The sequence below is a fragment of the Chitinophaga sp. genome, from assembly GCF_019236475.1.
GTDB lineage: Bacteria > Bacteroidota > Bacteroidia > Chitinophagales > Chitinophagaceae > Chitinophaga.
In genome coordinates, this window is record NZ_JAFAIX010000012.1 from 115,344 (window position 1) to 346,029 (window position 230,686).

A 230,686-nucleotide genomic window follows, 5' to 3' on the forward strand; every position below is an offset into this window, starting at 1 on the left:
GTAGCGGAATATAATCCGGCAATCATCAGAAAAGATAAAAAGAAGCGTTTCATATTGTATTGATTTAAAGGAGAGATTTAAAGATTATTAATAACATCCTGACGTCTGTCTATACCGAAGTTCATAAACATTCCCAGGTAAATAAAGCGGGGTACATTCGGTGTAATCTCTGACCGGCGCATGCCATCGGTACTATAACGATAGCCAAATACCTGTTTGTTGCCAAGTACATTCGTTACTTGGAATACAATGACAGTAAATGCCTTACGGATAGAGGTCAGATAGCTAATGCTGGCGCCTACTGAATTATAGGTGATCGTTCTATCAGTCATGAACTTATCCACAGGCTGATTAGGATTGTAGTAAGGTCTTCCGCTTGCAAAGCTGTACGTCAAACCCACATTCGTACTCAGTTTGGTGATCATATATTTCGTTACCAAACTGGCAGTATGATTCGCCGCAAAATCTGGCTGTACTTTGTAGGGATAATTCAGATAGTTGCGTTTGGTATCCAGGTAAGAATAAGACACCCAGTAATCCAAGCCTTTTATGGTTCTACGGTCTCTCCAGAACAATTCAAATCCCTGCGCATAGCCGTTACCGTTATTGCTGTAATCAGGTACCGTTTTCACCAGATTTTTGTACTGCTTATAGTATAATTCTGTGCGGAAGGTATAATCATTACTCATCACCTGGTAAGTAGCAATGTAATGGGTGGCTTTCATATATTCCAGCGACCTGTCGTAGCGAATGTACTGTGGTTCTGGCTTCTGATAATAATCGCCGTAAGCGATGGACACTTGGCTATGAACACCCGTTCTATATCCCAGGTATGCCCTGGGCGCAAAATTCATCTTACCGAGTACGGAAGAATATTCCGCACGACCACCAAATCTACCTACCAGGCTACGAGTAAAGAAGATATCTGTTTCAGCGAAAGCAGCAGCATAGTTATCGGCATAATTCAAATTATATTGGTTAAAAGCAGACCTTTCAGCAACATACTGATATTCGCCACCAAAGCGCAGTGCAGAGTAAAGTCCCAATCCTTTGGTCAGCATCACTTTCATTTGTGTAAGGTCAGAACCTATGCCAATATTGGATTCCAGCGGATACTTCGGCAACGTGTCTGTCTTAATTCTGTCTTTATTGGTACTGAAAGATGCGCCTGCAAAGAGTTTCCAGTCGTGACCCAGGCTTTCTTTGTAAGTCAGGTTTGTGTAGACATTGTTATTTCGAACCTGATAAGACTCTTTATTCCCCGGATATTCCAGGCTGTTATAGGAAAAGCCCATATTACTCCAGTTGGCATAACCGTAGAATTTCAGCATGCCGGTTTTAGAGGTTTTGAGACGGAAATTCGCAGAAGTACCGATGATTTCTGGTCCGAGGTTCACCTCCTGCTTAGGTTTCACTACGTTGAAATAAGGAGCCAAGTTGGTATAGTCTGCCTCCAGACCGAAAGAAGACTTTTTATCCTTTGCCAAGCTTTCTAGGCCGCCACTGGCGCCGATCACAGAAACGCCCACAGAAGAAGAAGACCGGGTAGGTAGATCATTAGACTCCAGGATCAAGGCAGAAGAAAGACCTTGTCCGTATTGAGCGGAGTAGCCACCACTGCTGAAAGTAGTTCCTTTAAACAGGAATGGGGAGAAACGTCCGCGTCCTGGCATATCTGGTAAACCGCTGTAGAAAGGGTTTCTTACCAGCATCCCATCAATCACCGTTTGTGTTTCGTAGCCTGTACCACCGCGTACAAAGAGACCTTCGCGGTCGTTGGTTTGCTGTGTACCTGGCAACGTTTTGATCGCATTTACGATATCGGCGCCTGCACCTGCAGTAGTCACAATATCCAATGGTTTCAATACCGTATTCTTCTTTTCGTCGCTGGCTTCAAAGCTACCTGCTGAGATAGTTACCACTTTCAGGGCATTGGCCGCGCTTTTCATCACTATGTTCAACTGTTGATCCGTTGCAGTATTGACTTTCATTTCCATTGGCTGATAACCATTCAGCGTAGCAAAGAGTGTCAGTTCGCCGGTATTTGAGGGAGAGAAGGAGAAAGTACCATCCGCTTGCGTAACGGCTCCGTCGTAGGAGTCTTTAATGGCAATGTTTACACCTGCCAGCGGATGTTTTTTTGTATCGGTGACTTTACCGGAAATGCGGACTTGTGCAGACAGCAACGCCGGAAAGAGAATAGTTAAGATTAGAAGTCGGTTGAATAAAAACATATCTATAGGGGATGATTTACATGTCAAAAGTAGAGTGGTTTGCAACCACGGCAAAAGAACAAGGGAGATATTCGGTCAAATTGACCGGAAAATCAGGGCACTTTACCGATGCTGCCTTTACCAGCCTACATTTCGAGCGAAACGTGTCTCCCTAAAACTGAAAAAAACTGGGTAATAAAAGCCGATGGAGTATCGGTGAAATTTCCGAAAAAAGGGGTTAGAAAGGCGCTATAAACAGAAGAGACTGTATCAAAAACAGAAAGAGACGTCCGCGACGTCTCTTTCTGTTTTTATCTTTTTCGTCATTCCTGCCCTGCGGGCAGGAACGACAGGAGAGTTGTTGAAGATTATGCAAATCTAGCTTTCAGTTCATTTGCCAGGGCAACCATTTTCTTCAGACCGTCTTCAGGCAGATTACCTTTTTTGAACTCGGTCAATACATCTGGCAGGCGAACTTCCATTTCGTTATGGAAAGCTTCTTCGAATGCTTTCACTTGTTTAACAGGAACTTCACGCAGCAGACCGTTGGTACCCAGGTAGATGATAGCCACTTGTTTTTCCACTGGCAGTGGAGAGAACTGAGGCTGTTTCAGGATTTCCACGTTACGCTGACCTTTGTCGATAACGGCTTTGGTAGCAGCATCGAGGTCACCACCGAATTTGGAGAAGGCTTCCATCTCACGATATTGTGCCTGGTCCAGTTTCAGGGTACCGGATACTTTCTTCATGGATTTGATCTGAGCGTTACCACCCACGCGGCTTACAGAGATACCTACGTTGATCGCAGGACGGATACCGGCGTTGAACAGGTTACCTTCCAGGAAGATCTGACCATCGGTGATGGAGATTACGTTGGTAGGGATATAAGCAGATACGTCAGAAGCTTGTGTTTCGATGATAGGCAATGCTGTCAGGGAACCACCACCTTTAACCAGGTGTTTGATAGATTCTGGCAGGTCGTTCATCTGGCGAGCGATCTCATCTTTGTTGATGATTTTCGCAGCGCGCTCGAGCAAACGGCTATGCAGGTAGAATACGTCACCTGGATAAGCTTCACGGCCTGGAGGACGTTTCAGCAGCAGGGACACCTCACGGTAAGCAACCGCCTGTTTAGACAGATCATCATAAACGATCAGTGCAGGACGACCGCTATCACGGAAGAACTCACCAATTGCAGCACCAGCGAATGGAGCATAGAACTGCAGTGGAGCAGGATCAGAAGCGTTAGCAGCTACGATAGTAGTGTAAGCCATAGCGCCTGCTTCCTGTAAAGTTTTCATTACACCAGCAACGGTAGATGCTTTCTGACCGATTGCTACGTAAATGCAATATACTGGTTTGCCAGCTTCGAAGAATTCTTTCTGGTTGATGATGGTATCGATACAGATAGCAGTTTTACCTGTCTGACGGTCACCGATCACCAACTCACGTTGACCACGACCGATAGGAATCATAGCGTCGATCGCTTTAACACCTGTCTGCAGTGGTTCTTTTACTGGTTCACGGAACAGAACGCCTGGTGCTTTACGCTCCAGTGGCATTTCGTACAGTTCGCCAGTGATAGGGCCTTTACCATCGATTGGTTCACCCAATGTATTTACAACGCGACCAATCATACCTTCACCTACGTTGATAGATGCGATCTGTTTAGTACGGCGTACTTTATCACCTTCTTTAATGCCTGTTGATTCACCCATCAATACCACACCTACGTTATCCTCTTCCAGGTTCAGTGCAATTGCTCTAACGCCATTGCTGAACTCAACCAGTTCACCGTAACCAACGTTACCCAAACCGTAAATGCGGGCGATACCATCACCCACTTGCAGTACTGTACCTACCTCTTCCAGGCTGGCGTCAGCATTGAAGTTGCTTAACTGCTGGCGTAATATCGCCGAAATTTCATCAGGTTTAATACCAACCATAATTATGATTTTTAAAAAGAGTCGTTAGAGTAAATTAAAGTAACGACAACAGCTTTGCGTGTACGCAGCGGCTGCTGTATTTTTAACGTATCTCAGATACGTAAATATTCTTATTGAATTGTTGTTTCAGATTCTTCAGTTCATTTGCAACAGAAGCATCGTACAACTGATCCTGTGCTTCCAGCACGAAACCACCGATCAGCTCAGGATTTACCTTAGCTTCCAGTTGAACTTGCTGGTTACCGTTAGCTACTTTCTGTTGGATCATGTCCAGTGTAGCTTGTTCCATAGGAACGGCGGTAGTAATTTTTACAGTTTTAATGTTTTTGATCACATTATACTGTTTGCCAAATTCCACGGCAATCTCAGGCAGGAAACTTTCGCGGCCTTTGGTCACCAGTAATTTGATGAACAACTGCGTGGTTAAATTCACACGGCTATTCAGAACGGCGTCGAGGATTTTCTGCTTAGCATCAGCCTTGATGATCGGGCTTTTGAGCAGCAGTACCACGTCGCGGTTTGATTTCATCACCTGTTGTAAAAACAGCATATCGGTATGCACTTCTTCCAGTTGATTCTTTTCGAGAACCAGGTCTATCAATGATTTTGCATATCGGGATGCTAAACGGGGATTCTGCATATTGCTTATCGCTTTAGCTTTTCACCAACTTGTTTAGAGCGGGTGTAGAGTCAGATTCTTAATTCAGTTTGATTTCCTGTGCCAGTTGTTTTACGTAACCTTCTTGTGCTGATTTATCAGACAATTCTTTTCTCAGTACTTTTTCAGCTACTTCGATAACGAGGTTACCTACCTGGTTTTTCACATCCGTTAACGCAGCCATTTTCTGGTTTTCGATAGCGGTGTAAGCTTCAGAGATGATCTTTTTAGCTTCAGCCTGAGCTTGTGCTTTAGCTTCGCTGATGATCTGATCTTTAGCTTCTTTAGCTTCTTTCAGGATTTTGCTTCTTTCAGCTTTTGCTTCAGCCAACACGTGTTCGTGTTCTGCTTTCATCTGCGCCATTTCTTCTTTCACTCTTTCAGCAGAAGCGATAGAATCAGCAATGGAACCTTCCCTTTCTTTCAGAACTGCCAGGATTGGAGTCCATGCGAATTTCTTTAGGACAAGGAATACAATAACAAAGATGACAAAAGAGATAATAAATAAGCCGACCGCTGGTATCAACAGATCCATATTACGAGGATTTAATTAGTTTTTGATTGGAAAGATTACTGCATCCTTTGCCCTGTGCTCCAGATGCAGTAAAGAGTTTGGCTTACATAACTACCGCCAGCAGACCAGCGATTACACCGAAGAGGGCAACACCCTCTACCAGCGCAGCTGCCAGGATCATGTTTGCACGGATGTCATTTGCAGCTTCTGGCTGACGAGCGATAGATTCCAGAGCGCTCTTACCGATGTTACCAACACCAATACCAGCCGCGATAGCAGCGATACCAGCACCGATAGCACCACCAGCTTTAGCTAAACCTGAAGCAGACGCAGCAGCTTCAGCAGCAGCTTGCATTAAAACAGTTGAAAGTGCCATAATGAATATGTATTTGAATTTAAAATAAACAAGTTAATTAGTGATGTGCAGCGTGTGCATCATCGTGATCATGTCCGCCTTCCATCGCTTGACCGATAAATACTGCAGTCAGCGTAGCGAAGATGAACGCCTGGATAAAGGCAACCAGTAATTCCAACATCATCATTACGATGTTGAATACGATGGTGATAGGCAGGAAGCCATAACCAGCAACTGGTTTCAGACCGCCAAATATAAATACCAGGGAAATGATACTCAGAATGATAATGTGACCTGCCAAGATGTTGGCGAAAAGTCGGATAGCCAGTGAAACAGGCTTAGTGAACACACCAATCAGCTCTACCGGCGCCAGGATAATTTTCACACCACCAGGTACTGGAGGGTTGAAGATGTGACCCCAGAAATGCTTGTTGGTGCTGATCATGATCGCAACGAAGGAGATGATAGCCAGTGCTCCAGTTACTGCGATGTTACCAGTTACGTTAGCAGAACCTGGCAACAGCCCCATCAGGTTGAGGATGAGGATAAAGAAGAAAATAGTCAGAATGAATGGAGTGTATTTCTCAGCAGCTTTGCCAGGAATGTTTGGCTTTACCACTTCGTCTCTCATGAAGATAATCACCGGCTCTACTACGCTCTGGAAACCTTTAGGCGCTTTCTTGCTACCACGGGTTTTGTAAGCTTTCGCTACGTTCAGCATCATCCAAACCAGCAGGATAGCTGCAATGATCATGGAAGTGATGTTCTTGGTGATAGAGAAATCATAGATTTTAGCACCAGTAGGATTGTGCTGCTCATCTACCGCGATGATAGTGCCAGTAGGAAATTTATCCTGAGCCAGACCTTTCTCTTCACGGTAATGCTCTGTTACGATCATGTATCCGTCTACCGCCTCATGACCATGATGGAAAGCAGAAGACATAAATGCAGAAGTTCCCTTTGCTGGATTGTAGATGATCACAGGCAATGGAATAGATATAGGCTGTTCACCCCAATCCATAAAGTGCCAGTCATGGGCATCCTTTACGTGTCCAAGAATTACTTCTTTTGCATCGAAGCCCTTTTTCGCTTCTTTCTTCTCTTCGGTATGATGAGCAGTAGCATGCTCGCCACCTTCATTATTTACCGCTGCAGAAGCAGAATTACCAAAACTGTGAAGGACTAACGCCATCACAAGTGCTACCATACTATGTTTGAACCGACTGAATGAAATCACCGTTTTCTGAAATTTTGCGCAAAGATAAACGTTTTTATCTCAAAAATTCAGCGATGATGAAAAAAAAGGAGGGTATATTATAATGTTATTGATAGACAGATGGTTATAACTTAAATTGTATTGCATTTTTTAGGGAGATAACAGCCATTTTTTCAGCTACTTATGCACAAAAAGTTATATTTATTTTTTCATCATGTATTACCCAGCCGCGGAGGCGTTAAACTGCATGCTATGCAGCTTGTAATAAAAGCCCTCCAACTTCAGTAATTCTTCATGACTTCCCATCTCCTTAATCTCGCCTTTATCCAGCACAATGATCTTATCCGCCTCGCTAATGGTAGACAGCCTGTGCGCGATGATAATGGCCGTCCGATCAGCAATCAGCTTATCAATGGCATCTTGAATCAGCATTTCAGACTCTGTATCAACGGAAGAGGTGGCTTCATCCAGGATCAGGATAGCCGGATTGTACAACAGTGCCCGCACAAAGGAAATCAACTGACGCTGCCCCAAAGACAAGGTACTTCCCCTTTCCATTACCTGGTAATCATAACCGCCAGGCAGTTGCATAATAAAGTCATGAATACCAATTAGTTTGGAAGCAGACACGACCTCCTCCCTACTAATGGCGCTATTGTGTAAAGTGATATTATCGTAAATCGACCCGGCAAACAGGAACACATCCTGCAATACCACCCCAATTCGGCTACGTAGGGCATGCAGCGAGTAATCTGGTAACGCTATCCCGTCTATCTTGATGCTTCCCTGTTGGATCTCATACAAGCGGTTTAAAATGCTGATTATAGTGGTTTTGCCAGACCCGGTATGCCCGACGATTGCCACGGTATCTCCTGGCTTCGCATCGAAGGTGATATCTTTCAGGACATATCGGTCATCTACGTAAGCAAAGGAAACATGATCAAAAGAAATAGCCCCTTTCATGTCTTTTGCAGATGCTGTGCCATGATCAGGGATATAATCCTCATTATCAAGGATTTTGAACACACGTTCACTGGCCACCATTCCCATTTGAAGGGTATTGAACTTATCTGCCAGCATACGCAGTGGGCGAAATAACATGTTGAGGTACATGATAAAGGCAATCATCACCCCTTGTGTTACTTCGTAATTCAGCACTTTATTAGCGCCCCACCATACCATCAATCCCAAGGATATGGCCAGGATAATTTCCACTACAGGAAAGAACACAGAATAGGCAAAAATGGCATCGATATTCGCATTCCGGTGATCCTTGTTGATCTGGCGGAAACGGGCCAATTCTCTCTTTTCAGCGGTAAATGCCTGCACTACCACCATTCCGGTGATATGCTCCTGTACAAACGCATTCAGCGCCGATACGGCATTACGTACCCGGTAAAATGATTTATTCACACTTTCCTTAAAGATGAAAGTAGCAATGATCAGGATAGGGAAAGGAGAAAGGCTGACTAACGTGAGACGCCAGTCCTCCATAAACATCACCACCAAAATGGCAATGATCATCAGTAGGTCTGCTACGATACTGATAATCCCCTCAGAGAAAACATCATTAATCGCCTCAATATCATTGATGGTACGGGTTGTAAGGGTACCAATAGGGGTTTTATCGAAGAAGGCGAGATTAAGATGCACGATTTTCTTGTAAACCGTTACTCTTAAATCCTTTACGACCGACTGTCCCAGCCAGTTGGTCAGGTATGAAAAGAAAAACCTTACTACCGTTTCTAACAGTAGTAAGGCTATCTGTATAATCGTTACCGTAACCAGCATGCGTGTCAACTGGTTAGCGATATATTTATCGACGGTTACCTGTATCAGGTATGGGCGCAGCGGCGATATCACCGCCAACACCACTGTCAGGAACATGGAAACATAGAAGGACCGTTTGTACGGTGCAGCAAATGAGAATATACGTCTCAATAAACTAAAATCGAATACCTTCTTTACTGCCAGATTTTCCACGTTCGTTGATCTAATGTTTAAGCTATGATTTCTTTTCGTCTTTCATGATCTGCCTGTAAGCTTTGATGAAAATAGCTCCCAGGTTTTTATGCGGAGGTACGTAATCGCTGAACAGTTCTTTGTTACGGGCATCTCCTGCAAATTTCTTGGCCAACTGTGCCCACATTACCACCCAGTCTACATTTTTACCACTTCTGATCACATCTTCCAGGCTGCGAATGATCGGTTCATTTACGAAGCGGGTACCTACCTGTTTGGAGGAAATGATATGCGCTTCAGGCGCTTTTTCCAGTACCACGGCCAGGTTGTGATAACCACCGCAAGAACCCAGAATCACAATTTTCGCAGAGCTCTGTAAGTTGTCGAGGGTTGTATTCACATGGTAGCTGTGACCACGATGTATAAAGATACTAGGATGTATGTCATTTTCATCCAAGTAATCAGACAATTTTGCAATAGCTTCTTTATCATCTGGTTCATCCAGAGGCAAATTCGCGAATATAGTAGTCGGTTTCCCTTTCAATGAACTGATCTGTACCCAATATTTGTTTTTCTGCACTTTCCATTCTCCCGCAGGGAAATTGGTCATGAAGCTAGCGAAGGACTCCTGCCCGTCTTTATCTCCGTAGAAGAATACTTGCTGGAATACGCGGCCACTGTCGCTTTCCAGGCTGTTGTATGCCACATAGTTAATTGGAGGCAATGAGAATTTCGCAGCCATATCGGTGGCTTTGGAGGAATCGTTTTCGTTTACAGATTCTGTTTCGAACAGACTGCTCAGCAACTGATAGATCACGGTACCTCTGCGGTCATTATGTTTTCTTACATAACCCAGGTTTTTACGTACTTCTGCACGGAGGAAATCCAACAGTTTAGGATCGCGGATACTTCCAAAGGAGTTGGCCACATCCACTGCGTCTTCCAGGTCTTCTGTTTTCTCCAGGTTCTGTACATATTTCTGCATCAGGTAGTTGGAGTTCTCTGGCGCCATGGACTTCAAGAAGTTGTCCAAGGTATTGAAACCAGCCGCCATGGCAATGAATTTCTTGAAACGATCGAAATTCACCATCATGAGTAAACTATCGCCACGAGGAGGTTTCATACGAGCCATCATTTGGTCGTATAAACCGGCGTTGTTATGATTGGTATAACTGGAGGTATACAGCTCTTCCTGGCCATTCACGATCAGGTAATAGAGTTCTTCTGGGGTGAAGTCGTTCACGATGCGGAAACGCACAGGAGCCGATTCTTCGTGGAGGTCATTTACTTCGCGGATATACAGCAGTGATTTAGCCTGCATGTTTTCCATCATGGCCTTCATCCCGATAGGCGTTTTCCCTTCGGCCTTCATTTTCTGCATCGCGATCATGGATTTCACCATCTGGCGATAGTAAGAACGGTCGGTTTCAGTGACTTTCTCCAGTTTCTCCAGGGTAGTAGTGCCATTCAGGATTTCATCAATGAAAGGCAGGATACGGGTACTCTGTGAAGAACGGCCTATCTGTACAATGGTTTGAACAATTGGATCAGGATTCCTACGGATGGCACTAGCCATTGGCGTGTAGGAGGTAGCATAGGTTAATACCTGGTTAGGGTATTTACGGGCTACTGCCGCCACGATGGAGTCTGTACCAGGATAGTCCAGATACTGTGTCAGTTTAGGCATAATGTCTTCTAGGTGACTGAAGGCATATTTACCAAATACAATTCCTCTGGCATCATTATAACCGGGGTTATCCTTGAATACTTCAATGAGTTTTAAAGTGCCTTCATACGAAAGGCCCTGGATATAAGGAGCCACGCTCTGACCTTTTATGTCGGCGCGCATCATGCTGTGATAGGCATGGATAATGGAAGGAGCTTCTTCCGGTTCCAGGAGATGATGACTTCTTTTGAAATTATAATCCTTTAGCACGGCATACAGGCCTGTCAGGTATTTCACCTTCAGGCGATGATCCAGGGAACTGTCTCTCTCAATTTCTACCTGCATATCATCTACCTCTTTTATCAACGCGTTCGTAACCTGGAGGTTTATCGTTTGATCATCAGAGACATGTACCAATCCGTCGGCTTTACCGTCGTATTTAGCTGCCATTGCCTGTTCCTTATCGATGTTATCATGAAATCCCTGCCTGGATATAGGGATCTGCAAATGATTACTTTGTGCGTGCACCCAACTGCTTGAACAAACAGCCAGCAAGAACATGATTAAAATTTTCCTCATTATTTTTTCCTTTTCAGCCTTCCTATCAGCAAATTTACAACCAATTTAAATCTTAGCGCGATTGTTGCTGCTAACGATTAGCTTTTAACCACAAATAAATATGATTTTCCTATATCTTTATAATATAACCCAGGAAAATCACCCTTTAACCATAACAACTGAGTACTGCTAAGTGTTAAATAACAATCGATTATGCAGACATTCAAAAGCGATATCTCCGGAAAACATTTCCCAGAAATTGAAAAAGTAAGCGCCAAGCTGGTTCGACCTTCCATCATGAAACTGATTAAGAGTGAGCATCCGGAATTCAACCATAAATGCCATCTCTCTGCATCAGAGTTTTCTAAATACAGGCATGAATTCTATAACCAGCTATTTTCACATGAATTGGGTGAATTAAATTCGTTGGAACAACAGGTCTTACAAAACCTGAAGAATGATCAGATCTTATCCGATAAACTGGAAGAAGATACGCAGCAAGTCACGACTACCATTGGAGAACGACTGGCAGATAAAATTGCGGATTTTGGAGGTAGTTGGACTTTCATTATTTCCTTTGTTGTTTTCATCCTGATCTGGATGGCAGTAAATGTATGGTTTCTGCTGAATAAAGGGTTTGACCCATATCCGTTTATTCTACTCAACCTGATCCTCTCCTGCCTAGCAGCACTACAGGCGCCAGTGATAATGATGAGCCAAAATCGACAAGAAGAAAAAGATCGCCAGCGTGCTAAAAATGATTACATGATTAACCTGAAATCGGAGCTGGAAGTACGTATACTCCATGAAAAAATTGATCACCTCATTATTACCCAGCAACAGGATATGTTAGAACTACAACAGGCTCAATTGGATATGGTAGATAGGATCATGGCTTCTATTCGCAGAAATGGCCCACCTCAAAAAAATGAGCATTCGGAATAGGCAAGAGTGCTTCATGTCTTCCTAAACAAAAATATTTCAATCAATTATATCTTATATAATAAATGCAATTGTCGATTTAAGGCCGCCTCTGTTTTTTTAATGTAAATTTGTAAAACAAGATGGAAAGGCCCACCCATGCTGAATTAACAATTTCATAATGTTATTTTTCCATTAATCACAGGGCGTAGTTTATAATTTTGTGCCGTCTTTATTAAAGCTAAATTTATGATAGACCAAGCCGTAGCTGGAAAAATCCTGGTAGTAGATGATGAACTGGATATTCTTGAGATCATCAGTTATAATCTTAAGTCTGCCGGTTATGAGACTGTAACTGCAAAAGACGGCAATGAGGCTATCCAGAAAGCGAAGATATTCCGTCCCGACCTGATTATGTTGGACATCATGATGCCGAATAAAAATGGCATCGACACCTGCCGTGAAATCAGAAAGTTCCCAGAATTTAAAGATACCATGGTATTGTTTTTAACTGCCCTCAACGATGAGAAGTCTGAAATTGACGGTCTGAACATGGGTGCAGATGATTACATTGCCAAACCAATTAAACCGAAGTTGCTGGTAAGCCGTATTAATGCGTTGTTCCGTCGTTTACACAAACCGGAAGAACAACAATTGCAACTCGGCGACCTGATAATTGACAGGGAAAAATTCACTGTTACTTATAAGGGTCAGGAAATCATTCTTGCGAAGAAAGAATTCGAACTGTTGCAGTTACTGGCTTCTAAACCAGGCCGTGTGTTTCTCCGCAACGAAATCTTGAACCAAGTATGGGGTACTGAAGTGATTGTGGGCGATCGTACCATCGACGTACATATTCGCAAAATCCGCCAGAAAATAGGTATCGATCTGATTACCACCGTAAAAGGCGTAGGTTACAAGTTCGAAATGTAATCTTTCCAGCACATCAAAACATTCTAACAAAACCATGCGGGCTGTAGCTGAAAAGCTCACAGCCACTGCTTTTTTATGGCAAGAAGAAAATTTAATGTAATTTCCCATTATTACAATAATTACTCACTTTGGAGTATGTTCAAGACTAAAAACCTTTCCCCGCAAAAGCTCGCGGGATTCACAGCGCTGGTGGTTTCGATAGTAATAGCCTTAGGTAGCCTACTTGTAGACGGCGACTGGAAAGTTGTTGCTGGCGCATTCGTGCTCACTTTCCTCGTATCTTATTATCTGTACCTCTATACCCTGCAGAACTTCATCTACCGGAAAATAAAGCTCATTTATAAATTCATTTACCAGACAAAGGCTTCCAAAAGAGAAGAATTCTTCAACAAGAATATTCTTCCGCTGAAAACCATTGAAGAAGTAAGTGAAGATGTGGAAAAGTGGGCCAGTCAAAAGAAAGAAGAGCTGGAGAACCTCCGCAGAAACGAGGAATTCCGTAAAGAGTTCCTGTTGAACCTTTCCCATGAGTTGAAAACACCCATCTTCGCGGTACAGGGTTATATCCACACCTTGCTGGACGGCGCTTTGGAAGATCCGAGTGTAAATAAACTGTTCCTGAAAAATGCCACCAAGAATATCGATCGTCTTTGCCGACTGTTGGATGATTTGGATGAAATTTCGAAGTTGGAAAGTGGGGAGATGACAGTCAATGTGGAAGATTTTGTTATTCAAGATCTACTGAAGGATGTATTTGACACACTGTCCCTCAAAGCCAACACCAAAGGCATTAAATTCAGCATTAAGAAAGGCTGTGAAGCACCGCTGCATGTAATCGCCGACAAAGAGAAAATCCGTCAGGTATTGATTAACCTTGTGGATAACTCCATCAAATATGGTAAGCCAGACGGGCACACCATCGCTAGCATCTATAATATGGATGGAAAGCGCGTACTGATCGAGATCTCCGACGATGGTATTGGCATGGCAGAAGAACATCTGCCACGCGTGTTTGAACGTTTCTATCGTACGGACCGCGCGAGGAGTCGCGATATTGGAGGTACCGGATTGGGACTCGCCATCGTAAAACATATCGTAGAAGCACACGATCAATCCATTACTGTAAGAAGTAAACCTGAGATTGGCAGTACTTTCGGCTTTACGCTGGAAGCGGGAAAAGGTGAATTCTAAAAACGATATTGCATCCGACAGGTCAGCACATTATCACTGATATCAGAGGTATAACCTGGCAACTGGGTCGATTCGTTCTTCACGATATCGTAGTAGAGTGTGAACTTCAGGTGTTCATTCGCATAATACAAATATCCGATTCCCAAGATATTATAACGTATATCCGCAGGGGTAGTTCCTGAACCGGGCGCCCCTATTTGTTTTCCTTTTACATTGGTGTTTGGATCATACCAATCATATTTCACCACCAACTGGTGTTTTACACTGGCCAAGTTCTGGATAAAGTAGATATAGGCGCCATCAAAATTCCTAATATACAGCGGCGCATATTTTCCAGAAGGGTCTAGGGGAATAATACCAGGCGTTTCAGTAGTATTGGCCGTAGCTGTTTGTACACCTCGGATATATTCTGCTCTGAACTGCGTCCAACCTTTGCCTGGTCCATTGGGGATTTTCAACTGTACATCTGCACCGTAATAATGTCGGGGTGCGATTTTACCCGCATTTTCCACAGACGAATCCAATTTGAAAACGGTGTTTTCCATCCTGTAAATATGATCTGTGAATTGTTGCATCCCGCCATACAATATAGAAACCCCACCAGACAACAACCATTTACTTTTATTGATAATCTGCGGCTTCACTGCAATACGCCCTATAAAGTCTTTATGACTATCGAAGTCACTAGGGCCGGTTAATCCTTGTCCATTGAATAAGCCAGCATCTATTTTTAGAAAGCGTAGCGGATGGTCTTTCCGACGGGGTTCAAAGGAAATCATACCACCCATATCACGCTCCGTTTTCATCAGTGTTTGTGACATTCTACCACGTTCCGGCGCTTCACGATCAGCCGAAGAAAGGTTCACCTCATACCCGAATGGGCGGGCAAACATACCGGCAGCCATAGAAAAGACGTTGAATTTGTTTTCAAAGAATCGACCATAGAAATCCCTGATCGCTACTCCCCTTTCCGTACCGTCGAACTGGAAGGCGAATTGAAGGATGGGCATATCATTGTTGTCATACCTTTCATAGTCTAAGCGAATACGGCCCCTGCGGAGCATCCAACGGTTATCCGATTGGGGATTGAAGTCGCCGCCGGCAAATGAAGGGGCTCCTCGTTTGGAGGCCCACTGGAACTGGGGCTGAATGTAGCCACTGAAGCGCAGCGCATCATATTTGTGGTACATGGAGATCATTCCTCTTCCCAACTCCGTGGTGGTATCAATCATGTCCATGAGGAACTGGGCTTTAGCTGTGAGAGAGGAAACCGTCAGTACACATGCTACCAGTATAATTTTTGCAAAACGCATCCGTGGTTAAAATTTGCCCGCAAAAGTAGTATTTCGTTGTTGAATATTATGTAATTGTTAACCAATCAATTTTGTGTTAATCGTTCGTTAATCACTAAACCTAACAGTAACTGTAAACCAAATTTCATCGCTATTCCCCGATCTTTTGAATATAAATATTTCGCCATGCGAAACAATACCAGGGCCCACTGGCAACAGCTAGTAGACAGGGCCATTGCCATCACAGACAACAATCTATCCCTGGATTTATCCATCAAAGCGGTAGCGGATCAGTTATCGGTAGATGCCCAAACACTTGGCAGAAGATTCGAGGATTTAAAGGAAGAATCGTTCAAACAATTCACCAAAAGGAGAAAGCTGGAAAATGCGGGTGGCTTGCTGCGGCATTCGCCCTTCAGCATCAGTCAAATAGCGGATCGCTGCGGTTACAATACTATCCAGGCTTTCAGTAAGGCTTTCGCAGAGGAACATGAGCTAACGCCAACAGCCTACAGGGATAGGCTCTATCTCCCTAACGAACTAGCCACACTCAATAAAACAAAAATTATTACCTCTTCCCATGAAACAGAAGATGACATCTTTTGTATGGACAACCTACAGGAAAGACAAGAAAATGCTACTACCCTTTACTATACGATATTACCCAGCCAGCACGATCCCATTCGGAATATGGTAGCGCATATGCTGCATTATATCCAACAATTTAGGATCATCCGTTCTACGCTGATGATTCCAGATGCTAGGATCATCACTGGTACCTTGGACGCCGTTCCGGTAGTGGACTATGAGAAAATGATGATGTATGTGGGGTTACAGGTACCTATGTGCAAAGCATTTGAGGTAATACATCGGCAGATAAAGTTCGGGTTTCATACCTGTCACTTGTTGGAAAAGGAGATGCCTGCCAGCAATTACAAGTTCCTAAAAGTAAACATGGGCTTCGCCGATGCCGGCTTGCCCATGTATAATTTCATCAATACGAGTTGTCGTCAAGGATTCTTTAAACTGAACAGTAATCAGTTCTTTATGTCGCTCACAGGATTGACGGAGTGCGAAGTCTTCATTCCCTGGGAAAGACGTTATGGCGCTTAGAACTGGAAGTAGATAGGTATCATTGGCTGTGTACTCTTTACCTGTACCAGCAACCATACAAAAGCTACCATCACTGCTACGCTGCCTACTACGGGAATTCTTGCATATGCGCCTTCCATAGACAGTTCGGCTTTCTTCGGCATGAAATGCAATACAAAGCCCATCAGCATTACCCAGAACACTGCGGTATAACCAGTATATAACTCTTTCCAGATTTCTGGCTGGAAGTCGTATGCAATTTGATGTATCAATGCCCATGCATCATGGAAAGTGGATGCTTTGAAGAAGATCCAGCAGAAGCATACAAAGTGGAAAGTGAACAGAATACCCAGTACTTTCAGGAACTTACCTTTCCATCCGCCAAATGTGATATTTCTTTTCTTCAGGTAGTCGATACGCACTTTATCGATGGCCAACATACTGCCGTGCATACCTCCCCAGAAGATGAAGTTCCAACTGGCGCCATGCCAGAAACCACCAATCAGCATGGTCAATCCCAGGTTGATGTACTGTCTTACCTTTCCTTTACGGTTACCACCCAAAGGAATATATAAGTAATCTCTCAACCAACTGGACAACGAAATATGCCAGCGACGCCAGAATTCTGTGATAGAACTACTCTGGTAGGGAGAATCGAAGTTTGGCGGAATCTTGAAACCGGTCCAGCGGGCAATACCCAAGGCCATATCGGAATAACCGGAGAAGTCGCAGTAAATCACCATGGCATAGCCATACACGCCGAGCAGACATTCCAATCCGGTATGTTTACTTGGATCATCGAAGATGTACTGTACGAAGTTCTGGTATATAAAGTCCGATATGATAATCTTCTTAAACAACCCACTGATAATCAAATACATTCCCTTACCAATATCTTCGGAATCGATGAAGTAGGGTTTAGAAATCTGCGGGATGAAATCATGTGCACGCACAATAGGTCCCATCATCAGCTTAGGGAAGAACGACAGGAAGAACAGGTAATCCATGAAGTTATCCACAGGTTCCAATTCATCCCGATATACGTCGATGGTATAGCTCAGGTTCTCGAAAGTATAGAAGGAAATACCGATGGGAAGGGTTAGTTTCAGCAAAGGAATATTTCCGGCGGCAAAGTCGTTGATAATGCCGATGAAGAAGTTAGTATACTTGAAATAGAACAGCAGCCCAATGTTCAGGATAATACTAAACACTAGCAATGTTGTTTTGGTAGATCGTTTCGGGGTTCGATGGATCCACCTCGAAAGGTTGAAATCCACTATAGCCGAGAGGATCACCAAACCTACATAGTATCCGCAGGCTTTATAGAAGAAAAACAGGGAGAAGAGGGTGTATACCCAAACACGTCCTGCTTTACTCCGATGCACTGCTAGATAGCACATCAGAAATACGGCGAAATAATAAAGAAAGAAAGCGCTGTTAAACAGAACCGGATCATTCGGGTCGTAACGAAGCAGGTTTAACAACTTGTTGATGTCAATCATTGGATGCTAGTAAGTTTTCTTTGTTGCCGTGTATTTTTTAAAGGCTACTTGTAATGCTTCATTCAGCAGTTGTCCTTGGAGCTGATAGCCTTTCACGCTGAAATGTACGTGATCTGGCGCCCAGAGGCCACTGAACCTGGCACGTTGCAGTTTATTGACTGCATTAAAGTTCCAGCAGGCAAGTCCGTGTTCACGGGCATAGCCTTCAATTTGCTGGGTAGCCATTGCGATATATGGATTGGGAGTAATGGAGGTTTTGGTAATCTTTCTCCATCTACCCCTGACCTTTTTACGGGAATGTGTATAGATAACGCGCATGCAATCAGGCGGAGTGGTGAGCAGTATGCAAACTGCCGGATTCTGCTGTCTGATCAGCGATACCGTTTTATCGATTTCAGTCCTGAAGGCGAAAGCATCAAATTTCCCATAGGCTTCATTCGTACCAAGGGAAATGATGACCAGTTGCGGTTTGATCGCAGCCATATCAGCCAGCAGGATATTACTATTATCATTGTAATGCTGGTACATGGCGCCATTGATACCTATGCTGCTGTAGATCACACCAGGTTTACCATTACTAAGGAAAGCCCCATAAAAGCGGAAAGATGACCTAGCGGTATTTTCAAACCTTGCGGAAAATATCTGTTGTTGATCTCTGAAGCTCAGTGTAGCCTGGGTCATGGTAGGAGACCCCGTAAAAGGACGCGGCGTTATAATCACATCCGCAGTACCGGCAACAACTGTAGTAGAGTCATTTCCTGGATCGTAGAAGAGCTGCGCCTCATTGAAGGAAGTTTCCTGGAAACTATCCTGTTTACCGATGAAGCTGAGTGCCGGTGGCATGTTATTCGTACTGATAACGATAGCGCCAGGGCCGAGTACTGGTGATTTGTAGCGATCTACTACCCTCTCCATGCTCCATTTCACTGGGCTAGACCAGCGATAGTCTTCCGGGCCATTGGTGCCGGCTAGGTTATACGGGAAAACGAATCCCCGACCAGCATTCCCAAACTGTCCTTGCAGTAAAGCGCCATTTGTTTGTGGGAAGTATCCTGCTTGCACATGGGAATCGCCCAGGTGCAATACAGATACCACGCCGGTATCCGCATGCGTTAAAGCATTGAAAAAACGGTTCAGCGCTGTATCCTGAGAGATCGCATTATCTCCACTAAAACCCTGTGCCATGGCGGCATTACCGGCCATCAGCATCAGGAGGGTGATACTACTGGATATTATTTTTCTGCCTATATTCATCCATAATAGCTTTATAGAGCATGGAAGCGACCTTCGATGCTCCTAATCTGTTAAAGTGTGTATAGTCTTTATTTGCACTAGGGGTATCACTTTCCACCCATTTCACCATTGATCCTTCTCCACCCATAGCGGCATAAAGGTTCCAGTAGGCAGTTCCGTGGTCGGCAGCCAGATCATGTTGTACAGATAACAGCGCTTCCACACCTGGAGCGGTTACATAATGATCTCCTTTCTTATAGGATTTATCCGCAGTACCAATGATTAGGAAAGAGGTAGCAGGAAAATCATTACGGAGAGAATCCATTACCTTGTTCATTGGACGTTGATACCAGCTATAGTCTGTCAGTTCCGGACGCCATAATACGTTGGCGCCGTAGTGCAGCACTACCAGGTCATAATGACGTTCTTGTTGCATCTTGCGCACCATGTCAGCAGAGAGGTGTCCTAATTCCACACCGCTGATTCCTCTGAAGGAATAGTTATCCACATACACCCCGTTATCTGTTTCAAAGCATACACCATAGAAAGGACTGGCATTGCCGTTGGTATATTTGAGGGTGATGGTTTGCTGACCAGTATCCTGACGGAGGTCCATACGGTTTACCTCTGCATTACCGGAAAGGGTATAACCTTTATCGTTCACTGTAACGCCAGTTCCTGCGGTAGGTCCGAAGAGAATGGAAATTTCGTCGAACTTATCTAGTCTTGCTTTTTTCACTGGTGCAAATCTTGCCCAACTGGCAGATCCAGGAACGAAAGTATGCCCAGAAAGTCCGAGACCTATGCTGGATGGAGGTGAATTTTTATAGTTATAGTCTTTCCAGTCTTTCGAGAAAGTGTGGGTAATAGTTGTTCTGAAAGAGGCCACTACAGAGGTAATGGGAACAAATCCCACTCCTTGGCCGCCGAAGAATTGTTGGAGGCTATCGCGCAGATCGCCGGTGATGAGATCCCCTTCAATCATGGAGTCGCCGAAGTAGGCAATGCGTACTTTCTTCCGTTTGCCCGCTTTCAGTTCAGCGAGGGCGCGGTAGAATGCGTTCATGCCTGCAGCGTCTTCGCCGTATTGGGCGCTGGCATACTGCATAATACCGGTGTACGACATATAATCATGATGTGCATCCGGATTGGGCAGTACGGTCACTGTGCCGCTACTGTCTTTTACGGCGACAGCCGAGTCGGCAGCAGAAGGCCTGCCATCACCGGTTTTAGCGGCAAGGGCAGGCCTATTAGTATGGTCGGCAGGAGATGAAGTCCTTAAATCAGACAACATATCCAGTTTCCTGAATTGAAAATCTTTAAATGAAAAGCTGATATTCAGCTGAGATAAAGCCACTAGGCAAGCCAGAGATCCTGCTATTATCAGGAATGGGTAGGCTGCCTTATTCTTGCCAGGCATCTTATTCATGGACACGGTTATATCGAATTACCGACTGCATCCTGGCAGCAAGTGGCATAGTTTCTAGTTAAGACCCGCTTGCGATGTTGCCCACGGCTGCATCCAGCTTGTAAAGTTTGTAACGGTTAATAATATTTGTCACTCTTTTTATCCATTCTTGGCCTGCGGAAGAATAGCCACTATGGTTCATTTTATTTAACCATGTAGTATACTCCATGTTTCCCTGCAAAGTTGTATACCATTTCTTTTTGGTTAACAACTGTACAAAGTGTTCGTAGGAAGCTACATCTGACAAATACTGTTTATAACGGGATTTATGCCCGGGGTTAGTTTGTGACAGATTGTTCTTGCCGACAATGCCAAAATGATTGTGCAGCAATTTAGCATTTTTACTGGTTCCAGTACCAGATTCTAACATCGCAATTCCTAAAATTACACTAGCGGGAATCCCTGTTTCCTGCATCAATTCTACTGAAACAGGTTTAAATTTTTTCAAATAATCGCTTGTTGATTGTTGCGCAAACCCAACATTGCTGAGCATTAGCAATAAAAACACCGCACAGATCCAAGTCGCAACTTTGCTTTTGGTTGATCTTAAACGTCCCATAAGCTTAGTTTTGGTAGTTGTTACTGGTGAAGATTTCATGTTTGTTTTCAGCATCATTTCTTACCTCACATATCAACGATGTAAAACATCGCAATATTACTTTAAAAAATTAAATAATACGTCTTTCCTCTTCTCGCTACTCTTCAGTTAAATTCTTGTTAAAAAATATTGTTCCCTATAATTATGCCAATCCCCTTTGATGCAGCCTCAAGCCATATCAAAGGGGATGTTTCTATTTTGAAAGCCGGGATAGGTGCAAATACTATGCCGGTTCCTGTTTAACCAAGCTGATGTGTAACTCCTCCAATTGGTAATCATCAATAGCAGCAGGCGCATCCAGCATCACATCGCGACCGGAATTATTTTTCGGGAAGGCGATGAAGTCGCGGATACTTTCGCTGCCACCCAGCAGGGAGCACAGACGGTCGAAACCGAATGCAATACCACCGTGAGGAGGTGCACCGTATTCAAACGCACCCAGCAGGAAGCCGAATTTATGAGCAGCTTCTTCGTCTGACATACCCAGCGCTGCAAACATTTTCTCTTGTAGGTCGCGCTGGAAGATACGGATGGAACCACCGCCGATTTCGGTACCGTTCAGTACGATATCGTAAGCGTTTGCCTTGATTTTGCCATATTGTGACAGATCGTCCATGAGGGCAATCTGTTCTGGTTTAGGAGAAGTGAACGGATGGTGACGAGCTACCCAACGGTTTTCTTCTTCTGCGTACTCAAACAGCGGGAAGTCGATCACCCAGAGTGGAGCAAATACATTTTTATCGCGGAGGCCGAGGCGTTCGCCCATTTCCAGGCGGAGTTCGCTCATAGCCTTACGTGTACGCTCTTCTCTACCGGCCAGTACCAGGATCAGATCACCAGGTTGGGAACCGGTTTTAGCAGCCCATTCTTTTAGTTGCTCTTCATTGAAGAACTTATCTACTGAAGATTTCAGGGTACCGTCTGTATTATGTTTAACGTAGATGAGTCCGCTCATGCCGATTTGAGGGCGTTTTACCCAATCTGTCAGCTCATCCAGTTGCTTACGGGTATATTCCGCACAACCTTTGGCATTGATGGCTACCACCAATTCCGCGTCGTCAAATACTTTAAATCCTTTATTCTTAACGGTTTCGTTCATCGTTACCAGTTTCATTTCGAAACGGATATCCGGTTTATCGTTACCGTAGTATTCCATTGCATCATCGAAGGTCATGCGTGGGAATGGATCTTTCATATCTATTCCCTTGATTTCCCTGAAGATATGCTTCAACATATTTTCGAAAGTGTTCAGGATATCTTCCTGCTCCACAAAGCTCATTTCACAATCGATCTGTGTGAATTCCGGCTGACGATCTGCACGGAGGTCCTCATCGCGGAAACATTTCACGATCTGATAGTAACGGTCGTATCCGCTCACCATCAGGAGTTGTTTGAATGTTTGTGGAGACTGTGGCAGAGCGTAGAACTCATTGGCGTTCATACGACTAGGTACCACGAAGTCGCGTGCACCTTCCGGAGTAGATTTGATCAGGAAAGGTGTTTCTATATCCATAAATCCCTGGGTATGCAGGTAGTTACGTGCTTCACGTCCTACGCGGTAGCGCAGTTCCAGGTTTTGTTTGATAGCATTTCTACGCAGGTCGAGGTAGCGGTATTTCATACGCAGCTCGTCACTGTCGTTCGCACCTTCCATAATGGAAATGGGAGGCACTTTAGAGCCATTCAGGACGGTATAATCATCCAGGACGATCTCAATATCTCCGGTAGACATTTCCGGGTTTTTATTAGAGCGTTCTCTCACTACTCCTTTGGCTTGAATAACGAATTCGCGTCCCAGCGGTTGTTCGCTGAATTTTGCCAGGAGCTGATCTCCGATAACGAGCTGAGTAAGACCATAACGATCGCGCAGATCCACGAAGCTGAGACTAGCGCTGATTTTCCTGATTACTTGTACCCAGCCGGCCAGCGTCACTTGCTGACCAACATGTTCCATTCTGAGTTCTCCGCAAGTGTGCGTCCTGTACATGCGTAAATAATTGATTTTATGAATTATATGGTTGAATCCCGGGGAAGCAGTTCACTGTTGTCAGGTGCTTCATCCAACGCTTCCGCCATGCCCGCGAGGGGGAGCAAAGATACGTTTTGATCGCTGGATTTTAGCGCCGGGGTCTGTTAAAATATCTATTTACAGCGATCTCCGCCATTAAATCTTCTTTATTCCCGATCACTTTGGCAAAATGAGCTGCCATCAAAGGCGCCAGAGAACATCCTTTGGTACCCAGCCCATTGAATACGCCCAAAGCGGGATATTCGGGATGGAAGCCTACAATAGGCCGGCGATCGTCGCCGGAAGGGCGCACTGCCGCCAGATGGTCTGTTACTTCGTAAGGTACTAGTAACAACTGCTCTATTTTTTCTTCCAAATGAGCTCGCTGTTCCGGCGTGGGCAATTCATCCGGATAATTCCAGGCGAAAGAAGCCCCTGCCCAAAATACCCCCTCCGATTGAGGCACTAACGTAATGCTTTTTTTAATAATATCCGAAGTTTCCAAGCCGGGGATCCGGATCATTAGTACTTCTCCTTTATTTGGCAGAAACTTAATTGCTTGGAAATAAGGGTTAGTTGCCCCGGCGGCACCATCACAGAAAATAATCCGTTTCGCGCTGTATTCGCCATATCTGACCTCATCATGGCTAATGATTTCCAGGGCATCCAGTTCAAAATGGACGGGCAGTAAGGCCTCCTTATTTTCCAAAAACTGTCTATAAGCAGGGAGGAACTCTTTTAAGTTCACGGTGCCTCCTTTAATAATAGCGGCGCCGAGTGGTTGTTTCAGATATTCCCCATATTGTAGGGTCTGTGGAATCGTCGTGTATTTCTCGTTGCTTCCTTTACCAGCCTTAGCATTGAAAGCATCCCGAAGCTGTTCGGAGGGGAATACCGTCCACAAATTGCGCTCGGTTAATATATTTACTTTCAGTAAAGCAGACAATTCGGCATATGTCGTTTTGGCAAAGGGATAAATCTCATCGTACATCCATGCGGGCTCGAATCTTCTTCCAGAAACAGGATTAATGATTCCTGCTGCCACACGCGATGCACTGTTCTTTTTTCCATCATCAATTACCAGTACGCTAAAGCCTTCCTGTAAGAGGAACCAACTCAACATAGTACCAGCAATGCCTTGTCCAACGATTATACAATCTACTTTTTTCATGTCCCTGCGAAGGTATTAAAACCAAAAAGGAATTGACGTCTGCGACGTCAATTCCTTTTTGGTTTTAATATCGTCCCTGCCCAGAAGGCAGGGACGATAGATAGAAAAGCTTTGTTATTCTGTGACTTTCACTGTAATGCCTTCACTATGTGCGCTAAACTCAGGCGCATACATGCATTGCGCCGTAGCTACGCCGTTGGAGAAGGTACCTTCATGCGTTACGAACATCGGATATTCAAACACCCAGGTTCCTTTCGGCAGATTACTAAAGAAGAAGTCAGTGCTAGCATCTTTAGTGCTTTCATAATAACTGAGACCATCTTGCCATTTAGCGGTACTCAATACATTCACTGGCTCAAAAGCCGCTGCCCGCATGTCTTTCAGATGGATGTATTCCATATTTCTATCGGAGCGTAGTACGATGCGTACTTTCAACTTATCTCCTACTTTCAGTTGATTGCCATCGCTCAGTTGTGTTAGCACAGGGCCTTTATCTGAATTGACTTCTTTATACAACTGCTTTTCAATAGACAACGGAGTGGCCGCTGCGGTAATTTTATCCAGTTGTTCAAAGTACTGCCAGTACACAGCTCCCCAGGAAGGTTGTCCTTTACTACCTTTGACCTCAACAGTAATTTTACCCATTTCTGGTTTTACTGCTTTAGCCTCATATTGTTTGCGGAGATAGCCGGTACCCGCTTCTGCTTTCTCTTCAGCGGCGTGGATTTCCGTTGATCCCAGGGCAATGTTCACATCTGGTGTAGCTGCCAGCCAGTTATCACCACCTATCAACATGGCGTAACAGCCGTCGGCAGTGGCTTTGGTGGTGCTCCAATTATTGGTTTGCTTGTTTTTCAGCAGCCAGGTTTTCATCTCTCCAACGGCTTTCTTGTCATTACCAACGGTTGAAAATACTTCAATCAGCAGGGACTGTGTTTCCACCATAGCTTGATTCCAGTAATAACCACCGGTATTGTTTTTCCAGTACATTCCCATTTCGGGAGACACGATGGCATTTTCCTTCAGTGATTTCAGTATAGCCGTAGCCGTTACCTTGTCGTTCAGGCGATTCAACAGCAATGCCGTCATCGCTTTTTCATACAAGCCAAACTTGGTCCAGTCCTTCTTCGCCAGGCCCACGTAGTAATTCCAGGCGGTGGTTAAAGCGGCTGATTTCGGTTTATCGAAGAAACTCCTTGCGTATAGATATTGAATATCCAGTCCGCCGAGACCCAGTTTCTCTTTCTGTTTAAGACTACGCTGGTATTCCTCTACTACCCTACCATCCAAGTACTCAATGGCTTTATCTGCAATGGCAGAGGTCTGGCTATTGGTGCTGTGGGTAAGCTGGTTCAAACGACCAATACCCGCCACAATATATTGGGTGATGTATCTATCTTCCCACATGCCGGTAAACCAAGGGAATGCGCCATTATCGCTTTGTTTTCCAGCCAGTTGCTGCAACGCTTTATCTCCGGCAGTAGTAACAGTAGCGGCATCGAACAATGTAGCAATCCGGTGACGTTGTGCATTTTCATTTTTAGCATCCAGTACCCAAGGTGTTTGTTGTAACAGCACCGATTTGAGATCCTCATTTTTCTCCAGATTACTCATGAGGGCACTGGTATCGGCTGTCTTCCATTTCTCAAAAATCTGCGCAATGGCTGGTTGTTGTTTTACAATCCATGCGGCCAGCGTATTTGCATAGTACCTGTTAAACACTTGCTCAGCGCAGTCGTGCGGAAACTCCATCAGGTAAGGCAGTGCCTGCACCGCATACCAGGCTGGATTGGCCGTGTATTCTACTGTCAGCGCATGTTGTTGTAATGTTTGTGAAGACGCGCTTTCCTCCAGTTTCTTGAAGTTCATTGATTTACGACCATCGCCTTGCATCGCTATGGTCATAGACTCTGTTACCAGCATGCGATTGGTGAGTACAGGAATTGCATTTTCTTCCCCATCGCTGAAGTTGCCTGCCTGTGCAGTAATGCGGTAAATCAACGTACTGCCATAACCGTTAGGAATCTGAATAGGGAAAGATACCTGTGTACTTTGACCAGCTTTTGCGGTAAAGTGTTGCACGGGGAATATATTCTGGAACCAGCCATCCACTGGTTGCATGGTATTGGCATCGAGCAGTTCGAGTCTCGCCTGACCTATCAACTGTGAATCAGCCAGGTTACTGATTTTGGCAGTGAAGTTCATCTTATCTCCTTCCCGCATAAATCTTGGAGCAAATGGCTGCACCATCAAGGTTTTCTGCGTAACGATTTCCTCCGTTTTCAAGCCAAATGCTGCTTGCTGTGTATGCGCGAGTCCTTGGAACTTCCATTTGGTAAGGGCTTCTGGCATGGTGAATTCGAAAGAAACATTCCCATCTTTATCCGTTCTTAAATCAGGATAGAAGAAAGCGGTTTCATTAAAATTGGTACGAGCTTTAACTGGAACGGTTTCACCAGATTGCGTCTCCGCTGCCGTAGCAGACTGCTCTTCCCATTTTACATTACTCATTGCCGCTTCATGCATCACATCAGCGGCATCGTCCGCTTTAGCTTTTCTCATAACAGGAGCTGGTGCAGGAGCACCCGCAGCGGCTGGTGAAGCCATTCCCCTGATTAAAATTCTTCTGCTTCTACCTTCTAGTACCAGATCCCAACCGTACCAATTAATGCCAGGATATTGCTGTTGCACAAACTTATGGTCAAGGTTATAATTTCCATAAACAACGCCTTCTTCCACACCGCTGTTATCATTCATTGCGAGGCCTTGTTTTACAAAATCACTAATGGTATAACCTGGCAGGGACCATCTGAACGGATGTATAGCATCCAACGATGCATCATACATCGCAGCCAAGAAAGAAGCAGATACTTTGTCTGCTTTTTTTCCTGAAATATGCACTGACCATTTTTCTTTCTCACCAGGCAACAGTTTGTTACGATGTGCCGCCAGTTCTATTTTCAGGTCTTTATCCTCAGTAGATATATGGAATGCTACGCTTGTAGAACAGAAACGGTTATCCCTTACCCAAGAGTACCTGTATTGCACACTATTAGCATCCTTTCCAGTAATCTTATATTGCCTGTTGGTTTCACCTTTCAAATGGAAAGTGGAAATCTCCGTTTCAGACTCAGGCCTCATCATTTCTTCCAGCACGTAGGCATCTTTTGCAGTTGCCAGTTTTACAGAAGCTGTTTGGCCGATTTCATAATCCTTTTCAGGTGTATATACCCAAGCATACTGTGGATAATCCATGGCAGGATTATTTTCATCTACTACTTGGAACGTCGCTTTCTGTACAACGGTCTGGCTATCACCAGGCGTGGCCGTCACTTCCAGTCTGTAATAACCAGGTTTCAGTTTAGGGAAGCCAGGTTGTATGACCCCATCTTTGGAGCTTTGGAGCTTTTGATCGTACACCGCAGGCAGTGTAGGCCATGCATCCAACTCGTCTTCGTTCTTATAAACATCCAGTGGAAATAATTTTACATATTCCTCTTTTGAATAGACAAACTGATCTGGCGTATTCCAGTAACGCGCCCTCATTAAACGTTTTTCCGGCTGTATTGGCAGGAGTTGGAGATGGAGAGACGCGGGTTCAAATTGACCGTTCAGGTTATTAGTAGCTACTTTAATTTTATTCAATGCCGTGGCCGTGGTAGAAGACGGGATATCTACAGTCGCCACAATGCTTTTATAGCCAGCATTGATAGACTGTGTGCCACTGCGGGTTTCACCGTTAATATCCGTAACATCCACTATTACTTCATAGGTGAAATAAGGCATCACAGCAGTATCCGCAGATCTGTCGGGTATTGCAGGGAACTGAATGGAGAACTTTCCGTTGGCATCGGTGGTTGTCTTCCCATTACTAATTTCCCGCGAAGATATATTCATGGGTTTCCAACTGCGTATCCATGGGTATGGGAAATGCGTTCTACGCACCACGCGATAAGTAACAGCAGCATTGTCAATGTTATTGCCAGCAAATGCGATTGCCTTTCCATTTGCAGTAACGGTGTCGCCTACACGATACACCTGTTTAATATCTTCGAACGTCACTTCAAACTTTGGACGTTTATACTCCTCTACATTGAAGTAAGACCTACCTTCATTATGTGTGGAGAGTAAGGAATAAACGCCAGTGATGCGGCCGGTTGGCACGGTAAGCTTACCGGAGAATGCGCCGAATTCATTTGCACTTACTTCTACAGAATCCACTAATTCCCCATTCGCATCATGTAATTGTACCGCTGTTTTGAAATCCGTCACCACATGCGCATCGTTCGTATTCTTTTCTTTTTGCAGTACAATTCCTTTGAAATAAAGGGTTTGTCCCGGACGATATAATCCTCTGTCGGTGAAGAAGAATACCTCAGGTGTTGGGGCTTTCTCTGGATATACTTCGTGCTGATAATCACTTATCTGGAATGCATAATTATAGTAGTTAGGCAGCAGTAATACATCCTGCTTATAGGTCCACTTCATCCATTTATCAGCGGCGTCTTTTACCTTATAGCGGATGTTTATCTTCCCGTTATTATCTGTTTTTCCTGTGAAAGCCAGTTTTGAGGGAGTTTTTGACTGCCCACTCGGAATTGTCCACAATTCAACTGTTGCATTGGGCAAAGGCTCGCCAGTAGTACGATTCAACGCATATACCAGGGAATCGCTGCTCATGAAAGCAATATTGGAGACGGTAAATAGATGTCCGGCAGTGATAGCATCTTCCATTGGGAACTGTTCATTATCACTAATGAGCAGAACATAGAGGCCCGATTGAAGCGCGTCTACCTTTAATTCTACCATATGCGACATATGATCATCGCCAGCAGGCAGGTCCTGACTCCAGGTGCGTACCGTATTAGTGGTCATCAACTGGCGGATCGCCTGTTTGGTTTTATCCTGGTATGGCTGAAAGGCGCCATCTTTCTTTGTTACCTCTTCTGGTACAGACAACAATCGGAGGTATACTTTATTCAGGTTTCTATATTTCGTCAGGATACGCAGCGCCTGACCAGGTACGTTTACTTTTTCTACAGTTAGTCCCAGTGTCTTTTGTAGGATGGACTGTTTCAAGTTATAGGCATCCGCAGCGCCAGGACTTTTAGGAAATACTTTAATTACTTGATCGCAGAGCGTCAAAGCTGCTTGCAGTCGCGCTTTATTGCCAGGTATAGCGGATTGCGTATAGTCGTACATGTTAATATCCGCGATACGGGATTGTACTAGTAATACTGCTACTTCACCGGATTCGGGGTTGCTCTTATACGTCTCGTACATTTGTTGGAGCGCCTGTTCATACAACTGTTTTTTATCGGATGCTACACTGATCTGGTTCACATATTGAATACGGCTTACATCCACATTGGCAAGGGCGCTTTTATCTTCATCATTCAGGTGAAACCGAATCAGGTCCTGGAATAATTGAAGGGCTTTGAATTGCAGGCTAGCATCATCTGAAGTAGTGAAGGTATGAGCCACATAAGTGGCGGCTGGCGCAAACGCTGCAGGGTCGGTCAATTCAAATTGGTTAGCCGGCTTATTGAGATCATTTATACCTGATTTGTAGTAATTGATAGCACGATTAGCTAGCAGGTCGTACAGTGTTGGTATGAGTCCGGTGGTATTGCTACCTTGATCAATCACTACTGGCCAGGCAGATAACTTTTGTTGCTGCAGTAATTCCGGCTGAGCGAGAGAAGCGGCATATTCTGCTGTGATGGTATCGTGCAGCTTATTGGCAGACCAGGTGCGGATGTCCAGGCTTTTATCCTCCTTTACATCCGTGCGATTGCGGATCATATAGGCGTTCTGACGCAGGTAAGTCCACATGACTTCTGCTTTCATACTTTGGAGAATGGCTTTAGCCGGGCCGTTGGCAGACTTAATTTCACTGTTTAGTCGGCCCATACCAAACTCCAGGCTACTGTCTTTGATGGCACTTGCAAAGCGGAGTTGATACACTAGGGCTTTGATCACCTGTTGTTCATTTTTGGCAGCTTTGGCTTGTTGATAGATTTCATCTGTTTTCTTCAGCGCGGAGGAGGTTAGTCCTTTCGTCACCAATTGTTCTACTTCTTTCCAGGAATTATTGTAATCGGATTGGGCCATGATAGTTTGTACACTAAAGGTTAATACAATGCATAAGGCTGCAAGGACTCGCATATTGGGTTACATTTACGTTAACAAAAGGGAAAAGGTGGAAAGCACAGGGAAAATCCCGTTACTCTCCACCTTTCCAAATATAATTTACAGCGACTGAATTAAGCCAACGCTGCTTTTTTGCTCAGTACTTCTGCCATTGTTTTACCAATGTTAGCAGGGCTTTCTACTACGTGAATACCACATTCTGCCATGATTTTCATTTTAGCAGCAGCAGTATCTTCAGCACCACCGATAATCGCACCAGCGTGACCCATACGACGGCCTGGAGGGGCAGTCTGGCCAGCGATGAAGCCTACCACAGGTTTAGTACCGAATTCTTTTATCCAACGAGCAGCATCTGCTTCCATGCTACCACCGATTTCACCAATCATGATGATACCTTCGGTTTCAGGATCGTTCATCAGCAGTTCTACTGCTTCTTTGGTTGGTGTACCGATGATTGGGTCTCCACCAATACCGATAGCGGTAGATACACCCAGACCAGCTTTAACTACCTGATCAGCAGCTTCGTATGTCAAAGTACCGGATTTAGAAACGATACCGATTTTACCTTTTTTGAAGATGAAGCCAGGCATGATACCTACTTTCGCTTCTTCCGCAGTGATAACGCCAGGGCAGTTAGGGCCGATGAGGCGAGTATTAGAACCTACCAGGAAGTTTTTAGCTTTAACCATGTCCTGAACAGGGATACCTTCTGTGATACATACCACCAGGGCAACACCTGCTTCAGCAGCTTCCATGATTGCGTCGGCAGCAAATGCTGGCGGCACAAAAATGATGGATACGTTGGCGCCGGTTGCTTTAACAGCATCCGCAACGGTATTGAATACCGGGCGCTCCAGGTGAGAAGTACCACCTTTACCTGGTGTAACACCACCTACTACATTGGTTCCGTAATCGATCATCTGTGTGGCGTGGAAAGTACCTTCAGTACCGGTAAATCCCTGCACAATCACCTTACTATCCTTATTAACTAAAACACTCATCGCGCTTGTTTTATTGGTTTATTATTTTAATATGTTTAATTCTGCTGTGTGGCAAAAATAAGCTGATTTGAACAATTCTGCAATTTAGCACCTTTCACGATAAAAGCCGGATACTAAACACTGTTTATCGCCTATTTTTTCTCTGCCCCTTTTTTCTCTTCGCCCCCATTACCCAGACTTTCCCGCCATTTACCGCTGCGGAAGAAGTCTGTCTGCCTCATTTCCTTGGCCTCACGGAGGAATTCTGATGCGAAGATAAAATCATTCAGCAATTGATCTTTACTGAAAACGATATCCTTATTGGTCCCTTCCCACTGTTTTTGGCCCTTGTACATATACACGATATTGTCCCCGCTTTCCATAACGGTGTTCATATCGTGGGTATTGATAACAGTGGTGATATTATACTCCTGGGTGAGCTCCTTGATGAGCTGATCTATCAACAGGGAAGTCTGTGGATCGAGACCTGAGTTAGGTTCGTCACAGAACAGGTATTTCGGGTTTAGCACAATGGCGCGAGCAATACCCACCCTTTTTTTCATCCCTCCGGAAATCTCGGCAGGAAATTTTTTGGCAGCATCTCTCAGGTTTACGCGTTCCAGACATTCATCTACCCGCTTTTTCTTTTCGCGATAGCTACCCGTTCCGAACATATCCAGGGGGAACATCACATTTTGCTCAACGGTCATACTATCGAACAAAGCAGATCCTTGGAAAAGCATTCCGATTTTCTGGCGGATCTCCTTACGTTGATGGTTGTCCATCCCAGTAAAGTTCTGGCCATCATATTTAATGATGCCTGCATCCACTTCAATCAAGCCTACCATGCATTTCATCATCACGGTTTTTCCGCTGCCGCTGGAGCCGATGATAAGATTTACCTTACCAGATTCCATAACAGCAGATACCCCTTTTAATATCTCCTTATCTCCAAAGCTTTTTCTTATGTCTTGCAGTTCGATCATGATATATTGTAATTACTTACAGCAATATGGCTGTCAGTGCGTAGTCCATAAAAAGAATAAGCACGCAGCTCACCACTACTGCGGTGGTACTGGCCTGACCAATTTCCAGGGCGCCTCCCCTTACGTTATACCCGTAATAAGCAGATACGCTGGTAATAATCCATCCAAAAGAGAATGATTTGGCCAATGCGAAGAATACGTTATAGGCGCGGAATTCCTGCCTCAAACCCATAATGAACTGATCTGCAGAAATAATACCGGACATCACACCAGCTTCCTTTCCGCCCCATACTCCCAGAAACCCGGAAATACATACTAGTACTGGTACCATCAGTAAACCAGCCAGAATTTTAGGCATGATCAGATAACCTTTGGTATTGATTCCCATTATTTCCAGGGCGTCAATTTGTTCGGATACCCGCATATTACCCAGTTCAGAGGCTATTTTAGAACCCACTACACCTGCCAGTACAATACTGGTAAGGGTTGGCGCGAATTCCAGGATAATAGTATCTCGCACTACCTGTGCAATTGTACTCTTAGGAATGATTGGGCTCACCAACTGGTAGGCCGTTTGCAGGGTGGTAACACCTCCCATGAACAACGAAATAATAAACACTATCCCAAACGACCCTACGCCGATATCCACACATTGCTGCATGAATTGCTTCCAGTACATCTTCACGTTCTCCGGCCGGGAGAACATGCCTTTCAGCATCAGTAAATAGTTTCCGAAATGATAGAAGAATTTAAACTCCATAACCGGCCAAAGATATGACAGATTTTTTCAATCGTATCCGAATTTCGGATTTAATCACACACCTATTTCAAACTGCTCACCAGCAAGCGTTTGAGGCTACGCTCGACAATTTCGCCCATAGATTTACATCTCGCGAATACTGGATCATGGTAATACTGCGCCAGCTCTTCACCCAATTGGTGGATCTTCTCGGGAAAGGATACACGATCTGTCATGATAACATCCCGCAGGTCCTTGATCCTGTGGCGCTGCACTTTTAGACGCCGGGCCATGAGGGCGCGTTCTTCCTGTTGGTATTGTTTTACCACTTCGGCATTCAGGTGCTTTATCGCCAGGTCTACAAACACTCTGTTCTCCTTGAAATATTGTGGCATATATAAGGTGCGCTTACCTTCATAGAATTGCTGATCGAAATCAATAGCGCGTATACGAAACTGTACATCATCGAAATCTGGTGTGATGTCGAATACGAAATTATAACTCCGCATATCCCCTAGTAGCCGCACAAAGCAACGTTCATTAAATTTCACAAACTCTTTGGCGATGCGCTTAGGGTTAAATTCAGGGCGTTCCAGCCAATGCAGAATAAACTGATCTCCGGGCACACCGGCAATATGCTCTTCCACGAGGGTATTACCATCTATGAGGTAGTTCATCCAGTAAGGAGACAAGATATGTTCCAACTCGAGGCCATAGATGCGGGATGCATCGGCTATCTTGATATAAAAATAATCGTAAACTTCGTTGTAATTATTGACGATCTTAATACGGAAAGGATGACTGTTGCCGAATGTACAGTAATCAATGCGCTCAATATGCAGGTGTTCTTCGGCTGTTTGATCCCCGCCAGCTTTGAGAATGGAATAAATCCGCTTTAATCCGGCATGGATGGGGCCCATCATGCTTTGCGGATAGAACACCGTTTCCCAGAGGGTATCTTTCCCTTCCTTGTCATATAATGGAATGGAAGAATCATAGTACCGGAGCTCCTGGTAATCTACCGGCAGCTTCATCTCCCGTTCATACAATTTGAGGTAATTACGGAAAGCCTGGTTTATCGGGAAGAAGATCTTCTTTTTGGAAATTTCCTGCATGAGATAAATATACCACAAAATGCAGAGAGGATAAAGCAAAAAAGCCATCAGCGCGAAGATGACGGGAGACCCGTACCCTCACGCTGATAGCTTTATTAATAATCCGGCTGGACTTATTTCTTCTTTTTACCTTTAGATTTCTCCTCAGCTTTTTTGTTGTTGTCTCTGCAACATTTCTCCTGTGCATCCACCACCGCGATATTTACCATGTTCACGATCTGGCGTACAGTACTGCCCAATTGCAGGATGTGTACAGGTTTTTTCATACCCAGCAGTACAGGACCGATAGCATCGAATCCAGCTACTTCTTGCAGGAGGTTATAAGCTACGTTACCGGCAGTCAGGTTAGGGAAAATGAGTGTATTCACTTCTCCTTCCAACAGTTCAGTAAACGGATAGTTATCCTTCAGGATTTCTTTGTTAAAGGCCATAGCAGCCTGGATTTCCCCGTCAACAATCAAGGATGGATTGCGTTGTTTCACGATTTCACGCGCTTTGGCTACCAGTTGTGCCTCAGGGGTTGGACTGGAACCGAAGTTGGAGTAAGACAACATCGCGATACGTGGGGTGATGTTGAAGTGTTGCACTTCTTTTGCCACCATCAGCGTGATATCAGCCAGTTCTTCCGCGGTTGGATTGAAGTTCACGGTAGTATCTGCCAGGAACAACGGACCACGTTTGGTTTGGATGATATACATACCAGCCACCTTGTTTACACCTTCTTCCATACCGATCACTTGCAGCGCCGGACGGATGGTATCAGGGTATTTGCGGGTCAGACCGGAGATCAGTGCATCTGCCTCACCAGTTTCCACCATCATACAACCGAAGTAGTTACGCTCGCGCATTACTTTCTTCGCTTCGTACATGTTATATCCTTTGCGCTTGCGTTTTTCGAAGAACAGCTCACCAAACTGATGACGTTTTTCCTGCATTTCATCGCTCTTAGGATCGATGATTACTACATCTTCAATTTCGATGGAATGTTCACGCATGAGTTCACGGATACGTGCCTCATTACCCAACAGGATTGGATAAGCAATACCTTCGTCGTTTACAACTTGGGCAGCTTTCAGGATCTTGATGTTATCCGCTTCTGCGAATACAACTTTCCTTGGATCACGGCGCGCTTTGGTACCGATCACGCGGAACAGTTGATTATCCAGACCCAGACGGCTATTCAGTTCCTGTTTGTAAGCATCCCAATCAGTGATCGGATGATGCGCTACACCGCTGTCCATAGCTGCTTTAGCAACTGCTGGTGCTACGGTGCTCAGCAAACGAGGATCCAGTGGTTTTGGAATGATATATTTAGGACCGAAGGTGATATTCTTCTCATTGTAAGCGAGGTTCACGATATCTGGAACTGGAGATTTCGCCAGTTCAGCCAGGGCTCTTACGGCAGCGAGTTTCATTTCCTCGTTGATTTCAGTAGCTCTTACGTCGAGGGCACCACGGAAGATGTAAGGGAAACCCAATACGTTGTTAACCTGGTTAGGATAATCAGAACGGCCTGTAGCCATGATTACATCTGGGCGTGCTGCCACTGCTGTATCGTAGGCAATTTCAGGATCAGGGTTCGCCATTGCCATCACAATTGGGTTTTTACCCATGCTCTTAATCATCTCCGGCGTAACCACATTACCTACAGAAAGACCCAGGAATACATCCGCATCCTTCATCGCTTCTGCCAGGGTTTTTACTTTAGACTTGGTAGCAAACTGCATGTGCATTGGACCAAGATCTTTACGCGCGGTGTTCAACACACCGTCTTTATCAAATAAGATGAAGTTTTCCAGCTTCGCACCCAATGCTAAATAGAGGCGAACACAGGCCATAGCAGCGGCGCCAGCACCGTTTACTACGATCTTAACCTTATCAATTTTCTTTTTTACGAGTTCCAGACCGTTGAGCAATGCCGCACTTGAAATGATCGCCGTACCATGCTGGTCGTCGTGCATTACAGGTATTTTCAGCTCTTTACGCAGTCTTTCTTCAATCTCAAAGCACTCAGGACTCTTAATGTCCTCCAGGTTAATACCACCGAAGGTAGGCTCCAGCGCTTTTACGGCAGCTACAAAGCTATCCGGATCTTTTGCATTTAATTCAATATCAAAAACGTCAATGTCTGCAAAGATTTTGAATAATACACCTTTACCTTCCATCACCGGTTTGCCGGCTTCTGGACCAATATCACCTAATCCAAGTACAGCGGTACCATTGCTGATAACGCCTACCAGATTACCCTTTGCAGTGTATTTGTACACATTTTCTACATCGTTGAAAATCTCTTTACATGGTTCTGCTACTCCTGGAGAGTAAGCGAGGGAGAGATCCCATTGAGATTTGGTATTTTTCGTAGGTACTACTTCAATTTTGCCCGGCCTGCCTTTTGCATGATAGTCTAATGCATCCTGCTTGTTCAGTTTCTTTGCCATATCAAGTTTAGATTGTTGTAATTGGGCGTGCAATATACGAACTATTGCAGTATGACCGCCGTAAATACTCCCATCCCTTCCCCCTCAACTCATAAATAACAGTTAAATTTCCTTACTTTTACGGCGTTAAACATTCGCAAATATCATGATACAACGCATCCAGAGTCTTTACCTGCTGTTAGCTGCCGGAGCAGGCGTAGGGGTACTATGCAGCAACCTGTGGAAAGCCACATTGACCGCGGCCCAGCAACCTATTTTCGTCAGTGCTACCAACAACTATCTGATGTATGTGCTTTATATCATCATCATTCTGGTCGCTTTCGCGTCTATCTTCCTGTTTAAGAAGCGCCAATTGCAGTTCAGACTGACAGTGATCGATATTCTGCTGACCCTGGGCGCTATTGCCTACCAGTATTACCTGGTGTCAAAAGAAGCTAATGCATTGGTTTCCAGTGGCAAAACAATTCAGAGCGCTTCGTATCTCCCGGCATCCTTCCTCCCCATTGTAATGGTGGTACTGCTTTTCCTAGCAGCAAAAGGAATCCGCAAGGATGAAAAACTCATCAAATCCCTGGATCGTCTGAGATAACCGTACTTTATTATAAGCAAAAGGCCGACTCATCATATTGAGTCGGCCTTTTGCTTATAAGCGTGTTTGAAAGTTATAATGGAGGATCAGGCTGCTGTTAATTCCACATAAATACTTGCCGGCAAGTAACCAAAAACATATTCCGTCACTTCGCAAAGCCACATTTCCTGATTCACCAATTCGCCCCTGAAGGTTTCCATCAGGTAGTTACCTCCTCCAATAGAATCTTGTAAGTTTTCAATTAACCTGGCTTCATCTGCGCCTTCAAAAGGGACATCACTCAATTTTAGAAAACATTCATTGGTATTGCCGCTGGCCACATCCAGCATGGTGTCTGCTCCTAGCACCATTTGCAGCTCTGCAATATCCTTGGTCCATTCGGGGATATCAATAAACCATTTATGCTCGGGGGTTTTGTAAAAACGGTATTTGCCTGTCATATATAGGTTGTTTGGGGGTTAGGGAGATATAAATGCCATCGTTTGCTGACATTTACTTATGTGTCATAATAAAGGCTAATCCTGTGAGGATCAGCCTTTATCATTTATTTTTAGAGAGATCTTTTATAGGAATTGTCCTGTGTAGCTTTCTTTTACTTTCTTCAAGCCTTCTGGTACTCCGGCGTACAGCAGATTTCCGCCACCAGCACCTCCTTCAGGTCCCAGGTCTATTACCCAATCGGCACTCTTGATCACATCCATGTTATGCTCAATTACCAGCACGCTATGTCCTTGGTCTATCAGGGCGTTAAAGGAATTCAACAACTTCTGGATATCATGGAAGTGCAAACCGGTAGTAGGTTCGTCGAAGATAAAGAGGATATGCCCTTGTGCCTTGCCCTTACCCAGAAAAGACGCCAGTTTCACACGTTGTGCCTCTCCACCGGACAAAGTATCGCTACTCTGGCCCAGCTTCACATAACCTAAACCTACATCACTCAGCGGACGGATTTTATTACATACATCCTTTTCATCCTTAAAGAACTCCAACGCCTCGTCCACACCCATTTCCAGGACATCATAGATATTCTTGCCCTTATAAGTTACTTCTAGTACTTCATCTTTAAAGCGTTTGCCATTACAGCTTTCGCAAGTCAGATGCACGTCTGCGAGGAACTGCATCTCCACCACCACTTCTCCCTCTCCTTTACAAGCATCACAACGACCGCCATCTACGTTGAAAGAGAAATGTTTAGGTTGAAATCCTCTCATCTTACTCAATGGTTGTTTTGAATACAGATCACGGATTTCATCGTATGCTTTGATGTAAGTAACAGGATTGGAACGGGAAGATTTACCAATTGGGTTTTGGTCCACCATTTCAATCTGGGTAACATCATCCATGGCGCCTTTCAGGCCGCGGAAATTCCCTACTCTTTCCGCAAATTCTCCCTTTAATTTCATCAACGCAGGATATAGAATTTGCTTCACCAGCGTGGTTTTACCGGAACCGCTCACGCCACTCACCACCGTAAGGATATTCAGTGGAAAATCTACAGTGATATTCTTTAAGTTGTGTTGACGAGCGCCTTCAACGGTAATCGCCTTTTTCCACTTCCGGACTTTCGCAGGAGGGTCTATACTTAAAGTTCCGTTGAGATAACGGCCTGTCAAGCTTTTAGGATCCTGTAGAATCTCCGGATAGGTACCCGCAAAAATCACTTCTCCTCCCAGATGGCTTGCCAGCGGCCCCATATCGATGATATAGTCGGCTTCTTCCATCATCAGTTCATCGTGTTCTACCACGATAACGGTATTACCTAAGTCACGTAATTCTTTCAGTACTTGAATCAATCTGTGTGTATCCCTAGCATGTAGACCAATACTCGGTTCATCCAGGATATACATAGAGTTGGTGAGATTACTGCCCAGAGAGCGGGTCAGTTGTATACGCTGACTTTCCCCACCAGAGAGGGTATTGGCTACACGGTTGAGGGTAAGATATCCCAAGCCAACGTCCAGTAAAGTTTTTAGCCTATGATGTATTTCAACGAGGATACGCTTCCCTACTTGCTGATCAAACTCACTGAGATCTAGTTGATCAAACCATACAGCGAGATCACCTACTGGCATGTCTACCAGTTGAGCAATATTTTTACCGCCTACTTTAATGTAGAGGGCTTCTTTGCGCAATCTGCCACCGCCGCAATCAGGACAGGTAGTACGTCCGCGGTAACGGGCCTGTAATACCCGGTATTGCACCTTGTACAGGTTTTGTTCCACCATTTTGAAGAACTCATTGATACCGTAGAAATGTTCATTCCCGGTCCACAATAACTGGTATTGTTCATCAGAGAGATCTGCAATTGGTTTATGAACAGGGAAGCCTGATTTACGGGAAGCCTTTATTAGGGCTTCTTTATACTCGCCCATTTTCTCTCCTCTCCATGGTGCTACTGCACCTTCGTATACGCTTAACCGTTTGTCTGGGATGACCAGGTCGGCATCGATACCCAGCACTTGTCCGAAACCTTCGCAGGTAGGACATGCGCCGTATGGATTATTGAAAGAAAACAAGTTAGGAACTGGTTCTTCAAACTGCATTCCATCCAGTTCAAAGCGGTTGGAGAAATGTTTCATCTCCTTACCATCTATTTCCAGGTAACAATCGCCTTCACTTTCATAGAAAGCGGTTTGAACGCTATCGGCTATACGATGTTTGTCGTCCTCATCAAAATCTTTAGCCACCAAACGATCTATTAGCACCCAAGCATCTTTAGGCACTGCTGGCTTTTTGGCTTCCAGCAAGTCTTCGATACGGAGCAATCCGTTTCCTTCGGCTGCAGGTGAGTAAAGTCGGGAGAAACCTTTCTGTAAGAGTATATTCAGCTCTTCCGCGGCATCTCGTTTTGCATGGCGCCGGAAAGGCACTAGTAGCAAGACTTTCGTACCTGCTTTAAGTTTTGTGATATAGTCCACCACATCACTGACTTCATTCTTTTTCACTTCTTGTCCGGAGATGGGGGAATACGTTTTCCCAACTCTTCCGAAGAGGAGGCGTAAATAGTCATAGATTTCCGTCATGGAACCCACTGTAGAGCGGGGTGTGCGGGTGATTACTTTTTGTTCGATGGCGATGGCCGGGCAGATACCTTTGATATAGTCTACATCCGGCTTGTTCATACGCATGAGAAACTGCCTGGCATAGGCACTTAAACTTTCTGCGTAGCGGCGTTGCCCTTCCGCGTAGAGTGTATCCATGGTGAGGGAAGATTTCCCGGAACCGGATACCCCTGTAACTACCACCAGTTTGCTGCGGGGAATTGACACACTCACATTCTTGAGATTGTGTACCCTGGCGCCTTTTATGAAAATGCTGTCCTGAGGGGCAACTACCTGAGGAACAACAACTGTTTCCTGTTTTTTAACTTTTGTACCCATTACAGAACAAATTTAAGGTAAAAGATGTTACTAAAGTAATTAGCATTTTACTAACCCCCTATTAGCAAAATCAACGGCTGATTCTTTAGCACAGAAACGGCTGAAGGCTGCTATTTTACTGGAATTGAGCGGTTTTTTTTATTATTTGTTTTATTGAAGTATTCTATTATATTTGCATAGGACTTGATATATTCTGAGTATCTGGATACCAAAATTCTAATTTTCACCTAAACTTCACGCTATCGCATAAACTCTACTTAACATTTTAAACAACCAAGAGGCTGTAAAGTCCGTATAATCATTTTACTAACCCGTCTAGTTGTAGAAGTTTATGCAAATAATGTACAAGTTGTGCGACGAGCAATTGATTACCCTTTTTAAGAAAGGTCACTCTTCTGCATTGGAAGAACTGGTCTCTCGTCATAAGGATAAAGTATATACTTCTATCCTGTTGCTAGTCAAAGATCCCTACCTGGCTGAAGATATCTTCCAGGACACCTTTATCAAAATTATTGATACTATCCGCGCCGAACGCTATACCGAGAAAGGAAAATTCCTTCCCTGGGCCATGCGTATTGCACACAATCTCTGCGTAGACCACTTCCGAAAAGTTAAGCGAACGCCGATGATTAAGACGGGCGATGACAAAGACATTTTCGATGTACTAGGGTTCAGTGACGCTTGCGCTGAAGAAAAGATCATCGTAAGACAGAGCCATGATCGCGTTAGACGCATGCTGGACATGCTTCCTGAAGAACAAAGGGAAGTGATTATCCTGCGGCATTACGCAGAACTGAGCTTCAAAGAAATTGCAGACCTCACGCAGGTCAGTATCAATACCGCATTAGGTCGTATGCGGTATGGGCTTATCAATCTCCGCAAAATGATGACGGAGAAACAAATTTGTCTGTAACGACCCTTTTTTTGCTTGCCATCAGCGGGCGGCCGGACGTAATGTCCGACCGCTCGTTTTTATTTACAGTCGTTCGAATATAATCGCTGCTCCCTGCCCTACGCCGATACACATCGTAGCCAGTCCGTACTTCACCTGAGATCTGCGCTGCATTTCATACAACAAAGTAGTACTGATTCTAGCCCCACTGCCTCCCAATGGATGCCCGATGGCAATCGCGCCACCATTCACATTTACCAGTTCATCACTGAGGCCCAAATCGTGTATACAAGCCAGTGTTTGCGAAGCGAAAGCCTCGTTCAGTTCTGCCAAGCCCAGATCGGCTACGGTGAGGCCTGCATGTTGTAAGGCTTTCTTGGTAGCTGGTACAGGGCCGATGCCCATGATAGAAGGATCTACGCCCGCTACGCCCATAGCTGCCACACGGGCAATAGGTTTCAGACCAAAATCTTTCACCGCTTTTTCTGATACTACCAACAATGCTGCTGCTCCGTCATTAATGCCGGAAGAGTTACCGGCTGTTACTGTACCGTCTTTTGCGAACGCGGGTTTTAATGCGAAAAGCTTTTCCAGTGTGGTATCCCGCGGATGTTCATCCTTGGATACCAAGGTGCTGCCCCCTTTTCCTGGTATTTCCACCGGGATGATTTCCTTTTCCCATTTTCCTGCCTCCAGTGCAGCTTTGTACCTGCGCTGACTACCTAAAGCAAAAACATCCTGGTCTTCTCGACTGATTTTCCATTGTTTGGCCACATTTTCCGCCGTCTCTCCCATCGAAAAAGGGTAATACATATCTGCCAGTGCTTTGTTGGTAAAGCGCCAGCCTAGTGTAGTATCATAAATTTCTGGTTTCCGGCCAAAGGCGCTATCGGATTTAGGCATCACGAAAGGCGCACGGGTCATGCTTTCCACACCGCCGGCGATGTAAATATCTCCATCACCGCACATAATACCCCTGGCAGCATCCATGATGGCTTGTAAACTGCTGGCACAGAGCCGATTAACCGTATTTCCGGCTACCGTTACAGGCAGTCCGGCTAGGAGCGCCGACATGCGGGCTACGTTACGGTTATCCTCGCCAGACTGGTTGGCAGCGCCGCAAATCACATCTTCAATGACGGACGGATCAATGGAAGCATTTCTTTTCATCAATGCTTTAATCAGGTGGGCGAACATATCATCCGGACGGACAGTGGCCAATGCGCCGCCATAACGCCCTATGGGAGTTCTGACCGCATCAACGATATAGGCAGATTGCATGTTGATAAAACAGTTTGTTTTGGTGAGTAAAACGGTAAATGCAATTAAAGTATTTCATCTAAAACCGCCAATAAAATCCTCAAAAACGGTGTCAGTTGGAGCAAATGTTGTCTCCCTATAAAAAATTAATATTTATAAATTATTGTTAGTGAGACACGTATCTCTCTGTCATTTTAGGTCCATTTGCAGTTGGTTAACGATAACTGTCGATGATTTTCAGTACCTTTGCCGTTACTTTTCGACTGCCGTAAGGGCAGCCAATTGCTTATTTAAAGGTCAATAATGAAGTCTGACAAGAAGAACATCCGGCATTTAAGTTTGCCACAAATACAGGAATATTTCGGATCCATTGGGGAGAAAGCTTTTCGTGCAAAGCAGGTATACGAATGGCTGTGGCTGCGTCATGCAACCTCCTTCGATGACATGACCAACCTGTCTAAAGATTTACGTCACAAACTGGAAGAACATTTCGTGCTGCCAGCCGTACAGGTGGATGCCACCCAACACAGCAACGACGGCACTATTAAAAGTCGTTTCAAACTGCATGACACGCACCTGGTAGAAGGTGTGTTAATTCCTACAGACACTCGTCAGACGGCCTGTGTATCTTCCCAGGTAGGTTGCAGCCTTAGCTGTAAATTCTGCGCTACTGGCTATATGGCCCGTAAACGCAACTTGGACTTCGATGAAATTTACGATGAAGTGGCCCTGATCAACAAACAGGCTATGGATGCATATGGTAAAAAGCTCACCAATATCGTTTTTATGGGTATGGGCGAGCCTTTATTGAACTATCGCAATGTACTCCAGGCGATCGAACGTATCACTGCTCCCGATGGTTTAGGTATGTCTCCTAAACGCATTACCGTTTCTACGGCTGGTGTAGCCAAAATGATTCGCCAACTTGGAGACGATAAGGTAAGATTCAATCTGGCCTTGTCCTTACACGCTGCCAATGATAAAAAACGCAGCGAAATCATGCCTATCAATGATACCAATAGTTTAAAAGAATTGATAGACGCACTCAATTACTTCTATAAAGCTACCGGCAACGAAATATCATTTGAATATATCCTCTTCGATAACTTCAACGATAGCAAACAAGATGCTGACGAACTCATCAAAATTTATCGTCAGGTACCTGCGGATCTGGTAAATATTATCGAATATAACCCGATCGACAATGCACAATTCCGTAAACCAGATGCCCTTAAAGCAGAACAGTTCATGGAATACCTCGCGAAAAACCGTGTGAATGCTAGATTACGTCGTAGCCGCGGAAAAGATATCGATGCCGCCTGCGGTCAACTGGCCAATAAAGGTTAAGTCAAGAGAATAAAACTAAAATTACGCCGGCCATGTACCCATGGCCTTCAATCAATAATAATTTATGAAGAAAAAATTACCTGCTAGTAAAGGTTTTTCTCCTTTTAAAGAAAATAAATCCGGCAAACAAGAAAAGCCGGCAGCAGGCAACCGCAACCGCCCTTCCTTCGATGGCGAAAGGCCCGGAAGAGCATCTGCAAAAGATGACAATCGCGACGACAGGTCGCCACGCAAACGCAGCTTCGGTTCTTCCGAAGAAGGCAAAGCTCCTCGCAAACGCACTTTTGGTAGCGATAAGCCTGGTGATAAACCAACTTTCCGCAAACGCTCCGACGATAACGACAAAGCTGACGAAAAACCAGCATTTCGTAAACGTACTTTCGGCGGTGATAAATCTGACGAAAAACCTGCATTCCGCAAACGTTCTTTTGGCAGCGATAAATCTGACGAAAAACCTGCGTTCCGCAAACGTTCTTTCGACAAGGATAAATCTGACGAAAAACCTGCATTCCGCAAACGTTCTTTCGACAGCGATAAATCTGACGAAAAACCTGCATTCCGCAAACGTTCTTTCGATACTGATAAACCGACTCACCGTAAGAAGGATAACTATTCATCTGAAAATGAGAGCTCCTTCCATGGCGATCGTAATGACAAAACCAGTAAAAACGCAAAAGAAACACCTAGTGGCTTCAACCGCAAGAAATTCTTTGATCGCGTAAATGATCGTTTTGCTGACAAACACGAAAGACGTCGCACCCCTATCAAATCAAAAGGTTCTTCTGAAGCACCTGCTTTCAAAAAAGAAAGCAAAACTGCGAAAGAAGGTAAGGCAAGCACTTTCGGCCCAGGCGAAATGCCGCTGAATAAATTTATTGCGCACTGTGGTCTTTGCTCTCGCAGAAAAGCAGTTGATTATATCCGTGAAGGAAAGGTTACCGTAAATGGTATGGTGGTGAAAGAACCAGCTACCAAAGTAACAGCGAAAGATAACATCGCATTGTTGGAGAAGAAAATCACCCTGCAAAAAAACCTGGTATATATCCTCCTCAATAAACCGAAAGGTTATATCACCACTACTGATGATCCAGAAGGTCGTAAAACCGTAATGGAGCTCATCGAAGATGCGGTGGAAGATGAACGTGTATATCCAGTAGGTCGCCTGGACCGCAATACTTCCGGTCTGCTGCTCCTCACCAACGACGGTGAACTGGCGCAGACACTGGCGCATCCGAAACATAATATCAAAAAGATCTATCAAGTAGAGCTGGACAAGCCGCTCACCAAAGCAGATTTTGAGAAAATCATAGCAGGTGTTACCCTCGAAGATGGCGTAGCCCTGGTAGATGCATTGGGATATGTAGATCCAAAAGATAAAAAGCAAGTAGGTATTGAAATCCACAGTGGTAAGAACCGTATCGTGCGTCGTATTTTCGAACACTTGGAATACAATGTGGAGAAGCTGGATCGCGTGATGTATGCTGGTCTGACTAAAAAGACCCTGAACCGCGGTCAATGGCGTTTTCTTTCAGAGAAAGAAGTTATCCTGCTGAAACATTTCAAAAAATAACCAACAGAACGGTATTTGATGCGCATAGAAGAGCATATAATAGTAGAAACACCGGATTATATTATCGTGAACAAACCGTCGGGAGTACTAACATTACCTGACCGTCATGATAATGAACTGACTTCACTCATTTCCATGATGAAGAAGGCATTTGGTGAGATATATACCGTGCACAGACTGGATCGTGATACTAGTGGTATTATCCTGTTTGCCCGCAATGAAACTGCCCATAAATATTATTCGCAGCTCTTTGAAAGCAGGGATGTGAAGAAATTCTACCTGGGTATTGTTAATGGGCAACTGATTCCTAGTAAAGGCAGTGTGGATGAGCCGATTATGGAGCATCCTGTGCAGAAAGGGAAAATGGTAACGAACCGGAAAGGGAAACCTTCTCTCACGGATTATGAAGTGCTGGAGGATTTCGGGCTGTTTAGCCTCGTGAGAATGCAGATTCATACTGGTCGTACGCACCAGATCAGGGTTCACATGAAGCATTTGGGTCATCCGATTGCGGTAGATGAATTCTATGGTAACGGGGAGCCGGTGAAATTATCCACCATTAAGAAGAAATTCAAGCTGGGTAAGTATGTAGAGGAAGAAAGGCCCTTACTGAGCCGATTGGCCTTACATGCAGCGATGCTGGAGTTTAAAGATCAGTCTGGTCAGGTGGTTTCCGTGGAAGCCCCATTACCGAAGGATATGGCTGCGGTATTGAATCAACTGCGTAAGCATAAGCGATAGTATAGCATTATTTTTTTATTAAAAGGGCCCGTTGTCTGCGACCACGGGCCCTTTTATGTCATGTGGCGCCGAAGGCGCCACATGACATAAAAGCCTTCCTTCCAGGCATAAAAAAAACGGGGAAAAATCCCCGTTTCGTAAAAATCAAAAACCAACCATTAAAAAATCTTTATCGGACAAAACCTACACCTGGTGGTGGAGTGAGGCTCCGGTATAATTATTTGTTAGGTTGTGGTGTTGTTCTCAGATAAGGCTTAATGATTTTGTGGCCTTTCGGAAAACGTTCTGGGATGTCTGCGGTAGGCACTGCTGCCGTAACGATAACATCTTCACCATCTTTCCAGTCAGCAGGTGTAGCAACGCTATACTGAGCTGTGAGCTGGAGGGAATCAATTACTCTAAGTACTTCGTGGAAGTTTCTTCCGGTAGAAGCAGGGTAAGTGATTGTCAGTTTCACTTTTTTGTCTGGTCCTATGATAAACAGGGATCTGACAGTAAAAGTTTCGGACGCATTAGGATGAATCATGCCATACAGGTTGGCCACTGTTTTGTCTTCGTCAGCGATGATAGGGAAATTCACGTCACAATTTTGTGTTTCGTTGATATCACCTATCCAGCTATTGTGTTTATCCAGTGGATCCACGCTGAGGGCGAGCACTTTCACGTTGCGTTTTGCGAACTCACCGTTTAAGAGTGCTGTTTTACCTAACTCGGTAGTACAAACTGGTGTAAAATCCGCAGGGTGCGAAAATAATACTCCCCAGCTATCCCCAAGGTAATCGTAAAAATTTATTTCTCCTAATGTCGTTTTAGCGGTAAAATTGGGAGCGGTATCTCCAAGTCTTAAACTCATAGTTATATAATTTACGAATTACGCATTCAAAAATAGGACTTTCCTACAAATGTTATAGACTTTAAAGGAACTTTTTATTTTTTTTCAAACGAATTGTGATGAACGGAAGTTTTGGGGTTAACAAACAAAAGGGTACAAACAAGGACAAATAAGGGTTAATTCATCTGGATAAAACTAATGAGAGCCAGGCCGTTACTGGGTCAACAAACTTCCGGGGCGCCTACAAACCAGCAGTTTAGCTTGCGGCTGGCCCTTCATATAACAGGCCGGGCTTTTAATAATTTTTTAATACAATTTAAGCCGAGTGATGCAACTGCCAGGCATAATAGGCCAGGCTGAATTTCATATCATCCGCCAGATCTGCTTCTTGTCGGGCAGCAGCATCATCCAGCTCGAGCTCTAGGTATCCAAGGTATAGGTCGTAATTTCCTTCCAGGTTTTTGACACACTGCCTGATCTTCTTGTTGATCGCTTTTCTGGCTGCGGGAGGAAGCCCAGGTTGCTCGGGCCCCGCCGGCGATACCGGCATTGCGATAATTTTTCCTTTCTCTTCTGCAATCTCTTCTTTCTCCAGCCAGGTTACCTGCTGCAGAATGGCGCCGATATGAAGAGGCTGCCGAGTGCTGGTAGTAGTTCGTGCTGTGGTCATTGCCTTCAGATTTAATTACAATACAAATCTACTCGCCCGTTACGCAAGGGATATGCGTAGTGAAAAAGTTTTCTGTATTTTTAAACCAAATTTTTTGTTTGTGCCAAAAAATAAAGACGCCGTATCGCGATATCGCTGGATAGATGAACGATTACGGAATAAACGATTGCCTGAGCCTACCCTGGAAAGCCTGATAGAGTACGTTTCTGAAAAAATGGATGCCGTTATTTCCACCCGTACCATCCAGAAAGACATACAGGACATGCGACAGGACCCGGAGCTGAATTATATGGCGCCTATCGTATATGACCGTAGTAGCAGAACCTATCGGTATACTGATGAGAATTATTCCATCGGGCAGATGCCTATTGAAGAAGCCGACCTACAAGGCCTGGAAATAGCTATCGGTATATTAGAACAGTTTCGCAGTTTGCCGGTCATTCAGCAGTTTGAGGATTCCATCCTGAAGATTGCCGCCAGCTTGAAAATGAACCGGGATGAACTTCAGCACCAGGGCCTTATCCGCTTTACCAGAACGTCCCAGTATAAAGGGGCCGAACATATTCGGGAAATAGTGGATGCTATCAAAAACCTGGAAGTAATTCGCATTGCCTACCAAAGCTTTGATAGAGATGAGCCCAAAGAACACTGGGTGGAACCTTATCACCTGCGGGAATACCAACACCGCTTTTATCTCATCGGTAAAAGCCAGCAAACCCGCGGCGGCGCTGTACTCACCTTCGCCCTGGATCGTATCGTGAAATTGTGGCCTACCATGAAGTTCTTTGATCAAAAGAATTTCGATGATGCGAGCTATTTCCAACATGCTATTGGCATTACCGTGCATGATGGAGAACCAGAAGAAGTGCTGCTTTCCTTTACACCAAGACAAGGAAAATACCTTAAAACACAGCCGATTCACGCATCCCAGAAAATCATCAAAGACACGGAAACGGCCTGTCATATTTCGCTGCATGTAGTGATCAATCCAGAACTGATTATGACGCTGCTCAGCTATGGCGCCAATGTGAAAGTATTACAGCCTGCGTCCCTTGTGAAACGCATGAAAGAAGAAACCCAGCAGATGATGAAATCGTACCAGTAATATCACTATATTTAAGAAAGGGGCATACCATAAAAAATGTGGTATGCCCCTTTTTATATGCTCCCCTTTCAACTACAATCAGAGCGCAGTATATCCAACGATATTGCTAATCAAATGCTATCCTGATAGCTATACATAACCCTCAAAAAAAATACATGAAAAAGTTAATCCTTAATGTAGCCCTATTCCTTATTGGATTTATTCTCCCTGTGGGTTCCGTTTCAGCGCAAATGGCCGCTAGATTGGAGCCCTATTTTGATTCCTATACAAAATTTGTTACCAGCAACGCTAGAGATAGTATTGTTTTAATGTACCAAAAAGGGAGAATTGTCAGCGACACTAACAACCTAAAACTCAGGCTTGGCGCCAAGTTCTCCCCCAAAACATTTTCAACCTTCAGTTTCTTAATTGTAGGTGGCTATGGCACCAATACGCCAGTCAGAAGTAGCGTTATAGGGTCCCAGTCATCTGATCTGGATCTCGATATGCTTTTTAAAATCGACGACGGTAAAAAAGCTGATATTTCCGCTGTTGTGTTTAAGCAACAAGTCGCGTTATGGTTAAGAGATATTTACCCCGATACCAACCGCTACAAAATTTTCATTAAAGATCCTGTGGTAGCAGTAGAAGCGGATACCACCTTCCCTGATAATACCAACTTAAAATATCAGATTGAGATAGGATCTTTCAATCAATTGAAAGATCCTAAAGACAGCCTATGTCTCCCTGCCCAGTTATGCTCCGAATTAGCCTGGGGTATTAATACGTCATCATGGCAGGAAACAACATCACCTAGTTTCCCCAGAAATTTTAATCAGAAATTTCTGTCAGATACTATACAAGGCCGAAAAGTGTTCAGTGATTGCAAAATGCTGAAGTATTGGAATAAATACGCTAATTACGATATTAATCCAGATAATATTCCGCCATCTATTTCTTACTTGATAGCTGCTTATAACTGGCTCACCTGGCCACCAGCCCCCAATACCTACCGATTACAACAACTAATAGTTATGGTGGATAGCCTGCGAAAGAATGTATTCAATAACGACTGCTCCAATGTAAGAAATGCCCGTTTGAACGTACCTTTTTTTACCGCTGCTGATCCGAATGTTTTGAGTAAGATGGATACTGTAGCACTGAAAAGGTTTTGCAATTCCTTGAAGAAATTATCTGACACTTTACAATTTGTTTCAGCCCAGACCGATATAAACAGGGCACTCTTAGCCTTAAGCAATGTGTTTCCAGACTTCAATAATGCTCCTCCGGGTACTTACAATATACAGCCCTATAGCAGTTTAAAGGTTATTTATCCCAAGAATGGAGGCGTTGCGGATGGCGATACTATCGTACAAATCACGTCCACCAATGATGCTAGTAAAAAGTGGGTAATCACCAATATTGAAGCCTCTCAGGGCAAATTCTACTATACCATTAAAAATCAGAAGAGTCAGCGAGCATTGGATGTTTACAATAAATCTACTGCTGCGGGAGCCCCCATCGTTCAAAATCAATTTAACAACAACGATTCTCAATTATGGGAAATAGTTTTCCTGGAATATCTTAATAACGGTGCCAACAAGTTGTATAAAGTAGTAAATAAGAAAAGTAAATTAGTCATGGATGCAGGGCCATCATCCACTGATAATGCAGTTACTACACAAGCGAATCCGAATACAACTACGAGTCAGAAGTGGTATCTTATAGAAGTGCCTGGGCTTTAAAGTACACAGGATCATTATAAAAAAGGGCTGACCATCAATATTTGGTCAGCCCTTTTCAGACATAATTTTTTGCTGCGAGTTACTTGACTGGCTTGATGAAGAGGCTGTCTGCCATAGGCTGATTTACCTCCATCTTGTTTATTACCATTGTCATCATACCACCCTGAGAGCTCTTAGCCGGATATATGTACCCTTCCGGATTCTTTTGATATTCAGAGAAATCAGATACTAATTCCTGTTCCTTACCACCAATATTCAGGCTGTTTTTAGCCCGTACAATGTAGTAAGTTCCTGCATCCAGGTATACATAACCTACATTCCCCTCTTTGGTGGTCACTTTCAGTTTATAGGCCGGTTTTCCGTTTACGGAATCTTTACCCATATAAGTTAAGGTTTTGCCTTTGGCTGCGTAATCATACAATTCGCTGCCAGATACATCTAATAAGCCTTTCATGGCGGTGAAAGTGGAAGAATCCATATCCTCTGGACTCATTTGTCCCATAATCGGCATGAAAATCCAACCTGATTTCTGGTTTACTACCTGTACATTGCTGGTTCCCATTACATCAAATTCTAGGCGCATGGATTTATTGTTCACACCCCATCTTTTAAAGGGGATTTCCTGGCCCTGAGCCATTGTTACACCTTCAACATATTGAGATTTGATGCCAGATATTTTGGCAATCCCACCCATTGCGGCGTAATGCTTATTCAGAATATCGGTTAGGGTTTGTCCAAACGATGCAGTGGCTGATGCGAACAGCATCACGACCATTACACTGAAGTATTTGAATGCTTGCATAAAAGAAATTTAATCAACTAAAGATAATATAAAATCATATCCATCACTTTCCTCTCTGATGCTTTCTGTCAAACTCCGTGCTAATCCTTAGATTTACACCATGAATAGCTTTGAAATCACCGCTAACCTCGTGGATATACTCCAGGGGGAAATATACCCAGCACAACTGGAAGTGCAGGACGGTCGCATCCATAAAATAACCCGGCTGGAAAAGTCATGCGATACCTTCCTGATGCCCGGATTTACTGATGCTCACGTACATGTGGAAAGCTCCATGCTGATCCCGTCTGAGTTTGCGCGACTAGCAGTGGTTCATGGTACAGTAGCCACCATCAGTGACCCGCATGAAATTGCTAACGTGATGGGTGTGCCAGGTGTGGAATATATGCTGGAAAATGGGAAACAGGTCCCCTTTAAATTCAATTTTGGCGCTCCTTCCTGTGTACCTGCTACTACCTTTGAAACGGCGGGGGCTATCGTAAGCGCTTCCGATGTGGCCCAACTACTGGAAAGGGACGATATCAAATACCTGACGGAAATGATGAATTTCCCAGGGGTACTACATAACGATCCAGAAGTAATGGCCAAAATAGCGGCTGCCAAAGCCCTTAATAAGCCTGTAGACGGCCATGCACCCGGACTGAGAGGCGAAGATGCCCGAAAATACATCCATGCAGGTATCAGCACAGACCATGAGTGTTTTACTCTGGAAGAAGCCGCAGAAAAGCTTTCCTATGGCATGCATATCCTCATTCGCGAGGGCAGCGCAGCAAAAAACTTTGAAGCGCTCATTCCATTGATGTCGGAACATTATGAAAAAATGATGTTCTGTAGCGATGATAAACATCCGGATAACCTGGAGGAAGGACATATCAATCAACTCGTAAAACGTGCACTGGCACATGGTATAGACCTGTTCAAAGTATTGAGAGCTGCCTGTGTGAATCCAGTACTTCACTATAAATTGGATAATGGCTTGCTGCGCGAAGGAGATGCGGCAGATTTCATAATGGTAGACAATCTCCAGGATTTCAACATCCTCGGTACCTGGATCAATGGTACCAAAGTAGCAGAGAACGGTAAAACCTTAATTCCATCCATTCCAGCGGAAACAGTGAATAATTTTTCTTGCAATCCTAAGTCGGTAGCGGATTTCCGGATTGAATGTGTAGAAAAAGAAAAGACGGTGCAGGTGATAGGCGCCATAGAAGGAGAACTGATAACCAATAAATTACAATCTATCCTTCATCCAATCAACAACAATCTCGTTAGCGACACCTCCCAGGATGTGCTGAAACTCACTGTAGTAAATCGTTACAGAGAGTCGGCTCCTGCCCTTGCATTTATTAAGGGATTTGGTCTGAAAGCTGGCGCGATAGCCTCTTCTGTGGCCCACGACAGTCACAATATCATTGCGGTGGGAACTGACGATGAAAGTATCTGCGCTGCCGTGAATGCTGTTATAGCAGCCCAAGGGGGCGTGAGCATTGTCAGCAATGGTGTTACAGATATTCTGCCTTTACCTGTGGCAGGTTTGATGTCTAACCTAGACGGCTATACGATTGCTTCCAAATACAGTGCCCTAGATAAAGCAGCGAAAGCCGCCGGTTCTACGCTGGCCTCTCCTTTCATGACGCTTTCCTTTATGGCTTTGTTGGTGATTCCACATCTTAAACTCAGTGATCTAGGGTTATTTGATGGTGATACGTTTTCATTTACCGCTATATAAAAAAGCTGTATAAAAAAGTGGGATTGTCGTCTGCGACGACAATCCCACTTTTTATTTTTTCATCGTCCCTGCCTGATGGGCAGGGACGACAGGCAGTAGTGTTATGGCTTTATTTCCTTTGGGCAATATTGATGAATATCTGCCCAATGGTGAAGTCTGGGACGTCACCCCCTTTTGCATATTTTTCGTTCCCCTGCCCGATGGGCAGGGACGACAGATAGCAGTATTTTGCCTTCATTTCCTATGGGCAATATTGATGAAAATCAGATTTTTGATATCCTTTATCTGATTAGTTAATCCACAGTGCGCCACCAATGCTATCGCGGCTTGCGCCTGTAACAGAAGACAGCACATTTTCCTCTTGTCTCCAGCGTAAAGCGCCAATCAGTGCCATTACCAATGCTTCTTTGAAGCTGATAGTTAATTCATCTGGAATTTCCACTTCAATATTGAGCGGTTCCAACTGTTCGCGGATAGAATTTACTAAGAAAGTATTGAACGCGCCACCACCTGTAATCAACATTTTAGCAGGGGCTGCTGGATCTGCCATTTTTGCTTTCAGGGCAGCAGCAGATTTCGCTATCTGGTCTGCGATATGCGCCACATAAGTAGCTAGTTTTCCTTGCACAGAAATGCGCAATGATTCGATCATTGGCAGAATGGTATCTGTTCCGAAGTCATTAGCCAACGATTTAGGCCATGATTCCGCGTAATAAGGTAGGGCATTGAGGGTAGCCAGCAGGGTCTCATCCATAACGCCGCCAGCAGCCAGTTGTCCGCCTTCATCATACGGACGGTTCAATGCTGCTGCCAATCCGTTCAAGACACGATTAGCAGGACAAATATCAAAGGCAACATATCCATCCGGCAGGTTAGCAGAGATATTGGCAATACCGCCAATGTTCAGCCAATATTGGTATCCTGGCAGGAGGAATTTCTCACCTATAGGAACGATAGGCGCTCCCTGTCCGCCGAGGGCAATATCCATTGCGCGTAAATCACTGATAACAGGTAATCCCGTTACGGCAGCAATAGCAGCCCCATCGCCCAGTTGGGCAGTCATCTTCCCTCCTGGTATATGAAAAGTTGTATGACCATGAGAAGCGATGAAATGAACTTTATGATCCAGGTTATTATTTTCAATAAATTGTTTGATACGATGGCCATTGTAATGACCGTATTCGCTATGCAACAGTAAATATTCACGGGCTGGCAGATGAATAGCATTGGCCAGTTTTTCCACCCATTCCGGCTCGTAGGGAAGACTTTCAGAAGCCTTGATCGCGTATGTCCATTGTCCACGTACCTCTGTCAGTTCCGCAAACACAATATCCAGCCCATCCAGGGAACTGCCTGACATAGTGCCGATTACATTATATACCATCTGAAAAAAATTTCAGCAAAGGTAATTGCTTCTGTGGAAAGTTTTTTTTTGGCCTGTTTATGGAATCAGAGATATTGATTGCATCCTAGAGACAGAAAAACTTACTGTCATGAAAAGATATATTGCACTTTTTATCGCCGTCTTCCTGGTACAACTCAATGCCATGGCTCAATCAAGAATGGTTACAGGAGTTGTCAGGGATAGTCTCACCCGGGCTGCCATTGTCAATGCTGTGGTGAGAGAAAAAGGAACCGACAATATGACCGCCACCGATAAACAGGGGCATTGGCAGTTGAAAATCGGAACCGTGTCTACCAAAATCGAAATTATTGCTACTGGCTATCCGCGCCTGGAAATCATGGTAAACAAGGGCGTCAATAATATCAATGTGAATATGGTGGCCCGTCCGGCAAAAAGGATCTTCCACCATAAGGATAAAATAAATTGTCCAGAGCCCATGGCTCCACCTCCTCCCCCCCAAGCAGCCCCTGTTACCACTATGCAACGCCGTGGGAATGTGACCGCAGATGTAGCAGCTAATAACTACACTGCGAAAATGTATTATACTCCTCCCATCATTACTAAAGATGTTTCCACAGAGTCTTATTCCGCTATCAATGAAAATATCTTTCATGCCGTGAAAGATCAGCCCTTAAGTACATTCAGCGCGGATGTAGACAGGGCTTCCTATAGCAATGTCAGAAGGTTTATTAACCAGGGAGATCTACCTCCCGCAGATGCAGTACGGGTAGAAGAAATGATCAATTATTTCGATTATCATTATCCACAGCCCAAAGGGAAAGATCCAGTGGCCATAATAGCCGATATGAGCAACTGTCCATGGGACACCAAACATCAGTTGGTACGTATCGGTATTCAGGGTAAGACCGTGGAATCCAAAAATCTTCCTCCTAGCAACCTGGTTTTCTTGATCGATGTTTCCGGTTCTATGGATGAATATAACAAGCTGCCCCTAGTAAAGAAAGCATTTAGCGCGCTGGTAGAGCAATTACGTCCACAAGATAAGGTGTCTATCGTAGTATATGCGGGCGCTGCCGGTATGGTGCTGCCATCTACCTCCGGAGATAAAAAAATAAAAATCAAAGAAGCCCTGGAAAACCTCTCTGCTGGCGGATCTACTGCCGGTGGTGAAGGGATTGAGTTGGCTTATAAAATAGCGCAACAAAATTTCCAACCCAAAGGCAATAACAGGGTTATTCTTGCTACAGACGGGGATTTCAATGTAGGCGTATCCAATACAGGCGAATTAGAACGCTTGATAGAGAAAGAAAAGAAAAGCGGTATATTCTTATCTGTACTGGGTTTCGGTATGGGCAACCTGAAAGATGATAATTTGGAAACACTCGCCGATAAAGGGAATGGTAACTATGCTTATATAGATAATTTTGAAGAAGCCAGGAGAATATTTGTAACAGAATTCGGTGGAACCCTTTTCACCATTGCGAAAGATGTGAAATTACAAGTAGAATTCAATCCGAATTTCGTGCAGGCGTACAGGTTAGTAGGCTATGAGAACAGGATATTACAGGCAGAGGATTTCAATAATGATCAGAAAGATGCCGGTGACATGGGCGCGGGTCATACGGTAACTGCCTTGTATGAAATCATTCCTACAGGGCAGGCTGGTTCAACAGTGAACTGGGTAGATCCACTGAAATATCAGCAAGCACAGGTATTGGGCAACAGGTCCGAAATATTGACTGTTAAAATGAGATATAAACAGCCAGACTCCAATACCAGCAGCCTTGTACAGGAGGTGTTAAGATATCAACCTAAGGCATTTGACGATATGAGTGCCGATTTCCGTCTGGCCGCCTCTGTGGCCGCATTCGGACAGATATTACGGGAATCAGCCTTCCAGGGCGACGCCACCTATGATAAGGTGCTGAAATGGGCTGCCAATACCCGTGGAGAAGATCCAGAAGGTTACAGAAGCGAGTACCTTCAGTTGGTCAAAAAAGCAATGCTGCTGAAAAGGTAAGCAATCAACAATTTTCGGTAATTTGCCGCCTCAAAGGATAAGCAAATGATAATTAATTTAAGTGAAACTAATTCGCTGGTAGGTGAATGGCTCAGTGAGATCAGAAACGTAGATGTTCAGCACGACCGTATGCGTTTCAGACGCAATATGGAGCGCCTGGGTGAAGTAGCTGCTTACGAAATCAGCAAAACGCTGGAATATGTAGAGAAAGATATCACCACCCCTATGGGTATTGCAAACTGCCGCGTATTGAAAGAACAGCCAGTACTGGCTACTATTCTTCGCGCAGGACTCGCACTGCATCAGGGTTTGCTGCACTATTTCGATAAAGCTGACCATGCATTCGTATCTGCTTACCGTAAGCATAATCACGATGGTTCTTTCGATATCAGCTTGGAGTATGTCAGCAGTCCTTCTATTGAAGGGAATGTACTTATCCTTTCAGATCCTATGCTGGCTACAGGTGCATCTCTGGTGAAAACCATCGAACACCTGCAAGAAATCGGAAAGCCTTCCCATATTCACTTGGTAGTAGCTATCGCTTGTACCGTGGGTATTGAATATGTGATCAGAAACACCAAAGGCAATATCACTATCTGGGCTGGAGATATAGACGATGAACTGACCGCTAAAGGTTACATCGTTCCAGGGCTGGGCGATGCCGGCGATCTCGCTTTCGGAAATAAAATACAACAATAAGTACCGTTTTACGTTTAACGGATATACGAGGTTGATTATGTGGTCAATTTCGTATATCCGTTTTTTTATGCGCATGAATCCTTCTATACATGGATTTAATTTGAAATATGACTTAATTGGCGTACCTTCACCATTATTGCATAAACCCTATGCTACAAGCTTATCCTTATGAAAAGAGCTTTACTATTCCTGACCATATTCTTCAGTTTGAATTCCTTGCGGGCGCAAGATCCGCACTTCTCACAATTTTTTGCATCTCCTATGACGCTTAACCCTGCTTTTACAGGTTTATTCTCAGGGGATTATCGCCTATCCGGCAACTACAGATCACAATGGAGAAGTATTTCCACTCCCTTTGTGACAGGAACCATGGCGGCGGATTTTGGCATCTTAAAAAATACAATTTCCTATACAGATATCTGGGGTGTTGGCTTTATGGCCATGTACGACAGAACTGGCGGCGGGGCCCTTACTTCCAGCTATGTCAGTATGAGTACCGCTTACCATAAAGGGTTGGATCCGGAAGGAAACCATACTTTAGCCATCGGATTACAGGGAACCTTTGTGCAGAAAAGGGTAGATAACGAAAAATTAAGATTTGAAAACCAGATAGATAATAACGGATATAACCCATCCATTCCCAGTGGAGAAACATTAATCAACCCAAAGATTTCCTATTTCGATCCAAATATCGGTATTCTTTATAACGGGCTGATTGGGCAATCCTCCAACATCTACATGGGTGCATCTTACTATCATATTACCCAGCCTACGGAGTCTTTCATGAACATCACACAGAACAGACTTAGCTATCGCTGGACTATCCATGGTGGGGGCTCTGCTCCTGTCAATGGCAATAACCGCATACACGCTAGTGTCCTCTACATGAAACAAAGTACTGCTACAGAGTTCACTTTTGGTGGCGCCTATGGCTTTACGCTCACAGATATGGACGATAACCCAACTGTATTTTATGTGGGTAGCTGGTATCGTTTGAAAGATGCCATTATCCCTTACATCGGCATGGAGATTAAAGGTTTCCAAGTAGGATTGTCTTACGATACAAACGTTTCCAGTCTGAAACCTGCGTCCAATTATCGTGGAGGGCTTGAACTTTCCTTGATATACATTCATACTAAGAATCAGATGAATAAGTATAAAACGCTTTGCCCTCGATTCTAAAAAATCAACTTATTTTAATAATAATAAACCCGGCCAACTGGCCGGGTTTATTATTATGGAGGATTTTTAATAGTTTCGTCCATCCTTAACTTTAGAGGGGAAAAAGACATTCTGTTTTTACACTAAAACTGTTCATAACTTGTTTTCATTCAGAGAGGTACTGTCGGCCTTCCAGGCTTACGGTAAAGCGCATCAGTTTATCCAGCAGCATAAATTGTGGAAGTGGATATTAATTCCGGGTATCATTTACTGCCTGTTATTTTTAGGAGGAATGTATTTTGCTTGGGGATATTCGGGCGACTTCGTGGAATATCTAACCAAACTTTTCCATCTCACGGAATGGGTGCAAGATCTGGCTAGCAGTTGGGTGAGCTTCCTCTTTATACTCGTAGCATTTAGCATACGTATTATCCTTCTCTTCCTATATGTGGCTTATTTCAAGTATTTATTCTTGATACTGGGCTCCCCTGTATTCTCTTATCTCTCTGAAAAAACAGAAGCCATCCTGGAAAACAGGGACTTCCCTTTCAGCGGAAAACAGTTGCTGGCGGATATTTGGAGAGGTGTGAAAATGTCTTGTCGTAATATGGTATACCAGACTGCCGCCATCCTCATATTATTACTGGTATCGTTTATCCCGGTTGTAGGCTGGATTACGCCTATGATTGGATTCTTCATAGAGTGTTATTTCTATGGTTTCTCTATGATGGATTATAGTTGCGAACGTCACAGAATGAACATGTCGGAAAGTATTGCGTTTATACGTCAGCATAGAGGGATGGCATTGGGAAATGGTATTGTATTTTACCTGTTCTTTATCCTACCGGTGATCGGTTGGATGCTGGCCCCTTCTTACGCAGTGATTGCAGCTACTATTGATTTACAAGACAAAAAACTGAGCTAATGAATATCGGCAAAGTGTACCTGATTCCTACCGTGTTGAGTGCTGATGCCCTTTACAGTATACCGCCATATGTAACAGAAACAGCTAAAAAACTGACTGTATTTTATGTGGAGAATGAACGTACTGCACGTCGTTATTTGAAAGCATTGGATAGAAGCATTAATATCGATGCCTTGCAGTTACTTCCCATGAATGAAAACCAGTTGCCTGATACGACCCTCGCTAAAAAGCTACTCAAAGAAGGCAAGGATATAGGTGTGATCAGTGAGGCGGGATGTCCGGCTGTGGCGGATCCCGGCCATTTGATTGTACAAGCGGCGCATAGTATAGATGCTCCTGTTATTCCAATGATAGGTCCCAATTCTATGTTACTGGCCCTTATGGCGTCTGGAATGAATGGCCAAAATTTCCAGTTTGTTGGCTATCTCCCGATAAAACCACATGAGCGTATCAAAGCCATTAAAGATCTGGAGTTACAGTCGCAAAAGAAAAAGCAAACACAACTGTTTATAGAAACGCCTTACCGCAACAACCAGTTGATGAAAGATATCCTGGATAACTGTAAGGAATATACGAAAGTATGTGTGGCCGCAGATATCACGGGGCCGGATGAATTCATTAAAACAAAAACCGTGAAGGATTGGAAAAAAGCCTTACCGGAACTGCATAAGAAACCAGCAATATTCTTACTGGATGCAGAATAACGATACTACTACCATATAAAGAAAAAGAGAAGGGAAATGACGTCTGCGACATCATTTCCCTTCTCTTTTTTCGTCTCCCCTGCGGGCAGGGGAGACAGACTTTCATTTATTAGGGAAGTATCCGTTTGCCGGTATTCTGATCTGTAACAGAGATAATACTGTCTACTACAAATGGGCTGTAACCTCTCCAAGGAATAGCACCCAGGTATTCTTTATAGCTCAGCTCTACCCATTTACCGCTTGCAGTCATCAGTTGCTGTGCAATTCTTTCATTGGTAACAGAAAACTGGAATTCATTGGATTGAATAGCTCCGGCCACCTGTCCTTTATAGCCGGATTGAATCAATTTGCCTTCATAGGTTTTAAAAACATAACCTTTCTGTACAAAATAATTCAGCTCTCCTGCCTTCACTCCTTTTCCGAATACGAAATAGAATTTATAAAAGAAGATGCCGCCCAAAATCAGTACGATAACTGAAACGACGATAAATACAAATCGACCCATGTGTTTTGTTTATAGTTAAAAAGTTGGTGATCAGAAGGATTTATCCACCATATACAGCAATGCTCCCATTGCAAAGGCTCCCAACTCCAGCTCTCTTTTATTCACATTTTCAAACACATCAATCGGGGCATGGTGAATATCAAAATAACGCTGTGAGTCTGGTGAAAGTTCGGCCATTGGCGTACCCAGTGCCGCATGTAACTGACCAACATCCACTCCACCGCCTACTTCATCAAAATCGTATATACCATAGGGTTCGAACAGCGGTCTCCAGGAAACGACTTTCGCTTTCAGTTCAGCAGGCAAGTCCATGATAAAACCACGAGGGGTAAATCCGCCAGCATCGCTTTCCAATGCAAAGATGTGTTTTTCATTGCGTTGTTTCGCCAGTTCTGCATACTTTTTACCACCGCGGGTACCATTTTCTTCATTGGCAAATAATACTACGCGGAGGGTACGCTCTGGCTGATAACCCATTGCCTTAAATGTACGCAATACTTCGATTGACTGCACACAGCCGGTACCGTCATCATGGGCACCTTCTGCTACATCCCAAGAATCCAGGTGACCGCCCACCGTCAGGTACTGATCGGGATGCTTGCTCCCTCTCAGCTCACCGATTACGTTATGACCAATGGTATCTGCCAACATTACGCAGTTGGTACGCAGAAACACCTGGGCAGACGGATCGTCCTTTACGCGTTGGCTGAGCCTGTCTGCATCCTGCAAGCCAATGGCTACTGCCGGAATTTTAGCGTAGTTGGGATCATATTGCATAGCGCCGGTATGTGCCTCATTGTTGGCAGCATGGCTCATAGAGCGCACGATTACAGCAACAGCGCCGTATTTGGCTGCTCTACTGGCCCCTCCACCGCGATATTTAGCCGCATCACCGTAAGAATGGAAGGTTTTAATAAACTTCGGATTAAACGGATAGTTATAGAATACGATCTTTCCTTTTACCTGGTCTTTTTTGGCTTCCAGGTCGTCGAAGGAGGAGACTTCCAGGACAGGAGCGCTTACGCCCTTCTCACCTGTACCAATGGAATTTCCTAACGCCAGAACGTTCAATGGCGGGGTATAATCCCTTCTTTTGGAAATAATCCGCGCTTCTTCTTTGGCTCCACGCACCCAATGAGGTACTAGGCATTCCTGGAGGTAAACGGTATCAGCACCGGCAGCTTTCAGGGCTTCAAAGCCCCATTTTTCGGCCTTTACCATACCTGGTGAACCTGCCAATCGCCCTCCTACTTTTTTGGTCAATACGCTGAGGTTTTCGTAGGCAGTACTGTGGGTGAGTACTTCGTCGGCCATTTTTCTAATGGTTACTGAGTCCTGTGATTGTGCTGAAACCATTGCGGGGACAGCACATCCCAGTAAAATTGGCAAAAGGTAATTTCTCATAAACGGCAGTCAGTTTGCAGATAAAACTACTCATTTGTACCGGTACGTACAAATAACAATAAAATGGTTTACGTCATTCCTAGATTTAATTTTATGGCGTTACCTTTGCTGATGCATTGTTTGGAAAACAGTCAATAAGGGCACGTATTACTGTTTTTCATACTATGGGCTTTTCGTATTGGCTATAAAAAATAAATCATGCGTATTGGAATAGTATGTTATCCTACATACGGTGGTAGTGGCGTATTGGCCACGGAGCTGGGTAAAGCTCTGGCGGATAAAGGCCACATGGTCCACTTTATCACATATCAGCAGCCTGTTAGGCTCAACGCGTTTCACGCGAATATCTATTACCACGAAGTACAGGTTCCCACATACCCGCTTTTCGACTTCCCTCCCTATGAGTCTGCCCTCAGTAGTACCATGGTGGATGTAATTCTGAACCAGAAGCTGGATCTGCTCCATGTACATTATGCGATCCCTCATGCCTCCACGGCCTACATGGCCAAACAGATTGTGGCAAAGCAGGGCCGCGTAGTACCATTCATCACGACCTTGCACGGTACCGATATTACCCTTGTAGGTAAAGACAAGACCTATGCGCCGGTAGTGACCTTCTCCATCAATGAATCGGACGCCATTACAGCGGTTTCTGAAAATCTGCGCGACGAGACCTATAAATCCTTCCAGATTGAAAAGGAAATCTCTGTGATCTACAATTTCGTGGATACTCAGCGATTTAGTCGCCGTAATCTGCCGCATTTCCGTCAGGCTATTGCCCCTAATGGGGAAAAAGTGCTGTTGCATGTTTCTAACTTCCGTAAGGTGAAACGTGTGCCGGATGTAGTGAAGATTTTTAAACAGGTGAGAGACGCGATGCCAGCAAAACTGCTGTTGGTAGGCGATGGACCGGACAGGCCTACTATTGAATGTATGTGCCGCGACCTAGGAATTTGCGAAGATGTTCGTTTTGTTGGTAAACAGGAGCAACTGGAAGATGTGATGTCTATCAGCGATCTGTTTATCCTCCCTTCAGAATATGAAAGTTTTGGTCTGGCTGCTTTGGAAGCCATGGCTTCCCAGGTACCTGTTATTTCCTCTAATGCCGGCGGTTTACCAGAAATCAATATCCCTGGTGTTACCGGTTATATGGGTGATGTGGGAGACACGGATACGATGGCCAAACATGCTATTCATTTGCTGCAAGACGAAGCCCTGCTGGCACGTGTACGTCATGGCGCTTGGGAACAGGCACAACGTTTCCATATCGACAATATCATTCCTCAGTATGAGGCTTTATATGAGCAGGTATTACAAAATCAAAGGAAAGCGCAGCTCCTTTAACGGCTGCGTATCCATCTTTCCGGATTCTGTTTGACTACGTTCTTATAGATCTGTAATTCTATCTGGCCGTTGCTGCTGCCTGCTGGGGTGGCAGCAACGCCTAAAACATGACCTTTCGTAACTTTAGCCCCTTTCTGCACTCTTACATTCAGCAAGTGTACATAATTGGTAAAGTATTTCCCATGGCGTAAAGTAACCATGGTTCCAGAACCTGGAATACTAAAGATCATAATTACTTCCCCTTCGAAGATCGCTTTCACAGCAGCACCAGCAGCCGTAGAGAAAACAACCCCACTATATTCTTTTTCCACTTTACCGATCATACCCATTCCGAAATGTCCTGCAATGCGGCCTGCATCTACCGGCCATGGCAAGCGTCCGCGGTTTGCTTCGAAATTGCGGGAGAGAGACAACTGTCCGGGTGCCGCATCCAATACATCTTCATTGGAAGCTGTTGCTGGTTCATCATCCTCTTCATCCGGTTCTTCTTTCACTTTTGGTGGAGGCGGTGCTTTCTTTCCTTTCTTAGCTGCCGCTTTTCTAGCTGCCAGTGCTTTACGGGCGGCTTCTTCGCGCTGTTTCTTACGTTTAGCAGCAGCAATACGTTTACGTTCCGCCGCTTCTGCAGCCGCTTTTCGGCGGGCAGCTTCTATTTCCCTTCGGATAGCCACCTGGATAGCATTATCAATTTGTCTGGCTTCCGCTTTACTTTTGGCAATACTTTGTTGTAGATCGTTTTGTTTATCCTGGAGGTCTTTAATTGTTTGTTCCGTTTCCTTCTGATCGGCTACCAGTTTGATTTTCTGGCGTTGCTCTATTTGTAGGGCGCCGGTTTTCTCCTGGCGTTGTTGTTGCAATTGCACCAGTTTATCTCCCAACAGTTTACGAGTAGACAACAAGCTCTCGGCCTGCCTTCTTTTACTCTCCCGATACGCGCGCAGGTATTGATAACGGCGTACTGCATCATTAAAACCAGTTGCTGAAAACAGGAAATTGAGCACATCGAAATTGGAGCGGGATTTATAACTATACACCACGAGTTGTGCATAGCGGGCCTTGAGGGAGTCCACTTCTTTCTCCAACGTATGTACGTTATTGTTAGTATTGCTGATATCTCCGTCTATCTCACTGATCTCCACATTGATGGCGCCTATTTGCTCATTACGGGATGCAATTTTAGCCTGCAGGGATTTCTGCAGGGATTGATTCTGACGGGTAGATTTCTTCGTTTCCTGGAGGGCGCGTGTTGCTTCCACAATCTCTTTCAACAGTTGCTCTTTCCTTTGCTCCAGGGCAGCGCGCGACTGCTTGTTACGCTGGGCTATGAGTACAGCAGGTAACAGGCATAACGCCATAATGAAAGGGATCAACTTTCTCAAACAAAAATGCATTAGGTTAGTAAGTAGAGGCAGGGGCGTTTATGCCCGTCTGCCTATCTGCGACGTATCCACTGCTCTGGATTCTGCTTGGTAACACCTTTCCAGATTTGCAGTTCTACCTCGCCGGTATTTTCAATGTCGTTTACGCTAGCCGTGCCGATTACCTGTCCGGTTTTTACAAAATCGCCTTTCTTCACGCGTGTGTTTTGCAAACGCACATACGTTGTGAAATATTGCCCGTGGCGGATAATGATCATATATCCCATACCAGGCATTACTACTACAGATTTTACTTCCCCTTCGAAGATAGATTTAACTGGGCCGCCCTTCGTAGTAGCAATAACAATACCATCTGTTGGGACTGTTATATGTTCCATTACTGCGTGCTGGTGAATACCAAAGTGTTCGATGATATTTCCGGCATCTACAGGCCATGGCAGCTTACCTCTATTTGCTTCGAAGCTTTCAGATAATGCCAGCGCTTCTGGTGTTGCTTCCAATACGTTTTCACTGCGCGTTGGTGCTGGCGCAGGAGGTGCAGGTTTCTCCACTGGCTTTTCCACTGGTCTCTCTACAGGTTTTTCTGCTGGTTTTTCTACTGGTGCTGGTGTATTGTTAGTAGCGGAACTTGCATTGTTGGCTTTTTCAGCGGCGGCAGCTCTGGCCCTTTCCGCTGCTGCTGCTGCGGCTGCAGCTTTGCGCGCTTCTTCATCCCTACGTTTCTTCTCCTCTGCTGCTTTCTTGCGGGCAGCCTCTTCTTCCATTGCTTTACGACGGGCTTCTTCAATCTCACGACGGATTACATTCCTAATCGCTACCTGTACTTTCTGGGCATCTTTTTTACGCTGGTTAATATCCTGAACCAGTTCTTTTTCTCGCCCTTTCAGTTTAGTCAATACCTCATCTTTTTCTTTCTTATCCGCTTCCAGTGTTGCACGTTGGTCTTCCTCTGTTTTCAAGGCATCTCCACGTTTTACACGCTGGTTTTCCAGGTGCTGTATTTTTTTGTTCAACAAGGCTTGGGTAGAAACGATATTATCCGCCTGACGACGACGATATTCCCGGTATTGTTTGAGGTATTGGAATCTTTTCACTGCATCATTGAAACTGGATGCAGAAAACACGAAGTTCATCATGTCATAAGCAGACCTGTTCTTATAAGCATAAACTACCAACTGTGCATATTGTGCTTTCAGGGTATCCAGGTCTTTTCTGAGGGTGGTTACATCCCTGTTGGCGGTATTGATATCTCCGTTAATGAAATTTATTTCATCGTTGATGCTGTTGATCAGCTTTGAACGAAGGGTGATTTTATCTCGCAGGGCGCGCAACTGACCCAGACTCTCTTTCGTGGATTTTTTAGTTTCCTGGAGTTGGGCATTGGCTTCGTCTATCTCATGTTGCAGTTCTTTCTTCCTTCTTTCCAGGTCCTCCCGTGATTGGGCAGGCTGCTGCTGTCCAGCATTCTGCTGGGCTACCACCAGGGCAGGCATCAACCATATTACCAACACAAACGGAATAATCTTCTTCAAATACAACATGACTATATTTAGTAACTACGAAATTAATGTCTGATATATAAACGATAAATATACAACGTTTCTTAGTTTAATGCAGCGGAACATTTGTAGATCCGCTATCACATCCGTTTATAACTGGATGGCATACTAAATGGAAACGAAACCGGCACATCAAAATCATATCTTGTGAAGTCGAGCGCTACCTTGGTCGTACTTTTTTCTTCTACGTAAATCCTTCTGGTAGTAGGGAATTTGCGTGCACCTATTTTGGCATAGTCGCCATACGTCAACTCGCATGAGCGTTTCACCTCTCCTTCGCCCTTATCCATTACTTTGCTTTGCTGCAATCCAAAATCATCCGCATATACGTTGAAAAGGCTGATAAACCTAGGATTATCACAACTAAACGAAACGATAGAAGGTGTTTTAATGACCTGATAAACGGAGTCTGTCAGATAAACAGGATTGCCAATCAGTAAGTCCTGGAGGGTATTAAAATCGAAGGGAACATTAAGTAAGTCCTCTGCATCTGCCAGTCGGCGTAGAACCAGTTGTTTTTTCAGCCTGTTGTACATTTTCAGGCTATCCTTAGTGATGACGGCGCGCACCACTTCATCAATAACAGGAGCAGAAATAGAAATCCAGATGATGCTGTCTTTCTGCATCCTGATATTCACTGACAGTCCATTTTTGCTATCCTGTTCTGTTTCGAAAGCAAATTTTGCCCGACCGGAAAAAGAATTAAAGTCGATATGATTGCTGTGGATACCTGTCAGCATGGAATCTGTAAACTTCGCCATTTCCTCACTGGCGCTACTATCTTTTACCACTACTCTTTTGCTGGTATCAGCAGCGGGGAAAGTGGTACGGGCCAGTTCTTTAGGGCGTCGACAGGATGCAGCAACAATAGCAATTAAACCCACAAATAACAATAATCTCATACTGGCTTTTGACTTTTGGCGTACTGCGGAGCAGCGTTACCGGCTTATTGAATATATCTTTTCTCAGCAATTTTTCTGGTCAGGTCCACGGAAGAAGCTCCTTTTTCCTTGGCCAACTGCCAGTATTCCACTGCTTTGTTTACATCTTTCAGGTTATAGAGGATATCTCCATAGTGTTCCAACATATTAGGATTCTGGAGGCATTCAGGATGCTGGAAAGCCTTGTCCATCCATTCTTTGGCTTCCTGGTACTTTTCCTGACGGAAGAGGATCCATGCATAAGTATCCATGAAAGTAGGACTGTCGGGCTCTAATTCCAGCGATCTCTTGGACATTTCAGCGGCCTTTTCCAGGTTTTCACCACGGAGCGAAAGGTAATAGCTGTAATTGTTCAGCACTGTAGCATCCTTGGGGCGGATCTGGAGGGCATGTTCATAGCTACTATCTGACAGCGAATGCTGGCCTGTAGCGTGGTACGCATCTCCCAATAAAGAATAAGCATCCGCAGTAAATCTTTTCTCCGCATTTCCCAACGCCAGCCCTTTATTAAGGGAAGTGATCGCCGCAGGGAATTGTTGCAATAGGTAATTCGCCAGGCCATTAAAGTAGAAGCCCATGAATTCCTTTGGAAACAGTTCCGTTACGGTATCGCTCAGTGCTTTCAGGGCCTGCGGATCATCTTTACGGGAATAGATCCACATCTGCTGGTACCATACCGAGAATCGGGTGGAATCCAGATGTAAAGCCCGTTGATAACTGAGTTGTGCACTATCCAGCATATCTGCCTGGGAAAACATATCTCCCTGCAACGCATATGCCTTGGCATCCTTTGGATGCGTTTGAATGATGAGTCGGGATAACCTTAGTCCTTCATCCAGTTTGGTGGAATCTGTTTCCAACATTTGGAGATAAGGATAAACGAAAGCGACTTTTTCATCAATGCCATAGTTCTTACTCTCGAATGCACGGGTTAGGTAATTCCAGTACCCGTTCATGTTATTATCTTTCCTGGAATAATTTGCCAGGGCGATGAGCGCCCTGGGATTTTCCGGATCTCTAGTGAGAATATCGTTATAGACTACTTTTGCGTCCTTGATCTGATCATTGGCGTCATAGACTTCTGCCAACAGGTAATAGTAGCGGATTTCGGCAGGATTGGTAGCAATCAATTTCCTGATTTCATTCGCAGCTTCATCTGCTTTATCCAGTTTGAGGAGCAGTCGTTGTTTCTGGTAAGTGACTTCTTCCACTACCCCTGTTTTCTTCTCCAATTTGTTGAATACCTCTAGTGCAGCGGCCGATTGGTTGGCCTTTGCCAGGAGAACGCCCTGGTTGTAGAGGTAATCATCATTGGTGGTATAACGGTTGCTGAGTGTCTGGTAAACGTTTGCGGCGCTATCAAATTTCTCTGATACAGCATAAGTATCTGCCAACAACTGCAATATCCATCTGTTGGAAGAGTCCAATGCAGCGGCTTTACGCGCGTAGTTTAGCGCATAGGGGCCGTTGCGATTGTCCATCAGGAGGCGGGCAATCTCATAGTATACGGTAGGATTGGATTTATCCAGCTTGAGATAATCGGAATACTGTGTAAGCGCTGTGCGATAGTCGCCCTTCATTTTAGAGCGCTGGGCAGCAAAGAAAAGGCTGTCCGACCGCTGCTTAAGCAGTTCCGGATTTTTGATGGGGGTGCCTACTGTGTGTTTATTGGTAGAGCAGGCGCCTATCATCAAGGCCAGGGTAACACCTATCACTGTGACGTATACACGCATTTATCAGGATTTACCGGTATGACCGAATCCACCTTCTCCACGCACCGTATCACTCAGTATTTCCACTGGCTGTAAAGAAGCCTGTACAAATGGCGCTACCACCATTTGTGCTACGCGGTCACCTGGTTGTATGGTTTGTGGGTCGTTAGACAGATTGATCATGATTAGTTTAATCTCTCCTCTGTAGTCCGCGTCTATGGTACCCGGAGTATTGAGGAGGGTAAGTCCCTGCTTAATGGCCAGGCCACTTCTGGGACGGATTTGTGCTTCATAACCGGAAGGTAGTTCTATAAACAGTCCGGTAGGAACGAGGGTACGTTCCAAGGGTTGTAAGGTGATGGCGGCCTCCAGACTAGCACGGAGATCCATTCCTGCAGCTTCTGCAGTCGCATAAGCGGGCAATTCGTTTGCCGACTTATTAATTATTTTCACAATTACTTCAGCCATTCAGCAAAGATATTTTTTTATAGCAGAGTTTAGTCTTAATTATTATACTTTTCCAGCAAAACGGTGGCATACGCCATTACGCCTTCTTCCCGGCCTACAAAGCCCATTTTTTCAGTGGTAGTGGCCTTTACAGAAACGTCGTCTACACTGATACGCAGACGCTCCGCGATCACGGCTTGCATCTGTGGCACATACGGCTTGATTTTAGGCGCTTCCAGACACAGGGTGCTATCCACGTTCACTACTTGGTATCCTTTTTCTCCGATCAGTTGTGCACAACGGGAAAGGAGGATTTTACTATCAATATTTTTGTAGGTATTATCTGTATCTGGGAAATGTACGCCTATGTCACCGAGGGCGAGGGCTCCCAGCATGGCATCACAGATAGCATGCAGTAATACGTCTGCATCACTATGACCAAGGGCGCCTTTATGATGTGGCACCAATACACCACCCAGCCAAAATTCACGGCCTTCCACCAACTGATGAAAATCCACACCCAATCCGATACGTATGTTACTCATAAGATTTGAATTTAGTCATTTTGCCAATCCGCAAAGTACGGTATAAAAAACAAATCCCTCCGGACTGGAGGGATTTGTTTATGTTTTTAACTCTTTTTTTTGATTAGCGGTTTACCAGCCTGTCCGGCTTTCTTCTTTTGAACCTAGGTCGAAGGTCAGGGTAAACCGAAGGGTATTGGACAGCGGATTGCGCTGTATGCCAGAACCGGAAGGTACCAGGTAAGAGAAGTTCAAGCCGAAGATATCATACTTGATACCCACACCTGCCGTAAAGTATTTACGGTTGCCCTTGTTTTTATTTTCATTAAAATAACCGGCTCTTACCGCAAACTGTTTGTTATACCAATATTCCACACCTGTAGAATACATCAGCTCTTGCAGTTCCTCTTTAAATCCTCCTGGAGCATCTCCAAAAGAAGTGAACATGCCTTCCAGTACCGATTTATTTTTATATTTACCAGCGGTATCCGGTGTAGGCACCATTAGTTTATTAATATCCAATGCCAAGGTAATGGTATTCATTTCATCCAAGGCCATGGTATAAGCCGCTCCCAACCCGAAGTTGGTAGGTATGAAATCTTTGTTCTGTGCAGAACTGGTATAGGAAATCTTACTACCGATATTGGTAATAGCCAAACCTATACTCAGTTTGTTCACTGTTCCATTATCTTTTTCAAAATCTTTGGTATAGTAGCCGGATATATCGGCTGCAAATGCTTTACCTGGACGGATAGTCTGGTCATTCACTGTTTGTCCGCCAGCCAGATTGGAATAGATAAACCTACCGGTGAGGCCTACCCCAAAATGATCAGATAATTTGCGGGCATAACCTCCATCTAATGCAAATTCCCTTGGATGGAAATTACCCTGGTCAGTATTGGTAATGTCTCTGAAATTGATAGTACCAAGGGAGAAATAACGCAGCGATCCTGACACTGCCTGGTTATCATCAATTTTCGTGTAACCGCTAACCGTAGCCAGGAACACGTCATTTACGAGTTCTTTCAGCCATGGAGTATAGGTTACTGCGACACTTGTTTTAACGTCGGCAAAGGGTAACTTGGACAAGTTGAAATACATGGAAGATGCATCCGGAGAAATGGCAAGACCAACGTCTCCCATCGCACCACTGCGGGCATCAGGCGTAATTCGTAGGAAAGGAACAGCTGTATTAATAGTATTGGTACGACCATCTAACTGACCAGTAGAGTCTACACGCTGGGCTGAGGTTCTTAAACTAGTGAAAGTACTATATATGAACACCAGGCTCAAAGTTAACTTTCGGATCATGCAATGTTCGTATTTTGATAGGATGTAAAAATAATATAATTTATAATATATTAATCAGAATAGGGGTTTGATAAGGGAAGACGGCTTTCAGACACTTCATACTGCATAGGTTTAAAATAAAATTACTTTTCCGCCCTTGACCTTTTTCTTACCGTTACTGCTGATAGTTAGTCGATAAAGATACATACCTGGGGATAATCTCACTCCCGACTCCCCGGTACCATCCCAGGGCATGCCATCAAAACGGTTGCTTCCTGGAATTATTGTGTTTCTCAAAGTTTTCATTAACCTACCCTCTATATTAAAAATCTGAAGAGTAAGTTCGGCCTGCATTCCCAGCAGATTATGGGAGAATACAAACCTGGTTTGGTTATGAAATGGATTAGGATAGCTAGTCAAGCCCTCTACGGCTATAACTCCTGTATCAGTTATGTCAAATTCCACAGTACCTACAACACTATTATTGTTATTATCCCAGGCCTTAACAGTAATCCGGTGCTTTCCAGGAGATACTCCCTTCAACGGATATACTACAGTTCCTTTCTTATAGTCATCCAAAGATGCACTAAAATAATCATTTAATACAATATATTCTGCACTGTCTAATAATGCAAGCAGATTATGATCCGGGTTCAATCCCCCAATGTTAATTCCGCTGCTGGAAGACAGATCTAACAATAAAACAGGATTAGGCCCCACCAGATCTCCACTGTTAAACTGCCTGTTATTCAACCATATTTGCAACACAGGAGGTGTTTTATCGCCGCCATCTATCGGGGAAGTTACGTGGAAACCATTAAATACACCTGCTCCATCCGTTGGATTTCCAGTAGCATAATAACTAATTTTTCCATTCCCCACTGCATTGATGGCATCTACAGGCAAAGTATTCTTGCTCACAAACCGACCATTACGAATATGAGCCATGCCCCTAAATAATATAGATTCCTGTTTTTCAAAATTTGCCGGCAAACTCGCTGCTGTATTACCTTTCGTTGTGTTAACGATAGGTGCGGAATATATGGTCGTGTATAGATCGCCGTTATAGGTGCCGGCCATCTGCCCATTGTCATCTTCCAGATGCCCTACAATCGTCATTTCAGATAATGCCGGTACGGACACATTATTATCCAACGCCTGCCCATTAATACTATCTGTCATTACACGATATACCGGAAAGGCTAAGGTTAACGCAGGATCTCCCAGTAACTGGAATTTCCTGTTATTGATAATATCTATACTTCCGGCATAAGTTATATTTTTTGCCTCTTTCGCAGCAGTACCCAGACTTTTCCAACTACCATCCGGGTTTCTTGTCAATGCTGCTCGGATATAATTCAGATTCATTTCCCGATTGGAGGCCGCAAATACAGCTCTCGTTGTAGTCATTAGTGCAATTGCTCCAGTTGCCTGTTGCAATAGTATCTTCTGTCCCAGCGATAATACTGCAGGGTTATCAAAAGGTGCAAAATCGCAGGTGGCCGTTAGCAATAAAGGCAGGAAATCCTGGTTCTGCCATTGTGTGATAGTCGTACCATCCACAATGTTTTCTTCTGCTAGTCGCGTATTGCTACCATGGCCAGAATAATTTACGATCAAAGCTCCCTGATTGATACGTTGATTCAACGCCGTTACTGCATCCGGGTAAGTCGGGCCAGTGGTTCCTGCTTGTCGAGTATAGGCGTCCAGGTATATTTTGCTGATATTAAAAGCAGGGAAATTAGTGGTAATTAACTGCGTCAAGAGTTCAGCATCATTGAAATGGAGGTTATTATCCTCATCATCAGCAATGAAAACCAGTTGATTTCGCCAATTGGCTTGGAGTGATTTTTCCCGGTAATGAATAATTTTATCTACGGCCGTTGCGGCTTCTGTGCTATTGCGGGCAGGGATACGCCCGATCGCCAATTGCAGTACATTTCGTATATCCGTTCGGTTAATATCATCCTTATCTGTCAACAATCCGAAATAATCGTCTGTTACGTAGGAACTAACAGGGTCTAGGGATGCTGTACTTTGCCAAGAGGGTACCATGTTGGTATTATTCTTCACCCGACGGCGGTAGTCATAAGAAGCGGCGCCAAATAGCAATAGGTATTGGGGCGTCTGGCCGCGGTCGTACTGCATTTTGAGGAAATCCCTCAATGCTGTAGGATCAGGCGAACCGGAAGAGAATTCATTATATACCTGGTCCATGGTAACCACCTGGGCATCCAATCCTTGCTGCTGATGCCACTGTGCCAATCGAAGGGCCTGTGCCTGGAGTTCCGGTACGGTAGCGATTATCATATCCGCCTTTACAGCATGCAAATCCTGGTTATTCACTTTTCCTGCATAAACAGGCTGCAATAGCGCCTCCGGCTGGAAAGCCAAGAGTTCTCGGGGTCTATCCGAAAGCACCGTACAGGAAATCGCATCTCCTGAAAGGGCTGTTTTCAACTGTACAGGTGTCTGTATATCTGTTACATCCCAAATTTGCGTTTGTGCATTGGCGTTACTAACGGTGAAGCCTGTCTGCTGATTATCCAACAACGATGCATCCGTCCGGAAATCCAGCATGCCCGAAGACGGTAACTGTAAAGGACACATTGCTAGTATTTCTAAATAGTCCAGCCAGCCTCGCGCATTGTTGTCTCCCTGTAAAAAATCTACATCCGCTTGAATAGCAGGACTGTTGAGAAACACAGCCCCAGTGCCAGTAGCCGCTGTGGCAAAGGATTCAAATACATTTCCACTGACAGGCAGTAGGTACGCTGTAGCTGCATCTTGCTTATTCAGACACACTTTGAAATTACTGCCATTAATTCCCCTGGCCGCCACCCGCATATTCACGGTAACAGGCCCTTGGGGCTGGGCGGGTAATGTAAACCGGTAGGTATGTCTGCTTCCAGCATCGGGATCGAGACTAAACTCTTCCGCAAACCATTGCTTGCCGCTGCGAAGGAAATTCAGGCTATCTTTTTCATAGAAGGAGTGATAGGTATAGAGACGCTGTTCCGTCGAAGGCGTTTCTCTCACTGTGGCCGGCGCAATTCTCGCCCCAGTAACGGGCCCTATGCACAGAAAATACCACGCTGAATCACTATATATATTATACTGATGGGAATAAGTACGCGTGTCTGCATTAAAAATCCAGTTATGTGGGCCGGGGGCATAAAACAAGAGCGCATCATTTCCGTTAATAATATTGTCGCCATTTTCATTTAACTGGAGTGCCACTTCCGGCAGATCGTCTGGGCGGTCGCCGTTATTTTCCGGGAGCATACGGCCTCCTGTGCCGAAAAGTCGGATCTGGTTGGCGGGAATTTGATCCGGGTTCAGTCCCATTTTGCGCAGAAAGGGCGCATCTATGCGATAAATCCCAGGTTGGGAAACGGCTATTTTATACCATTGACCGGTGGCCAATGCGGAATGAGGCTTATACTTCCTTGATTGGGCAAGGGATTGCCGGGAAGCATAAAGCAAAATTAACAGGGCTAGTATAGTAATTCCGGGCAGTTTCATTATCTTGTTCGGGACTTCTCAGAATTAGTCAGGTATGAGTACGCAAAGTATAAAATAGAAGATAATTATTTCAAATATATCTTTTTATTCCTTTACAAATGAAGCAATATCCTAGAAAACCAGACGATATATAAGGGACTGTTACAAATTAAATTATTTCACCATAAAATAAAAAGATTACATTTGCGTTTACTGTAAATATAATCGACTAAAGCTGTATCACATGCGTAGATTAACCTCTTTGTCATTGCTCGTAGGTACCAGCGTAATGCTATCCATGACTGCCTGTCATAAAGACGGTGGTGGGCTTTTCGGCAAAAAGAAAGAAACTTCTTCTGCTACCGGCTGGAACTACAACGACCCGAAAATGGGAGGTTTTACCGTAGCTAAGAATAAAAACCAACAGACGGGTCCTGGCCTGGTATTCGTACAAGGCGGTACCTTTGCCATGGGTGCTACTGAGCAGGACGTAATGGGCGACTGGAATAACATTCCTCGTCGTATTACAGTTTCCTCTTTTTACATTGATGAATCCGAGGTAGCTAACGTTCATTACCGTGAATATCTGTTCTGGCTGGCCCGCGTATACGGGGAATCTTTCCCTGATGTACTGCGTCAGGCGATGCCAGATACCCTGGTTTGGCGTAGCGAACTGGCTTATAACGAGCCATTGGTAGAATACTACTTCCGTCACCCTGCTTACAATGATTATCCGGTAGTGGGTGTAAACTGGAAACAAGCTACTGACTATTGTAAATGGCGTTCCAACCGTGTAAACGAAAAACTGCTGATGGATAAAGGTCTGCTCTCTAAAGCAGATGTTGGAAATCAGTCAGACGACAATACCTTTGATACCAAAGCCTACATGGCGGGTCTGTACGAAGGTACACCGGGCAAAATGTCCAAAGGTTCCAAAAACGAATTCAAAAATCCTGACGGTACTCCCCGTAACGCACAGTTCGAAGACGGTATCATGTTGCCGAACTATCGCCTGCCAACAGAAGCAGAATGGGAATACGCCGCGCTGGGTTATATAGGTCAGAACCCTGGCCCTTCTAAAAAAGAAGGTAAACACGGGGAAGAGCTGATCATGAACAAACAGGTTTACTCTTGGGGTACCAATACCAGCGGTCTGCGTGATATCCGCCGCGGTAACTTCCAAGGTATGTTCCTGGCCAACTTCAAACGTGGATCCGGTGATAACATGGGTGTGGCCGGAGGTTTGAACGACCGTGCATCTATTCCAGGTCCGGTTCGCTCCTTCTTCCCGAACACATTTGGTATCTATAATATGTCCGGTAACGTGGCAGAGTGGGTACTCGACGTTTACAGACCACTCAGCCCTATCGATGGGGATGACTTCAACTACTTCCGTGGTAACAAATTCCAGACAGTATACCTCAATGGCGATAAGCAATTGGAGAAAGACAGCCTGGGTCGTATCAAAATGCGTGATGTTACAGACGAAGAATCTGCCAATCGTCTGAACTACCAGAAAGGTGATGTTATCAACTATTTGGATGGTGACTCCCTCTCTATGGTGGAATATGGTTACGGTGTAACCACCCTGATCAACGATAAATCTCACGTTATCAAAGGTGGTAGCTGGAACGACCGCGCTTACTGGCTGTCTCCTGGTACCCGTCGCTACATGCAGGAAGATATGGCAACAAACACCGTTGGTTTCCGTTGCGCTATGGACCGCGTAGGTAGCCCAGAAGGTAACAAGTTCAAAACTGGTAACCTGTTCAAAAAACAACGCCAGAAGAGATAATAGTGATCATTACAACTTCTCATAGAAAAGCCCCGGACAATGTCCGGGGCTTTTTATTTTGTGAGCCTACCAAGGCTGTATAAAAAAGGTTTGACGTCTGCGACGTCAAACCTTTTTTATTTTTTTCGTCGTCCCTGCCCATCGGGCAGGGACGACAGACGGGAGAATTTTTATTTCCAGATTTCCAGAATTTCTTCTGTGTGATTTTTGGTGTCTGGCTTCTTGATGATATGATCAATTACACCTTCGCCATTGATCAGGAAAGTAGTTCTGTGAATACCGTCGTAGGTTTTACCCATCATTTTCTTTTCTCCCCAAACACCGTACTGGTTCACAATTTTCTTATCCTCATCTGCCAGCAATGTGAAAGGCAGTTCATATTTTTCAATGAATTTCTGGTGACTCTGCTCACTGTCGATACTCACACCTACTACTGCATAGCCTTTTTTCAGCAGATCATTATAGTTATCACGGAGGTTACATGCTTGTGCGGTACAACCAGGCGTCATGTCTTTCGGGTAAAAATAGAGTACTACTCTTTTACCTTTGAAATCTGTGAGAGACACGGTTTTCCCGTGTTGATCTTTTCCTTTAAATACCGGCGCTTTATCGCCTTCTTTTAATGTTGTCATTATCTGATAAGTTTATGATTGTTAACGTTTAAAAGTCAAGCGGTAAGTACCTTCATTACCGGCGATATCTGTTACTTTCATCACCAATGTGTGTGTACCAGGTTGGCAATGTTCATCGAATGTATAAGTCAATACATTGCCTTTACGGGAGAACATCAACCATTTGCCATCTAGTTCTGCGCGATAACTTTTAATACCGCTTGCATCGCTCATCGCAAAGGAAATTTTCCCAGCTTTGGAAAGTACAGCTCCTGGTTTGATGCCCAGTGGCGTTACTTTAGGTGCAATGGTATCTATTTCCAGGTGGAATTTTCCGAAGTCGCGGAAGTTGCCAATATACCAGCCATTTTCCAGTTTAGTCGCGGAAGTGCTGCTCCCCTCTCCTTCTCTCACCATTACTACTTTGGATTGTAAGTCTTCCGGAATAGGTTTATTCGCTTTCAGTCTTACATCAAAATAATCGTGTACGGGTACCAGTGCGGTATGCAGTTGGTAATCGTTGGATTTATCTTTCGGGCCGTTAGCAGGAATTTCGGCGTAGCGGAAACAGATGTTATCGTAGAGGGCGCGTTCATCCAGGTAGAATTCCACCTGGTTGTTTTCAAAGATATTTTTAGCATCTGGATACATGGTGTTAGCGCAACTACGAGGTGCAGTTGGCTCGCCGGATTGTTGCAGGGCGAATTTCACCACGCTGGTATTCCCATATGCATCTTTCACCTGTATTTCCATCTGATGGACTGCGCCGTCAGAAAGATCAATGGTCCCATTGCCTTTTAGATCATGGTAGATATCCAGTTGATTACCTGGTAGAGAGAACATCAGTTGCAGGAAAGGACCACCGCTTTTCTTCACCTTGTAATCTATATGGGCATTGAGATAGCGTGTTTCGTCGTAACCGATATTATCTAATTCGAAATCGATATCCGGCTCATTATTGTGGATAAGGGTAGCCTCATAGATACCGTAAGTGTTTGGCACATTGTTCATGCGATCCACTGCAGTGAGGGCTAGTCCTGCTTTTGCAACATTTACATGGATAACCGGTTGTGTAGTCACATACGTGCTACCCACTTTTTTAACGGGTATCATGATGGGCTGTTGTTCGTAGATACTTCTATCCCGATCATATACCGCAATCCGGTAAACATCCGGAGCTTTGGTATCTGCGATATTAAAGCCAAATAACAGCGGGTTCAATGGTTTTTCCGTGGTAGTATTACGAATTTCGAAATGCAAGTGAGGGCCCGCAGAGCCACCGGTATTACCGGAATACGCCACCAGGTCTCCTTTGCGTACAGGGAATTTCCCTGCTGGAATTTCTATATCTGCCGCCCAACTTTCATTCTGATATTGCTGATGCTTGACGTATGACTGCAATGCAGGAAAGAAAGTGTTGAGGTGAGCATATACCGTAGTATAGCCGTTGGGGTGAGTGATGTAGAGTACGTTACCGAAGCCGGTATGGGACACTCCTATACGACTCACATAACCATCTGCCGCAGCATGTACAGGAAGATTTTCCTTTTGCTGGGTTTTGATGTCCATTCCAGAGTGAAAGTGATTGGGCCTGAGTTCACCGAAATTTCCGGCCAGCTCTATGGGAATATTCAGGGGGTTCCTGAAATAGCCCTGTGGGTAATTCTTCTCTACTCCGGGGGTCTGGGCATTTAACAAAGTCGGTAGTAAGCAAAATATTCCAATGACATTCTTCATAGCTGCAAATATAGCAATTCAGTGAGTCCATAAGTTACTGAATTGCGATCAATACTTCTACGTGTATTCGTCTACGTTATAAACCGACAAAGCTGCCGGCTTGTGGCCAGGCAGCTTACAGGGATAAATGAACAGACCTGCATACAAAGTCAACTGGATGCTCCGAATGGCGGAAGGAGTATCGTTACTAAGACTTCGTATCGGTGCTGGTTAGACACAGGAAGGCGGTCCTCCTGTGAAGAACATCGATAACATGAAACTACATTGTTGAAATACTTTTAGAAAACTGTTTGAGTACTGTCCTGTCTATTCCTTTATGTATAGGTGTGCCGAATAATGCAATAGGTATGCCAATTTATAAAACTATGTTAAAAGTAACATGTTTTAATATGATTACTTGATGTCTTAAAAATATATAATAATATCTTATTCAAATAGTTTGAAGTAAGTTTTATCCAGCACAATAAAACCTCAATGCTTTTCGTACATTAGTTGCCGCAAAAGAGGAAAAACACCGATGTCAATAAAGGTTTCAGCACTTACGAAAATATATGGAGAACAGAAGGCCGTAGACGCCATCTCCTTTGAACTGAAAAAAGGGGAAATAACTGGTTTTCTCGGGCCGAATGGTGCGGGTAAGTCGACCACCATGAAAATGATCACCGGCTACCTTCCTCCCACCAGTGGCAGTGCTACTGTTTGTGGTTTTGACATTGTGAAAGAATCCCTGGAGGTGCGTAAGCGCGTAGGCTATTTGCCGGAATCCAATCCCCTGTATTACGATATGTATGTGAAGGAATTCCTGGAATTCATGGCAGGGGTACATCATTTAGGGAAAGCAGCACCGAAAAGGATTACGGAAGTGATAGAAATGACAGGATTAACCCCGGAAAGCCGTAAAAAGCTGGGGGCCTTATCCAACGGTTATAAACAGCGTGTAGGCCTTGCCCACGCCCTGATACATGATCCGGAAGTCCTGATCCTGGACGAGCCTACCACCGGCTTGGATCCCAATCAACTGGCGGAGATCCGTCAACTCATTAAAAGTTTGGGGAAAGACAAAACAGTGGTGTTGTCTACCCATATCATGCAAGAGGTAGAAGCGTTGTGCGACAGGGTGATGATTATTAACAAAGGGAAGATTATTGCAGATGATAAGTTATCCGTACTGCAGCAAGCAGGCGGCAATACGGGGTATTTACAGGTAAGCTTCGGAGAGCCGGTAACGGTAGAAGAGCTGATGCAAATTGCCGGCGTTAGTCGGACAGAGGCCCTGGAAGGCAATAATTGGCGACTACATACCACTGAGGTGGAAGCAGTTAGAAAAAACCTGTTACAATTTGCTTTGATTAATAACCGGAACATACTTTCTTTGCAGAGCAATTCACAAAGCCTGGAAACCATATTCCGGGACCTGACGAAGTGATCCCCTGGTTTTTGCAATGTAATTGTAGATATTATTCGCTCATTATTAAGCGTTTACAGTACTAGCCATATAACAAATTTATAATTTACGAACTATGAGTATTATTTCAGAGATTCACGCCAGACAAATTCTGGATAGCCGCGGTAATCCTACAATTGAAGTAGACGTAACAACTGAAGATGGTCATTTTGGCCGTGCAGCAGTACCATCCGGCGCATCTACCGGTAAACACGAAGCAGTTGAACTGCGTGACAACGATAAGAGCGTTTACATGGGTAAAGGCGTACTGCAAGCAGTACAGAACGTGAACGAAATTATTGCTGAAGAACTGGTAGGCTGGGACGTAACTGACCAAGCTGGTATTGATAAAATGCTGATCGAACTGGACGGCACTCCAAATAAAGCGAAACTGGGCGCAAACGCAACCCTGGCAGTGAGCATGGCGGTAGCTAAAGCTGCTGCTGAAGAGTGCAACCAGCCACTGTACCGCTACCTCGGCGGTGTAAACGCTTTCACCCTTCCTGTTCCTTTGATGAACATCATCAACGGTGGCGTTCACGCTGATAACAAAATCGATTTCCAGGAATTCATGATCGTTCCTGTAGGTGCTCCTTCTTTCTCTGAAGGTCTGCGCTGGGGCGTGGAAGTATTCCACCACCTGAAATCAGTTCTGAAAAAGAAAGGTTACAGCACCAACGTAGGTGACGAAGGCGGTTTCGCTCCTGAAATCCAGAGCAACGAAGAAGCTATCGAAACTGTACTGGAAGCTATCAAAGCTGCTGGTTATGTTCCTGGCGAACAAATCGCTATCGCACTGGATGCGGCTTCTAGCGAAATGTTCAACGAAGCTGATAAAACCTATAAATTCTACAAAAGCTCTCAGAAAGTACTCTCCAGCGACGAAATGGTGGCTTACTGGGCTGAATGGTGCGCTAAATACCCAATCGTTTCTATCGAAGACGGTATGGCGGAAGATGACTGGGCTGGTTGGAAAAAACTGACAGAAGCTGTTGGCGCTAAAGTACAACTGGTAGGTGATGATCTGTTCGTTACTAACGTTAAACGTCTGAAAGAAGGTATCGACAATAACATCGCTAATAGCATCCTGATTAAAGTAAACCAAATCGGTACTGTTACTGAAACTATCGATGCCGTTAACATGGCACATAAAGCTGGTTACACTTCTATCATGAGCCACCGTTCTGGCGAAACTGAAGATACGACCATCGCTGACCTGGCAGTTGCCCTGAACTGCGGACAAATCAAAACCGGTTCTGCTTCCCGTACCGATCGTATGGCTAAGTACAATCAACTGCTCCGTATCGAAGAAGCACTGGAAACAAATGCTATTTACCCAGGTAAAAGCATCAAATTCGGTAAATAATCACTGCTATAGCAGTTAAAATACCAAAGAGGGCAGCAATATCCGCTGCCCTCTTTCTTTTGTAATTAGCCGTTTATTTGTATTTTGCAGTATGCCACAACTTAAATCCATAAGAGTACCTCGCATCTTAAAGAACTTCTTCTTTATTACTGGCGGCGCTTTTGTGTTGTGGATAGCCTTCCTGGATAAAACAAACCTGATGTACCAATACCAGTTCCAGTCTGAAGTGAATAAACTGGAATCTCAAAAAGCATTTTTCATCAGTGAAATCAAGAAAACCAAGGAAGAACAACAAGAGCTGTTGTCTAGCCCTGAAAAACTGGAAAAGTTTGCCAGAGAGAAATATTATATGAAAAAAGACAACGAAGATCTCTTTATCCTAACCCCTCCCCCTGCCGCTAAATAGCAGTCAACCCCATTGCATATCTCAAAAAATTACCTTAAATTAACAATAGATTCTGTACATCTGTCGTTTATATTAACGTCATACTATATTTCTTGTATTAAAAAAATAATGCATGAGTAATTTTACACAATCTGTACTTTCTAACCTGTGTCTTGTTACTGCCAGCGATTTAACGCCACTCAGTCAGCAGCAGCCAAGCCTGACCCAAGAAGTGGAAGAAAATCTGGAGCATGTGAGATCCACACTGAATACAGTTAGCTATTCCCCTCGGAAAGCCACGCTGCAGTTGATCTTCGATTATGCCGCCAACACTGGAGAACAAGAGCTGTAATTCGTATATACCATTCCGTTATGAGCTGATTCGCTACCCCAGACAAGCGAATGCAACTATCATTTTCTCTATCTTTACGGCATGACCAAAAAAGAGCGCTATGCATTTGTGCTGAACTATTTCGAAGCACATGCTCCAAATGCCGAAACAGAACTGATTTACGACAACCCATATCAACTACTCGTTGCCGTAATCCTGTCCGCCCAATGCACCGACAAACGGGTGAACATGACCACTCCTGCTATATTTGATAAATATCCGGACGTGGAAGCTTTGCGTCATGCCACATTCGATGAACTATTCCCCCTCATCAGAAGTATTAGCTATCCTAACAATAAAACCAAACACCTGATAGGCATGGCAAATATGGTAGTGGATGATTTTAACGGGGAGATACCAGACACTGTTGCCGAATTAGTTAAACTACCAGGCGTAGGGAGGAAAACAGCGAATGTGATTACTTCTGTGGTCCATCAACAGCCCAATATGGCGGTAGATACCCACGTATTCAGGGTTTCCGCCAGAATAGGTCTTACCACCAACGCTAAAACGCCCTTACAAGCAGAACAGCAACTGATTAAAAATATCCCGAAAGAAAAAATACATATCGCCCACCACTGGCTCATCCTGCATGGCCGATACATCTGTATTGCCAGGAATCCTAAGTGTGGAGAATGTCCGCTACGTCCTGCCTGTAAATACTATCAGCAGTTGATAAAAGCCAGTTAAATTTACGCCAGGCGCCAGCAGGCCACCAGCAAAACTCTTGAAACATCAATCGTTTTTAACGATCATCAAATTTTTGCTTTCTCATAACCTGATTTTATTATCTTATAGCATATTTAAGATACTACGTTATGAGAACCTCCACTGGATTACGCCTGTCATTCATGATGTTCCTGGAATTCTTTACCTGGGGCGCATGGTTTGTGACACTAGGCACCTTCGTCATCAATAATCTCGAAAAAACAACGGACAATGACATCAGCATTGCATTCCTGACACAGTCGTATGGCGCTGTCATTGCTCCCTTCATTGTAGGCATCCTGGCCGACCGCTTTTTCTCTGCACAAATAATGCTGGGCATTATCCATCTACTGGGTGCGGTACTATTGTGGTTTGCCGGCAACATGACCCATTTCGGGGCTTTCTACCCTATTTTACTGGTGTATATGGTTATGTATATGCCCACCCTCGCATTGGTCAATTCCATCTCCTTCCGACAAATGAAAGATCCTGGCAAACAGTTCGCGATTGTCAGGGTATTTGGTACTGCCGGCTGGATCGTCGCCGGACTGATCATTGGTCAGTTGGGTTGGGAAAAAGGCCACCAATTACAATTAACCTTTAAAATGGCAGCCGTATCCTCTCTCATCCTAGGCTGCTACAGCTTTTCCTTACCTGCTACGCCTCCATTGAAAAAAGGCAGTAAAATTAATATCCGGGAAATCCTCGGACTAGATGCCATCGGCATGCTGAAAGATCCCTCCTATCGTACCTTCTTTGTGGCCTCGATACTTATCTGTATTCCACTAGCATTTTATTACAACTTCACGAATCCATTCCTGAATGAAATAGGAATGGAGGCTGCCGCATCCAAACAATCACTCGGACAGGTGTCTGAAGTGCTGTTCATGATGATAATCCCCTTTCTTTTCCACCGACTCGGTGTGAAATGGATGTTGGGGATTGGTATGCTAGCGTGGGGCCTTCGGTACACGCTCTTTGCGCATGGCGACATCAACGCCCATTATTGGATGCTCATTGTAGGAATACTACTGCATGGTGTTTGTTATGATTTCTTCTTTGTGACGGGGCAGATTTATACGGACCGTAAGGCAGGAGAAAAATTCAAAAGTTCCGCCCAGGGCTTCGTGACATTGGCTACCTATGGCGTAGGTATGCTGATAGGGTTTCTGCTGAGTGGCCCTATAGTGGAGAAATACAGAACAGGTCCATCTTCCCACGACTGGCAAACCATCTGGATGATTCCAGCCGGTATTGCAGTGGGTGTGTTAATACTATTTGTAATCGCATTCAAGGATAAGCAAAATGATCAACCAGTAGTTATAAACCATTAATCAACGGTACTATGGCAAAGATAGCAATGCTTGGCTCGGGCTTTATCGGGCGTTTTTATGCGGACTCGTTGCAGGGGCAGCGAAGCAGAGACAAAATCGTGAGCATTTATTCCCGTCGGGAAGAAAGTGCGCAACAATTTGCGAAAGATTACCAGGTAGCGCATTGGACTACCGATATGGAAGCCGCCATCGCCCATGCAGAAACAGAGGTGGTATGTGTATCTCTTCCTAATAATCTGCACGAAACGGCTGTTTTGCTCTGCTGCAAGCATAAAAAGGCTGTTATCTGCACCAAACCTTTGGGTAGAAATGCAGCCGAAGCAAAACGAATGCTGGAAGCGGTAGAAAAGGCCGGTATTTTCCATGGATACCTGGAAGACCTAGTGTATACCCCAAAATTCCTGAAAGCCCTGGAAAGCGTCCAAAATGGGGCATTAGGACGTATCCTCTGGGCTAAGTCAAGAGAAACCCATCCTGGCCCACATAGTGAATGGTTTTGGGACAAAGAACAGGCTGGCGGGGGGTGTATCCTCGACCTGGGTTGTCATTGCGTAGAAATAGCGCGTAGTTTTATTGGGAAAGACATCAAACCCTTGGAAGTAATGTGCTGGGCGGATACGCAAGTGAAGCCTATAGATGCCGAAGATCATGCCATTGGGCTGGTGAAATATGAAACCGGCGCCATTGGGCAGTTTGAAGTTAGCTGGACTTTCCGTGGCGGCTTGGATCTGCGGGATGAAGTAATGGGTACAGAAGGAACCATTTGGCTGAACAGCTTTCTACGTACAGGTTTTGATATGTTTACCACTGGGAAAGGGGCAGATTATGTTGCGGAGAAGGCCGAATCAAATAGCGGCTGGCTGTTCCCTGTGGGTGATGAGCTGAACGAACTGGGCTACAATCACATGTTTACTGATATGTTCAATGCGATGGAAGCCGGAAAGGCAGCAAGGGAAACATTCTACGACGGATATGTAGTCAACGCCATACTGGACGCAGCTTATAAAAGTGCCGCCACCAAGCAATGGGAACCAGTACAGTTGGATGTTTGGCGAGGAAAGGAAGGTGTTACAAAAGAGAAAACGCAACATGATTACGATGCACAATATTACCTCGTAAAGGAAGAGATGACACATTTCGGCGCGAGGAAGCTCATCCTGAAAGACAAGGTATCAGGACAGATCATCGAGAAAACGATAGATTAATATTTAAACCCCCAATGAGCGCAGGACTTCGCAAAATGTAATTAATAAGTTCTTCTTGCGAAGTTCCGCGCTTCGCGCGGCTACTAACGCGGACAGAGCGGATTACTTCTTGATTAATCCTTTTGATTGATAGAATGAAAAGCCGCTATCTAGTAGTAGTCGGATAGCTTTCATCACGGCATCTTCTCCGGATTTAATGTGAAAACAGGACTTCCCTTTCAGCATTTTCTTCAGTGCATCTGGAATGTCCGTGAATTCAGTTGGATGTGAATAAATGGGAAAGAAATACAGTGCAACGTATTTCTCATAAGCAGCAACACCTGCGAAGTACAATTCCGGATAATTTTTTCCGAAAAGTTCAACACTATGAGGGTAGTACATGTCGTACCGATTATTGTTTCCCTCAGCTCTTGGAGTTAGCGGCGGTACATAATTATCCAACAGCATATGGATGCTGCTGTAAATATCAGGAATGGAAGCAGTCATAAATAATGATCAACTACTTTTTACAATAATGGCTTTTCCGAAAGTATGATCTACCTCCACCTGCACCAATGTTCCATTATCATACTTATAAATATTTTTCTTTCCTTCTGGTAATTGGAGTTCGTATGATCCATCTCCCAGGGCTTTTAGCGGGAGGAATTTCCCTAGTGTCTCAGAAAACGTACGGGTGATGTGTTTCGGTTCGCTGAAATACAGGTCGCCAACACAATGCTGAATTTCTGTATTTCCCAGCACGCTTCTCTCTCCATTCATCACGATTGTATAAGCATTACCTTCTTTTCGTGTTGTTGTCAGTTTATCATCCCCATTTTTTCCTGTAACCCTGGAGGATTTAGCCTGGGTCAGAATGTTATGAGAATATTCAGTGGTGATAATGCTATTCACTTTAGACAGCATCACTTGAATATGTGTTTGAATGCTGATCGATTTTTCATGGCCATTTACATTTTGCCGGGCCTCTATGGTTCCCACGGCATGGTTGGCGATTCTTACTTCATAGGTATTCGTCTGTGCCATGGCAGGCGAAGACACTACAGCTAGTATGCAAAGCAATACACGAAAAAGGCTGTTCATAAACATGTACTTGAAACTGAATAATAAGTGAAGATGTAGCTGTAATAATCTTCATATTGTTAAAGTACAAAAAAATCTTCGGTTTTATAGGCATAAAAAAAGGGAAAGTTCGCGATGAGCTTACTTTCCCTGTAAATCATATTAAAGTGTTATTACCTTAAGCGAGCATTTCTCTGATTTTGGTAACCAGTTCTCCTTTAGTGATAGGAACACCCATAATTTTATTATATCCCTGTGCATCAATAAGATATTGATCGCGGATGATTTTGATCAGTTGACCATTGTTGATTTCCGGGATCAATACTTTATCGTAGCTGTGAAGAATTTCGGCCAGATTTTTCGGGAACGGACGTAGGTGACGCAGGTGTGCATGAGCTACCTGGTGTCCTTCTGTCAGCAGTTCCAGCACTGCGCTTTTAATAGCACCGAAGGTAGAACCCCATCCCAATACCAGTACTTTACCTTTTTCAGGACCTACTTCTATTTTCTGTAATGGAATATGATCAGCGATTTTATCTACTTTTTCTTGGCGGATTTTCACCATTACCTGGTGGTTTTCCGGATCGTAGCTCACATTACCCGTGATATTCTGTTTTTCCAGACCACCGATACGGTGTTCCAGTCCTGGTGTACCAGGAACGGCCCAAGGGCGAACCAGGTTTTCATCGCGTTGGTAAGGCATGAATTGTTCCTCACCTTCAGCCAGACCAGTTTTAAATTTCACGTTGATGGGCTGCAGATCGGCTGCTTTAGGGAAGCGCCAAGGTTCAGCACCGTTAGCGATATAACCGTCACTCAGGAAGATCACCGGTGTCATATGCTGTACGGAGATACGGAAAGCTTCATAAATAGCATCAAAGCAATCCGCAGGCGTTGAAGCAGAGATCACTGGCATCGGACATTCCCCATTACGGCCATAATAAGCTTGCAGGAGGTCGGATTGTTCTGTTTTGGTAGGCAAGCCTGTAGAAGGGCCTCCGCGTTGAATATCCACAATCAGCAGCGGGATTTCCAGCATGACAGCCAGACCCATTGCTTCCCCTTTCAGGGCTACACCAGGGCCAGAAGTAGTAGTAATCCCCATATGACCACCATAGGAAGCACCGATAGCAGAAGTGATACCTGCGATTTCGTCTTCCGCTTGGAAGGTACGTATACCGAAGTTTTTGAGTTTACTCAGTTCATGGAGGATATCAGAAGCTGGCGTAATAGGATAAGTACCCAAGAACAGCGGCAGGTTAGCTTTTTGAGAAGCGGCCACCAGACCATAAGCAAGGGCGGTATTACCAGTAATACTGCGGTAAGTACCTGGTTCCATACGAGCTTTTTCCACGCGGTATCTGGTACTGAAAGCTTCCACTGTTTCGGCGAAGTTATAGCCAGCGTGGAGTACTTTCAGGTTAGAATCCAGGATATCCTGTTTTTTACCGAATTTATCACGAAGGAAGTTCTCTGTGCTATCCATGTTACGGTCGTATAACCAGTACAGGAAGCCCAGGACGAACATATTTTTGGCGCGATCTTTTTCTTTCATGCCCAGGGTCGTGTCTTTCAATGCCTCGCGGGTCATTTTGGTCACGTCCATGGTATGTAATTGGTAATCTACCAGGGAGCCGTCTTCCAGGGGATTTACGCCATCCGGGTAGTTGGCGAGGCGGAGGTTTTTCGAGTCAAAACCATCCGTATTGGCGATGATGATACCACCTTTTTTCAGTCCTTTCAGGTTAGCTTTCAGGGCGGCGGCATTCATGGCTACGAGTACATCGCAGGCATCGCCGGGGGTGAATATACGATTAGAGGAGAAATGGAGCTGGAATCCACTCACACCTGCCAGGGTTCCTTGCGGCGCGCGGATTTCAGCAGGGAAATCCGGGAAGGTACTCAGGTCATTACCAATCAGGGCAGTATTATTGGAAAACTGACTACCTGTAAGCTGCATACCATCACCACTGTCGCCTGCAAATTTTATCACTACATCTTCCAACTGTTGAATCGAAGTATTAGGCATCTATAGTTCTTTTTAGGTATTCTGTATTAGGGTGTAAATTTAGGCAATCGGGAGGTAGTAATCCCTATCTAAAATGAATTTACATATCCTTGTACACAAAAGTACACAAAACCAGTAGACTATCCCACCCTGAAATGCTGATTATCATTACTTCTTGTTATGGGTTATAACTAGAAGTTATTCTCTTCCCAAATGCTAATATTTTTACAAAAGATATATGTATAATGAGTAGGTATCAGGAGTAATTAGTAAATTGGCATTTAAATTTAAACTATTTTTTATGGCACTATTTCAATCGAACAACCCTGTACTGAAGGAAAGTATGTTTGGCCAGTCGGCTCAGCAGGGAGAGGCCATGACCATCCGTGGTACCGTTAACAAGATGTCATTTTTGCTGGTATTGCTCATTGCAGCAGCTGTATTTTCATGGGGTCAGTTTACCATGGGTACGGGTAATGCATTCCCGCTGATGATCGGAGGCGCTATAGGCGGTTTCATACTTGCACTGATAATCATTTTTAAGAAAGAGTGGGCGGGATATCTTGCACCAGCATATGCACTGGCAGAAGGTTTATTCCTGGGCGCTATTTCTGCGGTATATAATGCACAATCCGGCGGTATCGTAATGCAGGCAGTAGGTCTGACTTTCGGTACATTCATCGCGATGTTGATATTGTATCGTGCTGGTATCATCCGTGCAACAGAGCGATTCAAATCTATCATTATTACTGCTACTGCAGGTATTGCGATCTTCTATCTGATTGCGATAGTGCTGCGTATGTTCCATATTCAAATGCCACTGATTTACGATAGTGGTATGATTGGTATTGGATTTTCGCTGGTAGTGGTAGCCATTGCAGCGTTAAATCTGATTTTAGATTTTGACATGATAGAGCAGGGTGCTGCCCAAGGTGCTCCTAAATACTTCGAGTGGTATGCATCTTTTGGTTTGATGGTTACCCTGGTATGGTTATACCTTGAAATCCTGCGCTTGTTGAGCAAATTGAACAAACGCTAGTAATAGAAACAATATTTACAGTAAAGGGTCCCATCGTTCATAGCGGTGGGACTTTTTTTATTTTGTTAAGATCTTTCAAAAGAAATGTTAAATGGGAACCATCTGGATTTTATGGCACCGTAATTGCAAAATTGATAAATAGTTAAGCATTAAAGTACAATTATAGCCAAAGAGCAATAGTTGGTTTTCATAGGGGTTAATCAAAAGCCGGCCGTATCTCTATACGGCCGGCTTCTTTTTTTCGTTAATGGATAGTTATCCTCACTGTTTCTTTTTTTCAAATAATAGGGGTATAAGATGAACATTGCGTCTTATAATAAAACGCAGCATGTTATTCACCAGTAAGATTGCCAGCATTAAGAGCACAGTCTTAATAACCTATGTTTCTCTGGGGATTGGTTGGATATTGCTAATGATGGTGATATTCCGCTTTATTCTTTAGTAGTGAAGCCGGCTAGGCTGTAACGGCCGGTGGAACTACAGGAGATAACTTATATTCCTGCACTGTTATGCGCTAGGCGCAAAAAAGGGCCCGTTTGCAGACGGACCCTTTTCATTTTTATGTTTAGGCTAGTGCTATTATCAAGCGCCGCCCAGTTTGCATTTCTGCAGTACTTCCCATGATTTGCCGTTGTGGCGGAGGAAGTACAGGTTATTAACCTTAAAGGTAGCCTGGTACTCTTTGTTTTCGTATTCAGGCCATGCTTTATTGAACTGCTCATCGTCGAGGTCTTTGAAGGCCACGGTAACGTGAGGAGTGAATCCTGTGCGGGCCAGCATAGTACTGAAACCAAATTCCTTGCGGAGGAAGTTGATCAGTTGACGGTGCATTGCCGACATGGTTTCGCTTTTTTCCACATTGATGAAGAGTACGCGGTTTTGTTTGTTAGGGAAGGTACCGTAACCGTTGAGGGACACTTCGAAAGGAGCCTGTGTTTTAGCAAACTCAGTGAGTTCATCACAGAATGCTTTTTCCAGTGCAGGATCAGCGGTGAAAGGCACCTGCAGGGTGATATGGGGCAGTACTTTCAGTGCGTACATTGGACCATATTGTTCTGCAAATTCCTGTTTAATTTTTATGATTTCTTTGCCTACTTCAGCAGTTGGAAGCAGGGCGATAAAGTAAATTTTATTGTCTGGTTTTGGCTCGAATTTTCTGCGCTGCATGCCAGGGCGTCCGCCACGATTGTAGCCACCGCCACCGCCGCCGCGATCATAACCACCGCCGCCACCGCCACGGTTGTATCCACCGCCGCCACCGCCGCGATCATAGCCACCACCGCCACCGCGGTTGTAACCACCACCACCGCCATCATGGTTGTATCCACCGCCGCCGCCGCGATCGTAGCCACCACCGCCACCGCGGTTGTAACCACCACCACCGCCATCACGGTTGTATCCACCACCACCGCCGCCGCGATCGTAGCCACCACCGCCACGGTTATAGCCACCACCACCTTCACGGTTGTAGCCACCACCACCTTCGCGATTGTAGCCGCCACCGCCTTCACGGTTATAGCCGCCACCGCCTTCACGGTTGTAGTTGTTGTTGCGATCGTAACCACCGCCTTCACGGTTATAGCCACCACCACCATCGCGATAGCTGTCACGATTGTAATCGCGCTGGCGATATCCGCCATCACGGTCTCCATTGTAGCTAGGACGGCCTTCGCGGTCCCCGCTGTTGTAGTCGGGTTTTCCACCTTCCCGCTCACTGTTTAAATTGGGTTTGAATTCGCCCCTCTCCTTATTGGGATCATTCTCTTTGTTGGTATCAGAAGAGTAGGGCCTGCGGGGGCGTTCGTTTCTCTCAAAATTCATCTTACTTAATTAAGCGTTTGAAGCAATATTTGCTATGATTTCATAAAAATGAAACACATCCTGATAAGAGTTATACATTGGAGCCGGCGAAACCCTGATGACTCCGGGTTCTCTCCAGTCAACGATGATACCGGCATCTGTCATGCGTTGATGTATCTCTTTACCTTTATCCTTGAACAACAAAGATAACTGTGCGCCACGTTCATTACAATTATTAGGTGTAATTATTTCGAAATTTATGCCTTCGATTTGGCTCAAAAGGAATTCCAAATAGTTGGTCATTCCTATACTTTTTTCTCTTAAAGCCTTTATACCGGCTGATTCAAATAATTCCAGGGAGGCCTTTAAACTAACCATGTTAAACACTTGGGCAGTACTTTGCTGCCACCCTTCTGCTGTATCTTTTGGCACAAATCCCTTTTCCATTTTAAAACGTACGCTCTCTTCGTTGCCCCACCAGCCACCTAAGCGGAGGAATCCGCGGTTGCCGGCATATCTTTCGTGCACAAATGCGCCACCTACAGCGCCCGGACCGCCATTCAAGTACTTATAAGAGCACCATACGGCAAAGTCCACATTCCAATCGTGCAATGATACCGGTATATTTCCTGCTACGTGCGCCAGGTCAAAACCTGCATATGCTCCTGCCTTATGAGCGGCAGCCGTAATTGCCGGGATGTCAAAAAACTGACCGGTATAATAATTTATTCCACCAAATAAAACTAATGCTAAACTATCACTTTCCCTGTTAATAATATCTAAAATATCTTCGGTTCTGATTAATTGTTCGCCAGGTCGGGGTGAAACCTCTATAATCGCGTTTGCTGGTTCAAATCCATGAAACTTAACCTGTGTTTCAACTGCATATTGGTCACTGGGAAATGCTCCTGCTTCCATTAACACTTTAAACCGCTGTTTGGTTGGCCGGTAAAAACTTAACATCATAAAATGTAAGTTCACAGTCAGTGTATTCATTACCGTTAGCTCCTGCTGACTTGCCCCCATAATACTAGTAAGGGGCTTGCTGCAATATTGCTGATAATATAACCAAGGATTTTTGGCCCCCCAGTAGCCCTCAACTGCGCACTGCTGCCAGTCTGCAAGCTCCTGATCTATAGCCGCTTTTACGTTCCGAGGTTGTAATCCCAACGAATTTCCACATAAATATATTGCATCCTTTCCGTTACGCTGAGGAAAATAAAACTGCTCTCTGAATCTGTTTAACGGATCCTTCTGGTCCTGCTCTTTAGCAAACGCTAACGATGCTACGTACTCCATGGTCTTCCAATCTTTACCTAAATTGCTAATGCTTTTAATGGCTGCTTATCTCTCTTACCCGATTAAATATCCGCTATTCTAACACTTATTAATACTTCTCAATTAAAATATCTCTGTAAACAGGCAAACAGTCATAACTGTTTAAATCAGAACGTTTTCATTGGTAATCACTATATTACGTGCTTACGTGGCTAGGATTTATCAAGGTTAGTAACGTGAAAAACAATCTGAAGGACCAAAAGTAATAAAGGCTGCCCAATTGCCCGCAATTCCAAATGTTAAAATTTGTTAATGAATCTAAATTTACTTACTTCTACCCAAATATAACAAAAAAACCGTCCCGAAGAATCAGGACGGTGTCTGTTAACCTACAACTGTTACACTGTATAGAAAAATTTATACTTTCTTTAATTCATAGCTGCCTTCTCTAGGCTCTCCTTAGGCGCCTGCACTATCTCTTCTGGCTTATTGAAGAAATGGTAAGGTTTGGGAGACACGTAGTCCGGGTGATGCAATTTCCTCACTACGTCCCGCTTCATGAACAATTTCAGCACCACTACCAGGAATGGCACATATTTCAATGCTCGTGGCCAATTATACCAATCCAGCACATCAATGGAACGCTTGTTCATGGCATACATTGTTGGCACCAGGATCAAAGTCAGGAAGGTCGCAAAAACCAACCCGAATACCATTGTCCAGGCCAACGGTCCCCAGAAGGCAACGTTATCACCTCCGAAATAAATGTTCGGTTGGAAGTGTGTAAACAATCCTTCAAAGTCAATATTGAAGCCTATTGCCAGCGGAACCAATCCTAATATCGCTGCTATAGCGGTGAGTATTACCGGTGTCATACGGGTTCTGCCCGCTTCTACTACTGCATCATATACTTTGGCATCCTGCTGTATTAACAGGTCGGTAAATTCCACCAATACAATACCATTCCTCACAACGATACCCGCCAAGGCCATAATACCTACACCATTCATGACAATGGATATATCCATTCCAAAGATGGAGAAGCCCAGGAATACTCCGATAATACTGAATAGAATCTCCAATAAAATGATGGCAGGACGACCAATCGAGTTAAACTGTGTCACCATAATCATCAACATCAAACCAAACGCTCCCAGCATCGCCATTAACAGGAAGTTCATCGTTTCCATCTGGTCTTCCTGTTCCCCTGTCATCTTAATGGTTACATTGTTAGGATGGGAGAAGTCTTTCAAAGAATTCTCAATCTGCTGTACTACTTCATTGGCATTGTAACCGGTCAGGACGTTGGAATACAGCGAGATCACACGCTTCTGATCGATGCGTTTAATACCTGCATAGGTATTCGTGTACTTCACGTCTGCGACAGCAGACAATGGTACTTGTCTTACTGCTCCACCCATGTTCATATCCCTGTACACGAGGTTCAAGTTCATCAGATTGTTGATATTATTACGCTGGTCTTCTCTCAAACGAACCATGATCTTATACTCATCCTTGGCATCACGGATTTTGGATGCTTCGGTACCGAACAAGGCTGTACGCAAGGCTCCGCCAATCATGGCCGTGGAAATTCCCTGTGCATTAGCTCGCTGGCGATCTATGGAAACTACCACTTCTGGTTTGTTATCTTCAAAATCACTCTTCAACTCTTCTACCCCATCAATGTGTAAGGAGTCGAGATAACGTTTAAGCCTGAACGAAGAGACTGTCAGGTCTCCAAAATCATCTCCACTGATCTCAATGTTAATTGGTTTACCAGTTGGAGGGCCACCTTTCTCCTGCTCTACCGTAATGTTGGCGCCAGGTATACCTTTCACCGCATTACGAATTTTGTCGAGATATTGCACAGTGGATTGTCCCTTTCTTGCCCCAAATTCCACAAATGCGACAGTTACTTTACCCTTTTGAGGTTCTGTACTTTGGGTCATCTCCTGTGGATCCCCGGCTCCCTTTGCCACATTGGAAATAATAGATTCTACAATTGGGTTGTTTGAGCCAACCACTTTTGTAATGCGTTGCTCCACTAGGCGGGTGATAGAATCTGTATATTTCTGATCTGTACCGTTGGGCAACTGGATATAAGTAAAAATAAAGTTAGGATCTGCGGAAGGAAAGAATACTACTTTAGGATTTCGTATAGCCGTTACCATTATACTTAGTATCAGCAAACCGAAAGTAGCGATCAGTATACCAACTGGCCTCCAGCCCACCAAGCACCATTGTAAGATTCTTTTGTAGGCATCCTGTACTTTTGGCCAGAACTTATGCTGGAAACGACGCGCAACACCCGCCAGCCAGAAACGTTCCAACACAATCACCAGGTAAATGAAGATCACAAAGTTGCCTACACCCGGACTGCCATTAAGATACCCCATCAAAGCTACCAGTGCAAAAACGCCAGTCAGGATCTGGAACTTCCTGTTAAACTTGGGTTTAGGATGATGTTCACCTTCATGTCTGTCCATGAAATCCACCGCAAATACCGGGTTGATGATATAGGCTACAATTAGGGATGCTCCCAATGTGGTAATCAATGTTACCGGCAGGAAGAACATAAATTTACCAATCACTCCTGGCCAGAATAACAGTGGGAAGAATGGAGCCAATACCGTCAGGGTTCCTGAGAATACCGGCAGGAAAACCTCTCCTGCTGCCACTTTCGCCGCTTTTACAATGCCCAGATCTTTACGCTCATTGAAGATACGGTGTACGTTTTCAATTACCACAATCGCGTCATCCACCACAATACCTAATGCTAGCAAGAAGGAAAACAACACCATCATGTTGAGTGTGAATCCATATACAGGTAGCAAGAGGAAGGCTATAAACATGGAGATTGGTACCGACAACGCCACGAATATGGCATTCACCGCTCCCATAAAGAACATCAGGATTAATGTTACCAACAAGAACCCGATGATAATAGTATTGATCAGGTCATGAAGGGTTACACGAGTGGATTTGGATTGATCCGCAGTAATGGTCACACTCAGGTTTTTAGGGAAATGGTTCTTCACCATATCCGCCTCAATTGCCCGGATTTTATCAGATGCATCAATCAGGTTTTTACCACTCTGTTTGATAACGTTGAGCGTGATTACGTTTTTACCATTCAATCGTGCGTAGCTTTCCTGTTCCAGGAATCCATCCTTCACCTCGGCAATATCACGGAGGTATACGGTGGCGCCAGACTGGCCTCTCACGATGATATTTCCAATCTGTGAAGGGTCTTTATATTCTCCTTTTACACTCAGTGTCCGTTTTTGTCCATCCATGGCCACCAATCCACCAGAGATGGTGATGTTTTCACCCTGGATAGCGCCAATGATATCTCCGAAGCCAATCTTTGCCGCATCCATTTTATACTTGTCCACATTAATCTGGATTTCTCTTTCCAAGGCGCCGACAATATCCACACGGGTGATTTCAGGAAGTGCTTCAATCCTGTCTTTCATATCGTCTGCATACTGTTTCAGTCGTTGCAGATCGAAATCACCAGACAGATTGACGTTCATGATAGGAATCTGAGAAACATCAACTTTAGTGATAGAAGGGTCCTGGGTAAGGTTTTGCGGGAGATCTTTCTTAGCATCATCCACTTTTTCCCTTACTTGTTGGCGAGCGGATTCAATGTTTACATTCGCATTAAATTCGATATTGATAATAGAGAAATCCTGCATGGATGTACTCTTTATCTTTTTCACACCTGCAATACCATTGAGTTGTTTTTCAATGGGCTTAGTCAGCAGTGTTTCCACATCTTCAGGAGAAGTACCCATGTTTACCGTACTGATGATAAACTGAGGGAATACCACTTCTGGGAATTGCTCCTTTGGACGGGCGTTATATGCGAGGATACCAGCTATGGTCAGGAATAAGGTAGCCAGATAGATGCTGACCTTATTGTCTATGGCCCAACTGGTAGGCTTAAACTCTTTCTTAAGATTATCTTTCATAAGCTTGCATTAATCAGTTGGCCTAGGATTTAATAAGGTCGTTGTCGTTCAGGCCTTGGAATCCGGTGGTAACCACTTTGTCACCTTTTTGCAGACCGGATTTCACTTCTGCCCTATCGTTGTAAGTACGTCCAAGCTGGATATCGCGGCGCATTGCTATTGTTTTACCATTCTGCTCGAGGGCCACCATTACGTATGGTTTACCAGCAGCATACTGGATAACGCCTACAGGAATAACGATCGCATCAGGAGCGCTGTAGTCAATGATTTTCAATTGAGCGATCATATTAGGGCGCAGTGTAGCGTCGGGTTTCAGCGGTACTTCTACATTAATTGTACGGCTCAGTGGATCGATAGTACGACTTGCAAAACCAATAATGGTGCGGATTTCCTTCTTAATATCTGGGAAGTTCAGCACTACTGCGCCTCCAGTTTTCACCAGTCCCGCATAGGCTTCCGCCACACTAGCAGTAACTTTCAGGTTAGAAGCATTTACCACGCGGAAAGCGGGCATACCGGGAGCTGCATTATCTCCTAATTTCGCGATCACCGCATCCACAGTACCCGAAATAGGAGCAATAATCCTTGTTTGCGCCAGTTGGTCCTGCATAGTAGCCAGGCGGCGTTCCAAGGATTCTTTATTGCTTTTCGCGTTGAGGTATTGAACTTCAGAGCCAATTTTCTGGTTCCAGAGATTTTGTTGTTTGGAGAAGAGCGTATTGGCGAGCTCCAGTTGCGTATGTAGTTCCGCGATAGAAGCGCGCAGTACTTGATCGTCTACCTGGGCCAATACCTGACCTTTGGTAACCGCTTGTCCTTCTTTGACAGCGATATTGGTAATCACGCCAGGTACGCGGGCGGAAACATTCACGTTTTCGCGGGCATCCACTGCACCTTGCACATCGATATAGTGTTCAAACAAAGAAGCTTCCACTGGAGTAATCACCACATCTTTCACATGGGCGCTATCACTGGTACCTAGTTCTTTTTCCAGCGCAGCTATCTTCTTATTGATATCTTCAACGTATTTGGCTTTATCTGTTTTCAACTGCTGCAATTCCTTCTCCTTTTCAGCCTTGGAATTTTTTTGTCCGCCGCCGCAGGAAGCCATAACGATAGCAGTAACAGGCAGTAGGAAAAAATACTTAGTATTCATATAGAAAGAGATGAAGTGATTTAAAGTTTACCGTATGCTTTCAGCAGATCTATTTTTGCTACAACTGCATTATAGAGCGCTGTGAAATAATTATTCTGAGCTGTCAGCAGATCGCTTTCAGCGGTGCTCATTTCCAGGCTAGAACCTACCCCTTCGCGGTATTTGATACGAGTGGTGCGGTATACATCTTCTGCAAGCGCCATGTTCTTTTCCTGTGCTTGAAGTGTTAGAACGTTATTGCGGAAAGTAGAAGAAGATTGTTCTCGTTCCAGGTCTATGGCCAGTTTCACATTTTCGATCTGCACATCAGATTTTTTCACAGCCAGTTGTGCCTGCTCTACTTGGTGGCGGCGTTGAAAGCCGGTGAAGATAGGAACACTGAGATTCAAGCCTGTATTGAGATAACCGTACCACACGTGATCCTGGAAGTAGTCAAATTTATTACTTCCTCTGAGCGCACCAGTGGCAGCAAACAGTTGGAGAGAAGGCAGTCCTTTCAGCTTATATCTCTTCAAATCATATTCATTCGCTTTCTTCTGTGTTTCTAGGAGTTGGTATTCGATACGTTGTCCGTAGTCAAACTTGTCCATATCCAATACTTCAGCTACCACCTGGCTGGTAGTGAGTGAATCTGTGAGAATCACCTGTTGTTGGAGCGGCATACCCATTTGGTATTTCAGGGCAGCGGTGCCGAGTTCAATCAGGTTATTCAGTTTGGTTTGTTCTGTTTGCAGATTTGTATACTGTACCGTGAGGCGGTCTACATCCAGTTTTTCCACCAGGCCATTTTTGTAAATCTCCTTTGTTTCTTTGAGGAGATTATCCATGGTAGTGAGTGTACCGCTGAGGATGCCCAGTGCTTTCTGGGCAGAGAGCACATTATAATATGCCTTGTACACGCTGGTTTTCACATCGATCTCAGATTTGGTGATATTTTTATTCACCAGTTCTTCCAGTGTTTTTCGGGCCTGGAGAGCCACGAGTACGCTGGGATCGAAGAGTGTCTGCGTCAATCTGACTTCCCCCATCAGGTTATGTGGCAACTGGAAGGAAGCCACGGTGAAGGAATCCTTGGGAAGACCAAAGTTCTTCAGGTTGAACTGTTGTTTCTGGAGGATGGGGTTATATTGATATTGCCCAGTACCATTGACGCTGGGAAGAGCCATACCACTAATTTCCTTGTTTTTAGCGAGTTGGATAAGTTGGTCCAATTTGGCTGTTTTTACTTCAGCCTGGTTGGCCAGTGCATAGTCAACTGCATCTTTTGCGGAAAGGCGGATAGGTTCCGGGTTCACCGGTTGTTGGGCGTTGGCGGTTCCGATTGATAGCAGCCACACCAACAAACCAATGCCGGTGAGCCTGTTGAAGAATAGCATAGTTTATATGTTTTGCGATAGTTGTTTGTACTTTTCAATGAGTTTATACCCCTTTGACGAAGCCACACCATACAAAAAATTCTCCAGCAGTACCTTTTGTACTTTATCCATATCATGTTCTCCGGGGAAGTTTTCCGGCTGGAAACTAGCCGTACAGCCTTGTATACGATAATTCACCAGAATTCTGATATTGAGATCCGGTCGATAAAGGCCATCATGGATACCTCTTTCCAGGTTTTCCGTAATCATTGCCGCGAGGTCTTGGTGCTGATAGTCTAGAAATGCCTGATAAGCTTTAGCGTGGTATTTCTGGAGGTCCAGCATGATAACCGGATTAATATTCCGCAGTCTTTTATCAATCATCTCCATTACGAGGAACATCTCATCGATGGCATCTTTGGATCGTTGTTTATTTGCCAGGCATTCCTGGTGGATACTGTGGATGAAACCGGAAACAGACTGGTACACCAGATCGTCTTTATCGGAGAAGTGGGCGTAGAGTGTTTTTTTAGAAAGGCCCATTTTCAGCGCGATATCATCCATTGTAATGGAGCGGGTTCCGAACTGCCGGAACAGGCTAAAAGCCTTGTCCAATATACGTTCCTGTACTTCCATAGAATTCTTTGGTGCTAACGATTATCAATACACTACAAAACTATGGAAACTTTTTAAACTTCAAAAGTTTCCAGTAATATTTTTTTTATATGTCACAACATGTATTACTGGGGAGAGTAAAAAGCGGGGGCATTCCGCATTATTGAGTAATTTGCAGCATCAATTATTGACCATGTCGCCAAAGCTTAAATTAAAAGTATTTGCATCGCGTTTATTGCGCTATTTTTTTCAGGGATTACTTATTCTGGCGCCGATTAGTATTACTGCGTTGACCCTATATTGGGCGTTTGTGACAATAGACAATCTGATACCCAGGGAGTTGATTCCAGATGATGCCGCCTTTAATTTTCTGCACTTTAAGGGTGTGGGATTTGTGTTGGTATTTCTGCTGATAATAGTGGTGGGCTATTTGAGTTCCTCTTTCATTCTTGGGCGGATATTTGCCTTGTTTGACAAGTTATTGGAGCGTACGCCATTTATCAAATACATCTATTCTTCTATTAAAGATGTATTTGATGCGTTTGTGGGAGAGAAGAAGAAATTTGATCATCCAGTGCTAGTGCAGATTTACGGGGTAGATGTGTGGGAGATGGGATTCATCACGCAGTCGGATGTCACCAATTTTGGGTTGGAAGGGTATATGGCGGTATATGTACCGCATGCTTATGCCATTACAGGTAAAGTATTTATGGTACCTAAGACCAAAGTGAAGCAATTGACCAACATCTCTGCCGGCGATGCCATGAAGTTTGCCGTGAGTGGTGGTGTGACCAACATCGGATAAAATTACTAGAAATGTGGTTCGGGGATTTATTTCTTCCGAACCACGTTTTTTGTGTTATAGAATGCGCTAATTTGGTTTCCAAAACCAGATTGTTATGTTAACCCGGAAGTCTATACGAATTTCCCTGCCCTTATTATTTTCATTTTTATTTACTGCTGTGGAGCTGCATGGCTGGGGCTTTTTCGCGCATCAGCGTATTAATCGTTTGGCGGTATTTTGTTTACCACCGGAGATGATGGTATTGTATAAGCCGTATTTGGAATACTTGACGACCCATGCCACAGATCCGGATAAGCGCCGATATGCAGTGGCAGCGGAGGCTCCCAGGCATTATATTGATATGGATGTTTATGACAGTGTTCCGTTTGTGAATATTCCCCGCAACTGGGATGCTGCTGTAGCGCGGTATTCGGTGGATTCACTGCAACGTAATGGCATTCTTCCTTGGCATCTGGAAAAGATGATGGCCATGTTAACGAAGGCTTTCAGGGAAAGAGACCAATATCAGATACTGCGATTATCTGCGGACCTGGGGCATTATGTGGCCGATGCGCATGTACCGTTGCATGCCTGTTCCAATCATAACGGGCAATTTACTGGGCAGCAGGGGATTCATGGATTATGGGAATCCAGAGTACCGGAATTGTTGGCCGACAAGGAGTTTGATTACTGGGTAGGAAAAGCGGAATACATTCCTGCACTGCGGCCATATTTCTGGAAAGTGGTGACTGCCAGCGGGATGGCGGCAGATACTGTGCTTCGGGAAGAGCGGCAACTGAGTGCTAGGGTGCCCGCATCGGCGAAGTATAGTTTTGAGCTGCGAAATGGAAAACTGGTTAAGAATTATGCATCGGCCTATACCATCGCGTATCACCGAGCGTTGCATGGGATGGTGGAAAGACGCATGCAGCAGGCCATACGCGGAGTAGCCTGTTGTTGGTATACGGCCTGGGTAAACGCTGGGCAACCTGCATTGAGGGAATTATCGCATACTAGCTTCACGGTATTGGAGTTGTTGGATTTCGTAAATTTACAGCGTCAATGGCTGCACGGGCAGATGCTGGGAAGATCGGAAGAATAGCAGAGAAAATAATATATTGGGGCTTACTAAAAATTTTGAAAAGATATTTTATCTTTGTCGCACTAGCTTTAGCCTATCCTTACACCACGCGCCTTACAGGTTTTAACACCCGTGCCGTTTTTTTTCCGTTTCCTTAGAAAAACCAAACAAAGTGGAAAGATCAAAAAATGAATTTAATCTGGATCGCAACATGAAGGTGCACAATTTTAACGCAGGTCCTTCTGTATTACCTAACGAGGTATTGTACAAAGCCAGCAAAGCCCTGATCGATTTTGAAGGGTCAGGAATGTCTATACTGGAGATTGGTCACAGGACACAACCGTTTATCGCGGTAATGGAAGAGGCCCGTAGCCTGGTAAGGGAACTGATGCAACTGGATGACGACTTTGAAGTACTGTATCTGCACGGTGGTGCTACTACGCAGTTCATGCAGGTTCCTATGAACCTGTTGGAGAACAGCAGCACTGCTGCCTATGTAGATACCGGTGTTTGGTCCAATAAGGCTATTAAAGAAGCCAAATTGTTCGGCTACGTAGATGTAGTAGCCAGCTCCAAAGAAAGCAACTATAATCACATCCCCAAGCAGTTTACTATTCCTCCGCAGGCAAGTTACCTGCACATCACCACCAATAATACCATCTATGGTACACAGTGGCAGATGACCCCGGTTACTGATGTACCCTTGGTAGCAGACATGAGTAGTGACATTATGAGCCGCAGCATGGACTTCAATAAGTACTCGCTGATTTATGCAGGCGTACAGAAAAACATGGGCGCCGCAGGCGCTACGATGGTAGCTGTACGTAAAAGCATGCTCGGAAAGGTTTCCCGCAAGATTCCCTCTATTCTCGATTATAAAAATCATATCGAGAATGGCTCCATGCTTAATACCCCTCCGGTATTTGCCGTTTATATTTCTATGCTCACGCTCCGTTGGTTGAAAGAACAAGGCGGCGTAACAGCTATCGAAAAAATAAACGATAAAAAAGCAGCCCTCCTCTACGATGAAATTGACCATAACCCACTGTTCCGTGGTACCGTTGTCAAAGAAGACCGTAGTAAGATGAATGCTTGCTTTGTAATGGATAAACCTGAGATGGAAGAGGAATTCTTGAAATTCTGTAAAAAAGAAGATATCGTTGGCATCAAAGGACATCGCCTTTCCGGTGGGTTCCGCGTATCCATGTACAACGCGCTCCCTTATGAAAGCGTGGAAGTCATGGTAGAAGCCATGAAATATTTCAGCCTGAAGAAAGCTTAATTCGCTTCGTCAGCCATCATTAACAGGAGGTAAGTACCCGCCATCGGCAGGAACTTACCTCCTGCTGTTTTATAGCCTACGGTAGCTGCCTTTTTATTGTTATATTTAGTATTCATACACACCTAACAATTATGGCTATTATCAAACCCTTCCAAGGATTAAGGCCTCAACCCGAAATTGCCGCCAAAGTAGCTGCAAGGCCTTACGATGTACTCAGCTCCGCAGAAGCAAAACAAGAAGCAACTGGCAACCCTGTCTCCTTCTACCACGTTTCCAAATCGGAAATAGACCTCCCAGAAAATACAGATGTCCATAGCCAACAGGTATACGACCAGGCAGCCACCAACCTTCGAAAATTTGTTTCCGAGGGGACCTTGTTCCAGGATGAACAACCCTGCTATTACATTTATAAACTGGTCATGAATGGACGCGCGCAAACCGGCTTGGTATGCGCTTCCTCCGTGGCGGATTATAACAATGGGATTATCAAAAAACATGAGTTTACCCGTCCGGATAAAGAACTTGACAGAATCAACCATATTAAAACTACCCTTGCTCAAACAGGAAATGTTTTCCTGGCCTATAATGATGTACCCGAAGTAAATACCATCATTGATCAATGGCAGGTACAACATAAACCCATATACGATTTTACAGCAGAAGATGGCATTAGCCATACCGTTTGGGCAGTCAACACGCCTGCTGCGGTCAATACCATCACTACCTTGTTTGCAGAAAAAGTTCCGGCTACCTATATTGCCGATGGGCACCACCGAGCTGCCTCTGCGAGTCTTGTCCAGAAAGAGTTTCAGCAAAATGGAAAGATCACAGGCATCGATAATCCAGTGAACTACTTCCTCACTACGATATTCCCTGCCAGCCAACTCGCTATCATGGACTACAACAGAGTGGTAAAAGACCTGAATGGTTTGAGCAAAGAAGCATTTTTATCTCGACTAGACTATGCCTTTAACGTAGAAGAAATCGGTCATCTTCCGCAGGCTCCTTCCATGTTACATGAATTCACCATGTACCTGGATGGACGTTGGTATCGGTTGGTAGCTGAGGAAGGCACCTTCACTACAGATCCTATTGGCGTGTTGGACGTTACTATTCTTTCCAATAATATACTCGACAATATACTGGGTATTAAAGATCAACGTACCGATAAACGCATTGATTTCGTAGGAGGGATTAGAGGATTGCAGGAATTAGTGAAAAGAGTAGACAGCGGGGAGATGAAAGTGGCCTTTGCCCTCTACCCTGTTACCATACAACAACTGTTTGACATAGCCGACAGTGGTAATGTAATGCCGCCCAAAAGCACCTGGTTCGAACCGAAGCTGCGAGATGGACTGATTACTCATCTTATCTAGCAGGAAAATAATCGTTGCTGATAGTAAAGAAATATAACTTTAGGTCTGCCTTCTTTCGGCAGACCTATATTTTTTTATGAGCGCGCACAGTAGCATGATGCCTACGTGTCTCCCAATACTAAATATCAATCTTTATCCTATGCCTATGGAACATTGAAGCGCCAGTGGTTCATCAAGCTTATTCAAATAATAATTATATTTAATACAAATAACTGTCGCAGTTCGGACTGCGACACATTCCCCCAATTTCCCTTACTTTTACAAGAAACGAAGGACAGGAATGCATAAGAGGTCTTCTTTATTGAAAACATTATTTGTTGCGGGGGTATTATTTTCTCAGACAGTATTTGCTCAGGATGCTGCAGAATTGTACAAAACAGCTACCGGTTTCCAGCGTACTGGGGATTATTCCAACGCTATCTTGGTATTCAACCAGGCATTACAGTTGGACCCGGATAATTTTGAAACCAAGAAGCAGTTGGCGTATACCTATTACCTGAAAGGGGATATGAACAGGGCCAAAGGCATCATTGACCCGCTCCTGAACAAAAAGGAAGTGGATGTACAGGCATTTCAGATTGCAGGCAATATTTACGTTAGCCGAGAGGAATGGAAATCTGCCCAGAAAATATATGAGCGTGCGCTACGTAAGTTTCCAGAAAGTGGTGAACTGTATACCGATAATGGTAACCTCCTTATGAACTTCAAGATGTATGACGCCGCCCTGAATAGCTGGCTGAAAGGCATCGAGAAGGATCCTGCATTTCCTGGCAATTATTACAATGCCACTAAAACTTATTACTACAGCAATAATCCCCTCTGGTGCATTATCTATGGTGAAATTTTCATGAATATGGAAAGCTTTACCACCCGTACCGCCGAAGTAAGGAATATTTTGCTAGAGTCTTATAAACGATTATTTAATGACCCTGCATTACTGAACAGTATAATGCCGGAGGATGGTAAGAAAAGATCCAAAGGTGGCAACGGCGGATTTACCCAAGCTTACAAACAGTCTATGGGCAAACAGTTGGGTGTAGTTACCGGTGGAGTGGATTTAGACGGACTGGTGATGGTACGTACGCGTTTCCTCCTGGATTGGGATAATAACTATGCAGCGGAATTTCCTTTTTCACTGTTCGATTTTCAAAGAAAGCTCCTGCGCGAGGGATTGTTTGAAGCTTATAACCAATGGTTGTTTGGTCCGGCTATAAGCCAGGGCAGATATAAAGCTTGGACAACGCTCCATAAGCAGGAATATGACGCCTTTACTAAATCCCAACGTGACACGCCGTTTAAGACAAGGCCGGATGAGTATTATAATGATGGGAAGTTTTCGTTGGTGAACACGGGATATTAATCACCTCAGAAACCACAAAATCTAAATATGCTTGTTGCTAAACACCAAAACACGATTGACAAAGCCGTTAAAGCTAATCATGAAAGGACATTCTATGCGCATTATCCCGAGCACCCCAAAGCATACGGTGATGAAGCGCATGCAATAGGTATGCAGAGCTATCAACAGATGCTCGGCAAACCTTTTAAACAATTACTACAGACCGGTGAAACCGGTTGGACAGGTGAAGAAGTGTCTCCCTACAGCGGCGAAGTACTGGGCGTTACTTACCCAGTATTTGCAGTAAAAGACCTCGTGGAGAAAGCAGCGGAAGCAGGGAAATCCTGGGCGAAAGTGCCAGTTGCAGAAAGAGCCGCTGCCCTTACAGAAACGCTGGACCGCATCAAGGATCATTTCTTTGATATTGCCAATGCCACCATGCATACTACTGGTCAGAGTTTCATGATGAGTTTCCAGGCATCTGGCCCACATGCCAATGATAGGGCATTGGAAGCCATAGCAGCCGGTTATCATGAATTGACCCGTTATCCGGAGCATTTGCTTTGGGAGAAACCCATGGGAAAAGTAAGTGTTAAGTTATCTAAGTCATTCCGAGCCATTCCCAAAGGTATTGGGATAGTGATTGGTTGTTCCACTTTCCCCGTATGGAATTCTTTGCCAGGAATGTATGCAGACCTGATTACCGGCAACCCAGTAATTGTGAAACCGCATCCAAAGGCTATTCTTCCTATCGCGATTGCGGTAAGCTGTATTCAGCAAGCCTTACAAGAAAATGGCTACAATCCAGATATTTGCCAGTTGGCAGCGGATAGCACAGAACATCTCATCACCAAAGAGTTGTGCGAGCATCCTGCAGTTAAGCTGATAGATTATACAGGAGGCAGCACATTCGGTGAATATGTAGAATCGCTCAAAGGCAAGACTGCATTCACAGAAAAGGCAGGCGTCAACTCTATCATCCTTGACAGTGTAAAAGACCTGGATGCTGTTATTCAGAATCTGGCGTTTTCGATTAGTTTATATTCTGGGCAGATGTGTACTGCTCCACAGAATTTCTTTATTCCTGAGCATGGCATTCAGACCAGCAATGGATTGGTTGGTTTCAATGATGTGGCGCAGAAATTCAAGGAAGCAGTGGAATCCTTGGTAAACAACCCGAAAATGGGAGCTGGCACATTGGGCGCAGTACAGAATGAACAAACCCTTCAGCGTGCGAAAGAGGCGCAGATGTTGGGTGGTAAAGTAGTACTGGCAGGTCAGGCTATCAGCAATGAAGAGTTTTCCAATGCACGTATGTTCACCCCTACTATTCTGGAAGTGACTAGTGCAGACAATAAAATTTACGAACAGGAATTATTTGGCCCTATTGTGCTGATTATCAAAACAAAAGACACCAAACATTCCATTCAACTCGCCAAACAGATGGCATTGAAACACGGTGCTATTACCTGTGGCGCTTATACCACTGATCCACTTGTAAAAGCAGAAATCACCGAAGAGATGAACAGTGTTTTCACCCCGGTATCATTTAATCTTACAGGATTTATCTGGGTAAACCAACATGCTGCCTTTTCAGATTTCCATGTTACGGGCGGTAATCCAGCCGGCAACGCCAGCTTTACCAATCAGGAGTTTATTCTGAAACGGTTTGTATGGGTAGGTAACCGTGAATTGGCCGAATAAAAGGAAAAAATTCAGGAGGACCCGGCTACAGCGTACAGTTGTAGCCGGGTTTTTCAATAAAATATGTTATATTCATATATGATCCGACAGACTGCATACCTACTTACATTGACAGCAATGCTGGCATCTTGCCAGGAAGCACCGCATGCGGACAAGGCCAAGGTAAGCGAGGCCAAGACCGTAAAAGTCGGGGAAGGGCATGCATATCTAGCCGATACAGCTACCAGTATTATTGGCTGGATTGGCACTAAACCAACTGGCAAGCATCATGGTATTTTGAAAGTGCATAGTGGCGTGATTTACATAAAGGATACTACTATTACCGCAGCAGAGTTTGTTATAGACATGCACACCCTACAGAATGTAGACCTTGCCAGTGATACTGCCATGAAAAACAAGTTGGAAAGCGAATTGAAAGGGCCATTGTTTTTTGATACTGGGAAGTTTCCGATTGCCAGTTTTGAGATGACGGCTATAGAACCGTTTAAACCAACCTTGGATGAAGACGTAACCCTGAAAGATGCCACGCACAGAATTCAGGGGAATTTTACCATTAGAGGTGTGACCAAGAATATATCTTTTCCTGCTGTTATTAACATTACTTCCGGTAAAGTGACCGCCGAGGCCAGCTTCAATATAGATAGAACGTTATGGGGTATCAATTACCGTGCTGATAAGAGTCTTCAGGATAAACTGATCAATTCCCAGGTAAATATCAGTTTCAGTATTACTGCTATCAGATAGTGAGAAAATTAGGGCTTTTTTTACTATTAAAGCCGGGAAAAAAGATTAAATTTAAACAGCAGCCACTATCGGTAAAAGCTGAAACAATATGGAAAATCTCCAAGATCGGGATGAGCAGCTATGGCAAATAAAAACCAAAGCAGCCATTAAATCCCATATGATCCTGTATCTACTGGTGAATGCTGGTTTATGGGGAGTATGGTTTCTGGCTGACAGTGAGAAGCACCATCGTTTGCCCTGGCCTGTATGGCCTTCGCTGACATGGGGAATAATCCTGGCCTACAGATATTACAACGGTCTTCACAAAGTTACTCCCGGTAAATTTGGGAAGCTGGAGAAGCGCGAGCAAACACGTTATTAAGATAAAGCCAAACAAAAATATAGCAAAATGGACCAGCCGCAACGACTATTTGACGTCATTAACTATCAGCTCGAGCATTACCCGAAAGAGGATATGCTGGCAGCCAAAGAGAATGGTCAATGGAGGAAATACAGCACCCGTGAAGTAGGCGATATCGCCATGAAATTCAGTTCTGGATTGCTTCGCCTGGGTATCAGAGCGGGTATCAAGGAAAATGAGGAGAAAGATAAAATTGCTATCATAGCACCTAACCGCCCGGAATGGATTATGACCGACCTGGCCTGTCAACAGTTGGGTGCAGTACTAACCCCCATTTATCCAACTATCAGTCAGCATGAGCTGGAATTTGTGCTGAATAACGCAGAAGCCAGATTGCTGTTTGTGAACGATAAAGACTTGCTGGATAAAGTGTTGGAAGCAAGGGATAAATTTCCTACCATCCGGGAAATCTTCACATTTGAAAAAGTGGAAGGCGCCCGTCACTGGACGGAAGTATTGGCACTTGGCCAAGAAGAAGATTATGAAAAAATCGACCTGGTTAAACAGAATATATCTCCAGAAGAACTGGTAACAATCATTTATACATCCGGTACTACTGGTACCCCTAAGGGCGTAATGCTGAGTCACCATAACATTGTTAGCAATGTTACCTCTTGTAAGCCTTATCTCCCTGTAAACGAGAACGCCAGGGCTTTAAGCTTCCTTCCGTTGAACCACATTTTCGAACGCATGGTAACCTACTTGTACCTTACGGCAGGTGTGCCTATTTACTATGCAGAGAATATGGATAAAATTGCGGACAACCTGAAAGAGGTAAAACCTACCATTTTCACTACCGTACCGCGACTGCTAGAGAAAGTATATGAGAAGATTATGGCTACCGGCCTGGAACTGAAGGGCATTAAAAGGGCGCTATTCTTCTGGTCTGTGGATATAGGTAAACGTTATGAAATCAATAAAAACCAAGGCTTCTGGTATAACCTGGAGTTAAAAATAGCCAACAAGCTGGTATTCAGTAAGTGGAGGGCCGCTCTGGGTGGTAATATCCAGGCGATCGTCAATGGAGCTGCTGCTTGCCAAGTGCGCTTGTTGAAAATATTCACTGCCGGTGGTATCCCTATCCTAGAAGGTTATGGACTCACAGAAACATCGCCGGTTATCAGTGTAAACAGGTATCCTGTGGAAGATCGTATGTTCGGTACCGTTGGTCCCATCATTAGCGGGATCCAGGTGAAGATCGCGGAAGATGGCGAAATTCTCTGTAAAGGGCCTAATATCACCATGGGTTATTATAAACGTCCAGACCTCACTGCCGACGCTATTAAAGACGGCTGGTTTCATACCGGTGATATTGGCGTTATCATAGATGATAAATTCCTTAAAATCACCGACAGGAAGAAAGAACTCTTCAAAACCTCCGGTGGTAAATTCGTGGCGCCACAACCTATTGAAAATAAATTTAAGGAATCTCCATACATAGAGCAGATTATGGTGGTAGGTGAAGACCGCAAATTCACGGGCGCTTTAATCGTTCCTTCTTTCAGCAATTTGAAGAAATGGAGCGAGAAGAGAGGTATCCAATGGACTACCAATGAAACCATGCTCAAAAATCCAGAAATAAAGGAGCTTTTCAAGCAAGCGGTGGAAAAATACAACCAGTTCTTTAACCATATTGAACAAGTGAAGAAATTCGCGCTCTTATCCCGCGAATGGACAGTAGATGACGGCGAATTGACGCCTACCCTCAAAGTAAAACGGAAAGTGATCCTGGAGCGTTATAAAAGCGAAATAGACGGCATCTACGCTCCTGCTGCCGGGAAAGTTGACATAGAAAGTATTTAAAAATTAATATAAATACCTTACTTTTGCCACCCAATCCCGAAAAACGGGGTTGGAATAGGCCCGGTAGTTCAATGGATAGAATAGAAGTTTCCTAAACTTTAGATACAAGTTCGATTCTTGTCCGGGCTACGAAAATATTCATTCGCCTGAATTTAGCTTTGCTGGATTCAGGCGAATTTCGTTTAGGGATGGGAGTATCCTGCTACTAATCCATCTTCTTATCCACCATCTCACTCTAAGCTTAAATTCTCGCACAAAATTGAGCTGCAAAACCTTCTTTTAATGATGATACTTACACCCCCTAAAATGATCCAAAAATCGATGCCACCAGGAGAACTTACGCTTACAAACAACATATCCCGTTATCCCTGTTTTTATTTGGACACCATATCCCACAACTACCAACTCGTTTAAATTTTTCACCAATAGGTTTAGCTTTATCTGCTGAGGTCCTGAGCCTGTCAGTGCATTCAATGGAATAGTTTGTGTTTCATAACCAATCTGACTTATTTCGAATATTAAAGGAGTCCTTTGTAATCCAGGTCGGATACTAATATGGAATTTTCCATCTGTAGCAGATGTTCCGCCAATGTCGTATCTACCTTTACATTTTATAGTAGCACCTGCAATAGGTGTATTATCCTTTGCATCTAAGATCTCTCCATAAAACTCAAACGGCACGCAACTGGTATCATAAAGCGGCTTACTTACCTGCACGGTAGTATCAGCACGTTGGGCTTTTAGCACACCAGGAAATATCATCGATAAAAAGGAAGATAATGCGAAGATGGGTAATATTGGACGACGAGATCTACTTTCTTCTGCAATTACTCTGTCTAGTTGAGAAACGTCAAACCTACCACAAACGCCGCCAGCAGTACTACTCAGCTTATCAAGTATCTCCTGATCGGTTAATGCGGTGAAATCAGTAACTGTCTTTTGACACTGTTGACAATAATTGCCACCACAACGAGGCTCCATGCGGTCCCACTGTTCATGGCAAGGTTCAGGGATAGAAATAGTAATAGTTCTTTTCATAAGTGGGATACGATTCCTTATAATTTAACGAAATTCCACTGTATAAAAAGAACTATTTATTAACTCTTCCGAAATGTCTTATTTAATTCCTGGAAATTATTAAAAATCAAGCGGTGCAAACGTTTGGGGGATATCCCTCCCGATGTCTTATTCCTTCCATGCATCCAGATTCGATCATTCAGCATATACCCCTCCCCTTTGTGTAACTTAATACTGAATTTATGCTTGTCCATTACCTGTTTGATCTTGTCTGACCAGCCATACTTTTCATCGTACAACAACTCAAATAATTCATCATAATTGTCTTTCCTAAGATCCGCATATACCAACTCTTTCATTCGCTTAATGGTACTGATAGGTACCTTCCCTAACTGCGGCATCACCACTTCAAACAACTCAGACAACTCCAGGAAAGCCGAAGAACCACTGGTATCGCGGGGTACATGCTCATATACATTGAACAAGATCTTCGGGATGTACAAATCACAATGCAATGGAAACTCGCTCTCCTGTTTTCCTGATGTCAACGGAGAATATAATGCACCCATCTTATCATTAGTAATTTCTGTCAATGTGGAACGAAACAAAGCAAACAGGAAATGGAAAACTTTTGCATTGATCTTTCTGTCGATCAGATTGGTGAAGAACACGATTTTATCTCCTGGATCAAAATGAAAGAGTGAATAGGCATAGTTCCGAAAGTCGTGCAGAAAGGATTTATCCAACTTAGACAAGGCTACTGAAAAGCTGTAGTTATAATCCTTATACTTGTTCAGATAAATAAAATCTACTTCATTTATCTTATTCAGTTGTTTGTCGAAATCTGTATGACTGTTTCGGAAGATATCACTCCACGTAAGCCATACGAGGTCCTTAGATGCAGATAATTTCTGTAACTCAGGACGGGGTGCTGTTTCCTGGAATAAAATCATAGTGATAGCATTGAAGGGGTAAGTAATATTTGAGGACTATTACTCCCTAAATATAAATAATTCCTATCAGGGAATTACTCTGTTACGCTTCAATTCTTCAAATATGTCGAGGAACATCTTTTCTGTATCTACATACTCATTAAAACCGAGTCGTCTGGCTTTTGATCCATCAGCGAAGAAATCATAATCCCATGAAAAGACGAAATCTCCGAAGCCCCACGAAGCGACGTCTTTATAATCATACAATAACCCATACTGTGCTTTCATCTTATCCCACAAACCGACCTTTTCTGGCATTACAGTCCCCAGTGACAACTGTAAGGGCGCATCCACTTCCAAGCCAAAATAAGCGGCAATTTTAGGCCACATTGTCTCCCAACGGAATAAATCTCCATTTGTGATATTAAACGCCTGATTTGCGGCGGTAGGCATTGTTGCGGCCCATACGGTTGCCTTTGCTAACAACCCTGCATCTGTCATTTCCATAATCTTGTTATAGGCGCCTGGTTTACCTGGAAATCTTAAAGGCGTCCCCATCTCCTTCGCTATGCTGGCATAAGTGGCAATCAACAATGCGAGGTTCATGGGGTTACCCAAGGCAGTACCACCTACCACTGATGGCCTGATAGCAGACCAAGTCCAGGATTTCCCTACCTGCAAATCTTCGAGGTAATGCTGTTGATCCATGTTAAAATCGGCCGACATATGCCTGCCTGCATCCGATTCCTTAGCCGGCGTAGTAAACGCTCCTAAGTGCGCACCATAAACCTTATACCCCTGCATTAGGCTAACATGCTGCAACTGCGTAGCCACTGGTTCCTGCACTTCCATCAGATTTCGAATCATAGTCATATTAGGCGCTACCAGCTCTCCCCAGGTAGGCTTGTCTATATAGGCAGTATAAAATATATGCGTGACCGCAGGGAGACCACCCAACTGTTTTTCAGTATCTGCCCTATCCAACAGGTCCACTGCTATATGTGTCAGTCGTCCTGAAGAGGTGCCTCCCCTTCTGGATAAACCTATTACTTCCCAATCTTCTAATGACAACAGATAATCGGCCAGGTTCTTTCCTATCACCCCTTGTGCGCCTGCTATTAATGCTACTTTTTTCATCTTTCTGTCTTTTTGATGATGCAAAGTTCAGTTGTCTGCCAGGGCTATCTGTTGTACATTAGTGGGGTTAAATGGTATTTTTTTAGGAATGAAGCGTTATATCCAACATGAATATCTCCGGGTCTCACATTTTACCGGAACCGAGTGGCAACATCCGGTACATAACCATAATCATTTTGAACTGATCTTCGTTCATAAGGGTGCGGGCAATCATTGTATTTCAAATATGGTAGTCCCTTTTGAAGGACCAACTGTCTTCTTCCTCGGCCCCAGCGATGCCCATCATTTTGAACTACATCAACCTACCACCTTCACCTTTCTGAAGTTTACCAATACCTACCTGGGTGATAGTCATTGGAACCAAACACTAGAACACCTCCTACAGGCTTCGCGACAACAACGACTCATAGTACCATCATCCGCCTCGGAAAAAACAGACCAGCTCATACGACTCATTGTGCAAGAATGGAAGGAAGACCGTAATGAGAACAGCGCTACTATACGGTATCTCCTGCAAGGCTTATTATCTATGGTGCAAACCTTTATCCCTGCAACTGTTGATAATATCCCTACCAAACATCAACAGAAAATCACCGCGCTGCTGGATTACATTCACAATCATATCCTCCTCGTTGATCAACTGCAAACGGAACAACTAGCAGCACAATTCGATCTCTCCAAACATTATCTGGGCGTATATTTTAAAGAACAAACAGGCGTTACGCTGAGAGATTATATCACGCGGTATAAATTACATCTCATCGAAAACAAACTATTACACAGCGGACTTTCTCTAAAGGAAATCAGCCATGAATTTGGCTTTAGCGACACCAGCCACTTTAATAAATTCTTCCGAAAACATCACCAGATGAGCCCTTCTGCTTTCAGAGCAAAAGCGGATACAGATAAGCAATAATCATAGGTATTTTTGGATTAACATTAGAATAACAATATTAGTTATATGATTTTTTAGCTATACTAAAAATTCATATAACACTGTATCACACTGGCATTCAGCTTATTTCAATGATCATAATAATGCCAAAATTTAATTAAAACTAGGGTATTCGCGTCCTTCCTCTCCTTGTTAGAAAGATTATAATTGATAGATTTGCGCACCTTCATTTAAATATGAGGCTTTATCATAACCTTTCTGCCCCGGAGTAAGCCTATTTTTAAAATTCCTGAAAATTCGTAGGGAAAAATTAAAGTCATTCCATGTTTGAGCATGGAATATTACATCAACCATGTCCCATTTTTCAATCAGAGATCTTATCCATAAGATCTCGAAAGGTTTAATCCGAATCCCTAGTTTTCAACGAGGTTTCGTTTGGGATGCAGATTCAGTAGCATTCTTGTTTGACACCATATACAAAGGCTTACCCTTTGGTACAGTTTGGCTATGGAGAACACGTGAACAATTAATCACCGAAAGGGAATTAGGTCCGTTTAAACTACTAGATAGGGATCCAGATTATCCCATTGATTATGTACTGGACGGCCAACAAAGGTTAACATCTCTTTTTTGTGTCTTTCAGAATGAACTCATTACCTATAAAAGTACGGGGAATACATTCAACATATACTTTGATATAACCGCCAATGCTGTTCCCCAAGAGTCCCAGTTCTATGCACTTAATCAGGATGATGTAGATGAGAACAGGCATTTCCCATTAAATTGCCTGTTTGATACTATAAAATATCGAACCGCTACAGAACGGCTTCCTATTGAAATCCGGCTCAAAATAGATGAGTTGCAAGCGATATTCAAAGAGGTTCAAATTCCCTATCAATCCCTTGAAACGGATGATAGAACCAAGGTGGCACTTGCCTTTGAAAGGATGAACAGAATAGGTGTTCCATTGGATATATTCCAACTGTTATCCGCATGGACCTGGAGCGATGATTTTGCATTACAGAGTATATTCAATGATTTGGCTACAGAGCTGGAGCCCTTCGGTTTTGAGGAAGTTGGGGTAAACATAAATCTACTGTTACGCATTACAGCGGCTGTTTTGGTCAAGGATGCCACACCTAGCCGATTAATGAGTATCAGAGGGGAAATGATCAAAGAACGTTTTCCTGAAGTAGTGAACGGCATTCGAGGGGCAATTGACTTTTTGCAGATGAATCTAAATGTGGCCTGCTTAAAAAACCTGCCTTATGAAAATTTACTGGTTCCCTTATCTGTATTTTTCTCCAGTCAAGGATCTAAAAGCTTTCAGTCTACTGATAGCCAACGAATCACCATTGAAAAATGGTTCTGGAGAACATGCTTCTCTAGAAGATATAGTGCTGGAGGACTTAAACCTTTAAACAGGGACATTATCGAGATTATAAAATTGAAAAATCAAGAAATTAGCAATCTCGCTGCCATCTCCTGTAATATAGGAATTGAATACTTTCAGGACACCCTGTTTCAAATGGGGAACATTAATACGAGCACGTTTATTCTGTTGTTAGTACAGCAAGCTCCCAGGAGCTTAATATCTGGAAATATGATATCCCTACGTGAAGTACTCAAGGAATATAATAGAAATGAGTTCCATCACATTTACCCCAGAGCCTATTTAAAAGCATATCCAGACGATATCCCCTTTCATGAAAATTGTCTGGCTAATTTTTGCATCCTATCCCAGAGCGATAACAAACAGATTGGTGGGAATAAACCCAGTATTTATCGACGAAAACTGGGAGAAAATATTGAGGAAAGATGTCAATCTGCATTAATCGATGAACAACTCTTAGTGAGCGACGACTACAAGAAATTTATTGAAGACAGGTCCAGAAAATTATTGAATGCGACGGACTCCTTAATTAACTTAAACCTTATAAATGATGTTGAAGTACAAGCTGGAAGAAATCTTTAAGCACATTCACATGAAGGATTTAACCCTTAGAATTGATTCTCTTTTTATTAATAATGCCAAAAAACCGCTAATATATGACCCTCCCTATCAGCGAAAATTCTTTTGGAAAACAGTCAAGTCAACCAACCTTATAGAAAGCTTATTTATGGATGGAGAAGTCCCCCCATTAATGCTATTAGATAAAGGAACCTATTATGAGGTCATAGATGGAAAACAACGTTCTCAGTCCATTATACTTTTTTTAAATAATAAATTAAGATTGAATAGTGCAGGATTGGATAAGCTTCCATGGTTAGCCAACAAAAGACTGAAAGACCTAGATCCCGATTTGATTAAAAAGTTTAAAGCAATAACAATTCGGGTTATTATTATTAGTCTGCACGGAGAAGCGGAACAGAATGTGGAGATGCAAGACCAGATTACCCGTGAAATATTTAAACGCTACAACCTGGGGATGACAGCGCTACGAAAAGTGGAGGTCTATGTGGCACAATTTCTCCAAAATAACCTCAATAACTATTTTAAAACCACTATTAAAAATACCCCTGTCATTCTTCGTCAATTGGAAGAAGTATTTGATCATAAAAAGAAAAATCTAGAAACCTTGATGCAGCATATAAGGCAATTACTCGTCCAGGATCAGGTACCTATTGCCCGTTTTGCTAAGGAGAGAGATGACATTATAAATAAATACTTCGACATATATTCCTCTCAGCATGTTCATGCAAAAGATATCCAGGAAATTTACAAGCAGTTTCAGGAAAAAATATTTTATCTATACGAAATAAAGGAACAACTAACACAACAAAAGGTGGAGACCAGTGGGCGTGTATTCGATACTATCTACTGGGCACTGTCTATATGTGGAAAGGAAAAAATCCGATCTGAAAATATTTATAACCGGAGCTTCACAGAAAAACTGGTAAAATTCATAAAAAAAAGCAATAAAAAGTTTCAGTTCGAGGCGGAGTTAATGCATAATGCTACCATCGAACGCTATGCATGCATAGCTACATTTTTCAAAACAGAAACAAATATCACGTTTGAGAAATATTTAAAAGATTCTACTGAATCAATAAAAACTGCTAAGCAGTATGAATTGGATTTTAATGAAAAAAATCAACTTCACGAAAATGAAATTAAATATGTAACAAAAACTCACCCCACCAGCCAAACCATCATGGACATTATTAATCAGATGAGTGAAAATATGTTCATCATACGCCCACCCTATCAAAGGCAGGAACTGGAGGATATACGCAAAGCATCTGCACTCATTGAGAGCATATTGATGGGGCTTTCATTACATCCGATTTACTTGTATAAATATGCAGATGGCACCGTTGAGGTAATAGATGGACAACAAAGATTATTGTCGATAGTGGCATTTAAAGGAGAGCAATACCTAGATGAAAATAATAAAATGGTCCATAGTAAAAAACATGCATTTGCATTGGACCTCCCATCAAGCACAATGGGTTTACATGGAAAAAAATATTCGGACCTATCTGACAAACAACGTCAAGCTATTGATAGCTTTCAGTTGTCTATTGTGGAAATTCATGAAAACAATAATGATTACTTCAGGCCTGAAGAATTATACAACCGCCTAAACCGTAAGCCCAATCCAATAACAGAACATACTTTTGAATATTGGAATGCTTATGGAGATAAAGATATTATTGCTGCAATAAAAGAGTGCTTTCAGCGAAATAATTGGTGCTATTTAAGAATAAATGATAATAGGTATCAGAACGAAGAAATTTTCACAGGACTAGCTTTCCTTCACTATCAGATAGGACCTAAAGGCTCTGAAATGAAAACTATCAGGAGACATATGGAACGTCACCGTAGTGACAACAGGCTTTATTTACGCATCAAGTTTAAAAAATCGATTACAGCACTACTAAATAATCCAACTGAAAAATCTAAATTCTTAGAAAGCATTCAATCCTTTGAAGATGAATTTCTGTTCAAATTAAAGTTGCTAAACAATACCCAATCATCTACTGACACTAATAAGTCAAACTATTCAAAAGTTGATAAACTTTTAAAGGCCGGGCAATTAAGAACTATTACTAATTTCTTCCTGGCCTGGATAATATTGAAAGGGATCAGCACCTACGCCATTAAATACAATCCCGGGCTTGTATATAAACTGGTTCTAAAAACTATTCATCAATCTAAATCATGTGAATCTGCGGCGGAACTATATAGCTTAGTTGAAAATGCATGGAAGGCATGTCAACCAGTGGCAGTAACCTGATAATGAAAGGAATCTTTTACGTAAATACCTTCAGCGCGAAAAGTAAATAGTACTTATTACCACTACATCCGACTCCTTTTCCGTAAATTTCTTCCACTATGAAAAAGTTATTCATTGGGATATGCTTAATATCCTTGTATACATACGTCCATGCACAATCAGGTGATGCAGCCCTCGCCAAACAAGCGATTGCCATCAAGAGCATAGATCCAGCAATCCACGACTATACCGACTTATCTGCCCTCCAAAAGGCAATAGGCAATAGTCGCATTGTTATGCTGGGAGAACAAACCCACGGCGAAGGCACTACGTTTTTGGCTAAAACCCGCATCATTCAATATCTACATGAACAATTGGGATTTGAAGTACTGGCCTTTGAAAGTGGATTATATGATGTAACAAAGATCTGGAACAACACACAAGCTGGCGCCTCCTTTAAAGCGGAAGTCCCTGGCAGTCTCTTTTACATGTATGCTACTTCCCAGCAAATGTTCCCCCTCTTCGACTATATCCAGGCACAACTTAAAGGCCCTAAACCACTACTGATAGCAGGTTTTGAAAGTCAACACTCCGGTAATAAAGCCAAAAAAGAAATGTTCCCGGATTTTGAAGCATTCCTACAAAAACAATCCCCTGCTACGTTAGACAGCAACTGGCACTTATTTCGCCGGTTAAGTGAAGCTACTTTCGCTTCCAGAGACTTTCGCCCATCCGCTACCGAACAGACTACCTTCTTGCAGGAATTGCAACAGCTAAAACAATTACTGCATGATAACAGCAGCACTGTAAAAACTAACTTTTTACAGGATAAAAGCTTCTGGTACCAAGTAGTTTGTAGTATAGAATCGCAGTCGAAGCGTTACTGGCAACTGGTAGAAGGCAATGAAATCAATGTGCGCGACAAACAGATGGCGGAAAACATCATCTGGCTGGCAGACAGGGCTTATCCTGGCAAAAAGATCATTATCTGGGCACATAATGGCCATATTGCTAATAGTACAGGTAAGATAGCAGGAAACGGGGCACTCCAACAATTTTACAACACTTTCATCCCGATGGGGAATACACTACGATCTCATTTTGGGAAAAACGTATATGCGTTAGGGTTCTCCGGATCAGAAGGGAAATATATGGATTATGTTAGTATGAAAATCGTAGAAGTTCCTGCTCCAAAACTGAAGAGTATAGAGGCGGCATTGGCTGCCAAACCGTTCCAATATGCACTATTGAATTACCGCAAGGCAAAGAGTCCGCTGGACAGAGAACAAACTGGATGTATCGGGGATTTTATGCCCGGCCAAGCAGTATGGCTGAACGTATTTGATGGCCTGTTCTTTATCCGTAAATCCATCCCAGTTGACAGGTAATCAGACATATCCGATTACCTTCAGTACTGTCACTGCGATTAACACCAGGGAGAGAATGTACAATATCCAATTGGCAGTGGCCCTTCTGGCATCGGAGAAGAGGCGATTTTGGTAAACGGCTTTTACAAATACATGCAGGAATATCAGTAGTGCAAGACAAGATAGAATAAGGATAATGGGATTGGTACTCATAGTCATTCCAACGAATCCGCCCAACATCAATAGCAACCCGATAAACCTGTATTTTTCATGAAATGCTTTGACATCGGATTCGTCAAAAGGACGAATTTGTTCCAACTGCTCTTCCAGCTCTTCATAGTTATCCAGTGCGGAAGGAATCTGCATCATAGCCCCTGTAGTTTCTCCGCGAATGATGATACCATTTCGCACCCTGGACATATTAGAGATCTCGAACACAGACAAGGAAAGCTCCGGAGATCCTTTCTGACGGCGGATAATATGGAGATCATTTATTTCTATTTCCATGCTGGTATAGATGTCCACTGCAATTTTAATGCGCCTATAGCTAGACCATCCAAAATATAGGAGCAATATCACTGGAAACCAGTACATGCTATAGGTGTCGGCGAAATGGTTGTCAAAGAGGTAGAAATAAGCAAACATCAGTACCAGTGCGATGAATACAATGGCCTGATTGCGGATAAATCTGTTTCTAATCGCTGTGATTCCTTCTTTGCCTATTTTATAGATGCGCATTTGATACCTATTGATCGATAGCCTAATTTAAAATAAAAAAGGGATCATGTGTTACACATGATCCCTTTTCTTTATAGAAAGACTATTCTTCGTCTTCTTCCTCTTCGCCATCATCTTCCAGCCATTCCATGTAGGAATAGTACCAGTCTTCCAACTGTTCCAGCAGTTCGATCTTCTTTTCAGGCGCGTTTTTGAAGAACTCTTCCACGTTATCGATCTCATGAACGATATCGATGTAAGCAGTTTCTTCATCCTCTTCTACGCGTTTAGCAAAGAAGCGTGGCGCCTGGGTATGAAAGATATATTCATTTTCTGGATCTGTAACTGGATCGTCGGCAATTAAAAATTTAGGTAACTGTGCCATAGTGAGTTATTTACTTTTTAATAATATCAACCTGTTTAGGGTGGTACAAAAATATTGATTAAATGATTATAAAAACGGCAGGGGTTGAGAAAAAACTGTTATAAAAATTTGCACATTTTTTTTAATCTTTATAAACACTATAAACCCATACCAAATGCAGGAGTATTGGACAAGATGGGAGCTATGGATGCGGAATCACGCCCCCAAGATGGTAGGTATCCTTAACCCCGGCGCCTCTTACAACGATATGCAAGACCTGGAAACCCTTACCGGCCTACAAATGCCGGATTCCTTCCGTATTTTTTATGCCATCCACAATGGGCAAGGAACGTCCAGGGCTGGCCTCGTTAATGGAGATAAACTGTTGTCTATTGCTGAAATCATCGATAAGTGGTCTGGTTGGAAGGAACTCTTGGATAATGGCGCTTTTACCCATAATGGGGAACTGTTACGTTCTGAACCAGATACAGGCATCCGTCCTGAATGGTGGAATCCCAAATGGCTGCCTTTCACCAGCGATGGTCTTGGGAATCACCTTTGTCTAGACTTCGACCCCGCCTCTGGCGGCCATTACGGACAAATCATTACCATGTGGCATGATGATGCCCACCGGGAAGTAATCGCGACCTCCTTCGAAGACTGGGTAAATAATTACGTTACCAGTCTTGAAAATGGAGAATACGTTTATCAAAAAAAATGGGGAATTATCCGTAAGGATAGTAGGTATAATTTTAAAGATTAGGGAGACACGCAGTTATCTAACTGGAATGGTTACACGAAAAATATCATTTGTGGTTTTCTGTCGCATTACTATCCACACGTGGAACCTCTATTGGTTTAATTGTCTGCAATGCAGGATGTATCGCGGAAGTAATTTTCACCATACCAGTAATTGTTCCAGGTTTAGGTGGTGCATATGCTACTACCACACATTCCTGCAGTGTATCACAAGCCGGCTTCACACTACTTTTTGATATCGCCTTACAAGGCATTTTTTTCTTAGACGCCTGTGTATTATGAATGACCGTTGATTTCACCTGACTAGGATGCTGCTGTGCAATAGTAGCATCGCTTAGCATCAGCATTCCTGCAGTGAGTACAAGCATGGGAATAATCCTGGATTGCGGTGTCATTGGCTGTAATTGCCGCCTTAACTGCACATTCCGGAAATGACCGCAAACAGCATCCTCCCGGCCTTTGAAATATGCCAGTAATTGTTCATCGGTAAACTGAGTGAAATCGATCACCATTTTCTGGCAGTTATTGCAAAATCTGCCATGCTCCACAGCTACCATTTCATCCCAGCTTTCTTTACAAGGTGAGGGAATAGACAGGTACAGACCACGTTTCATAGGCGAAGGAATTATAAGAAATATACGAATTCTGCCGGGCAAATTAGCTGCAAGCACGTCATCACCATCATATAAAGCCATTCAAGACTTATAAACAATTGATTAACAATTTATTTCTTGTTCTGGCATTATTGTTGAAACTATCATGATGAACAATAAATATCAAGTTTTATGAAAGCTCCAAAAAACTTAACCATGCTAATGTTTGCTGCATCTTTTGGTGTAGTAGCCTCCGTAACTGGACAGCGGGCATTTGCACAAGGAATCGACAGCACCGTCAAGAAAATTGGGCATAAAACTGCCTCCATCGCGGTAAAAGGTACTTCTGCCGTGACAGATAAAATCTATAAAGGCAAAGAAGGCCCTAATGGACAAACAGTTTATATCGATAAGAAAGACAGAAAATTTATTGTAGATGAAAAGGGTAAAAAAGTTTATCTGAAACCCAGCCAAATCCACAATAAAGTGCAGAAAGAAAAATAGGTGCTCACTAACCGAAAAGCCAGTTTTAGTCTCAAATAGAAAAAGCCGGAAAGGATATCCTTTCCGGCTTTTTCACGTTATTGAAACCAGGTTGAAACTAACTTACTTTACTTAATGTGGGATTAGTATGCATATGCTCCGCGTGTTCAGCTCCAAGCTGCCGCCAGTTCTCATCATAATAAACGAAAAATGCCATCCATACCGCACGAGACAATCGCATGATCAACGGCTGTAAAACCACCAGCAACGCACCATTCACACCCAACCACCAGAAAATACTATTGTCATGAATGGAGAACCCAATTAATACCCACCAGGCAATCAAACTAGCTACGCAGATTGCAATGGACAATGCATAGCTTACATATCCAGTACCAAAATAAAATCCTACTTCTACCTCTATCTTCTGACCACATACAGGACAGTACTCTGGCATCTCCATGAAATGCATCAGGTCATACGGATTCTTCGTTTTATAGATACTTCCGCGACGGCAACGGGCACATTTGTTACCAAGCATGGAAAGTAAAAAATTAGGCTTCTTGTCGTGAGTTTTATCTGCACACATTGCGAAATGTTTTATTGTCAAACAATATTCTTTCTGAATTCTTCAGGCGTTACACCAGCATATTTGCGGAAGAACTTCGTGAAATAAGAGTTATCCGCGAAATTCAACTGGTATGCGATGGCCGAAATACTTGTATCTGCATTCACCAGCAGTCGCTTTGCCTCCAGCAATACCCGGTCGCGGATTACCTCTCCCGCAGATTTCCCTAGCATATGCTGACAGAAAGCATTCAGATAATTCGGTGTAACATATAGCATGGCTGCATAGTCTTTCGGCAAGCGCTGTTGCATATAATGCTGCTCTACCAGTTTACGGAAATTCCGCAGCAACAGGTTGTTATGCAACATCTCTTGCTTTACTGGCCCCACTTGCGTACTCCTGCTCACCCGGATAAACAGCTCCAATATCAGTAACCGCAACATATCCAGGTTATAAGGCCTGTCGGAATTTACTTCTTGCAACATTTCCTCAAATAAAGGCTGGATTTCAGCGATCGTTTTTGGATGGACCATTATCACACCTTCCGCGGCCACTCCGCTTAAAAAGGGGAATCGTTCCACATAATCGCCATCCTTTAGAAACCCATTGAAGAAACTGGCAGATACATTCACCACATAACCATCGGTAGGCCCATCGAAATACCATCCATGTACTTGACCAGGTACCATAAAATACAACTGTCCCGGATTCACAGGGAAACGTTCGAAATCAATGGTATGCGTTCCACTCCCACTGGTAAAAAGTGCCAAATGGTAAAAGGAATGACGATGCGGAAAATGAATGTGACTATGTGCAGCGAGATAGTCCGGAAACTTTGCTACCACTACTTCTTCCTGGGAAGGCTTTCCCATTACCAGGGAACATATATCGTATGTAGGAATCGCTGCCTTTGCCATGATGACACAAAGGTACTATGCGGCCGGGTTAACCTGTTGTGGTATTAAGTGCTTTAATGGTACTTTTTACTTATTGGGGACATTTGCGCTAAAATCTACCATAAAAAAGAACTGCGCCCTTTAGGAGCGCAGTTCGTATGATTATTTAACATATTTGGTCAACCACTGATCCATTTCCCACAGCATATGGAGAATGCTTTCCTTCGCTGCGTAACCATGACTTTCCTGCGGCAGGAAAACCAGGCGGGCAGTGCCTCCGTTTCCTTTCAGGGCGTTATAAAGACGCTCACTCTGGATCGGGAAAGTACCGGAATTATTATCGGCCTCGCCATGAATCAGCAGAATAGGCGTTTTCAGCTTATCTGCATAAGAGAATGGCGACATTTTATAATACACATCAGGCACCTGCCAGTAAGTACGTTGCTCATTCTGGAATCCAAAAGGAGTCAGCGTACGGTTATAAGCGCCACTGCGAGCAATACCTGCTTTGAACAGATTCGTATGCGCCAACAAGTTCGCAGTCATGAATGCGCCATAAGAGTGGCCACCCACTGCAACACGGTTTCTATCGCCCACACCCATATCGGAAATCTTGTTGATAGCCGCTTCTGCGTTCATTACTAACTGATCGAGGAAGTTATCGTTTGGTTCTTTATCTCCTTCACCAACAATAGGCATTTCCGTAGCATCCATTACCGCAAATCCACGCGTTACCCAGAAGATCGGTGAACCGTAGGTTACACGGGTGAAACGATATTCAGAACCACGTACCTGTGCAGCATCGCTGGCAGATTTGTACTCGCGCGGATAAGCCCACATCAATACAGGCAAACGACCATCTTTAGCAGGATCATAACCTTTAGGAAGATACAACATAGCCGTCAGATCAACGCCATCTTTACGTTTGTATTTCAGCAGTTGTTTCTGAACGCCCAGCAGTTGTGGCTGCGGATGAGGGAATGCGGTCAATGTTACAGTGGATTTCTTTTTCAGGTCCTGCAAAATATAGTTTACAGGGGTAGACACGGATTCGCGAGAAGTAACCACTACTAATTTCACCGGATCGATCACATCTTCCACTTGTTCATAATATGGCGCTTTTGAACGCCAGATAATATCCTGTTTTTTGGATTTCAGGTTGAACTTAGAGAGGAATGGCCTGTCGCCCTCCGGAGATGCACCTGGAGCACGCATTAGCAGGTCGCCGGCAAGAGATACATACACTACAGATTTACCGTATTGGTTTTTCACCGTTACAGGAGTACCTGGGTCATTATAACGATCATTTTCAGATCTGTCGATAATGGTAACCGGCGCCTGTCCTGGTGTAGAAGGATTGAAAGTGCTCACTTTGGTTCGTTGCTGGGCATTATTAGCTTCTGTTAACAGTGCCAAAGAAGGATTTGCCCAAGATACGCCATAGAGTCTTTCTGGCGTTTGTGCCAGTACCACTGGTTCTGCGGTAAAAGGTGCATCCAGACTTTTCAACGCATCACGGAAAGGTACTTGCTTCTTTGGATCACCGCCGTCGAGGGCCTCTATCCAGGTGATGGTGGCTGGTGCATCTGCTCTCCAAGCATATCTGCGCGGATAGTTGGAAGTAGCGTCAAAGCCTTTCGGACGTACTTCATCCAATGGCTTCAATGATAATACTTTTACTTTTTCACCATTCATTTTCAGAATGGAGGTAACAGTCGGGAAACGATCCGCCCCTACCAGGTAAGAATATGGGTGACTGATTTCGCTTACCAGGAGATATTGTTTATCAGGAGAAGGCATCGCTTCCGCATAAATACCAGGTTTAGCTACTACCTCTTCTTTGCTGCCATCTGTGATAACCAGTTCTGATTGGAAATAATAATCAAACAATTGCTCATCGAACGGATTTTTCAGCATATCCTGGTAAGTAACTGCTGGAGCGGCTTTACCACTGGTTTGCTGTACTGTTGGTCCTTCTGGAGCGAGTTGTTTTTCTGGCGCTTTCAGCATGAACGCTGGTACCGACTGAATCAGGAAACGATTTTCATCCAGCCAAGTATACGCTGCACCGTAGGTATTATTCAGTTTTCTATTGCTTACCTGTTTAGCGGCGCCAGAGGCTACATCCGCTTTCCACAGAGTAATGCTGTTATTATCGGATACAATAAAGGCAATGCTTTTGTCTGCCGGTCCCCAGGTCACACTGCTGATGCGCGCGTTAGTAGGCAGGCCTGTTACTGCATATTCTTTACCGGTACTGATTTGTTTGATCTTAATGGCTGTTACATACGCAGCACGACTAGGACCGAAGTTCGCAGGATTGATACGCAAGCCCGCCAGGCGGTATTCTGGCTGCGATAACTCTTCAATAGAAGGATAACTGGAACGATCCATTATTAACATCATATCCCCTTTCCCGCTGAAATCAACTGATGGCGAAGGAGCTGCCATGGCCAGTTCCATAATGCTCTGTGGAGGTGTCTGATACTTCAACGCCTCCTGTGCATACACCCTGAAAGAGATTAACAGGGATAATGACAATACCAATTTTCTCATATAGCGATTTAAATTAAAACAACAATTTTTCCAATTATATAGGTCAATCCCGACAAAATAGAACTATTGACAGGGAATCCAAAATGTTTTGTGATAAATGCGAGGTTTCCAGTTTGAATGCTTGACTTATTATAAAATATCCTACTTTTGCAAACATCTGATGATATGATGAATAAAATAGCAGCACCCGTTAAGAGATCTAGTCTTGCTGAAGAAGTAGCAGGACGCCTACAGGACGCCATTGTTTCTGGCAAATATGTAGTGGAGCAGCAATTGCCCACAGAGCCGGAGTTGATGGCCCAGTATGGCGTAGGGAGAAGTAGTATACGGGAGGCTATTAAGATCCTTGTGAACAGGGGATTTGTGAAAGTGCAGCAGGGTCTTGGCACCTTTGTCATATCGCAAACCGGTTCCGGTGAGCCTTTGGCGCAACGCCTACAGCGAGCCGATTTCGAAGATCTAAACGAAGTAAGATTAGTACTGGAAGTGCGCATTGCGGAAAAAGCAGCGATGTCGCGCGGCCAGAAGGATATCGAGAAAATGAAAGGATTTCTGAAAAAACGCTATGAATATGCTGTCAGCCACCAACTGGAAGCCTGTATACAAGCGGATATCGACTTCCATAACGCCATCGCGCAGGCTGGGAAGAATGAAATCATGGTAGAACTATATGGTACGGTTGCCCAACTCCTGATGAAATCATTCGTATTGCGTTATGGTAATACGCAGACATTTATAGAGACACAGCACCTCCATGACGCCCTACTCCAAAGTATCATCGATAAAGATCCGAAGAAGGCATGGAGCTGCGCCACTAAAATCGCCACATACAGCAAATAGCTGTTATTTTTTATCCATAAACATCAGATGATCTGATCTTAAAATTTCCTCCATCATGTCAACAACAACATTAGCCGAACAACAAGATCCGCAGGTTGCGGAGAAAGTGGCCCAGCAGACCGTTTTCTCCATTCTGATTGCCCTTAGCTTTACGCATCTGCTGAATGATACCTTGCAGTCCCTTATTCCGGCTATTTATCCGCTGGTAAGGGAATCCCTGAAATTATCTTATTCCCAGGTAGGATTGATTACCCTCACCTTCCAGATGTCGGCCTCCATCCTGCAACCGCTGGTAGGTTTGTTTACCGATAAAAAACCGCAGCCTTATTCCCTGGCAATTGGCATGACCTTCACATTACTTGGATTGGTAAGTCTTGCTTTCGCACATACATTCCCGATGGTACTGGTATCTGTGGCCCTTACTGGTGTGGGTTCTGCGGTATTTCATCCGGAAGCCTCCAGGCTGGCGCATATGGCTGCAGGTGGCAAACATGGTATGGCCCAATCCCTCTTCCAGGTGGGCGGTAATGCCGGTAGCTCCCTGGGGCCACTCTTGGCAGCGGCCATCATCGTGCCTTTCGGGCAACGTAATGTAATATGGTTTTCCCTAGCTGCATTGTTGGCCATCATCGTGATGCTGAGAATCAGTAAATGGTACAAGGGAAATATGCATCGGGCGAAGCCTAAGAAAGCAGCGAAGCAACTGGAGCAATCGCGTCTCCCGAAATCTACCGTTGTATTCTCGCTGGCTATTCTGTTGGTGCTTATTTTCTCCAAATACTTCTACATGGCCAGTATGACCAGCTATTATACTTTTTACCTGATCAATAAATTCCATGTCAGTGTACAAAGCGCCCAGATTTACCTGTTCATATTCTTGTTTTCCGTTGCTGCCGGCACTTTCATTGGCGGCCCTGTGGGCGATAAAATAGGCCGTAAATATGTGATCTGGATTTCTATATTGGGCGTGGCGCCGTTCTCTCTGCTGTTGCCACATGCTACACTGTTCTGGACCGCAATACTCAGTGTATTCATCGGCGTTATCCTTTCATCTGCTTTTTCTGCTATTCTCGTGTATGCGCAAGAGTTAGTACCAGGAAACGTAGGTATGATCGCTGGATTGTTCTTCGGACTGGCCTTTGGTATGGGTGGTATAGGTTCTGCCCTCTTAGGTAAACTGGCTGATAAAACTAGTATTGATTATGTATATCAGGTATGTGCTTACTTACCGCTGATAGGTTTGCTGACGGGCCTTTTACCGAACTTAGAAAAGCACAAAAAATAGCATTTAACTGATTTCAGTTAGATTCGCACAAAATCGAAAACGACATGTGGAAAGGAATATTGCTGGTATTGTTGGGGGCATGTAGCTTTGGCATATTGTCTTCTATTGTGAAACTTGGCTACCAGCAAGGATTTACACTTGGAGAACTTTGCAGTCTCCAAGCGGGATACGGAATGGTTGTATTATGGCTGATTCACTTCCTTTCAGGGAAGGTCACATATGGACTTAAATCGAAAGATGTACGTACCTGTTTTATACTTGGCAGCAGCACCGGTTTGGTGAGCATTACTTATTATCAGGCGGTGCAATATATCCCTGCTAGTCTGGGTATTATCCTGCTAATGCAGTTTACCTGGATGAGCATGATGGCCGAATGGATTGTTTATAAGAAAAAGCCGACCGCCATACAATGGGTGGCTGTAGCGTTTATCCTGGCAGGTACATTCCTGGCGGGCGGAATACTCAACAGCACGCAAGGAGAGATTAGTCTGAAAGGGATTGGTTTTGGACTGTTGGCCGCATTTTTCTATACCATATTTATTGTAGTGAGTGGCCGCATAGGGCGGTCCCTCACTCCTGTCCTAAAAAGTGCCTGGATAGTAACCGGGGCATTTATTCTGATTACCCTGATTTTCCCGCCGGCATATCTTGTCAACGGGCGTTTAACGGGAACCAGCTTATGGCTTTGGGGTGTACCCCTGGCCCTGTTCGGAACGGTATTACCTCCTTTCCTCTTTTCTAAAGGCATGCCCCAGACTGGCGTGGCGCTGGGAGCGATTCTTAGCGCTGCGGAACTGCCAGTAGCCACCATTGCAGCCACTATTTTGTTGCATGAAAAGATTACGCCCATCCAGACCTTGGGCGTGGCCATTATCCTGGGAGCTATAGTACTGGCCAATCTGAAGAAAAAGGTTGTACCGGTGGTGGAGAAGCAGCTAAATTAATCTTTTGGGGAGACACGGGTCCGGGACTTGTAAGGCGCTTTTTTTATTTATCTTTGCTCCCTCGTATTAGAATTAAGTGAATTACGAACAGATTTTCCATGAAAGCATTTAACTTTTTTATTCTATATCGTTTTCCAATAGGTATCGTCCTGTTGATCGGCGGTATTATCCTGGGGTCGACAGTTGGTTGGTGGGAAGCGACCATTTTACTGGTGTTGGCGGTGATTTGCATTGTTACACACCTGATGTTTGGTCCAATGCGCCTGGTACAGGAAGCTGTTGAAGCGGGTGATCTTGAAAGAGCTACTGCCCTGATGAACCAGGTGAAATTCCCTAAACTGCTGTATAAACCAATTCGTTCCGTATACTTCTTCATGCAGAGCAATATGGCGATGTACACCAATGACCTGGATAAAGCAGAAGCTACTATCCGTCAGAGTATTCAATCCGGTAGCCCGATGAAAGAATACGAAGGTATGCAGTACTTCCAGTTGGGTACCATCGCTTATCAGAAACAAGACCTGAAAACTGCTGATCAGAACCTGAAGAAAGCATTGCGTATGGGTCTTCCTGATAAAGAAAACACCGCAGCCGCCCTGTTGACATTGGCTTCTATCGCTATGTCTCGTCGCGACTTCAAATCTGCTAAGGAATATTTCCGCAGAGCAAAGGCTCAAAAGCCTACCACTTCCCAGATCGTTAACCAGATCAAGGAAATGGACAAGTATATTTCTAGGATGCCAGGTTGATCTGTCAACCCGTCTTCTACATAAAATTTTTAAAGCAGGATAAACAATGTCCTGCTTTTTTTATTATTCCAACTGTCATATCCTTAATGAAGCAAATGTCCACGAGAATTATTTTATCAGCCTTACTGCTATCCGTCGGAGGTACCGCCCTGGCGCAAGATAGCAGTCGTATCAGTCAATTGGAGGGCATCACGGTTACCGCCACCAAAGGCCCGCAGAAAGCGAGTGAAACAGGGAAAGTAGTCACTATTCTCTCCCATGAATATCTCCAGAAAAACAGCGGTAAAACCATTTCCGATATCCTGAACCAGCAGACAGGCCTCGTTGTCAATGGCGCGAACAATACGCCAGGAACTCCGCCCATCGTGTATATGCGAGGAGCGGCCGCCGGAAATGTGTTGATACTGGTAGATGGGATTCCCGTAAGTGATGCCTCTCAGATTTCCGGGGCATTTGATTTGAATTTTATATCACCGGATGAATTAGAACGGATAGAAATCCTGCGGGGCGCGCAATCTACCCTTTACGGGTCCGATGCCGTAGCAGGTGTGATCAATATCATCACCCGGAAAGCCGGCGACAAGCCTTTCGGAGCCGGCGCAAGTGTAGGCTATGGCAGTTATAACGATAGACTGGCCACCGCCAATGTACATGGCCATCTCTCTAAATTCTCTTATCTCGCCGGTTATAAATACGAAAAAGCAGATGGCTTTTCTGATGCCATAGATACTACCGGTCATGCCAACTACGATAAAGATGGCTTCCATCAACATAGCGTATTCGCCAAACTGGGACTGGATGCAGGTAAACGCTGGAATTTCCAATACCTGTTTAATTACAGCTACTATTATCACACCTTGGACGAAGGCGCTTTTGTAGACGACAAAGACTATTACGGCAAATTCAAGTATATGCTGAATGCCATTCACGGCACTTATCAGTTCAAAAAGGGCACCTTGCATCTGTTGTATAGCTACCAGTCCAACAACCGGAAAATCGTCAATGATTCCGGGTATGTGACCACTACTGGCTTTGCCAAATTCGATAGTACCCTATTCACTTCCCGCACGCATCAAGCAGAGGCCTACGTGAATGTAGACTTACTGCCCCAACTGCGTTTGATAGGTGGAGCCGCCTATACCAGGTCTACCGATTACCAGAATGACTTCCTCGTATTCAATTCGCCGGGTGCGTCCCTGTTTCATACGGAGTTATCGCCGGATAGTGTGAAGGTGAAGCAGATTAGCGGATATGCGTCCCTGTTATTGCGTAACCTGCATGGGTTCAACCTCGAAGTAGGCGACCGTTACAACCATCACAGTTTATACGGAGGTAATAACACCTTTACTTTCAATCCATCTTATCTACTGGACAATAGGCATAAGTTTTTCGCCAATATATCCTCCGGGTATAAGGTGCCCACCCTTTACCAGCTTTACTTTCCTGGCTACGGCAATAGGATGTTGCAGCCAGAAAAGACCGTGAGTTATGAAGCTGGTTACCAGGTGATGTTGTCTAAAGTGAATTTCCGCGCTACTGGCTTCTATCGCGATACGAAAGACCTGGTCATCTTCTATTTTGATCCGGTTACTTTCTTCTCTCAGTACCAGAATGCCAACCGTCAGAAAGCCTATGGAGCTGAGGCAGAGATGGAATGGGATATAACGAGAGACTTGCATCTCACGGTTAACTATACTTACACAGATGGAAAAGTAACGATCCCTCAGGCTGGTGGCAAGGATACCTCCTATTATAATCTCTACCGTATCCCGAAAAGTGCTTTAAATGCCAATCTGGGCTACCAGGTAACCAAGGCTTTTTATGCTAGCGTGGCTTATAAATATATTGGTCAGCGCTATGAAGGCCCTGTGGCAATGGGAGATTATTACAACCTGGACCTTTACGGTGAATATAAATTTGGTAACTTGCTTAAAATTTTCGCCGTATTCCGGAACGTAACAGATTATAAATATTTTGATATTACCGGATTTAATTCCAGAAGGTTTAATTTTAACACCGGTTTACAGCTTAACTTTTAAATATTAAAACCAACATATGTCTTTAAAGAATCTTAATCCACAATTTGGCATATTGCTGCTGTTTATTATCGTAGCAGGCGTTATCAGAGTTGTGTTAGGGGCAGATGCGAGCATGACTCCTATTGCTATGTACACACCAATTGGCGCGATGGCGTTGTTTGGAGGAGCTACTTTCCAGCAGAAATGGAAATCGTATGTGTTTCCTTTGCTGACTCTCTTCGTAAGTGATGTAGTACTGATGCAGGTATTCCATAAAGAGTATGCTTCCGGTCTGCTGTACAGTGGCTGGTATTGGACGTACCTGAGCTTCATCCTCGTTGTAGTGATAGGTCAGGTAATGATTAAGAAAATAGCAGTGGGCAATATTGTGCTGGCATCTGTTGTAGCAGCTATTGTTCATTGGATTATTTCCGACTTTGGCGTTTGGATTGCTGGCAGCACTGATTTGCTGACTGGTAAACCTTATACAAAAGATATGGCTGGTTTCATCAGTTGTTATGCACAGGCGATCCCTTACATGAGATATTTCCTGATGGGTACCCTGATCTATTCAGGCGTTTTCTTCGGCGGCCTGGTAGCGGTACAATACAAAAAACTGCGCGCGGCGCATTAATTTCATATTACTATCAATTAATTTAGAGATTCATTGAGTGTAAAACTTCGGTTTTGCACTCTGGAATCTCTAAGTTATTTTAGGGCCTATCTTCTTCAGATAGCATCAGCAATATATTTGTCAATAGCACGGGACAATCGTAAAATAAACCAATAGCACATATGCGCAAATTTTCACGCTCCCTTCAAATGCCGCTTGTACTGGCAGCATTAGCCGTGATGGGAATTACAGCCTGTCAAAAAAATGAAGCAGGCGTCACTGTTCCACAGGTTGTTGACCCAGTCATAACGAACGGAAAAGACACCATATATCTCGGAGACAGTCTAAAATTATCTCCTGCTCTCAGCAATGTTTCCGGAACTCCTACCTATCTATGGATGGTCAACGGCACACCTGTTAGTACTGACTCTACTTTCCTTTTCAAGCCAACAGATAGAGGAGATTATACTATTTCCTACAAGGTGACCGCAGGTAATGCACAATCTCCTTTCTACTATCGTATTAAAGTACTGGCGCCATTTGAAAATGGTTACTTCATTGTCAACGAAGGTAATTTCCCTGGTCCGGGTGGTGTGAACTTCTATCGCAATGGCGACGATACCATGATGCTGAATGTGTACAACAGGATCAACCCAGGAAAATCATTAGGAACAACTACCGAATTCGGGGCTATTCATAACAATGTTTTATACATGGTTTCCAAGCAAGGGCCTTTCGTAGCAGCAGATGCGTTCTCCATGAAAGAAACGGGTCGTATTGCTACGTTGCCAGCAGATGGCCGTGCTTTTCTTGGTATAGATAATAGTCGCGGTCTATTGAGCACTGCCGATGGTGTTTACCAGGTAAACCTGCAAACTTTTACGCTGGGTGCTAAAGTAGCCGGTATTAGTGGCCAGGCAGGCAGCATGACCAAATCAGACAGCTATGTATTTGTGCTGACGCAGACGGATGGCGTAGTAGTTTTGAACATCAACGATTTATCTGTTGTTGCTAAACCAGTGAAAGCGGATGTAGGCTTCGCGAAAAGCCAGGATGGCCGCGTATGGGCAGGTACAGGTACTAACCTCTACTCCATCGATGGTAATACCCTTGCAGTTAAAACGTATACCGTTCCATTCACTATCTACGATAGCTGGGGCTTCTGGAATCCAGGTTCTTTCTCTGGTTCCAAGTATGAAAATGCGATTTACTTTGCGCAAACTGGCCAGTACGGTGGCGGTACCAATATTTACAAATTTGTACCAGGTATAGATACTACCCTCACCACTCCGCTGATCAAACTGCCAGCAGATAAAGAACTGTATGGTGCAGGCGTACGTTTCAACTCCAGAGATACTACCCTGGTGGTAACAGCCATGAAACCAGGTTATGGTACCAACAGTCAGCAAAACACGCTGTTGATCTATAATGCTATCAATGGTACGTTGAAGAAGAGTGTTGCATATACCGGTTATTTCTTCCCGGCTATGCCAGTATCTAACTAATTGTTTTATACATGATATATTTGATCACAGGCGGTGTCAGATCCGGAAAGAGCAAATATGCGCAGGACCTGGCCTTATCCATGAGTGCACATCCGGCATATGTAGCCACCGCCCGCATCTGGGATGATGATTTCGCAGAGCGGGTAGCCAGACATAAATCCGATCGTAGCGCCGCCTGGATCAATTATGAAGAAGAACGTTATGTGAGTAACCTGCCCCTAGATGGGCATACCGTTGTTATAGACTGTGTAACCCTATGGCTTACTAATATCTTTGAAGAAACCTCTCACGATGTGCAGGCCAGCCTGAAAGCCATACAGGCCGAAATTGACGCCTTGCATCAAAAAGCCGGCAATTTTATAATTGTCAGTAATGAATTAGGAATGGGCATACATGGCGAAACCCTCATTGCACGCAAGTTTGCAGATTTACAGGGCTGGACCAATCAATATATTGCCCGTGCAGCCGATAGCGTTATATTAATGATATCCGGCATTCCCGTTGTGATTAAAAAAGAATAGAAATAAACGATGATTACACCCGTATCTTATGTGCTCAGGGAAGCATTGCAGGAAAAGATAGATCAGAAAACAAAGCCACCCGGTTCATTAGGAAAACTAGAACAGGTGGCGCTACAGGCAGGACTTATCCAGGAAACACTGGAACCAAAAATTACTAATCCTGCCATCATTGTATTTGCAGGGGACCATGGTATTGCCGCGGACGGACTCGTAAATCCTTTTCCACAGGCCGTTACCACGCAAATGGTCTACAATTTTTTAAATGGAGGAGCAGCCATCAATGTGTTTTGTCGGCAACAAAAGCTGGGACTCAGGATTGTGGATGCAGGCGTGAACCACGAATTTGTGGGGCACCCCGGATTGCGCGATCGCAAAATTGCACTGGGAACGAAGAATTTCCTGCACCAGCCAGCCATGTCATTAGAACAATTACAACTGGCCATGCATGCTGGCGCCGAAGAAGTGGTAGCCTTGCACCAGGAAGGCTGTAATACCATTGGCTTTGGAGAGATGGGTATCGGCAATACTTCTGCTGCCGCCCTGCTCATGAGCCATTTCACCGGTATTGCTATAGACGATTGTGTAGGAATAGGCACCGGTACCAATGCACAACAACTAGAACAAAAGAAAGCTGTACTTCGCCAAGTACAAGCCAAACATGGCGCTCCGGCCTCTCCTATGCAAGCTTTGGCGGCATTCGGTGGGTTCGAGATCGCTATGATATCCGGCGCTATTTTGAAAGCAGCGGAATTGAAAATGATCATCGTCATAGATGGCTTTATTGTTTCTGCCGCCTTGCTGGCAGCAGCAGCTATGCAGCCTGCCGTAAGTGGATATTGCGTTTTCGCGCACTGTTCCAACGAGAAAGGCCACCAGGCGATGTTGAAGCAGTTGCAGGTATCTCCATTATTACAACTGGATATGCGACTAGGAGAAGGTACTGGCGCTGCCCTGGCTATTCCCCTCATCCAGAATGCCGTCGCATTCCTGAATGAAATGGCCAGCTTCAATAGTGCACAGGTTTCAAATCGGACGATATGAGAGAACAATGGCAACTTTTCCTGACTGCTCTCATGTTCTATACCCGTCTTCCTGTTCGTGTAGGCAAAACCTATAATCCGGAATTACTGAATAAAGCGACCAAGTATTTACCGCTAGTAGGCTGGATTACAGGCGGATTTATGTTGCTGGTGGTATGGGCCTTCGGCGACATCGCTCCGCGACCACTGACCGTGCTCTTGGCACTTAGCGTCAGTATTTGGGTGACAGGCGCCTTTCATGAAGACGGCTTCGCAGATATGTGTGACGGTTTTGGCGGTGGATGGACAAAAGAGCGCATCCTGGAAATCATGAAAGATAGCCGCATCGGGACCTATGGTATGTTAGGGTTGCTCATGCTGATGGCAGCTAAACTGGTATCGCTCATGTACCTGCCCATTCATATCATGATGCTGGCCATCATTGCGGCACAACCATTAAGTCGGTTTACAGCACTGACCATTATTTACACACAACGATATGTAAGGGAAGATGAAGACAGTAAAGCCAAACCTATCGCCAAGGGCATTACCACCCAGGACCTCATTTTCGCAGGCGTATTTGGGCTGGGGCCTTTCCTCGTGGTGACACTGTATCTTCAGAACTATACTTTACTCATCACCATACTTGCCATATTCATGGCCCGGCTGTATATGGCCCGACTCATGCAGAAATGGATCGGCGGATATACGGGGGATTGTTTGGGTGCAGTACAACAGGTCTCCGAAACAGTCATATATTTGTGTTTTTGTATTCTGGCATGGAAATTTACCTGATCCGGCATACCACGCCGGCCGTAGAACGTGGAATTTGTTATGGTTTTTCCGATATAGACGTAGCGCCAACTTTTGAGAGCGAAGCAGCCCGTATAAAGGCTTTGATGCCAACCAAGCCAATGGATGTATATGCCAGCCCGCTGCAACGCTGTTCCAAACTGGCCACTTACCTATATGGTTCCGATTTCACTACCGACAGACGTTTAATGGAGCTCAACTTCGGCGACTGGGAGATGCAGCGCTGGGATGATATGGGCCCTGATGCCCTCCAGAAATGGATGGATGATTTCGTGTATACAAGGGTTCCCAATGGAGAAAGCTATGAAGACCTGTATTTACGAGCACTAGACATGTTGAATGAAGTGATTTCCAAAGGGCGGGATGCCGTATTGGTTACCCATAGCGGGATCATCCGGGCTCTACTGGCGCATGTGTCTGGTACCTCATTGGAAAAATCTTTCGACCGAAGAACCGAATATGGAAGAATTGCCTGCTTGAAAGCAGCAAACAACCAGGTAGAAATTGTTTTTTATAATTCGTAATATATTTATTTACAATATATTAAGCATATTACATGAAATATGCTATCAAAAACCTGAAAAAACCGGAATTCGTGCTAACTTTATGTGTTGATTGACCATTTATAAATACAAAGAACACTCTAAAACCTGTTATAATGACAACATCATTCTTGAATATTCCTTTTTTGTTTCTGCAGGAAGTTGGTATTAAAGAATTACTGCTGATTGCACTGGTAATTCTGTTATTGTTTGGTGGTAAGAAGATTCCAGAATTGATGCGTGGTTTGGGCAGCGGTATCCGCGAGTTCAAAGACGCGAAAGATGAGCCTACCAAGAAATCTCCTGCGGCTGATAAAGAATAATTTCTGTTACCTTACAATAAGAAAAGGTAAATCGTGCATGAATCAATCACGATTTACCTTTTTATTTATTCCTGAGTTTAGAATCAGGCAGCTATCTGCACTTCTCCTCCGCCCAGAAAGGGCTTTGTATCACTGTTCATTGTGAGATATTTGTTCCTAAAATACCAGGAAGACACTACCATCAACACGATTCCAAATACCGATCCTGCCAGTACTGCATCCATGAAGAACTGACTCCAGGAAAGGGATACGCTGCAAAAGTTCTTCGTCAGCATCACCATTACGCTTCCCAGGTAGCCAAATGAATCCGCTACGTACATGATAAAGCCCACATTGCTGACATATTTAAACACCGCGATCAGGCGTTCAAAAAAGATACAATTGAATGGGATATAGCCCATATAGAGTCCCAGGCCGGCGAGGGTCATCCAGGAAACAGGGCCGATATGATGTCCGCGGAATAATAGTGTACTAATGATGGCAATGCCGAAGCCTGTCACCACAATGAAATGGTTCACCATAAAGGCGATGTAATTGTTCTTAATGAACACCAGCAATCCTAATATGAGGATTACCGCCAGCGACACGGGTATCTCTGTTTGTGTGAAGATGGCAGAAGTATCGCCGAAGCCTAAATCTTTCCAGATATCTGCCGCAAAATTATCACGCATATCGCGCAGCACCGTCAACAGGATATAGCTGGAGATCAGCAATACTAATCCTGGGAGGAACATCTTCAGGAATTTTCTGCGTTCTTCCTTATTCATAGGGGCTCTGCGGGTGCGCAGGCGTTCATCTTCTGCGGATGGTGGTGGTATTTGCTCCAAGAGCAGAATAAATATCAATATGGGGCCAATGAATATAAGGCCGGTAACAAAAGGCATCCAGCATTCACTAACGCCCCAATTCAAGATGGTGCTCTTCCCTACCGATTTTACAAATCCGGATGAAAAGATAAAGCTAATACTAAGTACGGCTCCCATGAATTCCGTACTGCGCCTGCCTTCCAGGTAGCTGAATACCAGTCCCCAGATCATTCCCAGTGGGAAACCGTTGAGGAACATAAAAGGAATATTATAGGGAGACGGCACTATGGCGAACAGCAGTAAGGACATCCAAGATGCGCCTATCAGGAAGAGAATACTCTTGGCACGGCTAGCGCCCTTCATCTCTGCAATAAATCGGATCCCATAGAATTTTGAGCAGGCATATCCTATAGTCTGGGTGATAACCAACCAGATTTTATAGTCGATCCCCAAGAAGGTCATACCATCAAAAATCGCTGCTGTAAAGGGTTTCCTAAACGCATACATGCAGGAATAAGTACCGAATGCCACCAGGGCGGCATATAAAGAGAAAGTCAAATTATTGGCCTTTTGGAGGCGTCGCTGTATCCATGGAATATTCACCATCCGTATTCACTGTTTCCTCAAAGGTGATCTTCCAATGTAAACTAAATGTTAAGCACAACTAAACTTAATGTTAAGTATTATTAAACTATTGAGCTATTAGATTTTCAGGGGGGCGTCCAACCGGCACCTCCGGTGCCGGTTGGACGCGACTAAAAGCAAAGCGGTCGACACCGAAGGTGTCGACCGCTTTGCAATCCAATAGTAATTGCTAATTATTTCAACAGCCACATGGCTGCATTGATATCATCCGTTTGGCCACCAAACTGGCTTTGCAGAGAGGCGGTCCAGTTAATAGCATTAGCGGTACGCTCACTATCAGGGTATTTCCAGCGTTTAGGAATGATACCGGAGTTACCAGTACCAGCACCGGTGCTGAAAGTAGGAATACCCGTACGACGCCAGTTGAAGTAAGCTTCCCAACCAGAGTTTTCGAAGAATGCCAGGTATTTCTGACCAATGATTTGGGCGAGTCCTTGGGCATTATTACCCTGGTACTTTACCGCTGGTTGTTGGTAATAGGTCAGGAAATCAAATGGTATAGTATAACTGTTACCACCATACGTTTTTACGATATTGCCGTGGGCAGGGATACCATAAAAGCCCATAGATGCTTGGATCCCAGCAGTATAAAAGGACTCCGCGTCTCCACTAATCCAACCGCGGTTAATGGCTTCTGCAATGTTAAAGCATACTTCAGGATAACCGATGATCACTCCCGGCTCAGCGGCGTAGCTACTATAATAGCGAGAACGGCTTCTCACAGAATATGCAGCAGTATCCACATTCGACATCAAGGAGGACATATCTTCCTGGCTCTGACCGGAAGGTGCACCTACATAAGCAGTGATATCCGCTGGCGTTTTCTTGTTCTTATTCAACTGCAAAGTGGAAGGTTCCGCTGTAATATAAGCCCGTGGGTCATTCAGCGATACCAGGGTATTCAGATAAGTAGCAGACATATTATAACGGGTAGCATCGTTACCCAGGTTATCTGGGTTGGATGGATACTTGTTGATATTGTTATAGATATACTGCAAATTCTGGCTCATATCCTGGATCAGCGGATATTTCGTAGGATTGGTATAGATGTTCTTGAAGGCAGTGGCTACCTGCAGATCATTATCACCTGTTTTGTTACTCAAAGCGATCAGCACACGCAGATGGAAACTGTTTACAATGCGTTGCCATTTGGAAAGATCGTTACCCAGGTAGAAATCGCCTTTCAGGGTTTGTCCTTCTGCGGTGTTACTTTTATCTGGATTATTGACCATTTGCCCCAGGTCTGTATTGGCATCTTCCAACCATTGCAGGACCTGTACAAATACTTCTTTCTGAGACGCATATTTAGGCGTAGCGTTACCCAGGCCTTTATTAGCATCTTTCAGTGGTAAATCCCCTACCAGACTGGTCATTCTGTAGTAGAAAAATGCACGGAAAAATTTACCTAAAGCAGTATAAGGGTTGGTTGTCTTCCCACCTAATCTTGCTGCTTCTAATTCCATCTGTTGCACATTCGTCAGTGTCAGGAAGTTGTTGAGATCAGTACCCCCCCAGTCGTACCGCTGGTCACCATAATAGTTATAGTTACAGCAGTCGAATTGGTTCCAGCGCATCACATTGCTCCAAGGTTTATCCACATTCAGATCTGCCAGCACACCACCAATCACGAGACTTGGGGGCACCTGTGCAGGACGGTTCTGGTTTACACCATATTCGTCGAATTTTTTATTACAACTGCTGAATACCAATCCAGTAAGCGCAGCCAAGGTTAATATTTTAAAAGATTTCATGAGCTGATGATTAGAAAGTGAGGTTGATATTGAAACCATAACTGCGAGTAGTAGGCGTTTGCAGGGTAGATGAACCCTGGTCAGCACCTGGATACTGATCCAAATCCACATCCTTATTTTTCGCGAAATAAAGGAGGTTACGACCTACAAATGAGATATTAGCATTGCGAATGAAAGTCCGCTGCAGCATTGATTGTGGCAGCGCATAACCGATCGTGACTTCGCGGAGTTTCGCGAAAGTTTTGCTGATCAGGTTCGCTTCATTTGTTTTGTAGTATACGCTGATATAATCCTGCAGGTATGTTTTGGTAGTATTAGGTGCGAATTGCAACTTATCCGCATTGGTAACATTACCGTTGTTATCATACTGGATAGGTATGCCATTAGAAACTACCACACCATCTCCTAACCATGATTTCACGCCTTTATAATCTTGATAGCGGGCATCTCCCATAGCGCCTTCCACAGTTTGGATATTGCGTCCACCGCGGAATGTCTGTTGTTGGATATAGTCGATGAGGTTACCACCTACGCGGCCATCAAACTGGAAGCTGAGGCTAACTCCTTTATAACGGAAGGTATTGTTCACACCCCAAACCCAATCAGGGTTGGCATATCCGAGTTTCTGCTGCGTAGGATTCACAATAGGTCTACCATCAGGTCCATTGACAATTTTACCATCTGGCGTTCTAACAAATTTAGAACCGTAGAATACATCCACTCTGTCGCCCACCCCTACAAACGGATTCAGTTTAGTCTGATCGCCGTAAATGGCGATATAATTTTCTTTAAAAGTGGACCAGTTAGCGGTAATATCCCAGCTCAGGCCGTTACTGGAGCGTATTGGAGAACCATTCAATGTCACTTCCCAACCTTTCTGACGGGTAGTCACACCATTTACCAATGCTCCGGTAAAGCCAGTAGATATTGGTAAAGGCAGCGTATAAATTCTCGGACCGTTCTGGTTATTATAATAAGTAACGTCAACACCTATACGATTTTTAAGGAATCTCAAATCCATACCGCCTTCATACACTTTACTGGTAAAAGGTGCCAGGTTTGAGTTAGGTACCAACTGTGTATAGTAGGCACCGGCCTGTGTTTGATAAACAGGAGTTACAGTGTAGTTAGCAGAGTTCTGGAACGTAGGACCATCGTAGCTAGACTGATATTCTGTACCATACCCCAGTGGATAGACAGCCATAGGAGTAGCGCCGATAGTAGGTTGGGTGAGACCGCCTTTCACGTTTGCATAAGAGCCTCTGAATTTCAGGAAAGAGATGAAATCAGGCAGCTTTACATAATCAGATACAACAGTACTCAAAGCAACAGAAGGATACCAGTAGCTGTTATTGCTAGCAGGCAAGCTAGAGTTCTTATCCAGACGGTCTGTCAAAGAAATCGTAGCATATTTACCGAGGTCGATATCTACATAACCATAAGCACTCAATACAATCATCTTCGCGATATAGTTAGTAGCGAACAGTGGATCGCGGCTATTGGCGAAGCTGTACCATCCTGGCGCGTTCAGGTAGTTCGTAGATACAAAGCTGGAATTATATTTATAGTTACGGATGTTCCCCCCAACAGAAGCATGAACACCGATTTTATGCGGGAAGATGTTGGTATAAGTGATCAACGCGTCTGTATTGTTTTCGAAGAGCGTGCGTTTATCTTCTCTGTAGTCACCTTTACCTTCTTCGCGGCCATAAGGGTGAGCAGAATAAGGCATTTTCTCATTACGCATCAGGTCATATCCGGTTACCTGTGTGCGAATTAGGGCTTCCAGTTTGTCGGTGATTTTATAGTTCAGTTTCACATAGCCGTTCAGGTCAGTTTTATAGTGACCGCGCAGCCATTCGTAGGTCATGAACCAAGGGTTATGGTAACGTTGGTATTCCGCATAGATAGACTGGATACCTTCTTTACCAGGCTGCCAGTAGTGGCGCATATCATCCATGCTCCAGTCGGCGCCAGCCCAGATCAGGGTATTATAGATAATACTATTTGGACCGTAGGTAACATCAGGGAAGTTATCTGTATACTGGCGGTTATAGTTCATGTAAGCATCCAGGCGGAGGCGAGGATTGAAGTTATAACCAGCAGAGATATTGAAGTTGGTGATATTCAGTTGCGTGTTTGGCACCAGTCCTTTCTGGTAAGAATGAGACAAGGAGAAACGGAGGTCCGCTTTATCCGTATGGCTGGAAACCGCCACGTTATTGGTACTGAGCAAGCCTGTTTGTAAGAAACGTGTGAGGTTATTCTTACCGCGGGCTACCCAAGGAGTACCCGTTCTTTTACCTGTAACTGGATCTACTGGGCTATCGTATTGTGGGATGAGTTGTCCTTCGAATTTAGGGCCCCAGATATCGTAGTCCGCATCATTTGTTCCGCCGCCTTTACCATCTACGAAAGCGTATTTACCATGATCACCGGGACCATATTGATCCTGTACTTTAGGAATCGCGATGAATCCCTTATTGAACATGGTGCTAGAGTTGAGTTCGATGGAGAACCCACGTTTATCTTTAGAGCCTCTTTTAGTGGTGATCATGATAGCACCATTCAGGCCACGGGAGCCGTAGAGCGCAGAAGCGGTTACCCCTTTCAGCACCGTATAGCTTTCGATATCGTCTGGGGAGATATTCCAGGTATCAGAGTTAATAGGAACCCCATCCACCACGTAGAGGTTGATTTTATTACCGCGGAGCAGCACTAATGGAGGGCCGAGGAGTTCAGCAGAAGCGCCTACAGTGAGGCCCGCCACTTTACCTACGAGACCGTTTATAGGGTTAGGTTCGCGGGCTTTGATAAGGTCCGCGCCTTTCACTTCCTGTACAGAATAGCCTACTCTTTTTACTTCTTTTCGTATACCCAAGGCAGTTACTACTACTTCATTCAGGGCTTTTTTATCGCCTTGTAATTCAATCGTAGCGGTGTTTTTACCGTTCAATGGGAAGGAGGACGAATTAAATCCAATAAAGCTGACAATCAGGGTAGCATCAGGAGAAGCAGAGAGGATAAATGCGCCGTTTACATCAGTAACAGTTCCTTTAGTAGAGCCTGCGATTTTCACGGATGCACCGATGATAGGTTGTTTATCATCTGCGCTGATAACTTTACCTGATATAGTGGTTTGGGCAAATACTGTTGCGGCCGAAAGTAACAGCAACAGGAAGACGCTCAGCCGTTTGACGGCTGATGGTTGTAGATTTAGATACATGGCAATTTAGATTAACGGGGGATTTGTTACCATGCAAAGGTTAGGGTCAAATGTGACCAAAATGTTAAGGTATACTAAAATCTATGTTAAGTATTTATAAATACCCTTTTTCGATCATTTATCGCTTTCCAGGAAGAAGTAAACGACGAGAATGAGGGCATCTTCATCGCCAACGTTGGCGGGCTTATGGCCGAGGCGACCGTCGAAGAAGAGGGAATCGCCTTCTTCCAGGAGATGTTTTTCGTTATCGATGAGGTATTCTACTTTTCCTTTGATGATATATTTGTATTCATAGGCGTCAGTTTTGACGGTATGGGTTCTGCGGGCACCTTTTTTCAGTTCCAGCAGGACGATATCCACGGGGAAGTTTTTGATATTTTTGGTGAGTACTCTTTTGTACTGGAACCCTTTAGCAGGTTCTTTTTCAAAGGATTGGTAGGCAGATTTTTGTTTAACGATGACTTTCCCTCCTTGGTTCTGTTGGTCGATTTCATTGAAGAATTCGTTCATATCCAGGTTGAGGGCACGGATAATATTGATCAGTACCAGCAGGGAGGGCACGGTGCGATTGTTTTCTATCTGGGAGATGAGGCCTTTGCTGACTTCAGCTTTATCTGCCAGTTCCTGGATAGTAATACCTTTCGCCTTCCGTTTTTCTTTGATTTTATTGCTGATCTGAATAATGATATCCTCTGTCATGACACGTTGATAATTATGACAAATATAGCCAATGCATTCAGCACTTCTGTCTATATTTACGGAATCTAAAATAAACCTGATGTTTAATTTCGGCCAAATTCTGACCATTACCTTTACATTATTTGCTGTAATCGATATCCTGGGTTCTATACCAATATTGGTATCCTTGAAGGAGAAATTGGGGCATATAGACGCCGGTAAGGCCACTATTGCCTCGGGGGTATTGATGATATTGTTTCTGTTGGTAGGGAAGCCCTTTTTGCAGTTGATGAGTGTAGACGTGCATAGCTTTGCGGTGGCGGGTTCCATTGTGATTTTTGTTATTGGGTTGGAGATGATTTTGGGGATTGAGTTATTCAAGAGCGAGAAAGACGCCAAGGCCGGGAGTATAGTGCCGATTGCGTTTCCATTGGTCGCTGGTTCTGGTACATTGACTACGATCATGTCTTTAAAGGCCAACTTTGATGAGGCCAATATCCTGGCGGGAATCGTACTGAACCTGACCTTGGTATACATTGTTTTACGGAGTCTGAGCTATATAGAGCGTTTGTTGGGAAAGGCGGGTTTAATGGTTATTCGTAAGTTCTTCGGGGTAATCCTGCTGGCTATTGCAGTGAAAATATTCAAGTCAAATATCAATCTTTAATGTAATTTGGGATTGTAACACAGAAAATGTAGTTTTGCCGTCCTTTCCGGCCTCGTAGTACAATGGATAGTATAAGAGTTTCCGAAGCTCCAGATCCAAGTTCGATTCTTGGCGAGGCTACTAAAATATAAATCGCCTGAATTTGATAAAATCAAATTCAGGCGATTTTCGTTTAGGCTGTACCGTAAGATTTTACGCCCTATTTTTCTATCTGGAGCCACCTTCAATCTTTAAATTAGCACGATAGTACTAATTTGATAATCAACCATTAAAAATTCAGTTAATGAGTTGTTAACTCCTAGTACTATTAGATTTATTGTAATGTCAATCTTTTAAGAACGTGCCAACTATTTAAACCGGAAAACCGAATGCCATATTCTATTGGATATGGATAAAAGCGCTAAAGTTTTTTTATTCATAATCACTTCCCAATATAATATCGATCAACCATTACGGCGACCGCTAGTAATTTAATCGCCAAGGGACTGATCATCCCATAACAGTTATACCGTTAATAAGGATGGTTAACTCAAACCCTTATTGCGCTTATGCTGAGCTGTGAATACTCCCACGGCCAATATTATTAGTGGAGTAAAATTAAACGGTATCCAGCCGAACTGGAAATCATATGGTTAAACTAATTCATTTAAAAAAAATGAAACAGGATAATAAACAATATATCCTGTTAGAAGTATTATCCGCTGGTAACCTCCACGGATATTTCCTAACTTGCAAAAATCTTACAACAGATGAATTTCATACACCAATTGTCGACCCGTTTTTCTTTCCTCCGACCCATGTTGAAAAAGGAGACTATATCGCAGTTTTCTTAGGCAGTGGGAAGCATGGTAGAGGCAAGTTTAAAAATGTCCAAAAAGATGGACACATCTTTTTCTGGGAACATAGTGATGCTATTTCCAGTATTGAAGATGTCAACTTAAAAGAATTATTGGTAGCCAGGGTTTACGATAAGATCCTGATTGGTAAAAATTAGAATCTATATTCCAAAAAATGCCTGCCATAGGAACATAATGGCAGGCATTTTTAATAGATTCAATTTCGTAGGTTCGTTATTCAGCAATTTCACTCAGCTCCAGCCATCTCATTCCTTTTTCATCGAGGAGTTGTAGTATTTCCCCCATTCTTGTAGTGAGTGGTTCGATTTTTTCAAATGCCAATTCTCCGCTGGAGAGTGCATTTTCAATTTCAGTTTTCTCTGCTTCCAGTTTTTCGATATCTTTTTCCAGCATTTCAAACTCTCGTTTTTCTTTGAAAGACATCTTCTTTGGCTTTTCAGCGGGGGTGGCAGGTGTACTAACGTTAGCGGCTATAGGCTTTTCAGTTTTTTGTATCTGTGTCTTTTTACGTTCTTCTTCCCTTTCCCATTCGCGATACTGCGTGTAGTTGCCTGGATAGTCGCTTATTTGCCCTTGACCTTCAAAAACAAACAGGTGGTCTACCAGTTTATCCATGAAGTAACGATCGTGGCTTACGATGATAATACAGCCTTGATATTCCTGTAGGAATGATTCGAGGATACTGAGTGTTGGCAGATCGAGGTCGTTTGTGGGTTCATCCAGTACTAGGAAGTTGGGGTTCCTGAAAAGGATCGACAGCAGGTGCAGGCGTCGTTTTTCACCGCCACTGAGTTTGGAAATGTAGGTATATTGTTTTTCCGCTGGGAAAAGGAACAATTCCAAGAATTGCGCAGCACTTACCTTGGTACCATCCGCCAGGGGGAAGTTTTCCGCAATATTTTTAACGAATTCAATTACCCGCATGTCTTCTTTGATCAACAGGCCTTCCTGGCTGTAATCACCAAAAACGATGGTTTCACCAACGTTGATCTTACCGGAATCTGGTTGCTCTTTTCCCAGGAGCATGTTAATAAAGGTAGATTTACCGACACCGTTTTTACCAACTACGCCAACACGCTCCCCTTTTTTGAAGGTATAATCAAATCCTTTGAGGATGGTAAGATCGCCATAAGATTTGTATACTTTCTTCAGTTCCAAAATTTTTCCACCGAGTCGGGTCATCTTCACATTCAGTTCCAGTTGCTGGTCTTGAATACGTGTAGTGGCTTTGTCCTTCACATCATAGAATGCATCTTGGCGTGCTTTGGATTTGGTGGTGCGAGCTTTAGGTTGCTTTCGCATCCATTCCAATTCCTTACGGTAAAGATTTCGTGCTTTTTCTACAGAGGCTTTGTCACTTTCTTCACGGGAGGCTTTTTTCTCCAGGTAGTTTTCGTAATCTCCCTTATAGATAAAAAGCTGTTCCTGATCTAGTTCCATTATTTCGTTACATACGCTATCCAGGAAATATCTATCGTGGGTAACGAGTAACAGGGTTACTTTTTCCTGGTCAAGGTAGTTTTCCAACCATTCGATCATACTTACATCAAGGTGGTTGGTTGGCTCGTCCATGATCAATAGTACGTGTCTGTGTTCAAATCCTATATCGATCAGCACTTTGGCCAGGGCTACGCGTTTTTGTTGCCCTCCAGAAAGGCTACCTACAGGTTGATCTAGGCGATGGATATTCAGTTTGCCGAGGATCTGCTTTACTTTGGAATCGAAATGCCAAGCATTGAGTTCATCCATTTTGGCGATAGCGGCTGTTAAAGCATCATGATCAGGCTCTACACCCTCGTCGGTGAGCAGTTCATATTCCTTTATCGCATTGAGTATCGGATGGCTATGATCGAAAATATTTTCCAATACATTTTTGGAAAGGTCAAAATCTGCTTGCTGTTCAAGCATTACAACGGTAACATCCTTATGGATCCACACCTTACCATCATCCGGGCTTTCTTTACCGCACAAAATTTTCAGCAAAGTGGATTTACCGGAGCCATTAAGCGCCACCAGGGCGATTTTATCACCTTCTTCTATATGAAAAGAAATATTACGAAAAAGTGGTTTTGTTCCGTAAGATTTCGTGAGTCCTTCTACTGTTACATAATGCATTAGGCGAAGTTATAAGGATAATTTCAATTATCCAGCTATCGGCGGGGTTGGGAGACTACTGTTTTTAATTTCAGGCTTTTTTCGTATATTCAAATAGGGTTATGTGAAGATGGGTCGTGAAATTATCCTGTACCTGCAGCGCACCTCGGCCTTTGTCCATTACTCTTTTGCCCCTCTACGCATAAAAAAGCCCTTACGGGACATTCCGTAAGGGCTTGTATCCGGGAAATCTCCCTTTATTAAAAATCGTAATAGAATTGACGGAAAGTACTTCTGAGGCCCAGACTGAAAATCAAGTCCGTGCTTTTAGAGATATCATTGCTTACTTTTCTTGCAGCCAGGGATGTTTCCAGGCGAAGATTATATTTGGGATTGAGGACATAGGCGATAGTACCCTGTGCATAGAGGAGGTTTGTTCTTACTCCTTGTCCGATGTAGTTACCATATCCTTTCACGTAGTTGGTATATGGTTTGGAGATATCGTGCCCGTAATTGATTTCAGAAGAAGGATCATCTCCATATTGTGCGTACATTAATTCTCCTCTGGTATACCACCTTTTATAGGTAAATGTTCCGATACCTAGCAATTCCCAGAAATTGGCACCTAACGGGTGTGCTAATGACTGATTATAATGTTCATAATTGATCATTGTGCTCTTATAGGAATATGTATAAGGTCGGACAGCATTGTATTCTGCCTGTAAGTCTAGCTTTTTGACATGGAATACATCAAATGCTTTTAACCCAAGCTGCCAGGCCTGTTTATTAGCATACCATCCATTACCACTTGTAACTTCTTTCAATTTAAATTCATCCAGTACCAACTGACCGTATAAAACGGTTTTAGGCCAGATTTTATATTTCGCATTAGCGCCAACCAATGCATTGTCTGAAGAGCCTTCCGAAAACTCTGCTGAACGAAGGAAAATAATGGGATTCATATAACTCCAATCAAATCCACGTTTACGACCAGAGGAGTCTGCATCTGGCCAAATAACAGCATCGAACAGCCCAATGGTAAGTTTTTTGTTTACATTCCAGTCAAGGAAGTGGAATACTCCCCATTTTTTATAGTAACCCAGATCTTCATAGGCAGAAGCAAAGTCCTTGCTGTGTTTGTCCATAAACTGCGCCCACATGGCAGTATATTGGACACTTCCCAGATTACCAGTTATTTTAAGATAGGGATAGCTGAAGGTGATATCTGACAAAATCAATGAGCGATAACCATCTCCTATAAAATTCTGGCCATAACCAGCTTGAAGACTCAAGTATTTATTTGGCGTATATGCCAATAATGCGGTAGCATAGTTAAAATCGAATGCCTTATCGCCCTGGTAAGTCTTTATACCTCCCTGACCGGGAACAATATCATTCTTTCTTATATATTGATCCAAATAGAATGGAAATCTACCTTGATTCTCGTAGAAGGAAGATTCGAAGTAAAACTTGGTTCCAATATTTGCCTGAATCATGGCACCTCTTGTATTCAGCCAGGTTGTACGACTACCGTCTTTAGTTTTTCCAATCTGGAAATCAGGAAGAAAATCTATAAAAACATTATAGTCTTTCTCTCTGAATTCAAGCAGATGTTCCTGAAACAATTTACGGTACACCAAGCTACGTTTTACGGTATCCTGAGAAGTATACAAGGCACTTGTATCTACATGTAAGATAGATTTGAGCGCAGTATGTTGGTTACTGCTATCAAGGTAAAGTTCCCTGATATTTTGTGAATTATAAGGTAGGACCACTGGCAACCGTTCCTGTGCATAGGCCGCACTGGCAAGTAACAGTAGTACTGCCGTCTTAATAATGTATTTCATTTAACAAATTTGAGATGTATTATCAGTTGCACTGATCAGGCCTCACAAACAGATATCTAAAATTCCCATACAACTATTACATAGCAGTATGGGAATTTGCAAAGATATTATTTTTATAAAAATACGGTGACAGTAAGGGCTTCGAGAGGACTTATTGCTAAAACCAGTTATGGTTGCTAGCATCCTGGTATACGGCTGTAATACCATTTTTCAGACTGATATTAGCCTTCCAGCCATAATTATGTAATTTAGAAACATCCATCAGTTTACGAGGTGTTCCATCTGGTTTTGATGTATCAAAAACTAATTCTCCTTGATAGCCTACAATACTTTTAATTAATTCTGCTAGTTCTGCAATACTGATATCTTCTCCGACACCAATATTTATCAAACCTGGTTCATTATAGTGATTCATCAGATATACACAGGCATCTGCCATATCATCCGAATGAAGGAATTCTCGTTTGGGTGTACCAGTTCCCCAAAGTGTAACATTGGGAAGGGCATTTAATTTCGCCTCATGCATTCTTCTCAGCATGGCTGGCAGTACGTGAGAATTATTCAGATCATAATTGTCATTAGGACCATAAAGATTGGTCGGCATTACAGAAATAAAATTGCTACCATATTGAGAACGATATGCATCACACATTTCAATTCCTGCAATTTTGGCCACCGCATATGGTTCATTTGTAGGTTCTAGCGGGCCTGTAAGTAGGTATTCTTCCTTTAGTGGCTGCGGCGCCATTTTAGGATAAATGCAGGACGAGCCGAGAAACATTAATTTCTTAACATTATTCACATGAGCCTGATGAATAACATTATTCTGGATCATCAGATTATCATAAATAAACTGCCCTTTGTAGGTATTATTTGCCATAATACCACCTACTTTAGCAGCAGCCAAAAATACATAGTCCGGTTTTTCATCTGCAAAAAAATCTGATACTGCTTGTTGATTTTTCAGATCCAATTCGGCTGATGTTCGACCAATAATATTTTTGTATCCTAAGGCTGTTAACTTACGAACTATTGCTGATCCAACCAATCCACGATGACCGGCTACATATATTTTATCCTGGAATTCCATAAATTATTCGAATTGGTTTAGTACTTTATAGCCATTCTCCTTCAGTAATTTCTCTCTACGGAATAATTCCAAATCAGCCGACACCATTTCTTTTACTAATGCGGATAAGTCATATTTAGGTTTCCAGCCAAGCTGTCGGTGGGCCTTACCAGGATCTCCTATCAACAAGTCTACTTCTGTTGGCCTGAAATATCTTGGATCAATGGCAATGACTTCCTGCCCTACTTTCAGTGGGCAATCAGCGTTTGAAATAGATTTCACGTATCCTTTTTCCGCTACACCGCTGCCTTCATACTCAACTTTTACACCAATTTCCGCAAAGGCCATGGTTATAAAATCTCTGACAGTGGTAGTAATTCCTGTAGCAATGACATAATCTTCGGGTTTGTCTTGCTGGAGTATCAACCACATCGCCTCCACATAATCCTTTGCATGTCCCCAGTCACGTTTTGCATCCAGATTGCCCATAAACAATTTATCCTGCATACCCAGTGCGAGCTTTGCCACAGCACGAGTAATTTTTCTGGTAACAAAAGTTTCTCCGCGTAAAGGGCTTTCATGATTGAAGAGTATTCCATTGCAGGCATACATGTTATAGGCCTCTCTATAATTGACCGTTATCCAATAGGCATACATCTTAGCTACCGCATAAGGTGAGCGAGGATAGAAGGGCGTTTTTTCTGATTGCGGGACTTCCTGCACCAATCCATATAGCTCTGAAGTAGAAGCCTGATAAATCCGTGTTTTATGGGTTAAACCAAGGATTCTTACAGCTTCCAGTATACGCAAAGTACCAACACCATCCACATCAGCGGTATACTCAGGCGATTCAAAGCTTACCTGCACATGACTCATTGCACCAAGGTTGTAAATTTCATCAGGTTGTACTTCCTGAATGATTCTTATCAAATTGGTACTGTCAGATAAATCACCATAATGTAATTTAAACTTGACATTATTTTCGTGAGGGTCCTGATAAAGATGATCTATTCTATCTGTATTGAAAAGAGAGCTTCTACGTTTTACACCATGAACATTATATCCTTTTTTCAACAGAAAATCTGCTAAATAGGCGCCATCCTGACCTGTAATTCCAGTGATTAAACAAGTTTTCATCCTGAATTAAAATTTTTTAATTTTCACGTTAGCCCAATCTATTTTTTCAGTAGCAGATTTCATATCAGTGAATTGATGCGATTCAAGTAATCGTTTCAATTTATGCAAACAACCTCCTAATCCATAATATGACTTAAATTTTCTTACCAGGCTAAGATCCTTAATCATTGGTTGGTCAGGATCGAAATCGCGAGGATGGAAATAAGTCATTATATATTCATCATTTTTAAAATACGTATCCAGTAACTGGTATGGTAATAGGCGAAAATACCCACCGCCTGAAAAAATAAATGGTACTTTCTTGCCAGCAAGATAACGAAGATTTATTGGAAACTCTTTAAGGCTAATGCCCTTAAAGTCTACAATACAAGGTTCGGAGATTCCGAAAGAAGGGAATCCGCCATGTGCGCGCGCTGCAGGAAAAATACTAGAATCGGATTCTATACCATATTTCGCAAGAATATTGAAAACCTCCTGGTCATTTTCCTTCAAAGAGAAGCCTGGGGCTCGATATGAGGTAATTTTTTTCCCTGTGATATCCTCCAGGGAATAAATAGATCTTTTAAGGTCTTCTTCAAATTCTGGAAGGGACTGTTGGTATACAAGCTGATGCATATCAGAATGGGTACCAATTTCATAACCAAGTTGATCAATACGCCGGATCACATCTGGATACTTTCGGGCAATCCAGCCGAGGCAAAAGAAGGTGGCTTTTTGATTGGTTGCTTCTAGTAGTCCCATAATCTTATCCATATTACTATGGATTCTGGACTCAAAATTTGCCCATTCTTTATTACTCTTGGTGGAATCATTGTCCAAAATATGAAACCATTCTTCAATATCAAATGTTAATATTCGCATTCCAGAGTAGGCTTTATCTATTGTCAAAATCAGTTAAACTTATGTCCCAGTTATCATAAACGAAGTATTCCGGCGTATCCTGTTTACCTACCATTTTGCCAAGAAATGGCTGTCTTCTGGGTTCTTTCTGTTTTGGAATTTTGTACAAGAAAGTTGGACTAAAATCCAATCTGCCGATATACATGATAAGGTCAGCTTTGCCAGAATAATGTCTGGCGAGGTATAATGCTGCATAATCCAGATTTTTCTTAGAGAAAGGTATACAATCCATAATATAGGCAACATTTACACCATCCTCATCATAAAAGCGGACAAATGCAGTCATCCCATTACTATTAATGTGTAAATAGCTATCCTGGGGAAATCGTTTTCTGAGGAAATGCTGATTTCTGGATAGGGAGACATGACTACCTGGTTCTTGTGCCGCTACGGAAGTAGGCCTAAAGAAAGGAGCTATTAACCAGGCAGCAGCCCATATAATTATTCGGTTGATAGGATTGATGATAGATGCAAATTTCTTTGCAACAAGTTTTCCTGCCTTTACTGGTAGTACAAAATAAGATAGGTCTCCAATATCTTTCCACTTAACAATATATTTCCAATAAGGATATGCGGTCTGATTAGGGATGGAGATCAAAAACGAAATATTATCCTCCATCAGAAGTGGTTGAACACTATCGAACAACTTCTTTAGCATTAGCTCATCTTTCCGGTGTTCCTCATGAATGAGGGAATCGCATCCCATGCCCATTAAAATGGTATCACCTCGATAGGTATATTGATTGGGAATTACTGAAAATGCGCCTACCACTTCATTTTTAAAAATCAGTAGGGCATGAAATGAATAATCCAAACAACCTGAAGTATATTTTCGTTGAAAATCCTGAACAGCAAATTCCTTGTTGAATATCCGATTAAACAAGGAGGTCAATTGGGCAAATTGTTGTACGGTAATGTCAGTTGTTCTTAATGGCAGTATTTCGTAATCACTAGGCATTTAATAAGCATTGAATGTCAGGACGGTTCCTCCCCAGGAATATCCAACTCCGAAACCACTTAATACGATTTGATCTCCGGACTTAAAGGTTTTACTTTCAAATGAATTTTTCAGCACGATTGGTATTGTAGAGGAAACAGTATTTCCACAATTTTCCATATACAGAATAAATTTCTCTTCTGGGATATCCAATTTTTTTCTGAGATGGTCTAACATATATTTATTTGCCTGATGGAAAACAAACCAATCGACCTTTTCTTTTGGGAGATTATTCTTTTTCAAGGTGCTCTCCAATAGTCGTGGTACAGCCTTCAAGGTAAAGTTGAAAATTTCAGGGCCATTCATGAAAAGGTAATCTCCTGAAGAAGCAATATCTTTCTCTTCTTCTATGAGGATACCAGATTTGGCCGCCTTCATGGCGCCATTTCTTACAATTAGATTTTCAGCACCTGACCCATCAGATCCTAGTACTACTCCGCCCAATTCTGCTATTCCCTCTTCTGCACTGATCCATGTTGCGGTAGCAGCATCTCCGAAGACAGTTCTATTGCCTTTATCCTTTGGATGAATATGTTTGCTGTATGTTTCTGCTGTTATAAACAGAATATTACGACAGGTACCTGCTGCAATTAATCCTTGCGCAAATGCCAATCCATAAATATATCCAGAACACCCTTGGTTAATATCAATTGCACCAGCAGAGGTTGGGAGTTTCAGCCGATGTTGAACCATACAAGCAGTTGTAGGCAAAAAATAATCAGGGCTCTGTGTACACAAAATCAGCATATCAAACGTGTCTGGCGTCAGATTATTTTCATGCATTAACATTTCGCCGGCTTTTACTGCCATGTCTGATGAAAATTCTGTTTCCGCAGAAACAGATCTGGATGCTATACCAACCTTATTGGCAATTTTATCAACATCCCATTCCGGAAATTCCCCCACCAGCTGTTCATTAGTTATTTTCTTTTCAGGAAGGTAAACAGCTATCCTTTTAATAAATGTGCCCATAATTATTTTCTGATTTTTTCATCATGCTATGCGATACTCACCCCGATTGGATTTTCATCCAATATGTATAGTCAGTATTCCATCAAACAAATAGAATTGTCTGGAAATTAATTCCTTCACAAATCTTCTTTATACTTAATAGAAGATGAGCTTTAGGATTTGGACTGAACAAAGGAATACAATTCATTAATTGTATTGGCTTGTTTCAGTTCTTCAATTTCCACTTCAATTTTATATTCATCATCCAGCATAGCAATGAGTGCGAGTGCTGCCATGGAATCCCATTCTGGAATACTTCTGAATATAGTATCGTTGGTAAGGTTTGCTGGCTCTTTTGGAAAAATGCCTACAAAGTTCTTGCGAAAAGTATTGATATCACTCATATAAATAATAAATTATCTTTCTATCATATATCGTTTATTTCCCCTCTGTAATGCTATCTTTGGCAAGAAGGGATTCAAAAAACGCCAGGTTATTATTGGCTTTGAAATAATCTTCTGGAATTCCAATATCTATAAAATAACCTTGTTGTGGATATCCATAGATTTTAAGAGATTCAATATTAGGTTCCAGTATATCCTTTTCTAATGAAAACGCACCATTGTGTTTATTAAACAATGGCATCATTATTTCTTTGTTAAAGAATATCAGACCTGTATTAATCAGACCAATATCTGTCTTCTTTTTCTCCTCAAACGATAATACTTTGTTGTTATCATCCAATTTAACAACTCCATACCTATCAAAGTTCTCCAGCTGGGTTAATGCAATGACACAATCTGCATTCTTTTGCAGGGAATACGCTGTTAAGGAATTGATTTTCAATTCAAAAAAAGTATCCGCATTTACAAGGAGAATCTCATTTTCTGTTGTTTGTTCAGCGCAAAGTTTCACTGCTCCTCCAGTTCCTAAAGGTTCTTCTTCAATAACGATTTTATAATCAATATCTTGAAAATGCTCTTCCAGGAAAGAGGTAATCTGTTCATGTAAGTACCCTAATGAGAAAATGAATTTATTTACATTCTCAGATTTCAAGTAATGAATCAGATAATATAAAAATGGATATTTACCTACCTGTGCAAGTGGCTTAGGTTGATCTTTTACAACTGAACGTAGTCTCGTGCCAAATCCGCCAGCAAGGATGATTGCGACCATAATTATTATTGTTTTCTAAGGAAGTTCTTATAAATAGATACCAGTACTCCAGAAGGCAAATTCCTGATTACCGATTTTGAAACTACATGAAAGTAATACAAAGGTTTGGAGTATAACCCAATTTTATGCATGTAGGCAAGGCTAGCAAGTTCCCCTTTCAGAAACTTCATTCCTTTTCTGCGACGTGCAAAGTCCTTACCGGCTCTTGCTTTAGCCAGGATATCTGGGATATTATCTGTCTTATATCCTTTTACCAGGAATAATGCAAAAAATGCATAATCTTCAGCGGCAGTCACTAATGGGTATCCTCCCAATTCAATGGCAACTTCTCTGGAATAAGCAGCTACTGTATGACTAAAAGGACTTCTCCATTTAGCGCGTTTCAAAATAGCTTTATGGGATACAGGAACATCCCTCACCCCCAATCTTTCCTTCATCTCCATATCATACTCCTCTGCAGGTGCAGAAAGCAGTACAACATCAGGATGTTGATGAAAATACGCCAATTGTTTTTCCATGCGATCCGGGGTACAGATATCATCCGTATCAAAACGAAAAATATATTTACCGCGTGCAGCGTAGATGCCTTTATTCAGACATGCAGGAAGCCCTTTAGCGTCATCAGCTGGAATTGTTCTAATAACATCTGGCGCAAATTTCTGCTTCCATTTATTCACAATTGCCATCAGTGGCGGAGGGATATCACCTTCACAGACTAATAAAATTTCATCAGGCAACTGGGTCTGATGATAAAGACTCTCCAGTGCCTGATCAAGATATACCGGATTTTCCTTCCAGAAAAGGGACATTAATACGGTTGACTCAATTCTCATTCTCAAAACATTTCATCATAATATGAACCCATATCATATGTACATCTTCAGACAATTGCATATCATGTACATTCGCATTGAGAGAATAGTCTGCCATCTCACGGAGCTTTCCTCCTGCAAAACCTGTTATACCAACAGTTACAGCCTTTCTTTCTTTTGCTACTTCCATTGCATGGATAATATTCTTTGAATTACCACTACCACTGATGCCAATTACAACATCTCCTTCGTTTACAAAATTTTTCAATTGCTCTGCAAACACCACATCATAGCCAACATCGTTGCTATAAGCTAGCATGGTTGGGATATTATCATTCAGACAGATAATTTTAAATCGTTCTGGTCTATTGTAGGATACCCCTTTATTGATATCACAAGCAAAATGAGATGCTGTAGAACCGGATCCTCCGTTGCCAAAAATATAAACATGTTTTCCGGCGCTCCTTGCACCTTTCAATATATTGGCAACCTGTAATATTTCCTCCTGATTTAAATTCGCCAATACGTTCTGCAGCTGTTGGATATAGCCTGAAATAATATTTTTCATATTTTAAAAAATTATAGAGGTTCCAGAATTTTCAAATCTAAACTCAGTTTCCATTAAATGAGACAATGCTGACCTAACAGCAGCTTTCTTTTCTTCACTATTCACATAAAACAGCAAAAAACCGCCTCCACCTGCGCCCAGTAACTTACCTCCCAATGCACCATTTTTCATAGCAAGGTCGTAGTTACTATCTATAGCCTCATCCGAGATACCTGAAGCAAGTTCTTTTTTATACATCCATCCAGTGTGAAGAATTTCTCCCAATGCATCGATGTTCTGACTCAGTAATTCCTGTCGTAGATCATAAGCCAATTTAACCATTTTATGAAGATTATCCAGCTTTTTGCTACTCTCGATATTACTCTTTTGTTCTTTTAATACACTTCCTGCAGATCTGGTTTTTCCTAGATAAAACATCAATAGATTATTGTCTAGTTTATCCTGCATCTCTGCTCCCAGATGTATTTTTTCAACCGTTACTTTTTCATTTTCATGAAATTGGATGAAGTTAAGTCCGCCAACAGCACAGGCATATTGATCCTGTTTGCCGATTGGTTCCATCAGGCGCTCAATTTCAATGTCACAAGCTAGTGCAGCTATGTCTTCCTTATTTATATAAATACCTTTGTAGGCAGCACATAAGTTAATTAAACCAGCTGCAAACGCCGAGGAAGAAGCCAATCCCGTTCCTGAAGGGATGTCCGCACTACTATTGAAATCGACTCCCCGAATATCAAAATGGCGGAAAATCTCCCTGATTAAAGGATGCTTTACATCATTAATATTGTCTACATATTCATTGGAAGAATATTTCAGGAATATTTTATTCTCAGCAAAATAAGGGTGCATTGATAAATAAGTATATTTATCAATGGTGGTGCTAAGAACAGCTCCTCCATACTTTAAATAATAGGAAGGCAGATCACTCCCACCGCCTGCAAAACTAATTCTGAATGGTGTACGACTAATAATCAAGTTTTGTCATTTTTGCTGTTAATAATTCCTGAACGGTTTTCCTTACTGCCATTTCCGAATTCAATAATGGTTTCCATCCCTTAGATAAGACTTTATCTATTTTATATCGGAATTTAGGAACATCCCCTATCCAGCCCCTATCACCGCCGGTATATTCTATGGTATGCTTCGCGCCAGCTTCTTCCAATACTATCTCAGCTATTCTGGCTACGTTAATCGTATCAGTTCCTCCAACATTAAATACATTGTAGCGTTCATTTTCTGTTGAAGACAAATATAATATTGCCTGCACCAGGTCACTTACATGAAGGTACGTTTTCTCTTGCTGGCCATTACCAAGTACGATGAGTTTCTCAGGATTCTCCCGGATCTTCCGTAGAAAATCATATATCACACCATGTGTACTGCTTCCTCCTACTACATTAGGAAATCGGAAGATGTATGTCTGGATGCCATAGTTATAAGAATAGGAAGAAAAAAAGGCTTCAGATGCCAACTTACCTGCCCCATAATGAGAAATAGGTTGCAGTGGACCAAAATCTTCATGAATTTCCTCTGTTACATCTCCATAAATTGCGGAAGTAGATGCAAATATTATCTTCTTACAGTTATGAATACGCATTGCTTCCAACACGCTCCAACTTGTTTTGAAGGTATTATCAAAATCAATAGAAGGACTCTTATGACTTATGCTGATATCAGAATTAGCTGCGAGGTGAAATACGGTATCAAATTGAAAAGATACAAACAGGTCATTCAATAAGTTCATATCATTGATATCACCTACGACCAACTTGAATCGATTATCTGCAGATAGATGTTCTACATTTTGTTGTGTTCCTAACAAGAGATTATCTACCGCTACCAAACATTTCACCTTGCTATCCTTTAGTATTTCGGTGCATAAATGGGAACCAATAAAACCAGCCCCTCCTGTTATTAAAATATTTTTCATATATATAATTTTTATAAATACTACTTGTCTCCCCAACCTTTCATACCGGCTTTAATTCCCTTTACCATATTTCTCAGGTATTGCATTCTAGGAGCTACAAATAATGGATAATAGATCAATTTTATTGAGAACTTAACCGCGTTGTTGATTTTCCAATATAAAGGCACATAGGATTCTTTAACGAGATAACAATAATTCCGATACTGATAAAAAACCCTGAACGGGGAAGTAATGGCAATACTAATACCCAGAATCTTCCGATCTCCTTCTCCCAGCATATGCCCAAGGGAAGCGGAAGTCGTCTGTGCACAACTAAAACCATACCTGATAGCTCTCCAACACCATTCATGATCCACTGCATCAATGAAAAGCCGTTCATCCATCAGTCCCACCTTTTCAAAGGTAGTTTTACTAATAAGAGAACCCGAGCTTATTAACTCGGTAACTTTCCAGATATGTGGTGCCCCCTCATAAGCAGTGAATTTCTTTACACGAGGCTTATATGGCTGATTGTTCTGTTTATTGATAGATACTGGTCCTATAACACCCACATTCTCATTTAGGTGTATCAACAATTGGTAATCCTTCATCAGGTTCTTTACCATCATTGGTTCTGGAATACTATCCTGATCCAGTATCAATACAAAATCGGCTCCAAAGGCCAAGGCTTTTTTAATTCCAATATTCTGTCCTTCCGCCACACCTAAATTGGCGTTATTAAACAGGTAACAAATTTTTGAAGTATCCTTGGTCGTCAATACACTTAAGATGGCATTTTCTTGACTTACAGGAGAATTATCCACCAAAATCACTTTATCGACTTGCTCAAGTGTACTGGACAAGCCTTTCAATACTTGCTCAATTTGTGGGTTATACAGAATTACTATTGCATATACTGATTCAATCATTTGTTATCGTTTACTCTTTCCTGATAATAGGCTTCTGTCTTTTCCTGCATTTCATTTATTCTTGCCATAATCTGGCTATCTGTTCTATCATCAACAAATAGATAATTATTATATGTATAGCTTAGAATCATAAAATCATTACCTAGTGTGCCAGTGATCCTAATACCGGCATATAGCAAGCTGACTGTTAGCGTTGCAATTTTAAGCAACCCATTATAAAAAGTAGGAAGTAGGGCAAAGACAAAAGCCACTCCGAAGTAAAAGAAGTAAACAAATCTTTCTTCAATTACTTTAATTTCTGAAAAAAACACAGATATATAGGCGTATGCCAAGAAAAATTTCAATAAGTTCTGATGTTCATCAGACAATTGCTCCACCTTCTCCCAATTCATTGCCACTAACCCCAACAATGTGGAAAATACCAGTGTATACACCGTAAGGTGTGTAGGGAAATTGAATAGCTCAATGTAAGTCTTAATAGTTAGTATAAGGCTATTGCCAGAAATAGCCCCTAAAATGGATAGTAATCCAGATAAGGCTTTAATCCCCAAAAGGAAGTTGAAGAAATATATACATAGTGTCACTATTAAAAACTTTTTGGTCAGTCGTTTTCTACAGAAGAAATACATCGGTATAAAAATGACAGCACTTGAATGGATGGTAGTCGCGAGTATACAAATCAACAAATATTTGACAAAGCTCTTGTTGAGATATGGTACTGCGTAAAGGAAAATATAGAAACTTAAAGCCTGCCTGATAATATCAAATTCGACCAGTAGATTATATGAGAAGTAGAAAAAGAGAAACAAGAACTTGTTGGGGATCTTTTGTACCTTGATAAAATGGTACATAGAATACAGATTAAAACAAGTCAACAAAAAAACAAATCCCTGATAGGAAACCCCCAGTGACTTTACAAATACGCAAACAAGTCTGAATCCTATTTCCAGAAATTCATTACCATTAATCAGGTAGGAATTCCTTAATTGTTCTGTAAATAATAAATCAATGGTTTCTACATTATCATAAAACTCTTTATAATTAATCCAGTCTCCACCAATTTTATATCTTAATCCCAGAAAGAACAGGAGGAATGAAGGTAACACAACATACCAGATCACATCCAATTCAATTTTAACTGTTCGTGTTTTTGCGAACAGTGTTTGAACAGATGCAATCATACCTAGTATTATAAAAAACAGGTAGTAAATTGTCATTACCTCAACGCAATATTTTTAATATTAAGATTCGTTTCATTTTTGAGATCAAGGAAGATCTGCTGATTCAATTCACTTTTCGCCTTCATCATATTATTGTTCAGCCCTGTCATGGGAATATACTCATAGCCTTTGGATTTAAAATCTCCGATTTCATCCAGTTTAACGATGGGTATAATGCCATAGTTGATGTACTCCAACAATTTGGTGGGAGTAGCCACTCTATTGAGGATATGATCGTCCCGCAGAACAAAGCCATAATGAGCAATGCTATAGTATTTATAGAGATTTTCAGGCTTTACAGTAAAAAACTTATATCTGTCAGCGTGAAGCTCCATTCCCTTTTCCTGCATCAATTTCTGGATTCCGGCAATATCTCTGGAAAGAAATAGAAATTTGTAAGCAAGGTTATCCAGGTTTTTCACCAAATCCAAAACTAAATCAAAGTTTTGCCATTTTTGTATATTACCTGAGTAGATAAATACTACATCCTCTTCCCGAATTCCTATTTCCTTTCTGAATGCGGCTTCATCAAAGGAAACTGATTTTTCTTCATCCTCACCAGCAATCAATGGGCATACGTAATTTTCTCTTTGGAGGAGATAAGGATATTTAGTACCGTAAAAATGCTGCATAGCCCTGTTTACATATATCAGCGCATTTACTTTACGCATAACAATCTTCTCACTCCATCCGAATAGTTTACTGAGTGACTTTCGATTATAAAAGTCCAGTTCCTCTGGCACAACCCCATGTAAGTCAAGAACGATACGTTTATTTTTTAATGAAAAAAACGTTAGGGGCAAAAAATTCCAGAGAGAGTGGAAATATAGATATTTACTCCGTTTAAGCAATCTGAGTACTGTGCGGATATGCAGAAACAGATTCAGTCGAACAATTGTTAATTCCCCATTGGTTGTAGCCGTATAACGACGATTATTCACTAATGAAACCTGGAGATATGTACGGGAGAGTCCAAGAAAGTAATTATCAACATTCTTGATACGTTGCATCATCCCATCCATAATATTTGTTTCATCAGGATATTGGGCTAGGAATACAATCTGGTCACTCATACTGTACTGTATTTACCTGCCAGAAAATTAACTATTCTTTCAGCAGCTAAGCCATCTCCATATGGATTATTTGCATGGCTCATGGCATCATAACTGACAGGATCAGTTAATAATTTGCGTGCTTCCTCCACTATCCTTTCTCTGCTTGCGCCCACTAGTCTGACAGTTCCTGCGGCAACTGCTTCAGGTCGTTCAGTTGTATCTCTCATTACTAACACCGGTTTCCCAAGTCCTGGTGCCTCTTCCTGTACCCCGCCACTATCTGTGATGATGAGATAGGCTCTACTCATCAGCCATGTGAATGCAGGATAGGATAATGGTTCAATAAGATGTATATTATTTATGTTGTCGAGAATTCTATAAACGGGGCCTGATACATTTGGATTCAGATGAACAGGGAAAATAATCTGCACATCTGGATCAGTGGCTATATCCTTCAACGCCAAACATATGTTGGTAAAACCTTCTCCGAAATTTTCTCTTCTATGCCCAGTCACTAAGATGGTTTTCCTTTCAGGATCCAATATTTTCCTCAGCTGGATAATCTGATTGTCTTCGTAAGATTTCAGTTTTTCCATAGTAAGGTAGAGGGCATCAATAACAGTATTACCTGTAATCACAATAGCGCTCCGATCCACCCCTTCCTGCATCAGGTTCTTGCAGGACGATTCTGTTGGTGCAAAATGAATATCCGCAATCCTTCCGGTTAATTGTCGGTTCATTTCTTCAGGGAAGGGCGAATATTTATTAAATGTTCTCAGCCCAGCTTCTACATGACATACTTTTGCACCTGCGTAGAATGCTGCCAGGGCAGCCATACTGGATGTCGTTGTATCTCCATGTACAAATACGTAATCAGGTTTGAAGTCTTCCAAAACTGGCTTCAATCCAGTCAGCACATTGGCACTTAGTTGAAACAGATCCTGTTGCGGTTTCATTAGATCAAGGTCATAATCAGGTTGGATTTCAAAAAAATCGAGGACCTGATCCAGCATATGGCGATGCTGTGCCGTCACGCAGACCTTTACATCGAAGGTATTATCTGCACCAAACTGCTTCACTAATGGGGCCATTTTTATAGCTTCCGGCCGAGTTCCAAAAACGATAAGTATCTTTTTCAATTAGATCAAAATTTTTCTGCCTGTAATCGCCAGTGAAATTATCTTTCTTGTACTTCTAGCTTTATTAAGGATATATCGGGGATAATTCAATATTGTCCAGGTTAATTGAAAACCACTCTGTTTTACCACTAAAATCGGGTATAGGCTAATCCAATAAAAAGGGTAACTTTTCAGTACAGGATGTAAGGATTTCTTACAATCTGAATCAGTAAATCCATTTTTTGAATTAAGTCTGATTCGTTTTATCCAACCTGGAAAACACTCCATTATCAGTCCATTGTTAATTAGCTTTCTTACGCGCTCAATTTTCGAATGGTTATCAAAATAGCTTAAAACCTGGTTGAGGTTCTTCCCAAATACATCGCAAACTTTAAATCCTCCACTATTATCAGGTTCTACGCCTACAACCGGGGATTTTACATAAATGAAACGTTTCCCCTGGAATAAAGCCTGCAACAGGAAGGATAATTGGACAAGGTTTGTACCTAAAAAGTGTTTATAATCAGGTGTAACGAACTTTCTTTTAATAATACTACCTGATATAAATGTTATATTATGGGTGAAATTTTTCAGAAAATGGACATGATTGGTGAATGAGTAAATCACTGGTGGCATGCTCATTTCCATGACATTATTATTATCTCTATTATCTCTGATTTTCCATCCCAGATGAATAAAATCTGGGGCTTCTTTTTCCAGTAATTGAAAGACCCGAGACAATCCGCCATTTAGAATAATATCATCATCACCAATTATCCAGACAAATTCTCCACTACCCAAATTGTAACATTTTCCAATGTTACCATCAGGTCCTTCATTAACAGTATTTCTGGAATAAGCAATATGCAATCCCTTTTGTCTGTATTTTTCAATGATATCAATTGGATCCAATGGTGAGCAATTATCTGAAACAACTACTTCCAACTGCATCTGCGGCGTATACTGCGAAGCAATACTATCCAAGCATGTATCTAAAAAGGAGAGCCTGTTATATGTCGGGATCGCTATTGTAAGCATTGGTACACTCATATATGCCACTCTCTTTTTTTCCTGTTAAAAATCACCACCGCACCTATCAGGCTGATGAATATTGTCAAAAAGGTATACCCCAATGTGATACCGATTACGCCACAAAGCTTTCCGAGAAATATCGTTGACATAATACTAAAAACGCCCATCATTATGGATTGTATCAATAGAGGTTCCTGTTTATGACAACGTAAATAGGTTGCAAGTCCAAATACCAACTGGTTTATAAACGTAGCGATACACATTGCCCAAAGTGGTATTGCAGATAGGAAACGATGTACAATTGGAACATTGAAATAATTCAGAATGTATATTCCACCCAAAAAAACAATGATGGCAGCTCCACAGATCAGAGATGCATTCCGAATAGTTTTATTAAAGACACTGTCTAGTGTTACGTAATCTCCTTTGGCAATCAGGCTACTAAATAAAGGCACTTTTGTATTATACCAACTAAGAGAAATAGATAGGATGCCATTTAAAATAGCCAGTGTCATTCCCATCTGACCAGCTGCTGCCGGGCCATCCGTTGCAAAGATTACTGGATTAAACAGTTGAAAAATAAAATATCCAGAGATCCAACTCAATGCTATTCGCCATTGATAAGGAAAGATTTCTTGTCTGAAACTAATGGTATGCGCTGTGTCAAAATAATGCCAGATGTTTTTCAGCAAGTTCAGTTGGCCTCCTGAGAGTATCCATATTGGATAAACCATTAATGATAAGATAGTAGCCACAGGGCCAGCATACAGTTTGAGTCCCAGACTCAGGAACAGTAACAATCCCAATAGCTGAGCTGCTTGCTGGATTAACCTGATTTTTGCCACTTCCCTTACTTTTCCTAATCCTTCAAGAAATGCAAGTAATGGTGTTACCAACAACATAATAGTAGCTGAAAAAGAAAGGAGTAACCATGGTCCATTCCACGAAACATTCTCCGTATTTGCATTGCCAAAATGCGTGAAGAAAACAAAGCCCGCAATGGCTAAAACAACGAACAATGCTAAGGACAGTACCGAAAACCATTTCACGGCAATATGGAGTAAAGAAGATAAGCGAGATTTATACCTCAGTTCCCCCTCATATCCACCATCCTTATTTGGTAATAAGTGGACTGCTTCATGTGCAGCATATTGTGTGATTATTCCAGAAAAGCCTAATTCAAAAAATATCTGTAGCGCAAGAATACTGGCAAAGGTGTAGTAATACCCTTGCTCTGCCTTGCTGAGAAATGCAGCAATAAAAATAATTGCTATGGATCCTCCACCAGCCTGAATAATTCTAGCTAGTAATGTATAGACAATTGCACCGTCTATTCCAAGCAATGAAAATATTTTACTGACTATCTTTCTCATCCTAATGATTGAATATACTTGCTAATTACTTCCAGAATATAATCATAATGTTGCTCATCCAGACCAGGCCAAACACCCAACCAGAATGAATCATTCATAACTTTATCCGTATTCTGCAGATTATTCAGTACTCTATGCTTAATATTTTTATATGCAGGTTGCTTTAACAGATTTCCACCAAACAATAGTCTTGTTCCAATCTTTTGTTGTTCCAGATGACTTACCAATGCATTCCTATTGATCTTTACACCATCTCTGATAGTTAATAGGAAACCAAACCAGCTTGGGTTTGAATCAGCTGTTCTTTCTGGCAAAATGAAATATTGCTCAAAGGCTTTCATTTTGTTATAAAGCAATTGATAATTCTGTCTCCGTTTCTCAATGAAGGAATCCGCTTTTTTCAGCTGACTTAATCCAATAGCCGCCTGCATATCAGTTACCTTAAGGTTAAAACCAATATGAGAGTAGGTATATTTATGATCATACCCTTCTGGCAAATCACCTAGCTGCTGGCAAAAACGTTCTCCGCAGGTATTATCTTTTCCTGGAGGGCACCAACAGTCACGTCCCCAATCGCGGAAACTCTCTACGATTTTCTTCAGTTTTGCATTATTTACCAGTACAGCACCACCCTCACCCATGGTTATATGGTGGGCAGGATAAAAAGATAGGGTAGCTAAATCACCGAATGTTCCGGTTTTCTTTTCTTTGTACGTAGCTCCCAAAGAGTCACAGTCATCTTCGATCACCCATAAATTATATTTTTTGGCAACTCTCATTACTTCCTCCAGATTGAAGGGGTTACCAAGTGTATGGGCAATCATAATAGCTTTGGTTTTATCGGTCACGGCAGACTCGATATCCTCCGCTTTAATATTATAAGTTGGAATTTCGATGTCCAAGAAAACAGGGATACAACCAAATTGGATCATTGGATTCACCGTGGTCGGGAAACCTGCAGCAACGGTAATTACTTCGTCGCCTGGCTGAAGGGCCCGATCTCCTAATTTGGGGGATGTCAGGGCATAGAATGCTAACAAGTTAGCGGAAGAACCTGAGTTTACTAAGAATGAGAATCTGCTGCCAAAATAACGTGCCAGTTCTCTTTCAAATTGTTCCGAAAATCTTCCGGCAGTCAACCAGCCGTCCATCACAGCTTCAACCCCTGTCAACAAATCGTCTTCATCAAGAACTTTTCCTGTAACAGGAATATAATCCTGGCCAGGAACAATAACTCTATGAACTCTTTTGGCAGCGGCCTCTCTAAGGCCTTCAACAACCGGGTTATATTTAGAATCAATCATATTCTCTTATGCTAATGTGTTTTATAATCAGTTTCTCAGGTACCTTCCATTTCTATAGGCTTGCTAAATGGCTCCATTTCAGTAATCGGTTTTCCAAAAGCAATCTTAGGATATGTATTGGTTTTAGGATCAATCATTACTTGTAATAGTACAGGTTTATCCTGTTGTTCTTTACTCCACATCCACTCCACTGCCTCTTCCATATCTGATTCATTTTCAATCGTCTTAGCAGCTATACCATAAGCTGTGGCTACTTTCTCAAAGTCAGGTGCACTATATCCCCAATAAGTAGACTGGTACCTGGAATCAAAGTAGCTGTCCTGGAATTGACGTATCATTCCAAGATGGCGATTATTTAGAACTATTACTTTGACTGGAAGATCATTCCTAACAATAGTTTGCAGTTCTTGGATATTTATCTGCATACTACCATCTCCAACTAACACCACTACCGGGCTATTCCCAGCAGCAATACTCGCTCCAATTCCAGCTGGTAAAGAGAAGCCCATGGCCCCCATTCCGCCGGAAGTCATAAATATCTGGTCTTTCCCCAGCTCTAACGATTGAGCCGCCCACATTTGATGGGCTCCCACATCCGCCAAAAATGCCTTAGCAGATACTGAACGACGGGAGAGTTGATGCATGAATTTATTCGGATTGATCCCAACAGGATTTAACTCGGCAGTATCAGGCCATTTTTCCTTTAATGCAGCAATGTAATCAATCCATTCTGCCTTCCTTTGAAGTGGCTGCTCCTTCTCCAATATTGAAGAATTCAGCAATGCACAAATGAATGCTTTAGCATCTCCAACAACAGGAATACAGTTTTTAATTCTATTATTGATTTCGCCCTCTTCACAATCCACATGATAGATGATGCGGTTTTCAAAATATTTCGTGTCTGCACCCGTCTGACGAATATCAAGCCTACACCCAATAACAACTATTAAATCAGATTCTCCAAAGGCAATATTTGCCCATCTGTTCCCATAGCTTCCAATAAATCCAGCGCGCAATGGATGATCAAAATGCAATAAATCGAGACCAAGTAAGGAAGTAACTACCGGCACTTGCAATTTATCCACCAGTTCAAGTAATTCCTTCCTGGCACCTGCTGCATCTATCCCTCTTCCTACTAATATCAGTGGCCGTTTTGCTGCTTTAATGTCTGACAGGAGAGATTCGAACAGTGTATCTGTAAATGCAGTGGTATTTTTAATGGTGGCAATTGGGTTTGGCAGAGTAGGCACATCTCCTCTCTGGATATTCATTGGTATATCTATCAGAACCGGTCCAGGCCTGCCACTTGTAGCAATTGCAAAAGCCTGTTCCATGATGTCTGGAATTTGTAATGGGTCCAGAACCTGGAAACATGCTTTGGTAATAGGTTGAGCCATTGCTACGATATCAGTCTCCTGGAAACCCAGTTGCCTGATCGGGCGATCGGATTTTAATTCATGCGTATTTACCTGTCCAGTTATAAAAACAGCTGGTGATGAATCAAAATAACAGCTACCTATTCCTGTTAGTAAATTAGTAGCACCAGGGCCACTCGTAGCCAATGCAACACCAGGAATCCCCGTCATTCTGCCATATGCATCTGCAGCAAAAGCAGCAGATTGCTCATGATGCATTGTTATAATTTTTATCGGAGTTGTTTGACTGATGGAATCCAGTAAATGTGTAATCATTCCACCCGAAAGTTCAAACACATGCGTAACTCCTTTTAAATGTAAAAACTGTGCGATGTAATCAGATGCTTTCATCCAGCCTATGATTAAAAATGTTCAGATAATAATTGATTGTATCTCTTAGCGCATCCTCTAAATCTAAATCAGTAATTATTCCAAATGAATGATTATACTTGGTCATATCGCCTTGCATATGCATTGCCTGCCCTGGCCTATATGGTAAACTCCCAAAGGACAGTTGATAGTCCTTATCAACGACATTACGGATACGTGTCACCAATTCCTTAATGGAAACAGCATCATACGATGATATATTGTAAATACCTTCCTTTCCCTGACTGGCAAGTATTGTACCTATTATATTTCCAAGAACTGATGCGTGCATATATGCATACTTTTGTTCTCCTGCAGTTAATTCGAGCTTTTCTTTATTACAGATGGCCTTTACTGTGGATGGAATCAACCAATTTTCGCCTTCGCCGGCACCAAAAAATGTAAAGAGCCTTAACCAAAACCATTCTATCCCATTCTCAGCACAACAACTCTCTACCATCTTTGAACAGCAGACTTTCACCTGACCATATACACTATTAGGTGCTAATGGAGATTGTTCCGTAATGACTCCATCAAATGCACCATATTCAGCCTGAGAACCAAGTCCGATAAATTTATTAGCCTTACACTTAATTGCAAGACTCAATAATTGCTGTAGTAGATTAATATTTTCAAGCTGTATCTCCCAAACATTTCTCTGAAATGACTCTACTCCTAACCACGCGCAATGAATAAATATATCAGGACAACTTTTCTCTACTTCCTGCTGCCAATGCGGTTCATCCATATTGATCCATTTAATCCTGGCTTCTCTCCCATTCAATCTACTCATTCCGGATTTACCTCTTTTCAGGCCAATGACATCTATATTAGCATCCAGCAGAAAATGTGTGATATAACTACCGAGAAAGCCTGTTGCCCCGGTTATTAATACCTTATTCATTAAAATAATCCATTATCTGTGATTTAATGACTGCATTAATATTGTCAGGCTCTTCCTGATACCTTTTATACCAATCCATTGTCATCTCCACAGCTTTGGATGCAGTCCATCTTGGTTGCCAGCCGAGTTTATTGATCGCTTTATTGATATCCAATTTTAACAATCCTGCCTCATGAAGTTGATTAGGATGCTGTTCAACTTCATAACTGCCATGTCCCCAGGCCGCAATAGACAATTCTACCATTTTTTCAACAGAAAGTGCGTCTGAAATATGTGGGCCAAAATTAAACGCCTCTCCATATTGCACTCCATTATCATCTAATTTTGCTCCAAGTATCAGGTATCCTACAAGTGGCTCCAATACATGTTGCCATGGTCTCACCGCTTTGGGATTTCTGATTATTACATGGTTATTATTTGCCAATGATCGGGCAATATCAGGCAATAAACGATCCTTAGACCAATCTCCTCCACCTATCACATTTCCTGCTCTACCAGTACCAATAGATTTCTGATGAACAGAATATAAGTTCGGGTTGAAGAATGAATTCCTAAAAGAATCAATTACTAACTCTGTACAGGCTTTACTTGCGCTATACGGATCATATCCTCCCAGTCTGTCAACTTCCCGGTAAGGATAATCCCATTCATAATTATGGTAAACTTTATCTGTTGTGATAAGAACCAAATTACATTTTTTATCAAGTGCCCGCACTGCATCTAGTAAATTAGCAGTCCCTATAGCATTAACAGCAAATGTTTCGGTAGGGATTTCATACGATAATCTTACAAGTGGTTGGGCTGCCAGATGAAATATAAAATCAGGCTTGGCTTCATTCACGACCTTTTTTAATTCCTCAACGGATCTGATATCTGCAATATGAGAATTACAGATAGTATCTCCCTGAATTAAATAAAAGAGATCATTGTCTTGTTGGGGAGCTAATGCATAGCCCCAAACACTGGCGCCTAACTCATTTAAAATCTTAACTAACCAGGAACCCTTGAAGCCAGTATGTCCTGTGATTAATACAGTCTTATTCCTGTATGTTGACTTTAACTTTTCAAATAATGTTACCATATTTTCCAAGGTGCTTTATTGGCATTCCAGCTATCTTCCAACTCAATTTTGTCTCTTAAGGTATCCATCGGTTTCCAAAATCCATCATGCTTATAAGCATACATTCCCCCATCCTTCGCTATATTCTCCAGCGGTTCTTTTTCAAAGATGGTATCATCTCCATCAATGTAGTTGAAGACTTCCGGTTGACATACAAAAAAGCCTCCATTAATCCAGTGACCATCACCTTTTGGTTTCTCAAGGAAAGAGTTTACCTGAACACCATCAAGACTTAAGGCACCAAACTTACCCTGCGGTTGAACAGAAGTAACTGTAAGAATTCCCTTATTACTATTGTGAAAATTGACAAGCGCATTAATATCCAAATTAGAGACCCCATCACCGTATGTCAGCATAAACGGATTATTACCAACATGATTGCGGATTCTTTTTACACGTCCACCAGTCATACTATGCATTCCAGTATCTACGAGGGTGATTGTCCAAGGCTCAGCCTGTGTATCATGTACTTTTACAGAATTCCCTTTTAAGTCAATAGTCACATCCGAACGATGCAGGAAATAGTTCGAAAAATATTCCTTTATAACATATCCTTTATATCCAAGACAAATGATGAAGTCATTGAATCCATAGTGGGAATATATTTTCATAATATGCCACAATATTGGCATCCCACCAATTTCCACCATTGGCTTAGGCTTTATTGATGTTTCCTCTGACAATCTTGTACCAAGTCCACCTGCAAGTATTACGACTTTCATTTTTATAAAAATTTAGTATCTCAGCTTTTTGATTTAATTCTCAGTACTACCCATGATTAACTTGTAGATTCTGGCAGTAATCAAAAAGAAACAGATGACGATTGCACCGAGCAAGCCACCTACAATTAGTCCTTTCAATTTACCAACCTTGATTTTATTCAATGGGAGAATAGGTTCATCTACCACCTGAATCAATGGAGTCTCCTGTGACATAGCAATTTTAGTCATTTCCAGGTTCTTGACCACTTCTCCATACATGGTTTGCAGCATTAATTTATCACGACCAAGTAACTCTGAACTAACGGTTGCCACTCTACGCGCCGGGTTAAGATTAATATCCTGTTGCTCAGCTACACTATATGTTTTCTTGTTCAAGAGATATTCAATAGAATCGGCCTTACTTTGAAGTTTATCTACATTCGTTTTGGAGCGTTTTGTTTTTACTTTTGTATAGAAGTCTGCTGCCTCAGTTACAAGTCGTTTTGTAAACACCATAGAGAATGTTTCATTCCTAGTGATGCATTCCACCACAATAAAACCACTTTTCTTATCAGGTTTGCCAACAGATAGATCTGTCTTCAAAATCTGTTCGTAGATTTTATTCAAAATACTATCCTGCTGAAGGGAAAAATCTTTTCGGTTCTGGTTGGCAGGAAAATGGAGACCCTTCAATTGCGGTTTATCACTCCAGCCTTTATTCAGCTCATTCGTTTCTATATAAATATCTGCAAGTGTGACTTCCTTTGAACCTTGTTTGACAGTTGATAATAAGGATTTCTCAATCATCAACCGGGAACGTAAAAAGTCAAGGATATTATCCCCAGCAAAAATGCCGCTTCCCGCGGCCCCTCCCAAATCCAACCCGATCTGGCTGGCCAATCCTGCATAAGCACTTAATGGACTGGTTTTACTATCCTCCACGATAAAGGATAATCGGCCTGAGTATAATGGTTTCTTCCAAAAGGCATATCCGAAGCCAATACCCGCCCCGATAATTCCCGCTATACAGATAACCAACCACTTGGAAAACAAATAACCAATCCATTCTCTAAATCTGAGAATAATTGTTTTTAAGGATATATCATCACCCACAGCTTCTGAAGTTGTATTTCTGGTGGCTATTGTCATGAAAGACCAGTGTTAATCTATTATTTAATGGTATTAAGGATAGTTACAATAACCAAGGCTACGGATGCCAGACCACTCGCAATTGCTATGCCTTCCTGTCCACTCAATCCTTTCCTTTCCTTTCTTGTAGGTACATAAATTTCTGCTCCTGGCTTCACCCTTGGATAGCTATTGAAAAACATCACCTTCTTTGTATTCTTAACCTCACCATTGGCATAAACGATATAGCTTCTTCTTCGCAACGCCTGAGAAGTGAACCCTCCTGCACCATGGACATAATCTCTAAATGTATATCCACCATCATACCTTACCTTTTTAGGAAAGTATACCTCTCCAAATAACTGCACCGTCTGCAATTTCTTTGGTACACGGATCACATCCCCTTCTTCCAGTAATAAGTCATATTTAGATCCCGGATTTTTCATGATCTGATCCAGGTTTATTCCCAGTAATTGCTCATGACGATTTACCGCTTGTCTAACACGGGCTATATCTGCACTGTCTTGTAATTTGTTAATAAATACTTCTAGTTTGTTCGCCAGTATCAGACTATCACCCTCATTTATAAATGTTTTCCTCAGCATTACGGCACCAGCTGCATAAGCTTCCGGACGCAGGCCTCCAGTACGCTTAATCAAGTCTGATATTCTCTCTGAACGGGTATTAATAGTATACTCTCCTGGGTAAACTACCTCTCCACCAATGGATACATTGGATTGGGAAGTATATGCCGGAGATTTACGTACAGACACCTCATCAAATGGCATTAACTCAAATCCTTTTGCACCTGAGTTGGCACTTAAATCGGCATTGATATCAAAATACTTAACAATAGATTTAACAGTGTCTTCTGGACTATATACACCATTTCTGATTCTACGGGAAACTTCAATGCGCTGAGTAGATGCAGCATCACGGAGCCCTCCCGCCAGCAATATCAAATCTTCCAGGTGCATTCCCTCTCCATAGTTAAAATATCCGGGCTTATTTACCTCTCCATCAATACGTACCTCATAATCCTCCCGCAACTGCAGTTTGGAGTAAATTAATACGCTGTCTTCTTTTTGTAACTTTACAGATGATTTTCCGGCCAGCGCATCCTGTACATTAAAATTGATATATGCAGGCGTGAAATCTGGCTGCAAACGACGAATCAGACCACGACTTAAAGCTGCTTCCTCCTTCACTCCATCTGCCCTTTTAATCAAATCTGATATGGTCATTCCTGATTCCAATGCATAATTGCCAGGATGGAAAACTGCCCCGGTAATGGTCACACGATTACTGAACCTATTCAAAATAGAATCCACGAAAAACTGATCTCCTGATTTTAATTTGAAAGTCCCAATTTCAGAAGATGGGATGTTTACAACTTCTCTTTCCTTGTTATTCACCCTGTAACCACGGATAACGTCTGTAAATGCTCTATCTGTATAACCACCAGCAAAATCAATCAGCTGCTTCAGCGATTCATTATCCTTTGCCTCAAAAATGGCCGGACGTTTCACCTCTCCTGTCAACTCTACACGGGTTTTATACGGATTCACCTTCACAATATCCTGGTCCTGAAGCACAACATTATTAGATAAGTCGCCATTAGCAAGGAAATCATATAAATCGAACGACACTACCGGAACACCATTCCTAATTACCTGAATATTACGGAAACTACCATTTTCATTTGGACCACCAGATACATACAATGCATTCGCAACTGTGGCCAGAGATGGAATCGTATAGGACCCCGGCTTTTCTACCTCACCTATCAGCAATACCCTGATACTGCGGATATTTCCCAGCGACACCTGTACAAAGGTATTGCCCGATTTTATTCCTGAATAAATAGTAGCTAATTGTTTGGAAATACGGCTTTTTGCCTCTTCCATCGTGAGGCCATTCACATATACAGGACCTAAATTGGGTATCCTAATGTATCCTTCGGGAGTTACTTTTAATCGATGTTGTACTTCTGAATAACCATATACATCTATTAGCAACTCATCATTGGCTGCCAGACGATAATTTGGTGGTGTTGCCATCCGGAGATTCGGCTCAAAAGTCAGGTTTTTATTACTAAAAAGCTCCGAACCGAAAATCCGTTTTCTTCGCTTCTCTTTTTCCCGCTCTTCCTTGGATAATTTCGGTTCTTTTCCAGCTACTTTAGAATCATCTTTATCCTGATCATCGACATCCACCTTCCTATCTTCATTCTGATCATTCTGATCCTTATTCTTGGACTTTACTTGTAACTCCTTGTCAAGCCCCATCTGACGGATTCTCTCTTTTAATTTCGACACCTCAATGTCTGGAATCCCCTTCTGCTGCGCATAAGTATCAATATCGTCAAAAGCTATTCCGTTCTTCTTCATTTCAGCCACAAGCTGCCTAACCTGATCATCGCTCAGATTGTCAACCTTAATCTGCTTCATTTGCTCCTTGGAAAAGGACGGAACCTGGGCACTTACACTATAAACAACAAACAGGAACAGCTGGATTAGCAATAACTTTCTTAACATGAATTAATAGGATATATTTCTCGAATTCAGTTCAGGCTTCAATATCGAACATATTTGACTGTTTTTCCGCCAAATAAGCTGCAAATCTATATAAAATAACACACAAATGTTAATGAACCTAAAAACACTTTGACGCCCGTTATAACACATATTTTGGTAGATTGTTCCGTATATACGTAGAATAATGCCAGAAATCGACACATTATCCTTAAATACCAATTTTAAGGATAATATAATGTAACCCAGCCTTCATATATATGAATATATATATTCGTACTAGTTAACAAACCGTTTTGCCTTCTTATCCGTTAATATATTAGAACGTCCTGCTTCCGGAGTCAGTCAGGCCATATAACCATGTAACCAAATAAAACTGTATCCTCCCCCTGCCCGAAGCAGAGATGTCATGTGAAGTATAGATCCTGTTGTTTATTATTTATTGATTTTCAAGAGAATGTGATCGAAAACCCTTAGTTCCGAATGCTTTTTGTTTATAACACAAAAATTAAACAATTATGTCATCTGTTGAATTTAACACCTTACTGGTCGGTAACGCCGACTTTCTGAAACCCTTCGCTTATACCCTGACGAAAGACAATGAACAGGCAAAAGATCTCTACCAGGAAACGATCTTCAGGGCCCTCACCAACCAGGAAAAATACCTGGAAGGGACTAATATCAAAGCCTGGTTGTTCACTATTATGCGTAATATATTTATCAACAACTACCGGAAAAAGACCAAAAACCGCATGATCACCGAACCTGTTATTAGCGACTTCTTCATCAACTATCAGCGAGGCGTGGTTGGCAACAATGCAGAAACCACCATGCGTACCAAAGACGTACACCTGGCCATGTACAAACTACCAGCTATCTTCAAACAGCCATTCCTGTTATACCTGGAAGGCTACAAATACTACGAAATAGCCGCCATCCTCCAGGAACCACTAGGTACCATCAAAAGCCGTATTCACTTTGCACGCAAAATCCTCAAAACTCAAGTACAACGCTAAACACCAACCACTACCCCCTGTAAACAAACCTTAAATACCGCTGCCGCAAGGCAGTATGATAATAAAATGCCCCGGCCATTACTACCGCAGCCACCGCTAATATCAACGGCTGCGGCCAACAGTAAAATATTCCGGAAACCAATATCACATATCGCGCATACTCCAAGTAGAATACCCACTGCTTCTGCTCTAGTATCGCACCACAATTAATTAATGTAAGCACAATCAATATGGTGATGCCTATCTGTACAAACATCGGCACATAATGCTCCAGTAACAAAAATGTAAATAATATAACAAGCGTTGCTCCAATCTGCCAGACTACATAACTGTTTAATTTAGGCGTCTCCGTTAGCTCATCCTTGCTAGCCAAATACCGCCCTTCCAGTATCTCCCTGGCAGCAGGATCCACATTGTCCGGCTTCCCAAAAACAATCTTCCACCGCTCCCTCCACGTATTAGCCCGCCTTACAGAATACAACATCTCCAAGAAAAAATGAAAATGCTGCCATAAAAAACTATTACTGTTCAATGGCTTAGTCAACCCATAGACTGGCTCCTCCCCCTCCGGAGTAAATGTCCCAAACAACTTATCCCAGATGATAAATACATCCCCGTAGTTCCTGTCCAGGTAATGGGGATTACTCGCATGATGCACCCTATGATGCGAAGGTGTCACTAATATATATTCCAATATCCCCAACTTCCCAATCGTACGCGTATGAATAAAAAATGGATATAACCCATGCACCAACAACATACTGGTGATCATCCCAGGTGGAAAACCTATCACCGGCAATACCGACCAGAACCCCGTCCGTAGAAAGGCCTGGAATACCGTTATCCTCGCCGATACCGTATAATTAAATTCCTCACTCTGATGATGCACCACATGCGCACACCAAAATAACGTCACTTCATGCGCCAACCGATGATACCAATACCACACAAAATCTGTACATAATAACAAAGCCACCCACATCAACACACTAGGCCGTATCTCAAATAATGCATACCTACTATACAGATACGTATACACGAAATAAAACAACCCCACCGTAAATGTGTCCGCTAATCGCTCGGCTATCCCGACACTGATATTCAGTACGGTATCATTAAATCGGAAGTAAGTCTTCCCCTGCTTACTCGCCACCAAATACTCCAGTCCCATAAATGCCAAAAACAATGGAACCGCAAATGCCAGATAATTTAAATGCACTAGTATGTTTTTTTAAGTCAGCAATCTGAATGAGGCATGGCACAGGCACTACGCACAGGCTGGCTGCACGCAAATACACTGCTGATAATAAATTGGGTGGTGGTAAATCGAAACAATATTAATCAATAAATCTTAAATATCCTACCAAATAAGTAGACTAATTGATGATAAAAAAAGTGCATCCCCTTTCGGTGAATGCACTTTTATAACTAACCAAAACAAGGCCTTAGTCTTCCGACTGCCCAGGATCCGCCATCCGCACAATCTTCGGGGTAAATCGCCCGAGAATATCTACCAACTCCTGCTGCGCAGCCATTACGGTGTTAATATCCTTATACGCCATAGGCGCCTCATCTAATCCGCCCCCAATCAGGGTTACGCCGTGTTCTTTCAGTACGGTACGCATGTCATGCCCTGTAATACGCTGCAGCGCTGCAGAACGAGACATCTGCCTCCCCGCACCATGACTGGCAGAGGAAAGAGACTGTACTTCTCCTCGCCCCCGAACAATAAACCCAGGCGCGGTCATAGAACCAGGAATAATGCCCAGTACGCCTTTGCCCGCTGGTGTAGCTCCTTTACGATGCACAATTACTTCGCGCCCTTCATACATTTCTTTCCAGGCAAAATTGTGATGATTCTCTACCCTCGCCAGCAAATTCCCGCCTACGGCTCTGATCAGCCGCTTATGAATCAAATGATGACAAGCAGACGCATAATCCCCAGCTAGATTCATAGCCAACCAATATTCCTGCCCTGCCTCGGAATTCAAATCCAGATATGCTAACTGCTGTACCTGGGATGGCAATGGACATAATTCCCTCGCCAGCCGCGTGTACTCCCCCGCAATCTGTCCACCAATTCCACGAGAACCAGAATGCGACAATAACGCTACATACCGCCCCGGTAGCAGGTTCAGATCATTATCCACCGCTACAATTTCTACTAAACCCCACTCTACAAAGTGATTCCCAGAACCAGAGGTTCCCAACTGAGCTACGGCTTTATCCTTAAGGCGACGAAGGAATGGAATCTCCCTAAATTCTTCTCTTTCTAATACTGGGTCATCTTTCTCTATATCTAATTCTCCCCCTACGCCAAATACGGTATTCTTTCCCAGCTCTTTCTTGAACTTCTCAAACTGCCCTTCCAGTACATGTTCTGGCAGATCCAAAATACTCATGCACATCCGACAACCAATATCCACCCCTACGCCATACGGAATAATACTGTTCTCTGTTGCCAATACACCGCCAATCGGCAATCCATACCCCTGGTGCGCATCGGCCATCAGGGCGCCTGCTACGGTAACGGGCAAACGCATTGCGTTATTCATCTGCTTCCTGGTCCCCTCATCAATAAAAGCGGACCCATAAGTATAATAAGGCACTGGCTCCGCCAATAATGCGGCTTCTTTCCGCTCCGGCGCTTCTTCCTTATGCAACTTCACAGCTACCTTATCCAGGAACTCATGTTCCAGGAATTGTTCTGGCGATTCCAGTACTTGCAGCAATAATGCTTTCACGGCTGCTTCACTGGAATATTTATAATGCATATTAATAACGGTCATGGCTACACTGATAGCAGGCCCTTGCGGATATCCAATGCCTAGCAACCATTTACCGCTGATTTTAAATTTTCCCATTTTTCCTTTTAAGGTTTATTAATTCACCATTTCCTCGACTTCCTGCCTGCGAAATCCAATCACTCTTGGCTGGGTTTCTGGCACCGTTTCATGCGGATTCGTAATCTCAGCCACACTCATCGGACGAGAAATGATTTGGTTGAACCCTAGATGGTCCGACAAACGCTGTGCCTTTTCCACAGACAACTTACCAAACTCATAACGGGCTATCAGCCTGCCTTTACGCAGCAAAGCGTTATCAACCGATTTAAGATCACTGTTAAATGAACAGATCAACTGTACATTCAAACAATCGGACAACAACCCATCCGATAAATTCAATAAATTGGATACAGATGAACTGCCGGTTATTTTCCTGTCTAGTATGATATTTTCTGCATCTTCTATGATCACTACACTGTTGGGATTTTCTACCAACAAATTCATGAAAGAAGGACTGGTGATGTACTCTGCCATATCTGGGGAGACAAACAACACTTTCTTCTTCAGTCTGCCAATCAGATAACGGAGATAAGTGGTTTTTCCTGTTCCAGGCAAACCGTGCAGCAACACAATTCCCTTGTCCTTATCTTTCTTCAAACGCTGTTGTATCAACTGATCCACGGCTATGAAGTCATCTTCGTAATATAAAGCCAAATCCAACTTGGTACGCTTGATCTCCATACGCTTCAATCCCATTCCTCCATCTTGGGAGGATATCAGGTTGATCTCCTGTGGCTTGCGCTTCGCTTTCTGTTTCAATGGTGCTATGGCAGCAGTCACTTTGCTTACAAAAACATCATCCCCTTCCGGATGCAATATTTCCATATACTGAGATTCGAGATAGATCATGCGTTGCTCCTTTAACAGGAAAATGATTTCATCATGATTGTACGAATTCGTATTCCGGTCATAATCTTTATCTCTGTAGATTTGAATGATGTCCGCGGCCAGATTGGTTTCTATCCATTTGATGGCCTTCTCCTTATCCAGGTTGAATATGGAGTGCATACTTGGCAACCTATTACAGTGGTGAAAGTATACATTCATTTTATCCAGGAATCCTCCGGAGGATAGATACAAATCACCGATATCTGGGTTTCTATATGAGTTGTTCATTTCGTTTATACGTTTATGTTAGATAAGGACTTACCGGAGCCTTCGCTCCGGCATCATACCTTTCGTTAGTGGTCGATACTAAGTACGCGACCGGTTGGGGTTATTGGGTTAATGCAAACAGAGATGAAAAAAATATTTTTCTAAAGGACATAAAAAGCCTGGCAGGGCAGGATTACCCCGCCATTGCAATGTTATGTACCTCCTCAATAAGTCATATTCATAAAAAAACCCGGCCTGTTGAACACGGACCGGGTCTACTAACGTTAACGTATATACTACGTTATCGCATACCTTGTCCGTTTAGCTTGCTTGAGGGCAAAGCTATCTCCAAACCATTTACAGTAGCGGGTTTCCGCAACTGCCAATAGTTCATGGCTCCAGTGTTTTTGTTCGATTACAGATATAATCATCATCGAAAAATGCAATAAAAAAAGCCCGGTTCACGGAACCGAGCTCTTTTTTACTGATACAAGTATATTTTCTACCTGTAAAAACAAAACGCCCGGAACTCGCTCTCAATCAGCACTATGCCGTGATCCGCGAAGCTCATATTTGTGTTATAGCGTTTCATTTTTTAAAGGTTTATTGAATTAATAATTTTGACGATGCAAAGATAATTATAAGTGTTTTGATATTGCAAATTTTTGACAAACTTTTTTTAAATTTTTTTTACGTGTCGTAAATTTATCATGATCGCTATGCCTTCTTCAGCAGTACTTTCTGTCCAACAAAATCCACCGCTGCATCTATCACCTCCAACATACTAGCCCAGCTCTCTGCTTTCTCAAAAGCATGCTTATAAATCTTCTTCACCGTTACATGTAGTTTATCTCCTTCTACTGTACTGCTTACAATAAAGGAACCGCAGGCATTATCTACATTACGCACCAACTTCTCCGCACCCTCTACTTTATATCCTGCTGGTATATGCACAACGATATCATGTTCAAAACTACGCGCAAATGGTTCATACATATCCACCTTACGATCACGCTGTTCCTGCTTGATGGTCAGTTGTCCGCCAATTAATCGGCCTACATCAAATATATAATTATTGCCTGCTTTCTTCAGGAATCCTTCCAATATAAATTTAGTATCGTACACAAAATCAGGATTGGTATGACGCATGCCCATATTCTTGATCCTATAAGATGTTAGCTCTTTCGGCGTTGCGTCAAATTGTGATTTCACTTCACTATTGAATGCGTCTTTCTGGTCTTTCCGTGCCTGTGCAAAGGCATTGGTATATTCTTCTGCCAGCGCTTTGTTTCTGCGACTGTCAGCGAATTTTTCCATAAAGGATTCACGGATACCCAGCGCCTGCCTTTCTTCCTCGTAATAATCTTCAAACAACAAAAGATCTTTCTGCCCGTCTGCTCTTAATGCGCCACGCAAGGTAGTAGTACGATCTACCAACAGTTGTTCCATTTTATTATCTAGGGAGATATCAATTTTCTCCAGATGGCTATTCTGATCTGCAGTACTGAATGGGATTTTCACACGCGTTGCAAATGGAGGATCATCTTTCTTTTGAGCGCCACCCACTTCATTCGTCACAATAGCATTCTGACCTTCATGGGCAGTAGAAAAAATATTACAATGTGAAAATACACTGGCAGAAGTAATATACACTGGTTTGTCCGTCCTGGTTTTCAGCACATACTCAAAATCCCCTGGCTCCAACAACTCTCCATCTGCTGGACCATATTTGTTGGTCACCAATACCACATCACTCCGTATATCCAGTTCATGCAGGGTTCTAGCCACCAGGCTGATAAATAGGCGGTTGTCAGAATCACTTAGATTTCTAGAGAGACCCACGTTAATCTTGCTATCTGGGAACACTCTAAAAAACGCCATGTATCTCATCGCATAAAATACATAATAAGGAATACTATCTTTCGGCAATTTACTACCTCTATCCCGCTGATAAGTTTTAATCATGTCGCGCACACCATCCACATAAGACACAGGGCCCGGCGTACCAGCATAACGGTAATTACCAAGGGCTCCCAATCTTGCTCCAGATACGATTTCCCCATCCAGCGGATTTCTCCGATAGCTGCCTGCTGGCACTTCTATATCGCCATACACGTATTTTCCGTAGTTCACATTCATACGAATATTAGCCACTTGCCGATAAGGCGACATCCACAATTGTGTAGGCAATGCGGGAATATTTCTCACTAACAAATCAAATACATTACCATCGTCATCTTTGGTGATTTTGAAATCAGGTGCTCCATTGGCGGTAGTATATCTAATCGAATACTTATCACTTATTTCGCAGTGTACAGAAAGCTGTTTAATGGGCTTGTCATCTCCCAAAACAAAAATCTGTTGGTCTATGGCGCCACTGGCATCTTTCATTTCTTCTACCAGAACAAAATAATCAATGATATCGCCCACTTGCAGATCGGGAATAGCCAGTTTGCTTTTCTGTTGCTTGTTTTCATCCTGCTCAGTGACCATTTCTTCATCCACTTTCACTTCTTTACGAGTACCATCTGCTTTGATAATCCGAACACCGATAATGGTAGTAGCTTTCGCCCGAAAGCCATTCAGTTGGCGGAATTTCTTAAAGCTGAATTGAGAATATTCCTCCAACGCTACTTTATCGTTAATCTTCACCATTTCCCGAACGGTAGTAGCATAAAAGATATCCCGCTGTACATAAAAGCCAAATACACTGGCTTTCAGCTTCTTGGAACTCGAGACCTTTACATCGATATGTTTTGCCAGCACCACAGCCGATTGCTTGGTATCGATGTTCGTAAGATCAGGCTGATTAAAGGCTTTGATGTTCCAGCCCCAGACTTCCGTACGGGCGGTAATAGCCCGCTCATTATACTTTTCTAGGTCTTTCTTTTTCTGCGCGAATGTCAGTACAGATAGCAGTAAAAAGAGCAGTGTTAGATGCAGTACTCTCATAGTTGATTAGGATAAACTATTTCTTGTTAAGGGTAACTTGTTCCAGGTAGGCTTTGTTCAGCGCCTGAATATCCGTATTCCACTGGTTAAAGGCAGATTTCTCCAACCAGTTGTTTTTAATAATAATTTCTTTTTGGTAGACGACTTTCGCTCCGGCCTGTTTGTACGAAATATGGAAGGCATATCCGTCTCTGTCTATGGTGAGTCCCTCTGGTAATTCTGCTTTATACCCCGTAGGAATTTCCAGGGTGGTTTCATGCTTCACGTGATGCTTGTATTGAAACAACATATCAGAGGTGCGTTTGGCGGTATCTATGGAATAACTACCGAACTCTTTTCGGAAGTCCATCTCTATAAACATATCATCTCCAAATCCGGCTACAGCGCCCTGGAAACGAAGGTCATAGTTGATATCCATCGGATGATTCCAGGTTTCCATATCGGAGCTCACGAGGTTGGTAATATTGTATTTATCATTTGTTTCGTTTAGATAACGTACCAATGCGTCACTCACTTTCTCTTTACGAATACCATTTACTTGCGACAGCATAAACTCTTTACTTTCTCCATCCCACTGGTGACGGGCTTTCCCGACGAGTGCATTCCCTTCAATCCGCAAGGTTCGCGACTCTGTTTCTGTATTCTGTGTATAAGTACGGGTGGGCACACGGTCAAGGATAAACGAATCTCCATCTTCAATCATCACCTGCCTACCTTGGATGCGTTGAGCATATTGATTCATCCCGATATATGTTTCCGTTGCATCCAGGAAGTAGCGTTTCCCTTTATAGTTCAGCGCACAGATCATGTGATTATCCACCGCCATGCTGGGAATGGAATAGTCGTACGCAATGTGATCCGTACCAATCCAGCATAGGCGGGCATCAAATCCTAAAGCTTTCAGCAAACCACGGGTAAGATTAGCCATCCCTTTACAGTCGCCATACTTATGCTGTAATACAGACTGGGCGGCCTCCGGCTTAAATCCAGCAATACCGTCTTCAAAAGCGATATAGCGGATATTATCCTGTACCCAGTGATATATAGCCATAATCTTAGCGGTATCGGCGCTTAGTCCTTTTGTAATCTCCTGTGCTTTTTCTTTAATAGTGGTTTCATTGTCACCTATTTTATTCACCAGGGAATGATACCAAGCATACAGATCTTCTGTTTTATTAAAGTATTTTAATTGCTCGCCGGTCTTGGCAGTGGCTGATTGAGATAGCACCAATAGATGTGGATATTTGTAGGAAGGTCCGGGAGACTGCCGTTCCTTTTGTGTAGCTGCTAATCCAGTAGCGGTATAGGTGTATATGTCTGCATCGTGTTTACTATCATACTCCGCTTTTTTGACAATATTAGCTCCATTGAAATTCATCTCTTTAATCTCCGCCTTCATCCAACGAGGAATGACGATGGTCACTGTTTTGCTGGTTACTGGGAAGATTTCGGGGAAATAGATAGCTGTGAAGTACCTGGGATCTAAGATTGTTTTCTCCAATTCCACTCTGCTTTCCGTCCCTTTCTTTACCAGGTCGAGCATCAGGCCGCATATCTTCGCGTCGGAATAGAATATATCGTCCACGGAATAATTGGCGTACTTAGGCTGGATATCTTTGCGTCTGTCATTATTTATGTAGACACGTACTTCATCTATCCGGCTTTTATCATCATAAAACACCGCGAATGGCACATTCGTACGGAACTGATTACACACGTAGGTTGTTTTCAACTCCTGTTTGATGTTGATGGGATTATCCTTATCGCTGCTATAAACGAATTCATATCGATCTTCCTGCGAACTGATGGTAACATTTTTTTCAGGATCGTCGTAGGCACTGGCAGGTAGGGTACATAGCAATAGGCAAATGTACAGGAATAGGTATTTCAGATTTTGGGTCATATTAGGCTACTGATTACCATTAAATATAAATATTATAAATAATTTTAACAAAAAAGCCGGCAGGAAAACCCTACCGGCTTAATAATCAGCATACCAGGGAATTAACAATAATAGATGACCTGATTATTGGTCGACCTAAAAATTATATTAGTACCGCACTGTCTTCGAACTGTTTTTCCAGTCTTTGCATTTGACGGATATGACGTTCGATATGTTTGGTAAGGAAGTAGATATACTGATAGATATCCAGTTTGCCCAGTTGGTTGACAGACATGTTGGTGAACACCAGCACACCTTCTCCGTTTTTGAGCAGGGATACGTTGTACATGCATTGCGCATATTGCTGTTTGAGCAATGCTTTGATTTCTGCCAGGTTCTTGAGTCCTTCCGGTTCCATATGTTCTGGTCTTACCCAGCCGAAGGATTTGCTACCGATTACATCGATTTGTGCAAATTTCTCTTCGTAATCTGCGGGTACTACTACATTATGGCCGTTTCTTTTACGGTCTAATGCCCGGCGGGTGGACTTGTTAATGATGAGTAACAGAAAATAGTTGGTCAAAGAGATGTGTTCTAACACTTCTCTGATACTCCATTGATCGCGTTCTGGTTTGAAGTTCAGCAATGCTGGGTCTTTTTCAAACCATTGGTCTAACTCCCTGAAATTGGTGAGTAAAGCCTCTCTTACAACTTGAATAACATTCCTCATGGTGCTACTTTTTTGGGGTTATGTACTATCCTGGCTTTTCTGGTCAGCACATAACTATTTATAATTGTGTTTCCATTCATTTGGCCAGGGGAAATAAAAAAGCCCGGCCGTATTTACGGGCCAGGCCAAATGTTGTAAGGGTGCTTACAAAATTACATACGAGGTCCGTATGGCTTTTTTAAGGCAAAGCCATCCTGATTATACCAAGCACATTGTTGTGAGGTATAAGTATAAAATTTAGTTATCGAATGAATCTGGTTCAATGACATCATTACTATCAGCATCAAAAACAAAAGGTCCCGCTGTGGCAGCGGGACCTTTGTTTATATCGTTTGATAACTTACTATCGTTAACAATCGGTGCAACATGCCCGCATCTTCGTCTGGACCTGCTTTTGCTTGCAGGCCATCGCGATAATCTTGTATGTTGAAAAAAGTTGCACAGTTATGTTTAATTGAAAACAAAGGTAGTTTTTATTTTTTATCAAAGGAAAAAACTATCCTACTTTTTTTGTAGAGTTAACAATAAATTCAACTACTCTACATCCGGGTTACACGATCAAAATAAACTCAACTGTGAAGTAGGTCTTCGGAATGCTTCTGTATTGAATTCAAAGCGTTCCTGGTTCAGACCATGCTTCTTAGTATATATACGAAATTGTTGTCGGATAAGATCTGCGATATTGCCATCTCCCTTCATTCTTCTTCCAAATTCGCTGTCATTCACGTTTCCGCCGTGCAAGCCTTCTATCATATGCCATACTTTATCGGCACGGTCAGGGAAATTCTTATACAGCCAATCATTGAAGATGAGCTTTACGGCATCATTCAAGCGTACTACCGTATAGCCGGCAAACTTGGCTCCGTTTTCTGCGCTAGCTTCTATCAGGCGGGGTATCTCCTGATCATTCAGTCCGGGTATGATGGGGGCTGTCATCACACCAACAGGAATGCCTACGTCACTTAATTCTTTTACGATTTTAAGCCTTTGTGCTGCAGTAGTAGTGCGTGGCTCCATTTTCTGGCGTAAATCTTCTTGCATCGTGGTAATGGAAACATACACACATACCAGGTTCTCCGCAGCCAGCTTCTGCAAAATATATCGATCTCGCAATACCAGTGAATTCTTAGTGATAATACCCACTGGCTGCTTGTACTCCAGGCATATCTCCAGCAATTGACGTGTTAGCCACATTTTCCTTTCTACCGGCTGATAACAGTCCGTATTCCCAGAAAGAGAAATCGGCTTCGGTACCCAGTTTTTATTATCTAGGAACTTACGTAACAACTCCGGTGCATTATGCTTAACAATTATCTTTCGCTCGAAATCTAATCCTGCACTCAGTCCCCAATACTGATGCGAGTTGCGAGCATAACAATAAATACATCCATGCTCACAACCCTGATACGGATTCATGGAATACCACATCCCCACATCCGGACTATCTACCTTGTTCACCAGGGATTTAGCATGCTCCTCAAAAACTTGTGTAGGTACATCTGCCTGCCACCATTCGTCAATACCTTCCGTATGTTCTTTCACATACTCATCCGTCAGGAAGCGATTCCTGGGATTGATCTGGGCTCCCCTCCCCTTATAGTATTGGTTTTCAGGCGTACCTTCCTGGAAAGGCAATATCATACACTAAATATTTTAGTAAAACTACTAAAATATTTAGTTACTTCATATATTTTTTAGTATTTTGGCTAAATAATCTCCATCTGTTTCATTAAGAAGGTGGCATTCTTATTTCTCGCTACGCCTTCCCTGATCCTGTAATCAAAATATAGGTGATCATCCTGGATCGTACTCTCAAAGCAATAGTTGCGAATCCGCTGAGGATATGTCTCTTCCAAATGCCCCAGCTCCAGATCGTGGGTAGCTACCATTCCCAAACAATCGAACTGTATAAAATGCTCTATCAAACTACGAGAGCCAGAAAGCTTGTCTTCCGAATTCGTTCCCTTCAATATCTCATCCAGCAACACAAATACTTTCTTTCCGTTTTTCAATTCCCTTATAATATGCTGTAATCGCTGCAACTCCGCCTGGAAATAAGAAGTATGACTGGCAATAGAGTCCTTTATGCGCATGGAGGTCATGATATGCATGGGCGTAAACACAAAGCTATCCGCACATACCGGTGCCCCGCACATGGCCAGCAACAGGTTACTGCCCACACTACGCAGGAAAGTACTCTTTCCAGACATATTCGACCCAGTGATAATCAGGAAATCGGCCATACGACCAATACTTCCATCATTCTTTACACAATCTGCTTCTGGAATCAATGGATGCCCTAAAGCGGATGTCTCTAGTACCAGCTTGCCTTCCTGTGGCAAAGGCCAGTTATAACTAGCATGGTTATACGCAAACGTGGCCAGACTATTCCATACCTCCATCTGCGCAATGACATCCAGCCATTTATTCAAATCATCCCGGTGGCTCAATTTCCATTTCTCTAGGTTCACCATGCAATGTAAATCATACATCAACAGGGAATTCAACACCACGGCCACTATCAGGTTCAGTCGCTGATCCAGCGCTCCACTAATACGCGCCAGTTTATGCAATGCAGTATCAGCGGATATGGCTGTTTGCTGTTGTTCTTTCAAGAGACGCGCATCCCCGAATTTAGTATCACGGATCACACGCAGAATAGTATCAAACTTGCCCAATATCTGCGCTTTATGCGCCATCAGGCCATGCTGTGCTAATACGCGCTTCTGACAGCTCATCAGCACCATCCAATTAATGGAAAGCATCAGTAACGCCCAGGCGTATACTCCCGTAAATGCATACACGAAAATGGTGGCAATCATCAACACAGGTAACAACCATCTACTTACCTCCCAAAATTTCTTCCCCAAGAACTCTAGGGGCATTTGCAACCAAAGATTGAGCTCTTTCTTATCTTGCCCGTCTTCTTTTGCTAGTGAGGCCGTAGCGGCCAACATCTGGCGAAACTCCAATTCCGGTGCTAGTACTTTCAACGCCTCCTGGGTGTCTTTGATGAGGGCCACATCCTGATGCGGTGATTGCAAAGTGGCCGCTAGTAGATCACTCCCCGAAAGGGTACCCGTTCTGTTGATATGCTGATAAATCGAGGAAGGGCCAAATACATCCAAATCACTGGTAAAATCATGACGCTCATTTACATACCTATTCCCATCCTCAAAGCGCGACTCACTCGTAGTAACTAGGGTATACTCCTTTTCATTCAATTCCAGCAGTGCTTTTAGCAACTGTAAACGCTCCTGGCTTTTGATGTACTGCTTCAGCAGCCATAAGAAGCCTACTACGCCAAGAATGGCTGCCACCAACCATATCATATTATGCTGTAACCGGAAAAACTGTACCGCACCCCATATGGCTACCACAAATGTCAATAACCTTAGCCAGGCATATGTTGACGTGCGCTTTTGTTCACGTTCACTATCTGATTTTAAGGTGGTTATCCGCTGCTGATATATCTCTTTAAGTGTCATAATTCGAGGGTTGTGTGTACAAAAAAGGAGCAAAGGGCCAAAGATATCCAAATCTTCGCTCCTTTGCTCCTTATTATCTTACTGGAAAAGATCCTAGGCGTACTGACGTTTCAGTAACTCAGGATACTCATTGCTTACTTTCAGTATCAATTCACCGAATAATGTATTCGCCCAGGCAAACCATTTACGGGTAAACTTAGTGGGGTCATCTTTCAGGTACGACTCATGTATAAACCCGGTATTACCATCTGTATTTCGCAGTATTTTAATACAAGCGGCAATTTCCTCCTTATCATGACTAGTCATTGCTTTCATGATGATACTCATCGGCCAGATATAATTCTCTCCTGTATGCGGACTACCAATACCATCTCCAAACTTACCTTGGTAATACCATGGATGGAAGGTGCTCCAAAGGAAATGACGGGAAGCTTGATATAATGGGTCGTCAGCAGTAGTATAACCCAGGTATGGGATAGACAAGAGACTAGGTACATTGGTATCGTCAATGAATAAACGATTTCCATATCCATCTACCTCAAAACCGTACATATTACCCAACTTAGGATGCTCTACGATCGCATACGCCTTAATAGCGCGATCCACTTCATCTGCAAGTACAGTACACTCTTTCGCGAAGGCGGCATCTTTATACACATTTTCACTAATCTCTGCCAGTTGACGCAGCGATACTACGGCAAACATATTGGAAGGAATCAGGAAAGGAAATACAGTGGCATCATCTGAAGGACGGAAAATACTTACAATCAGGCCAACTGGGAGCATAGGCGAACCCCATCCTGCATTAGGAACGGTATCAGACTGCCATGCAGTAACACGCTGAAATTTGTAAGGGCCTTTGCCATCTTTACGTTGCTGTTCCTTGAAGGTTTTAACGATCAGATGAGCCGCTTTTTTATATTGTTCGTCGAATACTTTGGTATCGTTGCTATTCTTCCAGTAATGGTATGCCAGTCGCACAGTATAGCAAAGAGAATCGATCTCCCATTTACGCTCATGCAGTTCTGGTTTCATATCGGTCAGATCTTTTTCCCATTCACTGCCAGTAGGGCCATCGTTGAAGGCATTGGCATAAGGATCGATCAAGATACATTTGGTCTGACGGTTGATTACACCCGCAATCAACTGTTGCAACTTAGCATCATCTTTTACCAGGGTGAGATACGGCCATACCTGTGCAGACGAGTCGCGCAGCCACATCGCATTGATGTCTCCTGTAATCACGAATGTATCAGGTTTTCCATCCACCATTTTGTGGTTAACAGTGGTATCCAGTGTGTTAGGAAAACAGTTTTCAAACATCCACGCCAGTTTGCTGTCTGCAATCTGTTTCTTTACTGTTACTATTGTTTTCTCCACCGCTGCACTGGTAAACTTACGCTGGGCCAGTGGCGGACGCTGAGAACTATATCCATCCCATCCAAATACCGTCTTCGGCAATCCCAGACTTACAGCTCCTGCCAGCAGGGCGCTGTTTTTAAGAAAATCTCTCCTTGCAACCATAACTGTTTGAGTTTATGAAACTGTAAAATAAAAAAGTTTTCCGGATTTGCTAAATCGATTTGCCTGTTTTCACGCAAAGGCGCAAAGAAGCAGAGGCGCAAAGATGATTGATTGGTTTGTTGGGATAGGCAGGATATAAAAAAGCAGCAAAGTGAGTTGGAATTGTATAGAGAGACACGTGTCTCCCTAAACCTATACAATTCATCTCCTTTGCTGCTTTATAATACTTTATACGCTTAGGTACACAACTGGCAGATTCCTTTGCGGCTTTGCTTCTCTGCGTCCTTTGCGAGCAACTTACATATTCCTTCTGTACTGCCCTCCTACTTCATAGAGTGCATGTGTAATCTCGCCGAGGGAACAGTGCTTCACCGTTTCCATCAGTTCCGCAAAGAGGTTGCCGTTATTCACCGCTACCTGTTTCAGTTGCTTCAGTGCCGCTTCACGTTTCGCCTGATGTCTATGCTGGAAAGCTTCCAGGGTATTGATTTGGAATTCTTTTTCTTCGGTGGTACTACGAATTACTTCCGCTGGAATAACGGTTGGAGAACCGTTCTTATTCAAGAAGGTATTCACCCCTACAATCGGATATTCGCCGGTATGTTTTAGAGACTCATAATACAGGCTTTCTTCCTGGATCTTATTACGTTGATACATACGCTCCATCGCACCCAGTACGCCGCCGCGTTCTGTAATACGCTCAAATTCTGCTAATACCGCTTCTTCTACCAGATCGGTCAGCTCTTCAATGAAGAAGGAGCCCTGAATTGGATTCTCGTTCTTAGCCGTACCGAGCTCGCGGTTGATAATCAACTGGATAGCCATTGCACGACGTACGCTTTCTTCTGTAGGCGTGGTGATAGCCTCATCATACGCATTGGTGTGCAGAGAGTTACAGTTGTCGTATATCGCATACAGCGCTTGCAGCGTGGTACGGATATCGTTGAAATCAATCTCCTGCGCATGCAAACTACGTCCGCTGGTTTGGATATGATATTTCAGTTTTTGAGAACGATCATTCCCTTTGTACTTGTACTTGATGGCTTTTGCCCAGATACGACGAGCTACACGGCCAATCACCGCATATTCCGGATCCATACCATTACTGAAGAAGAACGACAGGTTAGGCGCAAAATCATCGATGTTCATACCCCGACTCAGGTAATATTCCACATAAGTGAAACCATTAGCCAGCGTGAATGCCAACTGTGTAATCGGGTTGGCGCCAGCTTCCGCAATATGATATCCGGAGATACTCACAGAGTAGAAGTTACGCACCTTTTGATGGATGAAGTATTCTTGTACATCTCCCATCAGTTTTAATGCGAATTCAGTAGAGAAGATACAAGTATTCTGTGCCTGGTCTTCTTTCAGAATATCCGCTTGCACCGTACCACGAACGGTACTCAATGCATGCGCTTTTATCTTTTCATATACTTCTTTATCCAGCACTTCTTCTCCGGAGATACCCAACAAAGCCAGTCCCAGTCCGTCGTTGCCGGCAGGGAGATCTCCATTGTAATGTGGCAATGGATGATCTTTGAATTTATCTTTGATAATAGCCTGTACTTTTTCAGTCAGCCCATTTTCACGGATGTATTTTTCACATTGTTGATCTATAGCCGCATTCATGAAGAAGGCCAGCAGAATAGGCGCCGGACCATTGATCGTCATAGATACAGAGGTTTTCGCATCACAGAGATCAAAACCGCTATAGAGTTTTTTCGCATCATCCACCGTAGCGATACTCACACCAGAGTTACCAATTTTACCATAGATATCAGGACGAATGGCAGGATCTTCCCCATAGAGCGTCACGCTATCGAAGGCAGTAGATAAACGTTTTGCTGGCTGATCCAGCGATACATAGTGGAAACGTTTATTGGTTCTTTCCGGGCCACCTTCTCCGGCAAACATACGAGTAGGATCTTCCCCTTCCCGCTTCAGCGGGAACACCCCAGCAGCATATGGGAATTCACCAGGCAAGTTCTCTGTCAGTTGCCAACGGAGGATATCGCCCCAATCGCTATACTTCGGCAAACTAACCTTTGGAATACGGCTATGGCTAAGACTCTCCGCATACAAAGGCAATTTGATCACTTTATCTCTTACCTGGAATTCGTAGAAATCGGCAGTATATTTTTTAACGATAGCTGGCCATTCTGTAATCAGTGATTTGCATTCCGGATGCAGTTGTGCTTCAAGGCTGGATTTAATATCCTGTAAAGTGCCTAATTTATCCGCATCCAACTGGAGTTTCATCACTCCTTCAATCTGGTACAACTGTGTAGCCAGTTTGCACTGTTCATCTACCCATTTGCTATAATCCCCGATTGCTTCTGAAATTTCAGCCAAGTATCTTACGCGAGCTGGTGGAATAATCTGGGATTTAGTAGTGGTAGCCTTTACGCTTTCATGTTCCAGGGAACCAAAGGAAACACCTGATTTTTCGATCACCTTTTCCATCACGCGTTCGAAGAGCAGGTTAATGCCTGCATCATTAAACTGGGATGCGATGGAGCCTACTACTGGCAACTCTTCGTCTTTTGCAGTCCACAGGTTATGGTTGCGTTTATATTGCTTACGCACATCATGGAGGGCATCCAATGCGCCAGCTTTATCGAATTTGTTGATAGCAATCACATCCGCATAATCCAACATATTGATTTTTTCCAACTGTGAAGCGGCACCATATTCTGGCGTCATTACGTAGAGGGAAACATCGCAGTAATCGGTGATAGCGGTATCGCTTTGGCCGATACCAGAGGTTTCCAGGATGATGAAGTCGAATGCTGCTGTTTTGCAGATGTCGATGGCTTCCTGGATATGTTCACTGATGGCTTTATCAGATTCGCGGGTAGCGAGAGAACGCATGTACGCTCTTGGGTGGTGAATGGCATTCATGCGAATACGATCGCCCAACAATGCACCACCAGTCTTCTTTTTGGACGGGTCCACAGAAATAACTGCAACAGATCTATCTGTAAACCTGTTCAGAAAACGGCGTACCAATTCATCGGTCACACTACTTTTACCAGCGCCACCAGTACCGGTAATACCCAATACAGGGATATTATCTGTATCTGGAGTAGTGGTGATTTGTGCGCCATCTGCCGCCACCGTCACTGCTTTGCGGGTTTTCATGCCGCTCAGCATAGCCACTGGTATATCATTTTCCGCCAGGGAAATAGCTCTGGCGATTATTTTAGGATTCTTGTCTTTCTTCAGTTGGGCAGTATCTTCTCCGCCAGTACCGGCAGGCAATGGCTGTACAGCTACATCACATCTGCTGATCAGGTCTTCGATCATACCTTCCAGTCCCATATGACGGCCATCATCCGGAGAATAAAGGCGTGCGATGCCATAGGCATGCAGTTCGTCTAATTCAGTTGGCAGAATGGTTCCACCACCGCCACCGAATATTTTTATATGACCACACCCCTTTTCTTTCAAGAGGTCGAACATGTATTTGAAGAACTCCACATGCCCGCCCTGGTAGGACGTAACGGCAATACCCTGCGCATCTTCCTGGATGGCACAATCTACAATTTCCGCTGCAGAGCGGTTATGCCCCAGGTGAATCACCTCTGCTCCTTTTGCCTGCATTATACGGCGCATAATGTTGATAGCAGCATCATGACCATCGAATAAGGCGGCCGCTGTTACTATGCGAACCTTGTTTTTTGGTGTATACGACATATAGAATTCTGATTTTACCCACACCGGCTGGTGCGATCTGCAATTTACGTTTTCTTTTGCTCGTAAATCGCGTAGGGATGCGGAACCAGACAAACTTTGCCGATTTTTCAGCTATGGAGGGGATGTATAGAAAATCGGTGAAGAAAAGCCCTGTTTCATTAAATTTTTTTCGGCAAAAAAATTCCCTTGCACGAGCTGTACAAGGGAAATTACATTTTAAAGCACCAGGCAAAAATGCAAAGCGGCCTTATTGTTTCATAACGTGGAATTATAAAATCAACTATAGAAAAAATTTAATTTGATATTTTTTGTTATTGAAAGCTTAGTAAGACAGATTAATCCTGAATAACAAGTCAGATACAAGGTCTTCTACATACTGGTCATTTACTTCGATGCTTATCAATTTTCTCTTTCGGCAAAGGCATCATTCAATAGATGCTTTCAAGGATGTGTATATCTTACACAATCTTAATTAAATTTTTGTTAAAAACAAAGTTTTTTAAACCTTTTTTGGAAAATAAAACGGTGATTGGAATAATAAGTGTAAAAAGAACCTCTAATCCTTTACAGTAAAGGATTTCAAGGAGTTATATTTTAACAGAAATGGTGAAGAATTAACGATTTGCGAGATAAAAAACTATCAGGGCCTGATACTTAAAAACCTATGCCCAGATAGCGCTTTTTCCGCTGGTCGTACTTGTCGAAATTGAATTTATACAGCTTAGCCGGACGGTGAGGAACGTCCTCTTCTTCTTCATTTAAATCCATCAGTAGATCCATCGACAGGAATTTCTTACGGAAATTTCTTCTGTCCAGTTCCACATCCAGGATAGCTTCGTACAGGTTTTGCAATTCTCGGAGAGAGAATTTCTTAGGCAACAAATTAAAACCTACCGGTTGTACCATCACCTGCTGTTTCAGGCGCTCATGACAGGTATCCAAGATCTGTTTGTGGTCGAAGGCCATTTCATGCAAATCCTTTATACTGTGCCAGTGGAGCTCATTATTACTCTTCTTTAGCTCTACATGCTCAATATTAACCAGGGAATAATAAGCCACCGTAATCACCCTCCCCGCAGGGTGGCGATTAATAGTACCAAAGGTTTGCACCTGCTCCATGTATACATTGTCAAGTCCGGTACGCTCCTTCAACACCCGGTATGCCGCTTCATCCAACTCCTCTTCCGAGCGCACGATATCGCCCAGCAGCGACCATTTGCCCTTAAATTCCTTCAAGTCGGATTCAATCAGTAATACCTTCAGTTCATCATTGTTAAAACCGAATATGACGCAGTCTACAGAGATTGCGACCTTGAAATAATCCTTTATTTCAATAAGATGTGTATTGATGTTCTTAGTAGACATGGATGACATCATAGCAAACGTGGAATTACAATAAATTTCTGCTTGTTTTGGTTCAATTGACCAAATCAAGCAAAAAAATAGCACATTTTTGAAAAAATTGCCAGAATTTTTTAGCCAACCTGACGCATGCTTTCGCCAGGCAAAAAGATAAGTTTATTTTTACGCTTCAGTTTCAAAGTTATGTACACAAAAGATATTGAAATAACCCTCTCCCAGCTAGCCAAACAGCTACTGGACCATCAGCAGAAAAATTCACTGCTGAGTTCCTCCATTGATGAGACCCTAGAAGGCCTTCGCCGCGTAATTACGTATAATGATTGGCGTTATTACGTGCAAAGCGATCCTGTACTCAGTGATTATGAGTATGACCAACTATTCGCATGGCTCAAAAAATTGGAAACAGAACATCCTGACCTCGTCAGCTCCGATAGTCCAACCCAACGTGTGGCCCGTGGCCTCACCAAGGAATTCCCAACCGTGCAGCACCTCGTGCCGATGCTCAGTTTGGAAAACTCCTACAACGCGGATGACCTGATCGATTGGGATCGTAAGGCCCGCGAAGCATCCGGACTCACTGAAATTGAATACTGCATCGAACCTAAATTCGATGGCGCCAGTATTTCCCTGATATATGAAGATGATAAACTGACCCGTGGCGCAACCCGTGGAGATGGTGTTGCCGGTGAAGATATCACTACCAATATCCGCCAGATACGCAGTATTCCCCTCTCCGCTAAGTTTGGACAATACGGCATCCAGACCATCGAGATCCGCGGGGAAGTGCTCATTAATAAAAATACCTTTAAAGCTTTCAACGAAAAACGCATTGCTGAAAACCTGCCACCACTGGCTAATCCACGCAATGCGGCCTCTGGTTCTCTTCGCATGGTAGACCCGGCGGAAGTTGCTAAAAGAGGTCTGGAGGCTTTTCTCTACCATATGAGCTATCATACCATGGACGCTGGTAAAACAGAACCAGATGCACTGCGTACGCACAGCGGTACCCTGGACCTGTTGTCTACACTAGGTTTCAGGAGTCCTGCCAAAGAGAAAAAAGTGGTAAAAGGCATCCAGGAGGTAATCGATTACTGTCTCTGGTTCGAAAATGAAAGAGATAACCTCCCCTATGAAATTGATGGGATGGTGATCAAGGTGAATGATTATGCGCTACAAGATAAGCTGGGCATGACTACGCACCATCCTCGTTGGGCAATCGCCTTCAAATTCAAAGCACGCCAAGCTACCAGTAAGCTCCGCAATGTGGAATTCCAAGTAGGACGCACCGGTTCTATCACTCCCGTTGCCAAAATCGATCCTGTGCATATCGGTGGCGTTACGGTAACCTCCATCTCTCTCTTCAATGAAGAAGTGATCCGGGAAAAAGATCTTAAACTCGGAGACACCGTGTTGGTAGAGAGAGCGGGAGACGTGATTCCCTACATCGTAAAGTCCAATGCTGATCTGCGCGATGGAACCGAACAAGAAATCGTATTCCCTAGCCACTGCCCAGTGTGCCACGACAAACTGTTTAAACCAGAAGGGGAAAGCGTTTGGCGTTGTATCAATATCAACTGTGAAGCACAGGTGGTAGAACGCATGATCCACTTTGTGAGCAAAGATGCGATGGATATTAAGAGCTTCGGAGAAAGTAATGTCCGCAAGTTCTATACAATGGGCCTGATGAAGGATATCCCCGGAATTTACACACTCGATTTTGAAAAAATAGGTACCCTGGAAGGATTTGGTAAGAAGTCGCTCACCAACCTCCAAACGGCCATTGAGCAATCCAAATCCCAGCCTTTACACCGTTTGATATTTGGCCTTGGTATTAGATATGTTGGGGAGACGACAGCCAAAACGCTGGCCAATGCCGTTTCTCAACTCATGGATCTGCAACACTTCACAGAAGAGCAAATCCTTGCCTTGGAAGACATTGGGCCTAAAGTGGCAGGCTCTATTCGCCAATTCTTCAGTAACCAGGACAATATCCATATGCTTCAAAAGCTGGCTGAATTGGGCATCAACATGGAAAACACCAAAAGCGCCGCTACAGGTACCGGCGAATTGAGTGGCCAAACTTTTTTATTTACAGGAACCCTGCATAAGCTGAAACGCAGTGAGGCAGAGGAAATGGTGGAACAACATGGCGGTAAAATCCTCAGCGGTGTAAGTAGTAAACTAAACTACTTGATTGTAGGGGAAGAAGCCGGCAGTAAACTGGAAAAAGCAAAGAAAATTAATACCATCCGAATTCTCACTGAAGACGAATTCCTGGAGATGATAAAATAACCGGAATGGACGATTTACATTTCATGAAACAGGCACTGATAGAAGCACGCAAAGCCTTCGATGAAGGGGAAGTGCCTATCGGCGCCGTAGTAGTGCTGAATAACCGGATTATCGGAAGAGGATATAACCAGGTAGAAAGATTGAATGACTGTACCGCTCACGCGGAGATGATTGCACTCACTTCTGCTTTCAATACACTTAGCAGTAAATACCTGATGGATGCTACCTTATATGTAACGGTAGAACCCTGCCTGATGTGCGCGGGAGCCCTCTACTGGAGCAAAATAGGACGCATCGTATATGCGGCACCGGATGATAAAAATAGCTATCGAAGGTCGACGGGAAATACATCTCCCTTCCATCCTAAAACTAAGCTGGAAGAAGGTCCATGTAAAGAAGAAAGTCTTACGCTCATGAAAACTTTCTTCGAATCCAGAAGAAAATAACCTTCAAGCTCTCCTGCCCTCTGGGCAGGGACAACGCAAAAAGAAAAAACGCATTGACGTCTGCGACGTCAATGCGTTTTTTCTTTTTTTTATACAGTTTCTTATTTATGTTCTTCTGTCATCATCAGTTTATTCATGGCCATCATCTGCTTCATAACTTGTTCCATTCCTTCCGCAGATCCATCCAAGAAAATCACGTTGCCTTTGCCGTTTTCAGCAAAGTTTTTAATGGCTTCTGTCCACATAGAAAAGAGTATGACAGAGGTATCCAAGTTTGCTTGTTGCATTTCTTTAGCAGCAAGACTCATACCTTTAGCCACTTCTTCACGGAATAAGGCCACACCCATACCACGGAGCTGGGCAGCCTGACGCTCTGCTTCTGCGGCGATTTTGATAGCGTTACCTTCTGCTTCCGCAGCTTTGGTTTTAGTGATCAGCAATGCCTGACCTTCGTTTTCAGCAGCCGCTTTCAAGTTGTTAGAAGATACTACTTGCGCCATAGATTTCATGATCGCATCATCGAAGGTGATATCGTTCATTTGCAAATCTTGCAGGTGATATCCCCAGTCCTCCAAGGTTACATCAATCTGTTCTTTTACGTGTTCTGTAATATCCCGACGCAGCCCCAGTACTTCCGACTGTCTTTTGGTAGCCACAAATCCACGGATAGAGCCCTCAATAGTACGCACCAGCGCCTGCATGAAGCTACGTTCATCCATAAATTTAAACGCCACATTCTTAATGGTTTCTTCCTGTTGGTTCCATACGGAATATAACAACATGGCTTTGAAATACACATTCGCCTGGTCAATAGTGATCGCCTGGAACTCCAGCTCTACAGATCTGTTCTGAATAGATACTCTTTTGAATACCTTTTCAATAACGGGAATTTTGAAATTCAATCCAGGATGAAGTATACGGTTATACTTTCCGAAAATGGTGGTAACGGCAATGGTACCCTGCTGTACGGCCACAAAACATGATAATAGCACTAATAGGATTAATACTACAATTACAATACTTACTACTTGCATAACAATTGTGTTTAGGTAGGGTTATGATCCATAAATATAATAAATAAAACTTACCCGCCAGGATGAGATAAGGGCAGGTGCATAGGGGTTATCAAGAGGGCTGTTTGTGCAAGAAGACAAACAATGGATGAAACTGAGCTTAAAAACACAACGAATGAAAATTGCAAAAAGCTAGTCAGATCCTTTGCTTTCTTCTAAAATATATGAATACATCGTCTAATTCAATTTGTTTCAATTGATATGCAAGCCGGGTTCTCAGATCCTCTGTTTCATCCTTGATTTTCCTGTACTGATCCTTCAAACTTTCATAACGTGCTACAATTTCTTCCGACGTAGCAGATTGTTCCAGTTGCAAAATATAGAATGCTCGTTCCTCGGTTATCATAGTGATAGGGGTGTTTCAGCTAATAATCATACTATGATGTTTAAATAACATACATAATATTATTTTACTAAATTAGTGGAGATTCAAAAGCAAGCAAATACCCAACCTTGGGTATTTTTCGATTTTTTTTAGCAAAGTTTAGCAATAAATATCAGCCACTCGATTTCTTAATCCCTGGTTTTCAGAAATATATAATTTATATTATATTTTTCTTGCAATTGATGCAATTTTGCACTGCAAAAACGGACAGTTGTTATTTCAGCAAAAACCGATACTATTTTCACCTAATGATTCCTTAGAACCCAATTTTCCTGGCAAGGGAAACCAGTTCAGTACTATTCCTCACTTTTAATTTCAAACGGATATTCTTTCGATGGGTTTCAACAGTATAACGACTAAGGTTCAACGAACTGGCTATCTCTTTATTATTCAATCCCCGCACAGCTAGGGCCAACACATCTTTTTCGCGGGCTGTCAGTTTATTTAATAGGCTTTCATTCTGACGACGGAGTATTTCAGAAAGCGCATCCGCCATTGCGGCATTAGTATCCATCGCACCTGTTAGATCCAGAAAAGCGCAGATAATCTCTACTACTTCTCCCCGCTCGTTCTGTGTAAATGGTACTTCCAATCCCAACAACCAACGATAGTCCGTTTCTCCGTTCCGCCGAATACGCGCCATTCCTCCAAATTGCTTGCGATTACTCCGAAATGCCTGTTGCGCTACTGCAGCTAGTTTGAAATCATCCGGATGCATGATGTGACGGAAAAAATCCATTCCCAATCCAACCATCTCGGCGGGGGTATAACCAAATGCTTCCGCCAATCCCTGATTACACCAGGTTATACTTTTCTTGTTGTTATCATAACTATACAGCATGGCAGGCACATGATGCAAGATACTTTCCAGCCATTGCACGCGATTCTTTAATTGGTCGTTCTCCTTCTGCAAGGCGGAGAGGGAAAAGTTTTGCCCTAAATCAGAGGCTGTCTGCATACTAAACGTTTTAAACAAACAATAGGTAACTCACAACTGCCAGGCATACACGAAAATTGCCTGTTGTTACGTCCTGTTAAACCGAGTACCTGTAAATTTAAAATAAAAAATCATATGTCCAAGCCTATCAAGCCCCTGGATTAACTAATATATCTATTAAATCAATGTGGCTATCGAAATTCTTAATTGATTTTTAGCCAGATAGGCAGTAAATTTGGCGACTATCTCTAAAAAAATATTATAAACCCATAAAAAACAGAATTATGGCATTTACACTTCCGAGCTTACCATACGCCACTGACGCGTTAGAACCACATATCGACAAACTGACAATGGAAATTCACCATGGTAAGCACCACCAGGCTTATGTAGACAATCTGAACAAGGCTATCGCCGGTACAGAAAACGAAAACAAATCCCTGGAAGAGCTGGTTGCTAACGCTGGTAAAATCAGCCCTGCTGTTAGAAACAACGGCGGCGGTCACTGGAACCATAGCTTCTTCTGGACTATCATCGCGCCTAACGCAGGTGGTCAACCTACCGGTAAAGTAGCAGAAGCTATCAACAGCGCTTTCGGTTCTTTCGATGCCTTTAAAGAAAAATTCAACGCTGCCGGCGCTACACGCTTCGGTTCCGGTTGGGCATGGCTGATCGTAAAAGATGGCAAACTGGAAGTTATCTCTACTCCAAACCAAGATAACCCACTGATGGATATCGCTGAAGTAAAAGGCACTCCTATCCTCGGTGTTGACGTGTGGGAACACGCTTACTACCTGAAATACCAGAACCGCCGCCCAGAATACCTGGCTGCTTTCTGGAACGTGGTTGACTGGAAAGCGGTTGAAGCACGCTTCGAAAAAGCTTAATCTCCTTTTCCAAATAAAAATCCTCCTGGTATTCCACCCGGAGGATTTTTTTATTTTATCTTGAGCTTCCAGACAAATCCTTTTCATGCAACATCAACCTGCCCGTAATTCCAAACTCAGCAAATTACGCCGGCTACTTAAAAACTTTACGCTGGATAACCTGAAATACAGCGAATTCTCCTTTGCCCAGGAAGGAGAAGATATGATCCTACGCAGATTCGTCGGTAAAAAAACCGATGGCTTCTTCGTAGATATCGGCGCGCATCACCCTATCAGGTTCTCCAATACCTATCGCTTCTACCTCGACGGTTGGCACGGTATCAACGTGGACGCTATGCCTGGCAGTATGCAAGTATTCCAGAAAAAACGCCCCAGAGATATTAACCTGGAAGTTCCAGTATCCGATAAAAAAGAAGTCCTGAAGTTCTATATCTTCAATGAGCCTGCACTCAATACTTTCAGCGAAAAAGAAGCCCTCTCAAAAGACGGTAAAAACAATTATAAAATCACGGATGTAAAGGAACTACAAACCGTTACCCTGGAAGATATCCTGCAGGAACATCTACCCGCTGGTCAACATATCGACTTTATGTCTGTAGATGTGGAAGGACTCGACCTCCAAGTGCTACAATCCAATAACTGGGATAAATATCGCCCGGAATACTTACTGGTAGAAGATTTAATGAGCGATGTGTCTGACTCTCTTAATGGCCCACTCTATAAATTCCTGCACGCAAAAGATTATAAACTGGTAGCAAGGTCTTATAATACCGCCTTCTACCACGACAATAGAAAATAAACAAATAGGGCCGACATAAACTGACTACTAACTCAGCGAATCATCCGCCTAGCAGCCGGTTTAGGTCAGCCCTATTCTTACTTAATAACTACTTATTTCAGCTCTTTCAACTTCACATTCTTAAACCAGATCTCACTGCCGTGATCCTGTAAGGCGATCTTACCTTTCTTCGTCATACCATAACCTTTCGCATCTTTCCATTTACCTGTCTCTTTATTCTTTTTCCACTCTGCACTACCCATGGTATACTCAGCAGTTTTCTGTCCATTCAGCCAATGTTCTACATGACCTTTGTTGACAATAATCTTAGTATGATTCCATTCTCCGATTGGATTGGAAGCTGCTACCAGCGGTGGATTCATCGCATAGTTGGCGCCGGTTTTCTGCCAGTCTTCCAGCTTCTCCGGGAAATTCTTATCATCGATGATCTGATATTCCGGACCACTCAAATAAGGTGCTTCGAATTCTTCAGACACCAGGTACATAATACCACTGTTCCCTTTAGGAGCTAGTTTCCAGTCGGCATTCAGTTCAAAATTTTCATAGCTACTATCTGAAGTCAAATCAGCGCGCTTATCACTTTTATCAGTGGCACTACCCAAGCAATGAAGCAAACCATAATCCACCACCCACGTATCAGTAGTTTTGCCTTTATAGCCATGCCAGCCATCTTTACTTCTACCATTGAATAACAACTGCCATCCGTCTCTTTTCTCTGCATCGGATAAAACGTTGTCTGTATCAGCGGCTATTTCCTTCGTAACGGCTGCCGTATCAGCTTTTACAGCTACAGCATCTTTCGCGTTGTGTGGAGTGCCACCACCGCAGGATGCGGTGGCAATGGCTACTGCAGATAATACAGGTACTATCAGTTTTTTCATGTTCAGATATTTTTATCAGCTTACTACTTTAAGATTTGTAGGATCCCATTGAATAATCTTATTCGAGAAATAGCTGTCGTTACACAGCAATGCAGGCGCAGCAGCACGGAAACCGAATAACGGATCTTCTGCTACTTTTCCATTGTTACGCATCGCATTGAAGAGATTATAGAAGTGGTCAAAATGCGCGCCTTTATAACCTTGCTCTGCTTCGTAAATCAATTTATCCGGTGGCAACATCGACTTACGGTCATACACATACGATTTCCCAGCATTGCCGCCACTATTCTTAGTAGCAGTCAGCGGATCGTTGGCATCTACTTCATTCCGATTTTTGTAAAGCGTCACCTTATCCCATTCTACTGTCATAGAGCCTTCGCTACCCACCATTCTCAGGTAATTGGTACCACCAGTGCCATCTACGAAATTGACACGGAGTGAAAGGTTAAAAGCTGGATGAACGGCTGTCTCCGGATAATCAAACATTCCTAACATAATATCCGGTACTTCTCTTCCATCTTTCCAATAACGCAATCCACCAGTGGCCATTACTTTATTAGGACCAATGGAATTTGTAACGAAATGTAGACTGGAGAACAGGTGTACGAATAAGTCTCCAGAAACGCCGGTACCATAGTCGCGGTAGTTACGCCAACGGAAAAAGCGCAATGGATCGAAATCACGCTTAGGCGCATTTTTCAGATAGGCATCCCAGTCAACTGTTTTCGTGGATGCATCTGCAGGGATAGGATACTGCCAGGCGCCGGTTGGCGACATGCGAGCCCAGAATCCCTCTGCATAGTTGAGATGCCCGATAGCGCCTTCTTTCAGCAACTGTCTGGCTTTCTCATTACCCAAGGAACTCATGCCCTGGCTACCTACTTGGTACACTACTTTATTGCGTTGTTGCGCATCAATCACCGCAGGGCCTTCTGTGATATCATGCACCATAGGTTTTTCACAGTAAACAGATTTTCCTTTGTTCATGGCTGCTACAGAAATCTCCTTATGCCAGAAGTCAGGTACTGCGATGATAACCGCATCAATATCTTTGCGGTCCAGAATTTCATGATAGTTACGCGTGGTGAAGATGTCGCTGCCCCATTTCTTTTTGGCATCGGCGAGGCGGCCGTCGTACAGGTCGCATGCAGCTACCAGCTTAACACCTGGCACTGTAATAGCGGTATTGGCATCTGCGGTGCCCATACCACCAGCTCCGATCAATGCTACTTGGATGTGATCGTTTGCGCTGTACTTTTCGTTTAGTCGTGAGAGTGATTCAATGTTCCGCTTTTTATCAGCAGCCGTGAGGATGTTTGGCAGTAGAGACGCCCCTACCACTCCTTTGGCCAATTTGCTAATAAAATTCCGGCGGGAGTTTTCGTTGGAATTTACTGGCATGCTTACCCTTTTAGGTGATAAAATGATGATTGGTTAATATAAACACAATAAGGGAATAATGCAAAACGGAGGGACAAATGGCAGCAGGCATTAAATGAAGGCAACAATCTTCTTTTTGTTGTCCCTGCCCGATGGGCAGGGACAACAAAAAATAAAAGGACCGAAATTGACGTCACAGATGTCAATTTCGGTCCTTTTATACAGCCTCTTTATGGCTAATTAGTTCAATGCAGAAGTGGATAACATCTTCTTGTAAGACGCTTGATTCAACAACAGGCTGATCGCCTTGTTTACTTCGTTATCATTCGTTAAGCCTTTCGCAATGCGGCCTTCTTGCATGTAATAACGATTTACAATCTCTTCTTCCAACAAGCGTTTGATTTCATCTTTGTTCTTCAGGAAATCTTGTTTTTTATCGTGCTTCAATTTTTGCTCCAACACTTCCAGATCCTTTGAAACGGCATCGTAATATTTCTCTTTACGAGCAGTGGTTTTGAAGGATTCCAACGCATCTTCACTACGTGTTTTATAACTGTAATCCTTGTTATCCAGGAAATGTTCGAAATCATTAAATTCCTGATCCGTCAGGCTGAAAGTAGCGGCTGAAGCTATTTTAGCATGATGGTAATAATATTGTGTGGCGTAATCAAAGATGTATTGTTTACGTATTAGGGAGACAGCCACCTGGCTGAGATAAGCGGGTTCCACTTTTGCATCAGGCTCGATTCCACCTCCATCTTTCACTACACGTCCACTCGCAGTTTTAAAAGTTTTACGCAAGGAGTCGGCTACAAAATCCACACTGCCGTCATCATTGCGGTGCGAGTAGTCAATCGCCTGAATACAGCGTCCACTAGGCGTATAATACTTAGCAGTAGTCACTTTCAGTTTGGTATTATATGGCAGCGGGCGGGTAGTTTGCACCAATCCTTTCCCATAAGAACGCTGGCCTACGATAATACCTCTGTCCAAATCCTGTATAGATCCTGCAACAATTTCAGATGCAGAAGCAGAAGAATGATTTGTCAGGACTGCCAACGGTATATGACTATCCGCAGGATTACCGGTCGTCTCATAAGAACGATCCCAGTTTTTCACTTTTCCGCGAGTACTTACGATCAGTTTATTTTTATCTACGAAGGTATTAGCAACAATCACTGCCTCATCCAGCAGGCCGCCTGGATTTCCCCGAAGGTCCAGGATAACACCTTTCATGGAAGGGTTTTGTTGTTTCAGTTGCTCAAAAGCCTTACGAACCATGTTCCCGCTATTTTCGGTGAACTGGGTCATTTTGATATAACCGATATCGTTTTTAACGAAGCCGGAGTAAGACACGGCTTTGACGTTGATTTCCTGGCGTACAATTTTTTTGGTAGCAACCGCATTAGTAACCGGGTTTCTGAACACAATATCGATAGCGGTTCCTGGAGTTCCTTTCAGCATTTTGCTAATGCTATCTTGTGGAATATTTTTAAGGGAGCGACCGTCCATGCTTTCCAGGATATCTCCGGGTTTCACATTGGCTTTATCCATTGGGCTTCCCGGATAAACGTCTGTGATATTGGTCCATTCTCCATTGGTCCCGATAGACGCGCCTACGCCGCCATATTTTCCGGTAGCCATATACTTGAGTTCATCCAGGTTATCTTCCGCGATGAAATCGGTATAAGGGTCTGTATCGTCCAATATGGATTCCATGCCTTTACGGATGGTTTTTTCGGGCGGCAGATCATCCACGTAGTAAGTATCCAGTTCGTGGTAGAAAGCGGCGAAAAGGTCCAAATTTTTGGCTATAAGGAAGTATTTATTGTTTTCGTCGAAAGCGAAGATGCCAGTGGCAGTGATCAGCAGCGCCAGGAGGCCGCCGATAATTTTCTTTTTCCTGGTAAAGAAGTTACCCATACAATATCGTCGAAAGATGAAAAAATGAACGTTGGCAGGTTATGGCACGGGGTCATAACCATGGCCACCCCAGGGATGGCAAGACAAGATACGTTTTATGGTGAGATAGCCGCCTTTGAAGAGGCCATATTTTTTGAAGGCTTCCAGTCCGTAATGGGAGCAGGAAGGGGTATAACGGCATTTAGCTCCCAGCCATGGGGAGATAAGCCATTGATATAGTTTGATGAGGAATATAAAGGGATAACTCAACCAACGCACTACACGGTTCATATTCAAGAATTATCGATTAGGAATGAGTGGCAGTTGTGGGAGCAGGAGGCTCACCGATGGCTGCCAATTTCTTTAAAATTACCGAAATTTTGCCTTGAATGGTGGAAAACGGAGCGATATTTTTATCCGTATAGATTAGGAAGACAGCCAGTTTTCGCGACTGCGTGCTGAGCTTGTCGTGTAGATCCTGTTTTTGCAGGCGCCAGGCCTCGCGGGAGAGACGTTTCACCCGGTTACGGTCTGTTGCCCGGGGAAATTTACGGTTAGAGACGCTAAAACCCACCTGTACAGGGAATCTATTGACTGGTAAATCATCCACCAGCATATAGACCACCCTGTAGGGAAAAACAGAAAACGCTTTTCCTTCTCGAAAAAGCGTTTCAATAAGTTTTCTGCTTTTTAACCTTTCTTCCTGTTTAAAAGAATAAGTCTTTATGGCAAATAGTATTTAGCTACTATAATTATTTCAGCTTACGCTCGTCAGAAACAGTCAGCTTCTTACGACCTTTAGCCCTACGGGATGCCAGTACCTTGCGGCCATTAGCAGTTTCCATTCTCTTTCTGAAGCCGTGAACGCTCTTTCTGCGTCTGTTATGCGGTTGAAAAGTACGTTTCATTTCTTTTATTTGTTTTTACCTGTACTATACTAAAACCTCCCGTAATGGGAAACTGTTTTTTAAAACGGAAGGCAAAGGTAGCAGATTTTTTTGAAAAGTGAAAATTTTAGCCAGAAAATAAAAAATGGAATGTGGATTTTCACCACATTCCATTTATAATATGCTAATAATCAATTATTTAATACCCATTTTAGTCTTAACTGCAGCGAGGATATCATCGCCAGCAGGGGAAACCAGCAGCATACCGTTGCTGTTGTCGATTACATAACCGTAACCTTTTTCTTTAGCTACATCTTCGATTGCTTTACGTGCTTTATCGTAGATAGGTTTCAGCAATTGAGCTTGTTTTTCCTGAATTTTTTGCTGAGAAGCCTCGCTATAGTCCTGGATACGTTTCTGGATATCCTGCAGGTCTTTACCTTTGATTTCTCTCATGTTATCAGTCATGCTAGCAGCTTTATCGTTGAATTCAGCCAGTTTTTTCTGATACTCATCGTACATCGCTTTACCATCCCCTTCGAGGCTTTTTGCGAATGTCTGCAATTCAGTTTCTGCCTTTGCAGTTTCAGGCATAGCCGTCACCAGCGCTTGAGCGTTGATATGCGCTATTTTGGACTGTGCCTTTGCATTTACGCTGAACAAACCGGCTACTGCCACAAAAGCAATAATTACGAACTTCTTCATGATGTTGTCTGTGTTTAAAAAAATTTAAATACTTATAGTTAAAAAATAGGTGCCAGTTATTTCTTTACGCCCAGTGATTTTAAAATCTCATCACTTTTATCCAGCTTCGGATCTGAAAATATTACAGTTGCTCCTCCGGACTTATCCAGCACGAAATCATACATTCTGCTGGCTGCCATTTTCTGCACTGCATTATAAATCTTATCCTGGATAGGTTTTACTAATTCCTCTCTCTTCTTAAAAAGATCCCCTTCGTAACCAAAACGTTTCTTCTGGAGGTCTTTGGCATCCTTTTCCTTTGCCACGATTTCATCTTCCCGCTTATGTTTCAGCTCCTCGGTGAGCATTACCTGCTCCGCCTGATAAGACTTATACATTTTATCCACTTCCTGGAATTTCGCATCAATTTCTTTCTGCCATTGATCTGCAATAGCGTCCAGTTTCTTCTGCGATTCCTTGTACTCAGGAATACTTTCGAGAATATATTTTGTATCTATCACACAATAGCGTTGCGCACTTGCACCCCACGCTGCTGCCAGGATAAAGGCAGCGGTAATAAATAGTTTTTTCATGCTACAATGGATTTTTGACTTTCCTGTTTTTGACCAGTTAATTCCTGCAATATATAATTTATTTCACATTATTCAGGTTCGAAACCGAGCATAAAGGTGAACTTAGCCGCATTCTTCAGACCCTGACCTGGCTGCAGTCTGTCAAATCCTATACCATAATCAAACCCAAGCAATCCAAACATTGGCAGATAGAAACGCATACCCAAACCAGCAGAACGACGCAGCCTAAACGGATTGTAATCCTGAATATCACGATAACCATTCGCCGCCTCTACGAAAGCCAAACCAAAGATGGTGGAACTTGGATTCAGACTGAATGGATAACGCAGCTCCATCACATACTTGTTGAATACAGTAAATCCTTCATAACCTGCAGGTTGTCCGCTTTCCGGATTCACAGCCGGATTAGAGGTATAATACACCGGATAACCTCTCTGAGAGATGATATCACGATCATAGATAGCAAAGTTGCTCAAACCATCTCCACCCAACTCAAATCGACCAAACGGCGACAGGGTAGTACGGTTGTTGTATCGACCAATATAACCAAACTTAGCAGCCACTTTCAGTACGAACTGTTTGTTATCGCTACCCATTGGCTTACTCAAAGGCACATACCATTCTGCATTAAAGCGGTACTTCTGGTACTCGATAAATTTGAACTGTTCTGCAATTGGCTCGTTCTGATAATTCTTGCTTGGATTAAACACAGAATAAGGCGGCGTGAACTGTCCAGACAACATGAAGTTGGAACCACTACGCGGGAAGATCTGCTGATCCACAGAAGAACGCGCCAGGGTCAGTTTCAAGTTGACGTTGTTCGCATTACCATTGGAGAAACCTGGAATACCGAAGTAGTTATAGTTTCTCAGTCTATACTGTTGATAGTTCACAGAATAAATCAGAGAGAAATAGTCATCTGGCCATTTCAACTGCTTACCCAGTGATACAGACGCACCCAATACGCGGAAACTTCCGTTTGGTGAAGTAGTGGTATCGTTATAAAGGCGTTTGTAATAATCATTGTACGCATATGGATTCTGGTAGCTGCTATAGAAGCTCACAGAAAACTGATTTCTCTTCTTTCCACCCAGCCAAGGCTCGGTGAAGGAAAAGTTATAAGAACGATATGCTTTACCGTTAGAAGAGACACGGATAGACAGTTTCTGACCATCTCCACTTGGTAAAGGATCCCAAGTCTCTTTCTTAAAGATATTCCGTAAAGAGAAGTTGTTAAACGTAACACCCAAGGTACCGGTCAGACCGATATAACCACCCCAACCTGCAGAAAGCTCTAACTGGTCGTTGGCTTTTTCTTCTACGGTATAGTCGATATCCACAGTACCGTCTTGTACGTTAGGTACGGGGTTCATACCAATTTTCTCCGGGTTGAAGAAACCAAGGTTGGCAATCTCACGGTTAGAACGAATCAGATCCTGACGAGAGAATTTCTCTCCTGGAATAGTACGCAACTCACGACGGATTACGTGTTCGTTGGTTTTTTCGTTACCAGCAATACGTACTTCCTTAATGGTAGCCTGCGGACCTTCACGCAAACGGATCTCATAATCGATCGTATCTCCGTGGATGGCTGTTTCAACCGGATCAATCTGGAAGAACAAATAACCATAGTCCATGTAAGCACCGGTGATATCACCACCTTCCTGAGACATTTGTTTACCTAATCTTTTTTCCAGCAGTTCCAGGTTATAGATATCTCCTTTCTTAATTCCCAGCATGCGGGTCAGCAGAGAGTCAGAATATCTTACGTTTCCTTTCCAGGTAATATCCCCGAAATAATATTTTTTACCCTCAGATACCTGGATTTCTACATTCAGGTTCTTACTAGCATTGTTGTAGGTGGTATCCTTTACGATCAATGCATCCCTAAAACCATTCTTGTTATAGTACGCGATGATCTTGCCTTTATCTTCAATGTATTTAGCTTCATTGAATTTGGCAGAACTGAACAATTTAAAGCGGAAATAAGGGTCCAACTTTTCCAGTGCCCTAGTAGGCTGCAGGAATCCGTAGGTCTGCCAGAATTGATCTGACTCCGGGATTGAGTCCTTATAAATTACCTTGGTATCAGGATGCAGCGTGATGCGGGTCATCTCATGTGTCCCTTTCATACGCTTTTTCAGCCTGCTGTCAGCAATATTATAGTTATCAACGATATTGATAGTGCTTACGCGGGTTTTGTTGCCTTTATCAATTGTAAAAATGATAACAGCACTGTTTACCGCGCCACTGTCGATTCGTTGATCCACCCTTACGGTAGCGTTGCCGAAGCCTTTATCAGCATAAAATTTATGTACAACCCCGATGACGTTTTGTTTAACGCCTTCACTGAGTACGTTTCCTTTGCGGAGGCCAGCTTTACCGGAGATTTCATCCGCTTCTGCTTTTTTGATACCTCTGAAAGAGAAACTACCAATACGAGGCATTTCCACGAGTTCTATTTCCAGCCAGATCTTACCATCTTCGATTTTGGTCACATTGATACCACCACCGGCAAACAGTCGCTGAGACCAAAGGTTTTGCAGCGCTTTTGCAAACTGGTCACCGCCAGGGTATACGATCTTATCCCCTACATTGAGGCCGGACAGAGACAGCAGCAATGATTTGTCGAGGTATTGTGTACCAGCAATTGTGATATCTGCAATCTCATATTGTTGCGGTGTACCCACATTGCTGGGAAATTCAACCGGTGGATTAGCATGTGTTGGTGGGAGGGTATCTTTCTGCTGAGCAGATACACGCATTCCCGCACCACATAATGCTATAGCCAACAGGCCCTTAGGAAATAATTTCTTCATTCTGCTGAATTTGTTCGCTTGTTTTGCCAAAACGCCTTTCTCTGGTTTGGTAATTTAAGATGGCTTCGTAAAGATTCTCATTGCGGAAGTCCGGCCAACGGGTATCTGTAAAGTACAGTTCCGCATAAGCCAACTGGTATAAAAGGAAATTACTGATCCGGCATTCTCCACTGGTACGGATCATCAATTCCGGATCAGGTAATCCGGCAGTACAGAGATATTTCTCGAATACATCGGCGGAAACTGTTGCCGGGTCCAGCATACCTTTTTGGGCATCAGCTGCAATTTTTTTGGCCGCATTCACAATTTCCCACCTGGCGCTATAGCTAAGGGCCATGATCAGGTTCAGACCGGTGTTATGGCTGGTAAGCGCTATCGCCTCCTCCATTTCTTGCCGTGCCTGGCCTGGCAACATCGCCAGGTCCCCGATCACATTCAGCCTGATATTATTTTTAGAGAGGGTATTCACTTCCTTACGGATAGTGTTTACCAACAGTTCCATTATGCCATTTACTTCATAAACTGGGCGGTCCCAGTTCTCGGTTGAAAAAGCGTATAGGGTAAGATAGCCTATTCCTAGTTCCGCACAGGCTTCAACTATATTTCGCACACTTTCTACTCCTTCATGATGCCCATACAGCCTGTCTTGTCCCCTCTCTTTTGCCCAACGACCATTCCCGTCCATGATTATGGCGATATGTTTCGGTAGCCGTTGTAAGTCCAATTTATCCTTCAAACTCATTTGTGTCAGGCGTATTATTACAGATTATACAGATTTACTAAAAGTGTGCAAAGATACAAAAATAGAGTAATGACTTTTTTGGCCAAACACGGCAGGGGGTTTTAACGTAGTTTTAACAGCGAAGTCAACACCAGCGGGCTTTTTCAGCTTTTCGCAGGTATTGTTCGGCTGTTTAACGGGAAACTTGGTCTGCCGGTAGAAAGCCCGGCAAAGGTATCTAAAATTTACAGTGGTAGGAGGTAAATAATATGCTTATCGAGAGTTCAATGGTGAGATATTGATCTTTATCGCGGCTATTCCCCCGCTGACGGCCCTGTACACCGATTGGCGTACCCGTCGCCCCGGACCTATCTTGTAACTGGTAAGCCACACTTGGCTGCCCATTTGCCAACGGAGGAAACGCCCCCGGCCCAGCATAGGTAGTACTTACATCATCCAAATAATCCGTACCAGTATACCGGTATACGGCCTCTAAGGCCACATTCACTTTTTTTGATATATTATACTTGAACCCTCCGCCTATCAGCCAGGCATAAGAAAATAAACTATATGGCTTGCGGTCCGGGTACAAGGCACTCCCCTGTCCCTCCGTATGTAACGGCTGCAGGTAATATTTCTGCCCATCCAAGTAGGCATATGGATTAAAATGAAAACCAGAGAGCCCTCCCGTGAAATAAGGAGAGAAACGCTTATCTAGTGAGCCTGGCTCAAACCGAAAAAAGTTGAAATCCCCCTGTAAAGCCAGTTCGTATAAATTGGTATTGAAACTCAGGTTACGCCTGCGCTCAAACTCATTTTTATTATAGGCATCAGAATACCCCAGTTGCATAAACCGGCCATGCACCCGCACCCCAATATAATCGTTCATGTATTTCCGGTAGTAAATACCCACCGACGGCTTGGGCGTTTTCAAAGAAAATCTCGTATTCAAATCGCCAAAATACTGTGCTGCGCCAACTGATACTCCCAACTCCCCCACATATTCCAGCTCATTTTGCGCTTTAACAGTGTTGGCCAGCAATAATCCTGACGCTAACAGCACCGCAAATACGAAGTTCCCAGGATAAAAAAATGTTTTCAGCATAAATCAGTTATACTTAAACGCTATAATGCGGGATTTATTTAATATGTGACAGAGGAATTTTTTGGGCGCCCATTATATCTTAATCATATTCCGGGCATCAATACCCCACAACAGCTTATTACGCAGGGTATGCAGGAAATTACTATCGTCCAAACGCAACAGACTCAATTTGAAGGTCTCTTTTCGTATAGCCAGTTGGACATGGTTATCAATCGTTTCCATCCTGGAATCAAGGGTACAGAGAAATTGATCACTACGGCCCTCTACTTCAAAAGAAATCACATTATTATCCGGGACAATGATTGGTCTTACATTTAAATTATGAGGGGCCACCGGGGTAATCACAAAGTTGCCAGCATCTGGAAACACAATCGGACCGCCACAACTCAAAGAATATCCCGTAGACCCAGTTGGGGTAGACACAATCAATCCATCCGCCCAATAGGTGTTCAGAAACTCTCCGTTGAGATAAGTATGGATCTTCACCATCGCAGAAGTATCCTTCTTGTGAATGGTGAATTCATTCAATGCATAGGGAATCTCCCCGAATAACGGGATGTTTGCATCCAGGTGCAATAAACTACGCTGATCTACCACATAAGTACGGTGTAACAACGCCTGTACCAAGGCATGAATCTCATCTTTACCAATACTGGCCAGGAATCCAAGTCGCCCGAAGTTGATTCCTATCACAGGAATATTTGTATCGCGGACATAGCAAACAGTATCCAATAGGGTACCATCCCCTCCCAAACTGATGAGGAACTCTATACGGCCAGGCAACTCTTCTGCACGGGAAAATACTTCAGGAGCGGTATCAAAAGGGATATGTTGTTGTAGGGTTCGGTAGAATGGTTCATAAATAATCGCCGTAATCTCTGCGCGATTCAGTTCATCCAGCAATAATCGGATGTTTGAAATGTCTTCAGTAATAAAACCACGGCTATAAAGTGCTACCTGCATACCTATTAACTTTACATATCTATACTCGTGTGTAAAAATAGTCCTTTTTGACCTAACTGGTTAACACTGTACTCTATACGCAAACAAGTATCATAGAATGAAACGATGTCTAGCCCTACTCCACCGGTATATAGCATCTGATTATTCAGCGTACCATTACCAGGGAACTTCGAATAACTATAGCCCGTGTCTCCATAAGCCTTTACAAATATTCTTAGTGGTACTGCACTGAATTTCTTAGGCACAATCGGAAGTCTGAAACGGGTGGAAAGCACTTCCTGACGCAAGGTGCTCTTCAGTATAGCGAAGCTGGTACCGTCTATTACATAATACTCCAGCCCACGCAGGTAATCATCTGAATATCCCAAAGCCTGACGGTTTATATATGGCTGCTGTGCCCCGAATTTAGCCTGACTGCGTAGTCCAAGTGCAAAGTAGGTTTTCGCATATAACTGCCAGTATTTAGCTGCATTGATGCGGATATGCACATCATTGACGTCATTTAATCCTGCAAAGCCTCGCTTCCCAATCTCCCCCAACAAGTGAATCCCTCTGAGCGGATACTGCCAACTATCCGCTTGGGTGTAAGTCACCCGATAAACGAGGTCCAGGAATTGGGCCCGTTTACGGCCGTCTCCCAGGTAATTTGGATTTATAAGTAATACAGAATCAGCAACTTCTTCATAATTATAGGTCAAAGTTGCCTGATGCCGTGTATTAATTCCCGGCCGATAACTATAAGTCAGCCCTATATTATAAACCTGTCTTACAAAATCATCCTGGCGGAAAAATAGTTGTTTATTGAAGGAAGTACTATCGTTCACCTCCCTGTTTCGACTATACGAAAACAGGATGCCCAGTCCATGTTGATATTTTTTATCGATATAAGGTACGCTGTATTGAAAGACGATACGCTGCGTATAGCCAAATTGGATGGCGGCATAAAGGGCGTCGTTACGGCCGGTGAGATTTCCCTGCGTGCCTTTTAATCCAATATTGACGCGGCTCAGGCTATGCTTTTTTTCCACCCACCACTGATTGAAGTTACGGTCTGCCAGTTTAAGCACCGGCACAGCGATGGTATACCATCTCTCCCAAACATCAAAAGTGATGTCTGCTTCTTCGCCTTCCCAGTTGACAACATTGGCGGTAACATTGAGAAAGAGGGAGGTATTGAGGAGTTGCTTTCTATTTTCTTCCAGCGTTTCTGCCAGATTATTTAGGTAGATGGTATCTCCGGGAACCACATTCAGCTCTCTAAGGATGATGGAGGTACGTGTTTTCTTATTTCCCGTCACATTGATATGGCGTACGATCAGGTAGCCGCCTTTGTTGGCAGTAGTAGCCGTAGTATCCTGGGCTGCCACTGGCAACAGATCTCCGAGCAGGCACAATATGACCAGCAGTAAACAGCAGTGTCTCAGCATGTAGGCATCAAGCGTTGATGAAGAAAACCAAATATAACAATTTGGCGATGGAAATTACATGCTGATATAATTCATCAGCAAATCATAATTCTTTTTAACGAGATCTTCTTCCTGTACTTCGGAAAAGAGGTATTTGATGGTGTAGCTAAAGCGTTCGAAAGTGGCTATCAGCCCCTGTAGATCGAGGCGATTGGTTTTGAGCAGCACTTCTAAGCGGCCGGTTTGGGGATCGGTAAGCGTTTGTACACTGAGGATGCTCACATCATTGGATTCAGCGATGCGAGCAATTTCACTGAGACTATAATCTCGAGCGTCCATTTCCAATGCGATAAGACCTCCAGGATCTTTCACGGCATTGAACTGCGCAAGAGCAGCTATCAGCGTATCTTTCGTAATCAGTCCCAGATAGTCGTTTTCTTTATTAACAACTGGCAGGACAGATAATTTGTATTCGTAAAACAGTTTGAGTGCTTCCAGATGGTGAGCCTGTTCAGGAATTGCTGGTTTGACGCCATTGATAGCGGCTGACTCCAGGAGGATTTCTGGATCGTCCCAATCCAGGACGTTATCTTCTTCCAAGAGCGCCACATACTTTCCATCCACAACCAGCGGGAGTTGCGTAAGATGAAACTCGTTCATCAACCGCAACGCCTCAGATCCTGAATCTGTTTGATGCAGGACGGGTATGGTGGTGGATATGAGTTCTTTGGCAATCATCGTCGTGTATTCTTACTACAATAATAACAAAGAAAATCCCAACAGAAAAAGAAATTCCATGAACAGGCTGTGAATGCCTTACTGCATTATGCTAACATTGTTACACTATTCAATACCAATTAGTTGGTAGATGTGTTCTGGAGGCTCATCAAAAACTTGCGAAGGATTTCATTGAATTCACCAGGAACTTCCATCATAGGAGCATGCCCACACTTATCGATAAACTCGAGTTGGGAGTTAGGGATGAGTTTTTGGAACTCTTCGGCTACCATTGGTGGAGTGATGGTATCGTTTTTACCCCAGATCAGCATAGTTGGTTGCTTAATCTCTGCCAGCTCTTCACCCAGGTTATGGCGGATAGCCGATTTAGCCAGGGTAATGATTTTAATCACTTTAAGGCGGTTATTCACGATCTCGAACATTTCATCTACCAGTTCTTTGGTAGCCACCGCTGGATCGTAGAAGGTCAGTTCTGCTTTCTTGCGGATATATTCGTAGTCGCCGCGTTTAGGATAGGTTTCTCCCATACCGTTTTCGAACAGGCCTGAGCTACCGGTAAGAATCAGTGATTTTACTGGTGCTTCTGGATGCTTCAGCAGATATACAAGTGCCACATGGCCTCCGAGGGAGTTCCCCAGCAGGTTAATGTTGGTATATCCTCTAGCTTCGACAAACTTATGTACGAATTTAGCCAGGCCGCCAACGGATGTTTCCAGGATATTTAAATCATACAGGGGCAGCATAGGGATGACCACCTTATTATATTGCTTGAAATACTCAATCATGTGCGAGAAGTTACTCAACGCACCAAATAAGCCATGCAATAGTAACAACGGTTCTCCCTCACCTTCTTCTATAAAACTAAATTTACCCTGTGTTTTGATTTCGTAATCCATTGCCAAATCTTGAAAGTCAATTTTACGCTAAAATAAATCTTTTTATTAATCTAAATAATCTTTGCAGAGAGTCAACTAGACGGTATATGACGGGCTGCTCCATCGAAGAAAGTTTGCAACTGGGTAAATATATCTTTGAAAACAGGTATCACCTTTCCGGTATTATTCAATACCCACGGACCTACTTTTTCAATATAGGGATATACTACAGACTGCAACTTGGTTTCGGGACTCAGCCAGTATAATTGGTTGGCAATCCACAACAAGACGCTGTAAATTATGATAAAAACCAGGCTGTACAATAAAATACCTCCTAATTTATTCAGCCAACCCAATAAAACCGCTTCTACCACTCTCTGCAGAGCGGTGGCTCCCAGCCTTACCAGCAATGCCACCACGGTAAAGAGGCAAATATAACAAAGTACAGGCAGCCAGATAAAATGCACATTCCAGTGGCGCTGCACGTACAATGCTGTTGCTGAACTGAGTTTAAGGGCTGCTGCCATCCCTAAAACCAGGCCTACTACGGAAAACACGGCTACAATAAGTCCCCGCGTATATCCTTTATAGACCGCAAAAACCATGAGGGCAGCAAAAACTACATCTATAGGCATGCGTAAAACAGGAGCTGGCAGGCGGTAAAACCTGCCAGATATATTATTTCAGTAATTCCTTTACCATGGCGGAAATAGCTTTTCCATCCGCCTTACCTGCCAGTTGCTTGGTAGCAGCACCCATCACCTTGCCCATATCAGCAGGAGAAGATGCGCCTACGCTAGCGATGATTTCAGTCAGTGCTGCACGCAGTTCTGCTTCATCCATTTGTTTAGGCAGGAAGCGCTCGATCACCACCAGTTCCTCTTCTTCTTTTACAGCGAGGTCCTGACGGTTCTGCTGCTGGAAGATTTCCAGGGAATCGCGGCGTTGTTTGGCCAATTTTTGCAGCAGTTTGGTTTCATCTGCTTCTGTCAATTCTCCGGAACCACCTTCTGCTGTTTTGGCCAGCAGGATGGCCGCTTTGATAGCGCGCAGTGCACGGAGGTCTGCTTCTTTCTTACCCAGCATCGCAGTTTTGATCTCTGCGTTGATGTTTAATTCTAATGACATATGGTTAAGTTTAATGGATTATTTAGTTTCTGCTGCTTGCTTCTCCTGGAATTTTTTGAAGAATTCGCGTGCAAATGTTCTCAGTTCTTCTCCCTGGTCTTTGTATTGAGTGGCTCTCACATAAGTATCTGCCATGGTCATCATGGTTTGGAAAAAGAAGTCGGCCATTTCGTCTACCATCATATCTTTTGTCCACAGATCAATACGCAGGGCTGCTCTTTCTGCTGGATCCCAAAAGGATACCATCATGGCTTTGGCTTTCACCATGACCTCTTCTTTGTTGTCGGTTGCACTCCATAAAATGGACTCCGGGATCTTATTTTCGTCCAGGCCTACCTGGATCTGTATGGTAGATGTTGTACTCATGATTCTTAAATTAAGGTCACAAAAATAGGCATCATTTAGGGATTTTGCGGCATTCGGCCTGTCATCGCCTGCCAGAGCTCCTCTGCTGCCCGCTCCCAACTGTTGAATGCCTTACTCGGCGGTATCTTAGATAATAACAGGGATCGGAGCTGTTCATCTTTGTAGATACGACTCATTTTCTCGGTCAGATCATCTAGGTTGGCAGGATCAGAGTACAGCGCTGAGTCGGCGCCGGCTTCCCTGGCGGCCTTCCCATCGATGGCGATCACTGGTACCTGGCACTGCTGGGCCGCATAAACCGGAAGTGCCAATCCATCTAGGCGACTAGGATAAATCATGGCGTAAGCCCCTCCCGTCAACCGAGCCAGTGTCTCCATATCGGCATCCGGTACCCACATCACATCATTCCGGAATTTATAGGAAGGCATGGCATCCACAATATCCTGTCCTGCTGCGGTAGCGGATCCGGCCAGCAACAGTTTGATACTGGACAACTGTCTGCGCTTCAAGGCAGAAAACGCCTTGAATACCGGCATAATATTATTACGGGGATGGATACTCGCAGTTACGAGGAAATACTCTGCTCCATTGGCAAATTCTCGTTTTACAGCTTCCCTATCATCCCATTCCAGTGGTTTATATAGGTCGCTGAGACCAATATCCAACTGACATAATTTTTTCTTGATGGAGGGTGCATAATCCAACAGCTCTTCCCGGGTGGTTTCAGATAAAATCGCGATGCTGCGGGCTCTCCACAGGTAATCCATCATATTTTTCTTCAACCGCTTCTGCTGATTAGGGGATTGCAATCCGGCATCTAGCAGGAAAGAAAGGTCCCTTATCAGGAGGGTCGCCGGAATTTTGCTGCGCAACGGCAGTGTGCCATCTAATCCCAGGTATAAATCCGGCTTAAAAGCCTTCATGGCCCTAGGTAACTGCCATTCCAGCCACCAGTATAGATGCCAGGCCTTATTGCCACGCAACGGCAATACTACCGGGGTGACATTCGGTGGAAACTCCATTCCAGCGGGAATATCCCCATCAAAGAAGAAGGTAAACTGGTGGTCCGGCTGCTGCCGGCAAAGGGTAAATATTATTTGAGTAGCTACTGCACCTGTATCTGCAGGAAGATCCCTGCGCAGGCAAGCAGCGTTAACAGCAATTTGCATAAAAGGATATCTTGGTCTGCCAGCCTGCAAACCTAACTCATTTTTCCGTTTTGATACGAATGGCTTACAGCGGCTTCTTGTTTGTAATGTAGAAAATTTTTGGACTGGCTGTATTGGATGAATTACTCAAGGAGGATACGTTCACTGTTACCTTGTAGGTTTTAAGCTCCTTCAAATGACTTAATGTTACACTATACAGCGCTGTTTTACTGTCTGGAACTGCTGATTGATCTAAGCCCACTCCAGCCGGATCAGACACTACATTCAGCTTGGTACCCACTCCCCCTTGCGGCAACTTGGAGGTTACCTTGATCTGAAAGGTAAAAGTGCTGTCCAATGCCTGGTTATAGGCGCCTTCTTCCACTCCCTGGAAACTATATACCAACGCTTCTTCCTGTGTGGAAGGCGGGGCATCTGAACCATTGTTCTTTTTCTTGCAGGATGCAAATACCACTACTGTAAGTAGTAAAAAAGCGGGGATGTAGGTTTTCAATAACATAACATTAGCAATATGAGTAAAATTAAATTTTTTACACATGTAAATCAAATTTTACTTCTCACATCCAGCGCATCCCGAAGACCATTTCCTAACAGATTGAAAGCCAATACCAGCAACATAATAGCAACTCCCGGCGCGAGTGCCAGGGCCGGATTATGGGTGATGATAAAATTGTAGTTTTCTTTGATCATCAAGCCCCAGGATGGCTGCGGTGGTTGTACCCCCACACCCAGAAAACTAAGCCCCGCCTCTACTACGATGGCGGTCGCGAAATTGCCGGCAGCCACTACCATCACTGGCCCCAGGATATTAGGGAGAATATGTCTGACGATGATGCGTGCATGGCTATAACCCAACGCCCTCGCTGCTTCTACGAATTCCAACTGTTTCAGGGAAAATATCTGCCCTCTGATAATTCGGGCCACGCCAACCCACATCGTCAGCCCGACAGCAATGAATACCTGCCAGAAACCCTTGCCCAAAGCCAATGTCAGGGCAAAAACAACCAGTAAAGTGGGCATCGACCATACCACATTCACCAACCACATTACTAAATCGTCCGTACGACCACCGAAATAGCCAGCTACCGCTCCCAGGAAAACGCCTATAGTTAACGAAATAATAACGGCAATAATACCTACGCCCAAACTCACCCGGGTACCTATCAATAACCGGCTGAGAATATCCCGGCCAAATTTGTCCGTTCCCAGCCAATAGGTATGTTGGAATAATTGTTTATCCTTAATTGCTTGCGCCAATTCGCTCCAGGGGGCATGATCCGGGCGATTACCCCCATACACGATCACATCCAATGGATAACGTTCCGATACCGACGTAGCCTCGTCTACATAATGCTGCACTAACAAAACAGAATCTTTGAACTCCCAAGAACGAACGGGAATCCAGGTGTAAGGCGAAGGCCTGCCAGAAGTGAGTCGCTGGAAGAAGCCTGTTTCAGGAATCGCCTGATCTTTTCGTATAGCCAACATGTTTATACGGAATCCCGGATGTTGTCCTTCTACTTCCAATACCATACGATTGGCATCGGGTGTATCATCCGGCGCTATGAAATAGGCACCGATACTGATAAGCACGGAAAGAATTACGATTACAAGACCAGCCACCGCGCCTTTATTGCGCATCAGCCGATGAAATGAAGATTGCGAAGCAGACAATGCAGATTATTTTTTAACTGACCTGGCGGCCCTTCCATTGATACGTGCCAAACTTCCCCAGCCATCCAGCGATTACAATATAAGGAATATGAAATATCTGTCCGGGTATAAACCAAACCAGGAGCCCGCTTTTATTGAAGAAACTGGCCACTGGCAACAGGAAATACAATTCCATAGTAATTTTAAACAGCAACAAAATCAGGAGCCATGGCCAAAGCGCCGGCATGAATAGCGCGGCAATTCCCATTCCCAATAGGCCTATGTTAAAGAAATATACCAACATCAATACGTAGGTAATGCGCTTGTCTTCATATTTATCTGCCTTAGAGGACCAACGAATACGCTGGTTCATAAAGCCTTTTAGGGTATCTACCGGTAACGTACGTACGATTACATCGTCACTTTTCAGGTACATCACACCATCCGGATAAGCATTGAAGATCTTGTACATCAAGAGCATGTCATCTCCCGAAGCAATATTATCAATACCTGCAAAACCACCTACATCATAGAAAGCATCTTTCTCATAAGCCAAGTTGGCGCCATTACACATGGTACCGGCCTGCAACTGGGCAGCGGCGCCAGTAATGCCTTGCATGGTCATGAAGTCGAGCGACTGTAACTTCTTGAAGAAGTTTGTCTCTTTATAAAAACTTACAGGAGCAGCAATGAATTTAGGACGTCTGTCTTCATAAAACTGTACAATCGTTTCAATCCATTTCGGTCCCATTACGCAATCCGCATCTGTGGTAACAATCAGCGAACCGGAAGCCTGGCCTACCGCGATTTCAATAGCTTTCTTTTTATAAGAGTTTAGTCGTTGTTGTTTATCGAGATGCTGGCTCATCTGGAGGAGATGAATATTTGCAGCACCGCAGTTACGGACAATATCCGGCGTTTTATCTGTTGAAAAGTCATCAATAACAATAACTTCCAGCAAATGAGCAGGATAAGTTTGGTGTTTCAATGCTTCCAGCAATGCCGGCAGGTTATCTTCCTCATCACGGGCAGGAATAATAACTGTTACAGGGGTTGATAGTGTATGCGGGACAGGAACAGTGAAGCTTTTCAGTCGCTTCCAGCCAAGACTGTACCACAACATCAGTACGCCATAGCCCAGGGCCAGCCCCACCATAATGAATAAGAAAAAATGCATCCGGGTTTATAAATTTGATTTAATAACTAGCCCCAATTGTGTTGAAATCAGTTGATGCCCTTTTTCAAGGATCACTGTTTTACAGGGAAATGAACCATCCACAAAGCGTTTTCCCAGTTCCGGGGGAATCACACGGTCATACTTCCCGAATATCAGGAGGGTATTAACGTTATATCGGGATAATAATTGTTTGCAAAGCTTTTTGTTCGGCATCATATGACGAAGAATCGTCCATACCTCATACACCTGGCGCCGTTTTTCCGGTTGGTCCATCCGATGCAGTACAAATTTGTAAACACTTTCATTCAGCAATCCCAGTTTGCGCCAAATCTTAATCAAAGAAAAGAAAAACTGTGGATGATAGGTGTTGTATTTAAAAATCCTATTGCCAATGTAAGTTTGTGTAACAAATAGATGCCACGGATTATTTCGTAGACCATCCCCCGCCACCATTACCAGATTATCTAGCTTATCCGCCATTTTTTCTACTGCACATAGCGCTAATCGTCCGCCCATGCTATAACCCAGCAGTGAAAACCGGTTAAACCCGTACTGTGTCAGTAGTTCCTGCAAAATAGCAGCAAGGTCCCTTTTTTCAAAACCTCTTTTTTCCTGCCATTCCGTTTTGCCATGTAACGGCATATCAATCGCTATAATGGTAAACTGCGGCCCCAGTTCATGCACCAAAGGTTTGAAATGCATAGCCGACTCACCAAATCCATGAAGACATACAAGCAACTGATTTCCATTGCCCTCGAGCGTGTAATGAAAACGGCTATTCTTATATGGCAGATAAAGTTCAGACATAATCTAAGAGGGAGCAATGATAAGCAAATTTACAGCGACTTCCGAATGTTAAGGTCGAGCTAAGATTACTTCAAAAATGAAAAATGGGTCGTGAAATGCCATTTATAATTCGCAACTTTTTAGTTAAATTACAGAACTACCAAAAATCAGATATCATGGACGCAACAGTTGAAAATAAGCAGGCGCTGAAAGGCGCGGAATTCCTTGTAAAGGAGAGTGCTCCTGAAGATGTATTTACTCCGGAAGATTTTTCTGAAGAACAGTTGATGATCAAAGACATGGCCGATCAGTTTATCGCGAAGGAGGTCACGCCGATAGTGGAAAGACTTGATAAACAGGAAGAAGGTCTGATGCAATCATTGCTGGAAAAAGCAGGTGAACAGGGTTTACTGGGTGCCGCGTTTCCCGAAGAACTGGGTGGATTAGGTAAAGATTTCGTTACTGCAACCATCATCAACGAAGGACTGGGTGCCGGTCACTCTTTCTCCGTAGCCATGGCTGCTCATACTGGTATTGGCTCCCTGCCAATCCTTTATTTCGGAACAGAAGAACAAAAACAAAAATATATTCCCAAACTGGCGTCCGGTGAAATGAAAGGTGCATACGCACTCACGGAACCAGGTTCCGGGTCTGATGCTTTGGGCGCTAAAACAACCGCCAAATTATCCGATGACGGAAAATATTATCTCCTCAACGGCCAAAAAATCTGGATCACCAACTCAGGATTTGCGGATGTATTCACGGTGTTTGCCAAAATTGATGGCGATAAATTCACCGCTTTCATTGTGGAGAAAGGCACTCCCGGTTTCACCCTCGGCCCTGAAGAACATAAAATGGGTATCAAAGGGTCCTCTACCCGCCAGATCTACTTCCAGGATGCTAAAGTTCCTGTAGAAAATGTACTGGGCGTTATCGGTAAAGGACACCTCATTGCCTTCAATATCCTGAATATCGGCCGTCTTAAACTCTGCGCTGCCGCAATGGGCGCCGCTAAGAAATGTATTAATACCTCCGTTCAATACGCCGTTACCCGCGAACAATTCAAACAACCCATTTCCAATTTTGGCGCTATTAAGCACAAACTGGCGGAAATGGTGATCCGCACTTGGGCCTGCGAAGCATCACTGTATCGTACAGCCCAACTGATAGATGATAAAGAAAAAGAATTGCTCACAGCCGGCAAACCATTCAATGAAGCCCTCCTCGGCGCAGCCGAAGAATATGCAGTAGAATGTGCTATTCTGAAAGTAAACGGCTCCGAAGTACTGGACTTCGTGGTGGATGAAGGGGTGCAAATCCACGGTGGTAACGGTTTCAGTGATGAATATATCATCTCTAAAGCATACCGCGACTCCCGTATCAATCGCATCTTCGAAGGAACCAATGAAATCAACAGGCTCCTCACCCTCGATATGACGCTGAAACGCGCCATGAAAGGAAAGTTAGACCTCATGACACCCGCCATGAATGTGATGAAGGAACTGATGAGCATTCCTGACTTTGGTAATGATGACGAAACTCCTTTCAGCAAGGAAAAGAAAATGATTACCAATTTCAAGAAAGCCATCCTGATGACCGCTGGCGCTGCCGCTCAGAAACTCATGGTCAAACTGGAAAATGAACAGGAAGTACTCATGGATATCGCTGATATGGCCATCGAAACATTCGTTGCCGAAAGCGCGCTCCTACGCCTGATCAAAATCAGTCAGTCTAAAGGCGAAGAAGCTGCCGCACTCCCAAGAGATATGGTACAAACCTATATCTACGATGCTGCAGACCGTATCAACAAATCCGGTAAAGACGCGATCAACGCATTCGCTGAAGGCGATGAACAACGCATGATGCTGTTGGGCCTCAAACGCTTCACCAAAGCGGAACCGTTCAATAGCAAAGATGCTCGCAGACGCATCGCTGATAAACTGATCGCCGAAAACAAATACATTTGGTAATATACCCTTCGTGTAAGCCCCGCGTCCTGCGGGGCTTATTTTAATCTTCCCCTATTTGCCCCACCTTGTTATCTTTACAACTGATATACAGAAAGGTGCATGAAGCAAGCAACAAAAATTATTACTATTCTAACGGTTCTATGCTTTCCATTATTGGCCCACAGCCAAGTCTCCATTAGACTTAGCCAGCCTTCCAAGGATCAGAACAACGTTAACACCAGCAGGCAATACATCGCCGGACGTACTTGTATAGGCTGTAAACTCACGATCAATAACGACAGTGTTTATGTTTACCCAACAGGGACCTTCGCGGTAAAAAAAGACCTCCCACAAGGGAAAACAGCTTTTGTACTCACCGTGCGCGACTCTACCGGTGAAGCATATACGAGAACAATCACCTACTATTATAGCCCTGCTCCCGCTCCTAAACCTACGGAGACTTTCAAGATTGATTTTATTGAAGTCTCTCCAAAAGGCAACCTGGAACTAACGGAAGGGGATACACTAAGAGTGAAAGTAAAAGCTTACCCAGGTGCAAAAGCATACTGGTTTGATAACACACCGCTCTCGGAATTGCCCGCTGCTCAATCCAGCGGCGTACCTGGATATTATGTTGGCAGCTATGTCATTACGCCAGATGATTCCTTGCTGAATGGGAAATTAACCGTCTCGCTGAAAGGCAAGAATGGACAAACCGCCTACCTTACCAGCCCTAACAAGTACCGCTTTATGCGCATGGAATCCGCTCGCATAGGCCGTACCATCGATAATATGACCTATCTCACCAGCGCCACAGAGGGCGATAGGCTCGGTCCAGAAAAACTAGGATACCTCGATAAAGGCGTACTGTTACAGATTGTAGGCAAGCAAGGTGAGTATTACAAAGTGAAACTCTCTTCAAAGAAAAATGCATATATCCCAGCAGCCTACCTGGATACAGAAATCCCACAGGAAAGCGCTCCTGTAAGTATTGTATCGGATGTGCAGGTTTATGGAGACGATAAGTACGATTACGTGACAGTGGCTCTCTCCGATAAGTTGCCGTACATCTCTACACAGCTCAATGATCCGGGAAAAATCATCATAGATATCCACGGCGCTTACTCAGAACAACGTATCAGCAACCAGTTACGCAATACAACAGAGATCACACAAGCCGCCTGGGGGCAACCTACACACGATGTGTTCCGAATGGTCCTCTCCTTGAAGCATAACGTATGGGGCTATAAAATTTATTACGAAGGAAATAAGCTGGTAGTAAGAGTGAAACGTGTTCCAGCCAACCTCGCACTGAACAATATGACCATCGGCGTGGATCCTGGACATGGTGGCAGTAATGTAGGCGCCAGCGGGCTCACAGGGGCAGTGGAAAAAAACCTAACCCTAGGAATGGCCCTGCTGCTGAAAAATGCATTAGAGAAAGAAGGCGTTAAAGTACTGATCACCCGCACCAGCGACCAGTTTGTAAATAATGAAGATCGACTGGCATACTATCGCCAGGCCGACCCAGATATCCTGCTCAGTATTCACATGAACTCTTCGGTAAATCCGGTAGATGTTTTTGGTACAGCCACCTATTATCGCTGGCCTTTCTGTGAACCACTCAGCGCCGCTATCCACAAACGTTTATTGCAAACAGGCCTCTCCGATTTCGGCAACAATGGAGGTTTCAACTTCATCCTCAACAATCCAACGGAGTTCCCGGATGCACTGATAGAAACTTTATTCATCAGTAATCCCGGTGATGAAGCCGCCATCCTGGATACTGCATTCCAGGAAGAACTGGTGCAAAAAATCATTCAAGGTCTAAAAGACTATATCATACAAGCGAAGAAATAAAACGAGGAAGTCCGCCGCTGGCGGACTTCCTCGTTTTATTTCTTCGTCGCCCCTGCCCGTTGGGCAGGGGCGACAGGCTACAGAATTATATTACATCAAATTTGATTGTAAATATTTACTCAGTCGTTCAATAGCTGCCGCCACAATTTTAATCTGTTCATCCGCTTCCTTCCAACGTCGTTGTTCGATAGCTTCTCTCACACCAGGAATTGTTTTTACACCATATCCAGTATAGAATCCAGGCGCATACAGTGTGTGCTTATACCAAGCGCGATTAGGCAATCCCTGATCAGACAATAACTGTTGCTCTGCCTGATAGATCAGTTTATTCACAGCAGCAGTATTGGTAACTTGTTTTTTAGCAGCCAACTGCTGTGTGATGGTATCCAGACCTGCAAGGGCATTCTGTAGTGGAGAGAAATCGATATAAGGAACTACTGCTTTCACTGGTGGCGCCGTCAGGTGCTTGGCAGTATCTGTTGACAGCTCATATTTACGGCCAGTAATCATTTGATTTTCCACTGCAGTGCTTTCTCTCAGGTTATTTGTCATCTCTTGCAATTCCGTAGCATATGTATTCACCGTTTCATACAGTTTACGGAAATCAAAAGGCAGGTTAACGGCATTGGCTATACGTAGTACCGTATGACCAGCCGTTTTTGACAAGGCTACCCCATAGTCGAAAGTAGGGTCTTTGAATCTCCGGTAATCATCAAAAGAGTCATAAATGGAGTGGTATTCCCCACCTGCATCCTCACCACCAAAGCCATAGTCCAGAGATGGTACACCGAGGTGTTGTAAGAAAGAGGAGTAGTCGGAACCGGAGCCCATAGCGCTGATATTAAGCGTCTGGCGAGCCAGTTTTTCTTTTTTCAATTTAGGAGTAGCTGCCCGCATAGCATCTACTGCCAGTCGCCTATCCAGGATGCTGACTTTAGTCTGTGGATCAGTGATATCGCGGCCTACTTCATTTACAAGGGTTTCCAAGGCATGAGAGCCGCTGGCATTCATGAAACCACGGCCATTGTTATCTGAGTTGATATACACCACGGCTTTCTCTTGTAATTCTTTTGCATGGTCTTCCACCCATTCCGTAGAGCCGATCAGGCCTGGTTCTTCTCCATCCCAGGCGCAGTATACCAGTGTTCTCCGGGGTTTGTAACCTTGTTTTACTAGTTCCCCAATGGCTTTTGCTTCTTCCAGCAGTGCAGCCATGCCACTAATAGGATCAGCAGCGCCATTCACCCAAGCATCGTGGTGATTACCGCGAACAATCCATTGGTCAGGGAATTCGCTTCCTTTCAGTGTGGCTACCACATCGTTGCAGGGGCGTATCTGCCAGTCGAATTTCAGTTTCAGGTGCACCGGCGCATTACCAGGGCCCACATGATAAGTAAACGGTAAGGCTCCTCTCCATTCTTCCGGAGCCACAGGCCCTTGGAGGGATTGCAGCA

General features: G+C 43.4%; 189 protein-coding genes and 2 tRNA genes (2 of these 191 only partly in view). 65 read left to right on the forward strand and 126 right to left on the reverse strand.

The features are described 5' to 3' along the window. The 9 genes from JO154_RS16570 to JO154_RS16610 all read right to left on the reverse strand — a co-directional run. Positions 1-53 carry the 5' portion of a hypothetical protein gene (locus tag JO154_RS16570; protein ID WP_291947511.1) on the reverse strand. Its footprint begins 601 nt before the window's first position, so 53 of the gene's 654 nt are visible here — the first part of the coding sequence; the start codon lies at positions 51-53; the stop codon falls past the left edge of the window. A gap of 24 nt (positions 54-77) precedes the next feature. Beyond that, positions 78-2,234: a TonB-dependent receptor gene (locus JO154_RS16575; RefSeq protein WP_291947512.1), complete on the reverse strand. Its 2,157-nt coding sequence runs from the start codon at positions 2,232-2,234 to the stop codon at positions 78-80. Between the two features lie 347 nt (positions 2,235-2,581). Next, positions 2,582-4,159, reverse strand: a complete 1,578-nt coding sequence (gene atpA, locus JO154_RS16580) for a F0F1 ATP synthase subunit alpha (protein WP_291947514.1) — start codon at positions 4,157-4,159, stop codon at positions 2,582-2,584. An 82-nt stretch (positions 4,160-4,241) separates the two neighbouring features. Then, the gene (gene atpH, locus JO154_RS16585; protein WP_291947516.1) at positions 4,242-4,799 is read right to left on the reverse strand and encodes an ATP synthase F1 subunit delta; all 558 of its coding nucleotides are present in this window, start codon (positions 4,797-4,799) and stop codon (positions 4,242-4,244) included. A gap of 58 nt (positions 4,800-4,857) precedes the next feature. Next, a complete protein-coding gene (atpF, locus tag JO154_RS16590; protein WP_291947518.1) occupies positions 4,858-5,352 on the reverse strand; it encodes a F0F1 ATP synthase subunit B in 495 nt (164 codons plus the stop codon). A gap of 82 nt (positions 5,353-5,434) precedes the next feature. Next, positions 5,435-5,707 (reverse strand): ATP synthase F0 subunit C, encoded by a 273-nt coding sequence (atpE, locus tag JO154_RS16595; protein ID WP_291947521.1) that lies wholly within the window; start codon positions 5,705-5,707, stop codon positions 5,435-5,437. A 37-nt stretch (positions 5,708-5,744) separates the two neighbouring features. After that, on the reverse strand, positions 5,745-6,893 hold the full coding sequence (atpB, locus tag JO154_RS16600) for a F0F1 ATP synthase subunit A (RefSeq protein WP_291947523.1): 1,149 nt from the start codon (positions 6,891-6,893) through the stop codon (positions 5,745-5,747). Between the two features lie 228 nt (positions 6,894-7,121). Continuing rightward, positions 7,122-8,885: an ABC transporter ATP-binding protein gene (locus tag JO154_RS16605; protein ID WP_291947525.1), complete on the reverse strand. Its 1,764-nt coding sequence runs from the start codon at positions 8,883-8,885 to the stop codon at positions 7,122-7,124. 22 nt (positions 8,886-8,907) lie between these two features. Further along, entirely contained in the window at positions 8,908-11,109 is a 2,202-nt protein-coding gene (locus JO154_RS16610) for a hypothetical protein (protein ID WP_291947527.1), read from the reverse strand. Positions 11,110-11,301: 192 nt separating this feature from the next. Between JO154_RS16610 and JO154_RS16615 the strand changes: the two genes are divergently transcribed. From JO154_RS16615 to JO154_RS16625, 3 genes are all read left to right on the forward strand, one after another. Continuing rightward, a complete protein-coding gene (locus tag JO154_RS16615) occupies positions 11,302-12,033 on the forward strand; it encodes a DUF1003 domain-containing protein (protein WP_291947528.1) in 732 nt (243 codons plus the stop codon). A gap of 225 nt (positions 12,034-12,258) precedes the next feature. Beyond that, the gene (locus JO154_RS16620) at positions 12,259-12,942 is read left to right on the forward strand and encodes a response regulator transcription factor (RefSeq protein WP_291947530.1); all 684 of its coding nucleotides are present in this window, start codon (positions 12,259-12,261) and stop codon (positions 12,940-12,942) included. 135 nt (positions 12,943-13,077) lie between these two features. After that, positions 13,078-14,133 carry an ATP-binding protein gene (locus JO154_RS16625; protein WP_291947532.1) on the forward strand — a complete coding sequence of 352 codons (1,056 nt, stop codon included), beginning with the start codon at positions 13,078-13,080 and terminating at the stop codon, positions 14,131-14,133. Here JO154_RS16625 and JO154_RS16630 read toward each other — a convergent pair. Continuing rightward, a complete protein-coding gene (locus JO154_RS16630; RefSeq protein WP_291947534.1) occupies positions 14,130-15,446 on the reverse strand; it encodes a porin in 1,317 nt (438 codons plus the stop codon). The two genes, JO154_RS16625 and JO154_RS16630, sit on opposite strands and share 4 nt — an antisense overlap. Positions 15,447-15,611: 165 nt before the next feature. Between JO154_RS16630 and JO154_RS16635 the strand changes: the two genes are divergently transcribed. Continuing rightward, the gene (locus JO154_RS16635; protein ID WP_291947537.1) at positions 15,612-16,538 is read left to right on the forward strand and encodes a helix-turn-helix transcriptional regulator; all 927 of its coding nucleotides are present in this window, start codon (positions 15,612-15,614) and stop codon (positions 16,536-16,538) included. On the opposite strand, the gene JO154_RS16640 is transcribed toward JO154_RS16635, so the two are convergent. The 12 genes from JO154_RS16640 to JO154_RS16695 form a co-directional block, all read right to left on the reverse strand. After that, positions 16,535-18,019 (reverse strand): MBOAT family O-acyltransferase, encoded by a 1,485-nt coding sequence (locus JO154_RS16640; protein ID WP_291947539.1) that lies wholly within the window; start codon positions 18,017-18,019, stop codon positions 16,535-16,537. The two genes, JO154_RS16635 and JO154_RS16640, sit on opposite strands and share 4 nt — an antisense overlap. 6 nt (positions 18,020-18,025) lie before the next feature. After that, a complete protein-coding gene (locus tag JO154_RS16645; RefSeq protein WP_291947541.1) occupies positions 18,026-19,273 on the reverse strand; it encodes a GDSL-type esterase/lipase family protein in 1,248 nt (415 codons plus the stop codon). Further along, a complete protein-coding gene (locus tag JO154_RS16650; RefSeq protein WP_291947543.1) occupies positions 19,242-20,681 on the reverse strand; it encodes a hypothetical protein in 1,440 nt (479 codons plus the stop codon). Before JO154_RS16650 ends, JO154_RS16645 begins: the two co-directional genes overlap by 32 nt. A gap of 58 nt (positions 20,682-20,739) precedes the next feature. After that, positions 20,740-21,279 (reverse strand): glucosaminidase domain-containing protein, encoded by a 540-nt coding sequence (locus tag JO154_RS16655; protein ID WP_291947545.1) that lies wholly within the window; start codon positions 21,277-21,279, stop codon positions 20,740-20,742. A 262-nt stretch (positions 21,280-21,541) separates the two neighbouring features. Beyond that, positions 21,542-23,305, reverse strand: a complete 1,764-nt coding sequence (aspS, locus tag JO154_RS16660) for an aspartate--tRNA ligase (protein WP_291947547.1) — start codon at positions 23,303-23,305, stop codon at positions 21,542-21,544. Between the two features lie 130 nt (positions 23,306-23,435). Next, positions 23,436-24,497, reverse strand: coding sequence for an FAD-binding oxidoreductase (locus JO154_RS16665; protein ID WP_291947549.1), 1,062 nt, complete (start codon positions 24,495-24,497; stop codon positions 23,436-23,438). Positions 24,498-24,611: 114 nt separating this feature from the next. Continuing rightward, positions 24,612-30,665: an alpha-2-macroglobulin family protein gene (locus tag JO154_RS16670; protein WP_291947551.1), complete on the reverse strand. Its 6,054-nt coding sequence runs from the start codon at positions 30,663-30,665 to the stop codon at positions 24,612-24,614. 98 nt (positions 30,666-30,763) lie between these two features. Beyond that, positions 30,764-31,651, reverse strand: a complete 888-nt coding sequence (gene sucD / locus JO154_RS16675) for a succinate--CoA ligase subunit alpha (protein WP_291947553.1) — start codon at positions 31,649-31,651, stop codon at positions 30,764-30,766. Between the two features lie 131 nt (positions 31,652-31,782). Continuing rightward, the gene (locus tag JO154_RS16680) at positions 31,783-32,616 is read right to left on the reverse strand and encodes an ATP-binding cassette domain-containing protein (protein ID WP_291947554.1); all 834 of its coding nucleotides are present in this window, start codon (positions 32,614-32,616) and stop codon (positions 31,783-31,785) included. Between the two features lie 16 nt (positions 32,617-32,632). Next, a complete protein-coding gene (locus JO154_RS16685) occupies positions 32,633-33,376 on the reverse strand; it encodes an ABC transporter permease (RefSeq protein ID WP_291947556.1) in 744 nt (247 codons plus the stop codon). A 62-nt stretch (positions 33,377-33,438) separates the two neighbouring features. Further along, positions 33,439-34,470, reverse strand: a complete 1,032-nt coding sequence (locus JO154_RS16690; protein WP_291947558.1) for a hypothetical protein — start codon at positions 34,468-34,470, stop codon at positions 33,439-33,441. A 113-nt stretch (positions 34,471-34,583) separates the two neighbouring features. Further along, a complete protein-coding gene (locus JO154_RS16695) occupies positions 34,584-36,908 on the reverse strand; it encodes an NADP-dependent malic enzyme (RefSeq protein ID WP_291947561.1) in 2,325 nt (774 codons plus the stop codon). 145 nt (positions 36,909-37,053) lie between these two features. Here JO154_RS16695 and JO154_RS16700 point away from each other — a divergent pair, with 145 nt between their 5' ends. Beyond that, positions 37,054-37,497 (forward strand): DUF4293 domain-containing protein, encoded by a 444-nt coding sequence (locus JO154_RS16700; protein ID WP_291947563.1) that lies wholly within the window; start codon positions 37,054-37,056, stop codon positions 37,495-37,497. A gap of 86 nt (positions 37,498-37,583) precedes the next feature. Here JO154_RS16700 and JO154_RS16705 read toward each other — a convergent pair whose 3' ends face one another. Then, positions 37,584-37,937 (reverse strand): DUF6717 family protein, encoded by a 354-nt coding sequence (locus tag JO154_RS16705; RefSeq protein ID WP_291947565.1) that lies wholly within the window; start codon positions 37,935-37,937, stop codon positions 37,584-37,586. Between the two features lie 123 nt (positions 37,938-38,060). Next, the gene (uvrA, locus tag JO154_RS16710) at positions 38,061-40,877 is read right to left on the reverse strand and encodes an excinuclease ABC subunit UvrA (protein WP_291947567.1); all 2,817 of its coding nucleotides are present in this window, start codon (positions 40,875-40,877) and stop codon (positions 38,061-38,063) included. A gap of 340 nt (positions 40,878-41,217) precedes the next feature. Here uvrA and JO154_RS16715 point away from each other — a divergent pair, with 340 nt between their 5' ends. Then, positions 41,218-41,790 carry a sigma-70 family RNA polymerase sigma factor gene (locus tag JO154_RS16715; protein ID WP_111591548.1) on the forward strand — a complete coding sequence of 191 codons (573 nt, stop codon included), beginning with the start codon at positions 41,218-41,220 and terminating at the stop codon, positions 41,788-41,790. A gap of 63 nt (positions 41,791-41,853) precedes the next feature. On the opposite strand, the gene JO154_RS16720 is transcribed toward JO154_RS16715, so the two are convergent. After that, the gene (locus JO154_RS16720; RefSeq protein ID WP_291947569.1) at positions 41,854-43,050 is read right to left on the reverse strand and encodes an acetyl-CoA C-acyltransferase; all 1,197 of its coding nucleotides are present in this window, start codon (positions 43,048-43,050) and stop codon (positions 41,854-41,856) included. A 282-nt stretch (positions 43,051-43,332) separates the two neighbouring features. On the opposite strand from JO154_RS16720, the gene rlmN reads away from it, so the two are divergent. The 3 genes from rlmN to JO154_RS16735 all read left to right on the forward strand — a co-directional run bounded on the left by rlmN (position 43,333) and on the right by JO154_RS16735 (position 46,687). Continuing rightward, complete coding sequence (rlmN, locus tag JO154_RS16725; RefSeq protein ID WP_291947572.1) at positions 43,333-44,376, forward strand: 23S rRNA (adenine(2503)-C(2))-methyltransferase RlmN; 1,044 nt, start codon at positions 43,333-43,335, stop codon at positions 44,374-44,376. A 64-nt stretch (positions 44,377-44,440) separates the two neighbouring features. Then, positions 44,441-45,946 (forward strand): pseudouridine synthase, encoded by a 1,506-nt coding sequence (locus JO154_RS16730; protein ID WP_291947574.1) that lies wholly within the window; start codon positions 44,441-44,443, stop codon positions 45,944-45,946. Positions 45,947-45,964: 18 nt separating this feature from the next. Next, the gene (locus JO154_RS16735) at positions 45,965-46,687 is read left to right on the forward strand and encodes an RluA family pseudouridine synthase (protein ID WP_291947576.1); all 723 of its coding nucleotides are present in this window, start codon (positions 45,965-45,967) and stop codon (positions 46,685-46,687) included. A 217-nt stretch (positions 46,688-46,904) separates the two neighbouring features. Here JO154_RS16735 and JO154_RS16740 read toward each other — a convergent pair whose 3' ends face one another. Together JO154_RS16740 and JO154_RS16745 are read right to left on the reverse strand one after the other, a co-directional pair. Continuing rightward, positions 46,905-47,540, reverse strand: a complete 636-nt coding sequence (locus JO154_RS16740; RefSeq protein ID WP_291947578.1) for a peroxiredoxin — start codon at positions 47,538-47,540, stop codon at positions 46,905-46,907. Between the two features lie 295 nt (positions 47,541-47,835). After that, positions 47,836-48,189 (reverse strand): hypothetical protein, encoded by a 354-nt coding sequence (locus tag JO154_RS16745; RefSeq protein ID WP_291947580.1) that lies wholly within the window; start codon positions 48,187-48,189, stop codon positions 47,836-47,838. Positions 48,190-48,289: 100 nt separating this feature from the next. Between JO154_RS16745 and JO154_RS16750 the strand changes: the two genes are divergently transcribed. Both JO154_RS16750 and JO154_RS16755 read left to right on the forward strand, forming a co-directional pair. Then, the gene (locus JO154_RS16750; RefSeq protein ID WP_291947582.1) at positions 48,290-49,294 is read left to right on the forward strand and encodes a WYL domain-containing protein; all 1,005 of its coding nucleotides are present in this window, start codon (positions 48,290-48,292) and stop codon (positions 49,292-49,294) included. Positions 49,295-49,449: 155 nt separating this feature from the next. Further along, a complete protein-coding gene (locus JO154_RS16755) occupies positions 49,450-51,018 on the forward strand; it encodes an RICIN domain-containing protein (RefSeq protein ID WP_291947584.1) in 1,569 nt (522 codons plus the stop codon). 79 nt (positions 51,019-51,097) lie between these two features. Here JO154_RS16755 and JO154_RS16760 read toward each other — a convergent pair whose 3' ends face one another. Further along, positions 51,098-51,820, reverse strand: a complete 723-nt coding sequence (locus tag JO154_RS16760; RefSeq protein WP_291947585.1) for a hypothetical protein — start codon at positions 51,818-51,820, stop codon at positions 51,098-51,100. Positions 51,821-51,920: 100 nt separating this feature from the next. Here JO154_RS16760 and ade point away from each other — a divergent pair, with 100 nt between their 5' ends. After that, positions 51,921-53,549: an adenine deaminase gene (gene ade / locus JO154_RS16765; protein ID WP_291947587.1), complete on the forward strand. Its 1,629-nt coding sequence runs from the start codon at positions 51,921-51,923 to the stop codon at positions 53,547-53,549. 289 nt (positions 53,550-53,838) lie between these two features. Here ade and JO154_RS16770 read toward each other — a convergent pair whose 3' ends face one another. After that, positions 53,839-54,933, reverse strand: a complete 1,095-nt coding sequence (locus tag JO154_RS16770; RefSeq protein WP_291947589.1) for an anhydro-N-acetylmuramic acid kinase — start codon at positions 54,931-54,933, stop codon at positions 53,839-53,841. Between the two features lie 109 nt (positions 54,934-55,042). Here JO154_RS16770 and JO154_RS16775 point away from each other — a divergent pair, with 109 nt between their 5' ends. The 5 genes from JO154_RS16775 to JO154_RS16795 all read left to right on the forward strand — a co-directional run bounded on the left by JO154_RS16775 (position 55,043) and on the right by JO154_RS16795 (position 60,424). Next, positions 55,043-56,935 (forward strand): von Willebrand factor type A domain-containing protein, encoded by a 1,893-nt coding sequence (locus tag JO154_RS16775; RefSeq protein ID WP_291947591.1) that lies wholly within the window; start codon positions 55,043-55,045, stop codon positions 56,933-56,935. A gap of 45 nt (positions 56,936-56,980) precedes the next feature. Next, entirely contained in the window at positions 56,981-57,634 is a 654-nt protein-coding gene (gene upp, locus JO154_RS16780) for a uracil phosphoribosyltransferase (protein ID WP_291947593.1), read from the forward strand. Positions 57,635-57,802: 168 nt separating this feature from the next. Beyond that, complete coding sequence (locus JO154_RS16785; RefSeq protein ID WP_291947596.1) at positions 57,803-58,816, forward strand: PorP/SprF family type IX secretion system membrane protein; 1,014 nt, start codon at positions 57,803-57,805, stop codon at positions 58,814-58,816. A gap of 139 nt (positions 58,817-58,955) precedes the next feature. Continuing rightward, positions 58,956-59,720, forward strand: a complete 765-nt coding sequence (locus tag JO154_RS16790) for an EI24 domain-containing protein (RefSeq protein WP_291947598.1) — start codon at positions 58,956-58,958, stop codon at positions 59,718-59,720. Next, positions 59,720-60,424 (forward strand): SAM-dependent methyltransferase, encoded by a 705-nt coding sequence (locus JO154_RS16795; protein WP_291947600.1) that lies wholly within the window; start codon positions 59,720-59,722, stop codon positions 60,422-60,424. The genes JO154_RS16790 and JO154_RS16795 overlap by 1 nt, the downstream gene beginning before the upstream one ends. 109 nt (positions 60,425-60,533) lie before the next feature. Here the strand turns inward: JO154_RS16795 and JO154_RS16800 are convergent, their stop codons facing one another. Both JO154_RS16800 and JO154_RS16805 read right to left on the reverse strand, forming a co-directional pair. Further along, positions 60,534-60,929, reverse strand: coding sequence for a hypothetical protein (locus tag JO154_RS16800; RefSeq protein ID WP_291947602.1), 396 nt, complete (start codon positions 60,927-60,929; stop codon positions 60,534-60,536). Positions 60,930-60,959: 30 nt separating this feature from the next. Next, positions 60,960-62,333 (reverse strand): M20/M25/M40 family metallo-hydrolase, encoded by a 1,374-nt coding sequence (locus JO154_RS16805; RefSeq protein ID WP_291947604.1) that lies wholly within the window; start codon positions 62,331-62,333, stop codon positions 60,960-60,962. A gap of 198 nt (positions 62,334-62,531) precedes the next feature. Here JO154_RS16805 and bshA point away from each other — a divergent pair, with 198 nt between their 5' ends. After that, a complete protein-coding gene (gene bshA, locus JO154_RS16810) occupies positions 62,532-63,677 on the forward strand; it encodes an N-acetyl-alpha-D-glucosaminyl L-malate synthase BshA (protein ID WP_291947606.1) in 1,146 nt (381 codons plus the stop codon). Here bshA and JO154_RS16815 read toward each other — a convergent pair. The 8 genes from JO154_RS16815 to porU all read right to left on the reverse strand — a co-directional run bounded on the left by JO154_RS16815 (position 63,674) and on the right by porU (position 75,054). Next, positions 63,674-65,056: a peptidoglycan DD-metalloendopeptidase family protein gene (locus tag JO154_RS16815; protein WP_291947608.1), complete on the reverse strand. Its 1,383-nt coding sequence runs from the start codon at positions 65,054-65,056 to the stop codon at positions 63,674-63,676. The two genes, bshA and JO154_RS16815, sit on opposite strands and share 4 nt — an antisense overlap. 53 nt (positions 65,057-65,109) lie before the next feature. Beyond that, positions 65,110-66,588, reverse strand: a complete 1,479-nt coding sequence (locus JO154_RS16820) for a peptidoglycan DD-metalloendopeptidase family protein (RefSeq protein WP_291947610.1) — start codon at positions 66,586-66,588, stop codon at positions 65,110-65,112. Between the two features lie 107 nt (positions 66,589-66,695). Then, a complete protein-coding gene (locus JO154_RS16825) occupies positions 66,696-67,517 on the reverse strand; it encodes a DUF4292 domain-containing protein (protein WP_291947611.1) in 822 nt (273 codons plus the stop codon). 44 nt (positions 67,518-67,561) lie between these two features. Next, the gene (locus JO154_RS16830) at positions 67,562-69,289 is read right to left on the reverse strand and encodes a tetratricopeptide repeat protein (protein ID WP_291947613.1); all 1,728 of its coding nucleotides are present in this window, start codon (positions 69,287-69,289) and stop codon (positions 67,562-67,564) included. Between the two features lie 3 nt (positions 69,290-69,292). Next, positions 69,293-69,736 (reverse strand): dUTP diphosphatase, encoded by a 444-nt coding sequence (dut, locus tag JO154_RS16835; RefSeq protein ID WP_291947616.1) that lies wholly within the window; start codon positions 69,734-69,736, stop codon positions 69,293-69,295. 35 nt (positions 69,737-69,771) lie between these two features. Continuing rightward, positions 69,772-70,260, reverse strand: coding sequence for a 2-C-methyl-D-erythritol 2,4-cyclodiphosphate synthase (gene ispF, locus JO154_RS16840; RefSeq protein ID WP_291947618.1), 489 nt, complete (start codon positions 70,258-70,260; stop codon positions 69,772-69,774). A 111-nt stretch (positions 70,261-70,371) separates the two neighbouring features. Next, positions 70,372-71,550, reverse strand: coding sequence for a type IX secretion system outer membrane channel protein PorV (gene porV / locus JO154_RS16845; protein WP_291947620.1), 1,179 nt, complete (start codon positions 71,548-71,550; stop codon positions 70,372-70,374). A gap of 111 nt (positions 71,551-71,661) precedes the next feature. After that, positions 71,662-75,054 (reverse strand): type IX secretion system sortase PorU, encoded by a 3,393-nt coding sequence (gene porU, locus JO154_RS16850; protein ID WP_291947622.1) that lies wholly within the window; start codon positions 75,052-75,054, stop codon positions 71,662-71,664. 223 nt (positions 75,055-75,277) lie between these two features. Between porU and JO154_RS16855 the strand changes: the two genes are divergently transcribed. After that, positions 75,278-76,828, forward strand: coding sequence for an SUMF1/EgtB/PvdO family nonheme iron enzyme (locus tag JO154_RS16855; protein WP_291947624.1), 1,551 nt, complete (start codon positions 75,278-75,280; stop codon positions 76,826-76,828). A 170-nt stretch (positions 76,829-76,998) separates the two neighbouring features. Here JO154_RS16855 and bcp read toward each other — a convergent pair whose 3' ends face one another. Further along, entirely contained in the window at positions 76,999-77,460 is a 462-nt protein-coding gene (gene bcp, locus JO154_RS16860) for a thioredoxin-dependent thiol peroxidase (RefSeq protein ID WP_291947626.1), read from the reverse strand. Positions 77,461-77,481: 21 nt separating this feature from the next. Then, entirely contained in the window at positions 77,482-79,176 is a 1,695-nt protein-coding gene (locus tag JO154_RS16865; protein WP_291947627.1) for a peptidoglycan DD-metalloendopeptidase family protein, read from the reverse strand. A 517-nt stretch (positions 79,177-79,693) separates the two neighbouring features. Between JO154_RS16865 and gldA the strand changes: the two genes are divergently transcribed. From gldA to JO154_RS16900, 7 genes are all read left to right on the forward strand, one after another. Then, entirely contained in the window at positions 79,694-80,602 is a 909-nt protein-coding gene (gene gldA, locus JO154_RS16870; RefSeq protein ID WP_291947629.1) for a gliding motility-associated ABC transporter ATP-binding subunit GldA, read from the forward strand. A gap of 94 nt (positions 80,603-80,696) precedes the next feature. After that, a complete protein-coding gene (eno, locus tag JO154_RS16875) occupies positions 80,697-81,986 on the forward strand; it encodes a phosphopyruvate hydratase (RefSeq protein ID WP_291947631.1) in 1,290 nt (429 codons plus the stop codon). 91 nt (positions 81,987-82,077) lie between these two features. After that, a complete protein-coding gene (locus JO154_RS16880) occupies positions 82,078-82,392 on the forward strand; it encodes a septum formation initiator family protein (protein WP_291947633.1) in 315 nt (104 codons plus the stop codon). Between the two features lie 112 nt (positions 82,393-82,504). After that, positions 82,505-82,723 carry a hypothetical protein gene (locus JO154_RS16885; RefSeq protein WP_291947634.1) on the forward strand — a complete coding sequence of 73 codons (219 nt, stop codon included), beginning with the start codon at positions 82,505-82,507 and terminating at the stop codon, positions 82,721-82,723. Between the two features lie 81 nt (positions 82,724-82,804). Beyond that, the gene (gene nth / locus JO154_RS16890) at positions 82,805-83,452 is read left to right on the forward strand and encodes an endonuclease III (RefSeq protein WP_291947635.1); all 648 of its coding nucleotides are present in this window, start codon (positions 82,805-82,807) and stop codon (positions 83,450-83,452) included. A 128-nt stretch (positions 83,453-83,580) separates the two neighbouring features. Continuing rightward, on the forward strand, positions 83,581-84,804 hold the full coding sequence (locus JO154_RS16895) for a nucleoside permease (RefSeq protein ID WP_291947636.1): 1,224 nt from the start codon (positions 83,581-83,583) through the stop codon (positions 84,802-84,804). 11 nt (positions 84,805-84,815) lie between these two features. Then, on the forward strand, positions 84,816-86,009 hold the full coding sequence (locus tag JO154_RS16900) for a Gfo/Idh/MocA family oxidoreductase (RefSeq protein WP_291947637.1): 1,194 nt from the start codon (positions 84,816-84,818) through the stop codon (positions 86,007-86,009). A 102-nt stretch (positions 86,010-86,111) separates the two neighbouring features. On the opposite strand, the gene JO154_RS16905 is transcribed toward JO154_RS16900, so the two are convergent. From JO154_RS16905 to JO154_RS16915, 3 genes are all read right to left on the reverse strand, one after another. Then, entirely contained in the window at positions 86,112-86,495 is a 384-nt protein-coding gene (locus tag JO154_RS16905; RefSeq protein ID WP_291947638.1) for a hypothetical protein, read from the reverse strand. A 9-nt stretch (positions 86,496-86,504) separates the two neighbouring features. Continuing rightward, positions 86,505-87,089 carry a DUF6134 family protein gene (locus JO154_RS16910; RefSeq protein WP_291947640.1) on the reverse strand — a complete coding sequence of 195 codons (585 nt, stop codon included), beginning with the start codon at positions 87,087-87,089 and terminating at the stop codon, positions 86,505-86,507. 157 nt (positions 87,090-87,246) lie between these two features. Further along, entirely contained in the window at positions 87,247-89,097 is a 1,851-nt protein-coding gene (locus tag JO154_RS16915; protein ID WP_291947642.1) for a 2-oxoacid:acceptor oxidoreductase subunit alpha, read from the reverse strand. Between the two features lie 280 nt (positions 89,098-89,377). Between JO154_RS16915 and JO154_RS16920 the strand changes: the two genes are divergently transcribed. Next, a complete protein-coding gene (locus tag JO154_RS16920; protein WP_291947645.1) occupies positions 89,378-90,115 on the forward strand; it encodes a Bax inhibitor-1/YccA family protein in 738 nt (245 codons plus the stop codon). Positions 90,116-90,697: 582 nt separating this feature from the next. On the opposite strand, the gene JO154_RS16925 is transcribed toward JO154_RS16920, so the two are convergent. From JO154_RS16925 to JO154_RS16950, 6 genes are all read right to left on the reverse strand, one after another. Beyond that, a complete protein-coding gene (locus JO154_RS16925; protein ID WP_291947647.1) occupies positions 90,698-91,936 on the reverse strand; it encodes a 2'-5' RNA ligase family protein in 1,239 nt (412 codons plus the stop codon). Positions 91,937-91,945: 9 nt separating this feature from the next. Beyond that, positions 91,946-93,214, reverse strand: a complete 1,269-nt coding sequence (gene kynU / locus JO154_RS16930; RefSeq protein WP_291947649.1) for a kynureninase — start codon at positions 93,212-93,214, stop codon at positions 91,946-91,948. 407 nt (positions 93,215-93,621) lie between these two features. Further along, positions 93,622-97,170 carry an efflux RND transporter permease subunit gene (locus tag JO154_RS16935; protein ID WP_291947651.1) on the reverse strand — a complete coding sequence of 1,183 codons (3,549 nt, stop codon included), beginning with the start codon at positions 97,168-97,170 and terminating at the stop codon, positions 93,622-93,624. Between the two features lie 22 nt (positions 97,171-97,192). Continuing rightward, positions 97,193-98,326, reverse strand: a complete 1,134-nt coding sequence (locus tag JO154_RS16940; protein WP_291947653.1) for an efflux RND transporter periplasmic adaptor subunit — start codon at positions 98,324-98,326, stop codon at positions 97,193-97,195. A 20-nt stretch (positions 98,327-98,346) separates the two neighbouring features. Continuing rightward, a complete protein-coding gene (locus JO154_RS16945; RefSeq protein WP_291947655.1) occupies positions 98,347-99,702 on the reverse strand; it encodes a TolC family protein in 1,356 nt (451 codons plus the stop codon). 3 nt (positions 99,703-99,705) lie between these two features. Further along, the gene (locus JO154_RS16950) at positions 99,706-100,317 is read right to left on the reverse strand and encodes a TetR/AcrR family transcriptional regulator (protein WP_291947658.1); all 612 of its coding nucleotides are present in this window, start codon (positions 100,315-100,317) and stop codon (positions 99,706-99,708) included. A gap of 289 nt (positions 100,318-100,606) precedes the next feature. On the opposite strand from JO154_RS16950, the gene JO154_RS16955 reads away from it, so the two are divergent. From JO154_RS16955 to JO154_RS17000, 10 genes are all read left to right on the forward strand, one after another. Beyond that, a complete protein-coding gene (locus tag JO154_RS16955; RefSeq protein WP_291947660.1) occupies positions 100,607-101,101 on the forward strand; it encodes a DUF502 domain-containing protein in 495 nt (164 codons plus the stop codon). Between the two features lie 94 nt (positions 101,102-101,195). Continuing rightward, positions 101,196-102,182, forward strand: a complete 987-nt coding sequence (locus JO154_RS16960; protein ID WP_291947662.1) for a zinc dependent phospholipase C family protein — start codon at positions 101,196-101,198, stop codon at positions 102,180-102,182. Between the two features lie 151 nt (positions 102,183-102,333). Then, positions 102,334-103,443, forward strand: a complete 1,110-nt coding sequence (serC, locus tag JO154_RS16965; protein ID WP_291947663.1) for a 3-phosphoserine/phosphohydroxythreonine transaminase — start codon at positions 102,334-102,336, stop codon at positions 103,441-103,443. 131 nt (positions 103,444-103,574) lie between these two features. Beyond that, entirely contained in the window at positions 103,575-104,819 is a 1,245-nt protein-coding gene (locus JO154_RS16970) for a DUF1015 family protein (RefSeq protein WP_291947665.1), read from the forward strand. Positions 104,820-105,120: 301 nt separating this feature from the next. Further along, positions 105,121-106,179: a tetratricopeptide repeat protein gene (locus JO154_RS16975; protein ID WP_291947667.1), complete on the forward strand. Its 1,059-nt coding sequence runs from the start codon at positions 105,121-105,123 to the stop codon at positions 106,177-106,179. A 27-nt stretch (positions 106,180-106,206) separates the two neighbouring features. After that, positions 106,207-107,862: a phenylacetic acid degradation protein PaaN gene (gene paaN / locus JO154_RS16980; RefSeq protein ID WP_291947669.1), complete on the forward strand. Its 1,656-nt coding sequence runs from the start codon at positions 106,207-106,209 to the stop codon at positions 107,860-107,862. Between the two features lie 78 nt (positions 107,863-107,940). Further along, positions 107,941-108,606 carry a YceI family protein gene (locus JO154_RS16985; RefSeq protein WP_291947671.1) on the forward strand — a complete coding sequence of 222 codons (666 nt, stop codon included), beginning with the start codon at positions 107,941-107,943 and terminating at the stop codon, positions 108,604-108,606. 88 nt (positions 108,607-108,694) lie between these two features. Continuing rightward, positions 108,695-108,967: a 2TM domain-containing protein gene (locus tag JO154_RS16990; protein WP_291947674.1), complete on the forward strand. Its 273-nt coding sequence runs from the start codon at positions 108,695-108,697 to the stop codon at positions 108,965-108,967. A gap of 27 nt (positions 108,968-108,994) precedes the next feature. Then, positions 108,995-110,809, forward strand: coding sequence for a long-chain fatty acid--CoA ligase (locus JO154_RS16995; RefSeq protein WP_291947676.1), 1,815 nt, complete (start codon positions 108,995-108,997; stop codon positions 110,807-110,809). Between the two features lie 57 nt (positions 110,810-110,866). Beyond that, positions 110,867-110,938 (forward strand) — tRNA-Arg (locus JO154_RS17000). A gap of 150 nt (positions 110,939-111,088) precedes the next feature. Here the strand turns inward: JO154_RS17000 and JO154_RS17005 are convergent. The 3 genes from JO154_RS17005 to JO154_RS17015 all read right to left on the reverse strand — a co-directional run bounded on the left by JO154_RS17005 (position 111,089) and on the right by JO154_RS17015 (position 113,895). Further along, complete coding sequence (locus JO154_RS17005) at positions 111,089-111,847, reverse strand: carboxypeptidase-like regulatory domain-containing protein (protein WP_291947678.1); 759 nt, start codon at positions 111,845-111,847, stop codon at positions 111,089-111,091. 59 nt (positions 111,848-111,906) lie between these two features. Further along, positions 111,907-112,779 (reverse strand): hypothetical protein, encoded by an 873-nt coding sequence (locus JO154_RS17010; RefSeq protein ID WP_291947680.1) that lies wholly within the window; start codon positions 112,777-112,779, stop codon positions 111,907-111,909. A gap of 66 nt (positions 112,780-112,845) precedes the next feature. Then, positions 112,846-113,895 (reverse strand): SDR family oxidoreductase, encoded by a 1,050-nt coding sequence (locus JO154_RS17015; RefSeq protein WP_291947682.1) that lies wholly within the window; start codon positions 113,893-113,895, stop codon positions 112,846-112,848. 88 nt (positions 113,896-113,983) lie between these two features. Here JO154_RS17015 and JO154_RS17020 point away from each other — a divergent pair, with 88 nt between their 5' ends. The 4 genes from JO154_RS17020 (at position 113,984) to JO154_RS17035 (ending at position 120,398) form a co-directional block, all read left to right on the forward strand. Further along, the gene (locus JO154_RS17020) at positions 113,984-114,811 is read left to right on the forward strand and encodes an AraC family transcriptional regulator (protein WP_291947684.1); all 828 of its coding nucleotides are present in this window, start codon (positions 113,984-113,986) and stop codon (positions 114,809-114,811) included. 331 nt (positions 114,812-115,142) lie between these two features. Beyond that, positions 115,143-116,765 (forward strand): DUF262 domain-containing protein, encoded by a 1,623-nt coding sequence (locus JO154_RS17025; RefSeq protein WP_291947685.1) that lies wholly within the window; start codon positions 115,143-115,145, stop codon positions 116,763-116,765. Positions 116,766-116,775: 10 nt separating this feature from the next. Continuing rightward, on the forward strand, positions 116,776-119,031 hold the full coding sequence (locus JO154_RS17030) for a DUF262 domain-containing protein (RefSeq protein ID WP_291947688.1): 2,256 nt from the start codon (positions 116,776-116,778) through the stop codon (positions 119,029-119,031). Between the two features lie 98 nt (positions 119,032-119,129). After that, positions 119,130-120,398 carry an erythromycin esterase family protein gene (locus JO154_RS17035; RefSeq protein WP_291947690.1) on the forward strand — a complete coding sequence of 423 codons (1,269 nt, stop codon included), beginning with the start codon at positions 119,130-119,132 and terminating at the stop codon, positions 120,396-120,398. Here the strand turns inward: JO154_RS17035 and JO154_RS17040 are convergent, their stop codons facing one another. Together JO154_RS17040 and JO154_RS17045 are read right to left on the reverse strand one after the other, a co-directional pair. Continuing rightward, a complete protein-coding gene (locus JO154_RS17040) occupies positions 120,399-121,115 on the reverse strand; it encodes a hypothetical protein (RefSeq protein ID WP_291947692.1) in 717 nt (238 codons plus the stop codon). An 82-nt stretch (positions 121,116-121,197) separates the two neighbouring features. Continuing rightward, complete coding sequence (locus JO154_RS17045; RefSeq protein ID WP_291947694.1) at positions 121,198-121,479, reverse strand: hypothetical protein; 282 nt, start codon at positions 121,477-121,479, stop codon at positions 121,198-121,200. A gap of 154 nt (positions 121,480-121,633) precedes the next feature. On the opposite strand from JO154_RS17045, the gene JO154_RS17050 reads away from it, so the two are divergent. Next, a complete protein-coding gene (locus tag JO154_RS17050) occupies positions 121,634-122,221 on the forward strand; it encodes an SMI1/KNR4 family protein (protein ID WP_291947696.1) in 588 nt (195 codons plus the stop codon). A 43-nt stretch (positions 122,222-122,264) separates the two neighbouring features. Here the strand turns inward: JO154_RS17050 and JO154_RS17055 are convergent, their stop codons facing one another. Beyond that, positions 122,265-122,831 carry a hypothetical protein gene (locus tag JO154_RS17055; RefSeq protein ID WP_291947698.1) on the reverse strand — a complete coding sequence of 189 codons (567 nt, stop codon included), beginning with the start codon at positions 122,829-122,831 and terminating at the stop codon, positions 122,265-122,267. 171 nt (positions 122,832-123,002) lie between these two features. On the opposite strand from JO154_RS17055, the gene JO154_RS17060 reads away from it, so the two are divergent. Beyond that, positions 123,003-123,314: a hypothetical protein gene (locus tag JO154_RS17060; protein ID WP_291947700.1), complete on the forward strand. Its 312-nt coding sequence runs from the start codon at positions 123,003-123,005 to the stop codon at positions 123,312-123,314. 97 nt (positions 123,315-123,411) lie between these two features. Here JO154_RS17060 and JO154_RS17065 read toward each other — a convergent pair whose 3' ends face one another. The 3 genes from JO154_RS17065 to JO154_RS17075 form a co-directional block, all read right to left on the reverse strand. After that, positions 123,412-123,834 carry a DUF983 domain-containing protein gene (locus JO154_RS17065; RefSeq protein WP_291947701.1) on the reverse strand — a complete coding sequence of 141 codons (423 nt, stop codon included), beginning with the start codon at positions 123,832-123,834 and terminating at the stop codon, positions 123,412-123,414. A gap of 65 nt (positions 123,835-123,899) precedes the next feature. Further along, positions 123,900-124,778 carry an AraC family transcriptional regulator gene (locus tag JO154_RS17070; RefSeq protein WP_291947703.1) on the reverse strand — a complete coding sequence of 293 codons (879 nt, stop codon included), beginning with the start codon at positions 124,776-124,778 and terminating at the stop codon, positions 123,900-123,902. Positions 124,779-124,919: 141 nt separating this feature from the next. Continuing rightward, complete coding sequence (locus JO154_RS17075) at positions 124,920-127,313, reverse strand: prolyl oligopeptidase family serine peptidase (protein ID WP_291947705.1); 2,394 nt, start codon at positions 127,311-127,313, stop codon at positions 124,920-124,922. 147 nt (positions 127,314-127,460) lie between these two features. Between JO154_RS17075 and JO154_RS17080 the strand changes: the two genes are divergently transcribed. The 12 genes from JO154_RS17080 (at position 127,461) to tatA (ending at position 138,485) form a co-directional block, all read left to right on the forward strand. Beyond that, entirely contained in the window at positions 127,461-128,153 is a 693-nt protein-coding gene (locus JO154_RS17080) for a FadR/GntR family transcriptional regulator (RefSeq protein WP_291947707.1), read from the forward strand. A 55-nt stretch (positions 128,154-128,208) separates the two neighbouring features. Beyond that, positions 128,209-129,438, forward strand: coding sequence for an MFS transporter (locus JO154_RS17085; RefSeq protein ID WP_291947709.1), 1,230 nt, complete (start codon positions 128,209-128,211; stop codon positions 129,436-129,438). Between the two features lie 44 nt (positions 129,439-129,482). After that, positions 129,483-130,382, forward strand: a complete 900-nt coding sequence (locus JO154_RS17090) for an EamA family transporter (protein ID WP_291947711.1) — start codon at positions 129,483-129,485, stop codon at positions 130,380-130,382. 98 nt (positions 130,383-130,480) lie between these two features. Beyond that, positions 130,481-131,131, forward strand: a complete 651-nt coding sequence (locus JO154_RS17095; protein ID WP_291947713.1) for a hypothetical protein — start codon at positions 130,481-130,483, stop codon at positions 131,129-131,131. Positions 131,132-131,226: 95 nt separating this feature from the next. After that, positions 131,227-133,170, forward strand: a complete 1,944-nt coding sequence (locus JO154_RS17100; protein ID WP_291947715.1) for a TonB-dependent siderophore receptor — start codon at positions 131,227-131,229, stop codon at positions 133,168-133,170. A 16-nt stretch (positions 133,171-133,186) separates the two neighbouring features. Continuing rightward, positions 133,187-133,783 carry a DUF6580 family putative transport protein gene (locus tag JO154_RS17105; RefSeq protein ID WP_291947717.1) on the forward strand — a complete coding sequence of 199 codons (597 nt, stop codon included), beginning with the start codon at positions 133,187-133,189 and terminating at the stop codon, positions 133,781-133,783. 161 nt (positions 133,784-133,944) lie between these two features. Continuing rightward, on the forward strand, positions 133,945-135,267 hold the full coding sequence (locus JO154_RS17110; protein WP_291947719.1) for a DUF5074 domain-containing protein: 1,323 nt from the start codon (positions 133,945-133,947) through the stop codon (positions 135,265-135,267). Positions 135,268-135,278: 11 nt separating this feature from the next. After that, positions 135,279-135,788: a bifunctional adenosylcobinamide kinase/adenosylcobinamide-phosphate guanylyltransferase gene (locus tag JO154_RS17115; RefSeq protein ID WP_291947721.1), complete on the forward strand. Its 510-nt coding sequence runs from the start codon at positions 135,279-135,281 to the stop codon at positions 135,786-135,788. Between the two features lie 9 nt (positions 135,789-135,797). Further along, entirely contained in the window at positions 135,798-136,829 is a 1,032-nt protein-coding gene (cobT, locus tag JO154_RS17120; protein ID WP_291947723.1) for a nicotinate-nucleotide--dimethylbenzimidazole phosphoribosyltransferase, read from the forward strand. Further along, on the forward strand, positions 136,826-137,602 hold the full coding sequence (locus JO154_RS17125) for an adenosylcobinamide-GDP ribazoletransferase (protein ID WP_291947725.1): 777 nt from the start codon (positions 136,826-136,828) through the stop codon (positions 137,600-137,602). Before cobT ends, JO154_RS17125 begins: the two co-directional genes overlap by 4 nt. Beyond that, complete coding sequence (gene cobC / locus JO154_RS17130; protein ID WP_291947728.1) at positions 137,587-138,144, forward strand: alpha-ribazole phosphatase family protein; 558 nt, start codon at positions 137,587-137,589, stop codon at positions 138,142-138,144. Before JO154_RS17125 ends, cobC begins: the two co-directional genes overlap by 16 nt. 134 nt (positions 138,145-138,278) lie before the next feature. Next, positions 138,279-138,485 carry a twin-arginine translocase TatA/TatE family subunit gene (tatA, locus tag JO154_RS17135; protein ID WP_291947730.1) on the forward strand — a complete coding sequence of 69 codons (207 nt, stop codon included), beginning with the start codon at positions 138,279-138,281 and terminating at the stop codon, positions 138,483-138,485. 83 nt (positions 138,486-138,568) lie between these two features. On the opposite strand, the gene JO154_RS17140 is transcribed toward tatA, so the two are convergent. The 4 genes from JO154_RS17140 to JO154_RS17155 all read right to left on the reverse strand — a co-directional run bounded on the left by JO154_RS17140 (position 138,569) and on the right by JO154_RS17155 (position 145,612). Continuing rightward, positions 138,569-139,897: a DUF5690 family protein gene (locus JO154_RS17140; RefSeq protein WP_291947732.1), complete on the reverse strand. Its 1,329-nt coding sequence runs from the start codon at positions 139,895-139,897 to the stop codon at positions 138,569-138,571. A gap of 212 nt (positions 139,898-140,109) precedes the next feature. Continuing rightward, on the reverse strand, positions 140,110-141,687 hold the full coding sequence (locus tag JO154_RS17145; RefSeq protein ID WP_291947734.1) for a SusD/RagB family nutrient-binding outer membrane lipoprotein: 1,578 nt from the start codon (positions 141,685-141,687) through the stop codon (positions 140,110-140,112). A 10-nt stretch (positions 141,688-141,697) separates the two neighbouring features. Continuing rightward, positions 141,698-144,913 (reverse strand): SusC/RagA family TonB-linked outer membrane protein, encoded by a 3,216-nt coding sequence (locus tag JO154_RS17150; protein ID WP_291947737.1) that lies wholly within the window; start codon positions 144,911-144,913, stop codon positions 141,698-141,700. A 114-nt stretch (positions 144,914-145,027) separates the two neighbouring features. Further along, the gene (locus JO154_RS17155; RefSeq protein WP_291947739.1) at positions 145,028-145,612 is read right to left on the reverse strand and encodes an XRE family transcriptional regulator; all 585 of its coding nucleotides are present in this window, start codon (positions 145,610-145,612) and stop codon (positions 145,028-145,030) included. A gap of 31 nt (positions 145,613-145,643) precedes the next feature. On the opposite strand from JO154_RS17155, the gene JO154_RS17160 reads away from it, so the two are divergent. The 3 genes from JO154_RS17160 to JO154_RS17170 all read left to right on the forward strand — a co-directional run bounded on the left by JO154_RS17160 (position 145,644) and on the right by JO154_RS17170 (position 147,252). Then, the gene (locus JO154_RS17160; protein WP_291947741.1) at positions 145,644-146,258 is read left to right on the forward strand and encodes a MarC family protein; all 615 of its coding nucleotides are present in this window, start codon (positions 145,644-145,646) and stop codon (positions 146,256-146,258) included. 48 nt (positions 146,259-146,306) lie between these two features. Then, positions 146,307-146,378, forward strand: a tRNA-Arg gene (locus tag JO154_RS17165). 508 nt (positions 146,379-146,886) lie between these two features. Continuing rightward, positions 146,887-147,252 carry a hypothetical protein gene (locus JO154_RS17170; RefSeq protein WP_291947743.1) on the forward strand — a complete coding sequence of 122 codons (366 nt, stop codon included), beginning with the start codon at positions 146,887-146,889 and terminating at the stop codon, positions 147,250-147,252. A 76-nt stretch (positions 147,253-147,328) separates the two neighbouring features. Here JO154_RS17170 and JO154_RS17175 read toward each other — a convergent pair whose 3' ends face one another. The 26 genes from JO154_RS17175 to JO154_RS17300 all read right to left on the reverse strand — a co-directional run bounded on the left by JO154_RS17175 (position 147,329) and on the right by JO154_RS17300 (position 176,693). Next, on the reverse strand, positions 147,329-149,230 hold the full coding sequence (locus JO154_RS17175) for an ABC-F family ATP-binding cassette domain-containing protein (protein ID WP_291947745.1): 1,902 nt from the start codon (positions 149,228-149,230) through the stop codon (positions 147,329-147,331). 239 nt (positions 149,231-149,469) lie between these two features. Continuing rightward, positions 149,470-151,056, reverse strand: coding sequence for a hypothetical protein (locus JO154_RS17180; protein ID WP_291947747.1), 1,587 nt, complete (start codon positions 151,054-151,056; stop codon positions 149,470-149,472). Positions 151,057-151,213: 157 nt separating this feature from the next. Next, complete coding sequence (locus JO154_RS17185) at positions 151,214-152,146, reverse strand: GDP-L-fucose synthase (protein WP_291947749.1); 933 nt, start codon at positions 152,144-152,146, stop codon at positions 151,214-151,216. A 3-nt stretch (positions 152,147-152,149) separates the two neighbouring features. Continuing rightward, positions 152,150-153,262: a GDP-mannose 4,6-dehydratase gene (gene gmd / locus JO154_RS17190; protein ID WP_291947751.1), complete on the reverse strand. Its 1,113-nt coding sequence runs from the start codon at positions 153,260-153,262 to the stop codon at positions 152,150-152,152. A 6-nt stretch (positions 153,263-153,268) separates the two neighbouring features. Next, complete coding sequence (locus JO154_RS17195; protein WP_291947753.1) at positions 153,269-154,123, reverse strand: polysaccharide deacetylase family protein; 855 nt, start codon at positions 154,121-154,123, stop codon at positions 153,269-153,271. Between the two features lie 13 nt (positions 154,124-154,136). After that, on the reverse strand, positions 154,137-155,120 hold the full coding sequence (locus JO154_RS17200; RefSeq protein WP_291947755.1) for a hypothetical protein: 984 nt from the start codon (positions 155,118-155,120) through the stop codon (positions 154,137-154,139). Beyond that, positions 155,121-156,131, reverse strand: a complete 1,011-nt coding sequence (locus JO154_RS17205) for a ketoacyl-ACP synthase III (protein ID WP_291947757.1) — start codon at positions 156,129-156,131, stop codon at positions 155,121-155,123. It lies immediately after the preceding gene. Between the two features lie 152 nt (positions 156,132-156,283). Beyond that, complete coding sequence (locus JO154_RS17210) at positions 156,284-156,514, reverse strand: acyl carrier protein (protein ID WP_291947759.1); 231 nt, start codon at positions 156,512-156,514, stop codon at positions 156,284-156,286. Positions 156,515-156,548: 34 nt separating this feature from the next. Then, positions 156,549-157,286, reverse strand: a complete 738-nt coding sequence (locus JO154_RS17215) for a nucleotidyltransferase family protein (RefSeq protein ID WP_291947761.1) — start codon at positions 157,284-157,286, stop codon at positions 156,549-156,551. 5 nt (positions 157,287-157,291) lie between these two features. Further along, positions 157,292-158,119 carry a glycosyltransferase gene (locus JO154_RS17220; protein WP_291947763.1) on the reverse strand — a complete coding sequence of 276 codons (828 nt, stop codon included), beginning with the start codon at positions 158,117-158,119 and terminating at the stop codon, positions 157,292-157,294. Further along, positions 158,109-158,666 carry an SIS domain-containing protein gene (locus tag JO154_RS17225; protein ID WP_291947765.1) on the reverse strand — a complete coding sequence of 186 codons (558 nt, stop codon included), beginning with the start codon at positions 158,664-158,666 and terminating at the stop codon, positions 158,109-158,111. Before JO154_RS17225 ends, JO154_RS17220 begins: the two co-directional genes overlap by 11 nt. Positions 158,667-158,669: 3 nt before the next feature. After that, complete coding sequence (locus JO154_RS17230) at positions 158,670-159,641, reverse strand: hypothetical protein (protein ID WP_291947767.1); 972 nt, start codon at positions 159,639-159,641, stop codon at positions 158,670-158,672. After that, positions 159,631-160,596 carry an NAD-dependent epimerase/dehydratase family protein gene (locus tag JO154_RS17235; protein ID WP_291947768.1) on the reverse strand — a complete coding sequence of 322 codons (966 nt, stop codon included), beginning with the start codon at positions 160,594-160,596 and terminating at the stop codon, positions 159,631-159,633. Before JO154_RS17235 ends, JO154_RS17230 begins: the two co-directional genes overlap by 11 nt. 20 nt (positions 160,597-160,616) lie before the next feature. Continuing rightward, positions 160,617-161,504 (reverse strand): glycosyltransferase family 2 protein, encoded by an 888-nt coding sequence (locus JO154_RS17240; protein ID WP_291947771.1) that lies wholly within the window; start codon positions 161,502-161,504, stop codon positions 160,617-160,619. Beyond that, positions 161,501-162,685 (reverse strand): EpsG family protein, encoded by a 1,185-nt coding sequence (locus JO154_RS17245; RefSeq protein ID WP_291947773.1) that lies wholly within the window; start codon positions 162,683-162,685, stop codon positions 161,501-161,503. The genes JO154_RS17240 and JO154_RS17245 overlap by 4 nt, the downstream gene beginning before the upstream one ends. A 35-nt stretch (positions 162,686-162,720) precedes the next feature. After that, on the reverse strand, positions 162,721-163,797 hold the full coding sequence (locus JO154_RS17250; RefSeq protein ID WP_291947775.1) for a hypothetical protein: 1,077 nt from the start codon (positions 163,795-163,797) through the stop codon (positions 162,721-162,723). Next, on the reverse strand, positions 163,794-164,918 hold the full coding sequence (gene wecB, locus JO154_RS17255; protein WP_291947776.1) for a non-hydrolyzing UDP-N-acetylglucosamine 2-epimerase: 1,125 nt from the start codon (positions 164,916-164,918) through the stop codon (positions 163,794-163,796). Before wecB ends, JO154_RS17250 begins: the two co-directional genes overlap by 4 nt. Continuing rightward, positions 164,919-165,947 carry a glycosyltransferase family 2 protein gene (locus tag JO154_RS17260; protein ID WP_291947778.1) on the reverse strand — a complete coding sequence of 343 codons (1,029 nt, stop codon included), beginning with the start codon at positions 165,945-165,947 and terminating at the stop codon, positions 164,919-164,921. Beyond that, positions 165,944-167,302: a hypothetical protein gene (locus JO154_RS17265; RefSeq protein WP_291947780.1), complete on the reverse strand. Its 1,359-nt coding sequence runs from the start codon at positions 167,300-167,302 to the stop codon at positions 165,944-165,946. The genes JO154_RS17260 and JO154_RS17265 overlap by 4 nt, the downstream gene beginning before the upstream one ends. Further along, positions 167,299-168,606 carry a lipopolysaccharide biosynthesis protein RfbH gene (rfbH, locus tag JO154_RS17270; RefSeq protein WP_291947782.1) on the reverse strand — a complete coding sequence of 436 codons (1,308 nt, stop codon included), beginning with the start codon at positions 168,604-168,606 and terminating at the stop codon, positions 167,299-167,301. Before rfbH ends, JO154_RS17265 begins: the two co-directional genes overlap by 4 nt. Positions 168,607-168,641: 35 nt before the next feature. Continuing rightward, the gene (locus JO154_RS17275; protein ID WP_291947784.1) at positions 168,642-170,372 is read right to left on the reverse strand and encodes a thiamine pyrophosphate-binding protein; all 1,731 of its coding nucleotides are present in this window, start codon (positions 170,370-170,372) and stop codon (positions 168,642-168,644) included. Next, complete coding sequence (locus tag JO154_RS17280) at positions 170,359-171,294, reverse strand: NAD(P)-dependent oxidoreductase (protein ID WP_291947786.1); 936 nt, start codon at positions 171,292-171,294, stop codon at positions 170,359-170,361. Before JO154_RS17280 ends, JO154_RS17275 begins: the two co-directional genes overlap by 14 nt. Then, positions 171,287-172,375 (reverse strand): CDP-glucose 4,6-dehydratase, encoded by a 1,089-nt coding sequence (rfbG, locus tag JO154_RS17285; protein ID WP_291947788.1) that lies wholly within the window; start codon positions 172,373-172,375, stop codon positions 171,287-171,289. Before rfbG ends, JO154_RS17280 begins: the two co-directional genes overlap by 8 nt. Beyond that, entirely contained in the window at positions 172,369-173,136 is a 768-nt protein-coding gene (gene rfbF / locus JO154_RS17290; RefSeq protein WP_291947790.1) for a glucose-1-phosphate cytidylyltransferase, read from the reverse strand. Before rfbF ends, rfbG begins: the two co-directional genes overlap by 7 nt. Before the next feature lie 33 nt (positions 173,137-173,169). Beyond that, the gene (locus tag JO154_RS17295; RefSeq protein WP_291947792.1) at positions 173,170-174,264 is read right to left on the reverse strand and encodes a lipopolysaccharide biosynthesis protein; all 1,095 of its coding nucleotides are present in this window, start codon (positions 174,262-174,264) and stop codon (positions 173,170-173,172) included. A gap of 20 nt (positions 174,265-174,284) precedes the next feature. Further along, positions 174,285-176,693, reverse strand: coding sequence for an SLBB domain-containing protein (locus JO154_RS17300; protein ID WP_291947794.1), 2,409 nt, complete (start codon positions 176,691-176,693; stop codon positions 174,285-174,287). 602 nt (positions 176,694-177,295) lie between these two features. Here JO154_RS17300 and JO154_RS17305 point away from each other — a divergent pair. Beyond that, positions 177,296-177,793: an RNA polymerase sigma factor gene (locus tag JO154_RS17305; protein ID WP_111591430.1), complete on the forward strand. Its 498-nt coding sequence runs from the start codon at positions 177,296-177,298 to the stop codon at positions 177,791-177,793. Between the two features lie 10 nt (positions 177,794-177,803). On the opposite strand, the gene JO154_RS17310 is transcribed toward JO154_RS17305, so the two are convergent. From JO154_RS17310 to JO154_RS17360, 11 genes are all read right to left on the reverse strand, one after another. Then, positions 177,804-179,012: a sterol desaturase family protein gene (locus tag JO154_RS17310; protein WP_291947798.1), complete on the reverse strand. Its 1,209-nt coding sequence runs from the start codon at positions 179,010-179,012 to the stop codon at positions 177,804-177,806. A gap of 226 nt (positions 179,013-179,238) precedes the next feature. Next, positions 179,239-180,657: an RtcB family protein gene (locus JO154_RS17315; protein ID WP_291947800.1), complete on the reverse strand. Its 1,419-nt coding sequence runs from the start codon at positions 180,655-180,657 to the stop codon at positions 179,239-179,241. An 18-nt stretch (positions 180,658-180,675) separates the two neighbouring features. Beyond that, positions 180,676-181,755, reverse strand: coding sequence for an AAA family ATPase (locus JO154_RS17320; RefSeq protein WP_291947803.1), 1,080 nt, complete (start codon positions 181,753-181,755; stop codon positions 180,676-180,678). A gap of 696 nt (positions 181,756-182,451) precedes the next feature. Then, the gene (locus JO154_RS17325) at positions 182,452-184,686 is read right to left on the reverse strand and encodes a DUF3857 domain-containing protein (RefSeq protein ID WP_291947805.1); all 2,235 of its coding nucleotides are present in this window, start codon (positions 184,684-184,686) and stop codon (positions 182,452-182,454) included. A gap of 16 nt (positions 184,687-184,702) precedes the next feature. After that, on the reverse strand, positions 184,703-186,589 hold the full coding sequence (locus JO154_RS17330) for a transglutaminase family protein (RefSeq protein WP_291947807.1): 1,887 nt from the start codon (positions 186,587-186,589) through the stop codon (positions 184,703-184,705). Positions 186,590-186,731: 142 nt separating this feature from the next. Further along, positions 186,732-187,298 (reverse strand): DinB family protein, encoded by a 567-nt coding sequence (locus JO154_RS17335; RefSeq protein WP_291947809.1) that lies wholly within the window; start codon positions 187,296-187,298, stop codon positions 186,732-186,734. A gap of 558 nt (positions 187,299-187,856) precedes the next feature. Further along, positions 187,857-188,939 (reverse strand): PA0069 family radical SAM protein, encoded by a 1,083-nt coding sequence (locus JO154_RS17340; protein WP_291947811.1) that lies wholly within the window; start codon positions 188,937-188,939, stop codon positions 187,857-187,859. A 65-nt stretch (positions 188,940-189,004) separates the two neighbouring features. Further along, on the reverse strand, positions 189,005-190,786 hold the full coding sequence (locus tag JO154_RS17345) for a hypothetical protein (protein WP_291947813.1): 1,782 nt from the start codon (positions 190,784-190,786) through the stop codon (positions 189,005-189,007). A gap of 93 nt (positions 190,787-190,879) precedes the next feature. Then, positions 190,880-192,310, reverse strand: coding sequence for a glycoside hydrolase family 125 protein (locus JO154_RS17350; protein ID WP_291947815.1), 1,431 nt, complete (start codon positions 192,308-192,310; stop codon positions 190,880-190,882). 297 nt (positions 192,311-192,607) lie between these two features. Continuing rightward, positions 192,608-196,009 (reverse strand): methylmalonyl-CoA mutase family protein, encoded by a 3,402-nt coding sequence (locus tag JO154_RS17355; RefSeq protein WP_291947817.1) that lies wholly within the window; start codon positions 196,007-196,009, stop codon positions 192,608-192,610. 654 nt (positions 196,010-196,663) lie between these two features. Continuing rightward, positions 196,664-197,386, reverse strand: a complete 723-nt coding sequence (locus tag JO154_RS17360) for an NUDIX domain-containing protein (protein ID WP_291947819.1) — start codon at positions 197,384-197,386, stop codon at positions 196,664-196,666. A gap of 168 nt (positions 197,387-197,554) precedes the next feature. On the opposite strand from JO154_RS17360, the gene ligA reads away from it, so the two are divergent. Next, positions 197,555-199,663 carry an NAD-dependent DNA ligase LigA gene (gene ligA, locus JO154_RS17365; protein WP_291947821.1) on the forward strand — a complete coding sequence of 703 codons (2,109 nt, stop codon included), beginning with the start codon at positions 197,555-197,557 and terminating at the stop codon, positions 199,661-199,663. A 5-nt stretch (positions 199,664-199,668) separates the two neighbouring features. Beyond that, positions 199,669-200,109 carry a nucleoside deaminase gene (locus tag JO154_RS17370; protein ID WP_291947823.1) on the forward strand — a complete coding sequence of 147 codons (441 nt, stop codon included), beginning with the start codon at positions 199,669-199,671 and terminating at the stop codon, positions 200,107-200,109. A gap of 101 nt (positions 200,110-200,210) precedes the next feature. Here the strand turns inward: JO154_RS17370 and JO154_RS17375 are convergent, their stop codons facing one another. Both JO154_RS17375 and JO154_RS17380 read right to left on the reverse strand, forming a co-directional pair. Beyond that, the gene (locus JO154_RS17375; RefSeq protein ID WP_291947825.1) at positions 200,211-201,143 is read right to left on the reverse strand and encodes an SPFH domain-containing protein; all 933 of its coding nucleotides are present in this window, start codon (positions 201,141-201,143) and stop codon (positions 200,211-200,213) included. Between the two features lie 680 nt (positions 201,144-201,823). Then, on the reverse strand, positions 201,824-202,525 hold the full coding sequence (locus JO154_RS17380; protein WP_291947827.1) for a LuxR C-terminal-related transcriptional regulator: 702 nt from the start codon (positions 202,523-202,525) through the stop codon (positions 201,824-201,826). A gap of 263 nt (positions 202,526-202,788) precedes the next feature. On the opposite strand from JO154_RS17380, the gene JO154_RS17385 reads away from it, so the two are divergent. Beyond that, on the forward strand, positions 202,789-203,391 hold the full coding sequence (locus tag JO154_RS17385; protein ID WP_291947830.1) for a superoxide dismutase: 603 nt from the start codon (positions 202,789-202,791) through the stop codon (positions 203,389-203,391). Positions 203,392-203,476: 85 nt separating this feature from the next. Continuing rightward, the gene (locus JO154_RS17390; RefSeq protein WP_291947832.1) at positions 203,477-204,190 is read left to right on the forward strand and encodes an FkbM family methyltransferase; all 714 of its coding nucleotides are present in this window, start codon (positions 203,477-203,479) and stop codon (positions 204,188-204,190) included. A gap of 92 nt (positions 204,191-204,282) precedes the next feature. On the opposite strand, the gene JO154_RS17395 is transcribed toward JO154_RS17390, so the two are convergent. From JO154_RS17395 to JO154_RS17505, 23 genes are all read right to left on the reverse strand, one after another. Further along, complete coding sequence (locus JO154_RS17395; RefSeq protein ID WP_291947833.1) at positions 204,283-205,071, reverse strand: DUF1080 domain-containing protein; 789 nt, start codon at positions 205,069-205,071, stop codon at positions 204,283-204,285. Positions 205,072-205,086: 15 nt separating this feature from the next. Beyond that, positions 205,087-206,472 carry a Gfo/Idh/MocA family oxidoreductase gene (locus tag JO154_RS17400; RefSeq protein ID WP_291947835.1) on the reverse strand — a complete coding sequence of 462 codons (1,386 nt, stop codon included), beginning with the start codon at positions 206,470-206,472 and terminating at the stop codon, positions 205,087-205,089. 219 nt (positions 206,473-206,691) lie between these two features. After that, complete coding sequence (locus JO154_RS17405; protein WP_291947837.1) at positions 206,692-208,374, reverse strand: S41 family peptidase; 1,683 nt, start codon at positions 208,372-208,374, stop codon at positions 206,692-206,694. 39 nt (positions 208,375-208,413) lie between these two features. After that, positions 208,414-208,644 (reverse strand): membrane protein insertion efficiency factor YidD, encoded by a 231-nt coding sequence (gene yidD / locus JO154_RS17410; protein WP_233180405.1) that lies wholly within the window; start codon positions 208,642-208,644, stop codon positions 208,414-208,416. Between the two features lie 16 nt (positions 208,645-208,660). Beyond that, positions 208,661-209,092 carry a ribonuclease P protein component gene (locus tag JO154_RS17415; protein WP_366935596.1) on the reverse strand — a complete coding sequence of 144 codons (432 nt, stop codon included), beginning with the start codon at positions 209,090-209,092 and terminating at the stop codon, positions 208,661-208,663. 13 nt (positions 209,093-209,105) lie between these two features. Beyond that, positions 209,106-209,261 carry a 50S ribosomal protein L34 gene (gene rpmH / locus JO154_RS17420; RefSeq protein ID WP_012788729.1) on the reverse strand — a complete coding sequence of 52 codons (156 nt, stop codon included), beginning with the start codon at positions 209,259-209,261 and terminating at the stop codon, positions 209,106-209,108. 174 nt (positions 209,262-209,435) lie between these two features. After that, entirely contained in the window at positions 209,436-209,945 is a 510-nt protein-coding gene (locus tag JO154_RS17425) for an OmpH family outer membrane protein (RefSeq protein WP_291947842.1), read from the reverse strand. A gap of 56 nt (positions 209,946-210,001) precedes the next feature. Further along, positions 210,002-210,517 (reverse strand): OmpH family outer membrane protein, encoded by a 516-nt coding sequence (locus JO154_RS17430; RefSeq protein WP_291947844.1) that lies wholly within the window; start codon positions 210,515-210,517, stop codon positions 210,002-210,004. A gap of 68 nt (positions 210,518-210,585) precedes the next feature. After that, positions 210,586-213,336: a POTRA domain-containing protein gene (locus JO154_RS17435; protein ID WP_291947846.1), complete on the reverse strand. Its 2,751-nt coding sequence runs from the start codon at positions 213,334-213,336 to the stop codon at positions 210,586-210,588. Further along, the gene (locus JO154_RS17440; protein WP_291947848.1) at positions 213,317-214,078 is read right to left on the reverse strand and encodes an isoprenyl transferase; all 762 of its coding nucleotides are present in this window, start codon (positions 214,076-214,078) and stop codon (positions 213,317-213,319) included. The genes JO154_RS17435 and JO154_RS17440 overlap by 20 nt, the downstream gene beginning before the upstream one ends. A 217-nt stretch (positions 214,079-214,295) precedes the next feature. After that, positions 214,296-215,162: a DUF6089 family protein gene (locus tag JO154_RS17445; protein ID WP_291947850.1), complete on the reverse strand. Its 867-nt coding sequence runs from the start codon at positions 215,160-215,162 to the stop codon at positions 214,296-214,298. A 72-nt stretch (positions 215,163-215,234) separates the two neighbouring features. Next, entirely contained in the window at positions 215,235-216,125 is an 891-nt protein-coding gene (locus JO154_RS17450) for an NAD kinase (RefSeq protein WP_291947852.1), read from the reverse strand. An 11-nt stretch (positions 216,126-216,136) separates the two neighbouring features. Further along, the gene (locus JO154_RS17455) at positions 216,137-217,552 is read right to left on the reverse strand and encodes a POTRA domain-containing protein (RefSeq protein WP_291947854.1); all 1,416 of its coding nucleotides are present in this window, start codon (positions 217,550-217,552) and stop codon (positions 216,137-216,139) included. Positions 217,553-217,606: 54 nt separating this feature from the next. Next, positions 217,607-218,269, reverse strand: coding sequence for a CBS domain-containing protein (locus JO154_RS17460; RefSeq protein ID WP_291947856.1), 663 nt, complete (start codon positions 218,267-218,269; stop codon positions 217,607-217,609). Between the two features lie 119 nt (positions 218,270-218,388). Continuing rightward, positions 218,389-219,165, reverse strand: coding sequence for an alpha/beta hydrolase (locus tag JO154_RS17465; RefSeq protein WP_291947858.1), 777 nt, complete (start codon positions 219,163-219,165; stop codon positions 218,389-218,391). 71 nt (positions 219,166-219,236) lie between these two features. After that, positions 219,237-219,779, reverse strand: a complete 543-nt coding sequence (locus JO154_RS17470) for a CvpA family protein (protein WP_291947861.1) — start codon at positions 219,777-219,779, stop codon at positions 219,237-219,239. 43 nt (positions 219,780-219,822) lie between these two features. Continuing rightward, positions 219,823-220,272 (reverse strand): GatB/YqeY domain-containing protein, encoded by a 450-nt coding sequence (locus tag JO154_RS17475; RefSeq protein WP_291947863.1) that lies wholly within the window; start codon positions 220,270-220,272, stop codon positions 219,823-219,825. An 18-nt stretch (positions 220,273-220,290) separates the two neighbouring features. Beyond that, a complete protein-coding gene (gene gldC, locus JO154_RS17480) occupies positions 220,291-220,638 on the reverse strand; it encodes a gliding motility protein GldC (protein WP_291947864.1) in 348 nt (115 codons plus the stop codon). A gap of 35 nt (positions 220,639-220,673) precedes the next feature. Then, positions 220,674-221,807 carry a glycosyltransferase gene (locus JO154_RS17485; protein WP_291947866.1) on the reverse strand — a complete coding sequence of 378 codons (1,134 nt, stop codon included), beginning with the start codon at positions 221,805-221,807 and terminating at the stop codon, positions 220,674-220,676. Between the two features lie 64 nt (positions 221,808-221,871). Continuing rightward, positions 221,872-222,306 carry a hypothetical protein gene (locus tag JO154_RS17490; RefSeq protein WP_291947868.1) on the reverse strand — a complete coding sequence of 145 codons (435 nt, stop codon included), beginning with the start codon at positions 222,304-222,306 and terminating at the stop codon, positions 221,872-221,874. A 44-nt stretch (positions 222,307-222,350) separates the two neighbouring features. Further along, a complete protein-coding gene (locus JO154_RS17495; RefSeq protein ID WP_291947870.1) occupies positions 222,351-223,481 on the reverse strand; it encodes an ABC transporter permease in 1,131 nt (376 codons plus the stop codon). Between the two features lie 13 nt (positions 223,482-223,494). Continuing rightward, positions 223,495-224,637 carry a glycosyltransferase gene (locus JO154_RS17500; RefSeq protein ID WP_291947872.1) on the reverse strand — a complete coding sequence of 381 codons (1,143 nt, stop codon included), beginning with the start codon at positions 224,635-224,637 and terminating at the stop codon, positions 223,495-223,497. A gap of 6 nt (positions 224,638-224,643) precedes the next feature. After that, positions 224,644-225,444 (reverse strand): alpha/beta hydrolase, encoded by an 801-nt coding sequence (locus JO154_RS17505; protein WP_291947874.1) that lies wholly within the window; start codon positions 225,442-225,444, stop codon positions 224,644-224,646. Positions 225,445-225,599: 155 nt separating this feature from the next. Between JO154_RS17505 and JO154_RS17510 the strand changes: the two genes are divergently transcribed. Both JO154_RS17510 and JO154_RS17515 read left to right on the forward strand, forming a co-directional pair. Next, the gene (locus JO154_RS17510) at positions 225,600-227,393 is read left to right on the forward strand and encodes an acyl-CoA dehydrogenase family protein (RefSeq protein ID WP_291947876.1); all 1,794 of its coding nucleotides are present in this window, start codon (positions 225,600-225,602) and stop codon (positions 227,391-227,393) included. Between the two features lie 99 nt (positions 227,394-227,492). After that, on the forward strand, positions 227,493-229,232 hold the full coding sequence (locus JO154_RS17515) for an N-acetylmuramoyl-L-alanine amidase (protein WP_291947878.1): 1,740 nt from the start codon (positions 227,493-227,495) through the stop codon (positions 229,230-229,232). A gap of 90 nt (positions 229,233-229,322) precedes the next feature. On the opposite strand, the gene JO154_RS17520 is transcribed toward JO154_RS17515, so the two are convergent. Then, positions 229,323-230,686, reverse strand: partial view of a transferrin receptor-like dimerization domain-containing protein gene (locus JO154_RS17520; protein WP_291947880.1) — the 3' portion only. Its footprint extends 850 nt past the window's final position; only the last 1,364 of its 2,214 coding nucleotides appear in the window; its start codon lies beyond the right edge, outside the window; it ends in the stop codon at positions 229,323-229,325.

Excerpts from the sequence above, each read along its gene's own strand:
- JO154_RS16915 (WP_291947642.1), bottom strand. The coding sequence starts at position 89,097 with ATGCCTAATACTTCGATTCAACAGTTGGAAGATGTAGTGATAAAATTT.
- JO154_RS17105 (WP_291947717.1), top strand. The coding sequence starts at position 133,187 with ATGTCTTTAAAGAATCTTAATCCACAATTTGGCATATTGCTGCTGTTT.
- JO154_RS17240 (WP_291947771.1), bottom strand. The coding sequence starts at position 161,504 with ATGATTGAATCAGTATATGCAATAGTAATTCTGTATAACCCACAAATT.
- JO154_RS17235 (WP_291947768.1), bottom strand. The coding sequence starts at position 160,596 with ATGAAAAATATTTTAATAACAGGAGGGGCTGGTTTTATTGGTTCCCAT.
- JO154_RS17320 (WP_291947803.1), bottom strand. The coding sequence starts at position 181,755 with ATGAACAACTCATATAGAAACCCAGATATCGGTGATTTGTATCTATCC.
- JO154_RS17180 (WP_291947747.1), bottom strand. The coding sequence starts at position 151,056 with ATGAAATACATTATTAAGACGGCAGTACTACTGTTACTTGCCAGTGCG.
- JO154_RS16825 (WP_291947611.1), bottom strand. The coding sequence starts at position 67,517 with ATGAGATTATTGTTATTTGTGGGTTTAATTGCTATTGTTGCTGCATCC.
- JO154_RS17015 (WP_291947682.1), bottom strand. The coding sequence starts at position 113,895 with ATGAAAAAAGTAGCATTAATAGCAGGCGCACAAGGGGTGATAGGAAAG.
- JO154_RS17430 (WP_291947844.1), bottom strand. The coding sequence starts at position 210,517 with ATGAAAAAACTATTTATTACCGCTGCCTTTATCCTGGCAGCAGCGTGG.
- JO154_RS16775 (WP_291947591.1), top strand. The coding sequence starts at position 55,043 with ATGAAAAGATATATTGCACTTTTTATCGCCGTCTTCCTGGTACAACTC.
- upp (WP_291947593.1), top strand. The coding sequence starts at position 56,981 with ATGATAATTAATTTAAGTGAAACTAATTCGCTGGTAGGTGAATGGCTC.
- porV (WP_291947620.1), bottom strand. The coding sequence starts at position 71,550 with ATGATCCGAAAGTTAACTTTGAGCCTGGTGTTCATATATAGTACTTTC.
- JO154_RS17095 (WP_291947713.1), top strand. The coding sequence starts at position 130,481 with ATGAAAGCATTTAACTTTTTTATTCTATATCGTTTTCCAATAGGTATC.
- rpmH (WP_012788729.1), bottom strand. The coding sequence starts at position 209,261 with ATGAAACGTACTTTTCAACCGCATAACAGACGCAGAAAGAGCGTTCAC.
- JO154_RS17325 (WP_291947805.1), bottom strand. The coding sequence starts at position 184,686 with ATGAGAGTACTGCATCTAACACTGCTCTTTTTACTGCTATCTGTACTG.
- JO154_RS17280 (WP_291947786.1), bottom strand. The coding sequence starts at position 171,294 with ATGAATAAGGTATTAATAACCGGGGCAACAGGCTTTCTCGGTAGTTAT.
- JO154_RS16690 (WP_291947558.1), bottom strand. The coding sequence starts at position 34,470 with ATGCAGGAAATTTCCAAAAAGAAGATCTTCTTCCCGATAAACCAGGCT.
- sucD (WP_291947553.1), bottom strand. The coding sequence starts at position 31,651 with ATGAGTGTTTTAGTTAATAAGGATAGTAAGGTGATTGTGCAGGGATTT.
- JO154_RS17450 (WP_291947852.1), bottom strand. The coding sequence starts at position 216,125 with ATGCAGGTAGCACTTTATAGCCGTGGTTTTATTACTGAAGACATTTCA.
- tatA (WP_291947730.1), top strand. The coding sequence starts at position 138,279 with ATGACAACATCATTCTTGAATATTCCTTTTTTGTTTCTGCAGGAAGTT.
- JO154_RS16910 (WP_291947640.1), bottom strand. The coding sequence starts at position 87,089 with ATGAACAGCCTTTTTCGTGTATTGCTTTGCATACTAGCTGTAGTGTCT.
- ispF (WP_291947618.1), bottom strand. The coding sequence starts at position 70,260 with ATGAGTAACATACGTATCGGATTGGGTGTGGATTTTCATCAGTTGGTG.
- atpA (WP_291947514.1), bottom strand. The coding sequence starts at position 4,159 with ATGGTTGGTATTAAACCTGATGAAATTTCGGCGATATTACGCCAGCAG.
- JO154_RS17315 (WP_291947800.1), bottom strand. The coding sequence starts at position 180,657 with ATGGGAAAATTTAAAATCAGCGGTAAATGGTTGCTAGGCATTGGATAT.
- JO154_RS16895 (WP_291947636.1), top strand. The coding sequence starts at position 83,581 with ATGAGAACCTCCACTGGATTACGCCTGTCATTCATGATGTTCCTGGAA.
- JO154_RS17090 (WP_291947711.1), top strand. The coding sequence starts at position 129,483 with ATGTGGAAAGGAATATTGCTGGTATTGTTGGGGGCATGTAGCTTTGGC.
- JO154_RS17335 (WP_291947809.1), bottom strand. The coding sequence starts at position 187,298 with ATGAGGAATGTTATTCAAGTTGTAAGAGAGGCTTTACTCACCAATTTC.
- JO154_RS17380 (WP_291947827.1), bottom strand. The coding sequence starts at position 202,525 with ATGCAGACAGCCTCTGATTTAGGGCAAAACTTTTCCCTCTCCGCCTTG.
- JO154_RS17475 (WP_291947863.1), bottom strand. The coding sequence starts at position 220,272 with ATGTCATTAGAATTAAACATCAACGCAGAGATCAAAACTGCGATGCTG.
- aspS (WP_291947547.1), bottom strand. The coding sequence starts at position 23,305 with ATGTACAGGACGCACACTTGCGGAGAACTCAGAATGGAACATGTTGGT.
- JO154_RS16685 (WP_291947556.1), bottom strand. The coding sequence starts at position 33,376 with ATGGAGTTTAAATTCTTCTATCATTTCGGAAACTATTTACTGATGCTG.
- JO154_RS16770 (WP_291947589.1), bottom strand. The coding sequence starts at position 54,933 with ATGGTATATAATGTAATCGGCACTATGTCAGGCAGTTCCCTGGATGGG.
- cobC (WP_291947728.1), top strand. The coding sequence starts at position 137,587 with ATGGAAATTTACCTGATCCGGCATACCACGCCGGCCGTAGAACGTGGA.
- JO154_RS16625 (WP_291947532.1), top strand. The coding sequence starts at position 13,078 with ATGTTCAAGACTAAAAACCTTTCCCCGCAAAAGCTCGCGGGATTCACA.
- JO154_RS17055 (WP_291947698.1), bottom strand. The coding sequence starts at position 122,831 with ATGAAACGTGGTCTGTACCTGTCTATTCCCTCACCTTGTAAAGAAAGC.
- JO154_RS17195 (WP_291947753.1), bottom strand. The coding sequence starts at position 154,123 with ATGCGAATATTAACATTTGATATTGAAGAATGGTTTCATATTTTGGAC.
- JO154_RS16800 (WP_291947602.1), bottom strand. The coding sequence starts at position 60,929 with ATGGGTCGATTTGTATTTATCGTCGTTTCAGTTATCGTACTGATTTTG.
- yidD (WP_233180405.1), bottom strand. The coding sequence starts at position 208,644 with ATGAACCGTGTAGTGCGTTGGTTGAGTTATCCCTTTATATTCCTCATC.
- JO154_RS17175 (WP_291947745.1), bottom strand. The coding sequence starts at position 149,230 with ATGCATTATGTAACAGTAGAAGGACTCACGAAATCTTACGGAACAAAA.
- JO154_RS16805 (WP_291947604.1), bottom strand. The coding sequence starts at position 62,333 with ATGAGAAATTACCTTTTGCCAATTTTACTGGGATGTGCTGTCCCCGCA.
- bcp (WP_291947626.1), bottom strand. The coding sequence starts at position 77,460 with ATGACAACATTAAAAGAAGGCGATAAAGCGCCGGTATTTAAAGGAAAA.
- JO154_RS17065 (WP_291947701.1), bottom strand. The coding sequence starts at position 123,834 with ATGCTTGGTAACAAATGTGCCCGTTGCCGTCGCGGAAGTATCTATAAA.
- JO154_RS17185 (WP_291947749.1), bottom strand. The coding sequence starts at position 152,146 with ATGGAATTCCAGGATAAAATATATGTAGCCGGTCATCGTGGATTGGTT.
- rfbG (WP_291947788.1), bottom strand. The coding sequence starts at position 172,375 with ATGGTAACATTATTTGAAAAGTTAAAGTCAACATACAGGAATAAGACT.
- JO154_RS17300 (WP_291947794.1), bottom strand. The coding sequence starts at position 176,693 with ATGAAGCAGATTAAGGTTGACAATCTGAGCGATGATCAGGTTAGGCAG.
- JO154_RS16720 (WP_291947569.1), bottom strand. The coding sequence starts at position 43,050 with ATGCAATCTGCCTATATCGTTGATGCGGTCAGAACTCCCATAGGGCGT.
- JO154_RS17010 (WP_291947680.1), bottom strand. The coding sequence starts at position 112,779 with ATGATTTTATTCCAGGAAACAGCACCCCGTCCTGAGTTACAGAAATTA.
- JO154_RS16705 (WP_291947565.1), bottom strand. The coding sequence starts at position 37,937 with ATGACAGGCAAATACCGTTTTTACAAAACCCCCGAGCATAAATGGTTT.
- JO154_RS16995 (WP_291947676.1), top strand. The coding sequence starts at position 108,995 with ATGGACCAGCCGCAACGACTATTTGACGTCATTAACTATCAGCTCGAG.
- JO154_RS17170 (WP_291947743.1), top strand. The coding sequence starts at position 146,887 with ATGGTTAAACTAATTCATTTAAAAAAAATGAAACAGGATAATAAACAA.
- JO154_RS17360 (WP_291947819.1), bottom strand. The coding sequence starts at position 197,386 with ATGATGTCATCCATGTCTACTAAGAACATCAATACACATCTTATTGAA.
- JO154_RS17260 (WP_291947778.1), bottom strand. The coding sequence starts at position 165,947 with ATGAGTGTACCAATGCTTACAATAGCGATCCCGACATATAACAGGCTC.
- JO154_RS17045 (WP_291947694.1), bottom strand. The coding sequence starts at position 121,479 with ATGGCACAGTTACCTAAATTTTTAATTGCCGACGATCCAGTTACAGAT.
- JO154_RS16745 (WP_291947580.1), bottom strand. The coding sequence starts at position 48,189 with ATGACCACAGCACGAACTACTACCAGCACTCGGCAGCCTCTTCATATC.
- JO154_RS17210 (WP_291947759.1), bottom strand. The coding sequence starts at position 156,514 with ATGAGTGATATCAATACTTTTCGCAAGAACTTTGTAGGCATTTTTCCA.
- JO154_RS17425 (WP_291947842.1), bottom strand. The coding sequence starts at position 209,945 with ATGAAGAAGTTCGTAATTATTGCTTTTGTGGCAGTAGCCGGTTTGTTC.
- JO154_RS17215 (WP_291947761.1), bottom strand. The coding sequence starts at position 157,286 with ATGGTCGCAATCATCCTTGCTGGCGGATTTGGCACGAGACTACGTTCA.
- JO154_RS17085 (WP_291947709.1), top strand. The coding sequence starts at position 128,209 with ATGTCAACAACAACATTAGCCGAACAACAAGATCCGCAGGTTGCGGAG.
- JO154_RS17295 (WP_291947792.1), bottom strand. The coding sequence starts at position 174,264 with ATGACAATAGCCACCAGAAATACAACTTCAGAAGCTGTGGGTGATGAT.
- JO154_RS17005 (WP_291947678.1), bottom strand. The coding sequence starts at position 111,847 with ATGAAAAGAACTATTACTATTTCTATCCCTGAACCTTGCCATGAACAG.
- JO154_RS16610 (WP_291947527.1), bottom strand. The coding sequence starts at position 11,109 with ATGAGGAAAATTTTAATCATGTTCTTGCTGGCTGTTTGTTCAAGCAGT.
- JO154_RS16970 (WP_291947665.1), top strand. The coding sequence starts at position 103,575 with ATGGCTATTATCAAACCCTTCCAAGGATTAAGGCCTCAACCCGAAATT.
- JO154_RS16945 (WP_291947655.1), bottom strand. The coding sequence starts at position 99,702 with ATGCTATTCTTCAACAGGCTCACCGGCATTGGTTTGTTGGTGTGGCTG.
- JO154_RS16940 (WP_291947653.1), bottom strand. The coding sequence starts at position 98,326 with ATGAATACTAAGTATTTTTTCCTACTGCCTGTTACTGCTATCGTTATG.
- atpE (WP_291947521.1), bottom strand. The coding sequence starts at position 5,707 with ATGGCACTTTCAACTGTTTTAATGCAAGCTGCTGCTGAAGCTGCTGCG.
- gldA (WP_291947629.1), top strand. The coding sequence starts at position 79,694 with ATGTCAATAAAGGTTTCAGCACTTACGAAAATATATGGAGAACAGAAG.
- JO154_RS16575 (WP_291947512.1), bottom strand. The coding sequence starts at position 2,234 with ATGTTTTTATTCAACCGACTTCTAATCTTAACTATTCTCTTTCCGGCG.
- JO154_RS16755 (WP_291947584.1), top strand. The coding sequence starts at position 49,450 with ATGAAAAAGTTAATCCTTAATGTAGCCCTATTCCTTATTGGATTTATT.
- JO154_RS17220 (WP_291947763.1), bottom strand. The coding sequence starts at position 158,119 with ATGAGAATTGAGTCAACCGTATTAATGTCCCTTTTCTGGAAGGAAAAT.
- JO154_RS17350 (WP_291947815.1), bottom strand. The coding sequence starts at position 192,310 with ATGGTTGCAAGGAGAGATTTTCTTAAAAACAGCGCCCTGCTGGCAGGA.
- dut (WP_291947616.1), bottom strand. The coding sequence starts at position 69,736 with ATGGCTGAAGTAATTGTGAAAATAATTAATAAGTCGGCAAACGAATTG.
- gmd (WP_291947751.1), bottom strand. The coding sequence starts at position 153,262 with ATGAAAACTTGTTTAATCACTGGAATTACAGGTCAGGATGGCGCCTAT.
- JO154_RS16950 (WP_291947658.1), bottom strand. The coding sequence starts at position 100,317 with ATGGAAGTACAGGAACGTATATTGGACAAGGCTTTTAGCCTGTTCCGG.
- JO154_RS17025 (WP_291947685.1), top strand. The coding sequence starts at position 115,143 with ATGTCCCATTTTTCAATCAGAGATCTTATCCATAAGATCTCGAAAGGT.
- JO154_RS16620 (WP_291947530.1), top strand. The coding sequence starts at position 12,259 with ATGATAGACCAAGCCGTAGCTGGAAAAATCCTGGTAGTAGATGATGAA.
- rfbF (WP_291947790.1), bottom strand. The coding sequence starts at position 173,136 with ATGAAAGTCGTAATACTTGCAGGTGGACTTGGTACAAGATTGTCAGAG.
- JO154_RS16640 (WP_291947539.1), bottom strand. The coding sequence starts at position 18,019 with ATGATTGACATCAACAAGTTGTTAAACCTGCTTCGTTACGACCCGAAT.
- JO154_RS16715 (WP_111591548.1), top strand. The coding sequence starts at position 41,218 with ATGTACAAGTTGTGCGACGAGCAATTGATTACCCTTTTTAAGAAAGGT.
- JO154_RS17405 (WP_291947837.1), bottom strand. The coding sequence starts at position 208,374 with ATGGGTAACTTCTTTACCAGGAAAAAGAAAATTATCGGCGGCCTCCTG.
- JO154_RS16645 (WP_291947541.1), bottom strand. The coding sequence starts at position 19,273 with ATGAATATAGGCAGAAAAATAATATCCAGTAGTATCACCCTCCTGATG.
- JO154_RS17140 (WP_291947732.1), bottom strand. The coding sequence starts at position 139,897 with ATGGTGAATATTCCATGGATACAGCGACGCCTCCAAAAGGCCAATAAT.
- JO154_RS17340 (WP_291947811.1), bottom strand. The coding sequence starts at position 188,939 with ATGATATTGCCTTTCCAGGAAGGTACGCCTGAAAACCAATACTATAAG.
- JO154_RS17040 (WP_291947692.1), bottom strand. The coding sequence starts at position 121,115 with ATGCGCATCTATAAAATAGGCAAAGAAGGAATCACAGCGATTAGAAAC.
- rlmN (WP_291947572.1), top strand. The coding sequence starts at position 43,333 with ATGAAGTCTGACAAGAAGAACATCCGGCATTTAAGTTTGCCACAAATA.
- JO154_RS17505 (WP_291947874.1), bottom strand. The coding sequence starts at position 225,444 with ATGTCTGAACTTTATCTGCCATATAAGAATAGCCGTTTTCATTACACG.
- JO154_RS17265 (WP_291947780.1), bottom strand. The coding sequence starts at position 167,302 with ATGAGAAAGATAGTCAGTAAAATATTTTCATTGCTTGGAATAGACGGT.
- JO154_RS16655 (WP_291947545.1), bottom strand. The coding sequence starts at position 21,279 with ATGGGACGTTTAAGATCAACCAAAAGCAAAGTTGCGACTTGGATCTGT.
- JO154_RS17160 (WP_291947741.1), top strand. The coding sequence starts at position 145,644 with ATGCATTCAGCACTTCTGTCTATATTTACGGAATCTAAAATAAACCTG.
- JO154_RS16760 (WP_291947585.1), bottom strand. The coding sequence starts at position 51,820 with ATGCAAGCATTCAAATACTTCAGTGTAATGGTCGTGATGCTGTTCGCA.
- nth (WP_291947635.1), top strand. The coding sequence starts at position 82,805 with ATGACCAAAAAAGAGCGCTATGCATTTGTGCTGAACTATTTCGAAGCA.
- JO154_RS16730 (WP_291947574.1), top strand. The coding sequence starts at position 44,441 with ATGAAGAAAAAATTACCTGCTAGTAAAGGTTTTTCTCCTTTTAAAGAA.
- JO154_RS17115 (WP_291947721.1), top strand. The coding sequence starts at position 135,279 with ATGATATATTTGATCACAGGCGGTGTCAGATCCGGAAAGAGCAAATAT.
- JO154_RS16880 (WP_291947633.1), top strand. The coding sequence starts at position 82,078 with ATGCCACAACTTAAATCCATAAGAGTACCTCGCATCTTAAAGAACTTC.
- ligA (WP_291947821.1), top strand. The coding sequence starts at position 197,555 with ATGTACACAAAAGATATTGAAATAACCCTCTCCCAGCTAGCCAAACAG.
- JO154_RS16700 (WP_291947563.1), top strand. The coding sequence starts at position 37,054 with ATGATACAACGCATCCAGAGTCTTTACCTGCTGTTAGCTGCCGGAGCA.
- JO154_RS17050 (WP_291947696.1), top strand. The coding sequence starts at position 121,634 with ATGCAGGAGTATTGGACAAGATGGGAGCTATGGATGCGGAATCACGCC.
- JO154_RS17375 (WP_291947825.1), bottom strand. The coding sequence starts at position 201,143 with ATGCAAGTAGTAAGTATTGTAATTGTAGTATTAATCCTATTAGTGCTA.
- JO154_RS17485 (WP_291947866.1), bottom strand. The coding sequence starts at position 221,807 with ATGCAAATTGCTGTTAACGCTGCTTGCCTGCGCAGGGATCTTCCTGCA.
- JO154_RS16735 (WP_291947576.1), top strand. The coding sequence starts at position 45,965 with ATGCGCATAGAAGAGCATATAATAGTAGAAACACCGGATTATATTATC.
- JO154_RS17440 (WP_291947848.1), bottom strand. The coding sequence starts at position 214,078 with ATGAGTTTGAAGGATAAATTGGACTTACAACGGCTACCGAAACATATC.
- JO154_RS16635 (WP_291947537.1), top strand. The coding sequence starts at position 15,612 with ATGCGAAACAATACCAGGGCCCACTGGCAACAGCTAGTAGACAGGGCC.
- JO154_RS16990 (WP_291947674.1), top strand. The coding sequence starts at position 108,695 with ATGGAAAATCTCCAAGATCGGGATGAGCAGCTATGGCAAATAAAAACC.
- JO154_RS16925 (WP_291947647.1), bottom strand. The coding sequence starts at position 91,936 with ATGAATTTTGAGAGAAACGAACGCCCCCGCAGGCCCTACTCTTCTGAT.
- JO154_RS16905 (WP_291947638.1), bottom strand. The coding sequence starts at position 86,495 with ATGACTGCTTCCATTCCTGATATTTACAGCAGCATCCATATGCTGTTG.
- bshA (WP_291947606.1), top strand. The coding sequence starts at position 62,532 with ATGCGTATTGGAATAGTATGTTATCCTACATACGGTGGTAGTGGCGTA.
- JO154_RS17395 (WP_291947833.1), bottom strand. The coding sequence starts at position 205,071 with ATGAAAAAACTGATAGTACCTGTATTATCTGCAGTAGCCATTGCCACC.
- JO154_RS17445 (WP_291947850.1), bottom strand. The coding sequence starts at position 215,162 with ATGCTGAAAACATTTTTTTATCCTGGGAACTTCGTATTTGCGGTGCTG.
- JO154_RS17020 (WP_291947684.1), top strand. The coding sequence starts at position 113,984 with ATGAAGCGTTATATCCAACATGAATATCTCCGGGTCTCACATTTTACC.
- JO154_RS17075 (WP_291947705.1), bottom strand. The coding sequence starts at position 127,313 with ATGAGAAAATTGGTATTGTCATTATCCCTGTTAATCTCTTTCAGGGTG.
- JO154_RS16865 (WP_291947627.1), bottom strand. The coding sequence starts at position 79,176 with ATGAAGAATGTCATTGGAATATTTTGCTTACTACCGACTTTGTTAAAT.
- JO154_RS17490 (WP_291947868.1), bottom strand. The coding sequence starts at position 222,306 with ATGTTATTGAAAACCTACATCCCCGCTTTTTTACTACTTACAGTAGTG.
- JO154_RS17150 (WP_291947737.1), bottom strand. The coding sequence starts at position 144,913 with ATGTATCTAAATCTACAACCATCAGCCGTCAAACGGCTGAGCGTCTTC.
- JO154_RS17400 (WP_291947835.1), bottom strand. The coding sequence starts at position 206,472 with ATGCCAGTAAATTCCAACGAAAACTCCCGCCGGAATTTTATTAGCAAA.
- JO154_RS17030 (WP_291947688.1), top strand. The coding sequence starts at position 116,776 with ATGAAGGATTTAACCCTTAGAATTGATTCTCTTTTTATTAATAATGCC.
- JO154_RS17060 (WP_291947700.1), top strand. The coding sequence starts at position 123,003 with ATGAAAGCTCCAAAAAACTTAACCATGCTAATGTTTGCTGCATCTTTT.
- JO154_RS16855 (WP_291947624.1), top strand. The coding sequence starts at position 75,278 with ATGCGTAGATTAACCTCTTTGTCATTGCTCGTAGGTACCAGCGTAATG.
- JO154_RS17035 (WP_291947690.1), top strand. The coding sequence starts at position 119,130 with ATGAAAAAGTTATTCATTGGGATATGCTTAATATCCTTGTATACATAC.
- JO154_RS16785 (WP_291947596.1), top strand. The coding sequence starts at position 57,803 with ATGAAAAGAGCTTTACTATTCCTGACCATATTCTTCAGTTTGAATTCC.
- JO154_RS16960 (WP_291947662.1), top strand. The coding sequence starts at position 101,196 with ATGTTAACCCGGAAGTCTATACGAATTTCCCTGCCCTTATTATTTTCA.
- JO154_RS17460 (WP_291947856.1), bottom strand. The coding sequence starts at position 218,269 with ATGATTGCCAAAGAACTCATATCCACCACCATACCCGTCCTGCATCAA.
- JO154_RS16680 (WP_291947554.1), bottom strand. The coding sequence starts at position 32,616 with ATGATCGAACTGCAAGACATAAGAAAAAGCTTTGGAGATAAGGAGATA.
- JO154_RS17435 (WP_291947846.1), bottom strand. The coding sequence starts at position 213,336 with ATGAAGAAATTATTTCCTAAGGGCCTGTTGGCTATAGCATTATGTGGT.
- JO154_RS17370 (WP_291947823.1), top strand. The coding sequence starts at position 199,669 with ATGGACGATTTACATTTCATGAAACAGGCACTGATAGAAGCACGCAAA.
- JO154_RS16795 (WP_291947600.1), top strand. The coding sequence starts at position 59,720 with ATGAATATCGGCAAAGTGTACCTGATTCCTACCGTGTTGAGTGCTGAT.
- JO154_RS16920 (WP_291947645.1), top strand. The coding sequence starts at position 89,378 with ATGGCACTATTTCAATCGAACAACCCTGTACTGAAGGAAAGTATGTTT.
- ade (WP_291947587.1), top strand. The coding sequence starts at position 51,921 with ATGAATAGCTTTGAAATCACCGCTAACCTCGTGGATATACTCCAGGGG.
- gldC (WP_291947864.1), bottom strand. The coding sequence starts at position 220,638 with ATGAGTACAACATCTACCATACAGATCCAGGTAGGCCTGGACGAAAAT.
- paaN (WP_291947669.1), top strand. The coding sequence starts at position 106,207 with ATGCTTGTTGCTAAACACCAAAACACGATTGACAAAGCCGTTAAAGCT.
- JO154_RS17500 (WP_291947872.1), bottom strand. The coding sequence starts at position 224,637 with ATGCATTTTTTCTTATTCATTATGGTGGGGCTGGCCCTGGGCTATGGC.
- JO154_RS16615 (WP_291947528.1), top strand. The coding sequence starts at position 11,302 with ATGCAGACATTCAAAAGCGATATCTCCGGAAAACATTTCCCAGAAATT.
- kynU (WP_291947649.1), bottom strand. The coding sequence starts at position 93,214 with ATGGAGTACGTAGCATCGTTAGCGTTTGCTAAAGAGCAGGACCAGAAG.
- JO154_RS17100 (WP_291947715.1), top strand. The coding sequence starts at position 131,227 with ATGTCCACGAGAATTATTTTATCAGCCTTACTGCTATCCGTCGGAGGT.
- eno (WP_291947631.1), top strand. The coding sequence starts at position 80,697 with ATGAGTATTATTTCAGAGATTCACGCCAGACAAATTCTGGATAGCCGC.
- JO154_RS17330 (WP_291947807.1), bottom strand. The coding sequence starts at position 186,589 with ATGACCCAAAATCTGAAATACCTATTCCTGTACATTTGCCTATTGCTA.
- atpB (WP_291947523.1), bottom strand. The coding sequence starts at position 6,893 with ATGGTAGCACTTGTGATGGCGTTAGTCCTTCACAGTTTTGGTAATTCT.
- JO154_RS17510 (WP_291947876.1), top strand. The coding sequence starts at position 225,600 with ATGGACGCAACAGTTGAAAATAAGCAGGCGCTGAAAGGCGCGGAATTC.
- atpH (WP_291947516.1), bottom strand. The coding sequence starts at position 4,799 with ATGCAGAATCCCCGTTTAGCATCCCGATATGCAAAATCATTGATAGAC.
- JO154_RS17275 (WP_291947784.1), bottom strand. The coding sequence starts at position 170,372 with ATGAAAGCATCTGATTACATCGCACAGTTTTTACATTTAAAAGGAGTT.
- rfbH (WP_291947782.1), bottom strand. The coding sequence starts at position 168,606 with ATGATTGATTCTAAATATAACCCGGTTGTTGAAGGCCTTAGAGAGGCC.
- JO154_RS17515 (WP_291947878.1), top strand. The coding sequence starts at position 227,493 with ATGAAGCAAGCAACAAAAATTATTACTATTCTAACGGTTCTATGCTTT.
- JO154_RS17250 (WP_291947775.1), bottom strand. The coding sequence starts at position 163,797 with ATGAGTGACCAGATTGTATTCCTAGCCCAATATCCTGATGAAACAAAT.
- JO154_RS17455 (WP_291947854.1), bottom strand. The coding sequence starts at position 217,552 with ATGCTGAGACACTGCTGTTTACTGCTGGTCATATTGTGCCTGCTCGGA.
- JO154_RS16650 (WP_291947543.1), bottom strand. The coding sequence starts at position 20,681 with ATGAATAAGATGCCTGGCAAGAATAAGGCAGCCTACCCATTCCTGATA.
- JO154_RS17070 (WP_291947703.1), bottom strand. The coding sequence starts at position 124,778 with ATGGCAAAGGCAGCGATTCCTACATACGATATATGTTCCCTGGTAATG.
- JO154_RS16670 (WP_291947551.1), bottom strand. The coding sequence starts at position 30,665 with ATGCGAGTCCTTGCAGCCTTATGCATTGTATTAACCTTTAGTGTACAA.
- JO154_RS17145 (WP_291947734.1), bottom strand. The coding sequence starts at position 141,687 with ATGAAATCTTTTAAAATATTAACCTTGGCTGCGCTTACTGGATTGGTA.
- JO154_RS16830 (WP_291947613.1), bottom strand. The coding sequence starts at position 69,289 with ATGCGTGTATACGTCACAGTGATAGGTGTTACCCTGGCCTTGATGATA.
- JO154_RS17155 (WP_291947739.1), bottom strand. The coding sequence starts at position 145,612 with ATGACAGAGGATATCATTATTCAGATCAGCAATAAAATCAAAGAAAAA.
- cobT (WP_291947723.1), top strand. The coding sequence starts at position 135,798 with ATGATTACACCCGTATCTTATGTGCTCAGGGAAGCATTGCAGGAAAAG.
- JO154_RS16985 (WP_291947671.1), top strand. The coding sequence starts at position 107,941 with ATGATCCGACAGACTGCATACCTACTTACATTGACAGCAATGCTGGCA.
- JO154_RS17465 (WP_291947858.1), bottom strand. The coding sequence starts at position 219,165 with ATGGATTACGAAATCAAAACACAGGGTAAATTTAGTTTTATAGAAGAA.
- JO154_RS17390 (WP_291947832.1), top strand. The coding sequence starts at position 203,477 with ATGCAACATCAACCTGCCCGTAATTCCAAACTCAGCAAATTACGCCGG.
- atpF (WP_291947518.1), bottom strand. The coding sequence starts at position 5,352 with ATGGATCTGTTGATACCAGCGGTCGGCTTATTTATTATCTCTTTTGTC.
- JO154_RS17305 (WP_111591430.1), top strand. The coding sequence starts at position 177,296 with ATGTCATCTGTTGAATTTAACACCTTACTGGTCGGTAACGCCGACTTT.
- uvrA (WP_291947567.1), bottom strand. The coding sequence starts at position 40,877 with ATGGGTACAAAAGTTAAAAAACAGGAAACAGTTGTTGTTCCTCAGGTA.
- JO154_RS17205 (WP_291947757.1), bottom strand. The coding sequence starts at position 156,131 with ATGGGCACATTTATTAAAAGGATAGCTGTTTACCTTCCTGAAAAGAAA.
- JO154_RS17225 (WP_291947765.1), bottom strand. The coding sequence starts at position 158,666 with ATGAAAAATATTATTTCAGGCTATATCCAACAGCTGCAGAACGTATTG.
- JO154_RS16935 (WP_291947651.1), bottom strand. The coding sequence starts at position 97,170 with ATGAAAGATAATCTTAAGAAAGAGTTTAAGCCTACCAGTTGGGCCATA.
- JO154_RS17355 (WP_291947817.1), bottom strand. The coding sequence starts at position 196,009 with ATGTCGTATACACCAAAAAACAAGGTTCGCATAGTAACAGCGGCCGCC.
- JO154_RS17200 (WP_291947755.1), bottom strand. The coding sequence starts at position 155,120 with ATGCCTAGTGATTACGAAATACTGCCATTAAGAACAACTGACATTACC.
- porU (WP_291947622.1), bottom strand. The coding sequence starts at position 75,054 with ATGAAACTGCCCGGAATTACTATACTAGCCCTGTTAATTTTGCTTTAT.
- JO154_RS16885 (WP_291947634.1), top strand. The coding sequence starts at position 82,505 with ATGAGTAATTTTACACAATCTGTACTTTCTAACCTGTGTCTTGTTACT.
- JO154_RS17245 (WP_291947773.1), bottom strand. The coding sequence starts at position 162,685 with ATGATTGCATCTGTTCAAACACTGTTCGCAAAAACACGAACAGTTAAA.
- JO154_RS16740 (WP_291947578.1), bottom strand. The coding sequence starts at position 47,540 with ATGAGTTTAAGACTTGGAGATACCGCTCCCAATTTTACCGCTAAAACG.
- JO154_RS16665 (WP_291947549.1), bottom strand. The coding sequence starts at position 24,497 with ATGAAAAAAGTAGATTGTATAATCGTTGGACAAGGCATTGCTGGTACT.
- JO154_RS17470 (WP_291947861.1), bottom strand. The coding sequence starts at position 219,779 with ATGCCTATAGATGTAGTTTTTGCTGCCCTCATGGTTTTTGCGGTCTAT.
- JO154_RS16695 (WP_291947561.1), bottom strand. The coding sequence starts at position 36,908 with ATGGCAAAGAAACTGAACAAGCAGGATGCATTAGACTATCATGCAAAA.
- JO154_RS17385 (WP_291947830.1), top strand. The coding sequence starts at position 202,789 with ATGGCATTTACACTTCCGAGCTTACCATACGCCACTGACGCGTTAGAA.
- JO154_RS17110 (WP_291947719.1), top strand. The coding sequence starts at position 133,945 with ATGCGCAAATTTTCACGCTCCCTTCAAATGCCGCTTGTACTGGCAGCA.
- JO154_RS16900 (WP_291947637.1), top strand. The coding sequence starts at position 84,816 with ATGGCAAAGATAGCAATGCTTGGCTCGGGCTTTATCGGGCGTTTTTAT.
- JO154_RS16630 (WP_291947534.1), bottom strand. The coding sequence starts at position 15,446 with ATGCGTTTTGCAAAAATTATACTGGTAGCATGTGTACTGACGGTTTCC.
- JO154_RS17125 (WP_291947725.1), top strand. The coding sequence starts at position 136,826 with ATGAGAGAACAATGGCAACTTTTCCTGACTGCTCTCATGTTCTATACC.
- JO154_RS17345 (WP_291947813.1), bottom strand. The coding sequence starts at position 190,786 with ATGACACTTAAAGAGATATATCAGCAGCGGATAACCACCTTAAAATCA.